Below are 225855 nucleotides of genomic sequence, written 5' to 3'. Positions count from 1 at the left end.
CGCGGATTGGCGCGCGGCCTGGCCGAGGAGCGGGCGACCGAATTGCTGACCTTCCTGGGGCTCGGCGAGCGCCTCGACCATCTGCCGGGCGAGCTGTCGGGCGGCGAGCAGCAGCGTGTCGCGATCGGCCGCGCCGTTGCCAACGGGCCGCGCCTGCTGCTGGCGGACGAGCCCACGGGCAATCTCGACCCGCAGACCGCGCAGCATGTCTTCGGCACGCTGATGGCGCTGGCGCGGGCCTCGGGGCTGGCGGCGCTGATCGCGACGCATAACCTCGAGCTTGCCCGCCAGATGGATCGGCAGGTCACGATCCGCGATGGGCTGGTCGTCAAGCTGTAGGCGACTCGAAACGCTCAGCCAGTCGTTGGTCCCAGGTTCACGCCCGCGGCCCGCCCCGGAATGACAAGAGTTGCCCTGGCAGGAACGATCCAGCGATCGTCATGCTCGTCCTTGCGGCGAGCATCGACGTCTTGAACGCGACCTCGACCAGCGAAGACATCGACGGTCGGGGCAAGCCCGACCGTGACGGGTGTGACATTCGCAGGGCAGTGAAGATGAAGGCCAGCCCCATGCCGGATTCGGTCCCTCGGTAGGGTTTCATTAACCTCCGCGTCGAGATCGACCCGCCAGTTTCCCTATCGACATTGACGAGAACAAATCATGAACTAAACTGAACCAACCAAGAACACAGGAGGTTCTCATGACTGCAGCGCGTAAACTCGCCGCCGGCCTTGCCGAGATCGCCTCGCTCGGCGTCTTCCTCGGCATGATCTGGCTCTGGGCTGCGATCCTCTCCGGCCCGCATGTCTGAGCACGGCAGGAGCCATCCACAGACGGGCCCGCAAGGTCTCGACGCAGGCCCCACCCAGAACGCATAAGAGGCGCATAGGGATCAGGGTCGACGAGTCGCCCGGTTGCGGCGGCAGGAGTGGGACATGAGCAGGGAAGCTGGCGAGGCGCGCGTTCTCCAGGAGATCGGCTTCGTCCACCTGCATGTCCACTCGAGCTACTCGCTGCTCGAAGGCGCGATGACCATCGCGACGCTGGCCAAGATGGCGGTGGCCGACGGCCAGCCGGCGCTGGCGCTGACCGATAGCGACAATCTCTTCGGCGGCCTCGAATTCTCCGAGAAGCTCGCGGGCTCGGGTCTGCAGCCCATCGTCGGCGTGCAGCTTTCGGTCGATTTCGCTGATGAGGGCGAGGGCAGCCGCAAGCCGATGCAGCCGCAGCGCCTGCCGCATATCGTCCTGCTCGCCATGGACGAGGCCGGTTACGGCAACCTGATGAAGCTCGTCAGCGAAGCGGCGCTTGCAACGGGCGGCTCCGGCCAGCCGATCACCACGGTCGAGCGTCTTGCCGCCTATAATACGGGACTGATCGCGCTGACCGGCGGGCAGGGCGGGCCGATCGACGTCGCCTTGCGTCTCGGCCAGCTCCCGCAGGCGGCTTCGCGCCTCGCGACGCTCGCCGGAATCTATGGCGACCGGCTCTATGTCGAGATCCAGCGCCATGGCGGCGATGGCGAGGCGGCGCGGGAGGCCCATCTCCTGCGCCTCGCCTATGATTCCGACTTACCCGTCGTCGCGACCAACGAGCCCTTCTTCGCCAAGCCTGCCGATTTCGACGCGCATGACGCGCTGCTGGCGGTGGCGGAAGGTCGCCTCGTTTCCGACGGCACGCGCCGCCGCGTCACGCCGGAGCATTATTTCGCCTCGCGTGCCGAGATGAAGAAGCGCTTCGCCGACCTGCCGGAAGCGCTGGCGAGCACGGTCGAGATCGCGATGCGCTGCCATTGGCGCGTCACCACCCGCAAGCCGATCCTGCCGCGCTTCGGCGAGGAGGGCCGCGACGAGGCCGAGGAGCTGCAGGAGCAGGCGCGTGCCGGCCTCGCGGCACGGCTGGCCAAGCACGGCCCGGCCGAGGGATTCAGCGTCGAGGATTACGAGAAGCGGCTCGATTTCGAGCTCTCGATCATCACGAGGATGAAGTTCCCGGGCTACTTCCTGATCGTCTCGGATTTCATCAAATGGGCGAAGAACCAGGACATTCCGGTCGGGCCGGGCCGTGGCTCGGGTGCGGGTTCGCTCGTCGCCTATGCGCTGACCATCACCGACGTCGACCCGCTGCGCTTCGGCCTGCTCTTCGAGCGCTTCCTCAATCCCGACCGCGTCTCGATGCCCGACTTCGACATCGACTTCTGCCAGAACCGGCGTGAAGAGGTGATCGAGTATGTGAAGCATCATTACGGGCAGGAGCGCGTCGCCCAGATCATCACCTTCGGTACGCTGCTCGCCCGCGGCGTGCTGCGCGACGTCGGCCGCGTGCTTGAAATGCCCTATGGCCAGGTCGACAAGCTGACCAAGCTCGTGCCGCAGAACCCGGCCAAGCCGATCTCGCTGAAGGATGCGATCGAGGGCGAGCCCAAGCTGCAGCAGGCGGCCGAGGAGGAGCCGATCGTCGCGCGCCTGCTCGAAATTGGCCAGAAGCTGGAAGGGCTTCATCGCCATGCTTCGACTCACGCCGCAGGTGTGGTGATCGGCGATCGGCCGCTCGAACAGCTCGTCGCGCTCTCGGTCGATTCGCGCACCGGCATGCGCGTCACCCAGTTCAACATGAAATGGGTCGAGCAGGCCGGGCTGGTGAAGTTCGACTTCCTCGGCCTGAAGACGCTGACCACGCTGACCACCGCAGTGAAGCTGATCGCCCAGCGCGACATCCATATCGATCTGGCGCAACTGCCCTTCGACGACCCGACCACCTACGCCATGCTGGCGCGCGGCGAGACGGTCGGCGTGTTCCAGGTGGAATCGGTCGGCATGCGCAAGGCGCTGGTCGAGATGAAGGCCGACCGGATCGAGGACCTGATCGCGCTGGTGGCGCTCTACCGGCCGGGCCCGATGGACAACATCCCGACCTATTGCCGCCGCAAGCTCGGGCTGGAGGATCCGACCTATCTCCACCCCGGCATGGAGCCCTATCTGCGCGAGACCCACGGCATCATCGTCTACCAGGAACAGGTGATGCAGGTGGCGCAGGCGCTCTCGGGCTATTCGCTCGGCGAGGCGGACCTGCTGCGCCGCGCCATGGGCAAGAAGATCAAGGCGGAGATGGACGCCCAGCGCGACCGCTTCGTGAAGGGCGCGATCGACGGCGGCATCAAGAAGGACGTCGCCTCCGAGATCTTCGACCTGCTCGCCAAGTTCGCGGATTACGGCTTCAACAAGAGCCACGCGGCGGCCTATGCCATCGTCGCCTTCCAGACCGCCTATCTGAAGGCGAATTATCCGGTCGAGTTCCTGGCCGCGTCGATGACGCTCGACATGGGTAACACCGACAAGCTCTCGGAATTTCGCCGCGACGCCGAGCGGCTCGGCATCAAGGTCGAGCGGCCGGCGATCAATCAGTCCGGCGTCGAGTTCGACGTGGCCGATGGCAAGATCTTCTACGCGCTCGGCGCCATCAAGGGCGTCGGCACTGCGGCGGTGGAATCGCTGGTGGCGGCGCGGCAGGCCGCCGGCCCGTTCCGGGACCTCGCCGATCTCGCCCGCCGCATCGATACGAGGCTCGTCAACCGCCGGACGCTTGAGGCCCTGATCGCCGCGGGCGCGCTCGACGAGCTGGAGGCGGATCGCGCCCGAGCGGTCGCGGCACTCGACGGCATGCTGGCGCTGTCCAACCGCACCCGCGACGAGGCGGCGGCCGGCCAGTTCGATCTCTTGAGCGGCGGCGTGGTGCAGGAGGCCTTCCGCATCCCGCAGGTCGAGCCGTGGGCGCCGGCCGAGAAGCTGAAGCGCGAGCACGAGGCGGTCGGCTTCTTCCTCTCCGGCCACCCGCTCGACGATTACGAGCATGTGCTGAAGCGCCTGCGCGTGCAGCGTTATGCCGATTTCGCCCAGACGGTGCGCGCCAACGGCACCGGCGTCGGCAAGGTCGCGGTTTCGGTCATCGACAAGTCGGAGCGGCGCACCAAGTCCGGCTCGAAGATGGGCATCGTCAACCTGTCCGATCCGAGCGGCCAGTTCGAGGCCGTGCTGTTCTCGGAAGGGCTGATGAAGCTGCGCGATCTGCTGGAGCCGGGCAGGGCGCTGGTGCTGCGCCTGTCCGCCGTGCTCGACGGCGAAGAGGTGCGCCCGCGCATCGAGGATGCCGAGGAACTCGATGGTCTCGCCGCGCGCCAGAAGCAGGATCTCGTCGTCTATCTGCGCGACGAGAAGGCAGTGGCCTCGATCGCCGAGCGGATTCGTCCCCGCGAGGCCGTGCGGGCCGAGGGCAAGGTCTCGATCGTGATGATCATCGACGACGGGGCGCAAGAGGTCGAGATCGAATTGCCCGGCAAGTTCCCGGTCAACCAGCAGATCGCCAATGCCGTGCGCGCCGCGCCCGGCGTGGTCGATGTCAGGCTGCAATAGGAGCGCGCTATGGCCGACGACCGGACTGCCCTGCTCGTCGTCGACGTCCAGAACGATTTCTGTCCGGGTGGCAACCTTGCCGTACCGGATGGCGATGCGGTCGTGCCTCTCGTCAATGCGCTCGGACGCCACTTCCGCCATGTCGTGCTGACGCAGGACTGGCACCCCGCAGGGCACGCCTCCTTCGCCTCCAGCCATCCCGACCGCAAGCCGTTCGGGACGATCGAACTGGCCTATGGCCCGCAGGTGCCCTGGCCGGACCATTGCGTGCAGGGTTCGACCGGAGCGGCCTTCCATCCCGGCCTCGACCTACCCCATGCCGAGGCGGTCATCCGCAAAGGATATCGCCCGGGCATCGACAGCTATTCCGGCTTCGTCGAGGCCGATCGCCGGACGCGGACGGGGCTGGAAGGCTATCTGCGCGAGCGCGGTATTGCGAAGGTCGTCATCGCCGGTCTCGCCACCGATTTCTGCGTGAACTGGACGGCGCAGGATGCCGCCCGCGCCGGCTTCGAGACGGTGGTGGTCGAGGATGCCTGCCGCGCGATCGATCTCGACGGTTCGCTCGACCGGGCCTGGGCCGAGATGACGGCGGCCGGGATCAGGCGCGTCAGCGCCGCAAACCTCGCGATCTGAGCTTCAGCCCGATTTCAGGCGGCCGGCTTGAGCTGCGCCTGGACGCGGTCGCGCCCGAGCCGCTTGGCGCGGTAGAGCGCCTCGTCGGCCTCGACCAGCAGGTCATCGAGCTCGCGTCCGCCGAGTTCGATCTCGGCCACGCCGATGCTGAGAGTCGGCTGCAGCCGGATCTCGGCGAGATCGGCGATCTTGTCGCGGAAGGCGTGGCGGATGCGTTCCGCGACCCGGACCGCTTCCCTGACGCCGACATCGGGCAGGATGACCGCGAATTCGTCGCCGCCCTGCCGGGCCAGGATGTCGGTGCTGCGCAGTTGCTCCCGCACGGAATCTGCGAACAGGCGCAGGATCCGGTCCCCGGCCGCATGGCCGAGCGTGTCGTTGAGCCGCTTGAAGTGATCGATGTCGACGAGCAGGAGCGCGGCCCGCCGCTCTCCGCGCGATTGCTGTGCCAGCCATTGCTCCAGGCCTGAACGGTTCATCGCCCCCGTCAATGAATCGCGCCGGGCAAGGGTTGCCAGCATCCGGTTGCTGCGCTCGGCCGCAAGCATCAGCAGGGCCTGGCCTCTGAGGATGATGAAGGCGACGCCGCTGGCGGCGAGCCAGCCGGTCGCTCCCGATTCCTCCGGGAACAGCGTCGTGCCGACCCGGTCCAGCGCCGCCAGTGCGATGCGTCCGGCATAGATCACGACTGTCGGGGCGAACAGGATGGCCAGCAGCCAGGCCGAGCGCAGCCCCTCCTGCCGGCCGAGCCGTACGGCCTCGCGCACGATGGCGGCGTCGCATAGCGCCATCACCGTCGCAACGACCATGACCCGTGTGGAATAACCTTCGATGCCCGGTGAAAGTGCGAGCAGCGCCCAGCTGCCGAGAAGCACCACCCCGAATCCGAACCAGTTGAGCTCCCGGCCCGCGAAGCTTCGAATCCCCAGGAGCAGCAGCAGGCAGCCGGCCAACAGCGCCGTATTCGCGAACTCGATCGAGACGATATCGGGAATCGTGCCGCGGAAGGCTGCGCCCAGCAGGCCGGTGCCGATGCACAGGCTGCTGACACCCCACCAGACCGGGCTGCGGGTGAAGCGGCCGGTCGCGAAGGTCATCAGCTGCATCGCGCCGATGATGAAGCAGGTGAGCGCGCCCGTGACGAAGATCGTTCTCAGGTCGAGGATCACGCCGATGTCGGCCTCCCACGATCGCTTCGTCGGGTCGTTTCGCGTCCTGCGCCGATGGCCGAAACAGCCGGCCGCGACGGCAAGTCCGACCCAGGAGGCCGGGGATGTTGCGGCGTTCCGGGTTGTCCGGCCCGGCTGCACGCGCTAGGCAGGCTGCGGCGGGGGGGAGAGCATCGTGGCATGCTTGAGAACATGATAGGCTGAGGATATTCCCCATGAACTTTTATAAGTCGTTGATAGTCGCCTCCACGATCGCGTTTTTAGGCTCGGTCGCGCCGTCTTTCGCGCAGACCCAGGCCGACCAGCTCAAGGTCGCCTACCAGGCGGCCCGCAATCAACTCGGCATCCTCGGCTATTGTGCCGACAAGGGGTACACCGACGCTGCCGCTGCCGACGTCCAGAAGAAGCTGGTCGCGATGATTCCGGCGCCCGCTGATGTCAGCGGCGGCGATGCCGCCGAAGCCGCTGGTCGCAAGGGCACGATCTCGGCCATGGGTATGGAGCAGGACATCGAGGTCATCGCCAAGGCACAGAACGGCACGCCTGCGACCTTTTGCAAGCAGATCGGCGATCTCGTGAAGCAGATGGGCGCCAAGCTGCCGTAGTGAGGCGAGGGCGGGGGCAGGCCCCGCGCCCACTTCTGAATGGGCCCATGCGGTATCCGCATGGGCCTTATCAAGGCGCGCTTCCGGTTTTCTGGGCCGCGCCGGCTTGCAATGCTGCGCTATCCCCTGTAAGGCGCAGCCCATCCCACATGGAGTGCATCACCTCGATTTCCGAGGCGTTCCGGTGACGCGGCAGCTCATGCCTTGTTCATTCGCGCTCCAGAGGCTCAACCGGAAGGACTAGAACACCATGGCTCTGCCTGATTTCTCCATGCGCCAGCTCCTTGAGGCCGGCGCCCATTTCGGCCACCAGGCCCACCGCTGGAACCCCAAGATGTCCCCGTACATCTTCGGCGTCCGCAACAACATCCACATCCTCGACCTGTCGCAGTCGGTGCCGATGCTGCACCGTGCCCTCCAGGCCGTGTCGGACACCGTTGCCCGCGGCGGCCGCGTCCTCTTCGTCGGCACCAAGCGCCAGGCGCAGGATGCCATCGCCGATGCCGCCAAGCGCTCGGCCCAGTACTATGTCAACTCCCGCTGGCTCGGCGGCATGCTGACCAACTGGAAGACCATTTCGGCTTCGATCCAGCGCCTGCGCAAGGTCGACGAGCTGCTCAACGGCGGCGGCTCGGGCCTGACCAAGAAGGAGCGCCTGATGCTGTCGCGTGAGCGCGACAAGCTCGAGAAGGCTCTCGGCGGCATCAAGGACATGGGCGGCACGCCGGACATGATCTTCGTGATCGACACCAACAAGGAAGCGCTCGCGATCAAGGAGGCCCAGCGCCTCGGCATCCCGGTCGCCGCGATCGTCGACTCGAACTCGGACCCGGACGGCATCACCTTCCCGGTCCCGGCCAATGACGACGCCGGCCGCGCCATCCAGTTCTATTGCGACCTGATCGCCCGCTCGGCGATCGACGGCATCGGCCGCGCCTCGGGCGACCAGGGCATCGATGTCGGCGCCGCCGAGGCGCCGGTCGTCGAGGAAGCTCTCGAGACCGCTTCCGGCGCCTTCGAGACGCTGACCACCCCGCGCGGCGCTCCGGACGACCTGACCAAGCTCTCGGGCATGGGTCCCGATGCGGTCCAGAAGCTGAACGACGGCGGCATCTACCACTTCTGGCAGGTCGCGGCGATGACCCCGGCCGACGTGACCAAGATCGACCATGATCTGAAGCTCGGCGGCAAGATCGAGCGCGAGGGCTGGGTCGCCCAGGCTCGCGAACTCGCCGACGCGTAATTCGGTTTGCCCTTGCGGCGCGTCATCGGCGCGTCGCAATCGAGCCTCTCGTTTGACGCCGGCTTTTGGAGCATCGGCCCGAAAAGTGGCCCGCGGTTTTCGGGCAGAGCCGATGCAAGACCAAAGAGCTAGAGGACGCGCCGACGGCCGGAAACGGAGCGTCGGCGTTTCCCCATGCAGGCGTCCGCATCAATCCGATCCGCGGCCGGTCCCAGGGCCAGTGCCGCACCGACAGCAAGGACAAGACAGATGGCAGCGATCACCGCCGCGATGGTGAAGGAACTCCGCGACAAGACCGGCGCGGGCATGATGGACTGCAAGACCGCCCTTTCGGCGAACGACGGCAACATGGAGGCCGCCGTCGACTGGCTGCGCGCCAAGGGCCTGTCGAAGGCCGCCAAGAAGGCCGGTCGCGTCGCCGCCGAGGGCCTCGTCGCCGTCTCGGTGCAGGGCAATGAAGGCGTCGTCGTCGAGGTCAACTCCGAGACCGACTTCGTCGCGCGCAACCCGGAATTCCAGGCGCTCGCCAAGACCATCGCCGATGTCGCGCTGGAGCGTGGCGGCGACGTCGAGGCTCTGCTCGGCCATCACTATCCGGGCGGTGGCTCCGTCCAGGACGCGATCGCCAACGCCATCGCCACCATCGGCGAGAACATGACGCTGCGCCGCGTCGCCGCGCTCAAGGTCTCCTCGGGCCTGATCGGTTCCTATGTCCACGGCGCGATCGCCGATGGTCTCGGCAAGATCGGCGTCATCGTCGCGCTCGAGTCGAACGGCAAGTCGGATGAGCTTGCCGCGCTCGGCCGCCAGCTCGCCATGCATGTCGCGGCGACCAACCCGGTTGCGCTCGACCTCGCTTCGGTCGCCCCGGACGTCCTGGAGCGCGAGAAGGCGATCCTGGCCGAGAAGAACGCCGGCAAGCCCGAGCATGTCCTCGCCAAGATCACCGAGAGCGGCCTGAAGAGCTACGCCAAGGAATACTGCCTGCTGGAGCAGGCCTATATCCATGACGGCTCGAAGTCGGTCGCGCAGGTCCTCAAGGAGATCGAGGGCAAGGTCGGCGCTCCCGTGCAGCTCACCGGCTTCGCCCGCTTCGCGCTCGGCGAGGGCATCGAGAAGGAAGAGCAGGACTTCGCGGCCGAGGTCGCTGCCGCCGGCGGCACCACGGGCTGACAAGCCCTGTGATGAATGACAGAAAGGCCGCGCATCGCGCGGCCTTTTTTGTAGGAAGATAGGGCCGCGTCGAATCGCGGCCGGCCACAACGAGACGGAGAGACATCGATGAGACCCCAACGCGTTCTCGTGAAGCTCTCCGGCGAAGCCCTTGCCGGTCCGGTCGGAAACGGTCTGGACGGCGTCACGCTGACGGCGCTCGCCGCCGACATCGCCCATGCTTCCCGTGAAGGCGTCGAGATCGGCATCGTCGTTGGCGGCGGCAACTTCTTCCGTGGCGTCCAGGGCCTCAACAAGGGGCTCGACCGGACCACGGCCGATTCGATCGGCATGCTCGGCACGGTGATGAACGCGCTCGCCCTGGAGCATTCGATCGAGGCCGCCGGCGCCCCTGCGCGCGCCATGTCGGCGGTGCCGATGCCCTCGCTCTGCGAGAGCTATGCCCGCAAGCGCGCGCTCGATCATCTCAGCAACGGCAAGGTCGTCATCCTCGGCGGCGGCACCGGCAACCCGTATTTCACCACGGATACCGGCGCGGCGCTCCGCGCAGCCGAGCTCGGCTGCAGCCATCTGCTCAAGGCGACGCAGGTCGACGGCGTCTACAGCGCCGATCCGAAGAAGGACCCGGCTGCGACCCGCTACGACACGCTGACCCATGAGGACGCGATCAAGCGCGACCTCAAGGTGATGGATACCGCCGCCTTCGCGCTCGCCCGCGACGCGAGCCTGACCATCGTCGTCTTCTCGATCGCCGAGCCCGGCATGCTGGCCGCCGTCCTGCGCGGCGAGGGCAGGGCGACTTACGTCACGCCTTGAGGCAATCGCCTCAGTAGGTCCGCCAGAGACGGGGCGTCGCCAGTTCGAGGAGATGCCCGTCGGGATCGCGGAAATACAGGCTCGTGCTGCCGCGCTCCCATTGCATCCGCCCTTCCACGGCGATGTCGAGCTGACCGAGCTTCGCCTCCCAGGTCGCAAGCTCTTCCGCGTCGATCGCGAAGGCGATGTGCAGCGGCCCGCTGCCGTCATGCGGCGGGATGGTGCCGCCGGCCGCGGTCTGCGTCTGCAGCGAGGCGCCGCGCAGGAACAGCAGCAGCACGTTCGCTCCCCCGACGTCGTAGGCGAAGAGGGTCTTCGTCTTGAGCAGGGGGGCGAGGCCCAGCTTGTCCTCGTAGAAGGCGCGGGCGCGGTCGAGGTCGTCGACATAAAGCGCGGTCTCGATGATGCGGTTGAGGCGAGGCACGGTTTTCTCCACGGTTCCTTGCGGCCGGCGCTGGCCGACGGGCCGGCCGGTCTCTAGGATGAGATGGGCATCCATGAGCAGGGAACCAGCGGGTCGTGCCGCTACCCGGTCATGATCCGCCCGGATCGACGCTTTTCCCTTGCCCAATCCGGGGGAAAATGCTGTTCGAGGATGTAAATCTTGACCCTGCGCGGCCCCGCCGCCATGGTCTCGCCGATTTTGAATTACCTGCAAGGTCCCGATTGAAATGGCCCAGACGACGTTCGACCTCGCCGACATCAAGCGCCGCATGGCCGGTGCGGTGCAGTCCTTCAAGGGCGATCTCGCCTCGCTGCGCTCCGGCCGCGCCTCCGCCAACATGCTCGACCCGATCCAGGTCGAGGCTTATGGCGCCCGCACGCCGCTGAGCCAGCTCGCCACGGTCAGCGTGCCGGAGCCGCGCCTGCTCAGCGTCCAGGTCTGGGACCGCTCGATGGTCCAGGCCGTCGACAAGGCGGTGCGCGAATCCGATCTCGGCCTCAACCCGCAGACGGAAGGCCAGGTCCTGCGCATCCGCATCCCCGAGCTGAACGAGCAGCGCCGCAAGGAGATGGTCAAGGTCGCGCATAAATATGCCGAGGAAGCCAAGGTCTCCGTGCGCCATGTCCGCCGCGACGGCATCGACGTCGTCAAGAAGCTCGAGAAGGACGGCGACATGACCAAGGACGACGCCGCCCGCAATTCCGATCTGGTCCAGAAGGCGACGGACCAGCATATCGCCGAGATCGACCAGGCTCTGGCGACGAAGGAAAAGGAAATCCTGCACGTCTGATCGTCCGGACGTTCGATCTCCCGCGCGGGGGACCTCCCGCGCTCCTTCGGCCGCAGCCGAGCGAGGCTTATCCGCATGTCATCCGGTCAGCGCGACGCAGGCGTGTCCAACCCGGCTCATGTCGCCATCATCATGGACGGCAACGGGCGCTGGGCGCAGATGCGCGGGCTGCCGCGGCAGGAGGGCCATCGCCGCGGGCTGGAGGCGCTGCGCCGCACGGTCCGGAATGCCAGCGACCTCGGCATCCAGGTCCTGACGCTCTATAGTTTCTCGACCGAAAACTGGCGCCGGCCCTATGCGGAAGTCTCCTTCCTGATGGGGTTGCTCAAGCATTTCGTCGAGAAGGATCTCGCCGAGCTCTCCGCCGCCAATGTGCGGGTGCGCATCATCGGCAGCCGGGACGATCTCGCAGCCGACCTGCGCCGCCTTGTCGAGCACGCCGAGGCCAGCACCCGCAACAATACCGGTCTCGTGCTGGTGATCGCCTTCAATTACGGCTCCCGCGACGAAATCATGCGTGCGACACGCCGGCTGGCGGCCGATGTCGCCGCAGGTCGGATCGACCCGGCCGCGATCGACGAGGCTGCGATCGCCGGCCAGCTCGACACTCATGACCTTCCGGATCCCGAGCTGGTCATCCGGACCTCGGGCGAGACCCGGATCTCGAACTTCCTGCTCTGGCAGGCAGCCTATGCCGAGTTCATCTTCGCCCCGGTGATGTGGCCTGATTTCGACCGGGCCGCCTTCGAGGAGGCTCTGGCGCAGTATCGTCAGCGCGAGCGGCGTTTCGGCGGTCTTGCCGCCCCCTCCGACCGCAGCGTAGGCGTAGCGTGAATGAGCCGGGCGCCTCTGCGCCGCGATCCGGCTCCGAGCTGAGGCTCAGGGTCGCTTCGGCGCTGGTCCTGGGCGCGCTGATCCTGCTCGTCACGATCTGGGGCGGCTGGCCGTTCCGGCTGGTCTGGATATTGGTTGCCGGGCTCGTCGCCTATGAATGGCTCGCGATCATCGGCCGCGGCAATGCGATCCCGGCGGGCATCGCGGTGGTCGCCGCCGGCCTGGCGCTGTCCTTTTCCCCTGCAAGTCCGGCGGCGCTTGCGGGTACGGCCTCGGCCATAGCGCTCCTGGGTGCGCTTGCGACGCCCTTCGTGCGCTCGCGTCTGGCGCTGGAGTTCTGTGGCGTCGCCTATGCGCTGGCCTTCGCGCTGGTCACGCCGGCGCTGCGCGATCTCGCCGGAATCGGCCTCGCCCTGATCCTGTGGAGCTTCGCCGTCGTCTGGCTCACCGATATCGCCGCCTATTTCACCGGCCGAAAGCTCGGTGGCCCGAAGCTGATGCCGGCCGTCAGCCCGAAGAAGACCTGGTCGGGCGCGATCGGCGGCGCCGTGGCCGGGATGATCGGCGGCTACCTCGTCTGGCGATGGATGCCGGCGCTGCAAGGCATGACGGCGGCCGGGCCGGTGGTTGCCGCCTCGTTCGCCGGCTCGGTCGTCAGCCAGGCCGGAGACCTGTTCGAATCCGCCCTGAAACGCCGCTTCGACGCCAAGGATTCGAGCAGGCTCATCCCCGGCCATGGCGGCTTCCTCGATCGGCTCGATGGCTATTGGGCGGTGCTGGTGCTCGCCGGCTTCGCGCTCTTTGCCCTGCACATCAACGTCTGAGACCGATGCCCTTGCGCAGCGTCACGCTTCTGGGAGCGACCGGCTCCGTCGGACGTTCGGTCCGCGACGTGGTCGCCGAGAATCCCGAGCGCCTCTCCATTGCGGTCGTGGTCGGCGGCCGTGATGCCGATGCGCTGGCCCGGGCCGCGATCGAGGTGGGCGCATCCTTTGCCGCGCTCGCCGATGCTGCCGGCGGCGAAGCACTGAAGCAGGCGCTCTCCGGCACGGGCATCGCCAGCGGGGCAGGGCGTTCCGCTGTGCTGGAGGCGGTCGACCGCTCGGCCGATATCGTCGTCAGCGCGATCTCCGGCGCTGCCGGACTGGAGGCGACCTTCGCGGCGCTCCTGCCCGGGCGCACGATCGCGCTCGCCAACAAGGAAAGCCTGGTTTGTGCCGGCGAGGCTGTGATGGCGCGGGCGGCCGAGGTCGGCGCCCGCCTGCTGCCGCTCGATTCCGAGCACAACGCCCTGTTCCAGGTTCTGGGCGGCGAACCCCTCGCTTCGGTCCGCAGCATGACGCTGACGGCCTCCGGCGGCCCGTTCCGGACCTGGAGCATGGAGCGCATCGCTGCGGCGACCCCCGACCAGGCGCTGAAGCACCCGAACTATGCGATGGGTGCCAAGATCACGATCGACTCCGCCAGCATGATGAACAAGGGGCTGGAGCTGATCGAGGCCCGGTTCCTGTTCGATCTGAAACCCGATCAACTCGATGTGCTCGTCCATCCCCAGCAGATCGTCCACGGCCTCGTGACTTTCCGCGACGGCTCGGTCAGCGCCGGCATGGCGGTGCCGGACATGCGGGTCGCAGCGGCGCATTGCCTCGGCATCGACGGTCGCCTCGACGCGCCGCCTCAGCGCTTCCTCGATCTCGCTCTGGCGGCGCCGCTGAGCTTCGAGCGGCCCGATCTCGTCCGCTTCCCGGCGCTCGGCCTCGCGATCGCCGCTTTGCGCGAGGGCGGCGCCATGCCGGCCGTGCTCAATGCCGCCAACGAGGTCGCCGTCGCCGCCTTCCTGGAGAGGCGGCTTGGCTTCCCCGCTATCGCCGCGCTGGTGGAAGCGGTCTGCGCAGCCTCTCCCGCCGGGTCGGAGGTGCCGCGCGATGTCGCTTCCGCGCTCGCCATTGACCAAGATTCAAGACGGCGGGCTGCCTCGCTCTTGTCGCAAGCACGGTTCACTGTCACCTAGAGGCCGTTATCGCATCGGACCGAAAAGTAGAATCCACTTTTCGGACAAATCCGATGCAGCACCAATGAGCTAGATCATCGCGCGTCCGCTCGGACGCGCGATGATCTAGGACCCCCGGGGGAATAGGTTCATGGAATTCGCAGCGTCTCTCTGGAATGCCGGGCATTTCCTGCTTGGCTATCTGCTGCCGTTCCTGTTCGTCCTGACCACTGTCGTTTTCGTCCATGAGCTCGGGCATTTCCTCGTCGGCCGCTGGTGTGGGGTCGACGTCAAGACGTTCTCGATCGGCTTCGGCCGCGAGATCTTCGGGTTCAACGACCGGCATGGCACGCGCTGGCGCTTCGCGCTGATTCCGCTCGGCGGCTACGTCAAGTTCTCGGGCGACGCCGATGCCTCCAGCGCGCCCGACGATGAGGCGGTGAGCCGGATGTCGGCGCAGGAGCGTGCGCGCTCGTTCCCCGCGCAGTCGCTCGGTGAGCGGGCGGCGATCGTCGCCGCCGGCCCGATCGCGAATTTCCTGCTGGCGATCGTGATCTTCGCCGGCTCGACCTTCTTCTTCGGCAAGCAGGTACTGATCCCGCGCGTCGACGCCGTCGTCGCCGGCAGCGCGGCGGAGCGGGCCGGCCTGAAGGCGGGCGACATCGTGATCGCCATCGACGGCCAGTCGGTCGGCAGCTTCTCCGACATGCAGCGCATCGTCTCGATCCGGCCCGACGAGCGTCTCGAGGTTTCCGTAGAGCGCGACGGCGGCACGCTCACCCTGCCGGTGACGCCGGCGCTGACCGAGATAAAGACCAAGCTCGGCACGCAGCGCATCGGCGTGATCGGCGTCAAGGCGTCGCCGCGTCCCGAGGATTGGAAGACGCAGCGATTCGGATTGCTCGACTCCACCAAGGCCGGTTTCACCGAGACCTGGTTCGTCGTGACGCGGACCTATGACTACGTCGCCAAGCTGGTGACCGGCCGCGAATCCACCGACCAGCTCTCCGGTCCGATTCGGATCGCGCAGGTCTCCGGCATCGTCGCTTCGAGCAGCGGGCTGCTCGGGCTGATCAATCTTGCTGCGATCCTCTCGGTCTCGATCGGCCTGATGAATCTGGTGCCGGTTCCCATGCTCGATGGCGGGCATCTGCTGTTCTATCTCTATGAGGCGCTGCGCGGCCGGCCCTTGAGCCCGCGCGCACAGGAAATCGGCTTTCGGGTTGGCCTCGCGCTCGTCCTGATGCTGATGCTGTTCGTGACCTGGAACGACATCGTTCACGTCCGCGGCCTGCTCTGAAATCGGCCCGCGGAAGGCGCTTTGCGGCGGAAAAACGGCACGCTGCGTGGCCCGGCGGCAACGAGATTTCTAAAAACGCTTTATTAACGATGATCGCGGTTTGCACCCTGCTGGAAACTTTGTAGAAGCGTTTGAACCGCAATGTCCCCGTGCTGCTGTCGCTAGATGGCGGTCCCCGTTTGGGGTGGTGACCAGAGAGATGGAATAGGCGACCCGATGACGTCGACCCAACAGAGCCGGACGACCAAGACGCGGCTCTCTCGATCGATCGGACTTTCGGCTTTGATGCTGGCCGTGAGTGGTGGTGTGGCTTTCGCGCAGGCCGTGGTCGTCCACGGCAACCGCCGCGTCGATGCGGAGACGATCCGCTCCTACGCGGTCGGCCGTGAAAACCCGCAGGAAATCCGCGAGAGCCTGCTGGCGACAGGCCTGTTCAGCAGCGTGCAGGTCAACCGCCGCGGTTCGCAGATCGTCGTTGCGGTTCAGGAGCAGGGCGGTACGGCCAACCGGGTCGCCTTCGAAGGTAACCGCAAGCTGAAGGGCGAACAGCTCGCGCAGATCGTGCAGTCGCGTGCCGGCGGTCCGGTCAGCCAGGCGCTGATGAATTCCGATATCGAGCGCCTGCGCGAAGCCTACAAGCGGGCGGGCTACGGGCTGTCTTCGGTCAGCGCGCGCGTCGCTCCTCTGCCGAACGGCCGCCAGGATATCGTCTTCACCATCAACGAGAGCGGCAAGACCGGCATCAAGTCGATCAACTTCAGCGGCAATCAGGCCTATTCCGGTGGGCGCCTGCGCGGGTTGATGACGTCGACGGAATCGAACTTCCTGAGCTGGATCAAGACCTCCGACGTCTATGATCCCGATCGGATCAATTCCGACATGGATCTCATTCGCCGCTTCTACCTGAAGAACGGCTACGCCGACTTCCAGATCGTCAACAGCGGCGCCCGCTTCGACGAGGCGGCCGGCGGCTGGGTCATCGACATCCAGGTCGAGGAAGGCCAGCAGTATCAGGTCGGCAACGTTACGGTCGATTCCTCGCTGCGCGATGTCGATGCGGCAGCCTTGCAGCGCTATGTCGCGACCTCCACGGGCGATACCTACAACGCCGAGGCGGTCGAGAAGTCGCTGGTTGCGCTGACCACGGAAGTGGCCCGCCGCGGCCATGCCTTCGCCCAGGTTCGTCCGCGCGGCGACCGTGACGCTGCAGGCCGCCAGATCGGCATCACCTATGTCGTCGACGAGGGCCCGCGCGTCTATGTCGAGCGCATCAACGTGCGCGGCAACACCCGGACCCGCGACTATGTGGTTCGCCGCGAGCTCGATCTCGGCGAGGGCGATGCCTACAACAAGGTCATGGTCGACCGCGCCGAGCGTCGCCTTAACAATCTCGGCTTCTTCAACAAGGTCCGCATCACCAACGAGCCCGGCTCGGCGCCGGATCGCGTGGTCGTCAATATCGACGTCGAGGACAAGGCGACCGGTTCGTTCTCCGTCGCCGGTGGTTACTCGACCTCGGACGGCGTCATCGGCGAGGTCTCGCTGTCGGAGTCGAACTTCCTCGGCCGCGGCCAGTTCGTCCGCATCGCCGGCACGCTCGGCGAGAGGACGCAGGGTGTCGATTTCTCGTTCACCGAGCCTTATTTCCTCGGCTATCGCGTGGCGGCCGGTATCGACCTGTTCTCGAAGTTCAACGACAACTACAACACCGGCCGTTTCGAAAGCCGCGTGACCGGTGGGCAGGTTCGCTTCACCTTCCCGATCACGGAAGAGTTCTCGATCACGCCGCGGTACTCGATCTACCAGACCGAGATTACCATCCCGAACGAGTTCAGCCGTCCCTATAACGACTGCACCTTCCCGATCCCGGGCGTCACGCCGACCGGTGGCGCCAGCGCGCCCCTGAACTGCGTGACCAACGGCGAAGCGACGGTGGCGGTCAAGGAGGCCCAGGGCTCGACCCTGACCTCTCTCGTCGGCCTGAACTTCAACTACAACTCGCTCGACAGCGTGCAGAACCCGCGCAACGGCTTCTCGGCCGAGCTGAAGCCGGAATTCGCCGGCCTCGGCGGCGACTCGAAGTTCCTGCGTATCTCGGCTGATGCCCGTTACTACCGCGAGATCTTCGACGACGTCGTCGGCTTCCTGCGCGTCCAGGGCGGTCACGTCCAGGCGACCAGCGGCAACCTGCGCATGGTCGATCACTACTTCCTCGGCCCGTCGCTGGTGCGTGGTTTCGCGCCGTCCGGCATCGGCCCGCGCGACGTGCTGAACGACCCGACGGCGAACGCGGTCGGTGGAACCACCTATTTCGGCGGTACGGTCGAGGTGCAGTTCCCGATCTTCGGCCTGCCGCGTGACCTTGGCCTGCGCGGCGCGGTCTTCGCCGATGCCGGCACGCTGTTCAACTATGACGGCGGCTCGAAGTCGGTGGCTTTCGCTTGCCCGGCCGGCTCGGAGGCGCGCCAGTACAATGTCAGTGTTGTACAGGGAGGAGCGCAGTCGAGTGTCGGCTGTATCCGCGACAAGAACACGCTGCGTTCGTCGGTCGGCGTGAGCCTGCTCTGGCAGTCGCCGCTTGGACCGATCCGGTTCGATTACGCCTACGCCCTGACCAAGGACGAAGGCCAGATCGGGCTGAACCCGCAGACCGGCCTCGTCGGCAAGTACGGCGGCGACCGCCTCCAGGCCTTCCGCTTCTCGGGCGGCACCCGCTTCTGACGTAGGCGGGCTTGAGCATCGACCGGGAAGTGACACCACTTCCCGGGGAGAAATCGGTGCGATAACAACGACATGGATCGCCATTCTCGCGTCCCGTGGGATGCGCGGCGATCCCGCTCCGGACCGGATCATGGCAGAGCCAGTTTTCTTTCCGTTCGCGACCTCGCTGGACTTCGGCGAGGTCGCAAGCATTTCAGGCGGCACCTTGCCGGAGGGCGTGGAGTCGACCCGCAGGATCGACGGAATCGCCGCCCTCGAAACGGCTGGTCCGGCCGATCTCGCCTATATGGACAATCCGAAATACACGGATGCCCTGGCGGCAACCAAGGCGGGCCTGTGCATCGTCTCGCCGCGTTTCGCCGATCGTGTTCCGGCGGGAACGGTGACCCTGGTGTCGCCGGCTCCGTATCACGCCTTCGCGAAGATCATGGCGCGCTGCTTTCCGAGCGCACTGAAGCCTGAATCGATCTTCGCCTCGCAGGGCGTCGCGCCGGGTGCCATCGTCCATGCCACGGCCGTCCTCGAGGCGGGGGTCACCGTCGATCCCGGCGCGGTCATCGGCCCCGGGGCCGAGATCGGGGCAGGGACTATCGTCGCCTCGCATGCGGTCATCGGCCCGCAGGTCCGGATCGGGCGCAACTGCTCGATCGGGGCGGGCAGTACGATCCAGGCGTCCCTGATCGGCAATCGGGTCATTATCCACCCCGGCGCGCGGATCGGGCAGGACGGCTTCGGCTTCGCGATGAGCCCCAAGGGGCACATGAAGGTGCCGCAGATCGGCCGCGTCATCATTCAGGATGATGTCGAGATCGGTGCCAACAGCACGATCGACCGTGGCGCCAGCCGCGACACGGTGATCGGCGAAGGCACCAAGATCGATAACCTCGTCCAGATCGGCCATAACTGCGTCATCGGCCGTCATTGCGTGATCTGCGCCCAGACCGGCCTTGCAGGTTCTTCCACGCTCGAGGATTTCGTGGTGCTTGGCGGCCAGGTCGGGCTCGCCGGTCATCTCACCATCGGCGTCGGCGCACAGATCGCGGCGCAGAGCGGTGTTGCCGGCGATGTTCCACGCGGCGCGCGCTATGGCGGATATCCCGCCCAGCCCGCGCTCGGTTGGGCGCGCGAGACCGCGTTGCTCAAGACGCTGGTGGCCAATCGCGGCAAGAAGCCGGGCGCATCGCAGGGTTGAGCCAGGCGTTTCCGCCGTCCGATGGGGGCTTTCTGCTCCCGATGCCAAGAATTTTGTTGCCGAACCCGCTCCGTTTCCGGCAAAGCGGCGGAAGGCTTTGAAATCGTGACGGGTTGCAGGAACGTTGCCTGCTCCCGGCCACCGACGTGAATACAAGGCGCTGCCCGGCGACGGCACGCGGGAGAAGACAGACCATGAGCGAGGCGACGACGGCACTGGGTGTGATCGACATCCAGAAGATCATGGCCAGCATCCCCCACCGTTATCCGTTTCTGCTGGTCGATCGCGTCGTCGAGATCGATGGCGATACGTCCGGCGTCGGGATCAAGAACGTCACGGTCAACGAACCCCAGTTCACCGGCCACTTCCCGGAACGACCGGTGTTTCCGGGCGTGCTGATGATCGAGGCGATGGCGCAGACGGCCGGCGTCCTGGTCGTGAATGCCCGCGAGGTCGGCGCGCAGGAGGTCAAGTCCGTCCTCTTCACCACGATCGACAAGGCGAAGTTCCGCAAGCCTGTCACGCCGGGCGACCAGATCCGCTTCCACCTCACCAAGCTCGCCCGCAAGCGCAACATCTTCTTCTATCGCGGCGAGGCCCGCGTCGACGGGGTGCTCGTGGCCGAAGCCGAGATTTCGGCGATGGTCGTTTGAGCGGCGCGGCGGTTCAGGATCAGGGCAGCGTCTCGATGAGCGTCTCCATTCATCCTATGTCGCTGGTCGACCCGAAGGCGCAGCTCGGCGCGGGCGTGACGATCGGGCCGTTCTGCCAGGTCGGCCCCGATGTCGTGCTCGGCGAGGGCGTCGAGCTCGTCAGCCATGCGGTCGTGGCCGGCCGGACCACGATCGGCCCGCGCACACGAATCTTTCCCTTCGCGTCGATCGGCCATCCGCCGCAGGACGTGAAGTATCGTGGCGAGCCCTCGACGCTGTCGATCGGGGCGGATTGCCAGATCCGCGAGGGGGTCACCATGAATCCGGGCACGGAGGGCGGCGGCATGATCACCAGTGTTGGTGATCGCTGCTTTTTCCTGGCCAATTCGCATGTCGGCCATGACAGCCGCCTCGGCAACAACATCATCTTCTCGAACAATGTGATGTGCGCCGGCCATGTCACGATCGGGAACTACGTCATCGTCGGCGGCGGAGCCGGCCTGCAGCAGTTCATCCGTATCGGCGACCATGCCTTCATCGGCGGCGGAGCCGGCGTGCTGAGCGATGTCATTCCGTTCGGGACCATTCGTGACAACCCCGCGCATCTGGTCGGGCTCAATCTCATCGGCCTCAAGCGGCGCGGCTTCACGCGCGAGCAGATCCACGAACTGCGCCGTGCCTATCGTTTGCTCTTCGCAGCCGAGGGAACCCTGACCGAGCGTGTTGAGGATGTCGCGGCCGAGTTCAGCGAGGATCCTCTGGTCCACGAGATCCTGAATTTCATCAGGGAAGGCGGCGACAAGGCGCTCTGCACGCCGCGGGACGCCACCGTCGCGGAGCGGTGAACACCGACCGTCCGGCCGATGCAGCCGCCCCGCGCGGCCCGCTCGCGATGATCGTGGGGAGCGGCGACTATCCGCTCCAGCTCGCCCGCATCGTAACGGACAAGGGCGAGCGCCCCTATATCGCGGCGCTGGATGGGGCGGCCGATCCCGCCGCTTTCGGTGACGGCGCGGATATCAGGACATATCGCCTGGGCCAGCTCGGCAGCCTGCTCGAAGAGCTGCGCCGGCGCAGCATCGCCGATATCGTGATGCTGGGCGCCCTGCCGCGGCCGAGCTTCGGCTCGTTGCGCCCCGAGGTCTCGACGCTGAAATACATGCCGCATTTCGCCAAGGCCTTTCTGGGCGGCGACGATCATCTGCTGCGCGGCGTCGTCCGCTTCTTCGAGATGCAAGGCTTTCGCGTCCACGGGCCGGCCGAGATCGCTCCCGAGATGACCGCGCCGCGCGGGGCGCTTGGCCGCCGGCGCGTCTCGCCGGAGCAGCGTGCCGAGCTTGAACGCGGCTTCGCCCTGCTCGCCACGCTGTCCCCCTTCGATGTCGGGCAGGCGGCGATCCTGGCCGATCATCGTGTCGTCGCGATCGAGGCTGCCGAAGGCACGGATGCGATGATCCGGCGGGTCGCCGATCTCGTCGCGCGCGGGCGCCTCAAGATCGGCAAGGGCGACGGCTTCCTCGTGAAGGTTCCGAAGACGGGGCAGGACCTGCGCGTCGACATGCCTGCCATCGGGCCGGATACCCTGCGCAATATTGCCGAGGCCGGGCTCTCCGGCATCGGTGTCCGGGCCGGCGAGGTCCTGGTCGGCGACCGTGCTGCGCTCGGCCGGCAGGCAGACGAGCTCGGCCTCTTCGTCGAGGGCTTTGCCTGATGCGGCCGTTCCGCTTGGGCGTCATCGCCGGCGAGGCGTCGGGCGATGCCCTGGCCCTGCGCTTCCTCGCCGCGCTGCGCGAGCGATTGGGTGATCGCCCGATCGAGCTTTGCGGCGTGGGCGATCACGGCCTGCCCGAGGCCGGGCTCAGGCCGCTCTTTCCCCAGGCCGATATCGCGGTGATGGGCTTCGGCCCGGTGATCGCGCGCCTGCCCTTGCTGCTGCGGCGGATGGAGGATGCGGCACGCGGCATCGCCGCTTTCGAGCCCGATCTGCTGTTGACGATCGACAGCCCGGATTTCTGCCTGCGCGTCGCGAAGAAGGTGAGGGCGCGGGCGCCTTCCATCCCGATCGTGCACTGGGTCTGCCCCAGCGTCTGGGCCTGGCGTTCCGGCCGCGCAAGGCGGATGGCGCCTCATGTCGATCGCATCCTTGCCCTGCTGCCCTTCGAGCCCGCTGCGCTCGCCCGCTTGCACGGTCCCGAGACGATCTATGTCGGCCACCCGCTGATGGAGCGGCTCGACGAGATGCGCCCGGATGCGGATGAGCAGCGTCGTCGCGACGACGCGGAGCGGCCGCTGGTGCTCGTCCTTCCCGGCAGCCGGCGTTCCGAGATCCACCATCTGATGCCGGTCTTCGGCGAGGCAGTGGCGAAGGTTGCGGCAGCGGTGCCCGGTGCCCGCTTCGTCTTGCCGGCCGTGCCGCGGCTCCAGCCGATAATCGCCGATGCGGCAGCGCGCTGGCCGGTCGGGCCCGAGATCGTGACTGGCGACGCGGCCAAGCTGGCGGCATTTCGCGGGGCCCGCGCGGCGCTGGCGGCATCCGGAACGGTGACGCTGGAGCTTGCCTTGTCGCAGATCCCGACGGTCGCAGCCTATCGCGGGGCTAATTGGGAGGCGTTTCTGGCGCGCCGCCTTGTCAAGCTGCCGAGCGTGATACTGCCCAACCTGATCCTCGGTCGCAGCATCGTTCCGGAATTCATCCAGGAGGAGGCGACGGCGGAGGCGTTGAGCAGCCATCTCCTCGCCGCCATGGCCGAGGGCGACAAGCGCCAGGAACAGCTCGACGGCTTCATCGAGGTCGAGACCATCATGCGCTCCGCCGGCCCAAGCCCGGCGGCGAACGCGGTCGCGGCGGCGCTGGCAATCTTGCCGTCCGAGCAGGCGGGCTGACAGAAGCGCGCACGGCGCCTCCTGTCATGGTCGGGCTTGTCCCGACCATCCACGTCTTCATCCAGGCTATCCGGCGTTCAAGACGTGGATGCCCGCCACAAGGGCGGGCATGACGGCGTTGGAATGATGGCGCGGCTCCCTGGACAATCAGCGACCCCGGAGAGATCACGGCCAACTCACCACGAAAAAAGGCGCGAGGCTTTCGCCGCGCGCCTTTCCGGATAGCCGATATCCCTGCGATCAGCGGCGGCCGATCGGCGGGTAGTCGCGCTGTGCCGAGCCGGTATAGAGCTGGCGCGGGCGGCCGATCTTCTGGGACGGGTCCTCGATCATTTCCTTCCACTGCGCGATCCAGCCGACCGTGCGGGCAACCGCGAAGAGCACCGTGAACATCGAGGTCGGGAAGCCCATCGCCTTGAGGGTGATGCCCGAATAGAAGTCGATGTTCGGATAGAGCTTCTTCTCGATGAAGTACTCGTCCGACAGCGCGATACGCTCCAGCTCGACCGCGACGTCGAGCAGCGGGTCGTCCTTGATCCCGAGCTCGTTCAGCACCTCATGCGTGGTCTTCTGCATGATCTTCGCGCGCGGATCGTAGTTCTTGTAGACCCGGTGGCCGAAGCCCATCAGGCGGAACGGATCGTTCTTGTCCTTCGCCTTGGCGATGTATTTCGGGATGTTGTCGACCGAGCCGATCTCCTCGAGCATCTTGAGCGCGGCTTCGTTGGCGCCGCCATGGGCGGGCCCCCACAGGCAGGCCGTGCCGGCCGCGATGCAGGCGAAGGGATTGGCGCCCGAGGAACCGGCGAGGCGCACCGTCGAGGTCGAGGCGTTCTGCTCATGGTCGGCGTGCAGGATGAAGATGCGGTCGAGCGCGCGCGACAGCACCGGGTTGACCTTGTATTCCTCGGCCGGCACCGCGAAGCACATCCGCAGGAAGTTCGAGGTGTAGTCCAGCGAGTTCAGCGGATACACGAAGGGCTGGCCGATCGTGTACTTGTAGGCCATCGCGGCGAGCGTCGGCACCTTCGCGATCATGCGCATCGAAGCGATCATGCGCTGATGCGGGTCCGAGATGTCGGTCGAGTCGTGATAGAAGGCCGACATCGCACCGATCGAGGCGACCATCACCGCCATCGGATGCGCGTCGCGGCGGAAGCCCTGGAAGAAGCGGGCCATCTGCTCGTGCACCATGGTGTGGCGCGTGATGCGATAGTCGAAATCGGCCTTCTGGGCGGCCGTCGGCAGCTCGCCCTCGAGCAGCAGGTAGCAGGTCTCGAGGAAGTCGCCGTGCTCGGCGAGCTGCTCGATCGGGTAGCCGCGATAGAGCAGCACGCCCTTGTCGCCGTCGATATAGGTGATCTGCGACTCGCAGCTCGCCGTCGAGGTGAAGCCGGGATCGTAGGTGAACATGCCCGTCTGGGCGTAAAGCTTGGCGATGTCGATGACGGCGGGGCCGACCGACCCCTCCTTGATCGCCATGTCGACGGTCTTGTCGCCGACCTGGAGCTGGCTGGTATTTCCGCTCATCGATACCGATCCTTTCAAGGCTCGCTGCTGTTCAGCCCCGGTTTCGCCTCTCCGCGCTTGCGCGCCGGGCATCTCTCATCCGAAGGCCGCGATATGACGAACACATGTCGGAAGGAGAAGGGAGAAGTCGGTCCATGTGACTGATTTACAAGCAATATTCGTGCCTCGCCACGTTGCCGCGGTGCAATGCACATGCGCGTCACTAGACCATTTGCGCAGCGCATTCAACCGAGCCAAAAGGCGGTTGGAACCGCGCTGGGCTCATATCTGCGCGAGCATCAGTGCCGTCGCCTTTCGCAAGGCGGCGGTCGGTCCATGGGATCGGGAGTTGGCAGGCTTTTCGGGCAGGCCAAAACCTGGATCGGAGCCGTTCAAGCCGTCTGGTCGGCGAGCCGCGCCAGCGTCTCTTCACGACCCAGAACGGCCATGACGTCGAAGAGGCCCGGCGACATCGCCCGGCCGGTCAGCGCTGCGCGCAGCGGCTGCGCGGCCTGGCCGAGCTTGAGCCCGCTTTCCTCGACATAGGCGCGCACCGCCGCTTCGAGCGGCGCAGGCGTCCAGTCGCCGACGGCAGCGAGCTTTTCCGCGATCTTCGGCAGGCGCTGGCGCGCGGCTTCGTCGAGCAGGCCCTTGGCCTTGTCGTCGAGCTGCAGCGGGCGCTGGGCATAGAGATAGAAGGCGCTGTCGAGCAGTTCGATCAGCGTCTTGGCGCGCTCCTTGAGGCCGGGCATGGCGGCAAGGAACTTCGCTTCCAGCTCCGGTGAGAGCGTCGGCCCAAGTCCACGCGCCGGTCCGATCTCCGGCAGGATGACCTTGAGCGCAGCGAGCAGCTCCACATCATCGGACTGGCGCATGTAGAGGCCGTTGAGGTTCTCCAGCTTGGCGTAGTCGAAGCGCGCCGGCGAACGGCCGATCGAGGAGAGATTGAAGGCGTCGATCATCTCCTGCGTCGAGAAGACCTCCTGGTCGCCATGGCTCCAGCCCAGCCGCACCAGATAGTTGCGCAGAGCCGCCGGCAGGTAGCCCATCGAGCGATAGGCATCGATGCCGAGCGCGCCATGCCGCTTCGAGAGCTTGGCACCGTCCGAGCCGTGGATCAGCGGGATATGCGACATGCTCGGCACGTCCCAGCCCAGCGCCTCGTAGATCTGGGTCTGGCGGGCGGCGTTGGTCAGGTGGTCGTCGCCGCGGATGATATGGGTGACGCCCATGTCGTGATCGTCGACGACGACGGCGAGCATATAGGTCGGCGTGCCGTCCGAGCGCAGGAGAACGAGATCGTCGAGATTCTCGTTCTGCCAGACGACGCGGCCCTGGACCTCGTCATTGACCACGGTCTCGCCGGTCTGCGGCGCCTTGAGGCGGATCACCGGCTTTGCGCCTTCCGGCGCCGTCGCCGGGTCGCGGTCGCGCCAGCGCCCGTCATAGCGCAGCGGCTTGCCCTCGGCGCGTGCCTTCTCGCGCATCTCCTCGAGCTCGGCCTGGGTCGCATAGCAGTGATAGGCCTTGCCGGCGGCAAGCATCTGCTCGGCGACCTCGCGATGCCGCGCCACGCGCTGGAACTGGTAGACAGTCTGCCCGTCCCAATCGAGGCCGAGCCATTCCAGCCCGTCAAGAATCGCGGCGATCGCCGCGTCGGTCGAGCGTTCCCGGTCGGTATCCTCGATGCGCAGCAGCATCTTGCCGCCTTGCCGGCGCGAATAGAGCCAGTTGAACAGCGCGGTCCGGGCTCCGCCGATATGCAGGAAACCGGTGGGCGAGGGCGCAAAGCGCGTGACGACGGCGTTGCTCATGGGAGGAAACTCCGGCCGGGCGGCGCAGGGCCGTCCGGGGCAAGACAGGGGATGGCGCAGGTTGAGACATGACAACCGGCGCGCGCCCTGTAACATGGCTTGGCCGGAAACGTTAAGCGGTCAAATCGCAGCGCCGGCAGGGGAGGCGGGCGATGCAGCCGGCGCCGCCGGGGCAGGGGCAATCGGGAAGCCGGCGCGGCGCGCGCGCCGATGCCTTGCCGGCTCGCCTCCATGTTCCGGCCTCGCTGGCGGCAGGCCTCCGCGCCCTGCTTCGGCAGCTTTGGCTTCAGCTCCAGCAAGGCTTCGCCCTTGAGGCCGAAAGGCGGCGTCCCTTCCTCTGGCTGCCGATCGCGATGGGCGCCGGCATCCTGCTCTATTTCGCGGCCGATCGTGAGCCGGCACTCTGGGCGCCGCTGCTCGGCCTGGCCCTGAGTGCTGCACTGGCCTTCGCCCTGCGCCTGCGCCGCTTCGCCGCGATGGCTTGCCTCGCCGCAGCCGCTGCTTTCGCCGGCTTCGCCGCCGGGGTCTGGCGCACGGCCGATATCGCCGCGCCGATGCTGGAGCGGCCGCGGATCGGCAAGCTCTCCGGCTTCATCGAGAGCGTCGAGGCCCGCGACAAGGGCGCGCGGCTCGTGCTGCTGGTGACGGATCTCGCGAATGTGCCGGCTGATCAGCGTCCGAAGCGCGTCCGCGTCAATATTCGGCAAGGCTCCGTGGCACCGGGCGACCATATCATTGCCACGGCGCGCTTGCTGCCGCCGCCGGGACCGGCGCGGGCCGGCGGCTATGATTTCGGCCGTGATGCCTTCTTCCGCGGGATCGGCGCTGTCGGCAGCATCTCCGGCAAGATCGCGCTCGCGCCCGCGCCCCATCCGATGCCGACGCGCCTTGCGATCGATGTGATGATCGACCGCGCCCGCAACGCGCTGACGAAGCGCATCGCCGAGGTCGGAGGCGGGCAGGGCGGGGCGGTCGCCGCGGCGCTCGTCACCGGCAAGCGCGGCCTGATCACCGAAGCGACGAACAACGACCTGCGCGCCGCCGGCATCTATCACATCGTCTCGATCTCGGGCCTGCACATGGTGCTCGCCGCTGGAACGATCTTCTGGCTGGTCCGGGCGCTGCTGGTCCTGTCGCAGACGGTGGCGCTGCACTGGCCGGTCAAGAAGATCGCGGCGGCAGCGGCGATGCTCGGCGCGACCGCCTATTGCATCTTTTCCGGGAGCGATGTCGCGACCGAGCGCTCGCTCATCATGACGCTGGTCATGCTCGGCGCGATCCTCGTCGACCGCGCCGCGCTCAGCATGCGCAATCTCGCGCTGGCCGCCATGATGGTGCTGCTGCGCGAGCCGGAGGCCTTGCTCGGGCCGAGCTTCCAGATGTCCTTCGGTGCGGTCGCGGCGCTGATCGCCTTCGCGGAACGCTGGGAAGGGCGAAGCCGCACCGAGCCGCCGCGCGTGTTGCCCTGGCCGCTCGGAGCCGTTTGGACGGCGGCGCTTGGCATCCTCGTCACCACCATGCTGGCCACCGCCGCGACGGCGCCCTTCGGAGCCTATCACTTCCAGACCTTCAATCCCTTCGGCCTGCTCGGCAACGCCATGGCGCTGCCCTTCGTCTCGCTCTTCGTCATGCCGGCGGCGGTGTTCGGCGTGCTCGCCTATCCGTTCGGGCTGGACTGGCCGGCCTGGGCCCTGATGGGGCTCGCCTCCGACGTCGTCCTCAAGGTGGCGCATTGGGTCGCGGCCATCGACCATTCCACCGTGACGGTGGCGGCTTTCGGCTCAGGCGTGCTGGCCTGCTTTGCGATGACGCTGTTGTGGCTGACGCTCTGGACCACGGCTTGGCGCTGGCTTGCGGCCTTGCCGCTGATCTTCGGCGTCGCGATCGCCGGAAAGCCGGAGCGGCCGGAAATCCTGATCGAGCGCGATGGCTCCGGGATGGCCGTGCGCGGTCCCGACGGGCGCCTCGCCATCGCCGGCAAGCCCAGCCGCTTCGTCCTGCAGCAATGGCTCGCCGCCGATGGCGACAGCCGCTCGCCCGACGATCCCAGCTTGCGCGCCGGCATCGCCTGCGACCGGCTGGCATGCGTTGCGCAGACCGCCGACAAGCGCACAATCTCCTATACGCGCGAGCGACTCGCCATCATCGAGGATTGCCAGCGCGCCGACCTCGTCATCACCGCCATCCCCTGGGGCGGCACCTGCAAGGCCAGGCTGGTCGAGCGCATGACGCTATCACGCGACGGCGCGACCTCGCTCTACCGGACGGCGTCGGGATGGAGCAGCCATATCGCGGAGCAGTCCGACAGTGAGCGGCCCTGGAGCCGCCGGCGCGAGCGACGCCTGACGGAGCCAGGCACGCGTCCCACCAATCAGTCGGTCACCGTACAGCCCGCACCGGCCGCCGACAACGAAGCCGAGGCCGACACCGAACGCCTTCAGTAGCGCCGCATCAGATTGACCAGCCGGCCCTGGATCTTGACCCGGTCGGGGCCGAGCACACGGGTCTCGTAGGCCGGGTTCGCCGCTTCGAGCGCGATCGAGGAGCCGCGCTTGCGCAGGCGCTTCAGCGTCGCTTCCTCGTCATCGATCAGTGCCACGACGATGTCGCCGGTATTGGCCGTGTCCTGCCTGCGGATGACGACGGTGTCGCCGTCGAGAATGCCGGCCTCGACCATCGAATCACCGCGCACTTCCAGCGCGTAATGCTCGCCGGAGCCGAGCATGTCCGGCGGCAGCGAAACGGTGTGGCTGCGGCTCTGGATCGCCGAGATCGGCGTACCCGCCGCGATGCGGCCCATCACCGGGATGGCGATGGAATGCCGGCTGTCGTCCTCGGCAGGGCGCGGCTTGGCCACGCTGGGCTGTGAGCCCAGGCCGCCCTGGACGATGGCCGGGCTGAAGCGGGGCCGTGCCTGAGGCGCGCCGAGCCCATCCGGCATCTTGATGACTTCGAGCGCACGCGCCCGGTTCGGCAGGCGGCGGATGAAGCCGCGCTCCTCCAGGGCCATGATCAGGCGGTGAATGCCGGATTTCGAGCGCAGGTCGAGCGCATCCTTCATCTCGTCGAAGGAGGGCGGCACGCCACTTTCGCGCAAGCGTTCCTGGATGAAGCGCAGGAGTTCATGTTGCTTGCGTGTCAGCATGGTCGCCGCCAGCCCCTCAATGCGCAGATTCGAAACAAAGCACGAACACCATACGCGTTCTGCTTGTGTTCCGCAAGCCGCTACCGCAAGGGCAGGATGCGGCAGGCCTCGCCTTTCTTCGCGGTAGCGGCATGGGCCGGGCGGATCGTCAGGGCCTGAGCGCGCGCCAGCGTGCCGAGCATCGAGGAATCCTGCCGGTCGAAGGGCGTCGCCACCCAGCCTTCCGGCGTCAGCGTGAGCTCCGAGCGCAGGTAATCCTCGCGCTCGTCATTGCCGGGCATGTCGCGTCCCAGAATGGCGGGGATGCTGCGGTCGCGATCGGCGTCCGCGATGCCGAGCAGCGCCTCGATCAAGGGCAGCACGAAGAGATGGCCGCAGACGATCGAGGAGACCGGATTGCCCGGCAGCCCGACCACGACCATCCGGCCGAGGCGTCCGGTCATCATCGGCTTGCCCGGCCGCATCGCGATCTTCCAGAAGCCCAGCGTCATGCCGGCCCGCGTCAGCGCTTCCTGCACGAGATCATGCGCGCCGACCGAGGCCCCGCCGAGCGTGATCAGCACATCGGCGTCGGCCTCGCCCGCCCTTGCGATCTTGCTGGCGAGATCGGCATGGTCGTCACGGGCGATGCCGAGATCGATGACAGTGCCGCCGGCCTTCTCGACCAGCGCGGCGAGCGAGAACGAGTTCGAGGCGACGATCTGGTCGCGGCCCACAGGTTCGCCCGGCGCCACCAGTTCGTCTCCGGTGGCGAGAATCGCCACCCGAGGCTTCCGCCGGACAGGCAAAGTCGGATGCCCCATCGCGGCAGCAAGGCCGAGGGCGGCGCTGTCGAGTGCGCGCCCGGCTTGAAGCAGCACGTCGCCTTCATGGAAATCGAGCCCTGCGGCGCGGAGGAACTTGCCTTTAGCTGGCGGCACGCGGACGCGGATCACCGGGCTGTCGACGCCGTCGGCATCTTCCTGCATCAGGATGGTGTCGGCGCCTTCAGGCATCGGTGCGCCCGTGAAGATGCGCACCGCCTGTCCTGGCCCGACCGCGCCCTCATAGGCCCGGCCGGCAGCGGATTCGCCGATGACAGTGAGCGAAACGCCTTCCGCCATCTCGTCGCCGCGCACGGCATAGCCATCCATGGCGGAATTGGCGAAGGGCGGTTGCGTCCTGAGGGCCTTGACCTCACCGGCCAGCACCCGCCAGGCGCATTGCGCCAGCGGCAGGGTTTCCGCCCCGGTCGGCCCCGGAATGCTGTCGAGCAGCGCCTTGCGCGCGACGGGGACCGGGGTGAGCGCCATCAGCTAGCTTTCGCCTCGTAATCGCCGGACTGGCCGCCGGACTTGTGCAGCAGGCGGATGTTCTCGATCCGCATCGCCCGGTCGACCGCCTTGACCATGTCGTAGACGGTGAGACAGGCGACGGAGACGGCGGTGAGCGCCTCCATCTCGACGCCGGTCTGACCCTTCATCTTGACTTCGGCGCGCACGCGCACGCCTGGCAAGGCCTCGTCGATCGCGAGATCGACGGCGATCTTGCTGAGCAGCAGCGGGTGGCAGAGCGGGATCAATTCATGCGTGCGCTTCGCCGCCATGATGCCGGCGAGGCGCGCGGTGCCGAGCACGTCGCCCTTCTTGGCGTTGCCGTCGCGCACGATCGCGATCGTCTCCGGCGCCATGACGACCTGGCCCTCGGCGATCGCCATGCGGGTCGTCTCGGCCTTACCGCCGACATCGACCATATGCGCCTGGCCTTGCGCGTCGAGATGGCTGAGCCGGCTCACGCCGCGACGGCCTTGCCGGTCAGCAGCGCCTGCGTCGCGGCGGTGACGTCGGCCTGCCGCATCAGGCTCTCGCCGACGAGGAAGCTGTTGACGCCGATCGGATTGAGCCGGGCGATGTCGTCATGCGTGAAGATGCCGCTCTCGCTGATGACGATCCGGTCAACCGGCACACGCGGCGCCAATCGCTCGGTCACGGCGAGATCGACATTGAAGCTGCGCAGGTCGCGGTTGTTGATGCCGAGCAGCCGGCTTTCGAGCTTGAGCGCCCGGTCGAGCTCGGCATCGTCATGGACCTCGACGAGGACATCCATGCCGAGTTCGCGCGCGGTCTCGTTCAGCGCCCTGGCGGTGGCGTCGTCGACACCGGCCATGATGACCAGGATGCAGTCGGCGCCCCAGCTGCGGGCCTCGTAGACCTGATAGGGCTCGTAGAGGAAATCCTTGCGCAGTGCCGGCAGGCCGGCAGCCTCCCGCGCTTCGGTGAGGAATTCCGGCCGCCCCTGGAAGGACGGCGCGTCGGTCAGGACGGAGAGGCAGGCAGCGCCGCCGGCCGCATAGGCGCGGGCGAGCGAAGGCGGGTCGAAATCGGCGCGGATCAGGCCCTTGGAGGGGCTCGCCTTCTTGATCTCGGCGATCAGAGCGGGCGTGCCCTGAGCGAGCTTGTTTGCGAGCGCGTCAGCAAAGCCGCGCGGCTTGCTGGCCGCACGTGCCCGGCGCTCGATCTCGGCCTGCGGGACCGCGGCCTTGGCTGCCGCGATCTCCTGGCGCTTATAGGCTTCGATCTTCGCGAGGATGTCGGTCATGCCGGCCTCACGCGTTCGAGGCTTTGACGAGCGCGGCGAGCGTCGCCTTGGCCTTGCCGGAATCGAGCGCGGCCGTCGCCTGGGCGAAGCCGTCCTTCAAATCCCGGGCCTTGCCGGCGACGAGCAGCGCCGCAGCCGCATTGAAGGCGGCAATGTCGCGGAAGCCGGTCTTCTCGCCGGCGAGCACGGCGTTGAGCGCCGCCGCGTTCTCCTCCGGCGTGCCGCCGCGCAGGACTTCGGGCTTTGCAGGTTCAAGGCCGACATCGGCGGGGCTGATCGAGAAGCTTTCGATCTTCCCGTTCTCCAGCGAGACGACGCGGGTCGGGCCTGTCGTGGTGATCTCGTCGAGCCCGTCCGAGCCGTGCACGGCCCAGACGCGGGTCGAGCCGAAGGAGGCGAGCACCTTGACCATCGGCTCCAGCCAGGTCTCGGAGAAGGCGCCGATGAGCTGGCGCCTGGCGCCGGCCGGGTTGGAAAGCGGGCCGAGCAGGTTGAAGATCGTGCGCGTGCCGAGCTCGGTGCGCACCGGCGCGACATGGCGCATCGAGGCATGATGCGTCGGCGCGAACATGAAGCCGACGCCGGCCTCGCGGATGCAGTGCTCGGTCGCGGCCGGATCAAGCCCGACCTTGACGCCGAGCGCGGTCAGCACGTCGGCGGCCCCGGAACGCGAGGAGGCGGCGCGGTTGCCGTGCTTGGCTACCGGCACGCCGCAGGCCGCGGTGATGATCGAGGCCAGCGTCGAGACATTGTAGGAGCCGGACGAATCGCCGCCGGTGCCGACGATGTCGATCGCCTCCGGCGGGGCCTTGACGGTGAGCATCTTGCCGCGCATCGCGCTGGCGGCGCCGGCGATCTCGTCGATCGTCTCGCCGCGAACGCGCAGCGCCATCAGGAAGGCGGCCGATTGCGCGTTGGTGACCCCGCCCGAGAGGATGGTGTCGAAGGCGTCGCGCGCTTCCTCGCGCGAGAGCGTCGCGCCGGTCGCCACCTTGGCGATGAAGGGTTTGAAATCGTCCATGGGAACTCTGCGGAATCAGGCTGAAGGGGTCAGGGCGGAGGCTTCGCGTTCGCTCTGCCACCGCTCCGCGAGGTCGAGGAAATTCCGCAGGATCGTCGCGCCATGCTCGGAAGCGATGCTCTCCGGATGGAACTGGACGCCGTGGACCGGCAGCTCCCGGTGCGAGAGCGCCATGATCAGGCCGTCATCGCTCTCCGCCTCGATCTCGAAGACATCGGGGCAGGAGGCTCGCTCGACCACGAGCGAGTGATAGCGTGTCGCCTGCAGCGGTCCGTTGATGCCGCGGAACAGCCCGCGCGCCCGGTGGCGGATCGGCGAGACCTTGCCGTGCATCGGTAGCGGCGCACGCACGACCTGGCCGCCGAAGGCCTGTCCCATCGCCTGCAAGCCGAGGCAGACGCCGAAGATCGGCTTCTTGCCCGCGCCTTCGCGGATCAGGTTCAGGCAGATTCCGGCTTCATTGGGCGTGCAGGGGCCTGGCGAGAGCACGATCGCGTCGTGGTCGCCGGCAAGCGCCTCGTCGACGGTGAGCGCATCGTTACGCCAGACATCGACCTCGGCGCCGAGCCCACCGATGAGGTGGACCAGGTTCCAGGTGAAGCTGTCGTAGTTGTCGATCAACAGAACGCGCATGGCCGGACCCGTGAATACGGCTTGAGGTCATGCACGTTCGGGGGCGGGGTGGTCAAGTTTCGCGCGGCCGAATGACCGGGCGATTCCTCCTCACCCCCGCGCGCTGCGCGGCATGCCCGCCGTGCGCGGCTGCGCCAGTCCCGGCGCGGTCTCGACGCCGAGCGTCGGCAGGGCGAGCGTCCGCTGCCCTCTGAAATCGACATGGCAGACGATCAGCCCGCGCTCCTCGATATAGCTGAGCACGCGGCGCGCGCGGCTCGGCGAAGCGCTGCCATAGATCTCCGCGAGCTCGGCATCGCTGGGGCAGGGCCGGCCCTCGATGGCGGTACGGGCGATGAAGAGGAAGAGCCCCTGCAGGTCTTCCGGCAACGTGCCGGACGCTGCCACAGCCGCCTGCCAGCCATCGCTCGTCGCGATGCTGTCGCTGACGCCGGCCCGCGCCACGGCGAGCCTGCGGCGGAACTCTTCGAGGCTGAGTTGCGTGCGGCCGAGCCGGCGCATCCGGCAACGTACGGTGAAGTCCTGGTAGAGCACCGCGACCTGGCGCGAGCGCGCCTCGGGATCGGCCATCAGCTCACGCAGGATCTCGACCATGATCGCCTCGCGCTCGGCCGGCTCCAGCTCGATCTCGGGTTCCGGCTCCGCCTGCGGGGCAGGGCGATAGTTCTCGATCCGGCGCAGCACCTCGGTCGGATCGGGCTTGGGACGTGGCGCCGGGCGCACTGGACGGGCCATCGGCAGCGGCTCGTCCTCGCCGCGCGTGAAGATCAGCTTGCCGGCATCCTCTGGCGCCTGCTCCGGCAGCGGCATCAGGCCCGGCGCGCCACCGCGATCGACCGAGGAGACCGCGCCGATCCGGATCGGCAGCGGGCGCTTCGACAGGGCGGGGCCGAGCGCGACGAACTGGCCGCGTTCGAGGTCGCGGAACATCTCGGCCTGGCGGCGGTCCATGCCGAGCAGGTCGGCTGCGCGCTGCATGTCGATATCGAGGAAGGTGCGACCCATCAGGAAGTTCGAGGCTTCCGCCGCGACGTTCTTGGCGAGCTTGGCGAGGCGCTGCGTCGCGATGACGCCGGCAAGCCCACGCTTGCGGCCACGGCACATCAGGTTGGTCATGGCGCCGAGCGAGAGCCGGCGCGCTTCGTCGGAGGCCTCGCCCGCCATCACCGGCGCGAAGAGCTGGGCTTCGTCGACCACGATCAGCATCGGGAACCAGAGCGAGCGGTCGACATCGAAGAGCCCGCCGAGGAAGGCGGCGGTGGCGCGCAACTGCTCGTCGGCTTCGAGGTTTTCGAGATTGAGCACCACCGAGACGCGGTGCTGACGCACGCGCAAGGCAACGCGCTGCAATTCGGCCTCGCCGCATTCGGCATCGACCACGACATGGCCGAACTGGTCGGCGAGCGAGACGAAATCGCCCTCGGGATCGATGATCGCCTGCTGCACCAAAGGCGCGCTCTGCTCCAGCAGGCGGCGCAGGAGATGCGACTTGCCCGAGCCGGAGTTGCCCTGCACCAGCAGGCGCGTCGCCAGCAACTCGGCGAGATCGATCAGACCGGGCTCGCCGGTCCTTGTCGTTCCCATCTCGATTGCGGTGGTCATGCGGGCGGTGAGTCGTCGTGTTGGATCGGGCGCGGAGATGCGGCCGGCGCTTCTAGCACGGCCTTTCCTTCGCTGGACGCAGGGCTGCCCTGCCTTCCACAGGCAATCGGCTTCAGCGCGGGCAGCGCAGGGCGCGTTCCTGCCGGACGATGTCGGCAATCACCCGGTGGTCATTGGCCGAGAGCGGCAGGTCCTCGACATCGTCATATTGGCAGCCGGCATTGCCGAAGGCCGCGATGGCGCGTTTCGTCCGGAAGCAATAGCCCTGCGCTTTGTAGATCTCGTTGCGCGCCGTCCACAGGTCGGCGCAAGCCTGCGGGTTGGCGAGCGCCGGCACCGCCATCCCGCCGGCAAGCAGGGCGGTCGCGAGAAGCGAAAGGCAAAAGCTGCGCATGGGGCCGTCTCTCCGTCGATTGAGTCGGGAGCTTTGCGGAGCGGGTTGGCGAAGGCAACCTGGGAATGCCGGCGTGTGAGGGCTTGGGCTGACACATGCCCTGCCGTCACGGCTCCTTCATCTCCAGGCAGGTCAGGACCTCGACATAGCTCGGAGGCCCGCCGAAACTGGCACTTTCGACACAGGCCGTCCGGGCGCCCGGCTGGAACTGGTTCCAACGTGCGGTGAGCGCGGCGCGGGCGCGTTCCTCATCGCCCTGGCAGGCTCTGGCGGGGCGGCCGATATCGATGCCCGATTTGCCGACATCGCGGCAGGACGCGGCGATGTCGAAGCGCGGGGGCGAATCCGCCACCTGAATGATCGCAGGAGATGTGGTGGAGAGAGACAGAAGGACGAGACCGGCGGCAAGCATGGCTGCCACTCCAAAAAGGACGCCCTGTCGGTCAACGCGAAGCCGCCGCCGAAGTTCCGGATGAAGGCGCTATTCGGCCGGCGAAGGTCCCTGCCGTTTGCTGACCGTGATATCGCGGGCCGAACGCGCCTCGATATCGACGATGGCGACGTCCGGCCGGTCGATGGCCGGGAAACTGCGCGCCTCCGTCGCCCGATGGACGAAGACCAGGCTGGCCAGCGCCGGATGCCCGGCGAGTCGCGAATGCGCCAGCGCAGGCTCCATGGCGCCCGGCAGGACCAGATGGACGCTGCGCCCGCCCTCGATGCAAGCCTCCAGGTCGCCGAGGCTGAACAGGCCGAGCGGCAGGAGCTCCAGGCCGCTCAGCATCGCCATGCCCGGCCCGCTCGCCAGCGCGGCGAGGTCGCCGCCGACCAGCGTCGTCACGATGCGCGACGAGACGGTGGGCTTCAGCGCCCGCGAGATATCCAGCGCCTTGCCGAGCAGTTCGCGTTCCGGCAGTGCGATCGGCCCTTGCAGCGACAGGCCGTCGGCGATCTGCAGCGCCGGCCGCTCCATCATCTGCGGCAGGGGATGCAGCGTCGGGCTGGCCATCAGCATGTCGAGGGGGGCGACGCCATCGGGAACATCCGGCCCGAAACCGCCGACGAAGCGCGTGCCGAAGGCCCGCATCGCGAGGTTGCGCAACGTCAGCAGCGGCCGCAAGGGCCCGACCCGGCTGACGCCGACCGCCATCACCGCGCCGGATGCCTCGATCAGCGCCAGCAATTCGAGCTCGTTGCCGTGCAGCGGCAGCATCAAGGGCGAAAGCCCCGCACGCAGGCTCGCCAGGATCGAGATGATCGCCTCGGGCCCGAGCGGCGCCAGGATCGCGACGCTCGCGCCCGGCGTGCCCTTGTTGATGGCGAGCAGGCGCGCCAGCCGGTCGATGCGCTCGTCGAGGTCCAGGAAATTGATCGAGCCGGGCTTCACGTCGCTCCAGCCGCGCCGGCCCGGCGGATCGCGCAGGGCCGCATCATAGCCGCGGGTCCGGGTCAGGGCCGCGAGCAGGGTGTCGAGATCGAGACCGTCGAGCAAGGCGGAGGCTTCGTCCTGGTCTGCCCGCATCGACAAACCCTAGTTCGCCGGAGCCGGTGCGGCCGGGAGGCGCGCCAGCGTTTCGTTGGAGAGGAAATAGGCCGGCTGGCGCCCCGCGAGCACGACGCCACGCGCCAGCGCGATCCAGCTATCGGGCAGGTAATACAGCGGCACGACGTAGAAGCCCGAGATCAGCAGCCGGTCGAGCGCCCGCACCGCCGCGACGAAATCCTCGCGCTCGCGAGCTCCGAGCAGGGCCCGCAGCACAGCGTCGACGGCGGGCGATTTCACGCCGGCATAATTCAGCGCGCCGTTGCGGGCGGCATTGGCCGAGCCCCAGCGCCCGATCTGCTCGTTGCCGGGCGAGGCCGAGGCCGGCCAGGTCCACTGGATCATGTCGAAATCGAAGGTCGACAGCCGCCGCCAGTACTGCACGTCGTCGATCAATCGCACGGACACCGCTATGCCGAGCCGGGCGAGCGACTGTGCGTAATTGAGCGCGAGCCGCTCTTGAGGCCGGCTGGTGACGGTGATCTCGAAGGCGAAGGGCTCGTCCTTGCCGTTGCGCAGCACGCCCTCGCGCAGGACGTAGCCGGCGGTCTTGAGCAGATCGAGCGCCTTGCGCGCCTGCTCGCGATCGCGGCCCGAGCCGTCGGTTTCGGCGGGCCTCCAGCTGCCGGCGAGAATGTCCTCGCGCACCGCACCCGGAAAACCGGCGAGCAGGACCTTCTCCCGTTCGTCGGCGGGCACGCCGAGTGCCGAGAGATCCGAATCGGAGAAGAAGCTGCCGGCCCGGCGATAGACGCCATGGAACAGGTTGCGGTTGACCCATTCGAAGTCGAACAGCAGGCCCAGCGCCTCGCGCACCCGGACATCGGCGAAGATCGGCCGGCGCGTGTTGAAGACCAGGCCGGTCATGCCCTTGGGCGTGTCGAAATGCAGGGTTTCCTGCCGGATGCGCCCGTCATGCACGGCCGGCACGTCATAGCCGGTCATCCAGCGCGTCGGATCGCCCTCGAGGCGCACATCATAGAGCCCGGCCTTGAACGCCTCGAACAGCGCATTCGAATCCCGGTAGAAATCGTAGCGGATCTCGTCGGCATTATAGAGCCCGCGCGTCACCGGATGGTCCTCGGCCCAGAAATCCTTGCGCCGTCTCAGCGTGAGCGATTCGCCGGGCCGGACCTCCTCGACGCTATAGGCGCCGGAGCCGAGTGCCGGCTTGAAGCTGGTTTCACCGAAGGTTTCGGCGTTGGTCGCATGCTTCGCGAAGATCGGCATCGCGCCGATGACCAGCGGCAATTCGCGATTGGAGCCGTCGCCGAGCTCGAATTCGACGCGCCGGGGCGAGGGCGCCGAGACCTTGGTCACGCGGCCGAGGCTGGAGCGATGGAAGGGCTTGCCCTTCGTCTTCAGCATCTCGAAGGTGAAGATCACGTCCTCGGCGGTGACCGGTTTGCCGTCGGAAAACCGGGCCCGCTCGTCGATCTCGAAGGCGAGCCGGGTACGGTCCGCGTCGAGCGACACCCCCGAGGCAAGCAGGCCGTACGCCGTGAAGGGCTCGTCTGCCGAGCGGTAGAGCAGGCTCTGCTGGACGTATTTCGGCACGGCATCGGGCGCGACGCCGAGGACGACGAGCGGATTGAGGCTGTCGAAGGTCCCCTGGATGCCGAGAACGATGCGCCCGCCCTTCGGAGCCTTGGGGTCGGCATAGGGCAAGTGCGCGAAGCCGGGCGGCAGGGCCGGCTGACCATGCATCGCGATGGCGTGCCGCAGCGGGGCCGAATCGGCCAGCGCGCCGCCGCCGCGCGCCAGGGCGGCGAACGGGGCCAAAGCCAGCATAAGGTTGACCCCGCGGCGGTTCATCGCCTGGGGCAATCGAAGAAATTCCATCACACGACCTGATTCCCTGCGCAAGAATAGCATGGGCACAGCATGGTCACGCAGCTATTCGGGCTGGAATCCTTGGTGCGAACTCGCTAAAGGCGAGGGCAGGGTGTCATTCAAACGCCTCAATCGGCCTTGATGTGCACGGCTTGCGATGGCCGGCGCCCCATGCGATTGGGCCATCAGCGGTGACGCGCGCGGCTTGCGAAGTCGTGATCCCGAATTCGCTTGATAAGGAAAGACAAGGAATGTCCGCTTCGTATCGCCTGTCATCATCTGCTCTGGGCCTCGTGCTCAGCGCGGCCATCGGCTTCGCGCCCGTCGCGGCCTTCGCCCAGGCTCCGGCGCAGCGCCCGGCTCCGTCCCGTCCGGCTGCCCCGGCCCAGCAGCCTGCCGCTCCGGCCCAGCCCGGCGCCGCCGCGGCCACCGGCCCGACCGTCGTCCAGGTCAAGCCCGAGCCCTCGCAGACGAGCTGGACCAAGGTCTGCGGCAAGGACCAGGGCGCCAACAAGGAAATCTGCTACACCACGCGCGACTTCGTCTCGGATCAGGGGCAGCCGGTGCTGGCCGTCGCGATCTATGACGTCAAGGGCGACGCCAACAAGATCGTGCGCTTCCTGATGCCGCTCGGCCTACTGCTGCAGCCCGGCATCCGATTCGGCGTCGACAGCGCCCAGCCGACCGGCGGCCGTTACGCCATCTGCTTCCCGAATGGCTGCTTCGCCGAGGCGCAGGTCAAGGACGACTTCATCAACGCGATGAAGAAGGGCACCAACCTGAACGTCAGCGTCCAGAACCAGGGCGCTCGCGAGCTGACCTTCACCATCCCGCTCGCCGATTTCGCCAAGGGCTTCGATGGCGCGGCGATCGACCCCAAGGTGCTCGAGGAGCAGCAGAAGCAGTTGCAGGACGAACTCGGCAAGCGCCAGGAAGAGCTGCGCCAGCGCCTCGGCGCCGGCGGCGCTGCCGCTCCGGGTGCTGCCCCGGCCCCCGGCGCCGCGCCTGCCGTGCCCGCGACCCCGCCGAAGCCCTGAGCCACGACGTACCGCCTGAAACAGAAAAGGCCGGTCCCTCGCGGGGCCGGCCTTTTTCTTGGGGCGCTGGAGTCTGTGGACAGTTGCCGGGTGGTTTTGGTCAGCCCTTTGTCATTCCGGTTTCGCACATGCGGCGCGCCCCGGGATGACAACCGTGGGTTACGAAAGGCAGCCGGCCTCAGTTCAAATCGGCACGGTCCAGCTTGTAGCGGCCCTTGCGATCCCGCCGGAAGAACTCCCTGGCGCGGGGATGGCGCACGGGCTCGCCGGAATCGTCGTCGACGAGATTCTGCTCGGAGACATAGGCGACGTATTCCGCCTCCTGGTTCTCGGCGAAGAGATGGTAGAAGGGCTGGTCCTTCGATGGGCGCATGGCCTCCGGGATCGCCATCCACCACTCCTCGGTATTCGAGAAGACCGGGTCGACGTCGAAGATCACGCCGCGGAACGGGTAGATGCGGTGCTTCACCACCTGCCCGATCCTGAACTTGGCCGAACGCGCTTCCATGACTGATCCATCGTGAGCCGGCCGATGCGCCGCCGGCTGGAGGTTGTTAGGGGTTATGGGACAGGTTTGACGCGAGCGATTTTGCGCGAATGCCAGGAGTTCGAGGACGCAAGCCTTCCGGCTTGCTACGAAGAACGACACAGCAGTCGCGCAAAAGCGCCGCGCCCTGTGGGTGAGGTGAAAACGACGGAGCTGCAGCGTCGCACCGCTTGCCGATACCAGCGGTATCGGCTGCGCGATGCTCCTCCCATCTCCGGCGTTTTGACCTCATCAAACCTGTCCCATAACCCCTAACAACCTCTAGGTCTTGCCGCCTTGCGCAAGCAATGCGTCGTAAATGCGTCGAAATCAATCGATCGGGACCGTTTGTCCCATCACATTCCGTAGCGCTCAGCCAGATCGGGATCGCGCGCAGCGACCTGCCGGGCAAGGTCGACGATCACCTTCGCCTGTTTCCAGGTGGCGTCGTCCTGCATCTTGCCGTCGATCATCACGGCGCCTGAGCCGTCCGGCATCGCCTCCAGGATGCGCTTGGCGAAGGCGACTTCCGTGGGGTCCGGGCTGAAGACGCGCTTGGCGATGGCGATCTGCGAGGGATGCAGCGTCCAGGCGCCGGCGCAGCCGAGCAGGAAGGCGTTGCGGAACTGCGCCTCGCAGGCGGCTTCGTCACTGAAGTCGCCGAAGGGGCCGTAAAACGGCTTGATCCCGGCCGCGGCGCAGGCATCGACCATCTTGGCCAGCGTATAGTGCCAGAGGTCCTGCTGTGCGACGGCCCGCGATCCGCCATCGGGGGAGGGGTCGGCGATCACCTTGTATTCGGGGTGCCCGCCGCCGACGCGTGTCGTCTTCATCGCGCGCGAGGCGGCGAGGTCGGCGGGGCCGAGGCTCATGCCGTGCATGCGCGGCGAGGCGGTCGCGATCGCCTCGACATTCTTCACGCCCTCCGCCGTCTCCAGGATGGCGTGGATCAGGATCGGCTTGCGCAATTGGTGCCGCGCCTCGAACTGCGCCAGCAGCTGGTCGACATAGTGGATGTCCCAGGGGCCCTCGACTTTCGGCACCATCACGACGTCGAGCTTGCCGCCGATCTCGGCCATGATCGCGCTGATGTCGTCGAGAAACCACGGCGAATTCAATGCATTGACGCGGGTCCACAAGCCGGTCTTTCCGAAATCGATCGCCTTGCCCATGGCGATGAAGCCGTCGCGCGCCGCCTGCTTGGCCTCGACGGGAATCGCATCCTCGAGATTGCCGAGCACGATATCGACCTGTCCGGCGAGTTCGCCGACCTTGGCGCGGACCTTCTCCAGATGCGGCGGCACGAAATGGATCATCCGCTCGAGCCGCTGCGGCAATTCGCGGAAGGGTTCCGGCGCGCCGATCGCGAGCGGGCGGAAGAACTGGCGCGGCGTCCTGGTCGTCATCGGCGGCTCCGTTTTGCGTTGCAGCATTGTGACCCAGATCGCGACGGCCCGTCCATGATGCTTTTGGAAGCAGGCGGATAATGTGCCTAGGCTATTATTCCTTTGTCTTTTGGTAAGTATAATTTCCTAGGCATTTTATCTCGCCTTGATGAAGCCGAGCGTGGCCGGCGTTCCGGTGCCATTGCGGACGGGTAACCATCGCCGGGCTTTGTCCCGGTCGAACGGCGGTTATCCGCTATAGTGCCCGGTGTCCGACGCTGGAGGGGTCCGGCGCCGCCCTTGCAGCGAGCGACATGCGAATTTCATGACCAAGCCGGAAACCGCCGCCCCCAGCCTGCGGCTCGAAACCCTCGACGCGCTGCGCCTGCTGGCGGCCCTGGCCGTGTTGCTGTTCCATTTCGGCTTTCGGGGCCTGTCGCTCGGCGTGACCGATATCGCGCTGCCGGCCTATGAGACCGTCCTGAAATACGGCTATCTCGGCGTGCAGTTGTTCTTCGTGATCAGCGGCTTCGTGATCGCCTATTCCGCGGAAGGGCGCACGCCGCTTCAGTTCGGCATCGCCCGTTTCGCGCGGATCTATCCGACCTTCGTCCTGTGCATGACCATCACCTTCCTGGTCGTGGTGGCCTTCGGTGCTCCGCGCCTGCACGCGACGCCCGGCCAATGGGCCGCGAACCTCCTGATCAAGCCGGAGCTGATCGGGAAGCCGGCGCTCGATGGCTCCTACTGGTCGATCTTCTACGAGGTGATCTTCTACGCCTGGGTCTTCGCCTTCATGGCGGCAGGCCGGTTCAAGCGCGCGAACTACCCTGCGATCGTCGTCGGCTGGCTGCTGATCTCGGTCATCGACCGGGCGACGGTCTCCAGTGGCGTGATGCGCTACCTGCTCCTCACCGATCAGAGCGCCTTCTTCTGCGCCGGCCTCATCCTCTATGCCGCCTTCCGCGATGGCTATGATCGCAAGATACTGGGTTTGCTGGCCCTGTGCACGGCGGTCGCGATCTTCCAGTCGCTGCAGCTCGCACAGTGGAACCGGGAGAATTACCACGTCGCCTATAGCGACCTTGTCGTGGCGGCCTCCTGCATCGTGATCTTCGCGACCGTTGCCGCTTCCATCCGGTTCCCGCGCCTGCCGCTGCCCTCGCGCCTGATGCTGGCGATCGGCGGCCTGACCTATCCGCTCTACCTGCTCCACCAGCATATTGGCTACGTCGTCTTCAATCTGGCCGGCGCCGTGCTCCAGCCCCTGCCTCTGGTGATCCTCGTCACGCTGGGGCTGATCGCCTTTTCCTGGCTGATCTGGCGCTTCTTCGAGCGTGCCGCGCAGAGCTGGACGAAATCTGCGTTGACCGCGCTGGTGAACGGGGCTCTCGCCTTGCTGTCAGGGAATGGCGCGAAGCGGAAGGAAGGGATTGCCAACTGATCACGGTCAGGATTTAGGCTCTGGTCGATCGGTTGGATTGTTTCGTGCAGGAAATCTGGTCGTTCGTGGATCACCCGGCCTCATGGGCCACCCTGACGCCAGGATCGCTCGCTTCCCGATGGCCGACCTTCTCAGCATCTTCAATCTGGTCGCACCGTTCTTCGGGCTGATCCTGCTCGGCTTCGCCATCGGCCGCTACAAGCAGTTGCCGGAAGAAGGGCTGGCCTGGCTGCAGTTCTTCCTGATCTATGTCGCGCTGCCGCCGCTGTTCTACCGCCTGATCGCCGACAAGCCGCTGAGCGAGCTCGCCAACTGGAAGTTCATCGCCGGCACGACCTTCGCCACCTTCTGCGCCTTCAGCCTGTCGCTGGCGATCGGCCTGAAGGCTGCCAAGGGCGACCTGCCGCAGGCAGTGATGCAAGGCGTCGCCGGGGCCTATTCGAATATCGGCTATATGGGCCCGCCCCTGATCCTGGCAGCGCTGGGGCCGGAGGCGAGCGCGCCGGTCGTGCTGATCTTCGTCTTCGACAGCGTGCTGCTGTTCTCGCTCGTTCCCTTGCTCATGGCGGTCGCGGGCGTCGAGAAGAAAAGCCTGCTCGCGACCGCCGGCGAGGTGGCCTGGCGGGTCATCACCCATCCGTTCAACGTCGCGACGCTGGCGGGCGTGCTGGCGAGCTATCTGAAGTTCGAACTGCCGGTGGCGCTCGACCGGATGGTTTTGTGGCTGTCGCAGGCAGCCGCGCCCTGCGCGCTTTTCCTGCTCGGCGTCACCGTGGCGCTGCGTCCGATGAAGACGATGCCGGCAGGCGTCCCTGCGCTGGTCTTCATCAAGCTCCTGCTGCATCCGCTCCTGGTCTGGGTGCTGCTCTCGGCGCTCGGCGGCATCCCGACCAATTGGATCTATGCCGCAATCATCATGGCGGCGCTGCCGCCGGCCCTGAACATCTTCGTCATCTCGACGCAGTACAAGGTCGGGATCGAGCGCGCCTCGGCCTGCATCCTCGTCGGCACCATCGTGTCGATGGTCACGCTGTCGGGCTTCCTGTGGCTGGTGAAGACGGGCAGGATAGCGGCCGATCTGTTTCACTGAAGCATTTTCAAGCGAAGTGGCCGCCGGTTCGCGTGAAGAAAATGCGATGGAGCAAAGAATCAGGGACACCGATGCTGCCGCTGGACGATCTGCTGGTCCTCGATTTCTCGACGCTCCTGCCCGGGCCGCTGGCGAGCCTCTTCCTCTCCGAGGCCGGCGCGCGCGTCATCAAGATCGAGCGGCCGGGCGGCGAGGACATGCGCGGTTTTCCGCCGCGCTTCGGCGAGACGGCGGCGCCTTTCGCGGTGCTCAACCGCGGCAAGGATTCGGTCGAACTCGACCTCAAGGCGCCCGATGCGGTGGCGCGCCTCACCCCCCTGATCGCAAAGGCCGATATCCTGATCGAGCAGTTCCGGCCGGGCGTGATGGAACGGCTCGGCTTCGGCCATGAGGCGCTGAAAGCGATCAACCCGCGTCTGATCTATTGCTCGATCAGCGGCTATGGCCAGCACGGCCCGCGCGCCCAGGAAGCCGGGCACGACATCAATTACCAGGCGCTCGGCGGCCTGCTCGGCCAGTCCTTGAAACGCGGCGAGCCGCCGCCCCTGCCGCCGCCGCTCGTCGCCGATATCGCCGGCGGCACCATGCCGGCCGTGCTCAACATCCTGCTGGCCTTGCGCCAGCGCGACCGCACCGGGCAGGGCTGCCATCTCGACATCGCCATGGCCGATGCGATGCCGACCTTCGCCTGGTACGGGCTGGCGCAGGGGCAGGTGACCGGCTCCTTCCCCGATGGCGGCGAGGGGCTCCTGACCGGCGCGAGCCCACGCTACGGCCTCTATGCCACCGCCGATGGCTGGTTCCTCGCGGTTGGCGCGATCGAGCCCAAGTTCTGGCAGGGCTTCTGTGAGGGCATCGGGCTCGACGAGAAGTTGCGCGACGACCGCCGCGACCCCGAGGCTACGCGGGCGGGCATTACCGCGATTATCGCCAGCGAGAGCGCCGCCTATTGGCGCGCGCTGATCGAGCCGCTCGATTGCTGCTGTACGGTGGTCCGGACGCTGGAGGAGGCGGTCTCCGATCCGCAGATGTCGGCGCGCGGCCTGCTCGATGCGCAGGTCGAGGAGCCCGGCGGCCGCCGCCTCGTCTCGACGCCGTTGCCGCTGGCGCCGGTCTTCCGCGAGCAGGCGGCCGGATTGCGAAAGGTCGCGGCGAGCGGGGCCGACACGCGTAGGATTTTGGGGGAAGGCTGATCTGACCCAGCCGTCATTCTCGGACGGAGCGAAGCGCAGACCCGAGAATCTCTTGCAGAATGGAGCGCCTCTTTCAGCCTGAGATGCTCGGTGCAAGCCCGAGCATGACGGAGTTTCCTATCGCGCCGCTCCGCCGGCCAGCCCCTGACGCATCACGAGGCGCCGCAGCGGACCGATCCGTGACAGTGCCAGCAGGCCAGCACCGCGCATCAGGTCGGCCGGCATCAGATCGGTCAGCAGCGTGCGATTGAGCACATCGACCGCGCCGGTCCGCAAACGGACATCCGTTCGCCGGGCCCCGTCATAATCGGCGATGACGCTTTCCGCTCCGGCATCCGTGACGCCGGCGAGCGCCTCGCTCAACGCTGCAACATCCCGCAGGCCGAGGTTGAGCCCCTGCGCTCCGATCGGCGGGAAGACATGCGCGGCCTCGCCGATCAGCGCCATGCGCCCGGCACCGAAGCGCTCGACCGAGAGCCCGCCCATCGGCACCTTGCCGCGCGGACCCGAGACCGTCATCGCCCCGAGCAGCGACTGCACCTGTCGCTCGACACGCAGGGCGAAGGCTGGATCGTCGAGCGCGGTCAGCGCCGGGGCCTCTTCCGGATCGACCAGCCAGACCAGCGAGGAGCGCCGGCCGGGCAGGGGCACGATCGTGCAAGGCCCTTTCCGCGTATGGAACTCGGTCGAGGTTTCCTGATGGTCGCGGCGGTGCTCGAAGATCGCAGTCAGGGCGATCTGCGGATAGCGCCAGTCGCGGCTTTCGATGCCGGCCGCCGCACGCACCTGCGAATTGCGGCCATCCGCGCCGACGATGAGCCGGGCCTTCAACGGTGCGAAACCCTCGCCGGAGAGGCTCACGCCGTCCGTCTCCGGCTCGATCGCCCGGACGAAGCCGGGGATCATGCGCAGACCGGAGAGACCAGCGGCTTTCTCAGCAAGGAGTGCGGTCAGGTCGGCATTCTCGATATTCCAGCCGAAGGCCTCCAGCCCGATCTCGGACGCCCGGAACTCGACCGGCGGCTGGCGGAACAGGCTGCCGCTGTCGTCGACGAGGCGCATGACCTCGAGCGGCGCCGCCTTCTCCAGCAAGGCCTCCTGCACGCCGAGCTCGGCCAGCATCCGCCAGGAGCCGTCGAGCAACGCGACGGTGCGCCCGTCGCGCGGTGTCGCGACCGGGCCGAGCAGGGCGACGCTGCGCCCCTCGCGGCTCAGTGCCAGCGCGGCCGCAAGACCGACGGCGCCGGCGCCCACGATCGCGATATCGACCTGATCGGCAGTCTGTTTGCTCATCGCCCATGGCTAGCCGATGCGCGGCATCTTGGCCACGGGCCGCAAAGTCGCAAGGTGCGTTCTGCGTTGGGCACGGATGCCTTTCCGGCCCGATGAACTATGGTCGGGGCATCCATCCCGTAGGAGATGCCTTTCATGGTCAAAGCCATTCGTGCCCACAAGACCGGCGGCCCCGAGGTCCTGCAGTTCGAGGACGTCACCCTGCCGCAGCCGGGTCCCGGCGAAATCCTGATCCGCAACCGGGCGATCGGCCTGAACTTCATCGACACCTATTTCCGCTCGGGCCTCTACCCGGCGCCGCAACTGCCTTTCACGCTGGGCAACGAGAGCGCGGGCGACGTGCTCGCCGTCGGCCCGAACGTCACCGAGTTCAAGCCCGGCGACCGCGTCGCCGTGGTCTCGGCGCTCGGCGCCTATGCCGAGGAGCGCATCGTTCCGGCGGCCTCCGTCGTGGCGCTGCCGGACGGCATTTCCTACGAGGCCGCCGCCAGCATGCTGCTGAAGGGGCTGACGGCCGAATACCTGCTGCACCGGACCTACAAGGTGAAGCCGGGCGACACGATCCTGGTCCATGCCGCCGCCGGCGCCACCGGCCTCATCCTCTGCCAATGGGGCAAGGCGCTGGGCGCCACCGTGATCGGCACTGTCGGCTCGAAGGAGAAGGCGGAGCTCGCCAAGGCGCATGGCGCCGACCATGTCATCAACTACCGCGAGGAGGATTTCGCGGCGCGGGTGAAGGAGGTCACCGGCGGGGCGCTCTGCGACGTGGTCTATGACGGCGTCGGCAAGGACACCTTCATGAAGTCGCTGGACACCCTGAAGCCCTTCGGCCTGCTGGCGAGCTTCGGTAACGCCTCGGGCTCGGTCGAAGCGTTCAATCTCGGCATCCTCGCCGCCAAGGGCTCGCTCTATGTCACGCGCCCGACGCTCAACACCCACACGGCCAAGCGCGAGACCATGATCGCGATGGCGAAGAACCTGTTCGGGGCGGTGACGAGCGGCAAGGTCAAGGTGCCGGTCAACGCGACCTTCCCGCTGAAGGATGCAGCCGACGCCCACCGCCTGCTGGAATCGCGCGGTACCACGGGCTCGACGGTGCTGATTCCCTGATCCGGGACGTCATGCTCGGGTCAAGCCCGAGCATGACGGCGGAAAGAACATGCGCCCGGTCATCCGGGCGCATTTTTTATGCGCGGTGTGAACCCGGCGATCAGGTGCCGCGACCAAACGACATCAGCAGGATGTGCTGACAATCATTCGAGGTGATGTCATGCCCAACAAGATCAAGATCGTCGGCCTTCTGTTTGCGACCCTGACGCTTTCGACCGCTGCCATGGCCCAGCAGGGCGGCGGCGGCGGTGGCGGTGGTGGTGGCGGCAATGGCGGCGGCGGCCAGGGCGGTCAGGGCGGCGACCACAATTCCGTCATCGCCATCCGCCTGCAGGATCACGAACGCCTCCGGGTGCCGGGCGCAGGACGGGCGCGGACCGCCGGGACCAATTGCACCGCCGTCGCCTGCAATGAGCGGCCTGGCCGCGAGCCTCCTCCGGCCCTGGCCTCGGAAGGCTGCGGCGGCGACCTGAGGGTCGCGCAGGATCGCCGGGGCCGCGCCGTCCGTCAGGTGTGTGGGTTCGGAAGCTGACGCGCGAGCCGGTTCAGACCGCGATGCCGTGAAGATCGTAGGCATCGGCCCGTTCGATCTTCACGGTGACGATATCGCCGGCCCGCAGGGGGCGGCGGCTCGCGACATAGACATTGCCGTCGATCTCTGGGGCATCCCATTTCGAGCGGCCCTTGGCCACGGTCGGGCCGGCCTCGTCGATGATGACCTGAATGCGCTTGCCGACGCGGCCCTTGACGATGCGGGCGGAAATCTCGGCCTGCGCCTTCATGAAGCGGTGCCAGCGCGCCTCCTTCACCTCTTCGGGAATGAGGTCGAGGCCGAGGTCATTGGCGGGCGCGCCCTTCACCGGCTCGTATTTGAAGGCGCCGACGCGCTCCAGCTTCGCTTCCTTCAGCCAGTCGACGAGGATGTCCATGTCCTCTTCGGTCTCGCCGGGGAAGCCGACGATGAAGGTCGAGCGGATGGCGAGGTCCGGGCAGATCTCGCGCCATTTGCGGATGCGGTCCAGCGTGCGGTCCTGATGGGCCGGGCGCTTCATTGCCTTGAGGACGTTCGGCGAGGCGTGCTGGAAGGGGATGTCGAGATAGGGAAGGACGATTCCCTCCTGCATCAGCGGAATGACCTCGTCGACATGCGGGTAGGGGTAGACATAGTGCAGGCGCACCCACATTCCCATCTGCCCGAGTTCGCGGGCAAGTTCGAAGAACCGGGTGCGGATCTCACGATCCTTGAACATCGAGGGCGCATACTTGATGTCGAGCCCGTAGGCGCTGGTGTCCTGCGAGATCACCAGCAGCTCCTTGACGCCGGCCTTGGCGAGCTTCTCGGCCTCGCGCAGCACGTCGCCGATCGGCCGCGAGACGAGGTCGCCGCGCAGCTTGGGGATGATGCAGAAGGTGCAGCGATTATTGCAACCCTCTGAAATCTTGAGATAGGCGTAGTGCCGCGGCGTCAGCTTGATGCCCTGATCGGGCACGAGATCGACGAAGGGATCATGCTTCGGCGGCACCGCCTGATGCACGGCCGAGACGACGCTCTCATAGGCCTGCGGGCCGGTGATCGCGAGCACGTTCGGGAAGGCGTCGCGGATCTGTTCGGGCTCGGCGCCCATGCAGCCGGTGACGATGACTTTGCCGTTCTCGGCCATGGCCGCGCCGATTGCCTCAAGCGATTCCGCCTTGGCGGAATCGAGGAAGCCGCAGGTGTTGACGATGACGAGATCGGCACCGGAATGGCTCTTCGAGAGCTCGTAGCCCTCGGAGCGCAGCGAGGTGATGATCCGCTCGGAATCGACGAGCGCCTTCGGGCAGCCCAGCGAAACGAAGGAGATTTTCGGCGCGACGGCGTTCATCGGCTGATGGCTCGGTTCAGAATGTCAGGAAGCGCCGCGCGTCACGGCACGCGATCGGCGCTTCCTTTGAACCTTTTCAACCTGTTTTGCAATCGAAAGCGCGATCAGGCCGCCTTGCCGGTCGCGACGGGTCGGTCAGGGTCCTGCGTCCAATCGGTCATCGAGCCGTCATAGAGCGCGACCTCGTCGCGGCCGAGCACCTCCGACAGCACGAACCAGTTTGCCGCGGCCGAATGGCCGGTGTTGCAATAGGAGATCACCGGCCCCTGAGGCACCGCGGAGAAGAGCTGCTGCAGCTCGCCCGGCGCCTTGAGCTTGCCGCCCTCGAAGGCGCCGGCATAGTCGCGCTGGATCGCGCCCGGGATGTGGCCGGCGCGCGCAGCCTCGGCCGATTTCTCGCGCCCTTCGAAATAGCTCGGCCCGCGCGCATCGACGAGGCTCGCCTGCTTGCTGCGCGATGCGACGAGCGTGGAATCCGCCGTGCTGCGCAGGCCCTGCTGCGCCACGACCGGATAGGCGCCGGCGCTCTTCGGCGCGGAGGCGCCGGTCGCGACCGGGCGTTCCGGATCGTTGGTCCAGCCCTTGAAGCCGCCATCGAGGATCGCCTGCTGGCCGTGGCCGATGAATTTCAGCGTCCAGTAGACCCGCGCCGCCGCGGCGAAATCGGTCGCGGCGGTGCCGGCCGGGACGATCACGACATCATCCTGCGGCTTGATGCCGAGCCGGCCTGCCAGCGCAGCGAGATGGGCGAGCGGCGGCAACATGCCCGGCGCATTGCCGATCTTCGCCCGCCAGCCATCGGCGGCATAGTCGGAATGCACGGCACCGGGAATATGCGCGGTCTCGAAGGCGGCCTTCGCGCCGTCGGCAGCGGTGCGGATATCGACGATGACGAGGTTCTCGTCGCCGAGCCGGGCGGCCAGCGCGTCCGGCGAGATCAGTCCTGCGAATTCAGCCCTGCTCATTCAGCGGCCTCCTTGTGCAATTCATCGATCACTTCGAGGCTGTAGCTCATCTCGGCGGTCGCCCCGAGCATGATCGAAGCCGAACAGTATTTTTCCTTCGACAATGTGACGGCCCGCTCCGCCTTGGCCTGGGACAGGCCCTTGCCGGTGATGCGGTAGGCGAGGTGAATCTTGGTGAAGACCTTGGGATCGGTCGTGGCGCGCTCGGCTTCGACGTCGACCTCGCAGCCGGTGATGTTCTCCCGGCCCTTCTTGATCATCCCGACGACATCGAAAGCCGTGCAGCCGGCAAGCCCGATCAGCAGCATCTCCATCGGCCGGATGCCGAGATTGCGCCCGCCATATTCGGGCGCACCGTCCATGATCATGGCGTGCCCGCTGCCGGACTCGCCCATGAAGGCCATGCCATCAACCCATTTCGCGCGTGCTTTCATCGCGATCTCCTGTCCGGATCGAGAGAGCCGAGAATGGCTGCCGGATTCGCCCGGGAGGCTAGGGCATCGCGCTGGAAAGGGGAATCCGCTTTTAGCGACCGCCCGATGCACGAGATTTCCGATCAGGCGGCAGCGAACAGGTTGCCATGGGTGATGCGGAGCCTGATCCGCTCGCCGATCGCCGGGGCGACCTGGCTGGCGAGATCGACCTCGAGCCGCTTCTTCAACCCCTCGACCGCGACCTCCGCCCGGCGGATCGGGCCGTTGCGGCGCAGGTGCTCGACCGTGCCGGGTAGCGCCAGCGGCGTCTCGTCGACGATGCGCAGATGCTGCGGCCGAACATAGAGCGAGGCCGGGCCACCCTGGTTCTGCGACAATCCGCCCAGCACCGGCCGGTCGCCGAAGAAGGCCTGGCTGCCGACGACCTTGACCGGCAACTTGTTCACCTCGCCCAAAAACTCGCAGATGAAGGGTGTGGCCGGATGGTCGTAGACGTCGTCGGCCGAGCCGACCTGCTCGATGCGACCCTCGTTGAGGATCGCGACGCGGTCGGCCAGCTCCAGCGCCTCCTCCTGGTCGTGGGTGACGAAGACGGTGGTGTGGCCGGTGCGCCCGTGCAGCTCGCGCAACCAGGCGCGCAGATCCTTGCGGACCTTGGCATCGAGCGCACCGAAGGGCTCGTCCAGCAGCAGAACACGCGGCTCGATGGCGAGAGCGCGGGCGAGTGCGACGCGCTGGCGCTGGCCGCCGGAGAGCTGGCTAGGGTAGCGCTTCTCCAGCCCCGGCAACTGAACGAGGTCGAGCAGATCGCCGACACGCTTGCGGATTTCCTCGTTGCTCGGACGCTCGCGGCGCGGCCGAGACTTCAAGCCGAAGCCGATATTCTCGGCGACGTTCATCGTCTTGAACAAGGCGTATTGCTGGAAGACGAAGCCGATGCGGCGGTCGCGCAGCGAGAGCTCGCGCGTATCGGTCTCGCCGAACAGCACGCGGCCGCGATCGGCTTCCTCCAGCCCGGCGATCAGGCGCAGCAGCGTGGTCTTGCCCGAGCCGGACGGACCGAGCAGCGCGACGAGCTCCCCCGGCTGGATATCGAGCGAGACGCCGCGCAGCGCCGGGAAGTTCTCGAAGCGCTTTTCGATGGTCTCGATGGTGACGGCGACCGACATGGCGAGAAATCCTTCGTCTGTGGGTCAATGGCGGCGACTGGCGGCGATCACATCGCCGTAGTGCCATTCCAGCAGGGTCTTCAGCACGAGGGTGACCAGCGCCAGCCCCGCCAGCAGCGAGGCCACCGCGAAGGCGGCCGCGCCCATGTATTCGTTGTAGAGAATCTCGATATGCAGCGGCATGGTGTTGGTCAGGCCGCGGATCTTGCCCGAGACCACCGCGACCGCGCCGAATTCGCCCATCGCGCGGGCGTTGCAGAGCAGGACGCCGTAGAACAGGCTCCATTTCACGTTCGGTAGCGTCACCGCGAAGAAGACCCGCCAGGGCGAGGCGCCGAGCGTCAGCGCCGCTTCCTCGTCGGCCGAGCCGAGCGACTGCATATGCGGAATCAATTCGCGCGCCACGAAGGGGAAGGTGACGAACACCGTCGCCAGGATCAGGCCAGGCAGGGCGAAGACGATCTTGAGATCGTTGGCCTGGAGCCAGGGCCCGAAATAGCCCTGCGCGCCGAAGAGCAGCACGAAGACGAGGCCCGAGATCACCGGCGAGACCGAGAAGGGCAGGTCGATCAGGCTGATCAGCAGGTCCTTGCCGCGGAACTCGAACTTGGCGATGGCCCAGGCGGCGGCGATGCCGACGATGATGTTGAACGGCACGGCGATCGCGGCGACCAGCAAGGTCAACCGGATCGCCGCCAGCGCATCCGGCTCGGTGATCGCGGCGCGATAGGCCTCCCAGCCCTTGGCGGCAGCCTCGACAAAGACCGTGACCAACGGCAGCAGCAGGAAGAGCAGCAGGAAGGCGAGCGAGATCGCGATCAGCGCGACTTGCACGACGGGGCTCTCGCTGCGCGCCCGGCTGGCGCTGCGAGGCGGCGTGGCTGCAGCGGAGGGCAGGGTGGCGTCAGACATCGCCGAACCTCCGGCGGGCGCGGGCCTGGATCAGGTTGCCGGCGAGGATGAGCGCAAACGAGATCAGCAGCATCATCGTCGCCACTACGGCCGCGCCGGCATAATCGAACTGTTCGAGCCGGATCACGATCAGCAGCGGGGCGATCTCCGAGATCATCGGCACATTGCCGGCGATGAAGATCACCGAGCCGTATTCGCCGACCGCCCGGGCGAAGGCGAGCACGAAGCCGGTCATCAGCGCCGGCAGGACCTGCGGTAGGATCACCCGGAAGATCGTCCGGAAGCGGCTGGCGCCGAGCAGCGCGGCGGCCTCCTCGACATCGCTCTGCAATTCCTCCAGCACCGGCTGCACGGTCCGCACCACGAAGGGCAGGCCGATGAAGATCAGCGCCACCATCACGCCGAGAGGCGTATAGGCGACCTTGCCGTCGAAGCCGAAGGAGAGATCGGTGAAGGGGATGGTCAGCTTGAAGGCGAGCGGCGCCAGCAGCGAGCCGACCCAGCCATTCGGGGCATAGATCGCGGCGAGCGAGATGCCGGCGACTGCCGTCGGCAGGGCGAAGGGCAGGTCGACCGCCGCATCGATCAGGCGCCGGCCGGGAAATTCGTAGCGCACCAGAACCCAGGCCAGGATCAGCCCGAACACGGCGTTGACGAGCGCAGCGAACAGCGCGGCGGTGAAGGAAAGCTTGAGCGCAGCGAGCGTCCGCGGCGAGGTCGCCACCGCCCAGATATCGGCTGGGCCGGCGCTGGCGGCCTTGAGGAACAGCGCCGCCAGCGGGATCAGCACGATCAGCGACAACGCCGTCACGGTGATCCCGAGCGCCAGCCCGAAGCCGGGCAGGATGCTCGGCTCGCGCCAGCGGAAGGTCGTCGTCGCCGCCGTCATGGGCAATCCTCAGCGGGCCGGCTTGTAGAGCTGGTCGAAGGTGCCGCCATCGCCGAAATGGGTCGGCTGCGCCTTCTTCCACCCGCCGAACACGTCGTCGATCGTCACCAGCTCGACTTTCGGGAAATTGGCGATGTCCTTGGCGTCGGCGGCTTCCGGGTTGCGCGGGCGATAGAAGTTCCGGGCGATGATCGCCTGCGCCTTCGGGGTGTAGAGGAATTCGAGATAGGCCTGCGCCTGTTCGCGGGTCTTCTTGGCATCGACATTGCCATCGACCAGGGCGACCGGCGGCTCGGCCAGGATCGACAGGCTGGGCACGACGATGTCGAACTTGTCGGTGCCGAACTCCTTCAGGGCGAGGAAGGCCTCGTTTTCCCAGGACAGGAAGACGTCGCCGATGCCGCGCTGGGTGAAGGTCGTGGTCGCGCCGCGCGCGCCGGTGTCGAGCACCGGGACATTGGCGAGCAGCTTGCCGATATAGTCGCGGATCTTCGCGTCGTCCTTGTTGAAGGCCTTCTCGGCATAGGCCCAGGCGGCGAGATAGTTCCAGCGCGCCCCGCCCGAGGTCTTCGGGTTCGGCGTGATGATCTGGACACCCGGCTTCACGAGGTCGCCCCAGTCCTTGATCGCCTTCGGATTGCCCTTGCGGACGAGGAAGACGATTGTCGAGGTATAGGGCGAGGAATTGTGCGGCAGGCGCTTCTGCCAGTCGAGCGGCAGCTTTTTCGAGCGCTCGGCGACGGCATCGATGTCGCCGGCCAGCGCCAGCGTCACCACATCGGCGTTGAGCCCGTCGATCACGGTGCGGGCCTGCGCGCCGGAGCCGCCATGCGACTGGCGGATCGTGCTGATCTTCTTGTCGGGGTGCTTCGCGTTCCATTCGGCGAGGAAGGCCGCGTTGATGTCACGATAGAGCTCGCGGGTCGGGTCGTAGGAAACGTTGAGGAGCTCGGTCTGGGCGCGCGCGCCGGCAACGACGCCGAAGCACAGGCTGAAGGCTCCCAGTACCAGTCCGGCCCGAAGGAGGCGGCTATAAGCAGGTCGCGTCATGTCAGGGCTCCGTTGGTTCGCGGCGAGGTTTGAAGAAGCCTCGATCCGTTCTGAATAACAAACGAAACGTACTGAATTATCGGCTTTGCCTCAATGACTTGGCGCAAACAGCGCCTTCCAAATTGCGGCACCGGAGGAGAAAACGCATCTCCGGCAATCACGTTCCACCCCGCGACGAAGCCGGGCCGCTGTCAGGCCCGGCGGCGATCTTCCGCCGAATTCGCAGCGGAAAGCGCCGGGCCGAAGGCATGGCCGAGCAGGACGAGAACCGGGCCGCTCGCCGGTAATTCGCCGAGCCGCTCTGGCAGGTCGGCGATGGTCGCGGCGATGCGTTGCTCGTCCGGTCGCGTGGCGGCGAGCACGGCGACGGCCGGCGTCTGCGGGTCGAGGCCGGCGGCAATGGCACGCTCGCGGAAGCCGGGCAGGGTGGCCCGCGCCATGTAGATCACGGTCGAGGCGGCGGGGTCGGCCATGGCGCGCCAGTCGAGATCCTCAGGCAGTTCGCCCTTGCGCGAATGGCCGGTGACGAATTGCAGGCGCCGCGCATGGTCGCGATGGGTCAGCGACAGGCCGAGCGAGGCGGCCGCACCCTGCGCGGCCGAGATGCCGGGCACGATCGCTACGGGCACGCCAGCCGCCTGGCAGGCCTCGATCTCCTCGCCGGCACGGCCGAAAATACCGGGGTCGCCGCCTTTGAGGCGCACGACATGCTTGCCTTGCGTAGCCAGCGAGACGATCAGCGCGTTGATGTCACCCTGCTTCACCGAGGGGCCATAGCCGGTCTTGCCGACCAGCATGCGCTTGGCTTCGCGCCGCGCCAGTTCGAGCACGCCGGGCGAAACGAGATCGTCATAGAGAATGATGTCGGCGCTCTGCAGGGCACGGATCGCCTTCAGCGTCAGCAATTCCGGATCGCCCGGACCGGCACCGACCAGCGTGACGCGGCCCTTGCCGTCATGATTGGCTTCGATCCGGGATAGCTTCGCGAAAAGCTCGGCCTCGTCATCGAGGTTCGGCGTGCGTTCCGGCTCGGCCATGGCCTTGCCGGCGAAAAGCTCCCAGAAGCTGCGTCGCAGGGCGAAGGGCAGTTCGCGCGCCTGCACCGCCGGGCGCCAATCGGCGGCAGCTTGCGCCCAGTTCTTCAGCCCGGGCGGCAGCAAGGCCTCGATCTTGGTCCGGATTGCCTGTCCGAAGACCGGCGCCGCGCCATCGGTCGAGACCGCAACGATCAGCGGAGAGCGGTTGACCAGCGCACCGAAGGCGAAATCGCAATGCTCGGGCTTGTCGACGATATTGACCGGCACGCCGGCCTGCCGCGCCGCTGCGACGAAGGCGCGGACCGCATCGGCATCGTCGAGATCGGCGACGGCGATCGCGGCATCGGTGAGATCGTCGGCCTGCCAGGCCCGACCATGCACATGAACGCGTCCGCCAACCTCGCTTTGTACCAACCCTGCGAACAGCGCCTCCTCGCCATCGGCGAAGACGTGAAGGTCCGCTCCCGTCGCCGCCAGCAGCTCCGCCTTCCACAGCGCGCCCTCGGTCCCGCCGGCGAGCACCACCTTGCGCCCGTCCAGCTTGTGGAAGAGCGGCAGCGTCGCCAGCGGCTCGATGCGGGCCGCTGTGGATTCGGGCTGTCTGTCGGTCATCGGGTGGTCGCCACGGCCTTTGCGTCTGCCGCATTGCGCTCGTTGCCCGCCGGTGGCGTCAGCAGCCACAGCGCGGCCAGTGTCAGGATGATAAGGCGAAAGCAAAGATCGAACCAGCGCCTGCGTGCTCCGCTTGCAGGCTGGAGCAGCAGTTGCGTCTCGAACACGGCATCAGGATCACTTTCATCGATGCTCGCAGCGGTGCGGGAGCGCTCGATGGAACCCTGTGTCGCGGTCGAGATCGTCATGCCTCACTCCGCTGCGATGGGCGCTGCGGCTCTCGCCGCCCGGCGCTGGTCGAGGACGTTGCGGCCGCTTTCGCTATAGCCGCGCTGGTAGGTGGCGCTGAACGTGTCCCGGGCCTGCAGCCATTGCGGCACCGGCTGGCGGGCGGCACTCGCCTCGGGCAGTTCGATGGTGTCGAAGCCGCAGGACAGCGCATAGGCGAACTGGTCGGCGATCAGCGGGCCGCTGGCGCGAATCTCACCGGCGAAGCCGGCGCGCCGGATCTGGCGGGCGAGGCTGAAGCCGCGCCCGTCCGCATAGGCGGGAAAGGCGATGGCGACGAGCGCCAGCCGCGGCAGGAAGGGTTCGAGCGCGGCGAAGGGCACGGAATTGGGCAGGATCACGCCGATCACCTGCTCGGGCTCCTGCGCGTCGAGCGCCGCGGCGAGAACCTCCCAGGGCACGATCGCCGCCGGGATATTGCCGATCGCCGCGCCTTCGCTGCGGGTCCAGCGGTCCTCGGCACTTCCGGTCCGGTCAAGCAGCGGCACGGGCGGTCTCCTGGAAAGCGGCCTTGAAGGGGCTGAGCCCGATGCGGCGGACATTGTCGATGAAGCTCTCGCCCTCGCTGCGCGCGGCGAGGTAGACGGAAACGATCCGCTCGATCGCGTCCGGCACCTCCTCGGCGGCGAGGCCGGGCCCGAGAATTTCGCCGATCGCGGCATTCTCGGTGGCGTCGCCGCCGAGCGTGATCTGGTAGGATTCGATGCCGCGCTTCTCCAGGCCGAGAATGCCGATATGGCCGACATGGTGATGGCCGCAGGCATTGATGCAGCCGGAGATCTTGATGCCGAGCGGCCCGATCTCGCGCTGGCGCGCCTCGTCGGCGAAGCGGCTCTGGATCGCCTGCGCGATCGGGATCGAGCGCGCCGTCGCCAGCGCGCAATAATCGAGGCCGGGGCAGGAAATGATGTCGGTGACGAGCCCGACATTGGCGGTGGCCAAGCCGGCCTCACCGAGCTGCTGCCAGAGGGCGAAGAGGTCGCGCTGGCGCACATGTGGCAGCACGAGGTTCTGCGCGTGGGTGACGCGCAATTCGTCGAAGGAATAGCGTTCGGCGAGATCGGCGACGCGGCGCATCTGCTCGCTGGTCGCATCGCCAGGCGCCTGGCCGATCGGCTTCAGCGAGATCGTCAGCGCGGTGTAGCCGGGCACCTTGTGCGGCGCCGTGTTGACCTCGACCCAGCGGGCGAAAGCGGGGTTCGCAGCCTTGGCTGCCTCCAGCGTATTGCTGGCGGCCGGCAGCGCCTCGTAGCGCGGCGGCGCGAAATAGGCGGCGATGCGCGCAACCTCTTCCGAATCGGCATTGATCGAGGGGCCGTCGAGCTGGGCGAACTCGGCCTCGACGCGGCGGGTGAATTCCTCGGCGCCGATCTCGTGGACGAGAATCTTGACGCGCGCCTTGTACTTGTTGTCGCGCCGGCCTTCGAGATTATAGACCCGCATGATCGCCTCGAGATAGGCGAGCAGGTCCTTCTTCGGCAGATAGTCGCGCACCACCTTGCCGATCATCGGCGTGCGGCCGAGCCCGCCGCCCACGCTGATCTCGTAGCAGGTCTCATGCGTGTCGGGATGGCGGCGCAGGCGCAGGCCGATATCGTGCGCCTTGATGACGACCCGGTCGGCTTCGGCGCCGGTCACCGCGATCTTGAACTTGCGCGGCAGATAGCTGAATTCGGGGTGGGCCGAGGACCATTGCCGGATCAGTTCGGCGGTCGGGCGCGGGTCCTCGATCTCGTCCTGCGCGACGCCAGCGAAATGATCGGCGGTGACGTTGCGGATGCAGTTGCCGGAGGTCTGGATGCAGTGCATTTCGACATCGGCGAGCAGCCCGAGGATTTCAGGCACGTCGCGCAGCTTCGGCCAGTTGAACTGCAGGTTCTGCCGCGTGGTGAAATGGCCGTAGCCGCGGTCATACTTCTCGCCGATGAGGGCGAGCTGGCGCAATTGCCGCGAATTCAGCGTGCCATAGGGCACGGCGATCCGCAGCATATAGGCGTGAAGCTGGAGATAGACGCCGTTCTTCAGCCGGAGCGGCTTGAACTCGTCCTCGGTCAGAGAGCCGTCGAGCCGGCGCGCCACCTGGTCGGTGAACTGCGCCACCCGCTCCCGGACAAAACGCTCGTCGAATTCGTCGTAACGATACATGGTCAGCCCTTCGGCGCGGCGACGATGCCTTCACCGGCCTGCTTGCCGAGATCGGGACGATTGCTGGGGCCGAGCGTCTTGAAGCGCTCGCGGAAATGGCGGGGAACCGGGCTGCCGCTCTCGATGGCGACATCGACGAGATAGGCGTCGACCACCTTGTTGCCGCGCAATTGGGCAGCCGCGAAGGCTTCGAGCCGGTCAGCCGCTGCGTTATCGGTCGCGACCAGCGCGAGCACCGGATCGCGCGTCCAGGCCAGCGTGCCGGCGCCATCGGCCGTCGCGAAGACGACATCGCCGTCGAGCAGGTCGTTGGCGAGCAGGGTCGCCGGCAGGGGAACGCGTTTCGCAGCGGCGGCCATCACGCGGCCTCCGCGAGCGTCAGCGTCAGCCCGTCGAGATCGTCAGCCCAGATGATCTGGCAGGAGAGGCGCGACGTCGCCTCGATCAGCGGCAATTCGTCGAGCGCATCGATTTCCTCGTTGCGCGGCTCGGGCAGCTTCTCGGCCCATTCCTGGGCGACGATGACATGGCAGGTGCCGCAATCGCAGGAGCCTCCACAGACGCCCTCGATGCCGACCTTGTAGTCGCGCAGGATCTCCATGACCCGCCAGCCTTCTACGGCTTCCAGTTCATGGCTCCGGCCCTGTCGATCGATGACGTTCAGAACTGCCACGATAACGCCCATCCCCGTTCGGTGTTTCGAACAGGAGTTTTACGCTATCGGCAGGGTATGGCTCAATTCACATCAGGTAGGCGGTTTTTTCGAATTATCCTGACGGCAGAGTAGAATTATCCCAGGGAGCGGCTTTTCGGCGGATCTGCCGCAAATTTGTGCCATTCGGGCAACTTCGCGCGCCACGCAGCGAGGCTGCCCGAATGCAGACCGTATGTCAGGCGCTTTTCAGGATCGTTTCGACGATGTCCTGCACATCGAACGCTTCGCTGAGGGTCGCGAGATGGTGCGGTTCGCCACGGGTCAGCTTCGCCACGCCTTCGAGCTGCCGGCGCAGGGCCAGCGGGCGCGCCTCGTTCTGGGAGAGCGCTTCCGGATCGGGCTCCCAACTGCCGTCGGCAAGACGACGCTCGGCGCGCGACCAGTCGCAGAGCCGGACAGCGCCCTTATCCCCCTCCAGCGTCCAGACGTTATGGTCGTCCTTGGTGGTCGTGCCGACGCCGCCGGTGAGGCTGACGGGCAGGGCGCCCGCGGTCAGCGTCGCCTCGATCCGGCGCTCGCTCTTGCCGGATTCGGGGTAGGCGGCCTTGGCGGAAAGGTTGGTGAAGGGGCCGGCGATGCGGCGGGTCAGGAACAGGAAATGCGAGACGACCTCGCGGGTGAAGCCGCCCTGCGCCGTACGGTCGAGCCAGCCCGCCGCGTCGACCTGCCAGGAGCGCGGCCAGGTCGCGAAGGCGACCTCGATCGAGACGCGTTGGGGCGTGCCGACCGCGCCCGATTCGATCCATTCCCGCAAACGGGCAACGGCCGGCGAGGAGGCAAAGGGAAAGTTCACCGCGCCGCGCGCGCCGGCCTCAGTGACGAAAGTCCGCGCATCGTCGACATCGACCGCGAGCGGCTTCTCGCAGAACACCGCCTTGCCGGCAGCGAGCGCCGCACGGGCATGACCGAGATGGGAGGAGGGCGGGGAAGCGATATAGACGCAGTCGCTTGCAGCGATCAGGGCAGCCGCATCCGGCTGCTGCGGCACCGCTGGCAATGCAGCACCGATCCGCTCCATCGCCTCGGCCGAGGGGTCCCAGATGCCGGAGACGCGGAGTGCGCTCGCCGGCTGGTCGAGCGCGGCGCGCAGCATGCGCTCGCCCATGATGCCGGCGCCGATCAGGCCAAGGGAAATGGGATTTGCGGTCATATGCGTCTCGCTCGCCGGATCTTCGTGCCGGCTGCTGTTTCCCCGGACAAGGCCCGTTTGTCCAGCGGTTTGGCGCCCGCTCAGGATTGTGGTGGCTTTGCCCGCATTCGGGCGGTCAGGCCGATGCCCGTTACCGCCAGCGCGAACAGCACCCAGAGCGGATCGGCCCGGTTGAGCAGGAACGATTCCAGCATCCCGATATAGGTCATGAAGATCACGATCATGACGAAGAGATCGGCGAGCCGGCGGTTCGGCGCGACGCGGCAGGCGCGCAGATAATCGACGAGCGGCAGGCCCATCAGCACGAAGACCATCACGATGGCGCCGGGCACGCCGAAGGTCAGCGCGGCGTCGAGATAGCTGTCATGGCCGGAGCCGATGCCGCGCACGTCCCAGCTCGCCTCGTAATTCTCCTCGAGGCCGGTGACGGCCGGCGTCTGCCAGAAACTGGCATAGCCGTAGCCGGACCACGGTCGCTCGGCGATGCGTTGCAGGGCGAATTTCCAGATCTCGTCGCGCCCGGTGAAGGTCGGGTCCGAAATCAGCGCCTTCAGGATGCCGTTGAGCGCAGGCGACATCACCGAGCCGACCGTCAGCGCCGCGATCAGCCCGACCAGTACGAGATGGGCAAATATCGCCAGCCCCGGCCGCCCGGTCACGCGCCCCATTGCCACCACGCCGATGGCGAGCGGCAGGAAGCCCAGCGTCGTCTTGGAGCCGCTGTTGAGCACGAACAGGACGCCGAGCGCTACGATGATGGCCCCGCGCCAGCGCAGGCCACAGCGCCAGCCGTAGATCCCGATCATCGCGACGATCGAGAAGACCGGAGCGGCGAAGTTCTTGTGCGAGAGATGCCCGCGCCAGTCGCCGGCATGCACGCCCTCCGCGCCTTCCGAACCGTGGATGACAAGCCGCGGCGCCACCACCAGCATCGCGTAGACCAGCAGCAGCAGCACGAGGCAGGCATTGACCGCGGCCACGGCGAAACCGTGCTCGTCATCCGGCAGCACGAGGATGCCGGCGACGACGATCATCACGATCGCGGTCAGCAGCAAGCCGCGCAGCGAGCCGGTCGGATCGAAGGATTGCAGCGCCGACAGCGCCGCGATGCCGAAGACGACAGCCCAGCGGCTGAAGCCCAGCCGCGCCAGCACGTCGCGCCGCGTCAGGCCGAGCATCGCTGCGAGAAAGACCAGCCCGAGCCCGAAATAGCCGATCTGGTTGACGATATTGCCGGTCGGCTCGCCCGGCGCCGTCGGTTCCGGCGGCCCGGCGAAGGGCTGCAGCGACAGCATCAGGATGAACAGCCCGCAGCCGGCGAGGATGCCGCCGAACGCGCCGGTCCCGGCCGCGGAACGGTGGCTGTCGCTGATCGTCGAGCCCTGGACGCTGTCGCTCATGGATGTTTCGCGGCCGTCTTCGGAAAGCCCGCCGATGCGGCGGGCCGAGCGCGAACGCAGCATAGGCGTGGAATCTTAAGGGCGTCTCACCGCCGCAGGACGTCGCGGTTGACGCTTCCCGCCGCGCTGCCCCATGACACGGCTCCCGATCGAGAAGGGTCCGCCCCATGAAAGCCGTCGTCTACGAAGCCTTCGGGCAGGCCCCCGAATTGCGCGTCCTGCCGGACCCGACCCCGGAGCCGCACAGCGTCGTCATCAAGGTCGAGGCGACGGGCCTGTGCCGCAGCGACTGGCATGGCTGGGTCGGCCACGATCCCGATATCCGCCTGCCGCATGTGCCGGGCCATGAGCTCGCCGGCGTCATCGCCGCGGTCGGCCGCAGCGTCGTGCGCTTCCGCGAGGGCGACCGCGTCACCGTGCCCTTCGTCTCGGGCTGCGGCTCCTGCCCGCAATGCCATTCCGGCAACCAGCAGGTCTGCGACGATCAGTTCCAGCCCGGCTTCACCCATTGGGGCTCGTTCGCGGAATATGTCCGGATCGACCGGGCCGATTTCAACCTCGTGCGCTTGCCCGAGGAGATCGATTTCGCTACGGCCGCCAGCCTCGGCTGTCGCTTCGTGACCTCGTTCCGCGCCGTGGTCGACCAGGGCAAGGTCTCGGCCGGGCAATGGGTCGCGGTGCATGGCTGCGGCGGCGTCGGCCTCTCCGCGATCATGATCGCCAATGCGCTGGGCGCGAACGTTGTCGCGATCGACATCTCCGACGACAAATTAAAGCTCGCCCGCGATGTCGGCGCCGCGGTGACGATCAACGCCAAGACCCAACCCGATGTCGTCGCCGCCGTGCGCGATGCTACCGGCGGCGGCGCCCATGTCTCGCTCGATGCGCTCGGCCACCCCCAGACCTGCTTCAACTCGGTGGCGAACCTGCGCAAGCGCGGCAAGCATATCCAGGTCGGGCTTCTGCTGGCGGAGCAGGCGACGCCGCCGATCCCGATGGCGCAGGTCATCGCCCACGAGCTCGAAATCCTCGGCAGCCACGGCATGCAGGCGCATCGCTATAGCGCGATGCTCGACATGATCAGCGCTGGCAAGCTCACCCCGCAGCAGCTCGTCGGCCGCCGCATCGACCTTGCCGAATCGATCCCCGCCCTGATGGCGATGGACCGCTTCGAGGGCACGGGCGTGACGATCATCGACCGGTTCTGAAGGCGCCGCTCGGCAGCCCGGCCAAGGAGGCCTCCAGCCCTCATCCTGAGGAGCGATCCGTGAGGGTCGCGTCTCGAAGGATGCTTCAGGAGGCTCCTGAACCCTCTGGAGCATCCTTCGAGACGCCGCTACGCGGCTCCTCAGGATGAGGGCCGAGTTTCCTTCGGCCTTATTCCCCACCCCGCGCGCTCTCCCCGGCGACGCGGACCTCGGCCTGCGCGGTCGCCTCGTCGGGGTCGAGCCCGTTGGCGCGATTCTCCATAGCGTAGGCGAACGACCTGCGGGTATCGTCCGGCATCGCCCGCAAGACGGCGAGGAAGCAGGCGCCGCGCGCATCCTGGCAGGCGCGCCTCCGCTTGCAGGTTCGGTTCGGGCAGACGCGAAAGATTTCGAGCTGGTCGGTCAGCCGGCGAAACAGGGCGGACCGCGCCCTCTGGCAGCTTTCGAAATCGGTGATCGGCGGGATCGCGGCGGGGGTGTTCTGGCGTTTCGGCATGGCGGGTCTCCCTGGGTCAGGCACGCAGGATCGTCCGCCTGCGCGGATGCGCGGCGGGGTCGCAAGGGTGGCTAGACAGGGCTGGCGGAGCGCCGCGAGGCGCGAGGGATATCCGCAACCGTTGAGCCAGGCTGCGGCGCGGCGGGATTGAGCCACCCGTCGCACGCCCCGTGGCGCTCCGCCTCCGGCGATTTTGGGCTCCGGGCCGCGCTTATCGGGCCGGGCAGTTCAGGATGGGCGGGTTTCGACGCCAGTGTCCCTTACGGGAGCGTCGCGTCGTCGCCATAGCCATCGTCAACGGCCGGCCGTTCCCAGCGAGCTCCTCGCACAGGGACCGTAGTGTCCCCAGGGCGGTTCCCGAAGCCTCCCGGGAGCAGGGCGTAACCCCCGCCCGCAGGCGCCGACCCTCACCCAACCTCCAGCATACCTCCGGACGGCCGCCCCGTTTGGGTGATGGGCGAGGGCAGGATAGGGCGGGCGAGGAGGGGCGGGGATAAGTTTGCGGCTGCAAAAAGTCTCTACTTTCGGCGGGAATCAATCAATAACAATCGAAAGTCCCCAAGACGCAATTGGATCGCCTGCTTTTAGATCGCGGTCAAATAGGCGGCTCCTGCCACCATCGGGGCCGGAGTAAATTCCGAGCACAAATCGGTCTGGCCCTTCGATTTTGTAATTAAATTTACCATCAATAAGGTAATTCAAAAATATAGAGAAAAGAGAAAATCGCCTAAGACCCGATAGAGGGCTTTTGGATATCTTATTATAAGTCGAATTTAAGCCCCCACTTCCTGTTACCATGGCCTCAAATTTCCGTTCAATAAGATCGTCAAAATTCATGTCGTGTCGAATAAAGCTGGTCGATATACTATAATAAGGCCTCGATATCGAATCTCGCTCCAAGGCAAAAAATATCTTGGACCCGCTTTTCAGGGATCCAACAAATTCCTTGATGTTAACGATTTCGCCGCTTGAGCGTAAAAGAGCTCTAGGTGTGATGTCGACATCGACGCTGCTTATCCCAGCTACCGCCCGAAAAATACTCTCTATATCAAGCTGAGATTGAAATACTAAATCAAGCTGTGCTTCGGCCCAAGTCTTCAGATCGTCCTTCGAGGCCGCCCTGGAGCCTCCTTGTCTAGCTGCAGTTCCTGGAGTGCAGCCAACAATGCCTTTCACCAATCCATCTGCGCGACTGAAAACAGAAAGCCCGCCAACATGTACCCATCCGTGGCTCTCCGCCACATCGATAAGCCCACGAGTGTGAATATGGCCGTCAGCATCTGAGATGGTTCGTATCAAAGATACCTCAGGCGCAGAGATCAATCGCTTAGGCTCCCCTTGGGTTGCCATTATTTCATTGAAATGCTTCGTGAATTCGACATTATCAATGGTAAATATATCAGGTCTATTCAGTGAAATTAGGGCGCGATTTCCTATTTTTAAGTTACATTGAACGCCGAGTGCAAATGTCAATCGCGACAAAGTAAGTTCTATACTTTTCCAATAGGTCTCCAAATTGTGAGAATCATCCTCGAGTATAGGTGATGATTGCTGTGCAATATAATTTAGCCAATTTAGGCGCGTGACACTAATTTGAATGGCTGTGACATCGTTGTTGCAATAGTATATATCCAATTCAGGATCAAAAGACCTCAGTTCTGATCTGCTCTTAATTCCATGTTTAAAGCTTAAGGTCTTTGCCGATTTAAAAGAATCGTCCCACGGCCTTGAAGTTATCGATACTTGATCCGCTATCATGAATACAGAGTAAAATCCAATTCCAAACTGGCCCGTCGGCTTAAATCGGCTATTATTTGACAATCCAGGATGAGCGAAAGGAAGGGACGGGCTCGACCACAAAGACTCTCCAAAATTCAACAATGTGCCGGTTAGAATATCCGAGGACATTCCAATTCCGTTATCTGAGATTACGATCTTAAAAGGTGCTAGTTTATCTTGTGTTTCGTCGATTGAAATTTCAATATTTATCGAGCCTGCATAAGAGTTGTACTTATCTTGTTGGCTTCTTGCTCTGATTGCGTCGGCTGAATTTTGGACAAGCTCTCTGATTGGAGCTATCACATCATTTCCGTAAAGCGCCCAGCCGCCAAGCTTCTCAATCAGAGAGATCGGATTGCCGATTCGCACCGAAGTATCGACAGGTATCCATCCAGAGACCCTTACCAATGATTTCAATATTTCAGGATCATTCGCGCCTTCAATATTCCTAGCAGACAGTTGCTTCAACTCGGCGTGGTTTTTGCGTTGAAGTCGAGATCTGATTTCCTTATCGCAGTCGCGCAATTCCTTATCTGCAATCGCTATAGAGTCGAAAGCCGTCCACCATGATGTCATTTGATTGCGACCGAAGGGTAGCTTTGATTCAAAAACTAGAGAGCTGCCCCGCAAAAAGCCCGGCTTTAAACGCGATTGAAAGTCCCAGTGATCCAGCGAAACCCCGTTCGGACTGAGTAGTATGAATGGCATTATCCGCGCGCGGCGCTCATCAATTGCGCAAGCATCGGCGCATCGCAGGATGCAAGCAAGTTTGAAGGCATCAATTGTCCAGCCCTCAAACTCCGCAGGTGGGGTCGCTGGATCTTGAAAACGCTCCGAGACGTCTTTTAATGACCAGTGATGGCTGGCCGCTATCTGTCCAATAATAGAGCCGCAGTCAACATACAGATCTACATCTGCAATAAATGAATAATCAAAATCTATAAGGGGGTGCTTGAATTTAGATTCAAGTAGATTTTCTGCTCTTTCGGCATGCAAGGCGCGCAAGGTTTCAAATAATGATTGTTTTTCTAATGTTTCATTTTTATCTATCGAAATTTCGCTATGATCTTGTTTGTTCTGAGAACGAGTTTTGTATGATAGAATATCTTTGAACAAAGTACTGGATTTTATAGCATCAAGCCCGCCTGGGTATGCTGCTGCGGTTAGGCCGGAATCGTGGATTAAGAATGCGGCTCCCAAAACGAAGCCTTCTAAAGCGTTGAGTGGATACGAGTCGCCACATATTTGATCTGCTACCGACCATAGCTGATGCACATGGGTAAGATCGTGAATAGTAAGGCCATGACAATCTTGGGGTATCGATTTGAAGAGACCTTCAACTCGTGCTTCTAGAGCGAAATATGCGTTCTCTAATTTTGACGAAGCAGCCGTTTGGGTCGCTGATAGGGTCCTCTCGGGGCGAAATGCCGCCCGCCAGAGTTTGCTTTCTTTAAAATCGTACATGCCGCCCGTCGCGAACAATCCGAAACTGGCGCAGAATATGATGATTCACTTTTAAATTGCACAGTCTTATGTGGAAGTTTCCCCACTACAAACATCACTCCGCCGCCTGCCGCTGCACCTTGCCCTTCTTGATCGGCCGGCGGTCGAGCACTTCCTTGAGGAAGCGCGCGGTGTGGCCTTTGCCGATGCGGACGATGTCCTCCGGCGTGCCTTCGGCCACCACCTGGCCGCCGCCGTCGCCGCCTTCGGGGCCCATGTCGATCACCCAGTCGGCGGTCTTCACCACCTCGAGATTGTGCTCGATCACCACCACCGAATTGCCCTGGTCGACCAGCTCGTGCAGCACCTCCATGAGCTTGGCGACGTCGTGGAAATGCAGGCCGGTCGTCGGCTCGTCGAGGATGTAGAGCGTGCGGCCGGTGGCGCGCTTCGACAGTTCCTTGGAGAGCTTGACGCGCTGCGCCTCGCCGCCCGAGAGCGTCGTCGCCTGCTGGCCGACCTTGACATAGTCGAGCCCGACGCGGGCCAGCGTCTCCATCTTGTCGCGGATCGAGGGCACCGCCTTGAACAGGCCCTTCGCCTCCTCGACCGACATGTCGAGCACGTCGGCGATCGACTTGTCGCGATACTTCACTTCGAGCGTCTCGCGGTCGTAGCGCTTGCCCTTGCAGACGTCGCAGGTGACGTAGACATCCGGCAGGAAGTGCATCTCGATCTTGATGAGGCCGTCGCCCTGGCAGGCCTCGCAGCGGCCGCCCTTGACGTTGAACGAGAAGCGCCCGGCCTGATAGCCGCGCGCCTTCGCCTCCGGCAGGCCGGCGAACCATTCGCGGATCGGCGTGAAGGCGCCGGTATAGGTCGCCGGGTTCGAGCGCGGCGTGCGGCCGATCGGCGACTGGTCGATGTCGATGACCTTGTCGAGATGCTCGATGCCCTCGATGCGGTCATGCGGGGCCGGGTGGTCGATCGAGCCGTTCAGCTTGCGCGCCACCGCCTTGTAGAGCGTGTCGATCACCAGCGTCGACTTGCCGCCGCCGGAGACGCCGGTGATGCAGGTGAACATCCCCAGCGGAATCTCGACATCGACATTGCGCAGGTTGTTGCCGCGCGCGCCGACGATCTTGAGGCTGCGGCCGCTCGTGGCCTTGCGGCGCTTCGCCGGCACCGCGACCGACATCTCGCCGGTGAGATATTTGCCGGTGAGCGAATTGGGATCGTCGAGAATGTCCTGTGGCGTGCCCTTGGCGACGATCTCGCCGCCATGGATGCCGGCGCCGGGGCCGACATCGACGACATAGTCGGCGGTCAGGATCGCGTCCTCGTCATGCTCGACCACGATCACGGTGTTGCCGAGGTCGCGCAGCCGGCGCAGCGTGCCGAGCAGGCGCTCGTTGTCGCGCTGGTGCAGGCCGATCGAGGGCTCGTCCAGCACGTAGAGCACGCCGGTCAGGCCCGAGCCGATCTGGCTCGCCAGCCGGATGCGCTGGCTCTCGCCGCCGGAGAGCGTGCCGGAGGCGCGGGCGAGCGTCAGGTATTCCAGGCCCACGTCGAGCAGGAAGGTCAGGCGATCGCGGATTTCCTTGAGGATGCGCGGGGCGATCTCGTTCTGCTTCTTCGAGAGCCTTGCGGGCAGGGCGGTGACCCAGTCCAGCGCGTCCTTGACCGAGAGCTTCGAGACCTCGCCGATATGGCGCATGTCGATCTTCACCGCCAGCGCCTCGGGCTTCAGGCGGTAGCCGTTGCAGGCGGCGCAGGGCGTCTCGGACATGAAGCGGCCGATCTCCTCGCGCGCCCAGTCCGACTCCGTCTCCTTCCAGCGCCGCTCCATATTGGTGATGACGCCCTCGAAGGGCTTCTTCACCTCGTAGGACCGCAGGCCGTCATTATAGGCCATGCGGACAGGCTCGGTACCGGTGCCGAACAGGATCGCCTTCTGCGCGCTCTCCGGCAGCTCCGACCAGGGCTTGGTCATCGAGAAGCCGAAATGCTTCGAGAGCGATTCCAGCGTCTGGCCGTAATAGGGCGAGGTCGACTTGGCCCAGGGCGCGATCGCGCCCTTCTTCAGCGTCAGCGAATGGTCCGGCACGATCATGTCCGGATCGATCCGCATCTCGTGGCCGAGACCGTCGCAGGTGGGGCAGGCGCCGAACGGGTTGTTGAACGAGAACAGCCGGGGCTCGATCTCGGGAATGGTGAAGCCGGAGACCGGGCAGGCGAACTTCGAGGAGAAGGTGACGCGCCTGGCCTCGCCGTTCTCCTCCTTCTCGTCGGCATATTCGAAGACGGCGATGCCGTCGGTCAGCTCCAGCGCCTGCTCCAGCGAATCCGCCAGCCTTGCGCCGAGATCGGGCCGGATCACGATCCGGTCCACGACCACGTCGATGTCGTGCTTGAACTTCTTGTCCAGCGCCGGGGCGTCCGGGATCTCGTAGAACTCGCCATTGACCTTGACGCGCTGGAAGCCGCGCTTCAGCCAGTCGGCCATCTCCTTCCTGAACTCGCCCTTGCGGCCGCGCACGACCGGCGCAAGCAGGTACCCGCGCGTCTTCTCCGGCAGCTCGACCATGCGGTCGACCATCTGCTGGACGGTCTGGCTCTCGATCGGCAGGCCGGTCGCGGGCGAATAGGGGATGCCGACGCGCGCCCAGAGCAGGCGCATGTAGTCGTGGATCTCGGTGACCGTGCCGACGGTCGAGCGCGGGTTCTTCGAGGTCGTCTTCTGCTCGATCGAGATGGCCGGCGAGAGCCCGTCGATCTGGTCGACATCGGGCTTCTGCATCATCTCGAGGAACTGGCGGGCATAGGCCGAGAGCGACTCGACATAGCGGCGCTGGCCTTCCGCATAAATCGTGTCGAAGGCGAGCGAGGACTTGCCCGAGCCGGAGAGACCGGTGAACACCACGAGCTTGTCGCGCGGAATCGCGAGGTCGACATTCTTGAGATTGTGCTCGCGCGCGCCGCGCACGGTGATGGCGCGGCTGTTCGGATCGGCCGCACGGTTGCGGTCGAACATGTCTTCCAGCGCAGCAGCCTGGGCAGCAGCGGATTCGGTCTTGCGGGCCATCGGGGCGTCCGTTGCGGTGAAGCGCTAGATGTAGGGCAAATGCCGGGCCTTTCCAGCCTCGCGGCGATCTGCCCGGCATGAATAGCACGCAGCCGTCCCGGCTGCTGCCGTCTTCCTGACAGAAGACGTCAGGATCGGCGAGGCCCTCATGTGGGGATCATCGCACCGATCGCAATCGACTTCGGGGCGCAGTCGAATTATCTATAAATCATGACGAAGCCTGCCGAAGACACCATCGCCGTCCGCATCGCCAAGGCCCTGGCCGAACGGATCATCGCCGGAGAGATCGAGCCCGGCGCCCGGTTGCGGCAGGATCATATCGCCGCGGAATTCGAGACCAGCCATGTCCCGGTGCGCGAGGCCTTCCGCCGGCTGGAGGCGCAGGGGCTGGCGATCAGCGAGCCGCGCCGCGGCGTCCGCGTCGCTTCCTTCGACCTGTCGGAGGTGAAAGAGGTCGCGGCGATGCGCGCGGCGCTGGAGGTGCTGGCCCTGCGCCATGCCGCGCCGCATCTCACCGCCGCCATCCTCGACAAGGCCGAGCAGGCGCGACGCGATTGCGACGCCGCCACCGATGTCCGGGCCTGGGAGGAGGCGAATCGCCGCTTTCATCGCATCCTGGTCGCGCCCTGCGGCATGAAGCGGCTGCTTGCGACGATCGACGATCTCCATGCCGCGAGCGCGCGCTTCCTGTTCTCGGCCTGGCGCTCGGAATGGGAATCCCGGACCGACCACGACCACCGCGCGATCCTGAGCGCGCTCCGCAACGGCGACCTGGAAACCGCGATCGCGACGCTGGCGCGGCATGCCCAATGGATCGGCGAGCGCCCGGTCCGCACCGCCTCCGGTGCGACGCGAGAGGCCTTCGCCATCGTCGGCTGAGCATAGTCCTTCCCCGGCGTGGGAGGTTTCGCACGAAAGGCGCGCTTGCCTTTTCCGGCGAGATATGGACTTCCTCATAGATCAAAGATCAAAATTATAGATAATCTTGATCGCGACCAAGGAGTGACCATGACCGATCTTGCCCTCAGCCGCCCGTTCAGCCCGCTGCGGCTGGAAAGCCGCTCGCTCGCCTGGCAGGCCGGCGCCGTGATCGTCGGCAGCCTGCTGCTGGCGCTGTCCTCGCAGATCAAGGTGCCGATGTACCCGGTGCCGATGACGATGCAGACCTTCGCCGTGACGCTGATCGGCGCGCTCTATGGCTGGCGCCTCGGCGCGGTCACCGTCATCGCCTGGCTGGCGCAGGGCGCGATGGGCCTGCCCGTCTTCGCCGGTGCGGTCGGCGGCGCGGCCTATTTCGCCGGCCCGACCGGCGGCTACCTGCTGGCCTTCCCCTTCGCTGCGGCGCTGGCCGGCTGGCTGGCGCAGCGCGGTTGGAACGGCAGCCGCGTCGGCCTCGCCTTCGCCGCGATGCTCGCCGGCAACGCGCTCTGCCTGGTCATCGGCGTCGCCTGGCTCGGCACCCTGATCGGCCTGTCCAAGGCGATTGCGCTCGGCGCGACGCCCTTCATCCTCGGCGCCATCCTGAAATCGGCGCTGGCCGCCGCCGCGCTCAAGGCCTTTGCGCCGCGCGGTTGACGCGATCTGACACTCTCGCAGCAGCGACCCGGCAGGCTTCGGCCTGTCGGGTTTTTTGTTGGTCGCCGGGATGCGGCGTTCTCGACGCTGCGGATGGGAGTCAGGAGGCCGAGGCGATTCTCAGCGAACGCCGCTCCCGAACATATCCGTCTGATGGGCAGGCGCGCCGATGCCTGGCTGCGTATAGGCCGGCCCATCGGCTCGCGCTCTGGGAACGGAATCTTGTGTGACGCAGCCGGTTGGCACGAGAAGGATGAAGATCACGGCGACATATCGCTTCAACACGGCTGACTTCCTCGCTGCATTCCGGAATCGGTGCGAGAGGCAGCTTCGGACAGCTCCGCTTTCGCCTTCCGTTATTCGCATGACATTGAAGCTGGAAACCGTCCCCGGGACAATCCGCGGCATCGGGTTGACGTGCGGGGGGGCGGTCGCTCGACAAGATGCCAAACGTCATCTCGTCGGGTTTTCACGTCTACCTGGACCGGTCGCCGACACTCGGTGGCGTCAGGCAGGCCCACGCAACAGAAAAGAGCGACGGTTGCCCGTCGCTCTCAGAGTTGCCACCAAACAGATTACCACCAGTCGGGAGGCGGCGGGGCATAACGCGGCGGCCCCCAGCCCGGCCCACGACCGTAGCCGTAACCGTAACCCGGAGGCGGGCCGTAGCCGCGCGGCGGGCCGTAGCCCCGACCATAACCATAGCCGCGACCGTAGCGTTGCTGGCGCATGGTCTCTTCGATGATCATGTGCCGCCGCTCGGCTGCAGCCGACCATGAATACGCGACCGTCGCCTTGTCGAGACGCTGGGCGAGCTCCCTCGGCACGGCCTCGGAGGCCATGGCTGGCACGGCCAGCCCGCTGCCGAGTGCAATCGCAGTGAAGATCAACAGCTTGCGCATGGCAAACTCCTTTCGACGCTGATCAGATCACGCGGCGCCTCAACAGAACATGAACCGATCCGTTGGCTGCCGTTCACGTGGCCGACGTCACGCAGGCAGCACCGTCACGGGAGTGCCGGGCGCCACGCGCGCATAGAGATGGGCGATGTCCTGGTTGATCATCCGGATGCAGCCCGACGAAACGTTCGTACCCACCGTGTAGGGCTCGAACGTGCCATGGATTCGATAGCCGAGGTCTCGCCCCTCACCGAACAGATACAGGGTCCGTGCGCCCAGCGGGCTTTTCGATCCACCGCGCACGCCGAGTCCGCGCGGCGTCATCTCGAGCTGGGATCGGATCGAGGGGTCACGCTCGATCATTTCCGGAGGCGGGACCCAGTCAGCCCAGTCGCGCTTCATGTTGATGCGGGCCGCACCGGACCAGCCGAAGCCCTCGCGCCCGACGCCGACGCCGTAACGCGTCGCTACGCGCGGGGATTCGACGAAGTAGAGGTGATAGCCGGCGGGATCGACCACGATCGAGCCGGGCTTATCGTCGCGCGGAAACGCGACGGTCTGGCGGAGATAGCGGGTATCGATCCGCTGGTAATCGATGGCGGCGATCGGGAATTTCTCGCCGGGATACTCGGCATAGACCGCGGCATAGTTCGGCTGGGCGAGCGTGCGCGTCACCAGGCCTCTCGGGCTTTGGCCGACGTCGATCTCGGGCAGCGCGACGATGCTTCTCGATCCGCATCCGGCCAGGCCTGCGGCTGCGAAGGAGAGGGCGGGAAACGTAAACGATCGGCGGGTCAGCATCGGGTATCTCTCGGACAAGGCTGAGGAGATACATCGGCTTGGATGGTTACCGTTGGGTGAACCTCCGGTCGGCGCGCCGGATTTTCGCGGTCCGACATCCCAGCGCTTGGGGAGAATTTTCTCCCGGAGCGTCGACCAAGGGTCGGAAGCCGACATCAGTCGGCAATGCCGTCCCGCCCCTCGACGGCCATCAGCGTTGCGGTAAGCAGGGCGATCAATCGCGATCGACCATCCTGCTCCGCGAACACCTCGGTTTGGGCCAGAGTCAGAGTGCGTCCCGCTTTCACGACCTTCCCTCGGGCGATGATCCGGTCGCCAGCGGCTGGAGCCAAGAGGTTGATCTTGAACTCTGTAGTCAGCACCCCGCGGTCCATAGGCATCATAGAGAGGGCGGCATATCCTGCTGCGCTATCGGCAATGGCACTTATCGCGCCGGCATGAACGAAACCGTGCTGTTGAGAGATTGTCGGAGCAGGCGCCAGTTCGATGGCGACAGCGCCGGGCTCCACGGTTGCGATGGTTGCGCCGAGGGTCGTCATCAGGCCCTGTTTCGCAAAGCTGGCTCGGATGCGCTGCTCAACCCGACTGCCGTCTTCGCTCATGGGAACCTCCGGGGTGCAGCCTGACAGCCGGATCAGAGTTCGGCAACGGGTCGGAACCGGACCCTGGATTAGCGGACCCGGGCTACCCCTCCAGCGCCGCGATCATCTCCACCCGCGTCGCATGCCGGCCGCCTTCGAATTCGGCGGTCAGGAACGCATCGGCGATCGCGAGCGCCAGCCCTTCGCCGACCACGCGCGCGCCGATCGAGAGCATGTTGGCGTCGTTATGCTCACGGATCATGCGGGCCGAGAAGGTGTCGGCGCAGACCCCGCAGCGAATGCCCTTGACCTTGTTCGCAGCCATCATGATGCCCTGGCCGGTGCCGCACAGGATGATGCCGAGCCGGCAATCGCCGGCAGCGACCAGCCGCGCCGCCGCTTCGCCATGCCGGGGATAGGGCGTGCTCTCCGGCGTCGTCGGGCCGATATCGACCACGTCCCAGCCCTGCGCGGCGACATGCCTGGCGATGGCCTGCCGCAGCGGGATGGCGGCGTGATCGCTGGAGAGGACGATGCGATTGCTGTCTGTCACGGAGAAGTCGTCCATTATGCCGGGGCCGTCTGCCGGCCGCCAGCCTAGCTCATGGCCTCCGTCGGGGCGATCACAATCGTCCGGGCACGCGCCGGTCCGGTATCAGCGCCGATGCATTGCCCTGCATGGCTGCTGACCGGCGATGACAGGATCGGCCTCGCCTCGTCGCCGCGATTGAGCGATGCTGCCGCACAAGGAGCCCGGAAGAACGGATCAATTCGTCCGGCCCTGCGTTACAGCGCGAACCGCCGGCGCGATCGGCCCCGGCGGCTTCTGCCATGACCGGTTTGGGGAGCGACGATGATGAAGGCCCTTCTTGGAGCAGCAACCCTCGCGCTCGGCCTCGGGTTCGGTGCACCGGCCATGGCCTGCGAGCTCGACCGCCCCTTGAAGATGGCTGGGCTCGACTATGATTCCGCCGCCTTCCATACCGCCCTCGCCAGCGCGATCGCCGAGCGCGGCTTCGGCTGCAAGGTCGAGCGCGTGCCGGGCGTGATCGCCCCGCTGGTCAACGGCTTGGCGCGCGGCGATGTCGACATCGTCATGGAGATCTGGATGGCCAACCCGGTCGATGCCTGGGTGAAGGCGGCCGAGGCCGGCAAGGTCGAGCCGCTGGGCACCACATTCCCCGATGCGAGCGAGGGCTGGTTCGTGCCGCGCTATCTCGTTTCCGGGCCGGATGCCAAGGCGCCGGACCTCAAGAAGCCGGAGGATCTCAAGCGCTACAAGGCGCTGTTCGTAGATCCCGACGAGCCGGGGAAGGGGCGTTTCTACAATTGCGTCGCCGGCTGGGTCTGCGAAGGCATCAACACCAAGAAGCTCGCGATCTACGGGCTCGCCGAGGATTTCACCAATACGCGCGGCGGCTCGGGCGAGGCGCTGGTCGCCGCCATCGAGGCCGCGCTCAAGCGCAAGCGCCCGGTGGTGTTCTACTATTGGGGCCCGAGCTGGCTGCTCGGCGCCTATGATCTCGTCAAGCTGGAGGAGGCGCCCTTCGACGCAGGCGTCTGGGCCGAGCTCAAGGCGAGCGATGCGCCCAAGCGCGCCACCGCCTATCCGATGAGCAAGGTCGTGATCGGCGCCAATATCGATCTCACCAAGAAGGCGCCGCAGCTCGCGACCTTCTTCAAGAGCTATGGCACGACCAGCGACGTGACCTCGAAGATGCTGGCCGAGGCCCGCGAGAAGGGCGTTACGCCCGAGCAGCAGGCGCTCGTCTTCCTGAAGACTCAGGGCGATATCTGGAAGAAGTGGCTGCCGGCCGATGTCGCCAGCAAGGTCGCGTCGAGCCTGTGACCACTGCCTTGGTGCCGGATTTCGGCAAGGCGTTGCAGGGCGCCGTCAACCGGGCGGTCGATGCGCTCGTCACCGGCTATGGCGACAGGCTCGACGGCTTTAGTGCCGTGCTGACGGCGCCGGTGCGCCTTGTCGAGACGCTGCTTCAGCATGTCCCGGTGCCCGCCTTTGTCCTCGCAGTCGCTGCAGGGGCGTGGCTGGCGACGCGGCGGATCGGCTTCGCGCTCGCGATGGCAACCCTGCCGCTGGCGCTGGCCGGGCTCGGCATCTGGGGCGAGGCGATGCAGTCGCTCGCCCTCGTCACTGTCGCCGTGCTGTTCGTCGGGTTGCTGGGCTTGCCGCTCGGCGTCGCCGCCGCCCGGATTCCGCGGCTCGGCCGGGCGTTGGCGCCGCTCTACGACCTCATGCAGACCATCCCGAGCTTCGTCTACCTCATCCCGGTGGCGATGCTGCTCGGGCTGGGGCGCGCACCGGCGCTGGTCGCGACGCTGGTCTATGCGCTGCCGCCCTTCGCACGCTTGACCGAACTCGGCCTGCGTGGCGTCGATGCAGGACTGGTCGAGGCCTCGCGGGCACTGGGCCTCAGGCCTCGGCAAGCCTTCTGGCTGATCGAACTGCCGCTTGCCCGGCCGGTGATCCTGCAGGGGCTGAACCAGGCGATCATGATGGCGCTCGCCATGGTCGTGGTCGCCTCGATGATCGGCGCCAAGGGGCTGGGCGAGGTCGTGCTGCTCGGCCTGCAGCGGGCCGATCCCGGCCTCGGCTTCGTCGGCGGGCTCGGCATCGTGCTGCTCGCGGTGCTGCTCGACCGGATGGCGCAGGCCATCCTCGGGGCAAGGCAGACGCCACGGTGAGACACCACCGAATCAGCAGGGGACAACCTCGAAACAGGCACTTGAACAAAACAAGAACATTCTTGATAATGCCTTTATCGGCCGATAGGGTTCGGCTCCGGTCGAGCGGCCGGTTTGTGTGAAGTGCGCAGGAAATGGAGCCTGTCATGGCTGGTAGCGTCAACAAGGTCATTCTGGTCGGCAATCTCGGGCGCGATCCCGAAGTGCGCCGCCTTGGCAGCGGCGAGCCTGTCGTCAATCTGCGTATCGCCACCTCCGAGACCTGGCGCGACAAGCAGAGCGGCGAGCGCAAGGAGCGCACCGAGTGGCACTCGGTCGTGATCTTCAACGAGAACCTGGCGAAGGTGGCCGAGCAGTATCTGAAGAAGGGCTCGAAGATTTATATCGAGGGCCAGCTCCAGACCCGGAAATGGCAGGACCAGTCCGGCGTCGAGAAATACACCACCGAGATCGTGCTGCAGCGCTTCCGCGGCGAGCTCACCATCCTCGACAGCCGCCAGGGCGGCTCCGACGAATATGGCGAGGGCGGTGGCAGCAGCGGCGGCTACGCGGATGACCGCTCGGGCGGCGGTGGCGGCTCGTTCGGCCGCTCCAGCGCGATGGGCAGCGGCGGTGGCGGCGGCTCGCGCCAGCCGGCCATGTCGGGCGGTGGTAGCGGCGGCGGGCGTTCGTCCTCCAGCCATCTCGACGACGACATCCCGTTCTAGGGCCTGGTTCCGGCTTCAGGCCGGAATGGTATCGATGTTTTCAGAAGGGCCGGTTCTCGCAAGGGGGCCGGCCCTTCCGTTTTCGGTTCAAGGCCGCGCGATGACCAGGCGCAGCGAGCCGTCGAAATTCGGCTGGTTGCGCAGGAAGCCGTAGCAATCGTCCCAGGCGCCACAGTCCAGGTCCTGGCGCAGCTTCTCGATCGAGGCGGCGTTCTGGGTCTCGCCGACGAAGCTCCAGGCCGAGCATGCCGAGCGCGCGCCCGGATCGAGGAAGAGTTCCGGCCGGCCGTAATAGGCCTCGTTGAAGCCGTCGCGGCAGGCGAGCGGGATCGGCACCGCGACGATCTCGACATCGCCGCCCAGAACCGTGCCGATATGACCGAGCGAGGGATAGCGCCGCGCCTCGGTCGCCAGCACCTCCGGCGCATAGTGGTTGAGCCAGAAGGCCTGCACCAGATCGGGATCACAGGACAGGATCACGACCGGCCCGCGCGTCACCCGGCGCATCTCGCGCAGGCCCGCATCGAGATGCTGCCATTGATGCACGGTGAAGGTCGCCATGCTCGCGTCGAAATGCCCGTCGGGAAAGGGCAGGGCTTCCGCGGTGGCGTCGATCGCCGCGACGATATCCGCCGGGCGCTGCGCCCGCATCGAGGCGGAGGGTTCGACCGCAATCATGTCGCGGCCGCGCGGCTCGTAGGAGCCGGCGCCGGCGCCGACATTGAGCACCCGCCGGGCCGGGCCGAGTGCGGCCTCGATCAGCGCGGCGATCGCGGGCTCGGGCTGGCGATAGGAGGCATAGCCCTGTCCGATGCGGCCGTAATCGGCGTCGCCGGCGCTGCCATCGGCGCGGCGCGGGCTCGAACTCATGTCGTTCATCGGGATATCTCCGTCAGCATGGAGCGCCAGAGCGGCAGGGCGTGGTCGCGTGTCAGCGGGGCGAGTGGAAGCGTGGAGGCCGTGTTGGGTTCGAGCCAGGCGATCTCGGCGATCTCGGCTGCGGGCGCTGGTTTTCCATCGAGACGCAGGGCGTAAAGCTCGGCCTCGACGGTGAAGCCCGGCTCATTGGCGGCCGGTGCCGCGAAGCGTCCGCAATGGCGTGCAGCCTCCAGCGAAGCAGTAAGTCCCAGCTCCTCCCGGAGTTCGCGGGTGAGCGCGTCGAAAGGCCCTTCGCCGGGCTCGATCTTGCCGCCCGGCTGCATGAACCAGGCGGTGCCGCGCTTGCGGACCAGGAGCAGGCGCTGGCGCGCGTCGGTCAGCAGCGCGGCCGCGATGCGGATTTGCCGGGTATCGTCGCTCACGACCGACTCCTCTCAGGCTGGTGCAGGGGAGGATTGGCACGATCCGCAGGGAACGGGGAAGGGGCCTCTTCGATGGCGCGGCCGGGAGGATGGTGGTAGGAACCGGCGCTGGATTTCGAGAGCGAACGCAAGCAAGGCGTCAGGATCATGTTCGAGGCACGCAGCATCGCCGCCGGCAGCAAGCCGGAGTTCTATCGCGAGCTCGCGGCGCAGCTCGAAGCGCTGCTCATGGGCGAAAGCGACCCGATCGCGAACGCCGCCAACACCTCCGCGCTGCTGTTCCAGATGATGCCGGATCTGAACTGGGCCGGCTTCTACATCATGCGATCAGGCGAGCTCGTGCTCGGCCCGTTCCAGGGCAAGCCGGCCTGCGTCCGCATTCCCGTCGGCAGGGGCGTCTGCGGCGCGGCCGTGGCACAGCGGAAATCGATGCTGGTCGAGGACGTCCATGCCTTTCCCGGCCATATCGCCTGCGATGCGGCCTCGCGCTCGGAACTCGTCGTGCCGCTTATCGGACGCGATGACGTCATCGGCGTGATCGACCTCGACAGCCCGTCACCGGCGCGCTTCGATGCCGACGACCAGGCCGGCATCGAGCGCATCGCGGCGATCTGGCTCGCGGCCTGCGGCGAGGGCGTCAAGGCTGCCCTGGCCAGAGCGTCCTGAGGCGGCGGTGCCCTCGCTCAGCCTGCGGATACAGCTCGACCCCGAAGGCAGGATCGGCCCCGGCAAGATCGCGCTGCTCGAGAACATCGCGACGCATGGCTCGATCTCGGCGGCCGGCCGGGCGATGGAGATGTCCTACCGGCGCGCCTGGGAACTGGTCGAGGAACTGAACGTGCTTTTCGGCAAGCCGGTGGTCGAGCGCCAGGTCGGCGGGCGCAATGGCGGTGGGGCACGACTGACTCCGCTCGGCGAAGCGCTCATCCTGCGCTTCCGCGCGGTCGAGCAGGCTGCGACCGAGGCTGCCGCGACTCATCTCGCGGCGCTACAGGCCGAGATCGACCGGCCCGAGCGCGGCTGAATCGCTGTCGCGCGCACCGCGTCGGCAGCGCCCTGCATTCATCGAATAGCGGATATGTGAGGGTCGTCCGGAAGCGCGGGCTGGCCTGATTTCGCGTGGCCGAGGCCCATCGGAGGGCAGAGCCGGCGAGCCGCTTTTCCTTGACATGCCCGCCCGATTCGAACAGGCGTATCGCATATGCAGCAACGCCGCTGCAAGTCTTTTTTTGTAATGATTCCAATGAGGAAGCTGCCGGCCCTTGGTGCCCGGCAGCAGGTGCTGGAACCGGCTGGAGCCGGGGCGGCGCTCCTCCGGAGAAGGCTGGATTTGTGATGATGCGTGCGTTTCGTCTGGCTCTTGTTGCGATGAGCCTGTCCGTGGTCGCGGCCCAGGCCCAGGCGCCGGGGCAGTCCGCCCCACAGGCCCCCACCGAAACGGCCCCGCCTGCGGCACAGACCCAGCCGGTTCAGCCGGCGCCCGCGACCCAGCCCGCGACGCCGACCAATCCGCTGCCGTCTGCGCTGCCTCAGCTCGGCATCAATCCGCCGAGCGCCGCTCACCCGCCGCTGACCACCAGCGAGGCCGCGACACCTGTGATGGCTCCGGCCCCGGCCGCGACGGCGACCTTGCCGCATGACCTGTCGCCCTGGGGCATGTTCATGGCGGCGGATATCGTCGTGAAGGGCGTGATGCTCGGGCTTGCCTTCGCCTCGCTGGTGACCTGGACGATCTGGCTCGCCAAGGCGATGGAGCTGGCCGCTGCCAAGCGTTCGGCCGGCCGGGCGCTGCGCCGCATCGAGGCGGCCGAGAACCTGGGCGAGGCAGCCGGAGCTGCGGCGGGCAGGAACGGCAAGCTGCGCGGCGCCGTCGGCTTGTTGCTGTCCGCTGCCCTGTCCGAGACCCGCCGCTCGGCCGACCTCGGCGAGGACGGTATCAAGGAGCGCGTCGCCATCGCGCTCTCGCGGATCGAGGCGCGCGCCGGCCGCTCGATGGCGCGCGGAACCGGCCTGCTCGCCACGATCGGCTCGACCGCCCCCTTCGTCGGCCTGTTCGGCACGGTCTGGGGCATCATGAATTCCTTCATCGGCATCAGCCAGGCCAAGACGACCAATCTCGCCGTCGTCGCGCCCGGCATCGCCGAGGCGCTGCTGGCGACCGCGATCGGCCTCGTCGCCGCCATCCCCGCCGTCATCATCTACAACGTCTTCGCCCGCGCGATCACCGGCTACCGCGCCACGCTTTCCGATGCGTCGGGCGAGATCCTGCGCCATCTCTCGCGCGACCTGGAACGCCGCCAGCGCGCCGTCGCACCGGCCCCGCGTTCGGCCTATTCGTCCTCGGCTTCAGCCGCGGCGGTGGCGGCCGCGCCGCTCGTTCCGGCGGAGTGAATCATGGGCGTTTCCCTCAAGGAGCCGCAGGACGGCGACCTCGGCGAGGTCAGCGACATCAACGTGACGCCGTTCATCGACGTCATCCTCGTCCTGCTGATCATCTTCATGGTGGCGGCGCCGCTCTCGACCGTCGATGTCGCGGTCGACCTGCCGGTCTCGAACGCGCAGCCGCAGCCGCGGCCGGACACGCCGATGTTCCTGACGGTGAAGGGCGATCTCACGCTCGCGCTCGGCAATGATCCCGTGCCGCGCGAGGCCCTGCAGACGGCACTCGACCAGAAGACGAACAGCGATCGCGAGCAGCGGGTCTTCCTGCGGGCCGACGGCAGCGTCGCCTATAGCGAGCTGATGAACGTGATGAACCTGCTGCGCAACGCCGGTTATCTCAAGATCGCGCTGGTCGGCCTTGAGGACACCGGGCAGGGGGCTGCTGCGGGGCCGAAGCCATGAGCCTCGAGCGCCCGTCATTGTCGCGTTTCGCGCCGGCGGCCCTGCGCTGGAGTCTTGCGGCCCTGGTGGTCGCGAGCGCCCATGGCACGGCCGGCTGGGTCATCGCCAACTGGCAGCGCGCCGAGGCGGCGATGGGCGCGCCTCCGGCCGCCGTGATGATCGAACTCGCGCCGCTCGCCGTCGCCCCCGAGGCGCCGCCGCAGGATGTCGCGCCGGGCCCCGAGATGGCCGAAGCGCAGCCCGAGCCCGAACCGGTCGAGCCGCCCAAGGAGATCGAGCCGCCTCCGCCGGAACCGGAGCCCGTCGCGATCCCCGAGCCCGAGATCAGGATTCCCGAATTGCCGCCGCTGCCCGATGCTGCGGCGATCCTGACCCCGCCGCCGAAGGAACAGCCGAAGCCGCCTCCGCCGGAGAAGCCCAAGCCGAAGCCGAAACCCAAGGTCGTCGAGAAGAAGAAGCCGATCCGCCCGGACAAGCCCAAGGCCGAGCAGACCTCGGCGCCGGTAGCGCAGGCGCAGACGGCTCCGCGCGCGGCGGCTCCCAATTCCGGTGCGTCCTCGCCGTCTCCGGCCGCGACCGCGAGCTGGCGCGGGTCGCTGATGGCGCATCTCAACCGCTACAAGCGCTTCCCTGGAGGCGCCAGCCCCGGCACGGTCCAAGTCGCCTTCAGCATCGACCGCGGCGGCCGTGTGCTCTCGGCCCGTCTCGTCCGGGGCTCGGGCGATGCGGCGCTGGATGGGGAGGCGGTCGCGATGATCCGTCGCGCCAGCCCTGTCCCGGCACCGCCGGATGGGCTCGGCAGCGGAGCGATTTCGCTGAGCGTGCCGATCAAGTTCTCGCGCTAGGCTGGCCCGGGAACCGGAGCTATCGTCTGCGCGTAGGATGGTTATGAGCGAGAGGAGAAGCGCGATGACGATCATCAGGCTTGCCGCCGGCGCGATGCTGGCCCTCGCATTGAGCGGCTGCGTGACCACCGAGGCGCAGTATCGCGCGATCGACGAGGAGCGCTGCCGCTCCTATGGTTTTCGCGCGCCGGGCGAGGCGTTCTCGAACTGCCTGATGCAGCTCGATCTCGATCGCGCGGCCGAGCGGCGCTATCGCTTCGACCGCTTCGACGCCTCCTTCGGCGGGCCCTGGGGCTACGGCCGGCGCTGGTAAGGGCGCATCCCGACAAGAAAAAAGGGCCACGCCAGAAGCGCAGCCCAAGTCTAGGGAGGAAACGCCCAAGGAGGGCGGCGCAACATCTCTGCTGCGCTGCACTTTAAATAGTAAGCTCAGGTGACGCCTGCAAGGCCAAAAGGGCAGCATCGCTGTCTTATTTTTAGGCGCCTCGTTTCTCAAATGAAATCAAAGGATTTCGGGCGATTCCCGCAAGATCGTGCGAGCTGCCGTCAGTCGCCTGCTCATCTGCTGCATTGCAAGAATGGCAGATTGACAGGCGCCCGGATCTATTCATTCATATGCATGCAAATGAATTCCGCTTCGCCCGACCCGGCGCGAGCGGTATCGGCGCGGATTGCAGCCGCAGCAGGGCGAAGGACTTAAACCCGATGCAGATCGATCGTCGCAGCTTCGTCGCGGGCACGCTTGCCCTCGGCGTTCCCTCGCTGGCGCGCGCCCAGGGCGCGGGGCCGATCCGCATCGGCGAGATCAACTCCTATACCGCGCAGCCGGCCTTCCTGAAACCCTATCGGCAGGCCTGGGAACTGGCGCAGGAGCAGATCAACGCGGCGGGCGGCGTGCTCGGCCGCAAGCTCGAAACGGTGTTCCGCGACGATGCCGGCAAGCCGGAGGATGCGGTGCGCCATGCCGCCGATCTCGCCACGGCCGAAAAGGTCGACATCATCGCCGGCGGCTTCCTTTCCAATGTGGGACTGGCGCTCGCCGACTACGCCAACCAGAACAAGCGGCTCTATGTCGCCTCCGAGCCGCTGGCCGATGCGCTCGTCTGGTCGAAGGGCAACCGCTACACCTTCCGCCTGCGGCCCTCGACCTACATGCAGGCCGCGATGCTGGTCGAGGAAGCGGCGAAGCTTCCGGCGAAGAAATGGGCGATCGTCGCGCCGAACTACGAATACGGCCAATCGGCCGTGAAATGGTTCAAGGAATTGCTGTTGAAGGCACGCCCCGACGTGACCTTCGTCGCCGAGCAGTTCCCGGCGCTCGGCCGCATCGACGCCGGCGCCACCGTGCAGGCGCTGGAAGCGGCCAAGCCGGAGGCGATCTTCAACGTCACCTTCGCCGTCGACCTCGCCAATTTCGTCCGCGCCGGCAACACGCGCGGCCTGTTCGAGGGGCGCCAGGTCGTCTCGATGCTGACCGGCGAGCCGGAATATCTCGACACGCTCGGCGCCGAGACGCCGGAGGGCTGGATCATCACCGGCTATCCCCATGCCGACCTGCAGACGCCGGAGCACGTCAAGTTCCGCGACGCCTACAAGGCGAAGTACAACGACTATCCGCGGCTGGGCTCGGTCGTCGGCTACGAGACGGTGCAGGCCATCGCCGCGGCGCTGGCCAAGGCGGGCTCCACCGACAACGAGAAGCTGGTCGATGCCTTCGAGGGGCTGAAGTTCGGCTCGGCCTTCGGTCCGATCGAGTTCCGCAAGATCGACCACCAGTCGACGCTCGGCGCCTATGTCGGCAAGAGCGCGCAGAAGGACGGCAAGGGCGTGATGGTCGACTGGAGCTATCGCGACGGCGCCAAATACCTGCCTGGTGATGACGAGGTCCGCAAGCTACGCCCAGCCGTCTGACCTTGCCTGAGATGGAGCGCGGCGCTACGGCCTGAAGGCCGTAGTGTTGCGCCCGAGACCACATGCTTGATCTCGTCCTCACCCAGACCCTGAACGGCCTGGCCTCGGCATCGTCGCTGTTCCTGGTGGCGTGCGGGCTGTCGATCATCTTCGGCGTCACGCGCATCGTGAACTTCGCCCACGGCTCGCTCTACATGCTGGGCGGCTATCTGGCCTTCACGCTGGTGACCTGGCTCGGCCCGGCCGATCCACTCGGATTCTGGGGCGGCGTCATCCTCGCCGTTCTGCTCACCGGCCTTGCCGGTGTGCTGATCGAGGTCCTGATTCTCAGGCGAATCTATCAGGCGCCGGAGCTGTTCCAGTTGCTCGCGACTTTCGGCGTCGTGCTGATGCTGCAGGACATTGCGCTGGCGACCTGGGGGCCGGAGGACAAGCTCGGCCCGCGCGCGCCGGGCTTCCGCAGCTTCGTCATCCTGTTCGACAACCGCTTCCCGAGCTACGAGCTGTTCCTGATTGCCGTCGGGCCGGTCGTGCTCGGCCTGATCTGGCTCTTGTTCCACCGGACGCGCTGGGGCGTGCTGATCCGGGCGGCGACGCAGGACCGCGAGATGGTGAGCGCGCTTGGCGTCAACCAGCGCCTGCTCTTCACCTCGGTCTTCGCCTTCGGCGCAGCGCTGGCGGGGCTCGGCGGCGCGCTCCAGCTCCCGCGCGAGGCGATCAACCTTCACATGGACCTGTCGATGATCGCCGAGGCCTTCGTGGTCGTGGTGGTCGGCGGGCTCGGCAGCGTGACCGGCGCCTATCTCGCGGCCGTGTTGATTGGCGTGCTCCACGCCTTCGGCATCCTGATCCTGCCCAAGATCACGCTGGTGCTGGTCTTCCTGGTGATGGCGGCGGTGCTGATCGTCCGGCCGCACGGCCTACTCGGCAAGGCCTCCGTCGAGCCTCATGGCCATGCCGGCCAGCTCTTCCTGCTCAGTCCCGCAGACGGCGCGGCGAAGCTGTTCGGAGCCGTCGCGCTCAGCCTGCTGATCCTCGCGCCGCTGGTCGTGCCTGATCATGTCGTCCTGACGTTGACCGATCTCGTGATCTTTGCGGTCTTCGCCGCTTCGCTGCATCTCTTGATGGGGCCGGGCGGCATCACCTCCTTCGGCCATGCCGCCTATTTCGGGTTGGGCGCCTATGGCACGGCGCTGGCGGTGAAATGGCTGGGCAGCCCGATGGAGGAGGCCTTGATGCTGGCGCCGCTGATGGCGGGCATCGCCGGCGCGATCTTCGGCTGGTTCTGCGTGCGGCTTTCGGGCGTCTATCTGGCCATGCTGACGCTGGCCTTCGCCCAGATCGCTTGGGCCACCGCCTTCCAATGGGTCGACCTGACCGGCGGCGACAACGGCATTCTCGGCGTCTGGCCCTCGGCCTGGGCAGTGCCCAAGACGGTATTCTACTATCTTACGCTCGCCATCGCCGTTCTGGTGATCCTGGCGCTGCGCGTCATCATCTTCGCGCCCTTCGGCTACGCCTTGCGGGCCGGCCGCGACAGCCCGTTGCGGGCCGAGGCGATCGGGCTCGATGTCGGGCGCCTGCAATGGGCGGCCTTCACCATCGCCGCGGTCGCAGCCGGCATCGCCGGCGGGCTCTTCGCCTTCTCTAAGGGCTCGGTCTTCCCGACCTATATGGCGATCCCGCGCTCGGTCGATGCCTTGCTGATGGTGCTGCTCGGCGGCGTCCAGACGGTCGCCGGACCGGTCGTCGGCGCCTTCGCCTATATGGGTTTGAACGAACAGCTCGCGAAGATGACGGCCTATTGGCGCTTCGGGCTGGGGCTGTCGATCGTGCTTCTGGTCGTGCTGTTCCCGCGCGGCCTCGTCGGCACCTGGCTGTACTGGCGCGCCCGACGCGAGAGCGCCGCGCAGGCGACGGCCGTGGCATGAGTGCGTCCATGCCTCCCGTGCTGGAAGCCCGCGATCTCGCCAAATCCTTCGGCGGCGTGAAGGCGGTCGATGGCGTGTCCTTCTCGGTCGAGGCCGGCAAGCTGGTCGCGCTGATCGGCCCCAACGGGGCCGGCAAGACGACCTGCTTCAACATGCTGAACGGGCAGCTCAAGCCCGATCGCGGCGAGGTTCTGCTCGAAGGCAAGCCGATCACCGGGCTCGAACCGCGCAAGATCTGGCGCCTCGGCGTCGGCCGCACCTTCCAGATCACTGCAACCTTTGCCTCGATGACCGTGCGCGAGAACGTCCAGATGGCGTTGATCTCCCATGCCGGGGAGAGCTGGCGCCTGTTCGGGCGCGCCGACCAGCGCCGCCTCGAGCCGGCCGATGCCTTGCTCGATCAGGTCGGTATGACCCAGCAGGCCGAACGCGCCTGCGGCGTGCTCGCCTATGGTGATCTCAAGCGCGTCGAACTCGCCATCGCGCTCGCCAACGCGCCGAAGCTGCTGCTGATGGACGAACCCACCGCCGGCATGGCGCCGCAGGAGCGCATCGCCCTGATGGCGCTGACGGCCCGCATCGCCCGTCAGCACGGCATCGCCGTGCTCTTCACCGAGCATGACATGGACGTCGTCTTCGCCCATGCCGATCGCGTGCTGGTGCTCGATCGGGGGCGGTTGATCGCTTCCGGGACCAGTGCCGAGGTCCGCAACGATCCGCAGGTGCGCGCGGTCTATCTCGGCTCCGGCGCGACCTCGGGAGGGCATTGATGACGGCGCTCCTCGAACTCGCGGGCGTCGAGGCCTGGTATGGCCGCGCCAAGATCCTGCACGGCGTCGGCTTCTCGGTTGGACATGGCGAGGTCGTCGCGCTGATGGGCCGCAACGGCGCCGGCAAGTCTACGACCATGAAGACGGTGATGGGGCTGGTGCCTGAACCGCGAGGCTCCATCCGTTTCGAAGGCAAGGAGATCGCCGGCCGCGAGCCTTTCCAGATCGCCCGGCTCGGCATCGGCTATGTCCCGGAGGACCGGCGCGTCTTCTCCGAACTGACCGTGATGGACAACCTCGAAGTCGGCCGCCAGCCGCCCCGCAAGGGCGCGCCGCACTGGACGCCGGAGCGGCTCTTCGACCTCTTCCCCAATCTCGGCCGCATGCGCGAGCGGCCGGGCGGGGCCATGTCCGGCGGCGAGCAGCAGATGCTGACCATCGCCCGCACGCTGATGGGCAATCCGCGCCTGCTCCTGCTCGACGAACCCTCGGAAGGGCTTGCGCCCGTGATCGTCGAGGCGATGGCGGAGACGATCCGCGTGCTGAAAGGCGAGGGGCTGTCCGTGCTGCTCTCCGAGCAGAACCTGCATTTCGCCGGCAGCATCGCCGACCGCGCCGTCATCATCGAGAAGGGGCTGATCCGCTTCGACGATACGATGGCCGCGCTCAAGGCCGACGAGGCGGCGCGGAGCCAGTATCTGGCGGTCTGAAGCCTGAGAGCAGGCGCCGCATCACGTCGAGCAGCGGCTCGACCTCGCGCTCCGCCATCGGGTCCAGCGCCGCGATGGTAATCGCCTGGGCGCGGACGACATAATCCGGCAACAGCTCGCGGCCGCGCTGGCCGAGCTGTACCAGCACGCGGCGCTTGTCGTCGGGATCGTGCAGGCGCTCGACCAGCCCGCGCTCGGCGAGGCGCGTCACCACGCCCCGGATCGTGGCCGGGTCCATCGCCGTCATGCGGCCGAGCTGGTTCTGGGAAATCCGTCCGTCGACGGCGAGCCGGCAGAGGACCGCGAATTGCGGCGGCGTCGGCCCGTCTGCGCCCATCATCTCCAGGAACATCGCGACATAGCGCTGCTGCATCTGCCGCAGCAGGAAGCCGAACTGCTCGTCCAGCACATAGCCGGCGAGGTCGACGGGTTCAGGCATCGCGGAATCGGCCGGGCCGCTGGCCGAGCGGTGATGCCGGCCGAGCCCGTCTTCCGATTCCTCTGCGCGATCCATGCTGGCTCCGGGCTGGCGATTCTGCCGGCTGATGGCAGAGGCTCATTCTCCCGGATCATATGTGTTCATTCAATCGGCAAGGCAACGCAGCCGCAGCCGTCATGCTCGGGCTTGACCCGAGCATCTCAGGAAGGAAGAGCGCCCTTCTCGGCACGAGGTTCTCGGGTCACCGCTCTGCGGCGCCCGAGAATGTGACGGCAAGCCGTCGCGATCAGCCCAGCGACATCGTCAGCGGCGGCTTCACTTCGGGCGGTAGCGGCGAGGTGTAGCCTTCCTTGCCGAGGCGGGCCTTGTGGTCGGCCTTGGCGGCGGCCATCAGGGCCGGGTCGCTCAGCACCGCGGCGCCGGTTGCGGCCATCGCCTTGGCGACATGGACCATCGCCTTGTGCGCGGCGGGGGACTTGCCCTGCGCCACCACCTGCCAGGTGTGGAACGGCGTCCCCATCGCGACCGTCGGCGCATGGGCCTGCACGGTCGGCACCGCCCAGCTCACGTCGCCGATATCGGTCGAGCCGATCGCCGGGTTGCGCTTGGCGTCGCGCGGCACGAGGAAGTCGGCGAGTGGGGCGCCGCTATCCGGCATCCCGATGGTGCGCCAGATCGAGGCGATCTCCTGCGGGGAGAGCGTGCCGCGGATCTTCTCGGCATAGGCCTTGTCGGCATCGTCGAAATGCGGCGCGCCGAGCTCGCCCATCACCTTGTGCATGGCTTCTTCGAGCGGCGTGTTGGCGACGAGGTCGGAGACGGCGCTGACGATGCGCATCTCCATCTTGGTTTCCGTCATCAGCGCCGCGCCTTCGGCGATCTTCTTCACGCGCTGGACGAGCTCCAGCATGCCGCGCAGGTCACGGGCGCGGATCGAGTAGCGCACCCGGGCATGGGCCTGGACGACGTTCGGGGCGATGCCGCCGGTATCGAGCAGCGCGTAGTGGACGCGTGCGTCGGAGGGCATGTGCTCGCGCATGTAGTTGACGCCGACATTCATCAGCTCGACGGCATCGAGCGCCGAACGACCGAGATGCGGCGCCGCCGCGGCATGCGAAGCGCGGCCGGTGAAGACGAAATCGGCGCGGGTATTGGCGAGCGCGAGGGCCGGAGCGACCTCCCAGAAGCTCGACGGGTGCCACGAAATCGCGACATCGGCGTCGTCGAAGGCGCCGGCGCGAACCATGAAGGCCTTGGCGGCGCCGCCTTCCTCGGCCGGGCAGCCATAATAGCGCACACGGCCGGGAATCTTGTTCTCGGCCAGCCACTCCTTCATCGCCACCGCAGCGAGCATCGCTGCCGAGCCGAGCAGGTTATGGCCGCAGCCATGGCCGTGTCCGTTGGTCTCGATTTCCTTGTGCTCGGCAGCGCCGGCTTCCTGCGACAGGCCGGGCAGGGCGTCGTACTCGCCGAGGAAGGCGATGACCGGGCCGCCTTCGCCGGCCTCGCCGATCACCGCGGTCGGGATATCGGCGACGTTTTCGGTGATCTTGAAGCCCTGGTGCTTCAGCTCCGCGATATGCTCGGCGACCGAGCGCTTCTCGGTGTAGCACACCTCCGGCATGCCCCAGACCCGGTCGGAGAGCGCGATCAGGCGCTCCTTGTTCGCATCGACATGCCGCCAGAGATCGTTTCGATTGTCCATTGTCGTTCCGCCTGGAGAACGCCTTGGCGCTCCCCGTCTTTCGTTGAGAGGCGGATTCCCCGACGGGGCCGATGCGGCCGGGCCGGACCCGCCTCTGGTGGGCAGCGGCATATGAGCAATCCCGCACCGCCCCGTCCAGACATTCAGTGCATGGCGGAGCAGCGTCTCAGGCTTTGGCCTGCGCCGATGGTGTGGCGGCGAAGTCCGCCAGGATCGGGCAATCCGGCCGGTGGTCGCCATGGCAATGCGTCGCCAGATGCCGCAGCGTGTCGGCCATGGCCTTGAGCTCCGCCGCCTTTTCCTCGAGTTCGCGCACATGCGCCATGGCGAGGTTCTTCACATCGGCGCTGGCCCGGCTCTTGTCGCGCCAGAGCGCGAGCAGTTCGCGCGTCTCCTCCAGCGAGAAGCCGAGATCGCGCGAGCGGCGCACGAAGCGCAGCGTATGCACGTCGTCGGCGGCATAGACCCGGTATTGCGCGGCCGTGCGGGCCGGCGGGGTGATCAGGCCGATGCTCTCGTAATAGCGGATCATCTTGGCGCTGACGCCGGAGCGGGTTGCGGCTTCGCCGATATTCATCTCTAGGCCTCCACCTTGAAGCGCTTCAACCGCAGTGCATTGCTGACGACGCTGACGCTCGACAGCGCCATGGCGAGCCCGGCGAAGACCGGCGAGAGCAGGATGCCGAAAGCCGGATAGAGCACGCCCGCCGCGACCGGGATCAGCAGGGCGTTGTAGCCGAAGGCCCAGGCGAGATTCTGGCGGATGTTGGAAATCACCGCCTGCGACAGCGCGATCGCACGGGGCACGCCCATGACGTCGCCCGACATCAGCACGACATCGGCGCTTTCGATCGCGATATCGGTGCCGGTGCCGATGGCGATGCCGACATCCGCCTGGGCGAGGGCGGGGGCGTCGTTGATGCCGTCGCCGACGAAGGCGACCTTGGCGCCGCGGCCCTGCAGGCGCTTCACCACCTCGGCCTTGTCGGTTGGCAGCACCTCGGCCCAGACCTCGTCGATGCCGAGGCCGCGCGCGACCGCTTCCGCCGTGCGCCGGTCGTCGCCGGTCACCATCGCGACCTTGAGGCCGAGCTTGTGCAATGCTGCGATGGCCGCGGGCGTGGTCTCCTTCACCGCGTCGGCAACCGCGATGATTGCGGCGATCCTGTCGTCGATTGCGGCATAGAGCGGGGTCTTGCCGGCCTCGGCCAGCGCCTTGGCGCGGGCGGCGAAGGGCGCGATGTCGAGCTTGGCCTCTTCCATCAGCCGGTGGCCGCCGATCGCGACCTTGCGGCCCTCGACCGTCGCGGTGACACCGCGGCCGGGATCGCTGGTGAAATCGGCCGGCTCGGCGAGCGTGAGATTGCGCGCCTTGGCGGCCGCGACCAGCGCCTGCGCCAGCGGATGCTCCGAACGGTTCTCGGCCGAGCCGACGAGGCGCAGCACATCGTCGGCAGCAAAGCCAGCGACTGGCTCGATATCGGTGAGCTCGGGCTTGCCCTTGGTCAGCGTGCCCGTCTTGTCGAGCGCAACGATCTGGACGTCCTTCAGTGCCTGCAAGGCGTCGCCCTGACGGAACAGGATGCCGAGCTCGGCGCCGCGGCCGGTGCCGACCATGATCGAGGCCGGGGTCGCAAGACCCATGGCGCAGGGGCAGGCGATGATCAGCAGCGCGACGGCATTGACCAGCGCATGCGACAAAGCCGGGCTCGGGCCGAAGCTCAGCCAGACCGCAAAGGTCAGCAATGCCAGCACGATCACGACCGGGACGAACCAGAGGGTGACGCGGTCGACCAGCGCCTGGATCGGCAGCTTGGCGCCTTGCGCGGCCTGCACGGTTCGCACGATCTGGGCGAGCAGCGTGTCGGAGCCGACCTTCTGCGCGGTGAAGCGCAGCGCGCCGGAGCCGTTGACGGTGCCGCCGGTGACAGTGCTGCCGGCTTCCTTGCGGACGGGGGCGGGCTCGCCGGTGATCATTGATTCATCGACGAAGGAAGAGCCGTCGGTGACCTCGCCATCGACCGGGACGCGCTCGCCCGGCCGCAGGATCACGACATCGCCGGGGCGGACGCTGTCGACGGCGACATCGCTCTCGGCGCCGTCGCGCAGAACGCGGGCGGTCTTGGGCTGGAGCGCGATCAGGCTGCGGATGGCAGCGCCGGTGCGGCCTTTGGCGCGGGTCTCGAACCAGCGCCCGAGCAGGATCAGCGTCACGATCACCGCGCCGGATTCGAAATAGGTGCCTTCCGTGCCCATCGGCAGCAGGTCCGGCAGGAAGGTCGCGACGCTCGAATAGAGATAGGCCGCGCCGGTACCGAGCATGACCAGCGAGTTCATGTCGGGCGCCAGCCGCAGCAGCGCCGGGAAACCCTTGCGCAGGAAGACGAGACCCGGCCCGAACTGGACGATGGTCGCCAGCGCGAAGGAGAAGACGCGCACGTTCCACTCGCCGAAGGTGCCGGCGAGCCAATGGTGCAGGGAGGGAAACATGTGGCTGCCCATCTCGACCACGAGCAACGGCAGCGTCAGCAGGCCGGCGAGGATGACGGAGCGCAGCAGCTTGCCCTGCTCCTCGTCCTTGGCAGCCTGCCGGCGCGTGTCGGCATCGCCATCGGCCGCGGCGATCGGGCTCGCTTCATAGCCGGCGCCGGCGACGGCCTTGACCAGGGCCGGGACGATCTCGTTGCCGGCGAGCGTCTTCACGCTGGCGCGCTCGGTCGCGAGGTTCACGGTGGCCTCGATCACGCCCGGCACGGCGCGCAGGGCCTTCTCGACATGGGCGACGCAGGAGGCGCAGGTCATGCCCGAGACCGACAACTCGATCGTGTTCTCGACCGGGGTGTAGCCGCTCTGGCGGACCGCCGCCTCGACCTGCTTCAGGTCAGTTCCGCCCTTCGCGAAGCTGACATGCGCCCGCTCGGTCGCGAGATTGACCGAAACCGCATCGACGCCCGGCACCGCCGCGATGGCGCGCTCAACATGGGCGACGCAGCTCGCGCAAGTCATGCCCTCGACGCCCAGATCTAGGGTTTCGAGGTCGTTCCTGCTCTTGTCGATGACCGTCATCGCCGTCTCCTTCATGGTGATGACAGGCGATATAAGGTTTCCCATTATGGGAAGGTCAAGGTTGGTCCCATGACTTTTTGGGAGGGCCGTGCGGCGCCCGGTTCAGGGCATCTCGACCGAGACGCTCTTGATCACCGCATGGACAGGCTTCCCGGGCGCCAGCCCCAGCAGGGCAACGGATTTCGCAGTGATGCGCGCCGCCAGCTTCGCCTCGCCGCAAGCGATGAGCAGATGCACGGTGCTGCCGCCGGTGCCGCTGCGCTCGCCGATCTCGGAGACCTTTCCCGACAGCACGTTGAGCGCGCTGATCTCGGCTGGCTGGCCGAGGCTGAGCATGACGTCGCTGGCGAGGATGCGGATCTTGATCCGCTGGCCCTGCCGCAGCGTGCCACGCGCGATCGTCAGCAGTCCGGCTGGTGTCGTCAGTCGCGCCAGCCCGAAAGCCTCCTCGAAGCCGGCGACCTCGGCGGATAGCAGCGTGCTCGCCTCGGGTGCGCCCGGCCGTGCGGCCAGATCGGGGCGGGACAGGATGTCGGCCGTGGGGCCGCAAGCGGCGATGCGCCCGTTCTCGACCATGGCGACCGTTGTGGCGAGGCGCGCGACCTCGGCCAGCGCATGCGAGACATAGACGATGGGAATGCCGGCCTCGTCGCGCAGGCGCTCGATATGCGGCAGGATCTCGGCCTTGCGGGCTTCGTCGAGCGCCGCCAAGGGCTCGTCCATCAGCAGCAGGCGCGGCTGCGCCAGCAAGGCGCGGCCGATGGCGACGCGTTGCTTCTCGCCGCCGGAGAGCGCGCCGGGACGACGCCGCAGCAGATGGCCTATGCCAAGCAGGTCCAGCACCTTGTCGAGCTCGGCCGGCTTGCGCTGCGCACGCGGCACGAACCAGTGTCCGAACAGCAGGTTCTGCCGCACGGTGAGATGCGGAAACAGCCGTGCTTCCTGGAAGACATAGCCGATGCGCCGACGGTGCTTCGGCAAGAAGATGCCGCGCCCGGTATCGACCAGCGTCTCGCCATCGACACGGACATGGCCGGAATCGGGGCGGATCAGCCCGCCGATGACATTGACCAGCGAGGTCTTGCCGGAACCCGAGCTGCCGAACAGGGCGGTGAGACGCCCATCGGAGGTGAAGCTCGAATCGAGCGTGAAGTCTCCGAGCCTGTGGCGGACGGCGATATCGAGGACATCGGTCATTCGACGGCGATCCGGCGGCCGACGATGCGGGCCATCAGTTCGGACAGGAAGAGCGCCGCGACCGAGATCACGATGGAGATCAGCGTCAGGCGCATTGCGCCGGCATCGCCTCCCGGAACCTGCGTGAAGGTATAGATCGCGGAGGGCAGGGTCTGCGTCTCGCCGGGAATGTTGGAGACGAAGGTGATCGTCGCGCCGAACTCGCCCATCGCCTTGGCGAAGCACAGGATCATGCCGGCGATGATGCCGGGCAGGCAGAGCGGCAGGGTGACGACGAGGAATACCCAGAGCGGGCTGGCGCCGAGCGTCCCGGCGGCGGATTCGAGTTTGCGGTCGACCGCCTCGATCGAGAGCCGGATGGCGCGCACCATCAGCGGGAAACCCATCACGGCGCAAGCGAGCGCCGCGCCGGTCCAGCGGAATGAGAGCACGATCCCGAACCAGTCATAGAGGAACTCGCCGATCGGCCCGCGCCGGCCGAAGCCGACGAGCAGCAGATAACCTGTCACGACAGGCGGCAGGATCAGCGGCATATGGACGATGGCGTCGAGCAGGGACTTGCCCCAGAAGCGCCCGCGCGCCAGCAACAGGCCAACCGCGAGCCCCAGCGGCAGGCTCGCGAGCATGGCGGTCGTGGCGACGATGAGGCTGAGCCTCACCGCCGTCCATTCTTCAGGCGAAAGCGTAAGCCAGTCGGTCACGAAGCGGCGATCACGAAGAGCTGGCGGCCTTGTTGAGCACCGTGAAGCCCTGCTTCTCGAAGACGGGCTTTGCGGCGGGGCTGCGCAGATAGGTCAGGAAGGCCTGCGCGTCGGGATTGGCCGAATCCTTGGTGACGGCGACCGGATAGATGATCGGCGGGTGCGAATCCTCGGGGAAGGTCGCGACCACCTTGACCTGCGGATCGGCGGCGGCGTCGGTCGCGTAGACGATGCCGAGCGGGGCCTCGCCGCGCGAGACCAGCAGCAGCGCGGCGCGGACATTGTCGGCCTGCGCGATCTTGTCCTTCACCTTGTCCCAGCTACCCAGCTTCTCCAGCGCGGCCTTGCCGTATTTGCCGGCCGGGACGGAATCGACATTGCCCATGGCGAGGCGGCCGTCACCGACCGCGCCCGCGATATCGACGCCGGGCTTGAGGTCGAGCCTGGCGGTCGAATCCTTGCCGGCGACCAGCACGATCCGGTTGGCGAGCAGGCTGACGCGGGTATCCGGCTTGATCAGGTTCTTGCTCGCCGCATAATCCATCCAGTCGAGATCGGCCGAGACGAAGAGATCGGCCGGGGCGCCGTTCTCGAGCTGCTTCGCCAGCGTGTTGCTGGCGGCATAGGAGATCTTCGGCGCGGGCTTGCCGCTCTCCTTCACCCAATTGGCGGCGGCCTCGTCCAGCGCGTTCTTCATGCTGGCGGCGGCGAAGATCACGAGATCCTGCGTCTGCGCCTGCGCGGCGTCGAAGGCGGGAGCAAAGCTCACGGCAAGGACCAGGCCCATGCCCAGCAGGGTGCGGCGCTTCAACATGTTGTTCCTCGCTCGAATTTCTCGTTGTATATCGATGGATATAACGATGGTTGCCGCGCGTCCCGACCCAAGTCAAGGCGCGGCGGCGGCCGTGTTGTCGCAAGGAGAGGACGAGCCATGAAGATCAGCGCCCGCAACCAGCTCAAGGGCAGGATCGTCGAGATCACCAAGGGCGCGACGACGGCCCATGTCCGCATCGATATCGGCGGCGCGATCGTGACCTCTTCGATCACCAATGCGGCCGTGGACGATCTTGGCCTCACCGTCGGCAAGGAAGCCTATGCCGTGGTCAAGGCCTCCGACGTGATGATCGCGATCGACTGACGGGCTCGCTTATATGGTCCGCGAGAACGAGATCCGCGAGAAGGAGGTCGCCGTCGCGCCGCCACAGGCGACCGACGCCGGTCTCGTCTTCATCGGCACCATCCGCACGCCCTGGACCTCGCGGCTGGTCTGTCCGCGTCAGGGCAGGGCGGACGGTCCGGTCTGCCGCATCGAACTCTTCCCGCCCTGGGACGAGGCGCTGGAGGGCATCGAGCGCTTCGAGCGATTGGAGGTGCTCTATTGGCTGCATCAGTCGCGCCGCGATCTCGTCCGCCAGAGCCCGGCCAATAACGGCGAGACCCACGGCACCTTCGCGCTGCGCACGCCGGTCCGTCCCAATCCGATCGGCACCTCGATCGCGACGCTGGTCGCGCGGGAAGGGCGGGTGCTTCTGGTGCGCGGGCTCGACTGCCTCGACGAAACGCCGCTCCTCGACATCAAGCCGGACCGCACGCTCTTCACGCCGATCGCTCCGCCGCAGCCCGGCGATTTCGAGACGGGCTGAGGCGGTCGGCGTTTGTCTAGAGGTTCTTCCTCAGCAGCCATTCGCCGCTGCTCGTGACTTCGTTCGCCTCGATGAACCCTGCCGACAGGTAGAACCCCAGCGGGCTGTGCTCTCCTCGAACGACGCTCGTGCTGAGTCTGGCGACGCCGCGCGTCTTCAGCATCGCGAAGGTCTGCTCAAGCGCGGCGCGTCCATAGCCTTTGCCCTGATGCCGCCGGTCGATCATGAAGCGCCAGAGATAGGCGGTATCGGGCTTGTCGTCCTCGCGCCAGAGGATGAAGCCGACGGGCTCGTCCCCGGCATAGATCGCCCGAAAGGTTGCGCGCGGCTCGAAATGCGCCTGAGCGATCGAGATCGCGACCGGCGCGACATTCCCGCGCTGTTCCTCCGCGACCTCCAGTCCGCAGATGGTACGGACCGTCGCCGCGGTGATCTCGCGCAGCTCGACGATCATGGCGGAGGCGGATGAAATCGGCCGAGATAGGCCTCGGCCCGCGGCATGGCGTTATGCAGGAACTGGCCGGGCTCGCGGAGCCAGAGGCCGCCATAGCCGCGCGACTTCGCCTCCGAGACGAGGACATCGGCCGGGAGTTCGATGAGGGAGGCCTGCCAACCCGGCCAGCGCCTCCGGGCTCCGCGCCAGGTGTGAGTAAGGAACCGATCCTTCTCCGCATAGCCGTGATAGTCGAAGGCCCAGCCGCCGCCATCGACGAAGATATGATTGCCAGTATGGCCGGCCGCCGGCTTGATCCAGAGCGCCCGCATGCCACGCTCCCCCCATCTCATAAGGAATGCATAAGCGAGGATGTGGCAGGCGCCGCAGGCGAAGAAAACCCGATCTGGCAGAGCCCAGCGTATCTGCGCATCGCTCTTGCGATAGCCCGGAGTGCGCGGCTGATACATGGTTGGTCAGGGGTTGTTTCAGCGAACCTGCCGCGCTCCGTTCACCCGTGCGGGTGCTTGTGGATCGGGTCGACCCAGTAGACCTCTTCCGGCTTCTCGACCGGGTCGACATCGGTGATGTTGACCACCACCGCCTCGTTGTCCGAGCGCACCAGCACGCATTGCAACGGGTTGTCAGGATCGGCGTTGATCTCCTGGTGCGGCACGAAGGGCGGCACATAGATGAAATCGCCCGGCCCGGCCTCGGCGACGAATTCCAATCGCTCGCCCCAGCGCATCCGCGCCTTGCCGCTCACGACATAGATCACGCTTTCGAGATCGCCATGGTGGTGCACGCCGGTCTTGGCATTGGGCTCGATCGCGACGGTGCCGGCCCAGATCTTCTGAGCGCCGACGCGGGCATGGTTGATCGCCGCCTGCCGGAACATGCCGGGTGTCTGCGCCGTGTTCGGGTCGAGCTTGTCGCCGGAGATGACGCGCACGCCGTCATGCTTCCAGCGCGGCTCGCCGTCATGGCTGTGATCATGCGGATGGTCGTGCGAATGGTCGTGATCGTGGCTCATCGATGCCTCCCGCTCAGCCCTGCTGCGCCGGTCCGGTCGCGACCGGCCGCTCGCCCATGCCCCATTCGGACCACGAGCCATCATAGATCGCCTTGGCCGGCTTGCCGACGGTCTCGAGCGCCGTCGACAAGATCACGGCCGAGACGCCCGAACCGCAGGTCATGATCGAAGGCTTGTCGAGATCGACGCCGGCATCCTTGAACAGCGCGACGATCTCTTCCGGGGACTTCAGCCGGCCATCGGTGGTGAGCTGCGATGACGGCAGGTTGAGCGAGCCGGGAATATGGCCGGAGGCCAGGCCAGGCCGGGGCTCCGCAGCCTCGCCACGGAAACGGTCGGCTGCGCGGGCATCGACCACCTGGATCGCCTGCGAGGCGGTGGCGCGGGCCACGTCATCGGCATCGGCGACGGCGCCGTTGTCGAGCCTTGCGGTGAAGCTGCGGGGCTGGCGCGCCTTCGGACGATCTTCCTCGACCGGCCGGCCTTCGGCGAGCCATTTCGGAAAACCGCCGTCCAGGATGACCACATCGCGCGCGCCGAAGACCTTGAAGGTCCAGCGCACGCGCGGCGCCGAGAAGAAGCCGAGCCCGTCATAGACGACGATGCGCATGCCGTCGCCGATGCCGAGCGCGCCGACCGCCGCCGCGAATTCGGGCGCCGAGGGCAGCATATGGGGCAGGGACGAGCGGGTATCCTTGATCTTGTCGATATCGAAATGGACCGCGCCCGGAATGCGACGCTGGGCATATTCGGCCGCGCCGTCGCGCTTCTGCGCCGGCAGGTACCAGGAGGCATCGACCACGACGATATCGGGCGCATTCAGGCGCTCGGCCAGCCACTCGGTCGAAACGAAGACGTCTTCACGGGCCATAGTCGTATCCTCTGGGCATCAGCTTTGGTGATCTCAGGCCAGCGCGATCCGGACGCGCCGGTTCTGCTTGCCCTTCTTCTCGATATCGGTGACCGCGACCGCGCCGATCTCGGCGGTGTTGCGGACATGGGTGCCGCCGCAGGGCTGCAGGTCGATATCGCCGATGGCGACGAGCCGGACCCGGCCCGACCCGCGCGGCGGCTTCACCGACATCGTCTTGACGAGACCCGGATTGGCGTCGAGCTCCTCGTCGGTGATCCAGCGCTCGGTCACATCGGCATGGCGTGCGACGAGCGCATTGAGCTTCTCGCTGATTTCGGCCTTGTCGAGCCCGCCTTCGGGAATGTCGAAGTCGAGCCTGCCGTCGCCATCCCCGATCGAGCCGCCGGTGACCGGAAAGGACAGAACGACGCTGAGCAGATGCAACGCAGTATGGATGCGCATCCGCTTGAAGCGGCGCTCCCAGTCGAGCACGACCATCACCGCCTCGCCGGGCGCAGGCAGGGCCTGCCCTTCGGCCGGGACATGGATGACCCGGCTCTTGTCCTCGGGATCGTAGATCGTGGTGGCGATGGCGATCTGGCTGCCGTCATTGCGGCGCAGATGCCCGGCATCGCCCGGCTGGCCGCCGCCGGTCGCGTAGAAATTGGTCCGGTCGAGGATGATGCCGCCGCGTTCGTTGACGGCCTCGACCGTCGCAGGCGTTTCCCTGAGATAGGCATCCTGTCGAAAGAGAAGTTCGGTCGGCATGATCTCGTCATTTCGCTGGCGGCGCGGAGCGCCCTTCCGGCGCAGACTGCACCGATTGAGCCAGCCATGCCACCGCGTTGGCGGGATAGCGGGGATGATTTCGGCCGCATGGCTTTCGGTCTGATGATTCGATGCCTAGATGACTGTCCCGCCAACCCGGAGCTGTCATGGCCTTGCCCCGCATGAAGCCGCAGGACGGCATCGCCTGGATCACCGGTGCCAGTTCCGGCATCGGCGCCGCGGTTGCGCTCGAGCTGGCGGCACGGGGCTGGACGGTTGCCGTCACCGCCCGGCGTCTGGAAGTGCTTGAGCGCCTCGCCCGCAGCGCCGAGAACCTGCCGGGCCGTATCGTCGCCCATGCCGGCGACGTGACCGACGCGCAGGGCATGCGGAATGTCAGTGACGCGATCGAGAGCATCCATGGGCCGATCGCGCTGGCCTTCCTGAATGCCGGCATCGCGTCGGGCCAGGGCAGGGCGATCGATGTCGAGACGGTCGAGAAGGTGGTGGGCGTCAACCTGCTCGGCGTCGCCAAGAGCTTCTTCGCCGTTCAGCCGCGCATGGTCGCGCGGGGCAGGGGGCAGATCGCGGTCAATGCCTCGCTGGTCGGCTATCGCGGCCTGCCGGGTGCGGCCGCTTATGGCGCGGCGAAGGCGGGGGCGATCTATTTCTGCGAATCGATGCGTTTCGACTGCGAGGCGGCCGGCATCCGGCTGCAACTGGTCAATCCCGGCTTCATCGAGACCCCGATGACGGAGGGCCGCCGTTTCCCGATGCCCTTCCTGCTGACGGTGGAGGACGGGGCAAGGCGAATCGTCGATGGTTTCGAGCGCGGCGGCTTCGAGGTCACCGTGCCGCGCCGCCTTGCCTGGATCCTGAAGGTCGCGCGTCTCCTGCCTTACCCCGTCTATTTCGCGCTGATGTCCCGCTTCGCCGAGCGCAGCGGCTGAACCGGTCAGCGACCGCGGATCGTCGCGAAGGCGTCGAGCGCGCGCTGGCGTCCGAAGGCGAGATCGACGAGCGGGGCAGGGTAGGTATCACCGATTCGAACGCCAGCCTCGCGCAGGGTTTTCTCCGAAGCCTTCCAGGGCTGGTGGATATCCCCATCGGAAAGCCCTGCCAGCTCCGGCACCCATTGGCGGACGTAAGCCGCGCGCGGGTCGTGGGTTTCTCCCTGCGTGACCGGGTTGAAGATCCGGAAATAGGGCGAGGCGTCGGCGCCGGAACCTGCGACCCATTGCCAGCTCGCGGCGTTGTTGGCCGCATCGGCATCGACCAGCGTGTCCCAGAACCAGGCTTCGCCCGCCCGCCAGTCCTGCAGCAGATGCTTGATCAGGAAGGAGGCGACGACCATTCGCACGCGGTTATGCATCCAGCCGGTCGTCCAGAGCTCGCGCATGCCGGCATCGACGAGCGGAATGCCGGTCTGCCCGCGCTGCCAGCGGCTTAGCGCCTTGTCGTCGGGCTGCCAGGGGAAGGCGTCGAAGCGCGAATCGTAATTTCGGGTCGCGAGATCGGGATTGTGGAAGAGCAGGTGGTGGGAAAACTCGCGCCAGCCGATCTCGGACAGGAATTTCTCGGCATCGCGCTCCGATCCTGCGGCTTCGCCGGTGGCGCGGGCGTGGTGCAGAGCATGCCAGACCTGCCGCGGGCCGATTTCGCCGAAATGCAGATGCGGTGACAGACGCGACGTCGCGGCCCGGTCCGGCCGGTCGCGGTCTTCGGCGTAGCCTGAAAGCCCGCTGCCGAGAAAATCGTCGAGACGCGCCGCGGCGCCCGATTCTCCTGGTGTCCAGGCGGCCCGCAGACCGCCGGCCCAGTCCGGCTTCCGGGGGGCGAGCCCAAGATCATCAAGCGAGACCGTCAGCGCCTCGATCGAATCGGGCAGGGAGAATGCAGGGATTCGCGCGGGAGCGGCGATCGGAGCAGCCGGCTCGCCCTTCTGGCGGGCAGCACGCCAGTAAGGCGTGAACACCTTCATCGGCTGCCCGGTCGAGGTGGTCACCTGCCAGGGCTCGTTGAGCAGATGGCTGTTGAAGCTGCTGACATCGATGCCGTTTCCGGACAAGGCCTCCTTGAGCCGGCTGTCGAGTGCGATCTCCTTCGCCTCGTAGCGGCGGTTCCAGGTGACCCGGTTGATCCCTGCCTCTGCCGCAACGCGCGGCAGCAGTTCGGCTGGATCGCCTTTCATCAGCACGAGCCGCCCGTGCCTCCGTGCGAGTGCTTCGCCAAGCGCATCGAGCGAGCGCGACAGCCACCAGCGCGAGGCGCCGCCGATCGGGCGGCGATCAGGACCTGTATCGAGAATGTAGAGGCATAAATTCGGCCCGCCCTCTACGGCGGCGAGAAGGGCCGGGTTGTCCGCCAGCCTCAGATCGTTTCGGAACCAGTGAAGGGTGCGCCCGGTCATCATTCCTCATCCCCGGCACGGCCACGCAGGCCGCAATCCCCGATCAACGCGGCCGAAGCGGAGCGGGACCGGACAAGAGGAAAGATTTTTGGAAGCGATGGCTCGCGGGGCTTCGAAAACGGGCCGGCTTCTGCCGAATCTGTTATCGTCGCTCAGATTTCCAGCGGCAGATGCAGGATATCGGCGACCAGCCAGGATACGCCTGCGGTTCCGGCCATGAGGACCGCTATCAGAATGGCTTCGAACATGACGCTACTCCGCCCCGGACGGGCAGCTGCCACTAACTCAAATTTTAACGATCTGTAAATGAAGTTCTTAAGGCGAATCACAGCCTGAACGATGGCTCCCGATGGACGGCTGTTGAGACGATGGATGCATTGGAGGAAGCCGGTCTCGATCTCGAGCTCGGAGAAATCGGCCGGAGGCTGGATACCCTGTTCAGCGCGCGCCGCCCGCGGACGCCGCCGCGGCACAAGCCTGCGGCATTCGAAGTCTCGGCCGCCGAGGCAGGGGCCGGTCGCCTGCGGGTGATGCTGGACGCCAACCTGCCGGAGGCGATCGGCCGGACGATTCTCACGCTGGCGATCAAGCATGGATCGGGTCCGAAGCCAGGAGAGGGCCCGCAGAATGCCGCTTCGGCTTCGTCGGCCGATGCCGCCCGAAAGGACTGACGAGCTCCCAAAAACCGCGACGGCGACCTTCGCTGCTTGAAATCGGGAACCCGAAGCCTGCTCGGGCGTCCCTTTCATGATGACTGATCCGAAAAAACCGCCTTTGGATTTTTGGCTCTGGCTGGCCGTCATCGGCCTGACGGTGATCGTCGCGGTGTCGTCGCTGACATTTCCGGAGCGGGTCGCACCGGATTTGTTCCAGCCTTCCTCCACGGCGCGCTGAGAGGGAGAGGGTGCCACCGATCCCGTCGATCGGGCTCAACCGGGCTACCGGACCCTTGCCCGGCCAGCCGCCGCTGCCGGGCACCATGCGAAAATCCGCAGGGACATCATCGGGATGCGCAAATGGGCTCCGCAGGCGCAGATCCGCATCGCCGCCGGAAACCGGAACGCCACAGCAGCGATCAAAAGGAGAAAAGCGCAATCATATCAGCGCTTGAGATCTTTGGAGGCCTCGCCCGGAATCGAACCGGGGTGCAAGGATTTGCAGTCCTCTGCGTAACCACTCCGCCACGAGGCCTTCCGGCCAAAACGGCCACGGCCGCTTCAGCGAGAGCGCACTAACCACAAGCCGTGCGCCGCCGCAACCCGGCATCGCAACTTCCACAGCAGCGGCGACAAATCTGCCGGGTCGGCTCGCAAGGGGGTTGCACTATCCCGATCGCGCCGCTAAGACGCCGCCACGTTGTTCCCGGATAGCTCAGCGGTAGAGCAATCGACTGTTAATCGATTGGTCGCAGGTTCGAATCCTGCTCCGGGAGCCAGCCTCCTCCTGACATCGACGGTTCGTACTTGCTGAACGGCAGAAGCAGCCTGCTGTCAGCCGGCGCTTGCCTTTTGCGCGAGCCTCGAACAGAAAGCTGCCGAAGAACGGCGCGATCGCTGCACCGGTTCGATGCGGCTTCACAGCAGCGGTCGCCCCTTGCAGCACCGGCGTCGTGGACGGAGAGTTCGGGCATGGACGATTTTACCTCGCTGCGCCGCAATATGGTCGATTGCCAGCTGCGCACCTATGACATCACCGACCGGGCCGCGCTGGCGGCTGCGGATTCGGTGCCGCGCGAAGCGTTCGCTCCCGAGAACCTCGCCCATCTCGCCTATCTCGATCAGGCGATTCCGCTGCCGGGCACCGGCCGGGCGCTGATGACCCCGATGGTCGCCGTGCGGATGATCCAGCTGCTCGATCCGCAGCCGGGCGAAGACGCGCTCGAATACGCCGGCGGTTCCGGCTACGGGGCGGCATTGATGGCCCATATGGGCGCCAGGGCCACGCTCTGGGAGCCCGACGCGCCGGCACGCGCCTTGGCGGAAGCGGCGCTTGTTCGCGCGGGCGCCGCCGGCGTGACGGTCACAGCTACGCAGCCCGGCGATGCCAGCTTCGACACCATCCTCGTCAGCGGGGCCTGCGAAATCGTGCCCGAGGCGCTTTTCCCGCTGCTGCGGCCGGAAGGCCGGCTCATCGTAGTCGAGGGCCTGGGCCGCGCCGCGCGGGTCATGCTCTATCTGAAGTCCAGCGACGCCGTCTCCGGCAGGCCGGTTTTCGACGCGGCGGCGCCGGTCCTGTCGGAGTTCCGTCGTCCGGCGGCCTTCGTTTTCTGAAGCGATTGGTGTCGCATTTTTGCGGCACTGCACGAACGAAACCATTCCGGAGCCGCCCAATCCGTTGGCGGAAGGCGCCGAAACGGTTATGAATTGCAACTCTGCCGAGGCTGGGGCGATGCCTGGGCGCGACTTTCAGTGCGCACATGAGGCGTCCACGTGTATAAAAGCGACGAAAAGACTTCCCGGTTCGGACTCTCCGCCGTCTTCGCCCTGGCGTTGGCGGGCGGCTGGGTGGGGCCGGTTTCGGCTCAGACGATGGAAGCCGCGCTCGCGCGGGCCTATTCCGCCAATCCCACGCTCAACGCGCAGCGCGCCTCGGTCCGCGCGACCGACGAGAACGTGCCGCAGGCGAAGGCGGGCTATCGCCCGCGAATCACGGCCTCGGCCGATATCGGTGCCAGCATCACGGAATCGGGAATTCCGGCCTTCGCCAGCACCTCGCCGGTCCATACCAACAACGTATCCCGCCTCGGGCCGCGCGGCGCCGGCGTGCAGATCGACCAGAACATCTTCGATTCCGGCAGGACCCGCAGCGCCGTCGGCCAGTCCGAATCGCAGGTTCTCGGCGCTCGCGCCACGCTGCGCAACACTGAGCAGAACGTGCTGCTCGATGCGGCGACGTCCTATATGAACGTGCTGCGCGACACGGCGATCCTCAATCTCAACCGCAATAACGTCGAGGTTCTTGAAGAGCAGCTGCGCCAGACGCGCGACCGCTTTCAGGTCGGCGAAGTGACGCGCACCGACGTGGCGCAGGCGGAAGCCCGCCTGTCCTCAGCGCGGTCCCAGGCGATTCTCGCCGAATCGAACCTGAAGACCTCGGTGGCCCGCTTTCGGCAGAATGTCGGCACCGAGCCGCGCTCGCTCGCTCCGGGGCGCCCGGTCGAAAGGCTCTTGCCGAAATCCTTGCCGGCTGCGCTGAATCAGGCCCTGTCGAACCATCCGGCCATCATCGCCTCGCTTCACGGCGTCGATGCCGCCGAGCTCCAGGTCAAGGTTACCGAGGCGGATCTCTATCCGGTGGTCGGCGTGCGCGGCGTGGTCCAGCAGCGCTACGATACCCAGTTCTCCGGCGACAATCGCTTCTCGGCCAGCATCGTCGGCACGCTGACGATCCCGATCTACGAGGGTGGCCAGGTCTATGCCCGGACGCGCCAGGCCAAGGAAACGGCGGGCCAGCGCCGGATCGAGGTCGATACCCAGCGCGACACCGTGCGCGCCGCGGTCGTCTCCGCCTGGGGCGGGCATGAAGCGGCCAAGGCCCAGATCGTCGCCGCCCAGGCACAAGTCGAGGCGGCCTCCACCGCCTTGTCCGGTGTCCGCGAGGAGGCGAAGGTCGGCCAGCGCACCACGCTCGACGTCCTCAACGCCCAGCAGGAACTGGTGAGCGCACGTTCGAGCCTCGTCGTCGCGCAGCGCGACCGCGTCGTTGCGTCCTATGCGGTGCTGTCTGCCGTCGGCAAGCTCTCCGCCCAGTCCCTCAAGCTCAAGGCCGAGGTCTACGACGCCCGCCAGCATTACGAGCAGGTCCAGGGCAAGCTCTGGGGCACGCAGACGCCCGACGGTCGCTGAGCCCCGGCGGCACAGCCTCACACCACGGCGTATTCGGGCAACAGGGCGGATTTCTCCTGTGGGAGAGCCGGTTGGCGCCTTGTCTGACAGCAACACCGTGGAATACTGCGCTCGTGGAGCAGCGTTGATTCTGTCGGCGCGCCCGGTGTCCAACGGTTAGACTCATGAGCGCGCAAGCCAAGCCCAGCGAACCGTCGATGGAGGAGATCCTTGCCTCCATCCGCCGGATCATTTCGGACGATGAGGCGAAGCCGGCCGATGAGGCTGCAGCGCCGCAGGTGGACGTGGCGCCGGAGCCCGAGCCGGTTGCGGCGATCGACGACGATGTTCTCGATCTCGGAGCCGAGGCAGCCCTGGTCGCAGCACCGGAGCCCGCGCCGGCCGCACTCCCCGACGATGCCGATATCGCCTTCATCGAGGAGGAGCCCGCCGCGGCCCTGCCTCCGGAACCGCCGGCCCCTGCCATCGAGCCGCAGCCGGCTCTAGTTCAGCCCGAAGCACGGCCGGAGCCCGCTTCCACGCCAGTCCCCGACATGGCGAGCCTGCTGTCGGATCAGGCCAGCTTCGTCGTGACCAATGCCTTCGGCCAGCTCGCCAACACCGTGCTCAGCAACAATGCGCGGACGTTGGAGGATCTGGTCAAGGACATGCTGAAGCCGATGCTGAAGACCTGGCTCGACGACAACCTGCCGACCATGGTCGAGCGACTGGTGCGCGCCGAGATCGAGCGCGTCGCGCGAGGCGGCCGAAGTTAAGCCAGTCGAACCGAAACGCGGGAGCCGCGCTTCGGTCGAACCTGCTCAGTTCCCGCTGGCCGCCCGTCGACGCCGTGTCGGCGCGCGTCTCCGCTCGAAAGCGCCAGCCTCCTGCAGCCGCAGCAATCCGTAGCCGAGCATGGCGAAGGCTGTCGCCGGCGCGCCCAGCCGCGAGACCAGCATGGTCAGGCCGACGGCGACCGGGCGGGGGTAGCGGCCGGAAGCCGCTTCGACGGCAAACCAGGCCCCGAGGGCATGGACCAAGAGTTTCATCATCGCATCCTGCTCGTCGTTGCGGGGGTCAAAGGGGAACCTTGCGGTTTTCGCCGAGGTCAGGCTTGGCGCCGGTCAGGGCGGCCGCAGCCATCTTGACGCTGGTGACGATCTTGCCGGGGCTGTCCCAGAATTCCGCCATGCTCGGCCGGACGCGCAGCACCCGGATGTTCGGGTCGTTCTCGTCGTCCCAGAACGCCCGGTTGCTCGCATCCCAGAGGTCATGCACGCGCTGGCGGTCGTCGAGCACGGTCGCGGTGCCCGTCACCGAGAGATAGCGCTGGCTATCGGTATCGGCGAAGGCGACGCAGACATTGTCGTTGATCTGGATCTCGTCGTCCTTGTGGTGGCGGCGGTCGGTCAGGAAATAGATCGCATCATCCGCGCGTTCGCCATGGGCGTGCATCGGCCTGGCACGCAATTCATCGCCCTGACCGTCATGGGTCACGAGCATCGCGAACTTGATCGAATCGATCAGGTCCCAGACCCGTATCTGGTCGCTGTGGTGAGGCATGTCGCTCTCCCTGCTGGCTGTCGTTGGCTGCTGCTTGGTCCAACGGGGCGCGGCGCGGCTGGTTCCGTCGCAAAGGCCGCGAGCCAAGCGGAACCACTCGGCGTTTCGCGCGTATGAGGAAGGGCGCGCCGGCATCGGCCCCGCGCCGACGTCACAACGTCGCTCCGATAGTCCTTCTCGATATGGGGGTTTGCCATGGCCAAGACCGCAGCCAAAGCCGCGCCGCGTAGCACACCGAAGAGCGCGACGACGGGAAGGGTGGTCAAATCCAGCCGGATCGACCTGGCCTCGAACACCAAGACCAAGGTCATCGGCCTGCTCAACGAGCGCCTCGCTGACGGCATCGACCTGTCGCTGCTGACGAAGCAGGCACACTGGAACCTGAAGGGCCCGGGGTTCATCGGCATCCACCTGATGCTCGATGGTTTCCGCGCCGAGCTCGACACCCATGTCGACACGGTCGCCGAACGCATCGCCCAGCTTGGCGGCATCGCTTTCGGCACGACGCAGACCACGGCCCAGTCGACCTCGCTCAAGCCCTATCCGACCGAGATCGTCGCCGTTCCGGACCATCTCGCGGCGCTGATCGAGCGCTATGCCGCTACCGCCAACAAGGTCCGCGAGGCGATCGACGCCTGCGACGAGGCCGGCGATGCCGATACCGCCGATATCCTGACCGCCTATTCCCGCATGCTCGACAAGTCGCTCTGGTTCCTGCAGTCGAACCTCGCCTGAGGTCCGTGCAGAATGGCCGCGTATCATCGAAAACGTTGACGCGCGGCCCGTGCATGGGTTCTTAAGGCGCGAGACCTTTTTGGCCCATGATTTTCCGGCCGGGGCAGGTTCCCCGGCCTTTCTGCGTTCGAGCGATGCGATGATGGACAAGACTTTCGAACCGGCCGCCGTCGAGGCCCGGATCAGCAAGGCCTGGGACGAGGCGCAGGCCTTCAAGGCGGGCAGGGGGGCGGCACCCGGTGCCGAGCCCTATTGCATCGTGATCCCGCCGCCGAACGTCACCGGTTCGCTGCATATGGGCCACGCGCTCAACAACACGCTGCAGGACGTGCTCTGCCGCTTCGAGCGCATGCGCGGCAAGGACGTGCTCTGGCAGCCCGGCACCGACCATGCCGGCATCGCGACGCAGATGGTGGTCGAGCGCAAGCTCGCCGCCGAGAACCGCACCGACCGGCGCAGCATGGGCCGCGAGGCCTTCCTCGCCGAGGTCTGGAAGTGGAAGGCGGAGTCGGGCGGCACGATCTTCAATCAGCTTCGCCGGCTCGGCGCCTCCTGCGACTGGTCGCGCGAGCGCTTCACCATGGACGAGGGGCTCTCGGCCGCCGTCCTCAAGGTCTTCGTCGGCCTGCACAAGCAGGGGCTGGTCTACCGCGCCAAGCGGCTGGTGAACTGGGATCCGAAATTCCAGACGGCGATCTCCGACATCGAGGTGCTGCAACTCGAGAAGAACGGCTCGTTCAAATGGCAGCGCGGCGGCGAGGAGGCTTTCGACGCAGCCAAGCTCGACAAGGTGCTCAATCGCGACCCGAACGGCCATCTCTATTATTTCAACTACCCGCTCGAAGGCGTGGCCTACGATGCGGACGACGCTTCGACCTTCATCACGGTCGCAACGACGCGCCCCGAGACGATGCTGGGCGATACCGGCGTCGCGGTTCATCCCGAGAACGAGACGATCGGTCACCTGATCGGCCGCAACGCCGTGCTGCCGCTTGTCGGCCGCGTCATCCCGATCTTCGGCGACGACTATGCCGATCCCGAGAAGGGCACCGGCGCGGTCAAGATCACGCCGGCGCATGATTTCAACGATTTCGAGGTCGGCAAGCGCCACCAGCTCGACGTCGTCAACATCCTCGATGGCGAGGCGCGTATCCTCCTCGCCGGGAACGAGGAGTTCCTGGCCGGTGCGACGCCTGAAGCCGAGACGATGGCCCTCGACGGTGCCGATCGCTTCGCCGCGCGCCGCCGCGTCGTCGAGATGATGGCCGCACGCGGCCTGCTCGCGAAGGTCGAGCCGCACGCCCACACCGTGCCGCATGGCGACCGTTCCGACGTCGTCATCGAGCCCTGGCTGACCGACCAGTGGTATGTCGACGTCAAACCGCTGGCCGAGCGTTCGATCAAGGCGGTCCGTGACGGCCGCACCAAGATCACGCCGGAGAACTGGACGAAGATCTATTACGACTGGCTGGAGAATATCGAGCCCTGGTGCGTCTCGCGCCAGCTCTGGTGGGGCCACCAGATCCCGGCCTGGTTCGGGCCGGACGGCGAGGTCTTCGTCGCCGAGTCGGAAGCAGAGGCACAGACGCTGGCGATGGCGCATTACGGCGACACCGTCGCGCTGAAGCGTGACGAGGACGTGCTCGACACCTGGTTCTCTTCGGCGCTCTGGCCGTTTTCGACCCTGGGCTGGCCGGAAGAGACCCCCGAGCTGAAGCGCTACTATCCGACGGCGACGCTCGTCACGGGCTTCGACATCATCTTCTTCTGGGTCGCCCGGATGATGATGATGGGCCTCAACTTCATGGACGAGGTGCCGTTCCGCGACGTCTACCTTCACGCGATGGTTCGCGACGAGAAGGGCGCGAAGATGTCGAAGTCGAAGGGCAACGTCATCGACCCGCTGACGCTCGTCGACACCTATGGAGCGGACGCGCTGCGCTTTACCTTCGCGGCGATGGCGGCGCAGGGCCGCGACATCAAGCTCAGCACGCAGCGCGTCGAGGGCTATCGCAACTTCGCGACCAAGATCTGGAACGCCGCGCGCTTCGCCGAGCTCAATGGCTGCGCGCGAGCCGAAGGCTTCGACCCGGCATCCGTCAAGCAGCCGCTCAACCGCTGGATCCTCAGCGAAGCCGCGCAGGCGGCCGAGGAGATCGCGGCCGGCATCCCGAGCTTCAGGTTCAACGAGGCGGCGGGCGCGGCCTATCGCTTCGTCTGGAACCAGTTCTGCGACTGGTACCTTGAGCTTGCCAAGCCCGTGCTGCAGGGCGAGGGCGTCGATGCCGCCGCCCGGGCCGAGACGCAGGCGACGGTGGCTTATGTCATCGACCTGATCTGCCAGCTCCTGCATCCGTTCATGCCGTTCCTCACCGAGGAGCTCTGGGCGCAGAAGGCCGAGGCCGGCGCACCGCGCAAGCTTGCGGAGGGCGACGCCTCGCTGGTCTGCCTGACCCGCTGGTCCGACCTCTCGGCCCTCAAGGACGCCGCGGCAGAAGCCGAAATCGGCTTCGTCGTCGACCTGATCTCGGACATTCGCTCGGTGCGTTCGGAAGTGAACGTTCCGGCCGGCACGCAGGCACCGCTCGTTCTCGTCAATGCCTCGGCTGCGACGCGCGCGGCGATCGAAAGCTGGCGGCCGATGATCGAACGGCTGGCGCGCGTCTCCGACATCGCCTTCGAGGCGGCGGCGCCGGGCCAGTCGGCCCAGATCATCGTGCGCGGCGAGGTCGCGGCACTGCCGCTGGCCGGGCTGATCGACCTCGATGCCGAGCGTACGCGCCTGACCAAGGAGCTCGCCAAGCTCGACCAGGACATCGCAGTCGTCGAGAAGAAGCTCGGCAACCCCGATTTCATGGCCCGCGCGCCGGACGAGATCGTCGAGGAGAATCGCGAGCGCAAGGCTGCGGCCGAGGCCCGCAAGCTCAAGGTCGCGGAGGCGCTGACGCGGCTGGCCTGACCCGGGGTATCGCATTCCGGTCACGCCCGTGTCGTCAAATTGACGCTGATCCAAGAGAGGACTCGCATTCCCATGCGGACCCCGCTTAGATGCGCCCGACGCAAACCCGTCATGCAGAATGTGTGACGGCACAAGGACCGGCTGTTCAGAACCCATGCTCAAGCGAGCCTATGACTGGTGCGTTTCCTACGCCTCCCATCCCGCGGCCCCCTGGCTGCTCTTCGGCCTCACCTTCATTGAAAGCTCGTTCAGCCCGCTGCCGCCGATTCCGCTGCTGATTCCAATGTGCATCGCCCGGCCGGACCGGGCCTGGTTTTATGCCGGCATCTGCTCGCTGGGCGCCGTGCTCGGCGGCTATCTCGGCTATGCCATCGGGGCGCTGCTTTACGAGTCGGTCGGCGCCTGGCTGATCGGCATCTACGGGCTGCAGGACAAGGCCGCTACCCTGATCGCGACCTCGCAGGACTACTGGTTCTGGGTGCTCGTGACCAAGGGCCTGACGCCGATCCCGTTCAAGATCGTCACGATCATGTCCGGCTTCCTGCATTTCGACCTGTGGAAGTTCACCATCGGCATGGTCGTCTCGCGCGCGACCTTCTTCCTGATGATCGCGGTGGCCTTGCGCTTCTATGGCGACGACATCCGCATCTTCATCGAGAAGCACCTGCCGATGACGGCGCTGGCCCTTGTCGTGGTCATCGTCGGCGGCTTCTTCGTGCTGCCGATGGTGCTGTAAGCAGCCGTTACGTCACCCCGCCGCCCTGAACTTTGTGACATCGGCGCAACACCCGGACGGGAACGGTGCCCGGCACCCCAGCGACCTCCACAATCGCCGCGAAGCCGCCACAAACGAAGCCCAGCAAAACGCTGCGTTAAGTGCCTGAGATATATCGAAATCGGGAGTAACGCGCCGGTCCTTGAACGGTTCCGGACGGTTTTCGGGTTTTCGGGGGCGCGATTGCTCCCGGTAGGCGTGGCGTGGCACATCTTCGCGCCGTGCTGATCGGGGGACAGGGCGAGTGGCGATGGACGGGCGTGTGTACGACAAGTCGAGGCTGCCGAGCCGCCATGTGAGCGTCGGCCCGGCCAAGGCCCCGCACCGCTCCTATTATTACGCGATGGGCATGACCGCGAAGCAGATCGCGCAGCCCTTCGTCGGCGTCGCCTCCTGCTGGAACGAGGCGGCCCCCTGCAACATCTCGCTGATGCGCCAGGCCCAGGCCGTGAAGAAGGGCGTCGCCTCCGCCAGCGGCACGCCGCGTGAATTCTGCACCATCACCGTCACCGATGGCATCGCCATGGGCCACCAGGGCATGAAGTCGTCGCTGGCCTCGCGCGAGGTCATCGCCGACTCCGTCGAACTGACCATGCGCGGCCATTGCTACGATGCGCTCGTCGGCCTCGCCGGCTGCGACAAGTCGCTGCCCGGCATGATGATGGCGATGGTGCGCCTCAACGTGCCCTCGATCTTCATCTATGGCGGCTCGATCCTGCCCGGCACCTTCAAGGGCCGCCCCGTGACCGTGCAGGACGTCTTCGAGGCGGTCGGCAAGCATTCGGTCGGCGCGATGTCCGACGAGGACCTGAAGGAGCTCGAGGAGGCTGCCTGCCCCTCGGCCGGCTCCTGCGGCGCCCAGTTCACCGCCAACACCATGGCGACGGTCGCCGAGGCGATCGGCCTTGCGCTGCCCTATAGCTGCGGCGCGCCGGCGCCCTACGATGTCCGCGACACCTTCTGCTACACCGCCGGCGAGATGGTGATGGAGCTGATCGCGAAGAATATCCGCCCGCGCGATATCGTCACCCGCAAGGCGCTGGAGAACGCCGCGATGGTCGTCGCCGCGACCGGCGGTTCGACCAACGGCGCGCTGCACCTGCCGGCGATCGCGCATGAATGCGGCATCGATTTCGACCTGTTCGAGGTCGCCGAGATCTTCAAGAAGACGCCCTATATCGCCGACCTGAAACCGGGCGGAAAATACGTCGCCAAGGACATGTTCGAGGTCGGCGGCATTCCGTTGGTAATGAAGAGCCTGCTCGATGCCGGCTATCTCCACGGCGACTGCATGACCGTCACCGGCCGCACCATCGCCGAGAATATGGCCTCGGTGAAGTGGAACGACCAGCAGGACGTGGTCTATCGCGCCGACAAGCCGATCACGGTCACCGGCGGCGTCGTCGGCCTGCAGGGCAATCTGGCGCCGGAAGGCGCGATCGTGAAGATCGCCGGCATGCCCGAGGATCAGCTCGTCTTCACCGGCCCGGCCCGCTGCTTCGACCGCGAGGAGGACGCCTTCGAGGCCGTCCGGAACCGGACCTACAAGGAAGGCGACGTCCTCGTCATCCGCTACGAGGGCCCCAAGGGCGGCCCCGGCATGCGCGAGATGCTGTCGACCACCGCGGCACTCTACGGCCAGGGCATGGGCGACAAGGTCGCGCTGATCACCGATGGCCGCTTCTCCGGCGCCACACGCGGCTTCTGCGTCGGCCATGTCGGGCCTGAAGCCGCTGTCGGCGGCCCGATCGGCCTGATCCGCGACGGCGACATCATCGAGCTCGACGCCATCACAGGAAAGCTCGCAGTCCGCCTTTCTGATGCCGAACTTGAGTCGCGTCGTAAAAGCTGGGCGCCGCGAAAGACCGACTACAATTCCGGCGCGCTGTGGAAATACGCGCAGACCGTCGGCTCCGCCAAAGGCGGCGCCGTCACCCACCCAGGAGGGGCGGCCGAAACCCATTGCTATGCGGATATCTAGCTCAACCATAGCATGCCTGTTCCTGTTGCTGGGTGGCCATCAGGCCGCCCTGGCGCAGGATTTCTCAGGCGCCAAGCCGCTGCCGCCGCGCGCCATTCCGGGCGGGGCGCTGCCGGAGCCTGACGATTCCGTGCCCGGCGGCTCGGACGCTGCGGCCATCGCTCCCGGCCCCAATACGCCGACCGCCCATACCGCGCTGCCGCTCGTGCCCTTCACCAGCGCACGCGACGCACTCAAGGCCTGGATGCGCGATTCCACGGCCGGCAACAAGGTCGGTGCCGTCCGCGCGCTCGAATACGCGGCCTCGCAGGGCCATCTCACGGCGCAGTACAAGCTCGGCCGGATGTATGCCGGCGGCGAGGGCGTCCCGGCCAATGATCTCAAGGCTTTCGAGTATTTCTCGAAGATTGCGGACGAGAATGCCGATGCGATGCCCGGTACGGCCGACGCCCGGCTCGTCGGCAGCGCCTTCGTCGCGCTCGGCAATTACTTCTCGGACGGCATTAAGGGCAGCTATGTGAAGCCCAATCCCGACCGTGCCTTCGACATGTTCCATTACGCCGCCTCCTATTTCGGCGACCCGGATGGCCAGTACAATCTCGCCCGCCTCTACATGACCGGGCAGGGCGCCAGCCGCGATCGTCGTCAGGCCGCCCGCTGGATGAAGCTCGCGGCCGAGAAGGGCCACGCGCCCGCCCGTGCCGCCTTCGGCGAAATGCTGCTGCGCGGCGGCGAGGGCGTGCCCCGCCAGCCGGTTCTCGGGCTGATGTGGCTCGCCATGGCCCGCGAGGGCGCCGATCCGACCCGCGAGGCCTGGATCATCGAGCGGCACGACGTGGCTTTCGCGGCCGCCTCGGCGAGTGACCGCTCGGCGGCTCTGGCCCTGATCGAGCGCCAGCATCTGGTCAATTCGCGCAACGGCAACGCCGTCCAGAACTGAGCAGAAATACTGTCATTCTCGGGCGAAGCGAAGCGCAGACCCGAGAAGCTCTTGCACGATGAGGCGCCTCTCCGTCCTGAGATGCTTAGGACTCAAGCCCGGGCATGACGTCCGGTTGCTGCCCTCAGTGCAATTCGATCATCACCGGGACATGGTCCGAGGGCTTGTCCCAGCCCCGGACATGCTTGGCGATCCTGACGCCCGACAGCCTGTCCGCCGCCTGGGCTGAGAGCAGCAGATGGTCGATGCGGATACCATTGTTCCGCTGCCAGGCGCCGGCCTGGTAATCCCAGAACGTATAGAGTCCGGGCGCATCGGTCGTGCTGCGCAGGGCTTCGGTCAAACCGAGATTGATGAGCCCGCGGAAGGCGGCACGCGTCGGTGGCAGGAACAACGCATCGCTCACCCAGGCAGCGGGATCGCGGGCGTCGCGCGGCTCGGGGATGACGTTGTAGTCGCCCGCCAGCACCAGCGGCTCCTCATGCTCCAGCAGCATGCGGGCATGGGCGGTCAGCCTCTGCATCCAGCCGAGCTTGTAGGGATATTTCTCGGTGTTGGGCGGGTTGCCGTTCGGCAGGTAGATCGAGGCGACGCGGACCACGCCATCGCCGAGCGGCAGAGCGCCCTCGAGATAGCGCGCCTGCTCGTCGCCATCGTCGCCCGGCAGGCCGCGCCGGACATCCTCCAGCCGCGAGCGGCTGAGGATCGCGACGCCATTGAAGGTCTTCTGCCCGTGGGTCTCGACTTGCCAGCCGGCGGCCTCGATCTCGGCGCGCGGGAAATCGGCGTCCACGCATTTGATCTCCTGCAGGCAGAGCGCATCGGGCTCAGCCTCCTTCAGGAAGTCGAGGAGATGGCCGAGGCGCTGCCTGACCGAATTGACGTTCCAGGTGGCGATCCGCACGAGACGCTCCGATTCAAGACGAGCCGCAGGATAAGCGGCACGGTCGCCGTCATGGCAAGCCGGTTTCGACCGCAAACAAAAAACTCCCCGCATCGCTGCGGGGAGTTCTTGTCTGCGATCACGCTGTCGCCTGCTGTCAGGGGCAGGCGCGAACGACGCCGCGCGCGGCGATATAGGTCCCGGTCTCCGGGTTGTAGCTCTTGAAGCGGCGCGAGCAGTAGGCGACCGCGTCCGTATCCTCGATGCTGTAGCCATAGGCGCGCGGTACGGGTGGGGCATAGACCACCGGCGGCGCGACATAGACCGGCTCCGGCTCGTAATAGACCGGCGGGGGCGGGGCTGCCAGCGCACCGGCAGCGAGCGCGCCCCCGATGATGCCGGCCGCGATACCGGCGCCCACGGCCGGGCCGCGGCGATAGCCACCGTAATAGCGCGGGCCGTAGCCGTAGCGGCGCCATTGCACGGTCTGGACGAGATCGCTGCCGGCCTGCGCCGTGGCGACGGCGGACGTAGCGGGAGCGAGAGGCGCGGCCGATGCAGGAAGGGCGAGTAAGGTGCCACCGGCAAGGGCGGCAGCGACGGCGAGCGTCCTGATCATGACGAAACTCCTCTGCGATACCAGGCGAGCGGAACTCCGCATGTTCCCCCGTTTGGATTCGAATGTAGCGGTCCGGTGACCGCAAGGGAAGCTAGCAGTCAATCCGGGCATAAATGGGCCGTCCCGATCCCGTCGTTTTTGCCCCAAAAAGCAACGCGGGGCTGCTTGCGCGGGCCGAATTTCCTCGCCATCTAGCGTTGCACTGCACACGGACATCTGCCCGAAGGATCGGAACCCACAATGGCGCAACCGCGCGACCCATCCGCCCAGTCTACCGCGCTTGGCCCCATGAAGCCGCTGCCAGCGCTGATCTTCAGCTCACGCTGGCTGCAATTGCCGCTCTATATCGGCCTCATCGTGGCGCAATGCGTCTACGTCTTCCTGTTCCTCAAGGAGCTCTGGCATCTCGTCACCCATGCCTTCGACTTCAGCGAGCAGCAGATCATGCTGGTCGTGCTCGGGCTGATCGACGTGGTGATGATCTCGAACCTGCTGATCATGGTGATCGTCGGAGGCTACGAGACCTTCGTCTCGCGGCTGCGGCTCGAGGGCCATCCCGACCAGCCGGAATGGCTGAGCCACGTCAATGCGAGCATCCTCAAGATCAAGCTCGCCATGGCGATCATCGGCATCTCGTCGATCCACCTGCTCAGGACCTTCATCGAGGCCGGCAATATCGGCATCGCCGGCAAGACCGCGAACTATACCGAGTCCGGCGTCCTGCTGCAGACGCTGATCCATGTCGTCTTCATCCTGTCGGCCATCGGCATCGCCTGGGTCGACCGGATGACGTCGACGCCTGGCAAGGGTCACTGAACGAGCAGCCCTGAAACGTAAAACGCCCCGCCGGACCGGCGGGGCGTTTTACTTTTGGGATGATGGCGCCGAAGCTTACTGGCCGCGCCCGGTGCGGGCGGCGAAGCGGATCGCCTCCTCGGCGGCGCGGAACAGGGCCTTGGCCTTGTTGATGCATTCTTCCTGCTCGGAGGCCGGGTTCGAATCGTAGACGATGCCGGCGCCGGCCTGGACATGCATGCGCCCGTCCTTGACCACCGCCGTGCGCAGCACGATGCAGGTATCCATCTCGCCATTGGCGCCGAAATAGCCGATGCAGCCGGCATAGGCGCCGCGCGCGTCGCGCTCCAGCTCGTCGATGATCTCCATCGCCCGGACCTTCGGCGCGCCCGACACCGTACCGGCCGGGAAGCCGGCGATCAGGGCGCCCAACGAATCGTGCTTCGGGTCGATCTTGCCCTCGACGTTCGAGACGATGTGCATGACCTGGCTGTAGCGCTCGATGAAGAACGAATCGGTGACCTTCACCGTGCCGATCTGCGCGACGCGGCCGACATCGTTGCGTCCGAGATCGAGCAGCATCAGGTGCTCGGCGCGCTCCTTGGGGTCGGCCAGCAACTCCTCGGCCAGGGCATCGTCTTCGGCCTGAGTTGCACCGCGCCGCCGCGTGCCGGCGATCGGCCGGATCGTGACCGTGTCGTCGCGCAGCCGCACCAGGATCTCCGGGCTCGAGCAGACGATCTGGAAGTCGCAGAAATCGAGATAGCAGAGGAACGGCGCCGGATTGACCCGCCGGAGCGCCCGGTAGAGCGCGAAGGGCGGCAGGGCGAAAGGCGCCTCGAAGCGCTGCGACAGCACGACCTGGAAGATGTCGCCGGCGCGGATGTACTCCTTCGCCTTGTCGACCATCTCCAGATATTCGGCCTCGCTGGTGTTCGAGGTGGTCGCCGGGACCGGCAGGTTGGCGATGTCGATCTCCGCTTCGGCGGGGAGGGCACCTTCCAGCGCCTTCACCACGGCCTCCAGCCGCTCCTGCGCCCGCTCATAGGCGTGGCGGGCACTGAGCCCCGGCATGTGCCGGACCGGGGTCACGACATGGATCTCGTCGCGCACCGCATCGAACACCACCATCAGCGTCGGCCGCGTCAGGATCGCATCGGGCACGCCGGTGCCGGTCTCCTTCGGCTCCGGCAGGCGTTCCATCAATCGGACCATGTCGTAGCCGAGATAGCCGAACACGCCCGACGCCATCGGCGGCAGGCCCTCGGCCTCCGGGATGGCGCTCTCTTCCAGAAGCGCGCGCAGGCTCTCGAAGGCCGGGCGCGGATCGTCCAGGAAGGTCTCGCCCAGAGCCGTGCGGCAGAGCGAGGCCTGCCCGTGATGGCAGCGCCAGATCAGGTCGGGTTCGAGCCCGATCATCGAGTAGCGGCCGCGCACGGCGCCGCCCTCGACCGATTCGAGCAGGAAGGCCGGGCCCGCCGTGGCGTGGCGCAGCTTCAGGAAGGCGGCGACCGGCGTCTCGCAATCGCCGACCAGCACCTGCCGCAGAAGCTGCGGTGCGCCGGTCTCGTAGGTCTGCGCGAAGCGCTCGAACTCCTGGAGAGGCTGCATCGTCAATTCTGCGTCCCACCGGTCGCGTTGCGGAACGCCGCATCATTGATGCTGACGCCGAGCTCGGCCTGCCGCTTCGCGACATATTGCAGCAGGATGTCCTCGCTGACGCTGGACGACAGCAGCCGCTCGAAATTCCCGGCCTCCTGCGTCGTGCGGACATAAGGCGCGACGGTCGCCGAATCGACCTTGAACAGGATGCGCCCGCCATCGGTGCCGGCGGCGGAATTGCTCTTGCCGGCGGTCGTGCCGAAGACCTGGGCGACGACCGTGCCCGGCAGTTCCGGGCGCTGGTCCTGCCGGCCGAGATCGGCAGCAGTCTCGATGGTCAGCCCGGCCGAGGCCGCGACCGCGTCGAAGCTCTCGCCCTTGTCGAGGCGCTCGACGAGTTCGCGCGCCTTGGCCGAGAGCTTCGTCGCCGTCTCGTCGGCGCGCCACTGCGTCTCGACCTCGGCCTTGACCTCGTCGAAGCTGCGCTCACGCGCCGGATCGATCTTGGTGACGTCGAACCAGACATAGCCGGTGTCGCGGGGCAGGCGAATCGCCTCGTTGTCGACGCCGACATCCGAGCGGAAGATCGCCTGCAGCGTGGGATCGCCGCCCGGCAGCGCCTCTTCGCGCGAGCCGTCGGGCTTGCCGAGGCCGGCATTCATCGGCCCAGCAGTGCGCAGCTTGAGATTGAGCTCCGTGGCGATCTCGGCAAGCGGCTTGGCGGAGGCGCGCTGGTCCTCGATCTTGTCATGCAGATCGGTCACTTGGGCAGCGGCGCGGGTCGTCGCCAGCTCCTGCTTCACCTCGGCCACGACCTCTTCGAACGGGCGCACATGCGCAGCATCGACCTTGGTGACGCGCAGCAGCACCGTGCCGAAAGCGCCCTTGACCGGAGCGCTCACGCCGCCTTGATCGAGCGCGAAGGCGGCCTCGCCTACGGCAGGGTCGATCATCTGCTCGCGGGTGAAGGTGCCCAGCGTCAGGTCGTTGAAGGCGACGTTCCGCTCGGTCGCGATCTCGTCGAAGGTCTCGCCGCCGTCGATCTTGGCCTTGGCAGCCTGCGCCTCCTCGATGTTCGGGAACGGGATCTGCTGGACGGTGCGCGTCTCGACCGAGGCGAAGCGCTGGGCCTTCGTCGCCTCGTAGCGGGCCTTGGCTTCCTCGTCGGTGACCTTGGTCGGGTCGGCCAGCGTCTCGGCAGTGATCGAAAGGATGGCGGCCGTGCGGTATTCCGGCGCGCGGAACGCGATCTTGCGATCGTTGAAGAAGCTCTTGAGCTGGTCCTCGCTCGGTGCCGCGATCTCGCCGGCCGCGCTCGCCGGCATGCGGGCGAAGGTGATGGCGCGCTTCTCGTTGCGCAGGCGATTGCCGACTTCCTGCAGTGCGAGCGGGGCGGAGAAGCCGCCCACGACCATCTCCGAGATCTGCTGGCGCAGGATCGTCGAACGCTGGAGCGCGACATAGCTCTGCTCGGTATAGCCGTTCGTGCGCAGCAACTCGTTGAAGCGCGCCGCGGAGAACTGGCCGGCGGCGTCGCGGAAGGTCTGGTCGTCGAAGATCAGGTTGCGGATGGTGTCGTCGGACACCGCCAGCCGCATGCCCCGAGCCGTCTGGTCGAGCGTCGCTTCGGTGAGCAGGCGCGACAGCACCTGCCGATCGAGGCCGGCCGCACGCGCCATCTCGGGCGAGATCTGCCGGCGCTGCTGGCGGATCAGGTTCTGGATCTCGTTCTGATAGGCCGTGCGCATCTCCTCGAGGCCGATCTCGGTCTTGCCGACCTTGGCGACCTCGTTGCGGCCGTAGCCGCGGAAGATGTCGCCCACGCCCCAGATCGCGAAGGAGATGATGAGGAAGCCGAACATGATCGCGATGACGAGCTTCCCAAATAAGCCCTGACCCGCCTTGCGGATGCCCTGCATCATCATCGAAGCTGTCTTTCCCTGAACCTGTCCGTGGCGCGGGAGCGGGCCCGCGCGCGCAATTCTCGGCGCTGCTTATAGGAACCGATGGCGAAAGCCGCAATCGTCCTGCGGCTTTGCACGCGATTGCGGCGCCGGCCGGGCGTTGCTAGAGCCGAAAGAGCTGATTTCAGGAGGATGGACGTGACGCGCAGCATCAAGCCGCTGGTGGCAGGCAACTGGAAGATGAACGGGCTGAAGGCCGACCTCGCCATCGCGGCCGAGGTGGCCAGGGGCTACGACGCGGCGTTGAAGCCGGCCGTCGACCTCGCGATCTGCCCGCCCGCCAGCCTGCTCTTCGCCGCGACCGCCGCGCTGATCGGCTCGCGCATCGCCACCGGCGGGCAGGATTGCAGCACGCAAGGGGCCGGCGCCTTCACCGGCGAGGTTTCCGCCGCGATGCTGGCCGATGCCGGCGCGAGCTTCTGCATCGTTGGCCACTCCGAGCGCCGCACGCTGCATGGCGAGACCAATGCGACGGTCAAGGCCAAGGCTGAAGCCGCGCAGAAGGCGCTGCTGGTGCCGATCGTCTGCGTCGGCGAGACCAAGGACGAGCGCGAGGCCGGCAAGGCGCTCGCCATCGTGAAGAAGCAATTGCGCGGCTCCGTGCCGGACGGCGCCACTGCCGCGACGCTCGTCGTCGCTTATGAGCCGGTCTGGGCGATCGGCACCGGTCTCACGCCGACCGCGGCCGATGTTGCCGAGATGCATGAAGCGATCCGCATCGAGCTCGGCCGGCTGCTCGGCAAGCAGGCGGCTGCGGGCGTCCGCCTGCTCTATGGCGGCTCGGTCAAGCCCTCGAATGCCGCCGAATTGATGGGTGTCCCGCATGTCGATGGCGCGCTCGTCGGCGGCGCCAGTCTCAAGGCCGAGGAGTTCCTGGCGATCGCCCGGGCCTGTGCCGGTTGAGCATTCCTGTAAATCGGCCGGCGCGCAGGGGTGGCGCTGCCGGCTGGCGCATGTTATGTGCCGCGCCGAATTCGCCTCGATTTTCGAGGAGGAGCGGGTGGCCCTTGGCGGCGGCCCGCGCCATGCCCATTTCGTGAGACCATGCAGAACGTTCTCATCGTCATCCACCTGATCATCGTCGTCGCGCTCGTCGGCGTCGTGCTGCTGCAGCGCTCCGAAGGCGGCGGCCTCGGCATGGGCTCGGGCGGGGGAGGCGGCGTCGGCGGCTTCATGACCGGCCGCGGCCAGGCCAATGCCCTGACCCGCGCGACCGCGATCCTCGCCGGCCTGTTCTTCCTGACCTCGGTCGTTCTGGCCGTGATGGCCACGCGCGGCCGCGTCCAGCGCTCGATCATCGACGGCGCGCCTGCGACCTCCGCTCCGGCCACGCCCGGCGCGCCGGCCGGCCCGAGCGCCCCGAATGCCGGCGGCGTGCTCGACCAGCTCCGCCAGATGCAGAACCAGAATCAGGGCGGCGCACAGCCGCCGACGCCGCCAGCGGCGCCGCAGCAGTAACCAGGGCAGGGCCGGGAAACCGGCCCTTCTCTTTTGTGTGATGCAGAAGGCTCAAGGCCGGGTGACCGGCCTTCTCTTTTTGTGGACAAGCGCGCAGAGCAAGGCGGGACTGCTCTGCTGGCGCTTAGCGAATCGAACCCGTGGCGATAGAGGTGTCCTCCCATGACGCGGTATGTTTTCATCACCGGCGGCGTGGTGTCCTCGCTTGGCAAAGGCCTGGCGGCGGCGGCTCTCGCAGCCCTTCTCCAGGCACGCGGCCACACGGTCCGCCTGCGCAAGCTCGACCCCTACCTCAATGTCGATCCGGGCACGATGAGCCCGTATCAGCATGGTGAGGTCTTCGTCACCGACGACGGCGCCGAGACCGATCTCGACCTCGGCCATTACGAGCGCTTCACCGGCCGGCCCTGCAACCGGGGTGACAACATCACCACCGGCCGCATCTACATGGACATCCTGACCAAGGAGCGCCGCGGCGACTATCTCGGCGCCACGATCCAGGTCGTGCCGCACGTCACCAACGCCATCAAGGAATTCATCCTGACCGGCAACGAGGGCTACGACTTCACGCTGGTCGAGATCGGCGGCACCGTCGGCGACATCGAGAGCCTGCCGTTCCTGGAAGCCATCCGCCAGACCAACCAGCAGCTCCCGCGCGGCCAGTGCATCTTCGTGCACCTGACGCTGCTGCCCTATATCCCGACCGCCGGCGAATTGAAGACCAAGCCGACCCAGCATTCGGTCGCCGAATTGCGCTCGATCGGCATCCAGCCCGACATCCTGCTCTGCCGCACCGACCGCGAGATCCCGCGCGAGGAGCGCCGCAAGCTCGCGCTGTTCTGCAATGTCAGGGAGACCGCGGTCATCGAGGCCCGCGACGTCGCCTCGATCTATGACGTGCCGCTCTCCTACCATGCCGAGGGGCTCGATAACGAAGTCCTCGCCGCCTTCGGCATGGATGCCAAGCCCGAGCCAGACGTCACCAACTGGAAGCGCATTTCCGAGCGCGTGAAGAACCCTGAGGGCGAGGTCACCATCGCCGTCGTCGGCAAATATACCGGCATGAAGGACGCCTATAAGTCCCTCATCGAGGCGCTGACACATGGCGGCATCGCCAACAATGTAAAGGTCAATCTCGACTGGATCGAGTCGGAGGTCTTCGAGAAGGAGGACCCGGCGCCCTTCCTCGAACATGTCCACGGCATCCTCGTGCCCGGCGGCTTCGGCCATCGCGGCGCCGAGGGCAAGATCAAGGCGGCGACCTTCGCGCGCAACCGCAAGGTGCCCTATTTCGGCATCTGCTTCGGCATGCAGATGGCGGTGATCGAGGCGGCGCGTTCGCTAGCCGGCATCACGGATGCCAATTCGACCGAGTTCGGCCCGACCGAGCAGCCCGTCGTCGGCCTGATGACCGAGTGGATGCGCGGCAACGAGCTGGAGCAGCGCGCGGCCAACGGCAATCTCGGCGGCACCATGCGGCTCGGCGCCTATGCCTCGACGCTGGCAGCCGGCTCGAAGATCGCCGAGATCTACGGCTCGACCGAAATCTCCGAGCGCCACCGCCACCGCTACGAAGTCAACATGGGCTATCGCGAGCAGCTCGAGGCGAAGGGCATGCGCTTCGCCGGCTTGTCGCCCGACGGCCTGTTGCCCGAGACGGTCGAGTATCCCGACCATCCCTGGTTCATCGGCGTGCAGTACCATCCCGAGCTGAAATCGCGTCCCTTCGAGCCGCATCCGCTCTTCGCCAGCTTCATCGAGGCGGCGAAGGCCCAGAGCCGCCTGGTCTGATTCAGGACTCTGCGAGCTGCACCGTCGCCCAGGGCAGGCGGTGCTGCTCGAACACCGCCTTGCTCGGCCCAGGAAAATCCGGGTCGGCGAAGGCACCGATCGCGACCGCGACCACCTCGGGCTTGCGCGACGGCTCCCAGAACACCGTGCTGCCGCAGGCCGGGCAGAAATGATGCAGCACGCGATATCCGCTATCGGCCGGGCGCTCGTAATCGCTGAACTGCCCGGTCACGGTGATGTCGCCGCGCGCGAAGAAGGCCGCGACGCCATAGGCGCTGCCGGTCCGCCGTTGGCAGTCGCGACAATGGCAGAGCGAGACGCTCACGGGCTCGCCGGTGCAGGCGATGCGCAATTGCCCGCAACTGCAGCGGGCCTCCCGGGTCGTCATGCGGCGCATCCTCCTTTTAGATGACGGCTTGTGCGGTTTTCACGTTAGCCTGACTATGTGGCATCGTTGACTGAGAGTCTTCGCATCGGCACGGGGGCAGGGCGCATGACGATCTCGATGGCGGGCCTGCCCGCATTCCTCCTCTATTTCGTCGTCGGCGTCGCGCTGATCGCCGCTTTCGCCGCGGTCTACCTCCGCCTGACCGCGCATGACGAAATCGCGCTGATCCGGGCCGGCAACCTCTCGGCCGCGATCGCCTTCGGCGGCAATCTCGTCGGCTTCGCCGTGCCGCTGGAGAAAGCGATCTCCCAGGCCAGCAGCATTCCCGACTGCGTGCTCTGGGCGGTGGCGGCGATGATCATCCAGTTCGCCGCCTACGGCGTTGCGCGGGTCGCGATCCCCGAATTGTCGCGCAAGATCGAGGAGGATCGTCTGCCAGCCGCCGCGATGCTGGCGGTAATCGCGGTGATTTCGGGCACGCTGGCCGCGGCCAGCATGACGGCGTGAGGTGGCCATGAAGCGCTCCTCGCAGATCGGTCTCGCTGCCGTCGGCGTCCTCCTCGTCGCCACCGTCTGGTCGATGACATCAGACGATAAGGAGGAGAACCTCGTCTACAACAGCCTGAGCGATTGCCGGGCTGCCGGGCAGCTCACGGCCCAGCAATGCGAGACCGCCTTTGCCGAGGCGACCGCCGCGCGGCTCAAGGATGCACCGAAATTCCAGAGCCAAAGCGCCTGCGAAACGCAATACGGCGCCAGCGGCTGCAGCTCAGCCAGCATCGGTGGCGCCCAATACTTCATCCCGGCGCTGGCCGGCTTCATGCTGGCGCGCGGCCTCTCCGGTGGACAGGCGCAGGCGCAGCCCCTGATGCCGCCAACCGCCGCCACTTGCCCGCCGGGCTCGACGCTGCCGGAATGCCAGCAGGCGCGCTCTTCGTCCTCGGGCTCGTCCGGTGGCAGCGGCTACTATGGCGGCAGCAGCCGCTCGCGCGCCTATTCGACCACATCCGGCCGCAGCATCACGGCGGCCTTCTCATCCGGTTCCCGCGGCGGCAGCGCCTCGACCACCAGCACCTCCTCGCGCGGCGGCTTCGGCTCGATCGCGCGCTCCTTCTCCTCGCATTCCTCGTCCTGAGATGCGTCGCGTCGCGCTCTCCCCGCGCCCGGACTGGACCGAGCAGGTCGAGCGGCTCGGCTTCGCCTTCCACACCATCGACGGCGAGACCTACTGGGACGAGAGCGCCGCCTTCGCCTTCACGCTGGAGGAGATCGAGCGCGATATCGAAGGGCCGACGGAAGCGCTCGAGCAGCTCTGCTTCGCCTTCATCGAGAAGGCGCTCGACAGCGAGGAGACGCTGACCAGGCTCGCGATTCCCGCCGAGCACTGGGACTATGTTCGCGAAAGCTGGCGGCGCGGCGAGCGCAACCTCTATGGCCGGCTCGATCTCGCCTATGATGGGCGTGGGCCGGCCAAGCTCCTCGAATACAACGCCGATACCCCAACCGCCCTGTTCGAATCGAGCGTCGTCCAGTGGGACTGGCTGGAGCAGGCGATGGCGCGCGGCGCGATCCCCAAGGGCTCCGACCAGTTCAACTCTTTGCACGAGCGCCTGATCGCGGCCTTCCAGGGATTGCGCGAGCCGTCGCCTTACCGCCTGCATCTCACCTGCGTGCAGGATAGTCCCGAGGACAAGGGCACGGTCGACTATCTCGCCGATTGCGCGGTGCAGGCCGGGCTCGACGCGCGCTTCACCTATATCGAGGAACTCGGGCTGCTCACGGACGGGCGCTTCTGCGACGGCGCCAACCAACCGATCGAGACGATGTTCAAGCTCTATCCGTGGGAATGGATGTTCCGCGAGAGCTACGGCAGCGCGCTCGCCGGTTCACGCTGCCAGTTCATCGAGCCGCCCTGGAAGGCCGTCCTCTCCAACAAGGGCCTGCTCGCCTGCCTCTGGGAGATGGAGCCGGGCCATCCGAACCTCCTGCCGGCCTTCTTCGAGGGCGATCCACGCTGCGCGACGCTTTCCGCCCGGCATGTCCGCAAGCCGCTCTATTCGCGCGAGGGGGCCAATGTCACGCTGCTGGAGCGCGGCCGCGTGCTGGACAGCGACGACGGCCCCTATGGCGCCGAGGGCCATGTCCTGCAGGATGCCGCGACCAACCTGTTCTCTGTCGATGGCAAATACGCCGTGCTCGGCTCCTGGCTCGTCGCCTCGCAGGCTTGCGGCCTGTGCCTGCGCGAGGATGCCTCACCGATCACCAAGAACACCTCGCGCTTCCTGCCGCACTATATCGAGCCCTGAACGCACGACATGACCGCGCCCTGATCTGTGCTAGCCTTGGGTTCCGATACGCCTGTCGACGGAGCCTGCCATGCCTGCAACAGCCTCAACGCCCCGCGGTCTCGACCATCTCGTCATCGGCGTCCGCGATCTCGATGCCGCCTGGCATTTCTACGAGAAGCTCGGCTTCCGCGTCGGCGCCCGCAACCGCCATCCCTGGGGCACCGAGAATCGGATCGTGCAGTTTCCCGGCTCCTTCCTGGAACTGGTGACGATCGCCGACGACGCCGCCATTCCGCCGCATGGCGAACGCCGCTTCTCCTTCGGCGCCTTCGTCCGTGAAGCTCTGACGGGGCAGGGCGAGGGGCTGTCGATGCTGGTGCTGGAGAGCACCGACGCCAAGGCCGATGCGGCCACGTTCAAGGCACAGGGCATCGGCGATTTCGAGCCCTTCTTCTTCGAACGCCGGGCGAGGCGGCCGGATGGCAGCGATGTCCGCGTCGCCTTCGAACTGGCCTTCGCCGCCGATTCGCGCGCGCCGGAATGCGGCTTCTTCGTCTGCCAGCAATTCGAGCCGCAGAATTTCTGGAACCCGGAATTCCAGCATCACCCCAACGGTGCCACCGCGCTCTCGGCCGTCGTGATGCTGGCCGAGGAACCCGCCTTCCACCGCGCCTTCCTCTCGGCCTTCAGCGGCGGCGCCGAAGTGCTGGAGGGCAACGAGGATTACGTGCTCGCCTTGCCGCGTGGACGCATCGACGTGCTCGATCCCGAAGCCGCGCAGGGCGCCTATCTCGTCGAGCCCGATACGACACCGGCGCGCTTCCTCGGCTTCTGCGTCTCGGTGCCCGATCTGGAAGCCGTGGCGGAGCGGCTGACCGAGAACGAGGTCTCGTTCCAGCGCGGCGACGAGCGGCTCTTCGTCTCGGCCGAGGAAGCCTTCGGCTGCATGGTCGCGTTCGAGCAGGGCTGAAGGCCGCCCTCAAGCCGCAAGAAGTCATTCCGGGCTTGCCCGGAGTGACGAAATTTTCAGCCCTTCGCCTCGACCGGCGGCAGCGAGGCCAGCAATCCGATCAGCGCCCGGTCGTGCAGCACCACCATCCGCTCCTTCGGCTTCAGCCAGATCGCGGCGTCGTCGATCGTCTCGGCATCGACGAGCTTGGCCTGGGCCACCGCGCGGTCGGGCTCGATCTCGCCACGCCGGCGCGACTGGCCATAGGGCAGCATCAGTTCATGGGCGTGGCGCAGTTCCGCATCGGCGTGGAGCGCCTTGATGCCGTCGGCGTCGTCGTAACCAGCCTTCTCGAACTCGGCCTGCAATTCGTTGGCGCGCGTCGCGATCGCGGGCGGGGCGCCTTCCTCCGGCGTCATCAGGAGCTTATGGCGCTTAAGCCAGAGGCCGATCGCGAGCTGGCCCGAGGCCCATGACAGCGGGATCGCCAGCACAAGGCCGACGATCGTCGGCGACATCCAGGCGAAGAGCGAGGTCGCGATCATGAAGGCCGAGAGGCCGGTGACGACGCCGAGTACAGTATGGGTCCGGTGTCGGCGGATGATGTCCTTCAGCGGGATCGAGCCGTCGTCGCGCCGCTGCGGGTTCCAGCCGGTGTCGCGGCCGAGCAAGATCTGGAAGACCGAGCCGGACTGGATCAGCATCATGATCGGCGCGAAGAACGCCGAGAACAGAACCTCGATCAGCGCCGAGACGATCAGGCGAATCGCGCCGCCGCCGGCCTGCCTGAGCTTGTTGTTGAACAGGGTCAGCAGCAGGCCGAACAGCTTCGGCGCCAGCAGGATTCCCATGGTGATTGCGAACAGGCGCAAGGCGCGCTCTGGATCGAACCGCGGCCAGACGGGGAAGAGCGTGAATTCCTGCGTGAAATACTCAGGCCGCGCGTAGTTGACCTGCAGCACGATCAGGATGCCGACCACGAGCTGCATCAGCCAGAGCGGCGAGGCGAGATAGCCCATGATGCCGGTGGCGAAGTGCTGGCGCGTCGGCATGACGAAGCCCTTGCCGCCCATGATCCGCGAATGCTGGAGATTGCCCTGGCACCAGCGCCGGTCGCGCACCGAGATGTCGATCAGCGAGGGTGGGCTTTCCTCGTAGGAGCCCGTCAGGTCCGGCAGCATGTAGACCGACCAGCCGGCGCGGCGGATCAGCGCCGCCTCGACGAAATCGTGGCTCAGCACATGCCCGCCGAAGGGCGGCTTGCCCTTCAGGTCCGGCAGGCCACAATGGTCGGCGAAGGCCTTGGTCCGGATGATCGCGTTGTGGCCCCAGTAATTGCCGTCGCGGCCGGACCACATCGCGAGCCCAGTCGCGATCACCGGGCCATAGACCCGCGCCGCGAATTGCTGCAGCCGGGCGAAGAAGGTATTGCGGTTGATGATCAGCGGCAGCGACTGGATGATGCCGGCATCGGGATCGTTCTCCATCGCGGCGGCGAGGCGCACGATGCAGGTGCCGGTCATCAGGCTGTCGGCATCGAGCACGACCATGTGCTCGTAGAGCCCGCCCCAGCGTGTGACGAAATCCGCGATGTTGCCGGCCTTGCGGTGGTGGTTCTTCGGCCGGTGCCGGTAATAGACCCGGGCGTTCGGGCCGAGGCGCTCGCGCAGCGCCAGGAAGGCCCGCTCCTCCGCCACCCAGACATCCGGGTTGGTCGTGTCGGAGACGATGAAATAGTCGAAATGATCGCCCAGGCCCGTGGCCTCGACCGATTCGCGGATCGCCGCCACCGCGGCGAAGATGCGGGCCGAAGACTCGTTGTAGATCGGCATCACCACGACGGTGCGGTGCTTCAGCGTTTCGGCCCGGTCCGCCCGGCCGGCGCCGAACATGACGCCGAAGAAGCCGAGCAGCGCGCTGGTGAAGGCGAGCGCGATCCACGAGAAGTTGATCGTGAACAGCACGAGCAGGGCGTACTGCAGCGAGGTCGTGCGGCTGACCGACACGACATTGTACATTTCCCAGGCGCCGAAGCCGGTGAGCACGAGCCCGCCGCCGAAGACGAAGAGGCGCTTCAGCCACGGCGTCTTCCAGTCGCGCGGCGCCGCCGGGGCACGGCGATCCGAATCCGTCCAGCTCCGGAACGACTGCACCGGCATGACCAGCGGCTCTTCCGGAGGCGTGGCCGGCTCGCGAGCCGCGCTGTAGCCGCGCTGTTCCGTTTCCATGGCGTCGCGGCGGGTTGCCGTTACCAGGTCCATCGATTCAACCAGGTCTCAGAGACGGGCTGGCCGCCCGATTGCAGGACGAGCCGGAGCTCGGAGAGATTGTCGTTGCCGGGATCGACCTCGAAGCCGACGCGCATCAGCTTGCGCTCCGGATAGGGCCAGAGGCGAACGTTGTGCACGGCGCCGGGCTGGGCCGTGATCGTCGCCCGCGTCGAGGCGATCAGCGCCGCATCGGCCAGCTTGTCGCCGGTGAATTCAACGATGAAGCGCCGCCGGCGCCCTTGCGAGCCCTTGCCCTGCCGCGAACGGGTGGCGAGCGCCAGCGGTGGGCGCTCCGGCGGCTGCCAGCACCAGGCCTGGCGATAGCTCAGCGAAGTCTCGCTGCCGGCGGCGAGCGGCTGCTTCGGCCGCCAGTACATGATGATGTTCTTATTCGGCTCGGAATCGCTGGGAATCTCGATGAGCTGCACCGAACCTGCACCCCAGTCGCCGAGCGGCTCCATCCAGACGCTCGGCCGGAGCTCGAAGCGCTGGTCGTCGTCCTGGAAGGCGGCGGGGTCGCGCTCGCGCTGGACCAGGCCGAAGCCCTTGGGATTCTCGTCGACGAAGGAGGAGACCTGCAAGGTCGCGGGGTTGTTGACCGGCCGGTAGATCCACTCGCCGCCACCCGACTGCATCTGGACGCCCGAGACCTCGCCGATCGAGGGGCGGATATCGTCGAAGACGCGCCGGCTCTGCGGGCCGGACAGGAAGGTCGCGCTGGTGCAGCCGAAGCCGACATGGTCGAGCGCCTGGCGCGCGAACAGCGTCATCTCGACATCGACGAAGGTGACGTCGCCCGGCCGCAATGTCATCCGCACCGCGCCGGCGACGCTTTCCGAATCGAGCAGGCCGTGAATCACCAGCGAGCCCACCGCCGGGCTCGGCCGCTCGATCCAGAACGCCCGGAAGAACGGCAGTTCCTCGCCACGCGTCTCGCCGGGGCGCAGGATCAGCGCGCGCGCCATCGCGCCGAAATTCTGGCCGCGGGCGAGGGCGCGGAAGAACGTGCCGCCCTGGAAGACCGCGACCTCGAAGGGGCGTTCCAGCCCGGCGGCGATCCGCATGCCGGAGAACTGCAGGTCGGCATTGCCCGTCGGCGGCGCGACCCGTCCGTAATCGAACTTGCTGCGATCGAAGCCGATGCGGCGCACCGTTCCCTCTTCGATCGTGAACAGGCTCACCGGATTGGAGAAGACATAGCCGCGATGCAGAGGCTCGACGGTGAAGCCGCGATTCTCGCCGGCCCAGACCGTGGCGCCCGGCTGCATCCGGATGCCCGCATACTGATCGGCGGGCAGGGCGGCATAGCCCTCCGGCAGGTCGTTCGCGGCAAGCGGGATCAGTGGGCGCTGGGCCAGGGCCCTGGCGGCGTCGACCACCAGTGCGGGGTCGAAACGCTGCCCGTCCACGAGGGAGGGGATGTTGAAGGAAGCTGCGCCGGTCGGCGCTTGCGCTGCGGCCGGGCCGGCCAGCGAGAGCAGCGCGGCGCCGCCGGCGGCGCCTTCCAGAAACTGCCTACGATTCAACGGTGTCGACATGGGATCCAAACTACGCGGCGACGCCCTCGCCCCTCGCGCTTCTAGAGCATTTCCAGTTCGCCTGAAAAGCCTTTCCGATCGGGAAGATGCACGTCTTTTGGATGGTACGATCCTGCGAATTCAGGCCGGAGCCGGCCCGCGGCGGCGGCCGTCCTCGGATGGTGCCTTTTCGCCGCGATTGAACTTTGGCAAAAGGCGAGCGGATCGGCTATCCACGGCGCCTGCGACGCCGGCATGCGTGAAGTCGATTGTGATGGGCGGGCCGTGGTTCAGACATGCCTGCAGGGGAAACGAGAAACATGACCGAAATGCAGTCGGCCCGATCCTGCCTCGCGATCGTCCTGGCCGCCGGAGAGGGCACCCGCATGAAATCGCGGGGGCCGAAGGTGCTCCATGCCGTGGCCGGCCGGTCGCTGCTCGGTCATGCGCTGGCGGCGGTTTCGAAGGCTGGCGCGGACGCCGTCGCCGTCGTGATTTCCTCGGAACGCCCCGAAGTCGGCGAAGCGGCGCGCAAGCAGCTTCCGCACGCGCAGATCGCCATCCAGCACGAGCGCCGGGGCACCGCCCATGCCGCGCTCGCCGCGAAGGCTGCCATCGCGGCCGGCCATGACGACGTCATCATCGCCTTTGGCGATACGCCGCTCGTGCGTCCCGAGACCTTTGCGGCACTCCGCCGCGGCTTGAGAGAGGGCGCCGCCGTCGTTGCGCTCGGCTTCGTGGCCAAGGACCCGACGGGCTATGGCCGCTTCGTCGAGAAGGACGGCCATCTCGAAGCGATCGTCGAACACAAGGATGCCACCCCGGAGCAGCGCGCCATCACGCTCTGCAATGCCGGGCTGATGGCGCTCTCCGGCGCGCACGCCCTCTCGATCCTGGAAGCGATCGGCAGCCACAACGCCCAGGGCGAGTTCTATCTCACCGATGCGGTCGAGGTGGCGCGCAAGCGCGGGCTCGACGCCGTCGCGCTGCGGGCGCCCGAAAGCGAGGTCCAGGGCATCAACGACCGCACGCAGCTCGCTGCGGTGGAAGCGGAATTCCAGCGGCGCAAACGCCTCGCCGTGATGCTCGGCGGCGCGACGCTGATCGCCCCGGAGACGGTCTTCTTCAGCTATGACACGCAGATCGGCCGCGATGTCGTGATCGAGCCGAACGTCGTCTTCGGGCCGGGCGTGCGCGTCGATGACGGCGCCGTGATCCACGCCTTCTCGCATCTGGAGGGCGCCACGGTCGGTGTCGATGCCAGCGTCGGCCCCTATGGCCGCCTGCGGCCGGGCGCGAAGCTCGCGGAGAAGGCCAAGGTCGGCAATTTCGTCGAGGTGAAGGCGGCCGATATCGGCCCCGGCGCCAAGGTCAATCACCTCACCTATATCGGCGATGCCTCGGTGGGGGCGGCAGCGAATATCGGCGCCGGCACGATCACCTGCAACTATGACGGTTTCAACAAATCGAGGACGACGATCGGTGCCAATGCCTTCGTCGGCTCGAATTCGTCGCTGGTCGCCCCGGTGACGATCGGCGAGGGCGCCTATATCGGCTCCGGCTCGGTCATCACCGAGGACGTCGCGCCCGATGCGCTCGCCATCGGCCGCGGCCGGCAGGTCGCGAAGGAGGGCTGGGCGGTGACCTTCCGCGCCGCTGCTGCGGCCCGGAAAGCCGCCAAGAAGGCAGCCGAATAGCGCGGAATCGCGGCGGATCGGGCCATCCGCCGTTCACAGTTCGTCATGTAGATTGATTGGGCATGCGCGCCGATCGCGGCTATGCGCTTTGCCGACATCAATCGCTGGAGGGGTTCGCCCATGTGCGGCATCGTCGGGATTCTGGGCAAGGAAGCGGTTGCGACGCAAGTCGTCGAGGCGCTGCGGCGGCTTGAATATCGTGGCTACGATTCCGCTGGCGTCGCGACGCTGGAAGGTGGCCGGCTCACCCGCCGCCGCGCCGAGGGCAAGCTCAAGAATCTCGAGACCCGCCTCTCGAACGAGCCGCTCGAAGGCCTGGTCGGCATCGGCCACACCCGCTGGGCGACCCATGGCAAGCCCAACGAGACCAATGCCCATCCTCATGCGACACCGAAGCTCGCAGTGGTCCATAACGGCATTATCGAGAATTTCCGGGACCTGCGCGCCGAGCTCCAGGCCGACGGCTACGTCTTCGAGACGGAGACCGACACCGAGATCGTCGCCCATCTCGTCACTCGTGAGCTCGACCGCGGCAAGAGCCCGGTCGATGCGGTTGCCGCGAGCCTGCCGCGCCTGCACGGCGCCTTCGCGCTCGCCTTCCTGTTCCAGGGCGAGGAAGACCTGCTGATCGGCGCTCGCAAGGGCTCGCCGTTGGCCGTCGGTGTCGGCGAGGGCGAGATGTATCTCGGCTCGGACGCGCTGGCGCTCGCGCCCTTCACCAATCTCATCGCCTATCTCGAAGAGGGCGACTGGGTCGTGCTGCATCGCCGCGGCGCGACCTTCTACGACAAGACCAACAAGCAGGTGGAGCGCCGCGCCCAGCGCGTCGCCGCCGGCGCCTTCCTGGTCGAGAAGGGCAATCACCGCCACTTCATGGCCAAGGAGATCTACGAGCAACCCGAGGTCGTCGGTCATACGCTGACGCAGTATCTCGACATGGTCAACGGCAAGGTGCGCCTGCCGTTCGGCGACCAGATCGACTGGAAGAACCTGTCGCGCCTGACGATCAGCGCCTGCGGCACCTCCTATTATGCCGGCCTTATCGCGAAATACTGGTTCGAGAAACTGGCGCGCCTGCCGGTCGAGATCGATGTCGCGTCGGAGTTCCGCTACCGCGAGGCGCCGCTGCCGGACCAGGGCCTAGCGCTCTTCGTCTCGCAGTCCGGCGAAACCGCCGACACGCTGGCCGGTTTGCGCTACGCCCGTCAGAACGGGCAGGTCATCCTGTCGGTCGTCAACGTGCCGACCTCGACGATCGCGCGCGAGAGCGATGCGGTGGCGCAGACGCTCGCCGGCCCCGAGATCGGCGTCGCCTCGACCAAGGCCTTCGTCTGCCAGCTCGCCGTCTTCGCATCGCTCGCGCTTGCCGCCGCCCGCGCCCGCGGCACGCTCTCGGCGCAGGACGAGGCCAGCCATGTGCAGAACCTGATCTCGCTGCCGGGGCTGATGGCCCGGGCGCTGGAGCTGGAACCCGAGATCGAAAAGCTCGCGCGCGAGCTCTCCAAGGCCAAGGACGTGCTCTATCTCGGCCGCGGCACCAGCTTCCCGCTCGCGCTCGAAGGCGCCCTGAAGCTGAAGGAAATCAGCTACATCCACGCCGAAGGCTATCCGGCAGGCGAACTCAAGCACGGGCCGATCGCTCTGATCGACGAGGACATGCCAGTCATCGTCGTCGCGCCCCATGACGCGCTGTTCGAGAAGACCGCCTCCAACATGCAGGAGGTCGCGGCGCGCGGCGGCCGGATCATCCTCGTCACCGATGCGAAGGGTGCCGCCGAATGCGGCATCGAGCCGGAAGCGACGATCGTCATGCCGGACATGGACCCGACCTTCGCGCCGATCGTCTATGCCCTGCCGATCCAGATGATCGCCTATCAGACGGCGGTTTTCATGGGCAAGGACGTCGACCAGCCCCGCAACCTGGCGAAATCCGTCACGGTGGAGTGACGGCGGCTCAGGCTTCGGGCCGGGTCGAAACGTAGAGGCCCGCGCCGACCAGACACAGCGCCGCCGTCGCAAGAGCGATCGGCGGCGCACTCGTTTGCGTCAATAAGGCGAAACTCAGCGCCATCGAACCGCAGGCCAGGACTTTCGCTCGCCGGGCGATGGCGCCGGTCTTCCGCCAGCGCAGGACATGCGGCCCGAGCCTCGGATGGCCGATCAGCCAGGCCTCGAATCGCGGCGAGGATTGCGAGAAGCACCAGGCCGCCGCGATCAGGAAGATCGTGCCGGGCATCAGCGGCAGGATGAGCCCGACGACGCCGAGCGCCGTGAATACCCAGCCCGCAGCGAAGAGCAGCGGCCGTGACCATCGGCGTCGCGGCTGATCGTCCTCGCTCACGGCCTTACCCTTGCTTGCGCTATCTCTTTGTATTGTCGCATTTTCTTCACGCGAACCGGTACCCACTTCGCTCGAAAATGCTCGGGGGGCTGGCGGATGGCGCCGCCTCGCTTATCGTGTCATATCGCGGCCCATGCGAGCCGCCGCAAGCAGGCGGGAGGTCGCGCCGGTGTTCTGGGAGAGACGATGACAGCCGGCCCGCCCGATCCCCGCCTCATCCTGCCCGCGGAAATCCTGCGCCCGACCTGGGGCGCTCGCTTGCGCCGCTATTTCCTGACCGGGCTCGTCATCGCCGCGCCGCTCGCCATCACGGCCTCGGTGACCTGGTGGTTCGTCAATTTCGTCGACGGGCTGGTGAAGCCGCTCATTCCGAATTCCTACCTGCCTGATTCCTATTTGCCCTATCCGATCCCGGGTTTCGGCCTGGTCATCGCGCTGATCGGGCTGACCCTGCTGGGTTTCCTGACAGCCAATCTCGTCGGGCGCTCGCTGATCCGCGCCGGCGAGGCGATCCTCGACCGCATGCCGGTGGTGCGCAGCCTCTACAAGGGCGTGAAGCAGGTCTTCGAGACGATCTTCTCGCAGTCGGGCACCTCGTTCCGCAAGGTCGGGATGGTGCAGTTCCCGCAGCCGGGCATGTGGTCGATCGTCTTCATCGCGCAGGAGGCGGCACCCGAGATCGCCGAACGCCTGCCGAATGGCCAGGAACCGGGCGACGAGCAGATCGGCGTCTTCCTGCCCTGCACGCCGAACCCGACCACGGGCTTCTTCTTCTACCTGCCGCGGCGCGAGGTCGTCGAGCTATCGATCTCGGTCGAGGACGGCGCCAAGCTGATCATGTCGGCCGGGCTGATCCAGCCCGGCGAAAACGGCAAGCCGAAGCTCGAGGGGAAGCCGCCGCTCAGCGCTTGAGCGGCACCCAGATCTCGACGATGCCGTTGCCGGTCGCGCCGTCGAAGCGCTCGTCCACGCGCTCCAGCTTGACGCCCATCGCCGGTTCGCGCCCCGATTTCGGCAGCCAGTCCTGCCAGATCGCCTTGAAGGTCTGGGCGATGCCGGTGATGTGGCCGCGATGCTCGAACACGGCGCAGAGCTGCTCCGGCACGCTGAGCCGTGCGAACTCCTCCGAAAGCCCACCGAAGGAGGAGACCTCGGCGCCGGCGATGTAGTCGAAGGAGCCGAGCTCGTCGCAATTATAGCTCGCGCCGTAGACGACATGTCCGCGCTGGCCGGGGATATGCCCGAAATGCGGGGCGATCTTCTGCCAGAGCAGCGGGATGCCCTGGGTGTTGTCCATCGAGAAATGGCCGCTGAAACCGGCGATCAGCAGCGGCTTCCCAGTGACGATGCGCGGCTCGGCGATGGGGGCGGGGGTGATGTCATGCATGTTGAGCGACTCCACGAGGACGAGCGATGAGAGGTCGCGCCGGGCGCGCAATTCTTCCGGCGTGATGCCGAACTGCTCGCGAAAGGCGCGGGTGAAGGCTTCGTGGGAGCCATAGCCCCAATCGAGCGCGACCGAGAGGATATCGGGTGCACCGTTCGCGAGCTGGCGCGCCGCTTCCGAGAGCCGGCGCTCGCGCACATAGCGCATTACCGAGCGACCGGCCGCCGCGCCGAAGGCCCGGCTGAGATGGAAGCGCGAGACGCCACTGACCTCCGCGATCTCCTCGAGCGTCAGCTCGGCGGTGAAGCGGCTCTCGATGCACCAGATGGCTGTCTTGACCGGGTCCATGTTCTCTCCACGAAGTGGCGCGACATTGGACGACCAGACGAGGGGCCGCTTGATCGGGATTGCTCCTGCCAGCGCCAAAGCGCCATTGCTAGGCGCCAGGCGACGAAGCCGTGACAGCAGTGATCAGCCTGCCCGCAGCAACCTGATCGCGACGTCGCGCTCGAACAGATAGAGCAGCACCCGGATCGCCTGGCCGCGCGGCGTCTCCAGATGCGGGTCGCGCTCGATCAGGAGCCGCGCATCGTCGCGGGCGGCTGCCAGCAGGTCGCCGTCGATTTCCGGCCGGGCGATGCGCCAATCGGGCGAGCCCGATTGCTTGGTGCCGAGCACCTCGCCCTCACCACGCAGACGCAGATCCTCCTCGGCGATGCGGAAGCCGTCCTCGGTCTCGCGCATGATCGTCAGCCGCGCTTCGGCGACCGGACCGAGCGGCCCCTTGTAGAGCAGGAGGCAGGTCGAGGCGGCCGAACCGCGCCCGATGCGCCCGCGCAGCTGATGCAACTGCGCAAGGCCGAAGCGCTCGGCATGCTCGATCACCATGACGCTGGCATTGGGCACGTCGACGCCGACTTCGATCACGGTGGTCGAGACGAGGATGCGCGTCTCGCCGGCGACGAAGGCGGCCATGGCGGCGTCCTTCTCGCGGCCGGGCATCTGGCCATGGAGCAGCCCAACCTTGCCGCCGAAGATCTCGCGCAACGCGTCATAGCGCTCCAGCGCAGCAGCGACATCGAGCGTATCGGATTCCTGCACGAGCGGGCAGACCCAATAGGCCTGCGCCCCGCTCTCGACCGCCCGGCCGATGGCGCCGACGACCTCGTCATACCGTTCCGAGGAGACGGCGCGGGTGACGATCGGCTTCCGGCCCGCCGGCTTCTCCGAGAGGATCGAGATATCCATGTCGCCGAACCAGGTCAGCGAGAGCGTGCGCGGGATCGGCGTCGCGGTCATCACCAGCACGTCGACCGCCTCGCCCTTGGAGCCGAGCAGCAGGCGCTGATGCACGCCGAAACGGTGCTGCTCGTCGACGACGGCGAGCGCGAGATCATGGAAGGCGACACCCTCCTGGAACAGCGCATGGGTCCCGACCGCGATGTCGATCGAACCATCGGCCAGTCCGGCGAGCACTTGCTTGCGGCCGGCGCCCTTCTCGCGCCCGGTCAGCAGGGCGAGTTTCAGGCCGGCCTTCTCGGCCAGCGGCGCCAAGCGCTCGGCATGCTGGCGGGCGAGGATTTCGGTCGGTGCCATCAGCACCGATTGCCGTCCGGCTTCGGCGGCGGCGGCCATGGCCATCAGCGCGACCACGGTCTTGCCGGAGCCGACATCGCCCTGCAGGAGGCGCAGCATCTTCTCGGGCTTGGCCATATCGGAATGGATATCGGCGATCGCCTTGCGCTGGCCCTCGGTCAATTCGAAGGGCAGGGCGGACTGGATGCGGAAGCGCACGCCCCCGTCGCCGGTCGTGGCTCGCCCGGCGATCTTCTTCTGCTGGCGGCGGACAAGCGCGAGCGCGATCTGGCTCGCCAGCAATTCGTCATAGCCGATGCGCCGCCGCGCAACGGTGTCGCCCTCCGCCGCCTTGCGATCGACCGGGTGATGCAGGGCTTCGACCGCCGCATGGAACGAAGGGAAGTCACCCCTGGCGAGGAAGGCCGGGTCCTGCCATTCCGGCATCTCCGGGCAGCGCTCGGCCGCTGCCTGCACGGTCCGCATCATCATGCGCTGGCCGATGCCCTCGGTCAGCGGATAGACCGGCTCGAAGGCCGGCAGCGTCGCTGCGAGCTTGGGATCGAGGATGCGCTCGGGATGCACCATCTGGCGCATGCCTTCCCAGAGCTCCAGCTTGCCCGAGATCAGCCGGTAGGCGCCGATCGGCAGGGTCTGTGCCAGATGCCGCGAATCGGCATGGAAGAAGACGAGCGTCACGTCGCCGGTCTCGTCCTCGACGATGATGCGATAAGGCGCCTTCTTGCCGGCGGGGGCGGCGCGATGCTCGCTGACGCGGGCGGTGAAGGTCGCGACATCGCCGATCGGCGTATCCGCGATCGAAGGGCTTGGGCGCCGGTCGACCGCACCGGTCGGTAACTGGAACATCAGGTCAATGACGCGCGCTGCCTGCGTCTCGTCGCCAAGAAACTTTTCCAGAACCTTGCCGAGCTTGGGCCCGACGCCGGAAAGCGTCGTGACGGGAGCGAAGAGCGGATCGAGGATCGAAGGGCGCAAGACGTCTCGGCAATTGTCAGGAGCGCGAAGATCGCAGCCGCTTCGCCGCTGACTTCGCCGGGTTGCATCGCTATATAGCCTGCTCAGGCAGGCTCCGCGACGGGGCCGGCCCATTCGTTATTGCGCCTTCCCCCAGGTTTTCAGCCTGAAGTTTTTCCTGTTCGAGGTTCCCATGTCCGGCTCGACCCGCTCCAGCGCCGATCTCGACCCGCGCCGCCGCAAGATCCTGTTCCGCGCCTGGCATCGCGGCATGCGCGAGATGGACCTGATCATGGGCCGTTTCGCCGACGACGCGATCGCCGGCTTCAGCGATGCCGAGCTCGACGAGTTCGAGCGCCTGATCGAGGTGCTGGACCGCGACCTGCTGAGCTGGGTGACCGGAGAGGCGCCCGTGCCGGCGAATTACGACACGGAGCTGTTCCGCAAGCTTCGGGCTTTCCACCATCACGACAAGCCTATTCATGTGTGAGCACTGATGAAGTGCCCGCTGTCATCCCGGGCGTAGCGAAGCGCAGACCCGGGATCCATTCCGGAACGCCGCCGATGGAGGTTCAGGCATGGATCCCGGATCGGCGCCGCTTCGCGGCTTGTCCGGGATGACCTCAGGTAATTGAGAAAACGACGACTTCGATGAGCATTCCTCCCCCGTCCCAGATCGCAAAGCCGCAGCTCGACCGCCTGCTCGATGCGCTGAACCGCGGCGACAAGCCGACGCTTGCCGGCGTGCCCGATGGCTTCGACGCCGTCGTGCTCGCGGATCTCACCCGCGCACGCGCCAAGAAGGCGGAAGGCCCGGCGCTGCTCGTCTTCATCGCGCGTGACGGCCAGCGCCTGCAGGTGCTTGAGAACGCGCTGCAATTCGTAGCACCCGATCTCGAGGTGATGAGCTTCCCGGCCTGGGACTGCCAGCCTTATGACCGTGTCTCGCCGGCGCCGGCCATCGTCGCGCACCGGATGACGACACTCTCGCGCCTCGCCAAGACCAGGTCTGGCGACCGGCCACGCCTGCTGCTGACCACCGTCAATGCCGCGCTCCAGCGCGTGCCCGCCTTCGGCAAGGTGGCGTCGGAGAGCTTCTCGGCGGCGCCCGGCAACATGGTCGATATCGAGCAGTTGGCGCGCTGGCTCGACATCAACGGCTATCTCAGAACCTCGACCGTGCGCGAGACCGGCGAATTCGCCGTCCGCGGCGGCATCGTCGACCTGTTCCCGCCCGGCATGCCGGCACCGATCCGGCTCGACTTCTTCGGCGACACGCTGGAATCGATCCGCACCTTCGATCCGGAGACGCAGCGCACCACCGGGCAGCTCCGTGGGCTCGATCTCGTGCCGATGTCCGAAGCGCAGATGACGAGCGAGAGCATCCGCCGCTTCCGCCAGTCCTATATCTCGACCTTCGGCACGCCCGGCCGCGACGACACGCTCTATGAAGCGGTCAGCGAAGGCCGCCGCCCGGCCGGTCTTGAGCACTGGCTGCCATTGCTGGCGGAGAAGCTCGATACGCTCTTCACCTATCTGCCGGACGTTCCGCTGGTGCTCGACCATCAGGCCGAGGATGCGATCGGCGAGCGCATCAGCCTGATCAAGGACTATTACGACGCCCGCAAAGCCGCACTGGAGCAGGGCGGGGGCGGCGGCATTCCCTACAAGCCGCTGCCGCCGGATGCGCTCTATCTCTCGCCGACCGACTGGCGCGCGGTGATCGATGCTTCCGGCGTCGCCAGCATGACGCCGTTCCAGCTACCGGACAGCGAGGGCAAGCTCATCCTCGATCTCGGCGGCAAGCAGGGTCGCAGCTTCGCGGCCGAGCGAACGGCCGATGCCGGCGGCGTGTTCGATGCCGCCGTCGCGCATGTGAAGGCGCTGGAGACTGAGGGCAAGCGCGTCATCCTCGCCGCCTGGTCGGAGGGCTCGCGCGAGCGACTGGCGCATGTGCTGGCCGATCACGGCCTGAAAAGCACGCAGCTGACCGGCTCGCTGCGCGCCGCCTTCGATCTCAAGCCCGGCACGATCGCGCTCGCCGTCTGGGGCTTCGAGACCGGCTTCGAGGCCGGGCGCCTCGCGGTCATCGGCGAGCAGGACATCCTGGGCGACCGCCTCGTCCGGCCGCGCCGCAAGACCAGGCGCCCGCAGGATTTCATCGCCGAACTGTCCTCGCTCGCGCCGGGCGATCTAATCGTCCATGTCGATCACGGCATCGGCCGTTTCATCGGCCTGCAGACGATCACGGCGGCCGGCGCGCCGCATGACTGCCTCGAAATCCATTATGCCGGCGATTCCAAGCTGTTCCTGCCGGTCGAGAATATCGAGCTTCTGTCGCGCTACGGCTCCGAGGATACCGAGGTCCAGCTCGACCGGCTCGGTGGCGGCGGCTGGCAGGCACGCAAGGCCAAGCTCAAGCAGCGCATCCGCGAGATGGCTGGCAAGCTCATCCAGATCGCGGCGGCCCGCGCGCTCAAGGATGCGCCGCGGCTCATCCCGCCGGATGGCGTCTATGACGAGTTCTGCGCCCGCTTCCCCTATGAGGAGACCGAGGACCAGCAGAACACCATCGATGCGGTGCTGGACGATCTTGCGGCCGGGCGCCCGATGGACCGGCTGGTCTGCGGCGATGTCGGCTTCGGCAAGACCGAAGTCGCGCTGCGTGCCGCTTTCGCCGCAGCGCTCAACGGCAAGCAGGTCGCGGTCGTCGTCCCGACGACGCTGCTCGCCCGCCAGCACTACCGCAACTTCGCCGATCGCTTTGCCGGCTTGCCGGTCCATGTCGGGCAGGCCTCGCGCTTCGTCGGCTCGGCCGATCTCAAGGCGGTGAAGCAGGGTGCGCGCGACGGCACGATGGATATCGTCGTCGGCACCCATGCGTTGCTTGGCAAGGGCGTCGACTTCAAGGATCTCGGCCTCGTCATCGTCGACGAGGAGCAGCATTTCGGCGTCGCCCATAAGGAGAAGCTGAAGGAATTGCGCGCCGAGGTGCACATGCTCACCCTCTCGGCGACGCCGATCCCGCGCACGCTCCAGCTCGCCATGACCGGGGTGCGCGAGCTCTCCATTATCGCAACGCCGCCGGTCGACCGCCTGGCGGTGCGCACCTTCGTCACGCCCTTCGACCCGCTGATCGTGCGCGAGGCGCTGCTGCGCGAGCGTTACCGGGGTGGGCGCAGCTTCTATGTCGTGCCGCGCATCGAGGACATCGCCGACGTCAAGGACTTCCTCGACAAGCAGGTGCCGGAGTGCAAGGTCGGCATCGCCCATGGCCAGATGGCGGCGGGCACGCTGGAAGACGTGATGACCGCCTTCTATGACGGCCAGTACGACATCCTGCTCTCGACCACGATCGTCGAATCGGGCCTCGATATCCCGACCGCAAACACGCTGATCGTCCACCGCGCCGACATGTTCGGCCTTGCCCAGCTCTATCAGCTCCGGGGCCGCGTCGGCCGCTCGAAGACGCGCGCCTATGCGCTCTTCACCGTGCCGGCCAATCGCAAGCTGACCGAGCAGGCCGAGAAGCGCCTCAAGGTCCTGCAATCGCTCGACACGCTGGGCGCCGGCTTCCAGCTCGCCAGCCACGATCTCGACATCCGCGGCGCCGGCAACCTGCTCGGCGACGAGCAGTCCGGCCATATCAAGGAGGTCGGCTACGAGCTCTACCAGCAGATGCTGGAGGAGGCGGTGGCGGCGCTCAAGGCCGGCATCGAGTTCGAGACGGAGACGCAATGGTCGCCGGCGATCCAGGTCGGCGCGCCGGTCATGATCCCCGAGCACTATGTTGCCGACCTGACGCTGAGGCTGACGCTCTACAAGCGCCTCTCGACCATGGACGACGATGCCGAATTGCAGTCCTTCGGCGCCGAGCTGGTCGACCGCTTCGGCCCGCTGCCGGAGGAGGTCAACCAGCTGCTGGAGATCGTCGCGATCAAGGCGCTCTGTAAGCGCGCCAATGTCGAGAAGGTCGAGGCCGGACCGAAGGGCATCATCGTCGCCTTCCGCAACAACGAGTTCGCCAATCCGGAAGGGCTGGTCTCGTATGTCGCGAAGATCGGCACGCTGGCGAAGGTGCGCCCGGACATGCGCGTCGTCTTCATCGACGATTTCGACACTGTCGAGCAGCGCCTGAAGGCGACACGCCGGCTGCTGACCGATCTCGCGCGGATCGCGGAACGGAAAAAGGCGGCCTGAGCGGCCGCCTTTCACTTACAGATCGAAAAACACCATCTCGTTTTCGCCGGCGAGGTTGATGTCGAGCCACTAGGTCCCGTCCGGCTTGCGCTGGGCGATCGAGGCCGGCTGCCCGGCATCGAGCCCCGCATAGGGAAGGATCAGGCTGCTCATGCGGCTTATCTCTCCTCAGCCATGGCTCGGCGCGGGCACGCTGATCGGGCGCGCAAGCCTGGATTGCGCGGTGAGCCGGATGCCGGCATTGGCCGCGCCATAGCCGGCATAGCCATCGCGCTGGACGATCTCGAAGAACAAGCCACCATCCAGCGTCTGCGTATAGGCCTGGCGGAAGGCGCCGCCGGCATCGCTGTCATGGAGGATGTTCAGCGCCTTCATCGCGTCGATCTCCTGCGCCGTCAGGTCGGAGCGGGCTTCGAGGTCGTCATAATAGTTCTCGGGGATGGGTAGCATGGCGACGCCATTGGCAGCCAGCCGCTTGACGGTCGCAGCGATGTCGTCGGTCGCGAAGGCGATATGCTGCACGCCCGAGCCGAAGAAATCGGTGATGAAGCGGGCCGAGAGCGTGCGGTGGCTCTGCGAGCCGTTGAGGATGAGCCTCAAGCCATGGCCGTTCCGGCCGTCGAGCCCGCTCTCGATCACCTGGCTCTGGACCACGCCGCCGGGGTCGAGCACGGCCTGGCTCGGCGTCTTCCGGGTCTCGAACAGCGAGGAATAGAACAAGAGCCAGGTCAGCATCTCCTCGTACTGCATGCTCTGCGAGACATGGTCGACGCCGGTGAGCCCGGCATCGTCCGAGACTTCGCCGGTCGCTTCGAAATCGACCTCGGCCCAGCGGCCGAGCGCCGAAGCCTGGTCGAGGAAATAGAGCAGGCTGCCGCCGAGCCCGCGCACGGCCGGGATGTCGAGCTCGTCCGGCCCGATCGCGCCGGCATGGGGCACGTCGAGCAGGGCCTTGGCGCGCGCGATCGCGGCCTGCGCATCCGGCACGCGCAGGGCCAGCGCACAGACCGAGGTGCCATGGGTGATCTGGTAGCTATGGGCAAAGCCGTCAGCCTCGCTGTTCAGCACGATGCGGATATCGCCCTGGCGCCAGAGATCGACATCCTTGGAGCGATGCGCGCCGGCGCGCGCGAAGCCGAGCGCGCACAGCAGCTTCTCGAAACCCGGCCGTTCGGCCTCCGACACCGTGAACTCGATGAACTCGACCGCCTCGACCGGGGCCGGCGGCGGCATTGGCACCGCGCCGGGCACCGGCTTGCCGACTTGCCGCGCGGTCTCGTCGAGCAGCCAGATCAGCGAGCGATGGCCGTCGAGCGCGACGGAACGCGCGGAACCGGCGCGGAAGNCGGCACCGCGCCGGGCACCGGCTTGCCGACTTGCCGCGCGGTCTCGTCGAGCAGCCAGATCAGCGAGCGATGGCCGTCGAGCGCGACGGAACGCGCGGAACCGGCGCGGAAACGATCGTTGAAGATCTCCAGCGAGAGCACGCCGTCATAGCCGGTCGCGGCCAGCGCCCGCATGAAGCCGGAGAGATCGAGGTCGCCCTGGCCGGGCAGGCAGCGCCAGTGTCGGCTCCAGGAGAGCGGGTCCATCTGCAGCAGCGGCGCATCGGCCATCTGCACCATCTCGATCTTGTCGCGCGGGATCGTGCCGATCGCCGCGAGGTCGAGCCCGCGCGACAGGATATGGAAGGAATCGAGGATGATCCCGACTTCCGGCCGGTTGGCGCGCCGCACGATCTCCCAGGCGTCGCGATAGTCGAAGACATGCCGCCCCCAGGCCAGCGCCTCGTAGCCGACGCGAAGGCCGCGCCGGCCGGCCCGCTCCCCGAGCTCGGCGAAATCGGCGGCGAGCCGGTCGATACCCGGAAGCGCCTCCGGCGAGACGCTGGAGCAGATGAAGAGCAGGTCCGTTCCCAGTTCCTGCAAGAGATCGAACTTGCGCTCTGCCCGATCAAAGACGCGCTGGCGGCGCCCCTCCGGCATGCCCTCGAAATCGCGGAAGGGCTGGCAGGTCACGATGGTCAGGCCGAGATCGGCGCAGATGCGCCGGACTTCCGTGGGCGAACCGGGAAAGGCGATCAGGTCGTTCTCGAATATCTCCACCGCCGTGAAGCCCGCGGCGGCAATGGCCTCGAGCTTCTCCTGAAGCGTCCCGGAAACGCAGACGGTGGCGATCGATGGAATCACGGTGTGCCTCCTCTCAGGCCAGTCGCGCCACGGCGCGCAAATCCTCGGCCGTGGTCGAAGGCAGGCCGAAGAATTCCAGATAGGCGGGAATCTGCTCGAACAGCATGTCGGTGCCGACCTGCACGGCGCAGCCGCGCGCACGGGCGGCCGCTAGGAACGGCGTGATCTCCTGCGCCATTACGACTTCGCCGACGAAGGCGGAGGCGGGCAGGCGGGAGATATCGACCGGCAGGGGATCGCCCGGCTTCATGCCAAGAGGAGTCGCGTTGACGACGAGGTCGAAGCCATCAGGGTCGTTCGAGCCGGTCGTGACGCGAAGGGCAGGGTAGTGAGCAACCAGCCGCTGCCCGAGTTCCGCGGCTGCGGGAGCATGCTTGTCGAACAGACCCAGCTCCGCGACGCCGGCCTTCGCCAGAGAAGCGGCAATCGCCGAGCCGACGCCGCCGGCACCGATCACCAGCGCGCGGGCGCCAGCGAGCTTGTGCCCCTTGCGCAGAACGCCGCGTACGAAACCTTCGCCATCGAACATGTCGCCTGTGAGCCGGCCGTCCGCTTCCAGCCGCACGGCATTGCAGGCGCCGGCAATGGCGGCGGTCGGCGAGAGCACATCGACGAGACCGGTCGTGGTGACCTTGTGCGGCATCGTCACCAGCGCGCCATGGGCATTGGACAGACGGAAGAACAGCTTGAGGAAATCGGGATAGTCTTCGCTGCGGCAACCCATCGGCACGACGACAGCATCGATCCCCTCGCGCTGGAAATAGGGGTTGTAGATCATCGGCGCCTTGAAGCTCTCGGTCGGATAGCCGAGATGACCGATCAATCGCGTCGTGCCCTTGATCATGCTTTGGCCCTCGCCGGAGCAGCCTCCGGGGCGATCTCGACCGGTGCGCCGCTGCGCGCGGCCCGCTTCACCGCCTCGATGACGGCAAGCGTCGCCAAGCCCTCGCGACCGGAGACGAGCGGTTGTTCCTCGCCACGGATCACCGCGCAGAAATGCCGGACCTGGGCCTGAAGCGGGTCTTCCGGAACGAAGGGGATGCGCTCGCGCCGCAGCGGCTCCCACCAGCCGCGCCTGTCTGAGTGGTTCCAGAGTTCGAGCGCGGGAATCGTCAGCGCACCATGCGTACCGCCGATCTGGTAACAGGACTGGTCCTGCTGCGGATAGGCGGGGTTCTCGCCGGTCGTCAGCTCCCAGCTCCAGGGCGAAACCACGGTGTCGGAGGCGCTGACCGTGCCGAGCGCTCCATTGGCGAAGCGCAGGATCGCGACCGCAGTCTCCTCGGCCGGATTGCCGCGCACAGCGTTCGAGCTCAATGCCTGCACGCCGACGATCTCGCCGCAGAGATAGCGGAACAGATCGATATCGTGGATCAGGTTGATCAGGACCGGCCCGGCGCCTTCCTGCCGGCGCCAGTCGACATCGAAATAATCGTCCGGCTTCACCAGCCAGAACTGGCCGTTGAGGGTCAGGATACGGCCCAGCCGGCCGGCATCGATCGCCTCGCGCGCTTTCCGGATCATCGGATTGTGGCGGCGGTGATGGCCGACGAGCAGTGGCACGCCCGCCGCCTCGGCGGCCTGGACGAGCTTGCGGGCGCTGTCGACGCTGTCCGCCAGCGGCTTCTCGACGAGCATCGGGACACCGGCCGCGACCAGCTCCAGCCCGTTGGCGACATGGAGCTGGTTCGGCGTCGCGACAATGACGCCGTCCGGCTTCTCCGAAGCGGGGAGGGCGTCGAAACCCGGATACCAGGCGACGCCGATCTCCTCGGCGAAGGCCTTGCCGGCTGGGGCGGGATCGATGATCGCCGAGAGGGCGGCGCCGGGCTCGGCCCGGACATGGGCGGCGTGGCGCTTGCCGATCAGGCCCGCTCCCATCACCGCGATCTTCACCGGAGCCATCGGGGCGTTCCTCAAGCGGCCGCGTCGGCGATCAGCTTGGCGATGCGCCGCAAGCCAAGCTGATACCCTTGCGTTCCGAAACCGGCGATGACGCCGTCGGAGCGCATGGAGACATAGGAGTGATGGCGGAAGGCCTCGCGCTTATGCACCTGCGAGATATGGCACTCGATCACCGGCCCCTCGAAGGTGTTGAGCGCGTCGAGCAGCGCGACCGAGGTATGCGTGAAGGCGGCCGGGTTGATGACGATGCCGGCGCCGTCCTCGCGCGCCTCGTGGATCCAGTCGATCAGTTCGTATTCGCGGTTCGACTGGTGGAAGCGCAGCTCGAGCTTCAGCTCTTCGGCGAGCTTGCGGCAGTCGCGCTCGACATCGGCCAGGGTCTCGTGCCCGTAAATATGCGGCTGGCGCTTGCCGAGCAGGTTCAGGTTCGGGCCGTTCAGGACATAGACGAGGCGGGACATCGATCGCATTCCGTTGAAGCGTCCGGACCTTGGCCGGACGGATGTTTCAGTGCTTGTGCAGGATTTCGCCGAGGAACTTCCGCGTCCGCTCATGGCGCGGATTCTGGAAGAACTCCTCGGGCGGCGCCTCCTCGACGATGGCGCCCTCGGCCATGAAGATGACGCGGTTCGCCACCTGGCGGGCAAACCCCATCTCATGGGTGACGCAGATCATGGTCATGCCCTCCTCGGCGAGCGCGATCATGGTGTCGAGGACTTCCTTGACCATCTCGGGATCGAGCGCCGAGGTGGGCTCGTCGAACAGCATGACCTTCGGTTTCATGCACAGCGCCCGCGCGATCGCGACGCGCTGCTGCTGGCCGCCGGAGAGCTGCGCCGGGTATTTCTCGGCCTGTTCGAGGATCTTCACGCGGCCGAGCAGTTGGCGGGCGGTGGCCTCGGCCTCCGCCTTGCTGGCGCCGAGCGAGCGCATCGGCGCCAGCATGCAGTTCTGCAGCACGGTCATGTGCGGGAACAGGTTGAAGTGCTGGAAGACCATGCCGACCTCGCGGCGTACCGCGTCGATGGTTCGGGCATCGTCCCCGAGCCTGGTGCCGCCGACCCGAATCTCGCCCTTCTGGTAAGTCTCCAGATGGTTGATGCAGCGGATCAGCGTCGATTTGCCGGAGCCCGACGGTCCGCAAAGCACGATGCGCTCGCCTTTGCGGACCGTGAGACTGATATCGGTCAGGGCCTTGAACTCGCCATACCATTTCTCGACATGCGTCATGGCAATCATGGCATCCGCCCCGGAAGGCTGTGCGGCTGGCGCGTTCATGGCCCTGGCCCCGATTTCTTGGCGATCAGCTCGCGGTGAAGGTGATGCCTTCGAGGCTGTCCGGGAACTTGTGAACCGGCACCTTCATCCACTTGTCGTAGATCTTCTGCAGCTCGCCATTGGCCTTGATCTTGTCGATGAAGCTGTTGATCGCGGCGTTGATCTCCTTCTCGCCGAGACGGGTGCAGGCGCCGTTATAGAGGTTCTGGAATTCGAGCTTGTTCTCGAACTCGCCGGGGCGGGCCTGCTCGATGCGCTGCATGTAGAAGATGTTGCCGCCGATCGCCTGGACCTGGCCAGAGACCAGCGCCTGGATCGAGGGCGCATCGCCGTCATAGCGGCGGATCGTGGTGTTGGCAGGCGCGTTCTTGGTAACCTGCGTGTCCTGCGCCGCGCCCTTGGCGACGCCGATCGTATAGCGGCCCATATCCTCGTTGGTGGTGATCTTGTCCTTCTTCGGGCCGATGAGCACGATGGTGTTGGCGACATAGGGCTTCGAGAACTGCACAGCCTTGGCGCGCTCCGGCAGCATCGCCATGGTCGCGAACAGCACGTCGACGCGACCGGTGGTCAGGGCCGGGATGCGGTTGTTGACCTCGAGCGGCACGAACTCGACCTGCACGCCGAGCTCCTTGGCGAAGAGCGTCGCGATATCGGCATCGAGACCGTCCTGCTTGCCGGCGCTGGTGACGAAGCCCCACGGCGGGTTGTCGCCCTGGATGCCGACGACGATCTTGCCCTTGGCCTTGATCTCGGCCGGGGTGACGGCGAGGGCAGGGGCGCTCAGTACGGCCGGCAAGGCCAAAGCAGCGGCGCCCGCGATCAGGACGCTACGGCGGGTGGTTTTCATCTTTGTCATGTTTCTCTCCCTCTTCGTGTTTGGTGGTTGGTGGTCAGGCGGTGAACGGGTCTGTCAGCGCGCGGCAATGGCCATGCGACGTTCCAGGTGCGAGCCGTAGAGCGAGAGCGGCCAGCACAGCAGGAAGTAGAGGATGCCGACGATCCCGAAGACGAGGAGCGGCTGGAAGATCTGGTTGGAGACGATGTTGCCGGCCCGCGTCAGCTCGGTGAAGCCGACGATCGCGGCGAGCGAAGTGCCCTTGATCAGCTGGACGAGGAAACCGATCGTCGCCGGCAGCGAGATGCGGATCGCCTGCGGCAGGATCACGTCGCGCATCCGCGAGACATAGCGGAGGCTCAGCGCCTTGGCGGCCTCGGTCTGGCCCTTCGGCACGGCCTCGATCGATCCGCGCCAGATCTCGCCGAGATAGGCGCTGGCATGGAGCGTGAAGCCGATCGCGACCGCGACCCAGGCATCGAGCTTCAGCCCGACCAGCGCGAGGCCGTAATAGACCACGAAGAGCTGCATCAGCAGCGGCGTGCCCTGGAACAGCGCGATATAGCCGGAGGTGATCCGCTCGATCAGCGGCCGGCCGGACACGCGCAGCAGCGCGATGGCGAGCCCGCACACGCCGCCGCCGATGAAGCCGACGATCGAGAGCAGCACGGTCCATTTCAGACCGGTGAGCAGGAAGAGGAATTCGTTCGCTCCCATCGTGCCCTCACTTCACCGGATAGCTGAAGTAGCGGGTCGAGATCGCGTCGAAGAAGCGCATCATCACCCAGGAGATCACGAGGTAGAACAGCGTGATCGTGCCGTAGACCTCGAAGGAGCGGAAACTGTCGGACTCGATCCGCTGCGCCACCGAGGTCAGTTCGTAAGCCGAGATCGCCGAGGCGATGGAGGTCGTCAGCGTCAGCAGCACGAACTGGCTGGTGAGCGAGGGGAAGATCGCCCTCAGCGCCGGCTTCAGCACGATCAGCCGGAAGACCTGCGCCTTGTGCAGGCCGAGTGCGAGCCCTGCCTCGATCTGGCCCTTGCCGATCGACTGGACGCCGCCGCGGATGATCTCGATCGCATAGGCGCCGCCATTGATGCCGAGCGCGATGATCGCGGTCGGCGTCGGATCGAGCCTCAATCCTGCCAGCGGCAGCGCGAAATAGATGAAGAAGATCTGGACCAGGAAGGGTGTGTTGCGGATGATTTCGACGAAGGCCTTCACCAGCCAGCGCACCGGGGCGATCTTCGAGTCGCGCAGGATCACGCCGCCGACGCCGATGACGATGGCCAGTGCCATGCCGCAGATCGCGAGCAGGAAGGTGCCGAGGCAGCCCATCAGCAGGGCTGGCATCCCGTCGATCACCGGCGTGAAATCGAGCTTGTAGTTCATGGCGCTCCCTAGATCATCGCGCGTTCCACGGGGCGCGGTGATCTATCTCCTTGGTGTTGCATCGGATTCATCCGAAAAGTGGAATCCACTTTTCGGTCCGACGCAGTCGCGGCCGACCTTCTCGAAGGGGTCGATCCGGTTCCCGTCTGCAGTCGCGACACCTCTCCTCGGGTGCCTTGGTCGTCAGGCTCGCCGGCTTGCGCTCTGCCGACGACATGTTAAATGTACCAGATAGTTCATTTGGTCAAGCGCAATGTACCGTCTTGTCCATTTCAATGCGTGCGACCCGGCTTTCGTGCCGGTTTCCGATGAGGGAAGCATGAGCAAGGCAGCGTCGACGCAGAAGGTGACGGGCCGCAAGCCGGCGTCCTGGACGCAGGACCCGGAGGGCGTCCGCCGCAACATCCTGACCGTCGCGAAGGAGGAATTCGTCGAGAACGGCCTGAGCGGCGCGCGCGTCGACGAGATCGCGGCGCGGACCGCGACCAGCAAGCGGATGATCTACTATTATTTCGGGGACAAGGAGGGGCTCTACCGCGCCGTCCTCGAGGAGATGTACGAGCGCATCCGCGGCTTCGAGCGCAGCCTCGACCTCGCCAGCCTGCCGCCGGTCGAGGCGATGACGCTGCTGGCGGGCTTCACCTTTGACTATCACGCCGAGAACCCGGATTTCGTCCGTCTCGTCATGGTCGAGAACATCCACCATGGCCGCCATCTCGCAAGCTCGGACCGGATCGCTTCGCTCAACCTTTCGGCCATCGACATGATCCGCGAGGCCTATGAACGCGGCGTGGCGGCGGGGCTGTTCCGGCCGGGGATCGAGGCGCTCGATATCCACCTGACGATCAGCGCGCTCGCCTTCTACAACGTCTCCAACCGCGCCAGCATCCGCCAGGTCTTCGGCCATGACATGGGCGCGCCCGAAGCGTTGGCCCGCCGCCGCGCGGCCGCGATCGACACGCTCCTGCGCATGCTGCATCCCTGAAGCCTTGCCGGGCCGGGAGGGCAGGGGCATCGCCATCAGGCCCTGGCCGCGACCAGGCCGGCCATCGCCTGGATGGCAAGTTCGTAGCCGGCGGCGCCCATCCCGATGATGATGCCGGTCGCGGTCCGCGAGATCAGCGAGTTGTGATAGATGCTCTCACGCGCATGCACATTCGAGATGTGCAGCTCGATCTTCGGGCCGTCGAACATCTTGAGCGCATCGAGCAGCGCAACCGAGGTGAAGGTGTAGCCGGCCGGGTTGATGATGATCCCGCAGGCCTCGAGCCGCGCCTGATGCACGCTCTCGACCAGTTCGCCCTCGAAATTGGTCTGTCGAAAGTCGACCGAAAAGCCGAGCGAACCTGCCTTCGCTTCGCAGCTCTCTCGGATCTCGGCCAGCGTGGTCGAGCCGTAGATATGCGGCTCGCGCTGCCCGAGCAGGTTCAGGTTTGGGCCGTTCAGGATGTAGAGGCGGCGCGATGCGGCCGCGCTTCCCGCTGCGGCGCCGGCCGGCCCTTCCTTCTCCGACATGACGATCTCCCAGGGCGAGGTTCTCTGGCCTCGCTCGCGTTTCCTGAGCGAAACGTGATACAAGACGAAACAGAGATCAACTGATAATTCATCGATCATCAGTTGATTTATGAAACTGCTGTCCACGCGCTTGCAAGCCGCAGCGGCGGCTGGCAGGAAGGCGGCGAGGCGGTACGGAGCACCATGACGGACGCGGCATTCGATCTCGGCAGCGATGACATCCCGGCGCTGTCGACCGGCGAGCAGGCCTATGAGCGCATCCGGCACGACATCGTGTTCGGCGTACTCCAGCCCGGGCAGCGCCTGCCGCTCGATCGATTGAAATCGGTCTATGGCGTCGGCATCAGCACGCTGCGCGAGATCCTGAACCGGTTGGCGCCGCAGGGCCTCGTGGTCGCGGAAGGCCAGCGCGGCTTCCAGGTCTCACCCTGCTCGGTGACGGACCTCAAGGAACTGGCGGATCTGCGCCTGCTGATCGAGAGCAACGCCCTGGCGCAGTCCTTCCAGGCCGGGGATGTCGAGTGGGAAGGGCGCATCGTCGCCGCCCATCACAAGCTTGCCCGGATGGAGCAGCGCCTGCTCGCCGGCGACGAGTCGGGCACGCAAGCCTGGAAACGCTACGATTTCGAATTCCATCAGGCGCTGGTCTCGGCTTGCGGCTCCAAGGCGCTGCTTGATCTCCATGCCGGTATCTATGACCGCTACCTGCGCTATCAGATGGTCTTCTTCGTCTTCTGGGGACCGACCTCGACCGAGGATCACAAGGCCCTGCTCGATTGCGCCCTGCGCCGCGATGCAGCCGAGGCTCAGCGGCTGCTGCACGGCCATATCCATGGCTGTATCGACATGGCGCTGGAGCGCGGCCTGGTCGACTGAAACGGCCGGCTGAGAGTTCTCGCCCGTGCTCTGTCGCCAGAGCGTGGAGAGGTGCCTCACTCGACAGGGAAACGCGCCTCCATCAGCGCGAGCGCTTCCAGCAAGGGCTCGGCATGGGGGCCGAGCGCAGTGAGGATGGAGGCCTCGAAAGCCAGCGCGCGCGGCACGATCTCGCGATAGGCGTGCAGCCCGGGCGCCGTCAGGGATAGGCTTTCCTCGCGCCTGTCCTGCGCGTTCTCGCGCCGGACCAGCCAGCGCCGCTCCTCCAGCGCCCGCACGGCCCGGCTGACCTTGGTCTTGTGCATCGAGGAATGCCGGCCAATGGCCTTCGCCGTGATCGTCCCGAACTGGGCGAGGGTGGCGAGCACCCGCCATTCCGGCACGGTCAGGTCGTGATGCGGGCCGTAGACCGCCCGGAACTGCTGCGAGACCGCCGAGCTCAGGCGGTTCAGGCGATAGGGCAGGAAGTGCTCGAGCGCGAGTTTCGGCATGCCTTGTTAGTTACAAAATCGACAGTTACCAAAGCAACCATCTTAAGCGAAGGCCGTCGCGAGGAGAGGGCACCCCATGACCGTTCAGAACCCGGCCCATGCCGGCGGCTCAAAGGCCCCGAGCGCGATCCAGGCGGGCTACATGTCCGGCTTCGGCAATGGCTTCGAGACCGAGTCGCTGCCGGGCGCCCTGCCGCTCGGGCGCAACTCGCCGCAGAAATGCGCCTATGGGCTCTATGCCGAACAGCTCTCCGGCTCGCCCTTCACCGCACCGCGCACCACCAACGAGCGTTCCTGGCTCTATCGCATCCGGCCGACGGTGGCGCATTGGAACGAATTCCGGAAGGTCGATGCCGGCTTCTGGCGCACGGCGCCGGCCCGCGAGGTCGACATGCCGATCGCGCCCTTGCGCTGGAGCCCGATCCCGATCCCGTCGGAGCCGATCTCCTTCATCGAGGGCATCCGCAGCATGACGACCGCCGGCGACGCCGGCAGCCTGGGCGGCATGGGCGCGCATGTCTACCTGATCACGCGCTCGATGGTGGACGCGTATTTCTACAATGCCGATGGCGAGATGCTGTTCGTGCCGCAACAGGGCGCTCTACGACTCTGGACCGAATTCGGCATCATCGACATCGAGCCCGGCGAGATCGCGGTGATCCCGCGCGGCGTGAAGATCCGCGTCGAACTCCGGGGCGGGCCGGCTCGCGGCTATATCTGCGAGAACTATGGCGGCGCCTTCACCTTGCCGGAGCGCGGGCCGATCGGCGCCAACTGCCTCGCCAATCCCCGTGATTTCCTCACCCCCGTCGCCGCCTATGAGGACCGCGATGCGCCCTCCAAAATGTATGTGAAATGGGGCGGCAATCTCTGGGCTGCCGACATCGAACATTCACCGCTCGACGTCGTCGCCTGGCATGGCAACTACGCCCCGTACAAGTATGATCTCAGGCGCTTTTCGCCGGTCGGGCCGGTCCTCTACGACCATGCCGATCCGTCGATCTTTACGGTGCTGACTTCGCCGTCGGAGACGCCCGGCACCGCCAATATCGACTTCGTCATCTTCTCGGATCGCTGGCTGGTGGCCGAAAACACCTTCCGGCCGCCCTGGTACCATATGAACGTGATGAGCGAGTTCATGGGGTTGGTCTACGGCGTCTACGACGCCAAGACCGGCGGCGGCTTCGTGCCCGGCGGCATCTCGCTGCATAACAGCATGCTGCCGCACGGGCCGGACATGGATGCTTTCGAGAAGGCCAGCAATGTCGAACTGAAACCGCACAAGCTGGAGGGCACGCTGGCCTTCATGTTCGAGACGCGCTTCCCGCAGCAGGTCACGGCCTTTGCCGCCGGCTCTGAAACACTCCAGCGCGACTATGGCGGCTACGGCCACAAGCTGACCAAGCATTTCGATCCGAACAGGCCTTGAGAGGGCGTGACGGTCGATAGGTCAGGCATGGCCGGGTACAGAGAGAACGGCAGCCGCAGCGTCGTGGCTGCCGGTCCTGATGTCAGTCCCAGGAGCGAAGGAAGAGGGCCGAAATCCGTCCAGCACTGATTCGCATAAGGTATATTATGGAACTAATATTGATGGGAGCGCGGCCCGGAACGCTGGCAGCTCACGCTGGGAGCAAAATCGTCATCCCGTCGAACGCCACCTCTGCAATACCGTCCACGCGCTTGCTCAGGCTGGCATAATCGAGATCGACATGAAGGTTGGTCAGGATCGCGCGGCGCGGCTTCAATCGCGCGATCGCTTCGAGCGACTGCGCCAGATGGAAATGACTGGGATGCGGCGTCTCGCGCAGGCAGTCGAGGATCAGCACGTCGAGATCGGCCATCGCATCCATGGCCGCCGCCGGGATCAGATTGACATCCGGCAGGTAAGCGAGATCGCCGAAGCGGAAGCCCAGCGCCTCGTAGTTCGGCCCGTGCTCGACCCGGAACGGCAGCGCCGTGATCGGCCCGCCGGCGCCGTCGATGGTCTGCGGCCGGCCGGCGCTGATCTCGTCGAGATCGAGGATCGGCGGATAATAGCTGCCGGGCGGCGTCTCAAAGAGATAGCCGAAGCGCGAATGCAGCGAGGCTTGCGTCGTCTTGTCGGCATGGATCCGGATGCGCTGGCGCATATGCAGGACGAGCGCGCGCAGATCGTCGATGCCGTGGGTATGGTCGGCATGGTCATGCGTCATCAGCACGCCGTCCAGCGCCGGGACCTCGGCCGAGAGCAGCTGCTCGCGCAGATCCGGCGAGGTATCGACCAGGACCCGCGTCGTGCCGTCAGGGCCGATGCGCTCGACCAGGATCGAGCAGCGGCGGCGCCGGTTCTTCGGCTCGGCGGGATCGCAGGCGCCCCAGCCGGAGCCCGGCCGCGGCACGCCGCCTGACGATCCGCAGCCGAGGATGGTGACGGTGAGCGTCATGGCGCCGGATCAAGCCACCTGCGCGACCGGCGCGGCGTGGTCCATCTTCCAGTAGCAGCGCCGCGCGTTCTCGGTCGTGATCCGGGCGATCTCGTCGAAGGACACACCGATCGTTTCGCCAAGAACCTTCGCTGTTTCAACGACATAGGCCGGCTGGTTGCGCTTGCCCCTGAACGGCACGGGCGCCAGATAGGGCGCATCCGTCTCGACCAGCAGGCGCTCGCGCGGGACCATCCGGGCGATGCGGCGCAGGTTCTCCGAGGTCTTGAAGGTCAGGATTCCGGAGAACGAAACGTACAATCCGAGCTCGACGCCGGCCATCGCCAGCGCTTCGCCGGCCGTGAAGCAGTGCAGGATGGCAGGGAAGGCGCCCTTCCCCATTTCCTCCCGCAGGATCGCGATCATATCGTCATCGGCCTCGCGGGAATGGATGACGAGCGGCAGCTGCGTGATCCGCGCCGCGGCGGTATGCGTGCGCAACCCTTGAGCCTGTGCGTCGCGCGGACTCGAATCGTAGTGGTAGTCGAGCCCGGCCTCGCCGATGGCGACGCAGCGCGGATGGCGCGACAGTTCGACGAGGCGCTCGGCCGTGACGTCGAGCTCCTCATGCGCCTGATGCGGATGCGTGCCGACCGAAAACCACACCGACGGAAAGCGCTCCGCCAGCGCGGCGTAATCAGCGTAGCGCGCGACCCGCGTCGAGATCGTCACCATCCGGCCGACGCCGGCTTCCTCGGCCCGCGCGACATAGGCCGGCAGCTCCTCGGCGAAGTCCGGGAAGTCGAGGTGGCAATGCGTATCGATCAGCATCACGCGGCCTGGCCGTCCTCGGGCTCGACATAGCGCGGGAAGATCGCGCTCGGCGCCGGCAGGGCCGCGCCGCTGACGAGCCGGTGCTCCGCGCCGAGCGCCGCGAAGCTGCGGTCCTCCTGAGCGACGCCCAACAGGTCGAGCAGCTTGCCTGCAGCCACCGGCATCACCGGCTGCACCAGGATCGCGACCTCGCGCAGCACCTCGATCGTGACATACAGGATCGTGTCACGGCGGGCCGGGTCGGTCTTGGTCAGGCGCCAGGGCTCGTTATTGGCGAAATAGCGGTTCGCCTCGGCAACGACGGCCCAGAGATCGGCCAGCACGGTGTGAAGGGCGAAATCCTTCATCGCCTCGCGCGCCTTCGCGAGCGCCGCATCGGCCATGGCGAGCATGGCTTCGTCGGCCTCGTTCAGCGTCCCGCGCGGCGGCACCCTGCCCTCGCAGTTCTTGGCGATCATCGACAGCGAGCGCTGCGCCAGATTGCCGAGATCATTGGCAAGATCGGCATTGATCCGCCCGACGATGGCGTCGTGGCTGTAATTGCCGTCCTGGCCGAACGACACTTCGCGCAGGAAGAAATAGCGCAACTGGTCGACGCCATAGGCCTCGGCGAGGGCGAACGGATCGACCACGTTGCCGAGCGACTTCGACATCTTCGTGCCCTTGTTCAGCAGGAAGCCGTGGCCGAAGACTCGCTTCGGCAGCGGCAGCCCCGCCGACATCAGGAAAGCCGGCCAGTAGACCGCGTGGAAGCGCACGATGTCCTTGCCGATGATATGGACATCAGCCGGCCAGTAATGCGCGCGCGGGCTCGCCGGATCGGGGAAGCCCGTCCCGGTGACATAGTTGTTGAGCGCGTCGACCCAGACATACATGACGTGCTTCGGGTCGCCCGGCACGGCTAAGCCCCAGTCGAAGGTCGTGCGGCTGATCGAGAGGTCCTCGAGCCCGCCCTTCACGAAGGAGACGACCTCGTTCCTGCGCGTCTCCGGCGAGATGAAGTCCGGCACGTCCTCGTAGAGCTTCAGGAGCCGATCCTGATAGGACTTGAGGCGGAAGAAATAGCTCTCCTCCTCGACCCACTCGACCGGAGTGCCCTGCCCGCCCAGGCGCGTGCCGTCGGGCTGGAGGGTGGTCTCCTCCTCGCCGTAGAAGGCCTCGTCGCGCACCGAGTACCAGCCGGCATATTTGGCGAGATAGATGTCGCCATTGGCCTCCATCCGCCGCCAGAGTTCCTGGGTCGAGGGCAGATGGTCGGCATCGGTGGTGCGGATGAAGCGATCGAAGGAACAGCCGAGACGCTGCTCCATCTCCTCGAAGCGCGCCGCGATCTTGTCGACGAATTCCTTCGGCGAGAGGCCGTTCTGGGCCGCCGTGCGTTGCACCTTCTGGCCGTGCTCGTCGGTGCCGGTCATGGCGAAGACGTCGTAGCCGTCGAGCCGCTTGAAGCGCGCGATCGCGTCCGACGCCACCATCTCATAGGCGTGGCCGATATGCGGCGGGCCATTGGTGTAATGGATCGCGGTCGTCAGATAGAATTTCGGGGCCGTGGCCATCGTCTGTCCGAAAGCTTCGCTTCACGCTGCGCGCGAGCGGGACACCGCAGACGACAGATCATGAAACAGGGTCATCACGAGCGGACGGCGGTCGAGATTATAGGTCTCGACCTCGCGCGCCTGCTGGCCAAGCTTTTCCCATACCTCCGCCAGCGGTGCAAGGCGCGCCGGTTGCGCCGCAGCATGCGCGTGGAGATGGTCCGAGATCCAGCCCTGTATGGTCTCGATCATCACCGCGAAATCGCGCTCGCCCGCCTTGCCGGCGACATCCTCGGCCAGCGCCATCAGGGCGGTGAGGTCGATCTGCGGCAGGGCATCGAGCCGCGCCCTCACCGCCTCGACCAGCGCCAGCGTCTCGGGATCGACATAGGTCAGCGCGCGCCGCACCGAGCCCTCGGACAGGCTCGCGGCGCGGCGGAGCGCCGAACTGTCGAAGGGCATCTCCATGCGTTCCAGCGCCAGCCGGCCGGCTTCCGCAACATCGGCTTCCGCAAGCGGGTCGAAGGTCAGCAGACGGCAGCGCGAACGGATCGTCGGCAGCATGCGTCCGGGCGCATGAGCGACGATCAGGAACAGCGCCCGCGGCGGCGGCTCCTCGAGCAGCTTCAGCAGGGCGTTGGCGGCAGAGCGCTCCATATCCTCGGCCGAGTCGACGATGCAGACGCGCCAGCCTCCCTCGGCCGCGCTCGACCCGAAGCGGTCGATCACGCGTCGGATCGAATCGACCGGAATGTTGCTGGTGTAGCTCTTGCCATCCGGCTTCGGAATGCGGCGCAGCACATGCAGGTCGGGATGGGACTGCGCCATCACCCGCCGCGTCACCGGGTCGTGCTCGGGCATCGAGAGATCGGCACTGCTGGCAGCCCTCGCCTGCGGATCGCCAGACGCGAGCAGGAAACGCGCGGCGCGATAGGCGAAGCTCGCCTTGCCGATGCCCTCCGGCCCACCGAGCAGCCAGGCATGGTGCATGCGGCCGGATGCGAGCGCGTCGAGGAAGGTGCGCTCACGCGCTGCATGGCCGATCAGGCCAAGCGTCTCGCGTGGATGCGGCGCGCTCGGCAGCCGGTCGGGTTCGTCGCTGGTCGCTAGCATCAGGTGTCCGGGTCGATAGGCAGGCGCTCGCGCAGGATATGCCACGCAGCTTCGGCAAGCGCTTCGGGCGGCAGCGTCGCATCGAGCACGGCGCAGCGCTGTGGTTCGGCGCTCGCGATATCCAGATAGGCTTGGCGCAGATTGCGGTGGAAGGCCAGCGTCTCGCCCTCGAAGCGATCGACCGCCTCGCCTGGACGGCGGCGTTTCGCGGCGCGTGCGAGGCCGATCTCGGGATCGAGATCGAGGATCAGCGTCAATTCCGGCATCAGGCCGGAGATCGTCACGGCCTCCAGTTCGGCCAGCACGGCCTTGTCGAGCTTGCCGAGCACGCCCTGATAGACACGCGTCGAATCGATGAAGCGGTCGCAGATCACCCATTCGCCGCGGTCCAGCGCCGGCCGGATCAGGCTGTCGATATGGTCGATCCGGGCGGCCGAGAAGAGCAGCGCCTCGGCGAAGGAACCGTAATCCCGCGCCTGCCCCGCCAGGATCATCTCGCGGATGGCCTCGGCCTTAGGCGAGCCACCGGGCTCGCGCGTCGTCCGTGCTGTGACGCCGGCGGCGTCGAGGCGTTCGCTCAGCGCGCGCGCCAGCGTCGATTTGCCGGCGCCCTCCCCGCCTTCGAGCGTGATGAAATGTCCCTTGCCCATGACGGCCTGCTCAGCTCCGGCTCAGCGCCTTGCGAACCCAGCCGGTCGTGGCCTCGAACAACGCATCCAGCGCCCGGCTCTGCAAGGTGCCGGCCTGCACGCTCTCGGCCGCGTAGAGCGGAATGTCCAGCGTCTTGATGTCGCCGCGTGTCACCACGAGCCGCGCCACCTCCGCCCCTTCCTGGACGGGCACGGCAAGCGGGCCGCGATAGACGATCCGGGCCGCGAGCCGCTCCGTGCCGCCCCGCGGCAGCAGCAGGCTGACCGCACCCTTGCTCCGAAGCGCGACCCGGCCCTTAGCGCCGCCATAGACGCTGGCCTCGCCCACCGTCTCGCCGGCGGCGAAGATCTCGCGCCGCTCGAAGGCGCGGAACCCCCATTCGAGCAGCTTGCGCGCTTCCGTGGCCCGGTCGCGCCCCGTCTTGAGGCCGTTCACCACCACGATCAATCGCTGGCCGTTCTGCACGGCGGAGCCGACGAGGCCGAAACCGGATTCATCGATATTGCCGGTCTTCAGCCCATCCGCGCCGATATCCATCGCCAGCAGCGGGTTGCGGTTCTGCTGGCGGATCTTGTTCCAGGTGAACTCGCGCTGGCCGAAGATCCTGTAGAGCTCGGGATAGGTCTTGATGACGTGGTCGGCGAGCAAAGCGAGCTCGCGCGCCGTCACCCGCTGCTGCGGGTCGGGCATGCCGGTGGCATTGCGGAAGACGGATTTCGTCAGGCCGAGCCCCCTCACCCGCTCGGTCATGATCCGGGCGAAGGTCGCCTCGTCGCCGGCAATGGCTTCGGCGAGCGCGATCGAGGCATCGTTGCCGGACTGGACGATGATGCCCTGCAGGATGTCGGAGAGCTTGATCCGGCTGTTGATGATGGCGAACATCGCCGAGCCGCCGGACGGAGCGCCGCCCTTGCGCCAGGCGTTCTCGGAAATGCCGATCTCGCTGTCGAGCGAGAGCCGGCCGGCGCTGAGCTCCTGGAAGGCGACGAGCACCGTCGCGAGCTTGGCCATGCTCGCCGGCACCATCAGTTCGTCGGCCGCCTTCTCGTAGAGCACCGCGCCGGTATCCGAATCGAGCAGGACGGCAAAGGGCGCCTGCGACTGGAAGTTCTGGGCCAAGGCGGCAGGGCCTGACGAGAGCAGTCCCAAGGCCAGAACAAGGCCGGCAGCGAACCGGCTGGCCATCCGGAGCGATGCGGCAATCCCTGACTGACGGCAAAAGGCGCTCATGCCTCGATGTGAAGCAGAGCGCCCGCCATCAGGTCAAGCTGGGGATCAGTTCCGCGCGAGCGGCTGCAGGGTCTGCGGCGCGAGCCTGTTGAGCGGATGGGTCTTGGCGAGGCGCTCGCCCGCGCCCTTCTCCGGCGCAGCGAACAGGCTCGCCACGCTGGCTCGCGTCGGCGGCAAGGTGGCGCGCAGGGCGGCCGGAACCACAACGGGCCTTGCCGCGTTGGCAATGGTGTCGAGATCGAACGGCCGGCTGGGCGGCAGCGGCGCGGCGCGCAGAGGCGCTTCGTCGACCGGCGTGGAGACGGCCGAGGCCAGGGTCGCGACGACCGGCGTCGAGGGCGTGATCGTCCGCGGCTGCTGCGGAGCATAGGCCTGCACGACGGGCGGCAGGGCGGCAGGGGCCGGCTCGGGCTCGGCGGCCGGCTGCGCGTCGAGATCGACGCTGCGGGTGCGCGTGGTAGTCACAGGATCGGCGCTCGCGACCATCGTCCGTGCGCTGGTGCCCGGGATCGGCGCGGGCGAGCCATCGGTGCGCAGCGTCGCCAGGAGAAGCTTGTCGTCGGAGCCGGCGAGCGAGGCCTGGCCCAGATATTCCATCTTGATCCGCGCCGTGCCGAGATGGCGGAAAGCGAGCGCGTCGGCGGTCTTCTGGGAGACGTCCATCATCCGGCCGCCATGAAAGGGGCCGCGATCATTGACGCGCACGATGATCGAACGATTGTTCATCAGATTGGTGACGCGGGCATAGGCCGGCAGCGGCATGGTCGGATGCGCGGCCGAGACGCTGAAACGGTCATAGACCTCGCCATTGGCGGTGCGACGGCCATGGAACGCCTCACCATACCAGGAGGCGGTACCGATCTGCGAATAACCCACCGGTTTCTGGAAGGGCGTGTAGCGCTTGCCGGCGACCGAATAGGCCTTGCCGACGAGCTGGCGTCCGCCGCCCTTCGGCACATCTTCGCCTTCGGCGACCACGCGCGGACTGGCCGTACCGTATTTCGCGTGCGAAAAGGCGCCGATCTCCTTGGAGCGGCGCCCGGCCGTCTGGTTGCCGGCGCAGTTTGCGGCGAACAAGCCGGCGAGGATGACACAGCCCACACGGGCGACGGTCGGCATGGAAGAAAACGCTGGCGTCGGTCCGGACATCGTGGAAGCGGTCTCCCGGGCCGAAAAGCGAGCGTCTCGAGTCATTCCGCCAATTCCGCTTTCTGCGCCAAAAACATTCTGTCGGCTCGCCGCCATAGGCAGCGGAGCCGAGTTTTCGGCCAATTCCATTAAGGGATCGTTAAGCCGCTAAAATCCGCTGGAAAGCGGATCGCTGAACAGGCCATCCCTGCGCCGTCGGACGGCCACAGAAACGTTCGAAAAGTGACGCATGTCAACCCGAGGCGATCGCCGCCGCCATTTTTCTGTGCAGCGTGACCGACAGGACACGCTCGGGAGCCAGTCCGGATCTCGCATGGAACCGAGCGGTCCGAGGGCCGGGCAGCCCGCATCCGCCGGCCTTCCAGGGTATCATCCCTCGAATCGTTCGCCCCCATCTTCCACTTGCAAATCCTTTCACCGGGCGGCATTGAACGGCCGCACGGAAGGGTGGCCGAGTGGTTTAAGGCAGCGGTCTTGAAAACCGCCGTGGGTGCAAGCCCACCGTGGGTTCGAATCCCACCCCTTCCGCCAGCACGCCGCCGAACCGATGGCGTCGTTCCAGGCGCTCGCGGCGCGAGAGAAACCCTGCAAGCTGCCAAACCATGATCGCCCGCTCCGCCATGGCGGGCGCGGTTTCATGCGGCCGGCCGGGACGGTGCGGCCTCTTCATGCGGATGCCTAGTTCAGGGCGACGATCAGGAACGTCGACAAGATCACCGCCGACAGGGCGAAGACCGAAAACAGGATGGCCTGGAAGATGCCGGAGCCGAATGCGGCGCCGGCAATCGCCGCAGCGACCCCGGCCAGAATCAGAACGGCCAATATCGCTTTGTTTCGCGTTGCTTCGGACAGAGTCATGATGTGCCCCCTTTTGGTCGAGGGAGATGTAGCGGCCCGGCCGGAAGCGTCTTTGCGCTGGAGCAAGGACAGAGATGATCTTCGAACGATCGTCGAGGACGCCCGGTGCAGCGATCGGGGATTGGAACACCTGCCCTGAGGCGGACACGGCGCGACGCGAGCGAATAGGACTGCGCCCCGCGAGACGAAATGCGCTAGCGTCGCCTTTCTCTGGATCGACCGGGCAGGACGACATTGAACAGCCGTCAGATCGAAGTCTTCGCCGCGGTCATGAAAGCGGGAACCGTCTCGCGGGCGGCAGAGATTCTCGGCGTCACCCAGCCCGGCGTCAGTCGCCTGGTCGCCGATCTCGAACGATCGCTAGGCTTCGCCTTGTTCGACCGGGTGCGCAATCGCGTCGTACCGACGCCGGAAGGACGGACCTTCTTTGCGGAGGTCGAGGCCAATTTCCGCGGCATGGACCGGCTGCGTGCGAGCGCCGCCCGGATCCGCGACTATGGGGCGGGGCAATTGCGCGTCGCCACGCTGTCGGCGCTGAGCTCCTCGATCATCCCCGGCGCCGTGCGGCGCTTCCGCACGCTGCGGCCGGACGCGACCGTCACGCTGATGGTGTTGCCGTCGCGCGACGTCCGGGACGGCGTGGCGGCCGGCATCTTCGATATCGGCCTCGCCGCCGATGAGATCGACGTGACCGGGGTCGTCCACCAGGCTTTCGTCCAGCCGCGCGCGCTCTGTGCCATCCCGCTCGGCCATCCCCTCGCCGAGCGCGAGACGATCGGCCCACATGATCTCTCCGGCGTCGATTTCGTCGCCTATGTCCCGGAGGATCGCGCCCGGCAGCGCTTCGACATGATCATGTCCGAGGCCGGCGCCGCGCCGCCCCGCGTCGTGGTCGAGACGATCTACGCCGCGACCGTCTGCGCGCTGGTGACGGAGGGGGTGGGCGTGGGGCTGGTCAGCCCCTATGCCATCGCCGGCCATGACCAGAGCCAGATCGTGCTGCGGCCGTTCGAACCGCCCGTGCAGAGCCGCAGCTTCCTGATCCTGCCGCCGGATCGGCCGAAATCCGAGCTCGTGCGCGACTTCATCGGCTGCCTCATGGAAGCGCGCTGAGATCATAACATCCCGGCATCGAGCCATGCCTCGGCACAAATTGTAAGGCGGCCCTCCCCGGCTATCCTTTCCCGGAAACGCGCCTGAGACGCGATTGCGAGGGACAACGATGAATTCGACCATGAAGCGGGCTGCCGGGCCTGCAGGCGACGATGCGTGCGCTGAGGCACGGCCTCCCCGCATGAACGCACCAGGCTCTTCCTCAGCCAGATCCTCCACTGCGCAGCCCCATCGTTCCCGACCGGAGACCGCCATGACCGCCACCTCGCGCCGCCATCTTCCCCTCCTCCTCGCCGGTGCGCTCACGGTGCTTTCCGGCTTCGCGGGACCGGGCACCTCGCAGGCACAGGCCCAATCCTCCGAATGGGCTGGCAAGAAACTCGTCGTCGGCATCCATAACCGCACGCCCTGGGCCTATCGCGACAAGGACAGCAAGGTCGTCGGCATCCATCCCGACGTGATCCGCGCGGTCTTCGCGCCGCTCGGCGTCAAGGATTTCGAGTTCGTCGTCTCCGATTTCGGGGCGATGATCCCGGGCCTGCTCGCCGGCCGCTTCGACATCATCGCGTCCGGCGTCGCGATCACCCCGCCGCGCTGCGAACAGGTGCTGTTCAGCGAGCCGGATGTCGCGGTGGGCGACAGCCTGCTGGTCAAGAAGGGCAACCCGCTCAAGCTGCATTCCTACGAGGACATCGCCAAGAACCCGAAGGTGCGTCTCGCCGGCGGCCGCGGCTCCGAGAATACCAAGAATGCCATCGCCGCCGGCGTGCCGGAATCGCAGATCTCGCTGTTCCCGAACAACGAGGCCGCCGTCAGCGCCATCCTCGCCGATCGTGCCGATGTCACGACCCTGTCGGTTCCCAGCGCGATCGGCGTGATCGACGAGCAGAAAGTCGAGGGCATCGAGCGCGCCGTGCCGTTCAAGGGCCTGATCAAGCCGAACGGCCAGCCGGCCAAGCTCTATACCGGCACGGTCTTCCCGAAGGGCAGCGCCAAGCTTCGCGACGCCTACAATACCGAACTCGCCAAGCTGCGCGCCAGCGGCGGCCTCAAGCCGATCATGGAGAAATACAACTTCACCGCCGACGAGGATGCCGGCCAGGTCACCACGGCGCAGATCTGCGCCGGCAACGGCTGAGCGGCGCAGGCAGCGCCATGAGCTTTCTCGAAGTCCTCTCGGGCATCTTCCAGGGGCTGAACGTCACGCTGACGGTGACGGTGCTCGGCATGCTCTATGCCGTGCCCTTCGCCTTCGCCGCCGGCATCGCCCAGCATAGCTGGCGTGGCCTCGCCTATGGCGCGATCACGACGGTGATCGAGTTCTGGCGTTCGACCTCGGTCGTCATCCTGCTCTACGGCTTCTATTACACGCTGCCCTCCTTCGGCCTGCGGCTCTCGGGGATCACCGTCGGCTCGATGGTGCTCGGCCTGCATATCGGCGCCTATGGCAGCCAGGCCGTGCGCGGCGCCCTGCAGTCGGTCGACAAGGGCCAGAGCGAGGCCGGGCGCTCGCTCGGCCTGCGCGGCTGGCAGATCCTGATGCTGATCGAACTGCCGCAGGCGCTGCTCGCGATGGTGCCGACCTTCATCAACCAGTTCATCCAGCTGGTGAAGGGCACGGCACTGGTCTCGCTGGTGACGCTGACCGACATGACCTTCCGCGCCAAGGAGATCTCGCAGCTCTTCTACGATCCGCCGAAGGTCTATTTCGCGCTGCTCGTGGCCTATTTCATCCTGTGCTACCCCGCGACGATCATCGGCCGCTGGGTCGAGCGCAAGGTCGGCGCCGGACGGAAGCTCGACCATGCTGTTTGACGCGGGCTTTGCCCTCTCGCTCGTGCCGAAGATCGCCGGCGCGCTCTGGACCTCGATCCTGGTCGCGCTGCTGAGCTGCATCGGGGCGTCGCTGCTCGGCTTCGGTCTGGAGATCGCGCGGCGCAGCAACCGCGTGATGCGCTACGCGATGCGCTTCCTGATCGACTTCATCCGCTCGACGCCGCTGCTCGTGCAGCTCTACTTCTTCTACTTCGTGCTGCCCTCCTACGGCATCAAGCTGCCGGCCCTGGCCATCGGCGTCATCGCGATCAGCATCTATTACAGCGGCTATCTCGCCGAGGTCTTCAAGGCCGGCATCGACGGCGTGAAGCCGGGCCAGTTCGAGGCGGCGCGCGCGCTCGGCCTGAAGCGGTTGCAGACCGTCATCCTGGTGATCGCGCCGCAGATGCTGCGCAATATCGCGGCCCCGATGGGCAACTACTTCATCGGCATCTTCAAATCGACGCCCTACCTCGCCGCCATCGCCGTCTACGAAGCCTTCGGCGCCGCCCTCGACATCGCCTCCGACACCTTCCGCTACACCGAGCCGATGGTCGTCGTCGGCGCGATCTTCCTCGCCATCGCCCTCGTGCTCGCCTGGCTCGTCAGGCGGCTGGAGGAGCACCTGCTGCTCTCCGCGAAACGCTGATTCCTGCAGACGGATCGATCATGGATACGACACTTCTTCCGCGGCTGACCGAATGGCGCCGCCATCTCCACGCTCATCCCGAGCTCTCGGAGCAGGAGACGAAAACCTCTGCCTTCCTCCAGGACCGCCTGCGCGAATTGGGCATCCCCTTCGAGGCCGGCATCGGCGGCGCCGGTATCGTGGCGACGCTGTCACGGCCGGGCTCCAACCGGTCGGTCGGCCTGCGTGGCGATATCGATGCCTTGCCGATCGCGGAGCGCAATGACGTGCCCTATGCCTCGCTGAATCCGGGCGCGATGCATGCCTGCGGCCATGACGGCCACGCGGTCGCCCTGCTGGGCGCGGCCGCGATGCTCGCAGCCGACCCCGACTGGAAAGGCACGATCCAGTTCATCTTCCAGCCGGCGGAGGAGAACGGCGCCGGCGCCAGGGCGATGATCGCCGACGGGCTGTTCGAGCGCTTCCCGATGGAGCGCGTCTTCGCCTTCCATAACTGGCCGGGCCTCGAGGCCGGTACCGTCGCCGTCCATGACGGGCCGGTGATGGCGGCGGGCGGGCGCTGGCAGGTGACGCTGCACGGGCTCGCCGGCCACGCCGCGATCCCGCACCAGACACGGGACCCGATCCTGGCCTCGGCGCATCTGATCATGGGTCTTCACACCATCATCTCGCGCAATGTCGACCCCTGCGATGCCGTCGTGCTCTCGATCGGCCAGATCCAGGGCGGCGTCGTCAGCAACCAGATCCCGGAGAGCGTCACGCTCGTCGGCACGTTGCGCACCTATCGGCAGGAGGTGCGCGAGGCCGTCATCAGGCGCATGGAAAGCCTGATCGCCGGCACCTGCGAAGCCTACGGCATGCGCGCCGATGTCGAGATCCTCTCGACCGGCAGGTCGATCATCAACACCCCGGCTGAGGTGAAGCTCGCGGTCGCGGCCGGCGAGGCGATCGGCGCGAAGGTCCGCACCGAGCTTCGCCCCAGCACCACCGGCGACGATTTCTCCTTCCTGATCAAGGACAAGCTCGGCGCCTATGTCTGGATCGGCAACGGCCCGGCGGGACCGGATGGCGAGCTTCACAACGCCCGCTACGACTTCAACGACGCCATCCTGCCCACCGCGATTGACTGGATGCACGAGGTCGCCCGGCGCGCCCTGCAGGACGACGTCCCCACCCCATAACATCCCGGCATCATGCGATGCCCTGGGGCCGATTGCGGCCTGTTTTCAAAGCTTTGAGTATCAGCCCGACAAGGGAATACGACCATGCACGACCAGACACTTTGCGTTCATCACCCGGCCGTCGACGAGGAGGGCTATGCCTCGCTTGCCGTGCCGACGCACCGCGCCTCGACCATCGTCTACCCGGACGGCGCGAGCTTCATGGCCCGTAAATATCGCGGCTTCGACGGCTATACCTATGGCCTGCACGGCACCCCGACGACCCGTACGCTGGAAGCGCAGTTGACGGCCCTGCACGACGGCGTGCGCACCGTGCTCGTGCCATCCGGGCAGGCGGCTGTGACCACCGTCATGCTCTCCGTGCTGATGCCCGGCGACAAGGTGCTGATTCCCGATCACGCCTATCCGCCGGTCCGCAGCTTCTGCACCGAGTATCTGGCGCCGCGCGGCATCGCCCATGGCTTCTACGATCCCTTGATCGGAGCGGGCATCGCCGAGCTCATCGACGAAACCGTCAAGCTGGTCTGGGTCGAGTCGCCCGGCTCCAATACGATGGAGGTGCAGGACGTGCCCGCCATCGTGGCGGCCGCCAAGGCGAAGGGCGCCCTCGTCGGCTGCGACAACACCTGGGCGACGCCGCTGATCTTCAAACCGCTGGTGCACGGCGCCGATTTCGCCTGCGAGGCGCTGACCAAATATGTCGGCGGCCATTCCGACCTCCTGCTCGGCTCCATCACCGTCAAGGACATCGCGCTGCGCCAGAGGATGAAGGAGATCCTGCGCGGCTTCGGCATCGGGGTCTCGCCGGACGAATGCCAGCTCGCGCTGCGCGGCATCGAGACCATGGGCCTGCGCGTCGCCCATATGGGCAGGGTCTCCGAGGATTTCGCCCGCCGGCTCGTCGATCATCCCATGGTCGAGCGCGTGCTGCATCCGGCCCTGCCCTCCTGCCCGGGGCATGCCAACTGGAAGCGCGACATGGGGCGTTCCTCCGGCCTCTTCAGCCTCGTGCTGAAGCCCGTCGACGACGAGGCCATGAGCGCGGCGTTGAGCGCGTTGCGCGTCTTCGCCATTGGCGCCTCCTGGGGCGGCACGCGCAGCCTCGTCGCGCCGCAGGCGATCGCGCAGGACCGGAGCGCGACCGCCTGGACCGCGAAAGGCCCATTGCTGCGCATCAGCATCGGCCTCGAGGAACCGGACGAGCTCTGGGCCGATCTGAGCCGCCTGCTGTCGGTGCTCGGGCGGGCGCCCGCGAACAAGGCCGCCTGACAGGCGGCAAACGTAAGGCCGCAATGACGACACGGCGCGAGGCTCGCGCCGTGAAGGGAGAATTTTGCCCGCAGACAGCTTCTCAACCACAAAAACGAAGGGGACATACCATGAAGACGGTTCTGACCGGACTGGGCGCCCTCGCGGCAGCCTGTCTCGCCGTGGCACCTGCCAACGCGGACACGCTCAAGACCATCCGCGACCGCGGCAAGATCATCTGCGGCACCAGCACCGGCGTCGCCGGCTTCTCCACCCAGGATGCCAATGGCCGCTGGCAGGGCTTCGATATCGACATCTGCCGCGCGCTGGCGGTCGCGATCTTCAACGACACGGAGAAGGCTGCCTTCGTGCCGCTGACCTCGAAGGACCGCCTGATCGCCCTGCAAGCCGGCGAGGTCGACGTGCTGCCGCGCACGACGACATGGACATTGGCGCGCAACACCGGCCAGGGCGTCACTTTCACCGGCGTGAACTATTACGACGGCCAGGGCTTCATGGTGCCGAAGAAGCTCGGCGTCACCAGCGCGAGCAAGCTCGACGGCGCCTCGATCTGTGTCGCGCAGGGCACGACGAGCGAACTCAATCTCGCCGACTACTTCCGCCGGACGAAGATGAAATACGAGGTTGCGGCCTTCGGTACGGCGGAGGATGCCCTGAAAGCCTATGAATCCGGGCGCTGCGACGCCTACACGACCGACGTATCGGCGCTTTCGGCCAATCTGCTCAAGTTCCGCGATCCGAGCGAGCATCTCGTGCTGCCCGAGGTCATCTCGAAGGAGCCGCTCGGTCCCTGGGTGCGCAGCGGCGACGATACCTGGTTCAACCTCGTTCGCTGGACCTTGTACGTGCTGATCAATGCCGAGGAGCTCGGCGTGACCAAGGCCAACGTCAGGGAGCTGGCGGAAACCGCGACCAATCCTGAAATCCGTCGCTTCCTCGGCAAGGACGGACAATACGGCGAAGGCCTCGGCGTGACCAATGACTGGGCGGTGCGGATCGTGGCCGCGATCGGCAATTACGGCGAAAGCTTCGAGCGCAATCTCGGCATGAGCTCGCCCATGAAGCTCCAGCGCGGCCCCAATGCGCTCTGGACCGAGGGCGGCCTGCAATACTCGCCCCCGTTCCGGTGAGGCGTTCGCGACAGTCCTTGCCGGACCCTAGCCTGCCCGCAGCCACGTCCTCGCGGGCAGCGGGCCGAACCGCTGTCGCACGGCTCCAGCGCCTCCTCTGCACCCACCAGGCTGAACGGCGATACGCTTTGCCGGCATTGCCGGCATGCTCGGTCCATTCGACGACTGGACGCCCGGGCCCGGCCATGCATTGCTGGCGCGCCAACGAAAACACGGCACTCAATGCCGGGCGCCATTTTGCTGAAAAGGTGGAGGAAACCCCATGAAGGAAGAGGAAATTCGCGGCCTGGTCGCGGGTGTGAAGGACGGTTCGCTGTCGCGACGATCCTTCATGCAGAGGATGGCGGCCGTAGGCATCATGGCGCCGATCGCCAGCCAGATCCTCGCCTGGAACGATGTCGCGATGGCGGACGCCACGGTCAAGTACAAGCCGACCAAGGCCGGCGGCGGCGGCGCCCTCAAGATCCTGCTCTGGCAGGCCCCGACGCTGCTCAATCCGCATTTCGCCGCGGGCACCAAGGACCAGATCGCCTGCCGCGTGTTCTACGAGCCGCTCGCCGGCTGGGACAAGGAAGGCAACCTCTTCCCGCAGCTCGCCGCCGAGATCCCGAGCAAGGCCAATGGCGGTCTGTCCGCCGACGGCAAGACCGTGACCTGGAAGCTGAAGCAGGGCGTGAAATGGCATGACGGCAAGCCGTTCACGGCCGACGACGTCGTCTTCAACTGGGAATATGCCGCCGATCCGGCGACCGCCGCCTACACCACCGGCTCCTACAAAGACATCAAGGTCGAGAAGGTCGACGCCCACACCATCAAGGTGATCTTCAAGGAGCCGACGCCATTCTGGGCCGACCCGTTCGTCGGCGTGGTCGGGATGATGGTCCCGAAGCATCTCTTTGCCGAATACAAGGGCGCCAAATCGCGCGAGGCTCCGGCCAACCTGAAGCCGGTCGGCACCGGCCCCTACAAGTTCGTCGAATTCAAGCCGGGCGACATCCTGACCGGCGAGCGCAATACCGACTATCACGTCAAGAACCAGCCCCAATTCGACACGATCGAGGCCAAGGGCGGTGGCGATGCGGTCTCGGCGGCCCGCGCCGTCCTCCAGACCGGCGAATACGATTATGCCTGGAACCTGCAGGTCGAGGACGAGGTCCTCAAGCGCATGGAGACCGGCGGACGCGGCAAGGTGGTCGCGGTTCCGGCGGGCGACGTGGAGTTCATCACGCTGAACACGACCGATCCGTGGACCGAGGTCGACGGCGAGCGTTCCAGCGCGAAGACCAAGCACCCGACCCTGAGCGATCCCAAGGTACGCGCGGCGCTGAACCTGCTGATCGATCGCGATTCGATCGAGAAGTTCATCTATGGCCGCGGCGGCACCGCTACGGCGAGCTTCGTCAACGAGCCCAAGCAGTTCAAGTCGACCAAGCTCAAATACGAGTTCAGCATCGACAAGGCCAACAAGATCCTCGACGAGGCCGGCTGGAAGAAGGGTTCCGACGGCATCCGCGAAAAGGATGGCAAGAAGCTCAAATATGTCTTCCAGACCTCGATCAACGCCCCGCGCCAGAAGACCCAGGCCATCATCAAGCAGGCCTGCCAGCGTGCCGGTATCGAGCTCGAGCTGAAGTCGGTCACGGCCTCGGTCTATTTCTCGTCGGATGTGGCCAATCCCGACACCTACACCAAGCTCTATGTCGACATGGAGATGTATACCCAGACGCAGCCACAGCCCGATCCGGAGCGCTTCCTCAACCAGTGCGTCTCCTGGGAAATCGCCAGCAAGGAGAACAAGTGGCTGGGCCGCAACGTCTCGCGCTATACCGACCCCGAGGCCGACAAGGCCTACAAGGCGGCGCAGACCGAACTCGATCCGGCCAAGCGCGCCGCCCTCCTGATCAAGGTCAACGAGATCTTCTGCGAGGCCAACGTGCTTCTGCCGATCATCTCGCGCACCGTCGTCGGCGCCGCCGCCAACAACCTGACGGCGGATATTTCGGGCTGGGAGGTGACCACCTGGAACCTCGCCGCCTGGTATCGCAGCTGAGCCCGGCCCGGAGGCCGGAGCTTCTCCGGCCTTCCGTTCCAACCTTGCCTCGGCCCGAACCGGGCCGGGGCTGCTTTCGCTCATTCGGGCTGTATCGGCCGCGTCTGGCATGAAGCCGCATCGCGGTTCGATCGACATCCCTTCCTGTTCTTCCGCACCCCGCCCGCCTCGAAGGCGGGGGCCGACGAACACCGCACCCAGGGAGACGCATCGACAATGACGACGAAACGAGACCTGATCCTTGCAACCGCAGCCTTCGCGCTGCTGGCAGCCGCGCCGGCACTGGCGGAGACCTGGCCAGCCCGCCCGATCACCTTCATCGTGCCCTTCCCGGCCGGCGGCGGCACCGATGCCTTCGCACGGCCGCTCGCCGCCCAGCTCGACCAGCAGCTCAGCCAGCGCATCATCATCGAAAACCGCGGTGGCGCCGGCGGCACGGTCGGCGCATCGGCCGCCGCGAAGGCCAGGCCCGACGGCTACACCTTCTTTGTCGGCGCCGCCCATCACGCCATCGCGCCGGCGCTCTATCCGAAGCTCGACTACAGCATCCAGACCGACTTCATCCCGATCGCGGTCATCGCCCAGCCGCCCCAGGTCATCGTCGTCCATCCCGGCAAGGTCCAGGCCAAGACGCTGGCGGAGCTGATCGACTTCGCCAGGAAGAACCCGGAGAAGCTGAACTTCGCCTCGGCCGGCAACGGCACGACGCATCATCTCGCCGGCGAGCTCTTCCAGATCTCGACCAAGACGAAGCTGACCCATGTGCCCTATCGCGGCGCCGGGCCCGCGCTGCAGGACACGATCGCCGGTCAGGTCGACCTGCTGTTCGACGGCCTCGGTTCCTCGGCCGCTCAGATCCAGAGCGGCACGCTGCGGGCGCTCGCGGTCGCGGCCCCCACCCGCTCCGAAGCCGTGCCTGACGTGCCGACGGCAAAGGAGGCCGGCCTGGAAGGCTTCGAGGTCTCGACCTGGTACGCTCTCTGGGCGCCCAAGGGCACGCCCGCGGAGATCGTGACCAGGATGCGCGATGAGGTGGGCAAAGCCCTCAAGACTCCCGCCATCGAGGCCACCTGGAAGAAGAGCGGCTCGCCGATGCCGACCCTCTCCGGCGACGATTTCGGCAAGTTCGTCACGGCCGAGGTCGACCGCTGGGGCAAGGTCGTCAAGGAGGCGCAGGTCAAGCTGGAGTGAGCCAGGCGGTTGCCCTCACCCCTCCCTTGTTGAATCGACCCGCACAAGGGGCCTGATGCGAGAGGGGCGGAGCATAGTGAGGCTGGCCGTCATCGGCTTGGCGATCGCGTTGGCCGCTTTTGCCGCGCTGCTGGCCGTGGGCCTCCTCACAGACTTCGCGACCGTGCCCTGCCAGGACGGGGTGTGGGATGCGACCAGGCAACGTTGCATCCCGACCTGAGGCGACGCGCGCATCGTTCTATCAGATAAGCGCGCCGTCGTTCGTCTCGTCGTCGCCCGTGCCGTCGATCACGGCACGGGCGACCGTGATCGTGAAGCCGGCTCGCGCCATCGCCGCGAGATCCTTCTGGCGGTTCGTTGCCCGGTCACCGCGCGACCACGGGCCGAGCCGCTTGCGCCGCGCGGCTTTCCGGGCCGCAGCCAATTCCTCCTCGTCGCCGACGCTGCTGGCCTGTTCGGCGAGTTCGCGGCCCACGCCCTTCGCGGCGAGCGTGGCGGCGACGGCGCGCGCCGAACGGCCACGGCGCCTGAGCGTCGCAGCCCTCGCCTCGGCGAAACGCCGGTCGTCGACCAACCCGGAGGTGATGCAACGCGAGACGACATCATCGAGCGCGGCCGCATGCGCAGCCGGGTCCTCGCCATGGTGGCGGCAGCTCAGGGCGACCTTGCGCGCCAGCACCCGGCGCAGTTGCGCAGCCGGCGCGGAATAGCGTTCGAGATAGTGCATCGCCGCGCGCTGGAGGTAATCGGGTGTGATGCGCCGCGGTACTCGGGCGGGGCGGGCACCCTGCCCTCGCCTATCCCCTTGATCCGTCATACTAATCGTTTGCCGGCTTCTGCCGGCCGGCCTTGACGCCGGAGCGCTTCTCCTTCGAGGCGAGCCGGCGTTCCTTCGAGGCCTTGGTCGGCTTCGTCGCGCGCCGGACCTGCGGGCGCACGGCAGCCGCCCGGATCAGCTCCAGCAGGCGCTCCAGCGCCTCCTCGCGATTGCGCTTCTGGCTGCGATGCGCCTGGGCGACGATGACGATCACGCCGTCTTGCGTCAGCCGGCTGCCGGCGAGCTTCATCAAGCGGATCGCGACATCGTTGGGCAGGGACGGCGAGCCGCGGGCGTCGAAGCGGATCTGCACCGCGCTCGACACCTTGTTGACGTGCTGGCCGCCCGGGCCCGAGGCGCGCACGAAACTTTCCTCGATCTCGCTCTCGTCGATCGCGATGGACGGGGTAGCTTGAATCATGGGAGGAGCGTAGCCGAATTCACGGAGACATGCAGCGTTGAAGCCCTCTCGCGACATTGCCGGACTGATCGAGATCATGGCCGCGCTGCGCACGCCGGGCACCGGCTGTCCCTGGGACCTGGAGCAGGATTTCGCCTCGGTCGCGCCCTATACCGTCGAGGAGGCCTATGAGGTCGCCGACGCCATCGCCCGCGGCGACAAGCTCGACCTCAAGGACGAGCTCGGCGACCTGCTGCTCCAGGTCGCGTTCCATGCGCGCATGGCCGAGGAGGAGGGTTCCTTCGCCTTCCCCGACGTCGTCGAGGCGATCACGAGCAAGCTGATCCGCCGGCATCCGCATGTCTTCGGCGATGCGCGTGATCTCTCGCCTGCCGAGGTGAAAGTGCTCTGGCACCGGATCAAGGCGCAGGAGAAGGCGGCCAAGGCTGCGGCGCGCGAGGCCGCCGGCCTGCCGCCGCAGACGGAGGAGCGCGGCGTGCTCGCCGGAGTGCCGCATACGCTGCCCGCCCTCACCCGCGCCTGGAAACTGCAGGCCCGCGCCTCGACCGTGGGCTTCGACTGGAACGATGCCCGCCTCGTGCTCGACAAGATCCGCGAGGAAACCGCCGAGATCGACGAGGCGCTTGCCGGCGGCGACAAGGCCGCGATCCATGAGGAGATCGGCGACCTGCTCTTCGTCGTCGCCAATCTCGCCCGCCATGTCGATGCCGACCCGGAAGGCTGCCTCGCCGCCGCCAACGCCAAGTTCGAGCGCCGCTTCAAGGGCATCGAGGAGGCGCTGGAAGCCGAAGGGCGGACGGCGAAAGAGGCCAGCCTCGACGAGATGGAGGCGCTTTGGCAGGCGGTGAAGCAGCGGGAGAAGAGCGCCCGTTAGCGCCTGCCGCGCTTGTTATCCCTGCCGCTCAGCCTCGGGAAAACGCGCCGTGAACGCCCCTTCCCGCTCGAGCGGCAGACGCACGACGAGCTTCAGCCCGCCATCCTCGCCATCCTCGCGCTGGAGGATTTCGCCATTGGCATGCAGCCAGGCGAGCGACTTGCCGTCTCCGGGCACGAGATCCAGCGTGTAGACCGGGCGGCTCGACGCGATCCGCGCTTCGATCGCGCGTGTCAGGCGTTCGATGCCTTCCCCGGTCAGCGCCGAGACCAGAACCGGGCGCGATCCGTCCGGCCGGAGCGTGGCGATGCCGAGCTGGCGCTCGCGTTCGGCCGGGTCGAGCAGGTCGGCCTTGTTCCAGACTTCGATGACCCGCTGGCCATCGTCCGGGTTGATCCCGAGATCGCGCAGGATCGCCTGCACGTCGGCGGCCTGCGCCTGCGTGTCCTCATGGGCGACGTCGCGGACATGCAGCAGCACATCGGCCTCGATCGCGTCCTCCAGCGTGGCGCGGAAGGCGGCGACGAGTTGCGTCGGCAGGTCGGAGATGAAGCCGACCGTGTCGGAGAGCATGATCCGCGCGCCATGCGGCAGCTTGATCGCGCGTGCCGTGGGGTCGAGCGTGGCGAACAGCATGTCCTGCGCCAGCACCTCGGCCGAGGTCAGCCGGTTGAACAGCGTCGACTTTCCGGCATTGGTGTAGCCGACCAGCGCAACGATCGGATAAGGCACGCGTTTCCGGCTGGCACGATGCAGCGAGCGCGTGCGCTTCACGCTGTCGAGATCGCGCTCGATCTTGGTCATCCGCTCCTGGATGATGCGCCGGTCGGCCTCGATCTGGGTCTCGCCGGGGCCGCCGAGGAAGCCGAAGCCGCCGCGCTGACGTTCGAGATGGGTCCAGGACCGCACCAGGCGGCTCTTCTGGTAGTTGAGATGCGCGAGCTCGACCTGGAGCGCGCCTTCCTTGGTGCGCGCGCGCCGGCCGAAGATTTCGAGGATCAGCCCAGTGCGGTCGATGACCTTGCAGCCAAAAGCCTTTTCGAGATTGCGCTGCTGCACCGGCGACAGGGCGCAATCCATCACGACGAGGCTGATCTCCTCAAGCTTGATGCGCTCGGCCAGTTCCTCGACCTTGCCCTTGCCGAGATAGGTCGCGGGTCGGAGTGCCGTCAGCAGCACCTGCACCGGCTCGACGACCGTCAGGTCGATCGCGGCCGCAAGGCCGACGGCCTCGTCCAGCCGCGCCGCGAAGGAACGCAGATTGGCATCGACCGCGACGCCGCGCTTCTGCGAATAGGGTCCGACGACAAAGGCGCGCGTATTCGCCGCGATGTCGCGTTCGATTTCGTCGAGCGGCTTCGCGCCTGTGACCCGCGTGGCCGCCCGATCCTTGTCGTCCTTGTGGCTTGTCGCCAAATCAGTTCTTGTCCGTTTCCTCGGGCTCGAACAATTGCACCGGGTGTCCGGGCATGATGGTCGAGATCGCGTGCTTGTAGACGAGCTGCGAATGACCGTCGCGGCGCAGCAGCACGCAGAAATTGTCGAACCAGGTGACAACGCCCTGCAGCTTGACGCCGTTGACGAGGAAGATCGTCAGCGGGATCTTCTGCTTGCGCACATGGTTGAGGAAAGTGTCCTGGAGGTTCTGTGCCCGCTCGGCGGCCATGGGTAGTCCCTGTTGTTGGGATCGCCGATCGGATTAAATCCAGCGATCCAATTCGTTCCGTTTCAGGCCGGGGGCGCATTCCACCAGCGTCGGAACACCGATGCTCCATTAGATCGTCGTCTTCGCCCACAACGCAAGTGCAGCAATGCCGACTTTAGATGCATGCCGCCTGCGTGGCGTGCAACTGGGCATGCGTGACGCGCCTGACGCGTCTCAACCGACGCCGAGCGACTTCAGTTTCCGGTGCAGCGCCGAGCGCTCCATGCCGATGAACTCGGCCGTGCGCGAGATATTGCCGGAGAAGCGCGCGATCTGCGCGATCAGGTATTCGCGCTCGAAGATCTCGCGCGCATCGCGCAGCGGCAGGCTCATCAGGCGCTCGCCGCCCGAGCCCGAGGGCGTCGTCGGCACCATCGCGCCAACCTCGGCCGGCAGCATCTCGATCGTCACCTCGGCCGTCGGATCGCCCTTGGTCAGGATCATCAGGCGTTCGACATTGTTGCGCAGCTCGCGGACGTTGCCCGGCCATTCATGTGATTGCAGCACGGCCATCGCGTCGCTGCCGATCTGGCGCTTCGGCAATCCGCTCGCGATCGAGATCTGTTCCATGAAGAACTCGATCAGCTCGGGCACGTCCTCGCGCCGCTCCGACAGCGGCGGCACCTTGATCGGCACGACGCCGAGGCGGTGATAGAGATCCTCGCGGAAATGCCCGTCGGCGATGAGCTGCGCCAGGTCGCGGCTCGACGAGGAGATGACGCGGACATCGACATGGACCCGCGTCGCGCCGCCGACGCGCTGGAAATTCTGGTCGACCAGCACACGCAGGATGCGGTTTTGCGTCTCGCGCGGCATGTCGCCGATCTCGTCGATATAGAGCGAGCCGCCATGGGCCTCCTCGAGCGCGCCGATCCGGCGCGACCGCCCGTCGCCGCCTTCGACGCCGAACAGCTCCTCCTCCATGGTCTCGGGCGTGATCGTCGCCGCGTTGATGACGACGAAAGGCCCGCTCGAGCGGGTCGAGGCCTCGTGCAGCGTGCGCGCCGCCAGTTCCTTGCCGCAGCCGGGCTCGCCGGTGATCAGCACGCGCGCATTGGTCGGCGCGACGCGATCGATCGTCTGACGGAGCTGGTTCACGACCGTGGTGCGGCCGACGATGCGGTCGGCCTGGACCGAGCGCGTCTTGAGCTCGCGAACTTCGCGGCGCAGGCGCGATGCCTCCAGCGCCCGCTCGGCGACCAGCACCAGCCGATCGGCCTTGAACGGCTTCTCGATGAAGTCGTAGGCGCCGCTCTTGATCGCGGAAACCGCCGTCTCGATGTTGCCGTGGCCGGAGATCATCACCACCGCGAGATCGGGATTGCTCTCCTTGATCAGCTCCAGGACCTGCAGGCCGTCGAGCCGGCTGCCCTGCAGCCAGATATCGAGGAAGACGAGGTTCGGCCGGCGCGACGCGATCGCGGCGAGCGCCTCGTCGGCGGAGCCGGCCTTGCGGGTCCGGTAGCCCTCGTCTTCCAGAAGGCCGGCGACCAGATCGCGGATATCGACTTCGTCGTCCACTACCAGGATGTCAGCGCTCATAGGCGTATCCCATTCCTTGAATCCGTGTTGCGCGAGCCGTTTTCCGGCTGGGCGGCCGCATCGCCGCCCTCCGTGTCCTGCGCCGGGCCTGTTTCGGGGAACCAGAGGCGGATGCGCGCGCCCCGTGCACCGCTGGCGGCATCCGGACGGTCGAGCAGTTCAATGCCGCCGCCATGGTCCTCCAGGATCTTGCCGACGATGGCGAGGCCCAGGCCGGTCCCGCCTTCCCGCGTCGTCATATAGGGTTCGAGCAGCTTCTGGCGCTGGTCCGCCGGCAGGCCCTTGCCGTTGTCGATCACGTCGATGACGACCCGGCCGTCGTCAAGGCGGGCCATCTGGACGTCGATGCGCCCCTGCCCGCGCTCATCGGCCGGAACGGCCTCGATCGCCTCGGTCGCATTCTTGATGACATTGGTCAGCGCCTGCGAGATCAGGCGCCGGTCGAAGCGCGCCGGCACCGGGTCCGGAGGCAGCGTCTCGGCGATCGTCGTCTCGGGATTGCCGACCCGCCAGAGGAAGACGATCTGGCGGACAGTCTCGACGATGTCCTCGCGAGCAAGCGACGGCTTCGGCATGCGGGCGAACGAGGAGAACTCGTCGACCATGCGCCGGATATCCTCGACCTGCCGCACGATCGTGTCGGTGCATTGGTCGAAGACGTCCTTGCCCTCGACGATGACGCGCCCGAACCGGCGCTTGATGCGCTCGGCCGAGAGCTGGATCGGCGTCAGCGGATTCTTGATCTCATGCGCGATGCGGCGGGCGACGTCGGCCCAGGCGGCGGTGCGTTGCGCGGAGACGAGGTCGGTGATGTCGTCGAGCGTCACCACGAGCCCGGCTCCCATCCCCTCGCCTTCCCTGACGGCCCGGATATTGACCATCCGGTCCTGCCCGGCGCGGGTGAAGGCGACCTGGCCGGAGCTCTGGCGCTGGCGGTTCTGCAGCGCTTCCGCGACGAAGCCGGCCACCTCCGGCGCGATCTCGGCGATCGGCTTGCCGAGCAGGCGCCCGCCGGTCCCGAGCAGGATCTCGGCCGAGCGGTTGATCGTCGTGACATGCCCGTCGCCATCGAGGCTGAGCACGCCGGAGGAAACGCCGGAGAGGACCGTCTCGGTGAAGCGCCGGCGCCGGTCGATCACCTCGCTCGCCGTGACCAGGCTGTCGCGCTGGCGGCGCAGCTCCGCCGTCATCTTGTTGAAGGTCTCGCCCAGATGGGCAAGGTCGCCCTCGGATCGTCGGATTGGCACCTGGACGTAGAAGTTGCCACTCGACACCTGGTCGGTCGCATCGATCATCCGCCGGATCGGCGCGACGAGTCCGTTGGCGAAGCTCAGGCCCAGCCAGATCGCCGAGAGCAGCAGAATCAGCGCGATCAACCCGTACATCGAGGCGAAGGCGATCTGGACGCCCTTCCGGCGCGCATCGATCGAGAGGTATTCGACGGCAGCGCCGCGTGCGACCGACGGGAACTCGACCGCGAGCGGGTCGACCTCCCGCGCGACATGCAGGAAGCTGTTGTCATAGGCCGGCAGCTTCATCACGGCGCCGAAGACGGTGCCCGTCCGCGGTATCACGCAGATCGGCTCCGGCGCGGATTTCGCATCGTCGAAGGCGGCCTGGTCCGGCATTGGCGGATCGCGCAGCACATTGATATTGGCGCGCACGATCACCTTGTCCGGCGGCTGCATGACCGCAGCGACCGGAAGGCCGAGCGCCGTCGCGCGGGAGGTCAGGAAATTCTCGAACCATTTGCGATCGACGTCGAAAGCGGGCTTCGCCCGGCTCAGGTCGTCGGCCAGCACCCGGATCTCGCGCCCGAGCGAACGGCACTGGCTCGCGGCATAGGCGTCGGCGACCTCGACCGATTTGAAGACGGCATCGCGCATCCGGTCGGAGAACCATGGCTCCAGCCCGCGCTCGATCGTGACGGTGGCGATGATGGCGACGAGCACCGCCGGCAGGGCGGCGATGATGCTGAACAGGCCGACGATGCGGACATGCAGCCCCGCAGCAGCCGCGCCAGCCTTGCGGGCGCGGATCAGCACCGCGGCTTCGAAGGCCACGATGACGACCAGGACCAGAATCAGCAGCGCGTTGAGCACGAAGACGCCGACCACGACCTCGTGCACGGGTGCGATCGGCGTCGCACCGGACAGCACGAGGAAGGTGAGCAGCGCCGAGATCAGCGCGAGCGCGACGACGATTCCGCCGACCCAGCCCGAGACGCGGCGGGATTTCTCCTCGCCACGCGGCATCATTCTGGCTTCGTTGACAGAAGCGGACACGTTTCGCGACAACTCCGATAGGGGCAGGGATCGCAAACCGATCGCGCCTGCGGGCGCCACTGATGCGCCGCCGCAACGGTGTTGTCAAAATATGACATTCACAAGGCGGGATGGCCCCGTTTCAGCGTGGCGAGCGCACCACCTGCATGTCGAGTTCGCGAATCTTCTTGCGCAGCGTGTTGCGATTGAGGCCGAGAAGCTCCGCGGCGCGGATCTGGTTGCCGCGGGTCGCGGCCAGCGCCGCGGCGATCAAGGGCGGCTCAATCTCGCGCAGGATGCGATGATACAGCCCCGGCGGCGGGATATTGTCGCCGAATCCGCCGAAATACTGGCCGAGATGGCGTTCGACCGAGCCGGACAGCGTCTCCGTGCGCTCGGATGTCGCCGGGCTATTGGTAAATCCCGGCCCCACCGCTGCAGGCTGCAACTCCGCCTCGATGATCGGCGCGGTGATCGTCTCCTGCGGATAGAGCGCCGCCAGGCGCCGGACCAGGTTCTCCAGCTCGCGGACATTCCCCGGCCAGCGATACTGCCGCATCACGTCCATCGCTTCCGAATCGACCTGCTTGCGCGGCAGGCCTTCCTTCTCGACCAGCGTGAAGAAATGGCGGACGAGGTCCGGGATGTCCTCGATGCGCTCGCGCAGGGGCGGCAACCGGATCGGCACGACGTTCAAACGGAAGAACAGGTCCTCGCGGAACAGGCCCTGCGCGATCGAGATGCGCAGGTCCTTATTGGTCGCTGCGACGATGCGGACATTGGTCCTGATCGGGGTGCGCCCGCCGACCGTGGTGTATTCGCCCTGCTGGAGCACCCGCAGCAGGCGGGTCTGCGCCTCCATCGGCATGTCGCCGATCTCGTCGAGGAAGAGCGTGCCGCCCTCCGCCTGCTCGAAGCGGCCGGACGAGCGCGTCAGCGCCCCGGTGAAGGCGCCTTTCTCATGGCCGAAGAGCTCGGATTCGATCAGGTCCTTCGGGATCGCGGCCATGTTGATCGCGACGAAAGGGCCGTTCTTGCGCTTGCCGTAATCGTGCAGGGCGCGGGCCACCAGCTCCTTGCCGGTGCCGGATTCTCCGTTGATCATCACGGTCAGGTCGATCGGCATCAGGCGTGCCAGCGCGCGGTAGACGTCCTGCATCGCCGGCGAGCGACCGATCAGCGGGATGTCCTCGGGCTCGGCCGCGTGCCCGCGTGCCGCCTCGCCCCGCGGCCGCGACAGGGCGCGCCCCACGATGGCGACGAGTTCCTTCAGGTCGAAGGGTTTCGGCAGATATTCGTAGGCGCCCCGCTCCGACGCCTTGATCGCCGTCATGAAGGTGTTCTGCGCACTCATCACGATGATCGGCAGTTCCGGCCGCACCCGCTTGATGCGTGGCAGCAGGTCGAAGGCGTTCCCGTCCGGCATCACGACATCGGTGATGATGAGGTCGCCCAGTCCCTGCGCGGCCCAGGTCCAGAGGGTCGCGGCCTGGCCGGTGGTCCTGACTTCATAGCCCGCCCGGGCGAGCGCCTGGTTGAGGACGGTGCGGATCGCGGCGTCGTCGTCGGCGACGAGGATATGACCGGTCGGCATGGGTTGCTTGAGGCCTCTACGTTGCCTGCCCTGACCGGAGTTGGTGCAGGGGCAGGAGTATCCTGAAATGCGTCCGGCGCGGAACGGACTCGCATTCGACGATTCCGCCGTGATCGCCGATCACCTTGGCGACAAGTGCAAGTCCAAGGCCACTTCCCTGGGCCTTGGTCGTGACGAAGGGGTCGAACAGGTGCTGCACCAGGTCGGCCGGCACGCCCGGCCCGTTGTCGCGCACCCCGATTTCGAGCGGCAGCGCGATCCGTTCCGAAGAGCCGGGAACCTGCAGGCGGATGCCGGGGCGATAGGCCGTTGTCAGCGTGATCTCGCCATCGATCGCATCTTCGCCGATCGCCTCGGCGGCGTTCTTGACGAGATTGAGCAGGACCTGGACGAGCTGGTCGCGGTTGCCGGCGACCGGCGGCAGCGAGGGATCATAGGTCTCCGTGAAGCGGATATGCCGGGCAAAGCCGGAATGGGCGAGGCGCTTCACATGGTCGAGCACGTCGTGGACGTTGACCGCGTCGCGCTCGCTCGGCCGCTCGTCGCCGAACAATTCGACGCGCTCGACCAGCTTCACGATCCGGTCGGTTTCGTCGCAGATGAGTTGCGTCAGCATCCGGTCGGAATCCGGGATCGAGCCTTCGAGCAGTTGCGCGGCGCCCCGGATGCCCGAAAGCGGATTCTTGATCTCATGCGCCAGCATCGCGCCGAGCGCGGTTATCGAGCGTGCTGCTCCGCGATGCGTCAATTGCCTGTCCATTTTTTCGGCAATTGTCCGTTCCTGCAGCATCAGCACGACCGCATCGCCCTGACTGGGCAAGGGAGAGGCAAAGACATCGACGATGTGATCGGTTCCGAGGCGCGGCGTGCCGAGATCGAGGCGGTATTCGCTGACGCTGGCACCGCGGCGCTGCACCTCCTCGATCACCCCCAGCACGGGTGAGCCGAAAGCGACGAAATCGTCGATGCGCTGGCGCTTGAGCAGAGCGGCGCTCGACTGGAAGAAATCCTCGGCCGCCGTATTCGCATACAGCACGGCATGGCTCTCCCCGATCACCAGAACCGGCATCGGCAGCACGTTGAGTGCCTGGATCTCGATCGGGTCGAGCAGGTAGGCGCTGCGGCCTCCAGGCCCGTTGTCGGTAAACATCGCCGTCATCGCCTCATCCTCTCGGCTCAAGCGGCTTCACGATCGCGGTCGGTCGAGAACAGGCCCGTCAGCGCCGCTAGGACCTGCTTGGGCTGATCCGAGGTCAGAAGGCTGCGGCGTAGCTCGGCATCGGGCCGGCAGCCCTCGGCCACAGCCTCTTCCGCATAGGCGGCGAGATGCTTGCGGGCGTGTCGCACACCATGGGCGATGCCGATCAAGGCCAGCAGGCCTTCGTAATGTTCGCAGGCCAGCGCCAGCTTCTCAGCCAGCGTCGGTGCCCGAAACGCGCGCCCGTCGAGTGCCGCGCCGATCTCGCCGACCAGCCAGGGCCGCCCAAGCGCAGCGCGCCCGACCATGACGAAATCGGCGCCCGACTGCGCGAGGCAGCCTCGTGCATCCGCAACGTCATGGATGTCGCCATTGGCCACCAAGGGGAAATCCCCGGCAGCGCGCACCGCCGCGATGGCCTGCCAATCCGCCTTGCCTTTGTAGAATTGCTGGCGCGTCCGGCCATGGACCGTGATCATCCGCGCACCCGCCGCAACCGCGCGACGGGCAAGCTCCGGAGCGTTGCGGGAGGCGTCGTCCCAGCCCAGCCGCATCTTGACCGTCACCGGCACGCCGGTGGCGGCAACCGCAGACTCGATAAGCGCAACGGCATGATCGAGATCGCGCATCAGGGCGGAGCCGGCCCAGCCGCCCGTCACCTTCTTGGCCGGGCAGCCCATATTGATGTCGACGATATCGGCGCCGTTGGCCTCGGCCAGCCGCGCCGCCTCCCCCATCCAGTAGGGGTCGCAGCCGGCGAGCTGGACGACATGCGGCGACACGCCCTCGCCCTCCGCGCGGATGCGCGCTTCCTCGCTGCCGCGCACGAATTCGTCGGAGGCCACCATCTCGGATACGACGATTCCGGCATGGCTGCGGGCTGCGAGCCGGCGCATGACGATATCGGTCACGCCGGACATCGGCGCCAGGAAGGCGCGGGACGCGATCGGGATACCTGCGATGTCCAAAGGGGCAGCCTGCTTTTAAGGCATTTCTCTGGATGCATATTTATTGGACAATGCTGCGGGAGCGCAAGCGCTTAGAGAGAAATGCTGCATTGCAACAGCGTCGCACCCCCTGCCCCATCGCAGCAGAATTGGTTATGCCATGCGGCCATGACCCGCTTGCAGCCAGAATCCAGCACCGTGCTCCGTCACTCCGATGCGCCCCAGCCCGTCGCTGCCCTGCTCGTCGCGGCTGGCCGCGGACTGCGGGCCGGCGATGGCGAGCCGAAGCAATATCGCCTCGTCGAGGGGCGTCCCGTTCTCGCCCATGCGCTGACGCCCTTTCTGGCGGAGCCCTCGATCGCGCGCATCGCCGTCGTGATCGGCGAGGGCGACGAGGCGCGCTACACCAATGCCATGGCCGGCATCGACAGCTCCCGGCTTGCGGCCCCGACGCTCGGCGGCGCGACGCGCCAGGCCTCGGTGCGGCGCGGCCTGCTTGCGCTTGCCCGCGAGGGCTTCGACGGCATCGTGCTCGTCCACGACGCGGCCCGGCCCTTTGTCTCTCGCGCACAGATCAGCGCGGCCATCCACCGGCTTGGCGCCGGTGCGATCGCCGCCATCCCCGCCCTGCCCGTAACCGACACCGTGAAGCGCACCAGCGCCGACGGCCATGTCGCCGAAACCCCGCCGCGCGACCAGCTCGTCACCGTCCAGACGCCGCAGGCTTTCCGCTTCAGGCCGCTGCTCGACGCCCATGAAGCTGCGGAGGCAGCCCTGCTGCACGGCTTCACCGACGATGCCGCCCTGATGGAGTGGGCCGGTCACCCTGTCGCGACCTTCCAGGGCGACCCGGCTAATGTGAAGCTGACCCATGCCGCGGATTTCCTGCGGGCCGCGGCTCACCCCGGCAGGACCCTCGTGACGCGAGTCGGCACCGGCTACGATGTCCATGCCTTCGGTCCCGGCGACCATGTCTGGCTTGGTGGCGTCCGGATCGGACATGATCAGGGCGTCATCGCCCATTCCGATGGCGACGTCGCGCTCCACGCCTTGACCGATGCCCTGCTCGGCGCGCTCGCCGACGGCGATATCGGCACGCATTTCCCGCCGAGCGATCCGCAATGGCGCGGCGCGGCATCGGCCCAGTTCCTCGCCTTTGCAGCCACGCGGGTCCGCGAGCGCGGCGGGCGGATCGACTTCCTCGACCTGACCGTCGTCTGCGAGGCCCCGAAGATCGGCCCGCACCGCGAGGCCATCCGCGCCGAGATCGCGGCGATCGTCGGCCTCCCCCTCGGCAAGGTCGCGATCAAGGCGACGACTTCGGAACGTATGGGCTTCACCGGGCGACGCGAAGGCCTGGTCGCCCTGGCGACTGCGACGATCCGCCTGCCCGAGGAGGACTAGCCATGTTCGATCTCGATATCCGCTCGCTCGCGGCCGAACTGCTGAACATGAGCATGGAGCGTGGCTTCACCGTCGCCACGGTCGAATCCTGCACCGGCGGTCTCGTCTGCGGTGCGCTGACCGCCATCGCCGGCTCGTCCTCGATGGTCCAGGGTGGCCTGATCACCTACGCCAACGAGGCCAAGGCCGCGCTCGCGGGCGTGCCGATCCTCCTGATCGAGCAGCACGGCGCCGTGAGCGAGCCAGTGGCCCGCGCCATGGCGGAGGGCGGGCGCACGCGCCTCGACGCCACGTTCGCGGTCTCGATCACCGGCGTCGCCGGCCCCGGTGGCGGCAGCGCCGAGAAGCCGGTCGGGCTGGTCCATTTCGCCTGCGCCGGCCCCTCCGGCACGCGCCATCGCGAGCGGCGCTTCGGCGAGCAATCGCGCGACGAAATCCGTCGGCTCAGCGTGTTGGAAGCGCTCGACCTGCTGCGCGAGACGGTGCTGACCGGGCCGTGACCGCTCAGGCGCCCAGCACGGGCGCCGTACCGCGGCCATAGACCAGATCGGCGCGCTTCTCGAAGGCTTCGGCAAACTTGCGGAAGGCCTTGTCGAACATCGCGCCCATCAGCAGGCCGAGCATCCGGCTGGCGAACTCGTAGGAGATGAAGAACCCGACCTCGCAGCCCGCCTCATGCGGCTTGAAGGTCCAGCGGTTCTCCAGATAGCGGAACGGTCCGTCGACATATTCGACGAGGATCTTGAGATTGGTCGGATCAAGCGTGACGCGACTGGTGAAGGTCTCGCGGATCGCCTTGTAGCCGACGCTCATATCGGCCAGCAGTACCTCGCCGCCGCCTTCGCGGGGTGTGCGCCGGCGCACCGTCAGCCCCTCGCAGAGCGGCAGGAACTGCGGATATTTCTCGACATCGGCGACGAGCGCGAACATCTGCTCGGGCGAGTGCCTCACCCGGCGGGTGCTGTTGAACATCGGCATCGAGGGCGCGCCTTCTCAGCCGCGGCTGTTATGGCCGATACCGATCTGGGCATCGCGCGCTGCACGCAGCTTGGCGAAATCCTCGCCCGCGTGATGCGAGGAACGGGTCAGCGGCGTCGAGGACACCATCAGGAAGCCCTTGGCATAGGCGATGGTCTCGAAGCTCTTGAACTCGTCGGGCGTGACGAAGCGGATCACGGCGTGGTGCTTGCGCGAAGGCGCGAGGTACTGGCCGATCGTCATGAAATCGACCTCGGCCGAACGCAGGTCGTCCATCAGCTGCAGCACCTCGTTCCGCTCCTCGCCGAGCCCGACCATGATGCCGGACTTGGTGAAGATGGTCGGATCGAGTTCCTTCGCCCGCTGCAGCAGGCGCAGCGAATGGAAATAGCGGGCGCCCGGCCGCACCTTCAGGTATTTGCCCGGCACGGTTTCGAGATTGTGGTTGAACACGTCGGGCTTGGCCGCCACGACGACTTCGAGCGCGCCGGGCTTGCGCAGGAAGTCCGGCGTCAGGATTTCGATGGTGGTGCCGGGCGAAGCCTTCCGGATCGCCTTGATGACCTGGGCGAAATGCTCGGCACCGCCGTCCTTGAGGTCGTCGCGGTCGACCGAGGTGATGACGACATGCTTGAGCCCGAGCTTGGCGACGGCATCAGCGACCTTGCGCGGCTCTTCGAGATCGAGTGGCAGGGGCACGCCGGTCTTCACGTTGCAGAAGGCGCAGGCCCGCGTGCAGGTGTCGCCCATGATCATGAAGGTGGCGTGCTTCTTCTCCCAGCACTCGCCGATATTCGGGCAGCCGGCCTCCTCGCAGACCGTGACCAGCTTCTCGGCCTTCACGATCGCCTTGGTCTCGGCCCATTTCGGCGAGCCCGGCGCCTTGACGCGAATCCAGTCCGGCTTGCGCAGCACCGGGTTTTCCGGCCGCTTCTGCTTCTCGGGGTGGCGCACTTCCGCGGCTTGCGCCTTCGGATTGCCGGCATTGGGCCGCGGATCGCGGTTCAGCAGGTCGAGAACAAGCGCCATAACAGGGTCCGGGCTTCAACAGCAGGAGCCGGCCAAAGCCGGCTCCCTCTAGCTAATCCCCAAAGCGCTCTGCCGCAACTGCCGGCCCCGGCAACAGAGCTTCACCTGCGACCGCGGGCCGCGTTCCAGATCACGATGACGATGATCGCGCCGGCGACCGCCGCGACCAGCGTCCGCCAGAAGCCGAAGACCGGAATCTCCAGGAGCTCCGCGACCTTGGCGCCGACGAAGGAGCCGGCGACGCCGACAAGCATATTGGTGAAGAGGCCGTGATCGGACGAGGTCAGGCGCTCGGCGATCCAGCCGGCGAGCAGGCCGATCAGCAGAGTCATGAAGAAGCCATAGCCCGGCTGGGCCATGGTGGCGGCAAAGCTTTCCATCGCGGATATTCCCCTAGCCATGCGCGAATGCGCGCGTACCCAACGGCGTCGGCTGCCGCCGGTTCCACGGGGTGATGGTATCTCAGGCGATGAAACGCGCCAGCAGGATAATCAGGATGGCGCCGATGACCGCCATGCCGGCATCGTCGAGGAAGCCATAGCCGGTATTCAGGCGCCAGCCGGTCAGGCGCACGATGCCCTGCCCGACCAGCATGCCGAGCACGCCGACGACCGCATGGCGGATCACGCCGCCGCCACCGACGATCAGGCTGGCGGCGAAGCCCGTGACGGTGCCGAAGGCGACGGTCGGCACGATGACGCTCCAGTCGAGCGGCAGCGTCCGGCGCGGCGGCAGGATCTCGACCTCCTCGTCGCGGACGACGCGATCGGGCTTGGCTGATTTGCGGGTGCGTGGCGGCATCGGCGCAATATGGAGCGCAGGCGGGCTGCCGCCAAGCGGCAGCCACAGCGCATCGGCGTCATTCTTGAACAAGGTCGTCATTCTCGGGCAGCGCAAAGCGACGACCCGAGAATCTTGTGCCGGATGAGGCTCAGGCGCCCGCTCGTCACGAGATGCTCGGGTCAAGCCCGAGCATGACGTGCTCTAAAAAATCAGGCGTTCAGCACCTTGCCGTAAGCGTCGAGCACGCTCTCCTTCATCACTTCCGACAGGGTCGGATGCGGGAAGATCGTGTGCATCAGCTCTTCCTCGGTCGTCTCCAGGTTCATGGCGACGACGAAGCCCTGGATCAGCTCGGTCACTTCCGGGCCAACGAGATGGGCGCCGAGCAGCTTGCCGGTCTTGGCGTCGAAGATCGTCTTGGCCATGCCGCTATCCTCGCCGAGCGCCACGGCCTTGCCGTTGGCGACGAAGTTGAAGCGGCCGACCTTGATCTCGTGGCCGGCGGCCTTGGCTTTCGCCTCGGTCAGGCCGACGCTGGCGATCTGCGGGTGGCAATAGGTGCAGCCCGGGATCATCAGCTTGTCCATCGGATGCGGATGCAGGCCCTTGATCGCCTCGACGCAGATCACCGCCTCGTGCTCGGCCTTGTGGGCCAGCATCGGCGGGCCGGCGACGTCGCCGATCGCATAGACGCCCTTCACATTCGTCCGGCAGAGATCGTCGATGACGATGCAGCCGCGATCTGTCTTCACGCCGAGCGTCTCGAGACCCAGGTTCTCGATATTGCCGACGACGCCGACGGCCGAGATCATGCGGTCCGCCGTGATCGTCTGCTTGCCGCCCTTCTCATCCTCGATATGTGCGGTGACAGAATCGGCACCCTTCTCGACCTTGGTGACCTTGGCACCGGTCAGGATCTTCATGCCCTGTTTCTCGAAGGCCTTGCGGGCGAAAGCGCCGATCTCGGCATCCTCCACGGGGACGACCTGCGGCAGCACCTCGACCACGGTGACCTCGACGCCCATCGTCCGGTAGAACGAGGCGAATTCGATGCCGATGGCGCCGGAGCCCATCACGAGCAGCGATTTCGGCATCTTCGCCGGAACCATCGACTCGAAATAGGTCCAGATCAGCTTGCCGTCCGGCTCGAGACCGGGCAGCGCGCGCGGCCGGGCGCCGGTCGCGACGATGATATGGTCGGCGGTATAGGTGCCCTCGCCCTTGGCGTTCTTCGGCGGCGGCGTCTGCGGCTGCATGGCCGGCTTCTTGGTCGGCGCGACGGCGATCGTGCCGGGCTTGGTCAGCTTGGCCTCGCCCCAGATCACGTCGACCTTGTTCTTCTTCATCAGGAACTGGACGCCGTTGTTCATCCGCGTGGCGATGCCGCGCGAGCGCTTCACGATCGCCTCCAGATCGGCCTTGAACGAGCCTTCCAGCACCAGCCCGTAATCCTTGGCGTGCTGGCCGTAATGCAGGATCTCGGCCGAGCGCAGCAGCGCCTTGGTCGGGATGCAGCCCCAGTTCGAGCAGATGCCGGCAAGATGCTCGCGCTCGACGATCGCGGTCTTGAAGCCGAGCTGCGCGGCCCGGATCGCGGCGATATAGCCGCCGGGGCCGGAGCCGATGACGATGATGTCGTAGTCAGCCATGGTTTTTCTCCCGCCGCCTCAGACCAGCATCGCCATGGGCTTTTCGATATAGCCCTTGAACGCTGCGAGAAGCTCGGCCCCGAGCGCGCCATCGACGGCGCGGTGATCGGTCGAGAGCGTCACCGACATCACCGTCGCGACGGCCGGCTGGCCGCCCTTGACGATGACGCGCTGCTCGCCGGTGCCGACCGCCAGGATCGTGGCATGCGGCGGATTGACGATCGCCGCGAAGTCCTTGACCCCGAACATGCCGAGATTGGAAACCGCCGTCGTGCCGCCCTGATATTCCTCGGGCTTCAGCTTGCGGGCCTTGGCGCGGGCCGCCATGTCCTTCATCTCGTTGGAGATCTGCGACAACGTCTTGTGGCAAGCGTCGCGGATGATCGGCGTGATCAGGCCGCCTGGGATGGAGACCGCGACGCCGACATCGGCATGCTTGTGCTTGAGCATGGTGTTGTCGGTCCAGGAGACGTTGGCGTCCGGCACGGCCCTGAGCGCCAGCGCCAGCGCCTTGATCACCATGTCGTTGACCGAGAGCTTGTAGGCCGGCTTGCCGTCCTTCTCCGGCGCGGCGGCGTTGAGCTCGCCGCGCAGCTTCAAGAGCGCATCGAGCTCGCAATCCACGGTGACGTAGAAATGCGGAACGGTCTGCTTGGCCTCGGTCAGGCGGCGCGCGATCGTCTTGCGCATGCCGTCATGCGGGACCTCCTCGTAGGAGCCCGGCTCGAACAGCTTCTTGACCTGTTCGTCGGAGGGACCGCTCGCGAGCGGCGCAGCCGCAGGCTTCGGCGCAGACGGTGCAGCAGCGGCAGCCGGAGCAGCCTTGGCACCACCACCGGACTTGGCGGCCTCGACATCCTTCTCGACGATGCGGCCATGCGGGCCGGAGCCCTTGATCGCATTGAGGTCGAGCCCGGCCTCCTTGGCGATGCGGCGCGCGAGCGGCGAAGCGAAGGCACGGCTGCCATCGGACTTCGCCGGGGCGGATGTGGCAGGAGCTTCGGCAGCCTTGGCGGGCGCAGCCGCCGCCGGGGCGGCTTCAGCCTTCGCAGGTTCGGCCTTGGGAGCTTCCGCCTTCGGCGCGTCGCCCTTGGCGGGAGCCGACACGCTCTTGGCGTCCTCGCCCTCGCCGGCGATCACGCCGATCACCTCGTTGACCGCGACATCGGCCGTGCCTTCCGGCACCACGATCTTGGCGAGCACGCCCTCGTCGACCGCCTCGACCTCCATCGTGGCCTTGTCGGTCTCGATCTCGGCGATGATGTCGCCGGACTTGATCGTGTCGCCTTCCTTCTTCAGCCATTTGGCGAGATTGCCCTTCTCCATCGTGGGAGAGAGCGCGGGCATCAGGATGTTGGTCGGCATCGGTCAGCCCCTCTCAGCGATAGCAGACGGCCTTGGCCGCCGCGACGACCTCGCCGATGTTCGGAAGCGCGAGCTTCTCGAGATTGGCCGCATACGGCATCGGCACGTCCTTGCCGGTGACGCGGGCGACGGGAGCGTCGAGATAATCGAAGGCCGCCTCCATGATCTTCATACCGATCTCGGCGGTTACGCCGGACTGCGGGAAGCCCTCCTCGACCGCGACGCAGCGATTGGTCTTCTGCACCGAGGCGATGACGGTTTCGATATCCATCGGGCGGATCGTGCGGAGGTCGATGACCTCGGCCTCAATGCCCTCCTTGGCCAGCGCCTCGGCGGCGCCGAGCGCATAGGTCATGCCGATGCCGAAGGAGACGATCGTGACATCCGTGCCCGGACGCACCACCTTCGCCTTGCCGATCGGGATCAGGAAATCGTCGCCCTTCGGCACGTCGAAGGACTTGCCGTACATGATCTCGTTTTCGAGGAAGATCACCGGGTTCGGATCGCGGATCGCACTCTTCAGCAGGCCCTTCGCGTCAGAAGCGCTGTAGGGCATCACGACCTTGAGACCCGGCACGTTCGAGTACCACGCCGCATAGTCATGGCTGTGCTGGGCGCCGACGCGGGCAGCCGCGCCGTTCGGGCCGCGAAACACGATCGGGCAGCCCATCTGGCCGCCGGACATGTAGAGCGTCTTGGCGGCGGAGTTGATGAGGTGGTCGATCGCCTGCATGGCGAAGTTGAAGGTCATGAACTCGACGATCGGCTTCAGGCCGGAGAGCGCCGCGCCGACGCCGATGCCGGCGAAGCCGTGCTCGGTGATCGGCGTGTCGATCACGCGCTTGGCGCCGAATTCCTGCAGCAACCCTTGCGTGACCTTGTAGGCGCCCTGGTACTCGGCGACCTCCTCGCCCATGACGAAGACGTCCTTGTCGCGGCGCATCTCCTCGGCCATCGCATCGCGCAGGGCTTCGCGGACCGTGGTGCTGACGAGCTCGGCGCCGGCCGGGAATTCCGAGGAGGAATCGTAGGCCTTCGCCTGAGCCGGGACGGTGTCCGGCTTGCTGGCGGCGGGCACGTCCTCGCTCTTGGCCTCCGCCGGCTTGGCTTCGGCTTTCGGCTCGGCCTTGGCTTCAGGCGCAGCAGCCTTGCCACCACCGCTGGCCGCAGCCGCAACATCCTCGCCCTCGGCGGCGATGACGCCGATCGGGGTGTTCACGGCGACGTTCTCGGTGCCATCCGCGACGAGGATCTTGGCGAGCACGCCCTCGTCGACGGCTTCGACCTCCATGGTCGCCTTGTCGGTCTCGATCTCGGCGATGATGTCGCCGGACTTGACCTGATCGCCCTCTTTCTTCAGCCACTTGGCCAGTTTTCCTTCCTCCATGGTGGGGGAAAGGGCAGGCATGAGAATGTCGATCGGCATGAACGCACCCGGATTCTAAGACGCGGGGAAAAGGATGAAGGCCGGTAGCGCGGGGCGATCAGCCCCGCGGGGCTTCCAGCAGGATGTCGGTGTAGAGCTCCGACGGATCCGGCTCGGGATCGTGGGTCGCGAACTCGGCGGCGTCGTTGACGATCTCGCGCACCTTGGCGTCGATCGCCTTGAGTTCGTCCTCGGCGATCTTGAAGTCGCGGATCAGCCGCGCCCGGACCTGCTCGATCGGATCGTGCTCCTCGCGCATGCGCTGGACCTCATCCTTGGAGCGGTACTTCGCCGGGTCGGACATCGAATGCCCGCGATAGCGATAGGTCTGCATCTCAAGGATATACGGCCCCTTGCCGGAGCGGGCGTGCTCAATGGCGCGCTGGCCAGCCTCGCGGACGGCACGGACATCCATGCCGTCGACCTGCTCGCCGGGAATGTTGAAGGAGAGGCCGCGGCGGGAGAAATCGGTCTGGGCCGAGGCACGATTGACCGAGGTGCCCATGGCATAGCGGTTGTTCTCGATCACGAACACGACCGGCAGCTTCCAGAGCTCGGCCATGTTGAAGCTCTCGTAGACCTGGCCCTGGTTGGCCGCGCCGTCGCCGAAATAGGTCATCGAGACCGTGTTGTCGCCGCGATACCAGTCGGCAAAGGCAAGCCCCGTCCCGAGCGATACCTGCCCGCCGACGATGCCATGGCCGCCATAGAAGTTCTTCTCGCGGCTGAACATGTGCATCGAGCCGCCCTTGCCGCGCGAATAGCCGCCGCGCCGGCCGGTCAGCTCCGCCATCACGCCGCGCGATTCCATGCCGCAGGCCAGCATATGGCCGTGGTCGCGATAGCCGGTGATGACCTGGTCGCCATCCTTGGAGGCCATCTGCATGCCGATGACGACGGCTTCCTGGCCGATATAGAGGTGGCAGAAGCCGCCGATCAGGCCCATGCCGTACATCTGGCCGGCCTTCTCCTCGAAGCGCCGGATCAGCAGCATCTCGCGATAGGCGTGGAGATCTTCTTCCTTGGTGAAGGTCGGTGTGTTGCTGAGGCTTCCCCCGACCTTGCCGGCGCTTTCCTTGCCCGCACGGGCCTTTGCCGGCTTTGCAGCGGCTTTGGGTTGAGCGGGAGCTTTCGACTTACGCGCAGCAACAGCCATAGGCGGTCCTCCAAGGTCATCCGACTATTGTTGTAGAGGATCGGAAAATCCTTGGCGAGGACGCTATCTCGCAATGCAACATGCCCTAACCCATTGAAAAATATGGGTTGATACGTTTTAACTGGAATTGAGTTAATCGATACGTCTGCGACTAAGCGGCGGAGGTATTTTGCCTCAGCGGCCCATGATGACGACGTCGTTCTTGTGGGTCCGGCCGAGAATCTCGCGGGCGTTCTCTTCCAGGAGATCGCGATCGACGGCCTCGTTGCGCACCAGAGCGAGCCTCTGCTCCCAGGATTTGCGCTCGGCCGTGAGGGTGGCAAGCTCCCCCTCCATGTCGCGCAGCGACTCCCGGATCGCGCCGCGCGCCTCGAGGCCGCGTGCGCCGTGCTGGGCGTGGAACATGAAATAGGCCACGGCCGCCCCCGAGACCAGGTAGAGGGCCAATGTCACGAAGATAGACCGGAGTCCGCGGCGAATAACCATGACTGGAACGCTAGGCCGGCTTGGTTTCCGCCGGGTTAACGCGGATACCCGGAACCCGACGAACCCCACCGCAAAATCGTGCGATCTGCACGGAACGAGTTGACCGGGGCCAATCGGCTCCGTATTCACCGCGCCGGTGAGGGCGGGTAGCTCAGTGGTAGAGCACGTGACTTTTAATCATGTGGTCGTGGGTTCGATCCCCACCCCGCTCACCACAGCCGGATAGCTGCTGCTGCCGTGCAGCGCCGCCCCCCGCAGATTCACATCTTTCAGCCAAGCCGCCGGGTTACGCCGCCACCCCGATATGGGCGCGCCGGCCGGCTCGCCGGCCCCGGCAGCAGATAGGCGCCGCCGCCCGCCCCGAGCGCCGGCCAACCCGGATCGGCATAGGCGTTGAGCTCCCAGCAGCGCAGGTGCTCGCGCTCCGCATCGGTCGTGGCATCCGAGCAGGCCGAGACCTGCGAGCGCTGCCAGAATGCGGATGCCGGCCCGCAGATCGCCGCGAGCATCGCCGCCGACAGGGCGGCCGGAATCAGAAACCTACGCATCGCCTGCCCTTCCGGCGCCTTGCATCGAACTCGGGAACGCTCATGATGCCGGCTACGGCCTTGCCGAAGGCTTAAGCGGAAAAGCATCCGGACATGACCCGCTGCCGATGAGCAGCGGCCATGCGGCTGCAACGAGCGGAACCGGCTTGACCGGCCTGCGTTCGGATCGGCATCGGCAGACGTTCGATCGTCATGGAAGCGTGGCATCGCCCCCGCTTCGCTGCCCAGGAGAACACGCCCGTGAAGCTGCCCATCGTGATCCACACCGAAGAAGACTACGACCGTGCCCAGCAGCGGGTGGAAGAGCTGAACGCGATGCCTGACGGTGCGGAAAAGGAGCGGGAGCTGCACGCCCTCGCGGAGGCCATGCTGGCCTTCGAACTCCGCCGTGACGACGCCGACGACTGACGGGCACACATTCCCCAGTTTCAGGAATCGTTGCTCGCATTGAGTTCCTCCGGGCGCAGACCCTCGTCCGGCGGCGTCGAGCGCTCCGGACTGGCCGCCCAGACGACAAGGATTTCCGCGATCACATCGGCACGCGAGCGGCCTTGCCGGTGAAGCTCGACATGTCGATCGAGCGCCGCGAGCGTGCGCTCGTCGACGGAAAGCGTGACAGGGAGTGTCGGCATCGGAACACCTCGCGCGGCCGAGGTTGGAACAGCGTCGCGGCTGCGGCGTTTCCAACAATGCGGCATTGGATCACGGCTTCGTCCGGCAAGCAATCGCCCGACACAATCAAGCAAATGCCGCAGGATCGGCAGGTCGATGCACCTGCGTGACTTTCTGCGCGGGCTCATTCGGCCGAGGTCATAAATTCCTTCGCCGCCGATCCGAACAAAAGCGCTGCTCGATTGTTCTCATTATGAGCCGCTCTACTGGCGGAAGCATTTTGGAGGAAGATATGATCAGGCATCATCATTTCATGCTGTCGACAGTTGGTGTCGCGATGCTCGCTACAGCCGCCATGGCCCAAACCAGCGCGCCGACGCCGCCGTCTTCAGCGCCCGCCGCGCCGACGGCCGCGCAGACGAGCGCCAGCACCCCGGCCCCGACCAATCTGGCCGGCCAGGGCAAGTGGCGCACGAGCAAACTGATCGGCGTCGACGTGTACGGCCCTGACGACAAGAAGGTGGGTGACGTCACCGAGGTGATCGTCGACAAGACCGGCAAGATCGAGATGGTCACGATCGGCGTCGGCGGCTTCCTCGGTATCGGTTCGAAGGATGTCGCGGTCCCCTTCGACCAGGTGACCTGGAGCGACCAGCCGATGGCCGCGGCAGCCCCTGCTCCCGCTCCGTCCGGCAGCGCCGGCAGCACGGGCGGCGGCATGGCCTCTCCGCCGGCCGCGGCAGCCCCGAAGGCGCCGGCGATGTATCCGGATCACGGCAAGATCACGATGACCAAGGACCAGCTCAAGGCAGCTCCGAGCGTGACCTATTCCGGCACCTGACGGAGCAACGGCCTGAATCTGGCCGGTTAGCTCGAAAGGCCCGCCTCGCGAAAGCGAGGCGGGCCTTGTCCTGCCTGCATCAGGCCGTGGCGGTATCCCGCAGCAGCGGCGGTATGGCCTCTGGCAGATCGTCCGCAATCAGCCCCATTCCAAGCTTCTCCCCGGCACGTCCATGGAGCCAGACGGCTGCGCAACTGGCTTCGAAGGCGGGCATGCCCTGCGCCAGCAGGCCGGCGACCAGCCCGGCCAGCACGTCGCCGGACCCCGCTGTCGCCAGCGCAACCGATCCTGTGACATTGATCGCGCCGCGCCCATCTGGCGCCGCGACGACCGTATCGGCTCCCTTGTAGACGATGACAGCTCCGGACAACGCCGCGGCCTTCCGCGCCCGTTCGAGCTTCGAGGGCTCGGCGGCAATGGCGGACTCTTTGCCGAACAGGCGCTGGAACTCGCCCTCATGCGGCGTCAGCACGGTCCCGCCGCCGCGCCCGCCCAGAAGGCGGGCGCCACCATCGGGGAGTCCCGCAAGCGCGGTCAGGGCATCGGCATCGAGCACCGCCGGCCTGTCATCCGCAATCACGGCCCGCAGCAGATCGCCCGCGCGCCGGTCGAGCCCCAGCGCCGGACCGGCCAGGACAGCGTAAACCCGGCGATCCCGAAGGAAGGCCTCCAGTGCTCCACGATCGGCGACGGCCCGCTGCATCAAGGCGTCCGGCCCGCGCGCCGCATGAACCGGCAAGGCCTCGGGCTCGCAGAGCAGGGTCGCGAGCCCGGCACCGACCCGCAGCGCCGCACGCGCGCTCAGCCTCGGCGCCCCGACACCGGCAACCCCGCCGGCCAGGACAGCGACCGCACCGCGCCGGAACTTGTGCGTATCGGCCTGGTGTTCCGGCCAGGCACGGCGCCAAAGCAGGGGGTCGTTGCGGAATGCCATGACCCCGACCGCTTCGAGCGCAGGCTGAGCCGGAATGCCGATATCGGCGACCGTCACGGGGCCGCAGAGCGACCGCCCCGGCTGCAGCAGATGGCCTGGCTTCAGCCGGAAGAAGGTGACGGTTTCGCTCGCCTTGACGGCAATGCCTTCCACCTGGCCGGTATCCCCCGATATGCCGCTCGGCATGTCGACGGCAATGACGGGGCGTCCCGCGCCGTTGAGACATGCCACCGCTTCGGCAAATGCCCCGGCCAGCGGGCGCGTCAGCCCGGCCCCGAACAGCGCATCGACGAAGACATCGCCCTGCCTATCGGCAAGCGCGTTCAGCGGCTCGACCGGTCCGGCCCAGCGCTCCAGCGCGATCGCGGCATCGCCGACGAAGCGGTCAGCGGCGCCCGGCAGCACGACGCGAACCCTGAGCCCGCGTTCGCGCAGAAGCCGCGCCGCGACGAAGCCGTCGCCGCCATTGTTACCCGGCCCGCAGAACAGCGTGACGGATCCTCCCGCCCCTGCCCGCCTGAGAGCGGCCTCCGCCACCGCACGACCCGCTCGCTCCATGAGCGCGATGCCGGGCGTGCCTGCCGCGATGGCCACGCGATCGGCGGCTGCCATCTGCTGCGTGGTCAGCAAGGCGAGCTCCGCCCTGTCCTTCATGTCGGCGCGTCTGTCGTCCATGCCGCATCTTCAGGCGCCGTCCGGCAGGCCGCAAGCTGCGGCGGAATGCCGCTTATGATCAACCGATATGCACTTGCCCATTTTTTATGCTGTTTATTGCCTTTTCGCCGGGCGCGTTGGCGGGCGCTGCCGCATGGCGGGGCGTCGGCGCCAATGCTATGAGCAGAGGCAAGGCTGCAGGCGTTCAGGGCTGCGGGGTTCGTTCCCGCGCCGGAAGGCTCCGCCAGCTACAGTCCGGCTCGGCCGGATCTCGAGACGCAAGGGAGGCCGGTCGGCGCATGAAGAAGATCGAAGCGATCATCAAGCCCTTCAAGCTGGACGAAGTGAAGGAGGCGCTCCAGGAGGTCGGGCTGCAGGGCATCACGGTCCTGGAAGCCAAGGGCTTCGGCCGCCAGAAGGGCCATACCGAACTCTATCGTGGCGCCGAGTACGTCGTCGACTTCCTGCCGAAGGTGAAGATCGAGATCGTTCTCGCCGACGAGATGCTGGATCGCGCCATCGAGGCGATCACGAAGGCCGCCCAGACCGGCCGGATCGGAGATGGCAAGATTTTTGTATCGAGCATCGAGGGGGTGATCCGCATCCGCACCGGCGAGACCGGCGCGGACGCGATCTGAGGTCGTCTCCCCATCATCGGATAACGAGCCGCAGGCCGGATGGAGCCGGTTGCGGCAGCGTGAATGTGAACATGGCTGGCAAGAGGAATTGCTGAAATGAAAAGCGCCAAGGATGTCCTCAAGGCGATCAAGGACAACGACGTCAAATACGTCGACTTCCGCTTCACCGACCCGCGCGGCAAGTGGCAGCACTGGACCTTCGACGTCAGCATCATCGACGAGGACATCTTCGCCGAGGGCACGATGTTCGACGGTTCGTCGATCGCCGGCTGGAAGGCGATCAACGAGTCCGACATGCTGCTGATGCCGGATCCGACCACGGCCGTGATGGATCCGTTCTTCGCGGCTCCGACCATGGTCATCAACTGCGACGTGCTCGAGCCCGCCACCGGCGAACCCTATAGCCGCGATCCGCGCGGTATCGCCAAGAAGGCCGAGGCCTATCTCAAGTCGACCGGCATCGGCGACACCGTCTATGTCGGCCCCGAGGCCGAGTTCTTCATCTTCGACGACGTCAAGATCGCCGCCGACCCGTACAACACGGGCTTCAAGCTCGACGCCGCCGAGCTGCCGACCAACGGCATGACCGATTACGAAGGTGGCAATCTCGGCCACCGCATCGCCACCAAGGGCGGCTACTTCCCGGTCCCGCCGCAGGACATGGCGCAGGACATGCGCGGCGAGATGCTCGCGGCCATGGCCTCGATGGGCGTCGCCGTCGAGAAGCACCACCACGAGGTCGCCTCGGCCCAGCATGAGCTCGGCATGAAGTTCGACACGCTGGTGAAGACCGCCGACCAGCTGCAGACCTACAAGTACTGCATCCACAACGTCGCCCAGAGCTACGGCAAGACCGCGACCTTCATGCCGAAGCCGGTCTATGGCGACAACGGCTCGGGCATGCATGTCCACCAGTCGATCTGGAAGAACGGCAAGCCGCTCTTCGCCGGCAACAAATATGCCGACCTGTCGCAGGAGTGCCTCTGGTACATCGGCGGCATCATCAAGCATGCCAAGGCGCTGAACGCCTTCACCAACCCCTCGACCAACTCCTACAAGCGCCTCGTCCCGGGCTATGAGGCCCCGGTGCTGCTCGCCTATTCGGCGCGCAACCGCTCGGCCTCCTGCCGTATTCCGTGGACGACCTCGCCGAAGGCCAAGCGCGTCGAGGTCCGCTTCCCCGATCCGATGGCGAACCCCTATCTCGCCTTCTCGGCCCTGATGATGGCCGGCCTCGACGGCATCGTGAACAAGATCGATCCCGGCCCGGCGATGGACAAGGACCTCTACGACCTGCCGCCGCGCGAGCTGAAGAAGATCCCGACCGTCTGCGGCTCGCTGCGCGAAGCGCTGGAATCGCTGAAGAAGGACAACGCCTTCCTCAAGGCCGGCGGCGTCTTCACCGACGACTTCATCGAGAGCTATATCGAGCTCAAGATGCAGGATGTGGCGCGCTTCGAGATGACGCCGCACCCGGTCGAGTTCGCGATGTACTACTCGTACTGAGGGATTTTCGGCCGGCTGCGCAGGCACCGGCCGAGACCGCAGGACATGGAAGGCCGGGGCGGCAACGCCTCGGCCTTTTCGTTGGGCGCGGGCGTCGCGAAGCCGGGTAACCTCGCCTTCACGCGTGATCGGGCAGGTTCGGCGGAGAATTGCTGGATGGCGGTGCTCAGGCTTGCAGACGATCTCGATCAACGGGCGCTTTCTCGGCCAGCCGCTGACCGGCGTGCAGCGCTTTGCGTTCGAACTGACCAGGGCGCTCGACCGGCGGATCGGCGCAGGCGCGCTTCCCGAAACGCTCAGGGATGCGCGCTGGCGCCTCCTCGCGCCGGAAGACGTCCCCCAGACCGATGAATTCCGGCATATCGCGCTCGAACGCTTCGGGCCGTTCTCAGGCCACCTCTGGGAGCAGACCGCGCTCGCGCGCCGGGCTGCGGGCGACATCCTCGTCGGCTTCGGCGGCAGCGGCCCCCTGCTCCACCGCCGGCAGCTGGTCGTCATCCACGACGTCACCATCTTCCGTCACCCGGAAGCCTTCAGCAGGGCGTACCGCGTCACCCACAAGGCCCTCGGCTTCGGGCTGACGCGAACGGCGCGCATCGCGACGGTCTCCCGGTTCTCGCGCGGCGAGCTCGGCACGATCTTTCATGTCCGCCCGGACAACATTCCGGTGATCTACAACGCCACCGACCATTTCTCCGGGCTGGTTCCGGACGAAACCGTCCTGCCGCGCCTCGGCCTCGAGGGCACGAACTTCTTCTTCATGCTCGGCACCCTGAAGCCCAACAAGAACATCGATTTCGCCATCCGCGCCTTCGATGCTCTCGGCGATCGCGGCTGGAAGCTCGTCATCGCGGGCGCTCTCGACCGGAGCGGCGTGTTCAAGGCCGATGCGCCGGCGAGCGCCGAGAACCTCATCTTCACCGGGCGGCTGACCGATGCCGAGATCGTCGCGCTCGAACGCCGGGCCCGCGGCTTCGTCTTTCCAAGCCTCTACGAGGGTTTCGGCATCCCGCCGCTCGAAGCGATGACGCAGGGCTGCCCGGTCCTGGCTGCGGATATTCCGGCAGTCCGCGAAGCCTGCGGCGAGGCGGCGCTCTATTTCGACCCGCGCGATCGCGCCAGCCTCGAAGACGCAATGCGCCAGATCATGGACGCCGGCGGCGATACCTCCGGGCTGGTCGGGAAGGGCCATGCCAACCTCGCGCGCTTCTCCTGGGACAAGAGCGCCGAGACCCTGTTGTCGACCCTTTCGGACATGGCTGCGCCGCGGCGCTGACCACGCCCGTCACGAGATATCCGGTGAAGCACCCGGGCGCCGGAGCAGCGCGGCGACGGTCGCGGCCGTCGGCGGAATGCACAGCAGCATGACGGCCAACGACACCGGCAGCGATGTCTGCGGCGTGCCGGCATTGGCGATCCCGGCGATGGCGAACGCGGCGAGCGCGCTGCCCAGCGTGAGCCCGGGCCAGCGGAACGGCATCGACAGGAACAGCGATGTCCCCACGATCATGGCCACGGCCGCCCCCGCGGCACCGCTGTAAAGCAATCCGGTCAGCGAGCCGCCGGACAAGGCCCAGCCGGCGAAGGAACTCAGGTTGAGCAGGATGGCGTCGGTCACGGCCAGCCCGATGATCGGCCTCAGGCGCTGCGTCAGATGCGCAGGCGTCGGCAGCAGGTTCTGGACCCAGGCCCGCAGCAGCGCGAGGATCGTCACGGCCGGCGCGGCGAGGAGGAAGGTCTCGCGCAGTTCGGCCTTGACCAGCCAGGTCGCGGCCGGCGCCAGCAGGCACAGGATCGCTGCCGCCGTTACCAGCGAGCAGTTCGCAAGCTGTGCGTAGTAGCCGCCGAGGCGCTCCCGGAAGGCCGGCGAACCCGGCTCGCGGTCATAGCTGGCGACCAGTTCGGGATAGCGGATCGCATGGAGCGCCGAGACGACCAGAATGAAGGGCCGCTGCAGCAGGTCGAGCGCCAGCAGCGCGCCGGCCGCGCCCTGACTGCCGATCACCGCCGTGATCAGTGCCTTGAGGCCGAGCGGCGCCAGAAGGCTGGCCACGGAGGCTCCGGCCGAAACGCCCCCATAGGCAAGGTATTTCTTCAGCAGATGACGCTGCGGCCGATGGAGCCCTCGCGCCAGCGGCCCCCCGGCCAGCCGCGCTAGCACGACATAGGCGAGGCTTCCGGCCAGCATGCCGGCCACCGCGCCTGAAAGCGCCGGGGCAAGCATGGCTCCGCCGACCGTGCCGATCGCCAGGAGTGACGCCCGGGCAGCCTGCAGGATCGAGAACAGCCGAAAATCCTGCCGGAAGCGCAGCATCGTCAGGTGCAGCTCCGAGCCGCCCTGGAACACCGCAAAAAAGGCTCCACCGACGGCGATGCCCGGCGCAGCCGCGCCCGACGCGAGAACGCCTGCTCCCGCGAGCAGGCAAAGAGCAGCGCAAACGGCGAAAGCGTACGCGATGACCGAGCGCTGCGCCGTCTCGTCGGCGCCGGGATAGAACCGGCTGCAGGAGAACCGGATCCACTCGAAGACGGCAATGCTGGCGAACTGGCTGATCGTGACGAAGAGCGAATAATGCGTGAAATCCCGCGCCGGCAGGATACGCGAGACCAGCAGCAGCAGCACGAGCGCCAGCACGGCCTGATAGACATAGGCTCCGAGAGCGGCGATCTGGCCCACCGGCGCGGCGCTCCGCTCAAGCCGCGCGAACAGGCGCGGCAGATGGCAACGCGCCGCTATCGGCCAATCCGCTATCCGTGACGATGACGCGAAACATCCCATTGCCCTCCGGCCACAGGCCTAGGGCATAAAGGTTGATATTTCCGCGCGGCCGAGGGGCGGCTTTCAGGAGAAATGCAGAACCGCAAGCCCGGCCGAAGCGGCGATCGCCGCAAGCCACCAGACCCAGCGCGAGGCATGCGGATCGCTCGCCGCCAGGGGCGTGCCGATGACATCTTCATGACCGAAGGATTCGCCGGCGAGGCGTGCAGCACGCTGCAAACCCGCGATACCCGCAACCGGCACTGACTGACGCGAAGCCACGGCCTTCTCCCCTGTAGACCGATCATAGCGCATTGCGGAAATCCGCATAGGCCTGAACGTGCTGACCATCCTCGGCACGGATGGTTAACGTGGCCTGAACGGCTCGGTTCCGCCCCGCTCTTGCCCAAGCCGGCGACAGGGATGTGACAGGCATGCGATCGCCGGAGACGAGGCGGTTTCGATCCGGGGATGAGGCGTCTATAAGCTGCCCCTGACAGGGCATGACGGGCCGCAATGCGCTAGAGTTCGAAGGCGCGAATCAGGAAGCATTTGGTGGCAATGGCGGATAACGGCGATCTTTTCGGTGCGGAGCCGGAGCGGCCCGACGCGGCGAGCCCGAGGCCGGAAGCCCGCTCGCCCGCCGCTGCCCCCAAGGCGCCGCAGCCGCCCACATCCCCTGCCCGCAACGGCACCCTTTCGGAGACCGGCTATGACGCCTCCGCCATCGAGGTCCTCGAAGGGCTGGAGCCGGTGCGCCGCCGGCCGGGCATGTATATCGGCGGCACCGACGAACGCGCCCTGCATCATCTCTTCGCCGAGGTGATCGACAACGCCATGGACGAGGCGGTGGCCGGCCACGCCACCTTCATCGATGTCGAATTGTTCGAGGACGGCTCGATCGCCGTCACCGACAATGGCCGCGGCATCCCGGTCGACCCCCATCCGAAATTTCCGGGCAAGTCGGCGCTCGAAGTCATCATGACGACGCTGCATGCCGGCGGAAAGTTCGATTCCAAGGCCTATGAGACCTCGGGCGGCCTGCATGGCGTCGGCGTCTCCGTGGTCAATGCGCTGTCGGACCGGCTGGAGGTCGAGGTCGCGCGCGGCAAGACGCTGTATCGCCAGATCTTCTCGCGCGGCCTGGCGCAGGGGCCGCTGGAAACCGTCGGCGCCGTCGCCAACCGGCGTGGCACCCGCGTGCGCTTCCACCCCGACGCGCAGATCTTCGGCGAGGGCGCGGCCTTCTCGCCGGCCCGCCTGTTCAGGATGGCACGCTCCAAGGCCTATCTCTTCGGCGGCGTCGAGATCCGCTGGACCTGCGCAGCGTCGCTGCTGAAGCCCGAGGGCGACGTCGCCGCCGAAGCGGTGTTCCGCTTCCCCGGGGGCTTGCGCGACTATCTCGGCCGCGAGATCGAGGGCAAGGACCTCGTCGCCGAGCCGATCTTCTCGGGCAAGATCACCCGGGAAGGCAGCCACGGCTCGCTCGAATGGGCGGTGGCCTGGCTGGCGACCGGCGAGGACGGCTTCTCCTCCTCCTATTGCAACACGATCCCGACGCCCGAAGGCGGCACGCATGAGCAGGGCCTGCGCATCGCCCTGCTGCGCGGCCTGCGCGACCATGCCGAGCGCATCGGCCAGTCCAAGCGCATGGCGCAGGTCACCTCCGACGACGTGATGGCGACCTGCGCCGCCATGCTCTCGGTCTTCATCCGCGAGCCGGAATTCCAGGGCCAGACCAAGGACAAGCTCGCGACGCAGGAAGCCCACCGCATCGTCGAGAACGCGATCCGCGACGCCTTCGACCATTGGCTCGCCGCCGCGCCCCAGCAGGCGCTGCGCCTGCTCGACTGGTCGGTCGACCGGGCCGAGGAGCGCCTGCGCCGGCGCCTCGAAAAGGAAGTCTCGCGCAAGACCGCAACGCGAAAGCTGCGCCTGCCCGGCAAGCTCGCCGATTGCTCGAATGCCGGCGCGGCTGGCTCCGAGCTCTTCATCGTCGAGGGCGACTCGGCCGGCGGCTCGGCCAAGCAGGCGCGCAATCGCTCGAACCAGGCGATCCTGCCCCTGCGCGGCAAGATCCTCAACGTCGCCAATGCCACGCGCGAGAAGCTCAATGCCAACCAGCAGCTCGCCGACCTGATCCTGGCGCTCGGCTGCGGCATCGGCACCCAATTCCGCGAGGATGACCTGCGCTACGAGAAGGTCATCGTCATGACCGACGCCGATGTCGACGGCGCCCATATCGCCTCGCTGCTCGTCACCTTCTTCTGGCGCCAGATGCCGCGCCTGATCGAGAAGGGCCATCTCTATCTCGCCGTGCCGCCGCTCTACCGCCTCCAGCACGGCGGCAAGAGCATCTATGCCCGCAACGACGCCCATAAGGACGAGCTGATCGAGACGGTGTTCAAGGGCAAGAAGCCGGAGATCTCGCGCTTCAAGGGCCTCGGCGAAATGATGCCGGCCCAGCTCAAGGAAACCACCATGGACCCGAGCAAGCGCATCCTGCTCAAGGTCATGGTCGATCACGAGGCCAAGGAGGAGACCTCCGACACGGTCGAGCGCCTGATGGGCAACAAGCCGGAAGCGCGCTTCGTCTTCATCCAGGAACGCGCCGCCTTTGCCGGCGAACTGATCGACCTGTGAGTTACGAGCCCTGCACCCTTGCAGGGCTGGGGCTCACGCCCGGCGGGCTGCTCGAGCAGACATTTCCCGGCAGGGTTCGCGCATGTCGAACCCTCCTCACCTCCCGGACCGCCATGATCGCCGACACCATACCTCCTGGGACTGGCCACTGAGCGCATGGGCGAGCCTGCTTCCCCTCCATCTCGACGCGACGGCGATCTGGCATCCCCGGCCGGACAGGTATCCTGGGACGACATCCGGATCTTCAACGCCATCGCCGTCGGCGGGTCGATGGCCGTGGCAGCGGCGCGCCTAGGCCTGAGCGAGGCAACGGTCGCGCGCCGGCTGAAGGCCTTCGAGACCGGGCTCGGATTGCAGCTCTTCACCCGCGAGGCCAACCGGCTCGTACCGACCGCGATCGGCATTGAGCTCGCAACCGAGGCGGCCCTCGTGGAAGCCGCCGCCAGGCGCTTCGCGATCCGCGCGGACACGGCTCGCCCGCAAGCCGACGCGCCTGTCCGCATCACCGCCACCACCTCGATCAGCCTGCTCCTGACCATGAACGCAACGGCGATCTCGCAAGCCGCGGGCGGGGTCGAGATCGTCATCATCAGCACGCGCAACCGGCTCGACCTGGCGCGCGGCGAAGCCGATATCGCGCTCCGCATGACCCGGGTTCCGGGCGAGCCCGGCCATTACGCACAGAAGGTCGGGCGGCTGATGCAGGCGCTCTATGTTCGCCGCGACATCGATCCCGCGACCGCGCCGATCATCTCGGTCAATCGCGAAACCTCCTCGCGGATCGACGACCACATCATGGCCTATGCCGCCGGCCGCCCGATCGCGGCGCGCGTCGGCGATTCGGCCGCGCGCTACGAAAGCATCCGCTCCTCCGGGGCGCTGTCGATGGCGCCCTGCTTCATGGGCGATGCCGATCCGACCTTGCGCCGCCTCCAGCCGCCACCCGAGCAGACCGGTGACGACATCTTCCTGGTTTCGCACGAGGTCTCGCGCCGCAGGCCGGGCGTCGCCGCGGTGCTGAGCGCCCTGCGCAAGCTGTTCAAGGAACAGCAGGCCCGCCTGATCGGCAGAACCAGCGAGAATGCAGGCGATCGCTAAATTCGTCCGCAATCCGGCAAGACTTGGCTAACCATCCTTTTACTGCTGAGGGCGCATGCTGCCGCAAAGCTCGTGATGTCACGGGCCGTGGAGAGTGCGCCATGCGCCTGATCGAACTGTTCTGGAAGAACAATCGCGGCACCATCGCCGCCGATATCGCCAAGGCCGGCGCGGCCATCGCCTTCCTGTCGGTCATCGCCGCGAATTTCCTGTCGAGCCAGACCGCTTCGCTCGACAAGGACCGCCTGGCCCAGGTCAGCCTCGCCGCCTCCAAGCGCGACCCGATGACCACGGGCTCGATCGCCCGGGCGGCGGGCGACACGAAGCTCGACCCCTGCGCCCTGCCCCGCTGATCAGGATCATCCTTGTCATTCCGGCTTCGCGCCTGCGGTGCGCCCCGCAATGACAAGTATCAGCCGAGCCAGCGCAACAGTTCCGCCGTCACAACCTCGGGCGCTTCCAGCGTCGACAGATGACCGGAGCCGGGCACGATCGCCAGCCGTCCGCGAGCGCCGACGAGACCGGCCATTTCCTGCGCTTCGGCGACGGGCGTGATCTCATCCTCCTGGCCCACCAGCACCAGCACCGGAATCGATAGACCTGCCAGCAGCGGCCGCGAGTCCGGCCGCTTCATGATCGCCTTTTGCTGGCGCACGAAACCTTCGGCTCCGACATCGTCGGCCATCCCACGCACCAGCAGCCGCAGCGGCTCATCGGTCAGGCGCGCCGGCGCGACCAGTTTCTGCCAGAGCAGTGTCGTGACGTTGTCGAAAGCCCCCTTCTCCGCCAACGCGATCATCTGCTCACGCGGCAGGTTGGTCTCGGGCGTCGCCGGCTTGGCGCTGGTGTCGAGCAAGGCCAGCCGCGTCACGCGCTCCGGCGCCTGCCTGAGCACTTCAAACGCGACATAGCCGCCCATCGACAGACCGCAGAGCGCGAAACGCGGCGGCGCGGCTTCCAACAGGCGTTTCACGATAGCTGATAGCGTGTCGTCGCGGGCGTGATCGGCGACCAGGATGGGGCGTCCATCGGCAAGCGCAGGCCATTGCGGAGCATAGAGCGCGGCGTTGCAACTCAGGCCGGGAACGAGAACAAGCGGCTCCTTCATGAGGTTAAAGCAGTCCTTTCAAGGCTAGATGATTGACTTTGCCGCGTTTTCTTTGCATTCCACACGGGTCCGAAGGCGCGCAGGAACTGTCGTCGCGCCAACGCGGTGGTTGAGCAGGTCATCCCGCCGTGTTTCACCGACCCAGAAGAAGCACCATACGCGATGTCATTTGCCGAACTCGGCTTGAGTGAAAAGGTTCTGACGGCCGTCACCGCCGCAGGCTATAGCACGCCGACTCCCATCCAGGCCCAGGCCATTCCGCATGTTCTCGCCCGCAAGGACGTTCTGGGCATCGCCCAGACCGGCACCGGCAAGACCGCGGCCTTCACCTTGCCGATGCTGACCATCCTGGAAACCGGCCGCGCCCGGGCCCGAATGCCGCGCACCCTGATCCTGGAGCCGACGCGCGAGCTCGCGGCGCAGGTCGAGGAGAACTTCACCCGCTACGGCGTCAACCAGAAGCTCTCGGTCGCGCTCTTGATCGGCGGCGTTTCCTTCGGCGACCAGGATGCCAAGATCACCCGCGGCGTCGACGTGCTGATCGCGACGCCCGGCCGCCTGCTCGACCATGTCGAGCGCGGCAAGCTGCTGCTGACCGGCGTCGAGCTTCTCGTCATCGACGAGGCCGACCGCATGCTCGACATGGGCTTCATCCCGGACATCGAGCGGGTCTGCAAGCTGGTTCCCTTCACGCGGCAGACGCTGTTCTTCACCGCGACCATGCCGCCGGAGATCACCCGCATCTCCGAGCAGTTCCTGCACAATCCGGTGCGCGTCGAAGTCTCCCGCCCCGCCACGGCGGCAGCGACGATCACCCAGCGTCTGATTGCCTCCAATTCGCAGGATTTCGAGAAGCGCGAGACGCTGCGCAAGCTGATCAAGGGCGCGACCGACCTGCAGAACGCGATCGTCTTCTGCAACCGCAAGCGCGATGTCGCGACGCTGCACAAGTCGCTGCAGCGCCATGGTTTCCCGGCGGTCGCGCTCCACGGCGACATGGATCAGTACGCCCGCATGGCGGCGCTCGAATCCTTCCGCACCGGCGAGAATCCGATCCTCGTCGCCTCGGACGTCGCGGCGCGCGGCCTCGATATCCCCGCCGTCAGCCATGTCTTCAACTTCGACGTCCCGACCCATGCCGAGGACTATGTCCACCGCATCGGCCGCACCGGTCGTGCCGGCCGCGAAGGCGCTTCCTTCACCATCGTCACCCGCCATGACGACAAGCTCGTCGCGGCGATCGAGAAGCTGACCGGTCAGACCATCGCCTTCGAAGGCCCCGGCCTCGACGCCCTGCCCCCGGGCGAACCGCGCGACGAACGTCGCAGCGGCCGCCGGGACGACAAGCGCTCCTCCTCGCGCGGCGGCCGTGGCCGTCCCGAACGCGGGGCACGCGCCGATTCCAGCGCCGCGCGGCCGGATGCCGATGAGACCGTGGCCGATACGCAGCGCAAGCCGCGCCGCGTGCCGATCCGGCCGGATTCCGAGACGGCCGCGCCCCCGCCCGCCGCGCGCAATCAGGATGCCCCCCGCCGCGGGCGCGGCTCGCATGGCCGCGACGACGATGACGGCCCGCAGGTGAAGGGTTTGGGCGATCACGTCCCGGCCTTCCTGCTGCGCCCGGCGCGTGTCGGATAACGTTACGGCATCAACCGGTTTTTAACGATGTCGACCTAGATTGCCCTTCGCTGCGACGGGCTGACTTTCGCAGCGGACGGGCGCATGCCGCCGTAGATACGGACAGGATGTCCCGCTTCGATTGTCTTGATCGAAGCTGACGTGGCCGAAGGCCGCGACCCGGCTTCATACCGGAATGGCGATGGCATGGACGACCTGGTTTCGGTTCCCGCCCGCACTGATGATCTCGCCGAGCGCGTCGTCGCGGCGATGCGTCAGCACGGCTCGCCGAGCTACCCCCGCGCCTTCGAGGTCTGGTACGCCCATCTGAGCGGCGAGATGCCGGCCGTCAGCATCGCGATGAGCGCCATCGTCACCGGCAGCGACGGCCAGGTCACCGCGGCCGATATCGACAGCCTCTACGAACGCTTCATCTCGACCGAGCGCTTCTCGCGCCAGGCCGAGCGCACCAGCCTTCAGGTTCTCGGCGAGATCGAGGCGATGATGGGGCTGGTCGACAAGGCGCTCGGCTCCAGCGAGCTCTATCACGGCCGCCTCTGCGCCATGTCCGAGGATGTGCCGCCGGCGACGGATCGGCACAAGCTGCGCGAATGGGTCGAGGCGCTGGTGATGTCGACCCGCGAGGAAGTCTCGCGCAAGGCGCAGCTCGAAGCGGAACTGCGCAACAGCTCGAACGAGATCCGCAACCTGCGCGAGGCGCTGGAATCGACCCGCGCCGAGGCCCTGACCGATCCGCTGACCGGTCTCGCCAATCGCCGCCATTTCGAGGAGATGCTGCAGAAGTCGATCGATCAGGCGACGCTGCGCCGCGAGCCCTTCGCGCTGGTCATGGCCGATATCGACTTCTTCAAGCGCTTCAACGACGCCCATGGCCATCTCACGGGCGACCAGGTGCTGCGCCTCGTCGCGCGCACGATGAAGGACAAGTTCAAGGACAAGGCGATCATCACCCGCTTCGGCGGCGAGGAATTCGCCATCATCCTGCCCGAGGCCGACCTGATCGCCGGCAAGTTCGGCGCCGAGACCGTGCGTCAGGCGCTGCTGACCCGCGAATTGATCAAGCGCTCGACCAACGAGAATCTCGGCCGCATCACCATCTCGCTCGGCGTCTCCAGCTATCGCCGCGGCGATACCGCCGGCTCCCTGGTCGACCGGGCCGACCAGTCGCTGATGCAGGCCAAGCGCGACGGCCGCAACCGCACCGTCACCGAGGATGCTCTGGAGACCGCCAGCCGCGTGGCCTGAACAAGCCGGATTCCAGCGGGCTTGAACTCAGGACGCCGCCAGCGCGCTCTCGCTGCGCGGCTTGATCTCGACCGATTCGCCACAGCCGCAGGCCGAAACCTGATTGGGGTTGTTGAAGACGAAGGTCGACGAGAACCGGTCGGTCTTGAAATCGAGTTCGGTGCCGAGCAGGAACAGCACGGCCTTGGCATCGACGACGACCGTCGCGTCCTTTTCGGTCACGATCTCGTCGCCCTTGCTAGTCGCACGGGCGATCTCGAAGGTGTACTCCATGCCGGCGCAGCCGCCCTTCTTGACGCCGACCCTGAGGCCGAGCGCCGGCGCCTCGCCGCCCGCAGACTGCGCCATGATCTCGCGGATACGGGTGGCCGCGGCGTCGGTCAGCGAAATGACCTTCAGGCCCGGTATCGAAAACATCTGTTTCCCTCCTCGACCGGGTTCAAGGCCCGGTGAAGCAAGATTGTTCCCAGTAACATAGGGATCGGCAGGGCTTTCGTCGAGATGCCGCCAGCGCGCCATGCGCTTCGTATCCGCCCCCTGCCCGCCCCACGCATTGCGGAACCGCCCCGCTCATGCACTCTGGCGCTCAAGACCCCCGAGGCCCCAAGACCTCTTCCGACAAGACCTCATCCAAACGGCAGGAAACCCATGGCGCACCGTCTGCACCGCCCCGAATCGCTGCACGCCCTCGTCCGCGACATGGTCGTGAAGGCCGGCTGGACCGAAGCGGAGGCGCAGGAGACGGCCGACCATCTCGTCCTCGCCAATCTCAGCGGCCATGACAGCCACGGCGTCGGCATGCTGCCGCTCTATTTCCAGTCGCTGGCCGACGGCAATCTCAGCCCGGCTTCACAGCCGCAGACACGCGTCGACGCCGCGCCCTTCCTGATCATCGACGGCAAGATCGCGCTCGGCCAGCCCAACGCGCGCAACGCCGTCGACCGGGCGATCGGCATGGCGCAGACCGGCGGCGTCGCCATCGTCAACCTGCTCGATTCCCATCATATCGGTCGCATCGGCCATTATGCCGAGGTCGCTGCCGCCGCCGGCTTGATCTCGTTCTTCTGGGTCAATGTCGCCGGCCGCCCGCCGATCGTCGCGCCCTATGCGGCGAAGGAAGCCCGCTTCGGCACCAATCCCCATGCGATCGGCATCCCCGTCCCCGGCGGCGAGCCCCTGATCCTCGACTTCGCCACCAGCCGCATGGCCCATGGCAAGGCCCGCGTCGCCCTCAACAAGGGCGAGCAGGTGCCGCCCGGCTACATCATCGACGGCGAGGGCCGCCCGACCACCGATCCCGCCCATGTCTTCGCCAGTCCCGATCATCCGCTCGGCGCGCTCCTGCCCTTCGGCGACCACAAGGGTGCCGGCCTGTCGCTGATCGCGGAACTGCTCTCGGCCGGCTTGATGGGCGCAGCCCGCATCGACCAGAAGCCGCAGAAGACCTGGGTGATCAATTCGCTCTTCGGCATCATCATCGATCCGGCCCGGCTGGAGCCGGACGCGGAGCTGCGCCGCAGCCGCACCGAGAGCTATCTCGCCTTCGTGCGCGCGGCGAAGCCGCAGGACCCGGCCAACCCGGTGCTGGCGCCCGGCGACAAGGAGCGCAAGGTCAGGATCGAACGGCAGGCGGCCGGCATCCCGCTCGATGATGAGACCTGGTCGCAGATCGTGGCCGCGGCCGCGAAGCACGGCATCGACGCCGAGAGCTACTGAGCCAGGAGTTACCAACGCAATGTCGCCTGCGGCCTACAACGCCTTCTGCGCGAGCCTCCCCGCCACGAGCCATGTCGTGCAATGGGGCGGCGCCGATGTCTGGAAGGTCGGCGGCAAGGTCTTCGCCCTCGGCCGGCAGCAGGAGAACGGCGAGATGGCCGTCTCCTTCAAATGCTCGCCGATGGCCTTCGACATCCTGGGCGAGCAGCCGGGCCTCAGGCCCGCTCCCTATCTCGCCTCGCGCGGCATGAAATGGATCCAGTGGCTTACCGGCGAGAGCATGCCGGATGAGGCCCTGCAGGACTATCTCGCCGAGAGCCACCGCCTCGTCGCCGCCGGGCTGACGAAGCGGGCGCGGGCCGAACTGGGGCTATAGCAGCGCCTCGCCGCGGAACATCGGCACGCAGCCACCACCGACCCGCGAGCGGAAGCCGTCCGCAGCGCGACGCGACGTGACGTTCAGGCGGCTCGGCCGCCCCATCTCGACGCCCTGCGTGATGCTGTAGGCCGCCTCGTCCCCGCCATCGAGCGACAGGAGCAACGCACCGAGCGTGGCGCTGGCGCTGCCGGTCGCGGGGTCTTCCCAGGTGCCGGCCAGCGGCGCGAACATCCGCGCCCGGACCGCATTGCCGTCGCGGGCATAGAGGAACAGCGACAGCCGCCCCTGCAATTCGGAATGCTGGCCCTCAAGCGTGCGGAAGGCGGCGAGATCAGGTGCAGCACCGGCCAGCGCGGCGGGCGCGACCTCTGCCAGCACGAATTTCACGCCAAGCGAGGCCTGGACCGGCTTATGACCGCTGGTGACGATGTCGGAGAGCGAGAGACCCGCGCAGGCGGCGATCCGGTCCGCCGGCAGTTCGACACCGAGCGACAGAGCCTGCGGCGCGGCGATGACCGCGCCCGATACAGCTCCGGCCGCATCGCGCTCGACGGCGATCTCGACCAGCCCGGCCATCTGCTCGAAGCGGAGGACGCCGTTGCGGTCGCGGCCATGACGCGCCAGCACGCAGGCGGTGCCGACATTGGGGTGGCCGGCGAATGGCATCTCGGCGGTGCGATGGAAGATGCGCACCCGTGCGTCATTGGCAGGATCGTCCGGCGGCAGGACGAAGGTCGTCTCGCTATAGTTCATCTCCGCCGCGAGCGCCTGCATCTGGGCATCGGAGAGCCCGCGTGCATCGGTGAAGACGGCGAGCGGATTGCCGCCGAAGGCGCGATCGGTGAAGACGTCGACGGTTTCGTAGGGAAAGCTGGGCATGGCGGGCTCCGGTGGCGATAATCCTGCGCCCCGTCTTGATGCCATCCTTCTCCGGCCGGGAATAATGAAGGTCGATCATGCGATCGATCACGCGCGCGCGACCGCCGCCGTCACAGCAGGAAATGCAGGCCGAAGCCGATAATGACGAAGCCGGTCGCGACGATCTGCGCGATGAAGAGCGGCTTCAACCGGAACGCCTGCGCGGCCTGAAATTCAGCGCGTTCCGAGCGCGACATCCGCTCGCGGGCCTTGAACTGTTCGGCCAATGCCGAGGGATCGCTGCTCGCCCCGTCGCGTTCGAGATCCATCCGCACGGTGATGAAGCCGATGACGAGACCGAGCACACCCAGACCGAAGAAGCCGACGAGCCGCAGCGAGGCGTAGAACACGCCGATCAGCAAAGCGGCCAGGAAGGGAAAGACCAGATAATCCCACTTCGTCTCGCGCATAGGGCATCATGCGCGAGAGCAGCGGACGGGTCCAGCCTCACCACATGTCGAGCGCGACCCGGGCCTCGTCGGACATGCGCGACTGGTCCCAGGGCGGATCGAAGGTCATGTTGACCGTCACGCCAGCGACGCCGTTGACGGTGCTCACGGCATTCTCCACCCAGCCCGGCATCTCGCCGGCAACCGGGCAGCCCGGCGCGGTCAGCGTCATGTCGATCGTGATCTGCCGGTCGTCGGCGATATCGACACGGTAGATCAGGCCGAGTTCGTAGATGTCCGAGGGAATCTCGGGATCGTAGACCGTCTTCAGGGCGGCGATAATATCATCCGTCAGCCGGTCGATCTCTTCCGGCGGCAACGCGGTGCCCTTGCCCATGGCGGGGGCGTTCGGCTTGATCTCTTCAGCGACGCTGTCGGTCATCTCTTCAAAATCCCGGTCAGGCGAACAGGCTCTCGGCCTTCCGCAGGGCATCGACCAGCTTGTCCACCTCTTCGAGCGTGTTGTAGAGCCCGAAGGAGGCGCGGCAGGTCGATGTCACTCCATATCGTGCCAAAAGTGGCATGGCGCAATGGGTGCCAGCCCTGACTGCGACACCGGCACGGTCGATCACGGTCGCGACATCATGGGCATGGGCGCCCTTCATCTCGAAGGCGACGATCGCGCCCTTCTCCCGCGCCTTGCCGAAGATGCGGATCGAGTTCATCTCGCCGAGCCGCTCCATCGCGTAGGCGCCGAGCTTGGCCTCATGCGCTGCGATATTCTCGCGGCCGAGCGCCATCATGTAGTCGAGCGCGGCACCCAACCCCACCGCCTCGACGATCGCCGGCGTGCCGGATTCGAAGCGGTGCGGCGGGTCGTTATAAGTCACTGTGTCTTCACTGACGGTGACGATCATCTCGCCGCCACCCTCGTAGGGCGGCAGCTTGTCGAGCCATTCCTTCTTGCCCCAGAGAATGCCGGAGCCGGTCGGCCCATAGGTCTTGTGGCCGGTGAAGGCGTAGAAATCGCAGCCCAGCGCCTGCACGTCGACCGGCAGATGCACCGCGCCCTGGCTGCCGTCGACCACCAGCGGAATGCCGTAGGAGCGGCAGATCGCGGCGACCTCGGCGATCGGGATGATCGTGCCGATCGCGTTCGACATCTGCGTCAGCGACACGACCTTGGTGCGTGGCGAGATCAGCTTCTCGAACTCTTCGATGAGGAAATTGCCGTCCTCGTCGATCGGCGCCCATTTGATCACGGCGCCATGGCGCTCGCGCCAGTAATGCCAGGGCACGATGTTGGAATGGTGCTCGAGGATCGAGAGGATGATCTCGTCGCCTTCCTGGATCTTCAGGTAGCGCCCGAGCGAGGATGCGACCGTGTTGAGCGCGCCGGTGGAGGAGCGCGTGAACACGATCTCCTCCAGATGCGCCGCGTTCAGGAAGCGGCGCGCACTTTCGCGAGCCGCCTCATAGGCTTCCGTCGACGCGTTGGCGAGATAGTGGAGGCCGCGATGGACATTGGCATAGTCCTCCCGCATCAGCCGCGTCATCGCCTCGATCACCGCTTCCGGCTTCTGGGCCGAGGCGGCGTTGTCGAGATAGACCAGCGGCTTGCCATAGACTTCCCGGCCGAGGATCGCGAAATCCTTGCGGATCGCAGACACATCGTAGGGCTTCGCCAGCGCGTTCATGGCTCAGGCCTTTCCGGGCGAGGCCGGGGCCTTGTCGGCGACCAGCACGCCGCCATGGCCCCAATCCTCGCGCTCGATCTCCTGGATCACGATATGGGTGTTCTGCGGGTCCTTGCCGAGCACGCGCACCAGCGTTTCGGTGAAGGTCTTGACGATCTCGGCCTTCTGCGCGCGGGTCGCGCCCTTGGTGATCTGGACGTTGATATAGGGCATCAGACGGTACTCACCTCGGAAGCGGCCTCGCGGGCCTTGAGCCACGTTTCGACCTCGGTCATCACGAGATCGCGCACATCCTCGTCGGCGATGAACTCGACCGCCTCGCCGGCGAAGGCCTGCAGCACCAGCGCCTCGGCTTGCGGCCGCGGCAGGCCGCGCGCCATCAGGTAGAAGAGCTGGTCGCCGTCGATCTGCGCGACCGTCGCGCCATGGCCGCAGACCACGTCGTCGGCGAAGATCTCCAGCTCGGGCTTGTTGTACATCGAGGCGCCATCGTTGAGCAGCAATGCGTTGCTCTTCATGCTGCCATCGGTCTTCTGCGCGTGCTGGCGCACGATGACCTTGCCCTGGAAGACGCCGGTGGCCTCACCGCTGGCGATCGTCTTGAACAATTCGCGGCTGGTGCCGTGCGGCACCTCGTGGTCGACGATCAGCGTCACGTCCGAATGCTCGGAGCCACGCAGCAGATTGACGCCGCGCAGGCCGATCTCGGTGTGCTCGCCGGCATAGCGGACGAAATGCTGCTGGCGCACCGTGCCGGCATTGCAGATCAGCGCGAAGGAATCGAACTTCGCACTCGCGCCCACCGTCGCGAGCAGGCTCTGCACCTCGACCGTCGCCGCCTGCTGGCGGGTGACGATGCGGACATGCTGGATCTCGCTCTCGTCGCCGGTCTCGAAGACGATCGCGCCGTTGATCTGCTGCGCAGAGGAACCCGCGGCTTCGCTGACCTCGACGATCGTGCCCTTGGCACCCTTGCCTGCGAGCACGACCGAACGATGGAACACCGCACGCTCTTCCTCGCCGGAAGCAAGCGCGACGATCACGATCCGCTGCTCCAGCTCGGTGCCCTCGGCGATCTCGACGAACACGCCATCGCGCATCAGCGCGGTGTTGAGGGCAAGGCCCGTATCGTCGTTACCGACCGAGGGGCCGGCGAGGATGCGGGTCAGGTCTTCGCGCGGCGAAACCAGCGCCTCGGCGAGCGACTGCACCGAGACGCCCTCGGGGATCGCGTCGAGCGTGGAGAGTTCCGGCGCGAAGATGCCGTCGACCAGCACGAGGCGCAGGCCATCGAGCTTCAGCGCGGCCAGACGAGCCTTGACCGCCGCCGTGACGGCGGCGCCGCCGGCAAGCGGGCGCGCCTCGCGCAGCAGCGTGCGCAGGTCAGTATAGCGCCAGGATTCGAGCCGGCGATGCGGCAGGCCCTTGGCCTCGAAGCCGGCGAAGGCATCCTCGCGCAGCTTGCGCACGGCCGGGCCGCCCGGCAGCTCGGCTTTGCTGTCAGCGTATTGCTGGACAAGCTGCTGTTCCGCAGCCGTCTTCAGCGGGGTGACGATGGCCATCAAGCAGCCTCCCCATAGGCCGCATAGCCCGACTTCTCGAGTTCGAGCGCCAGCTCCTTGCCACCGGTCTTCACGATCCTGCCCTTCGACATGACGTGGACGGTATCCGGCACGATATGGTCGAGCAGGCGCTGGTAGTGGGTGATGACCAGGAAGCCGCGGTTCTTGTCGCGGAGCGCATTCACGCCCTCGGCGACAATGCGCAGCGCGTCGATGTCGAGGCCGGAATCGGTCTCGTCGAGAATGCACATCGACGGCGAAAGCAGAGCCATCTGAAGGATTTCCATGCGCTTCTTCTCACCGCCGGAGAAGCCGACATTGAGCGGGCGGCGCAGCATGTCCTTGGCGATTCCGAGCTTGTCGGCAGCGGCATTGACCTGCTTGATGAAGTCCGGCGTCAGCAGCTCGTCCTGCCCGCGCGCCTTGCGCTGCGCGTTCATTGCCGCCTTCAGGAAGGTCATGGTGGCGACGCCAGGGATCTCCAGCGGGTACTGGAAGGCGAGGAAGATGCCGGCGGCGGCGCGGGCATCGGCCTCCATCTCCAGCACGTTCTCGCCGTTGAGCAGGATTTCGCCGTCGAGGACCTCATAGTCCTCCTTGCCGGCGATGACATAGCTCAGCGTCGACTTGCCGGAACCGTTCGGCCCCATGATCGCGGCGACCTCGCCGTCGTTCACGGTGAGGTTCAGGCCGTTCAGGATCTGCTTGTCCTCGTCGGCGATCTTGACGACCAGATTGCGAATTTCGAGCATCGTTTCGTTCCTGTGTCATCCCGTGCGCGGTGCTGCGCGAAGCGGTGCGCCGCAGACCCGGGATCGTAATGTCCAGAGATGGTCCTGATGACGGTCCCGTGTCTGCGGAGCAGCATTATGTGCTGCGCCGCGCACGGGATGACCGCCCTTATCCAACCGAGCCTTCGAGCGAGATGGTGATCAGCTTCTGCGCCTCGACGGCGAATTCCATCGGGAGCTGCTGCAGCACCTCCTTGACGAAGCCGTTGACGATCAGCGCCACCGCCTCCTCCTCGGAGAGGCCGCGCTGCTGGCAATAGAACATCTGGTCCTCGCCGATCTTCGACGTGGTCGCCTCGTGCTCGAAGATCGCGGTCGCGGTCTTGGCCTCGATATAGGGGATGGTGTGCGCGCCGCACTGGTCGCCGATCAGCAGCGAGTCGCAGTTGGTGAAGTTGCGCGCGCCGGTCGCCTTGCGATGGGCCGAGACGATGCCGCGATAGGTCGAGTCCGACTTGCCGGCGGCGATGCCCTTGGCGATGATCTTGGAGGTCGTGTTCTTGCCGAGATGCAGCATCTTGGTGCCGCTATCGACCTGCTGCATGCCGTTCGACACCGCGATCGAGTAGAACTCGCCGCGCGAGCCGTCGCCGCGCAGGATGCAGGACGGATATTTCCAGGTGATCGCCGAGCCGGTCTCGACCTGCGTCCACGAGATCTTCGAGTTCTTGCCGCGACAATCGCCGCGCTTGGTCACGAAGTTGTAGATGCCGCCCTTGCCCTCGGCATCGCCGGGGAACCAGTTCTGCACGGTCGAGTACTTGATCTCGGCATCGTCGAGCGCGATCAGCTCGACCACCGCGGCGTGAAGCTGGTTCTCGTCGCGCTTGGGCGCCGTGCAGCCTTCGAGATAGCTGACATAGGCGCCCTCGTCGGCGATGATCAGCGTGCGCTCGAACTGGCCGGTATTCTGCTCGTTGATGCGGAAATAGGTCGACAGCTCCATCGGGCAGCGAACGCCCTTGGGAATGTAGACGAAGGAGCCGTCGGTGAAGACCGCGCTGTTCAGCGTCGCGAAATAGTTGTCCGTCACCGGAACGACCGTCGCCAGATACTTCTTCACCAACTCGGGATGCTCCTGGATCGCCTCGGAGATCGAGCAGAAGATCACGCCGGCCTGCGCCAGCTCCTTCTTGAAGGTCGTGACCACCGAGACGGAGTCGAACACCGCATCGACCGCGACGCGGTTCTCAGGGGCGACGCCGGCCAGGATTTCCTGCTCGCGCAGCGGGATGCCGAGCTTCTTGTAGGTCTCCAGGATCGCCGGATCGACCTCGTCGAGCGATTGCGGCGAGGCGCCCTTCTTCGGCGCGGCGTAGTAGTAGAGGTCCTGGTAGTCGATCGGCGGATAGTTGACGCGCGACCAGGTCGGCTCGGTCATGGTCTTCCAGCGACGGAAGGCATCGAGCCGCCATTCCAGCATCCATTCCGGCTCGTTCTTGCGCGCCGAGATATAGCGGACCGTGTCCTCGGTGAGGCCCTTGGCGGGCTTGTCGACCTCAAGCTCGGTGACGAAGCCGTATTTGTACTCGGTCACGTCAATCGACTTGACCTGATCGATGGTCTCCTGGACCGCTGCCATTTCTCAGTCTCCAGTGCGGGTTCAAGGCCCGCCGGTTTGGTCTTCGTGTTGCGGAACGCTTCAGGCGGCAGCCCGGGCGCTCCGATCGGGTTGCGCGGCCACGAGCTTTTCGTAGGCCGCGAGAAAGAGATCGATATCTGCCTCGCAGGTGGTCCATCCGAGCGACGCCCGCAAGGCCCCCGCGCTCATGGCCGAGTCGATTTTCATCGCATCGAGCACATGCGAGCGCTTGACCTTGCCGGACGAGCAGGCCGAGCCGGACGAGAGCGCCACCCCGGCAAGATCGAGCCTGATCAGCACGGTCTCGGCCTTGAGACCCGGCGTCGCGAAGGCGCTGGTATTGGGCAGGCGCGGAGCGGCCTGAGCGAAGATCGCCGTTTCCGGCGACAGCGCCGATAGTCCCGCCTCCAGATGATCGCGCAGGCGGGAAATCCGCACCGCCTCCGCGTTCAGAAGCTCGCTGGCAATCTCAGCCGCCGCGCCGAAGCCGATGATTCCCGGCAGGTTTTCGGTTCCGGCACGCCAGCCGCGCTCCTGCCCGCCGCCGCGCATCGGCTTGTCGGCGAGTTCGAGCGCGCCGGTGCGGAAGACGATGGCGCCGATACCCTTCGGCCCGCCGATCTTGTGCGCCGAAAGCGTCAGCACGTCGGCGCCGAGCGCCATGATGTCGATGGCGATCTTGCCAGCGGCCTGAACGGCGTCGCTATGCATGAGGGCGCTATGGCGATGCACGATCGCGGCCGCCTCGGCGACCGGCTGGATCACACCGGTCTCGTTATTGGCGAGATGGATCGACACGAGCGCGCGGGCGCCGGGATTCTCGGCAACGAAGCGGATCAATCGCGCGTCGAGCCAGGCGAGATCGACCAGTCCGTTGCCGTCGACCAGAATTTCTTCCGCCATGCCGCGCGGGAACCGATGCCCCTCGCGCACGCAGGCATGCTCGGTCGCGCTGTGAAGCAGAAGCGTCGCGGGCGTGCGCACGCAGTCGCGGCCGCCATCGCAATCCATCAGGCCCGGCGAGAGCACCGCGACATTCGCTTCCGTGCCGCCGCTGGTGAAGACGACGTTCGAAGCCTTGGCCCCGACGAGCCTGGCGACCTGCTCGCGCGCCCGCTCCATGGCGGCCCGCGCCGCCCGCCCCTCGCCATGGACGGAGGACGGATTGCCGGGCAGCGTCAGCGCATGCGCGACCGCTTCCACCACCTCGGGTCGCACCGGGGTCGTGGCATTGTGGTCGAGATAGGCGCGTCCCGCCGTCACGATCCTGCCTGCTCCATCCTCGTCATCGGCGCCCACTGATACGAAATGCTTGAAATCGCACCTGTGCGCCGTGCTATAGCCGCCCATCCGAACCGGCCGGAACGGTCGAAACGCGGCTCGCTCGAGCGATCCACCGTTTTGTTCTCGACTTGTTCACGGCTGTTAGAACTATTCTAAGCGCTCTTCATCTAGGGCGCGCATGGTGGCGCCGTCAAGGGTGGCCGGGTTTCGAGCAGGCATGCGCCCGCTTTCTGCCCGCCCGCGCCGGCACTGCCGCAAGAAGCGGTGAGACGATGCCAGAGGTTATCTTCAACGGGCCGGCAGGCCGGATCGAGGGCCGCTACCAGCCGGCCAAGAAGCGGGGTGCACCGCTCGCGATCATCCTGCACCCGCACCCGCAATTCGGCGGGACGATGAACAACCAGATCGTCTACAATCTGTTCTATACCTTCGTGAATCGCGGCTTCTCGGCACTGCGCTTCAATTTCCGCGGCGTCGGCCGCAGCCAGGGCCATTTCGACCACGGCGCCGGCGAGCTCTCGGATGCCGCCGCCGCGCTCGACTGGATGCAGGCTCTGAACCCCGAGGCCAAGAGCTGCTGGATCTCCGGCGTCTCCTTCGGCGCCTGGATCGGCATGCAGCTCCTGATGCGCCGCCCGGAGATCGAGGGGTTCCTCTCGATCGCGGCGATGGCCAACCGCTACGACTTCTCCTTCCTAGCGCCCTGCCCGTCCTCCGGCCTGTTCGTCCATGGCTCGGAGGATCGCGTCGCCCCGGTGAAGGAGGTGATGGCGGTGATCGAGAAGGTGAAGACCCAGAAGGGCATTCAGATCGAGCACACGGTCGTCGAGGGCGCCAACCACTTCTTCGACGGCAAGGTCGATGTGCTGATGGAGCAGGTCGGCGTCTATCTCGACGGCAAGGTCGGCCCCGAAATCCTCAAGAGCGAGCAGGAACAGGCCTGAGCCTGCCTGCTCAAGGAGACGGGTGGGTCAGCCCCCGGCTCGACGCCATGACGGGCAGCGTCATCTGCGCTGCCCGCGCCTCCGCCAGGATCCAGTCGCGGAACAGCCTGATCTTGCGCTCGCGCTGCCGTTCCGTCGGATAGACGATCCAATAGGCCCATGCGTCGCGCACGACATGCTCGACGGCATAGACGAGCCGCCCGGCGGCGATGTCATAGGCAAAGAGTTCCGGCACGGCCATCGCGACGCCATGGCCGCGCATCGCCGCCTGGACGCTCATCGCCTGCATTTCCAATGACATCGTCCGCCCGCCAGGCCGGGGCATGTCGAGACCGAGATCGGCGAACCAGTCCTTCCACGCCCCCTCGTCGGCGCTCAGCAGCGGCGCCCGCAGCAGGTCGGCCGGCTCGCGCAATTGCAATTGCTCGCGCAGTTCCGGCGAGCAGAGCGGCGCGTAATGGCAATCGAACAGCTTCTCCGCCGTCACGCCGGGCCATGAGCCCGGCCCATAGCGCACGGCGAGGTCGACGGCCTCGGTGGTGAAGTCGACGAGATGCTGCGAGGTCCGAACGCGAACGGCGAATTGCGGGTTCTCCATCTGGAACTGTGCCAGCCGCGGCGACAGCCAGGTGATCGCCATCGTCTGCAGCGAGGAGATCGTCAGGACCGTCTGGTTCTCCTCGCAGATGTCGCGGAACACCGTCCCGATATCGGAAAGCGCCTTGCCGACCGGGCCGGCCAGCCGCTGGCCGATCGCGGTCAGCACGACCTGGCGCGGCTGACGCAGGAAGAGCGGCGCCCCGACCCGGTCCTCCAGCAGCCTGATCTGATAGCTCACGGCCGCCTGCGTCATGCCAAGTTCCTCGGCGGCGCGGGTGAAGTTCTGGTGGCGTGCCGCAGCCTCGAAGACGCGGACCGCGGCAAGAGGCGGAAGCTTGGGCGGCGGCGGATGCGAAGGCATGCCGAAGCATAAGCTCTCTTTATGACAGGTGGCAATCTTCCGCTTTGTCGCCGCGCCCCATCTGGCCCAGATTCACCTCACATCAGCGGGCGGTAGCGCCCGCCTCCGAGAGGATACCGTCATGACCTGCGCCTCCCACGCGGCGCCGCTGGAGACATCCGGCGGCTCGTCCCTTCTGCGCGGCCTGCTCACGCTCTGGCAGCGCCATCGGAAAACCGAACGCACGCAGCACCGGCTCGCGACGCTCGATACCCGCGCGCTCTGCGACCTCGGGCTCCCGCGCGACATCGTGGAGCTGCCACACCCGCACGACACCGCCGATATCTGGCTCGGCCGCATTCCCGGATGAGGTTGAGAGCGCCTTTGCCGCAAAAGCGATTTCCACTTTTCGGCCCGATGCTCTAGACGACGGCGGAACGACATCCAGCAGATCGCAAGCCGCCATGACCACCTACAAGTCCGATTTCCTGCGCGTTCTCGACGAGCGCGGCCTCATCCATCAGGTCTCCGATCCGGCAGGCCTCGATGCTCTGTGCCGCCAGGGAATCCAGACGGCCTATGTCGGCTATGACGCGACCGCGACGAGCATTCATATCGGCAACCTGATCTCGCTGACGATGCTCTACTGGTTCCAGGAGACCGGCCACCGCCCGATCACGCTGATGGGCGGCGGCACCTCCATGGTCGGCGACCCGTCCTTCCGCGACGACCAGCGCAAGCTGCTCACGGTCGAGGAGATCGCCACCAATATCGAGAGCATCAAGCGGGTCTTCGGCCGCATCCTGCGCTATGGCGACGGGCCGACCGACGCGATGATGGCCAACAATGCCGACTGGCTGCTGAAGCTGAACTATGTCGAGTTCCTGCGCGATGTCGGCCGGCATTTCTCGGTCAACCGCATGCTCTCCTTCGACTCGGTGAAGCTCAGGCTCGACCGCGAGCAGTCGCTGTCCTTCCTCGAATTCAACTACATGATCATGCAGGGCTACGACTTCACGGAGCTCAACCGGCGCTATGGCTGCCGCCTGCAGATGGGCGGCTCCGACCAGTGGGGCAACATCATCAATGGCGTCGACCTCTCGCACCGGATGGGCGGCCCGCAGCTCTACTGCCTGACCACGCCGCTCTTGACGACCTCGTCCGGCGCCAAGATGGGCAAGACCGCCA

Annotated in this window: 218 protein-coding genes and 4 tRNA genes (2 of these 222 running past the window's edge); 98 read left to right on the top strand and 124 right to left on the bottom strand. The window is 66.6% G+C overall.

Annotated elements, in window-relative coordinates; all coding sequences use genetic code 11:
• The 3 genes from ASE61_RS14815 to pncA form a co-directional block, all read left to right on the top strand.
• On the top strand, positions 1-339 hold the 3' end of the coding sequence (locus ASE61_RS14815) for an ABC transporter ATP-binding protein (protein WP_061968079.1). 348 nt of this gene lie to the left of the window's left edge; the window shows 339 of its 687 coding nt (coding positions 349-687); its start codon lies off the left edge, out of view; the stop codon is at positions 337-339.
• A gap of 596 nt (positions 340-935) precedes the next feature.
• A complete protein-coding gene (gene dnaE, locus ASE61_RS14810) occupies positions 936-4409 on the top strand; it encodes a DNA polymerase III subunit alpha (RefSeq protein WP_061968077.1) in 3474 nt (1157 codons plus the stop codon).
• A gap of 9 nt (positions 4410-4418) precedes the next feature.
• Entirely contained in the window at positions 4419-5045 is a 627-nt protein-coding gene (pncA, locus tag ASE61_RS14805) for a bifunctional nicotinamidase/pyrazinamidase (protein ID WP_061968075.1), read from the top strand.
• Between the two features lie 14 nt (positions 5046-5059).
• On the opposite strand, the gene ASE61_RS14800 is transcribed toward pncA, so the two are convergent.
• Positions 5060-6214, bottom strand: coding sequence for a GGDEF domain-containing protein (locus tag ASE61_RS14800; protein WP_061968073.1), 1155 nt, complete (start codon positions 6212-6214; stop codon positions 5060-5062).
• A 215-nt stretch (positions 6215-6429) separates the two neighbouring features.
• Here ASE61_RS14800 and ASE61_RS14795 point away from each other — a divergent pair, with 215 nt between their 5' ends.
• The 4 genes from ASE61_RS14795 to pyrH all read left to right on the top strand — a co-directional run bounded on the left by ASE61_RS14795 (position 6430) and on the right by pyrH (position 10051).
• Positions 6430-6819, top strand: a complete 390-nt coding sequence (locus tag ASE61_RS14795) for a pore-forming ESAT-6 family protein (RefSeq protein ID WP_061968071.1) — start codon at positions 6430-6432, stop codon at positions 6817-6819.
• Positions 6820-7069: 250 nt separating this feature from the next.
• The gene (locus tag ASE61_RS14790; protein WP_061968070.1) at positions 7070-8062 is read left to right on the top strand and encodes a 30S ribosomal protein S2; all 993 of its coding nucleotides are present in this window, start codon (positions 7070-7072) and stop codon (positions 8060-8062) included.
• Between the two features lie 249 nt (positions 8063-8311).
• Positions 8312-9235, top strand: coding sequence for a translation elongation factor Ts (gene tsf / locus ASE61_RS14785; RefSeq protein ID WP_061968068.1), 924 nt, complete (start codon positions 8312-8314; stop codon positions 9233-9235).
• Between the two features lie 108 nt (positions 9236-9343).
• Positions 9344-10051, top strand: a complete 708-nt coding sequence (gene pyrH, locus ASE61_RS14780) for a UMP kinase (protein ID WP_061968066.1) — start codon at positions 9344-9346, stop codon at positions 10049-10051.
• 10 nt (positions 10052-10061) lie between these two features.
• Here pyrH and ASE61_RS14775 read toward each other — a convergent pair whose 3' ends face one another.
• The gene (locus tag ASE61_RS14775; protein WP_061968349.1) at positions 10062-10475 is read right to left on the bottom strand and encodes a VOC family protein; all 414 of its coding nucleotides are present in this window, start codon (positions 10473-10475) and stop codon (positions 10062-10064) included.
• A gap of 247 nt (positions 10476-10722) precedes the next feature.
• Here ASE61_RS14775 and frr point away from each other — a divergent pair, with 247 nt between their 5' ends.
• From frr to lpxB, 11 genes are all read left to right on the top strand, one after another.
• Positions 10723-11286: a ribosome recycling factor gene (gene frr / locus ASE61_RS14770; RefSeq protein ID WP_061968065.1), complete on the top strand. Its 564-nt coding sequence runs from the start codon at positions 10723-10725 to the stop codon at positions 11284-11286.
• 75 nt (positions 11287-11361) lie between these two features.
• Complete coding sequence (locus ASE61_RS14765; RefSeq protein ID WP_061968063.1) at positions 11362-12120, top strand: isoprenyl transferase; 759 nt, start codon at positions 11362-11364, stop codon at positions 12118-12120.
• The gene (locus tag ASE61_RS14760; RefSeq protein ID WP_061968061.1) at positions 12117-12944 is read left to right on the top strand and encodes a phosphatidate cytidylyltransferase; all 828 of its coding nucleotides are present in this window, start codon (positions 12117-12119) and stop codon (positions 12942-12944) included. The genes ASE61_RS14765 and ASE61_RS14760 overlap by 4 nt, the downstream gene beginning before the upstream one ends.
• Before the next feature lie 5 nt (positions 12945-12949).
• Positions 12950-14131 carry a 1-deoxy-D-xylulose-5-phosphate reductoisomerase gene (gene dxr, locus ASE61_RS14755; RefSeq protein WP_061968060.1) on the top strand — a complete coding sequence of 394 codons (1182 nt, stop codon included), beginning with the start codon at positions 12950-12952 and terminating at the stop codon, positions 14129-14131.
• 130 nt (positions 14132-14261) lie between these two features.
• Complete coding sequence (gene rseP, locus ASE61_RS14750; protein ID WP_061968058.1) at positions 14262-15410, top strand: RIP metalloprotease RseP; 1149 nt, start codon at positions 14262-14264, stop codon at positions 15408-15410.
• 216 nt (positions 15411-15626) lie between these two features.
• Positions 15627-18131 carry an outer membrane protein assembly factor BamA gene (gene bamA, locus ASE61_RS14745; RefSeq protein ID WP_061968056.1) on the top strand — a complete coding sequence of 835 codons (2505 nt, stop codon included), beginning with the start codon at positions 15627-15629 and terminating at the stop codon, positions 18129-18131.
• A 130-nt stretch (positions 18132-18261) separates the two neighbouring features.
• Complete coding sequence (gene lpxD / locus ASE61_RS14740; protein WP_061968347.1) at positions 18262-19323, top strand: UDP-3-O-(3-hydroxymyristoyl)glucosamine N-acyltransferase; 1062 nt, start codon at positions 18262-18264, stop codon at positions 19321-19323.
• 194 nt (positions 19324-19517) lie between these two features.
• On the top strand, positions 19518-19976 hold the full coding sequence (gene fabZ, locus ASE61_RS14735) for a 3-hydroxyacyl-ACP dehydratase FabZ (RefSeq protein WP_061968054.1): 459 nt from the start codon (positions 19518-19520) through the stop codon (positions 19974-19976).
• Positions 19977-20011: 35 nt separating this feature from the next.
• Positions 20012-20821 carry an acyl-ACP--UDP-N-acetylglucosamine O-acyltransferase gene (gene lpxA, locus ASE61_RS14730; protein WP_061968346.1) on the top strand — a complete coding sequence of 270 codons (810 nt, stop codon included), beginning with the start codon at positions 20012-20014 and terminating at the stop codon, positions 20819-20821.
• Entirely contained in the window at positions 20818-21687 is an 870-nt protein-coding gene (locus ASE61_RS14725; RefSeq protein ID WP_061968053.1) for an LpxI family protein, read from the top strand. Before lpxA ends, ASE61_RS14725 begins: the two co-directional genes overlap by 4 nt.
• Positions 21687-22859, top strand: a complete 1173-nt coding sequence (gene lpxB / locus ASE61_RS14720; protein WP_061968051.1) for a lipid-A-disaccharide synthase — start codon at positions 21687-21689, stop codon at positions 22857-22859. Before ASE61_RS14725 ends, lpxB begins: the two co-directional genes overlap by 1 nt.
• 240 nt (positions 22860-23099) lie before the next feature.
• Here the strand turns inward: lpxB and gltA are convergent, their stop codons facing one another.
• On the bottom strand, positions 23100-24389 hold the full coding sequence (gene gltA, locus ASE61_RS14715; RefSeq protein WP_061968050.1) for a citrate synthase: 1290 nt from the start codon (positions 24387-24389) through the stop codon (positions 23100-23102).
• 371 nt (positions 24390-24760) lie between these two features.
• Positions 24761-26182: a glutamate--tRNA ligase gene (gene gltX, locus ASE61_RS14710; RefSeq protein WP_061968048.1), complete on the bottom strand. Its 1422-nt coding sequence runs from the start codon at positions 26180-26182 to the stop codon at positions 24761-24763.
• Between the two features lie 152 nt (positions 26183-26334).
• Here gltX and ASE61_RS14705 point away from each other — a divergent pair, with 152 nt between their 5' ends.
• On the top strand, positions 26335-28626 hold the full coding sequence (locus ASE61_RS14705) for a ComEC/Rec2 family competence protein (protein ID WP_061968046.1): 2292 nt from the start codon (positions 26335-26337) through the stop codon (positions 28624-28626).
• Here ASE61_RS14705 and lexA read toward each other — a convergent pair.
• The 11 genes from lexA to ASE61_RS14650 all read right to left on the bottom strand — a co-directional run bounded on the left by lexA (position 28620) and on the right by ASE61_RS14650 (position 38885).
• Positions 28620-29327, bottom strand: a complete 708-nt coding sequence (gene lexA, locus ASE61_RS14700; protein ID WP_061968045.1) for a transcriptional repressor LexA — start codon at positions 29325-29327, stop codon at positions 28620-28622. The two genes, ASE61_RS14705 and lexA, sit on opposite strands and share 7 nt — an antisense overlap.
• 80 nt (positions 29328-29407) lie before the next feature.
• Positions 29408-30619 carry a gephyrin-like molybdotransferase Glp gene (gene glp / locus ASE61_RS14695; protein ID WP_061968043.1) on the bottom strand — a complete coding sequence of 404 codons (1212 nt, stop codon included), beginning with the start codon at positions 30617-30619 and terminating at the stop codon, positions 29408-29410.
• Complete coding sequence (gene moaC / locus ASE61_RS14690) at positions 30619-31101, bottom strand: cyclic pyranopterin monophosphate synthase MoaC (protein WP_082617437.1); 483 nt, start codon at positions 31099-31101, stop codon at positions 30619-30621. The genes glp and moaC overlap by 1 nt, the downstream gene beginning before the upstream one ends.
• The gene (trpC, locus tag ASE61_RS14685; protein ID WP_061968042.1) at positions 31098-31904 is read right to left on the bottom strand and encodes an indole-3-glycerol phosphate synthase TrpC; all 807 of its coding nucleotides are present in this window, start codon (positions 31902-31904) and stop codon (positions 31098-31100) included. Before trpC ends, moaC begins: the two co-directional genes overlap by 4 nt.
• A gap of 7 nt (positions 31905-31911) precedes the next feature.
• Positions 31912-32925, bottom strand: a complete 1014-nt coding sequence (trpD, locus tag ASE61_RS14680; protein WP_061968040.1) for an anthranilate phosphoribosyltransferase — start codon at positions 32923-32925, stop codon at positions 31912-31914.
• Positions 32926-32940: 15 nt separating this feature from the next.
• Positions 32941-33558 (bottom strand): anthranilate synthase component II, encoded by a 618-nt coding sequence (locus tag ASE61_RS14675; protein WP_061968038.1) that lies wholly within the window; start codon positions 33556-33558, stop codon positions 32941-32943.
• A gap of 90 nt (positions 33559-33648) precedes the next feature.
• Entirely contained in the window at positions 33649-35160 is a 1512-nt protein-coding gene (locus ASE61_RS14670; protein WP_061968037.1) for an ATP-binding protein, read from the bottom strand.
• Positions 35161-35272: 112 nt separating this feature from the next.
• Complete coding sequence (locus ASE61_RS14665) at positions 35273-35554, bottom strand: YARHG domain-containing protein (protein WP_061968035.1); 282 nt, start codon at positions 35552-35554, stop codon at positions 35273-35275.
• A 106-nt stretch (positions 35555-35660) separates the two neighbouring features.
• Positions 35661-35966, bottom strand: coding sequence for a hypothetical protein (locus ASE61_RS14660; protein WP_061968033.1), 306 nt, complete (start codon positions 35964-35966; stop codon positions 35661-35663).
• 69 nt (positions 35967-36035) lie between these two features.
• Positions 36036-37073: an AMP-binding protein gene (locus tag ASE61_RS14655; protein WP_156407106.1), complete on the bottom strand. Its 1038-nt coding sequence runs from the start codon at positions 37071-37073 to the stop codon at positions 36036-36038.
• A gap of 9 nt (positions 37074-37082) precedes the next feature.
• Positions 37083-38885 (bottom strand): extracellular solute-binding protein, encoded by a 1803-nt coding sequence (locus tag ASE61_RS14650; RefSeq protein ID WP_244492844.1) that lies wholly within the window; start codon positions 38883-38885, stop codon positions 37083-37085.
• A 293-nt stretch (positions 38886-39178) separates the two neighbouring features.
• On the opposite strand from ASE61_RS14650, the gene ASE61_RS14645 reads away from it, so the two are divergent.
• Entirely contained in the window at positions 39179-39964 is a 786-nt protein-coding gene (locus tag ASE61_RS14645; RefSeq protein ID WP_061968027.1) for an invasion associated locus B family protein, read from the top strand.
• Positions 39965-40142: 178 nt separating this feature from the next.
• Here ASE61_RS14645 and hspQ read toward each other — a convergent pair whose 3' ends face one another.
• Positions 40143-40472, bottom strand: coding sequence for a heat shock protein HspQ (hspQ, locus tag ASE61_RS14640; RefSeq protein ID WP_061968025.1), 330 nt, complete (start codon positions 40470-40472; stop codon positions 40143-40145).
• 374 nt (positions 40473-40846) lie between these two features.
• On the bottom strand, positions 40847-41896 hold the full coding sequence (locus ASE61_RS14635) for an HpcH/HpaI aldolase/citrate lyase family protein (protein WP_061968343.1): 1050 nt from the start codon (positions 41894-41896) through the stop codon (positions 40847-40849).
• Between the two features lie 304 nt (positions 41897-42200).
• Between ASE61_RS14635 and ASE61_RS14630 the strand changes: the two genes are divergently transcribed.
• The 3 genes from ASE61_RS14630 to ASE61_RS14620 all read left to right on the top strand — a co-directional run bounded on the left by ASE61_RS14630 (position 42201) and on the right by ASE61_RS14620 (position 45602).
• On the top strand, positions 42201-43319 hold the full coding sequence (locus ASE61_RS14630; RefSeq protein ID WP_082617436.1) for an acyltransferase family protein: 1119 nt from the start codon (positions 42201-42203) through the stop codon (positions 43317-43319).
• Positions 43320-43437: 118 nt separating this feature from the next.
• Positions 43438-44409, top strand: a complete 972-nt coding sequence (locus ASE61_RS14625) for an AEC family transporter (RefSeq protein WP_061968341.1) — start codon at positions 43438-43440, stop codon at positions 44407-44409.
• Between the two features lie 71 nt (positions 44410-44480).
• Positions 44481-45602 (top strand): CaiB/BaiF CoA transferase family protein, encoded by a 1122-nt coding sequence (locus ASE61_RS14620; RefSeq protein WP_061968023.1) that lies wholly within the window; start codon positions 44481-44483, stop codon positions 45600-45602.
• A gap of 117 nt (positions 45603-45719) precedes the next feature.
• On the opposite strand, the gene ASE61_RS14615 is transcribed toward ASE61_RS14620, so the two are convergent.
• Entirely contained in the window at positions 45720-46895 is a 1176-nt protein-coding gene (locus tag ASE61_RS14615; protein WP_061968022.1) for a UbiH/UbiF family hydroxylase, read from the bottom strand.
• 135 nt (positions 46896-47030) lie between these two features.
• Here ASE61_RS14615 and ASE61_RS14610 point away from each other — a divergent pair, with 135 nt between their 5' ends.
• Complete coding sequence (locus tag ASE61_RS14610; protein WP_061968020.1) at positions 47031-48005, top strand: quinone oxidoreductase family protein; 975 nt, start codon at positions 47031-47033, stop codon at positions 48003-48005.
• Positions 48006-48105: 100 nt separating this feature from the next.
• Here the strand turns inward: ASE61_RS14610 and ASE61_RS26000 are convergent, their stop codons facing one another.
• The 16 genes from ASE61_RS26000 to ASE61_RS14530 form a co-directional block, all read right to left on the bottom strand.
• Complete coding sequence (locus tag ASE61_RS26000; protein WP_156407105.1) at positions 48106-48345, bottom strand: hypothetical protein; 240 nt, start codon at positions 48343-48345, stop codon at positions 48106-48108.
• A 205-nt stretch (positions 48346-48550) separates the two neighbouring features.
• Positions 48551-49870, bottom strand: coding sequence for a 30S ribosomal protein S12 methylthiotransferase RimO (gene rimO, locus ASE61_RS14600; protein WP_061968017.1), 1320 nt, complete (start codon positions 49868-49870; stop codon positions 48551-48553).
• 104 nt (positions 49871-49974) lie between these two features.
• A complete protein-coding gene (locus tag ASE61_RS14595) occupies positions 49975-50835 on the bottom strand; it encodes a sulfurtransferase (protein WP_061968015.1) in 861 nt (286 codons plus the stop codon).
• Positions 50832-51269: an OsmC family protein gene (locus tag ASE61_RS14590; RefSeq protein WP_061968013.1), complete on the bottom strand. Its 438-nt coding sequence runs from the start codon at positions 51267-51269 to the stop codon at positions 50832-50834. The genes ASE61_RS14595 and ASE61_RS14590 overlap by 4 nt, the downstream gene beginning before the upstream one ends.
• Positions 51270-51391: 122 nt before the next feature.
• Positions 51392-52438: a sulfate/molybdate ABC transporter ATP-binding protein gene (locus tag ASE61_RS14585; RefSeq protein WP_061968012.1), complete on the bottom strand. Its 1047-nt coding sequence runs from the start codon at positions 52436-52438 to the stop codon at positions 51392-51394.
• A 24-nt stretch (positions 52439-52462) separates the two neighbouring features.
• On the bottom strand, positions 52463-53350 hold the full coding sequence (gene cysW / locus ASE61_RS14580; RefSeq protein ID WP_061968010.1) for a sulfate ABC transporter permease subunit CysW: 888 nt from the start codon (positions 53348-53350) through the stop codon (positions 52463-52465).
• Positions 53343-54239 (bottom strand): sulfate ABC transporter permease subunit CysT, encoded by an 897-nt coding sequence (gene cysT / locus ASE61_RS14575; RefSeq protein ID WP_061968009.1) that lies wholly within the window; start codon positions 54237-54239, stop codon positions 53343-53345. The genes cysW and cysT overlap by 8 nt, the downstream gene beginning before the upstream one ends.
• 9 nt (positions 54240-54248) lie before the next feature.
• Entirely contained in the window at positions 54249-55289 is a 1041-nt protein-coding gene (locus ASE61_RS14570; protein ID WP_061968007.1) for a sulfate ABC transporter substrate-binding protein, read from the bottom strand.
• Positions 55290-55480: 191 nt separating this feature from the next.
• Complete coding sequence (gene cysG, locus ASE61_RS14565; RefSeq protein WP_061968005.1) at positions 55481-56938, bottom strand: siroheme synthase CysG; 1458 nt, start codon at positions 56936-56938, stop codon at positions 55481-55483.
• Complete coding sequence (locus ASE61_RS14560; RefSeq protein WP_061968004.1) at positions 56935-57186, bottom strand: hypothetical protein; 252 nt, start codon at positions 57184-57186, stop codon at positions 56935-56937. Before ASE61_RS14560 ends, cysG begins: the two co-directional genes overlap by 4 nt.
• A 3-nt stretch (positions 57187-57189) precedes the next feature.
• Positions 57190-57714 carry a DUF934 domain-containing protein gene (locus tag ASE61_RS14555; protein ID WP_244492843.1) on the bottom strand — a complete coding sequence of 175 codons (525 nt, stop codon included), beginning with the start codon at positions 57712-57714 and terminating at the stop codon, positions 57190-57192.
• Complete coding sequence (locus ASE61_RS14550; RefSeq protein WP_061968002.1) at positions 57701-59371, bottom strand: nitrite/sulfite reductase; 1671 nt, start codon at positions 59369-59371, stop codon at positions 57701-57703. The genes ASE61_RS14555 and ASE61_RS14550 overlap by 14 nt, the downstream gene beginning before the upstream one ends.
• A gap of 2 nt (positions 59372-59373) precedes the next feature.
• A complete protein-coding gene (locus ASE61_RS14545) occupies positions 59374-59730 on the bottom strand; it encodes a DUF2849 domain-containing protein (RefSeq protein ID WP_061968000.1) in 357 nt (118 codons plus the stop codon).
• Positions 59730-60044: a 2Fe-2S iron-sulfur cluster-binding protein gene (locus ASE61_RS14540; protein WP_244492842.1), complete on the bottom strand. Its 315-nt coding sequence runs from the start codon at positions 60042-60044 to the stop codon at positions 59730-59732. The genes ASE61_RS14545 and ASE61_RS14540 overlap by 1 nt, the downstream gene beginning before the upstream one ends.
• Positions 60045-60261: 217 nt before the next feature.
• Positions 60262-61236 (bottom strand): Gfo/Idh/MocA family protein, encoded by a 975-nt coding sequence (locus ASE61_RS14535; protein WP_061967997.1) that lies wholly within the window; start codon positions 61234-61236, stop codon positions 60262-60264.
• Positions 61237-61316: 80 nt separating this feature from the next.
• On the bottom strand, positions 61317-62636 hold the full coding sequence (locus ASE61_RS14530; protein ID WP_156407104.1) for an O-antigen ligase family protein: 1320 nt from the start codon (positions 62634-62636) through the stop codon (positions 61317-61319).
• A 167-nt stretch (positions 62637-62803) separates the two neighbouring features.
• On the opposite strand from ASE61_RS14530, the gene ASE61_RS14525 reads away from it, so the two are divergent.
• Positions 62804-63844 (top strand): zinc-dependent alcohol dehydrogenase family protein, encoded by a 1041-nt coding sequence (locus ASE61_RS14525; protein ID WP_061967993.1) that lies wholly within the window; start codon positions 62804-62806, stop codon positions 63842-63844.
• A 169-nt stretch (positions 63845-64013) separates the two neighbouring features.
• Here ASE61_RS14525 and ASE61_RS14520 read toward each other — a convergent pair whose 3' ends face one another.
• The 3 genes from ASE61_RS14520 to uvrA all read right to left on the bottom strand — a co-directional run bounded on the left by ASE61_RS14520 (position 64014) and on the right by uvrA (position 70647).
• Positions 64014-64340 carry a hypothetical protein gene (locus tag ASE61_RS14520; protein WP_061967992.1) on the bottom strand — a complete coding sequence of 109 codons (327 nt, stop codon included), beginning with the start codon at positions 64338-64340 and terminating at the stop codon, positions 64014-64016.
• 534 nt (positions 64341-64874) lie between these two features.
• Positions 64875-67583: an ATP-binding protein gene (locus ASE61_RS25995; RefSeq protein ID WP_156407103.1), complete on the bottom strand. Its 2709-nt coding sequence runs from the start codon at positions 67581-67583 to the stop codon at positions 64875-64877.
• A 94-nt stretch (positions 67584-67677) separates the two neighbouring features.
• Positions 67678-70647: an excinuclease ABC subunit UvrA gene (gene uvrA / locus ASE61_RS14515; RefSeq protein WP_061967990.1), complete on the bottom strand. Its 2970-nt coding sequence runs from the start codon at positions 70645-70647 to the stop codon at positions 67678-67680.
• Between the two features lie 210 nt (positions 70648-70857).
• Between uvrA and ASE61_RS14510 the strand changes: the two genes are divergently transcribed.
• The gene (locus tag ASE61_RS14510; protein ID WP_061967988.1) at positions 70858-71526 is read left to right on the top strand and encodes a GntR family transcriptional regulator; all 669 of its coding nucleotides are present in this window, start codon (positions 70858-70860) and stop codon (positions 71524-71526) included.
• A gap of 129 nt (positions 71527-71655) precedes the next feature.
• Entirely contained in the window at positions 71656-72222 is a 567-nt protein-coding gene (locus ASE61_RS14505) for a biotin transporter BioY (RefSeq protein WP_061967986.1), read from the top strand.
• 575 nt (positions 72223-72797) lie between these two features.
• Here ASE61_RS14505 and ASE61_RS14500 read toward each other — a convergent pair.
• The 4 genes from ASE61_RS14500 to rpiB form a co-directional block, all read right to left on the bottom strand.
• The gene (locus ASE61_RS14500; protein WP_061967985.1) at positions 72798-73124 is read right to left on the bottom strand and encodes a hypothetical protein; all 327 of its coding nucleotides are present in this window, start codon (positions 73122-73124) and stop codon (positions 72798-72800) included.
• 87 nt (positions 73125-73211) lie between these two features.
• Positions 73212-73796: a L,D-transpeptidase gene (locus ASE61_RS14495; protein WP_244492841.1), complete on the bottom strand. Its 585-nt coding sequence runs from the start codon at positions 73794-73796 to the stop codon at positions 73212-73214.
• A gap of 281 nt (positions 73797-74077) precedes the next feature.
• Positions 74078-74524, bottom strand: a complete 447-nt coding sequence (locus ASE61_RS14490) for a PaaI family thioesterase (RefSeq protein ID WP_061967981.1) — start codon at positions 74522-74524, stop codon at positions 74078-74080.
• A gap of 82 nt (positions 74525-74606) precedes the next feature.
• A complete protein-coding gene (gene rpiB / locus ASE61_RS14485) occupies positions 74607-75056 on the bottom strand; it encodes a ribose 5-phosphate isomerase B (protein WP_061968338.1) in 450 nt (149 codons plus the stop codon).
• A gap of 303 nt (positions 75057-75359) precedes the next feature.
• Here rpiB and ASE61_RS14480 point away from each other — a divergent pair, with 303 nt between their 5' ends.
• From ASE61_RS14480 to ssb, 3 genes are all read left to right on the top strand, one after another.
• Positions 75360-76352, top strand: a complete 993-nt coding sequence (locus ASE61_RS14480) for an ABC transporter substrate-binding protein (RefSeq protein ID WP_082617455.1) — start codon at positions 75360-75362, stop codon at positions 76350-76352.
• On the top strand, positions 76349-77206 hold the full coding sequence (locus ASE61_RS14475) for an ABC transporter permease (RefSeq protein WP_156407102.1): 858 nt from the start codon (positions 76349-76351) through the stop codon (positions 77204-77206). Before ASE61_RS14480 ends, ASE61_RS14475 begins: the two co-directional genes overlap by 4 nt.
• Positions 77207-77352: 146 nt before the next feature.
• Positions 77353-77913 carry a single-stranded DNA-binding protein gene (gene ssb / locus ASE61_RS14470; protein ID WP_061967978.1) on the top strand — a complete coding sequence of 187 codons (561 nt, stop codon included), beginning with the start codon at positions 77353-77355 and terminating at the stop codon, positions 77911-77913.
• Positions 77914-78000: 87 nt separating this feature from the next.
• Here the strand turns inward: ssb and ASE61_RS14465 are convergent, their stop codons facing one another.
• Complete coding sequence (locus tag ASE61_RS14465; RefSeq protein ID WP_200959641.1) at positions 78001-78792, bottom strand: class I SAM-dependent methyltransferase; 792 nt, start codon at positions 78790-78792, stop codon at positions 78001-78003.
• The gene (locus tag ASE61_RS14460) at positions 78789-79214 is read right to left on the bottom strand and encodes an NUDIX hydrolase (RefSeq protein WP_061967976.1); all 426 of its coding nucleotides are present in this window, start codon (positions 79212-79214) and stop codon (positions 78789-78791) included. The genes ASE61_RS14465 and ASE61_RS14460 overlap by 4 nt, the downstream gene beginning before the upstream one ends.
• Positions 79215-79361: 147 nt before the next feature.
• Between ASE61_RS14460 and ASE61_RS14455 the strand changes: the two genes are divergently transcribed.
• The 10 genes from ASE61_RS14455 to ASE61_RS14410 all read left to right on the top strand — a co-directional run bounded on the left by ASE61_RS14455 (position 79362) and on the right by ASE61_RS14410 (position 88225).
• Positions 79362-79880: a GAF domain-containing protein gene (locus tag ASE61_RS14455; RefSeq protein ID WP_061967975.1), complete on the top strand. Its 519-nt coding sequence runs from the start codon at positions 79362-79364 to the stop codon at positions 79878-79880.
• A 7-nt stretch (positions 79881-79887) separates the two neighbouring features.
• Entirely contained in the window at positions 79888-80238 is a 351-nt protein-coding gene (locus ASE61_RS14450) for a winged helix-turn-helix domain-containing protein (RefSeq protein ID WP_061967973.1), read from the top strand.
• A gap of 314 nt (positions 80239-80552) precedes the next feature.
• On the top strand, positions 80553-81605 hold the full coding sequence (gene exbB / locus ASE61_RS14445) for a tonB-system energizer ExbB (RefSeq protein ID WP_244492840.1): 1053 nt from the start codon (positions 80553-80555) through the stop codon (positions 81603-81605).
• A 3-nt stretch (positions 81606-81608) separates the two neighbouring features.
• Positions 81609-82058, top strand: a complete 450-nt coding sequence (exbD, locus tag ASE61_RS14440) for a TonB system transport protein ExbD (protein ID WP_061967971.1) — start codon at positions 81609-81611, stop codon at positions 82056-82058.
• Positions 82055-82903: an energy transducer TonB gene (locus tag ASE61_RS14435; protein ID WP_061967970.1), complete on the top strand. Its 849-nt coding sequence runs from the start codon at positions 82055-82057 to the stop codon at positions 82901-82903. Before exbD ends, ASE61_RS14435 begins: the two co-directional genes overlap by 4 nt.
• A 64-nt stretch (positions 82904-82967) precedes the next feature.
• A complete protein-coding gene (locus ASE61_RS14430; protein ID WP_061967968.1) occupies positions 82968-83216 on the top strand; it encodes a hypothetical protein in 249 nt (82 codons plus the stop codon).
• Positions 83217-83608: 392 nt separating this feature from the next.
• Complete coding sequence (locus ASE61_RS14425) at positions 83609-84814, top strand: ABC transporter substrate-binding protein (RefSeq protein ID WP_061968331.1); 1206 nt, start codon at positions 83609-83611, stop codon at positions 84812-84814.
• Positions 84815-84876: 62 nt separating this feature from the next.
• The gene (locus ASE61_RS14420; RefSeq protein ID WP_061967966.1) at positions 84877-86745 is read left to right on the top strand and encodes an ABC transporter permease; all 1869 of its coding nucleotides are present in this window, start codon (positions 84877-84879) and stop codon (positions 86743-86745) included.
• Positions 86742-87515, top strand: a complete 774-nt coding sequence (locus tag ASE61_RS14415) for an ABC transporter ATP-binding protein (protein ID WP_061967965.1) — start codon at positions 86742-86744, stop codon at positions 87513-87515. Before ASE61_RS14420 ends, ASE61_RS14415 begins: the two co-directional genes overlap by 4 nt.
• The gene (locus ASE61_RS14410; RefSeq protein WP_061967963.1) at positions 87515-88225 is read left to right on the top strand and encodes an ABC transporter ATP-binding protein; all 711 of its coding nucleotides are present in this window, start codon (positions 87515-87517) and stop codon (positions 88223-88225) included. Before ASE61_RS14415 ends, ASE61_RS14410 begins: the two co-directional genes overlap by 1 nt.
• Here the strand turns inward: ASE61_RS14410 and ASE61_RS14405 are convergent.
• The 7 genes from ASE61_RS14405 to modA form a co-directional block, all read right to left on the bottom strand.
• Positions 88182-88739: a MarR family winged helix-turn-helix transcriptional regulator gene (locus ASE61_RS14405; protein WP_200959640.1), complete on the bottom strand. Its 558-nt coding sequence runs from the start codon at positions 88737-88739 to the stop codon at positions 88182-88184. The two genes, ASE61_RS14410 and ASE61_RS14405, sit on opposite strands and share 44 nt — an antisense overlap.
• A gap of 211 nt (positions 88740-88950) precedes the next feature.
• Complete coding sequence (locus tag ASE61_RS14400; protein WP_061967961.1) at positions 88951-90369, bottom strand: M20 family metallopeptidase; 1419 nt, start codon at positions 90367-90369, stop codon at positions 88951-88953.
• A 166-nt stretch (positions 90370-90535) separates the two neighbouring features.
• Positions 90536-90946, bottom strand: a complete 411-nt coding sequence (gene cueR / locus ASE61_RS14395; RefSeq protein WP_061967960.1) for a Cu(I)-responsive transcriptional regulator — start codon at positions 90944-90946, stop codon at positions 90536-90538.
• A 2-nt stretch (positions 90947-90948) separates the two neighbouring features.
• Positions 90949-93435 (bottom strand): heavy metal translocating P-type ATPase, encoded by a 2487-nt coding sequence (locus ASE61_RS14390; RefSeq protein ID WP_061968327.1) that lies wholly within the window; start codon positions 93433-93435, stop codon positions 90949-90951.
• Between the two features lie 102 nt (positions 93436-93537).
• Entirely contained in the window at positions 93538-94632 is a 1095-nt protein-coding gene (gene modC, locus ASE61_RS14385) for a molybdenum ABC transporter ATP-binding protein (RefSeq protein ID WP_061967958.1), read from the bottom strand.
• The gene (gene modB, locus ASE61_RS14380; protein ID WP_061967957.1) at positions 94629-95333 is read right to left on the bottom strand and encodes a molybdate ABC transporter permease subunit; all 705 of its coding nucleotides are present in this window, start codon (positions 95331-95333) and stop codon (positions 94629-94631) included. Before modB ends, modC begins: the two co-directional genes overlap by 4 nt.
• A gap of 10 nt (positions 95334-95343) precedes the next feature.
• On the bottom strand, positions 95344-96147 hold the full coding sequence (modA, locus tag ASE61_RS14375) for a molybdate ABC transporter substrate-binding protein (RefSeq protein WP_061967955.1): 804 nt from the start codon (positions 96145-96147) through the stop codon (positions 95344-95346).
• Positions 96148-96264: 117 nt separating this feature from the next.
• Here modA and ASE61_RS14370 point away from each other — a divergent pair, with 117 nt between their 5' ends.
• Together ASE61_RS14370 and tsaA are read left to right on the top strand one after the other, a co-directional pair.
• Positions 96265-96471 carry a TOBE domain-containing protein gene (locus ASE61_RS14370; protein WP_061967953.1) on the top strand — a complete coding sequence of 69 codons (207 nt, stop codon included), beginning with the start codon at positions 96265-96267 and terminating at the stop codon, positions 96469-96471.
• 13 nt (positions 96472-96484) lie between these two features.
• Entirely contained in the window at positions 96485-96976 is a 492-nt protein-coding gene (gene tsaA / locus ASE61_RS14365) for a tRNA (N6-threonylcarbamoyladenosine(37)-N6)-methyltransferase TrmO (RefSeq protein ID WP_061967951.1), read from the top strand.
• Between the two features lie 16 nt (positions 96977-96992).
• On the opposite strand, the gene ASE61_RS14360 is transcribed toward tsaA, so the two are convergent.
• From ASE61_RS14360 to ASE61_RS14340, 5 genes are all read right to left on the bottom strand, one after another.
• Complete coding sequence (locus ASE61_RS14360) at positions 96993-97430, bottom strand: GNAT family N-acetyltransferase (protein WP_061967950.1); 438 nt, start codon at positions 97428-97430, stop codon at positions 96993-96995.
• The gene (locus ASE61_RS14355; RefSeq protein WP_244492839.1) at positions 97427-97741 is read right to left on the bottom strand and encodes a hypothetical protein; all 315 of its coding nucleotides are present in this window, start codon (positions 97739-97741) and stop codon (positions 97427-97429) included. The genes ASE61_RS14360 and ASE61_RS14355 overlap by 4 nt, the downstream gene beginning before the upstream one ends.
• 179 nt (positions 97742-97920) lie before the next feature.
• The gene (locus ASE61_RS14350) at positions 97921-98442 is read right to left on the bottom strand and encodes a cupin domain-containing protein (RefSeq protein ID WP_061967946.1); all 522 of its coding nucleotides are present in this window, start codon (positions 98440-98442) and stop codon (positions 97921-97923) included.
• Positions 98443-98455: 13 nt separating this feature from the next.
• Positions 98456-99313 (bottom strand): 3-mercaptopyruvate sulfurtransferase, encoded by an 858-nt coding sequence (gene sseA / locus ASE61_RS14345; RefSeq protein WP_061967944.1) that lies wholly within the window; start codon positions 99311-99313, stop codon positions 98456-98458.
• 33 nt (positions 99314-99346) lie between these two features.
• Positions 99347-100063, bottom strand: a complete 717-nt coding sequence (locus tag ASE61_RS14340) for an alanyl-tRNA editing protein (RefSeq protein ID WP_061967943.1) — start codon at positions 100061-100063, stop codon at positions 99347-99349.
• Between the two features lie 167 nt (positions 100064-100230).
• On the opposite strand from ASE61_RS14340, the gene ASE61_RS14335 reads away from it, so the two are divergent.
• Positions 100231-101013: an SDR family NAD(P)-dependent oxidoreductase gene (locus tag ASE61_RS14335; RefSeq protein WP_061967941.1), complete on the top strand. Its 783-nt coding sequence runs from the start codon at positions 100231-100233 to the stop codon at positions 101011-101013.
• A gap of 5 nt (positions 101014-101018) precedes the next feature.
• Here the strand turns inward: ASE61_RS14335 and ASE61_RS14330 are convergent, their stop codons facing one another.
• Positions 101019-102473: a cryptochrome/photolyase family protein gene (locus tag ASE61_RS14330; protein WP_061968326.1), complete on the bottom strand. Its 1455-nt coding sequence runs from the start codon at positions 102471-102473 to the stop codon at positions 101019-101021.
• Positions 102474-102625: 152 nt separating this feature from the next.
• Positions 102626-103066, bottom strand: a complete 441-nt coding sequence (locus tag ASE61_RS26520; RefSeq protein WP_156407101.1) for a hypothetical protein — start codon at positions 103064-103066, stop codon at positions 102626-102628.
• Between the two features lie 154 nt (positions 103067-103220).
• On the opposite strand from ASE61_RS26520, the gene ASE61_RS26515 reads away from it, so the two are divergent.
• On the top strand, positions 103221-103367 hold the full coding sequence (locus ASE61_RS26515; RefSeq protein WP_156407100.1) for a hypothetical protein: 147 nt from the start codon (positions 103221-103223) through the stop codon (positions 103365-103367).
• Positions 103368-103590: 223 nt separating this feature from the next.
• Here ASE61_RS26515 and ASE61_RS14320 read toward each other — a convergent pair.
• Positions 103591-103664, bottom strand: a tRNA-Cys gene (locus ASE61_RS14320).
• A gap of 169 nt (positions 103665-103833) precedes the next feature.
• Here ASE61_RS14320 and ASE61_RS14315 point away from each other — a divergent pair.
• The 4 genes from ASE61_RS14315 to ASE61_RS27500 all read left to right on the top strand — a co-directional run bounded on the left by ASE61_RS14315 (position 103834) and on the right by ASE61_RS27500 (position 107073).
• Positions 103834-103908: transfer RNA gene (locus ASE61_RS14315), tRNA-Asn, on the top strand.
• Positions 103909-104101: 193 nt separating this feature from the next.
• A complete protein-coding gene (locus tag ASE61_RS14310) occupies positions 104102-104743 on the top strand; it encodes a protein-L-isoaspartate O-methyltransferase family protein (RefSeq protein ID WP_061967937.1) in 642 nt (213 codons plus the stop codon).
• Between the two features lie 159 nt (positions 104744-104902).
• Positions 104903-106318, top strand: coding sequence for a TolC family outer membrane protein (locus tag ASE61_RS14305; RefSeq protein WP_061967935.1), 1416 nt, complete (start codon positions 104903-104905; stop codon positions 106316-106318).
• A 164-nt stretch (positions 106319-106482) separates the two neighbouring features.
• The gene (locus tag ASE61_RS27500) at positions 106483-107073 is read left to right on the top strand and encodes a PopZ family protein (RefSeq protein ID WP_320409876.1); all 591 of its coding nucleotides are present in this window, start codon (positions 106483-106485) and stop codon (positions 107071-107073) included.
• Positions 107074-107118: 45 nt separating this feature from the next.
• On the opposite strand, the gene ASE61_RS14295 is transcribed toward ASE61_RS27500, so the two are convergent.
• Together ASE61_RS14295 and ASE61_RS14290 are read right to left on the bottom strand one after the other, a co-directional pair.
• Positions 107119-107346, bottom strand: coding sequence for a hypothetical protein (locus ASE61_RS14295; protein WP_113585417.1), 228 nt, complete (start codon positions 107344-107346; stop codon positions 107119-107121).
• A 28-nt stretch (positions 107347-107374) separates the two neighbouring features.
• Complete coding sequence (locus tag ASE61_RS14290; RefSeq protein WP_061967930.1) at positions 107375-107860, bottom strand: pyridoxamine 5'-phosphate oxidase family protein; 486 nt, start codon at positions 107858-107860, stop codon at positions 107375-107377.
• 195 nt (positions 107861-108055) lie between these two features.
• On the opposite strand from ASE61_RS14290, the gene dps reads away from it, so the two are divergent.
• The 5 genes from dps (at position 108056) to ASE61_RS14265 (ending at position 115250) form a co-directional block, all read left to right on the top strand.
• Entirely contained in the window at positions 108056-108595 is a 540-nt protein-coding gene (gene dps / locus ASE61_RS14285) for a DNA starvation/stationary phase protection protein Dps (protein WP_061967928.1), read from the top strand.
• A gap of 139 nt (positions 108596-108734) precedes the next feature.
• Positions 108735-111554 (top strand): valine--tRNA ligase, encoded by a 2820-nt coding sequence (locus ASE61_RS14280; protein WP_061968324.1) that lies wholly within the window; start codon positions 108735-108737, stop codon positions 111552-111554.
• 154 nt (positions 111555-111708) lie between these two features.
• On the top strand, positions 111709-112290 hold the full coding sequence (locus tag ASE61_RS14275) for a YqaA family protein (protein WP_061967927.1): 582 nt from the start codon (positions 111709-111711) through the stop codon (positions 112288-112290).
• 289 nt (positions 112291-112579) lie between these two features.
• Positions 112580-114310 (top strand): dihydroxy-acid dehydratase, encoded by a 1731-nt coding sequence (gene ilvD / locus ASE61_RS14270; RefSeq protein WP_061967925.1) that lies wholly within the window; start codon positions 112580-112582, stop codon positions 114308-114310.
• A gap of 25 nt (positions 114311-114335) precedes the next feature.
• On the top strand, positions 114336-115250 hold the full coding sequence (locus ASE61_RS14265; protein ID WP_061967924.1) for a tetratricopeptide repeat protein: 915 nt from the start codon (positions 114336-114338) through the stop codon (positions 115248-115250).
• 124 nt (positions 115251-115374) lie between these two features.
• Here ASE61_RS14265 and xth read toward each other — a convergent pair whose 3' ends face one another.
• Positions 115375-116154: an exodeoxyribonuclease III gene (gene xth, locus ASE61_RS14260; RefSeq protein ID WP_061967922.1), complete on the bottom strand. Its 780-nt coding sequence runs from the start codon at positions 116152-116154 to the stop codon at positions 115375-115377.
• A 136-nt stretch (positions 116155-116290) separates the two neighbouring features.
• Positions 116291-116752: a BA14K family protein gene (locus ASE61_RS14255; RefSeq protein WP_061967920.1), complete on the bottom strand. Its 462-nt coding sequence runs from the start codon at positions 116750-116752 to the stop codon at positions 116291-116293.
• Between the two features lie 288 nt (positions 116753-117040).
• On the opposite strand from ASE61_RS14255, the gene ASE61_RS14250 reads away from it, so the two are divergent.
• On the top strand, positions 117041-117568 hold the full coding sequence (locus ASE61_RS14250) for a TIGR00645 family protein (protein ID WP_244492838.1): 528 nt from the start codon (positions 117041-117043) through the stop codon (positions 117566-117568).
• A gap of 75 nt (positions 117569-117643) precedes the next feature.
• Here ASE61_RS14250 and trpE read toward each other — a convergent pair whose 3' ends face one another.
• On the bottom strand, positions 117644-119158 hold the full coding sequence (gene trpE, locus ASE61_RS14245; RefSeq protein WP_061967917.1) for an anthranilate synthase component I: 1515 nt from the start codon (positions 119156-119158) through the stop codon (positions 117644-117646).
• A 2-nt stretch (positions 119159-119160) separates the two neighbouring features.
• Entirely contained in the window at positions 119161-121074 is a 1914-nt protein-coding gene (locus ASE61_RS14240; protein ID WP_061967915.1) for a peptidylprolyl isomerase, read from the bottom strand.
• A 177-nt stretch (positions 121075-121251) separates the two neighbouring features.
• Here ASE61_RS14240 and tpiA point away from each other — a divergent pair, with 177 nt between their 5' ends.
• The 3 genes from tpiA (at position 121252) to ASE61_RS14225 (ending at position 124362) form a co-directional block, all read left to right on the top strand.
• Positions 121252-122016 carry a triose-phosphate isomerase gene (tpiA, locus tag ASE61_RS14235; protein ID WP_061968323.1) on the top strand — a complete coding sequence of 255 codons (765 nt, stop codon included), beginning with the start codon at positions 121252-121254 and terminating at the stop codon, positions 122014-122016.
• A gap of 141 nt (positions 122017-122157) precedes the next feature.
• Positions 122158-122571: a preprotein translocase subunit SecG gene (gene secG / locus ASE61_RS14230; RefSeq protein ID WP_061967913.1), complete on the top strand. Its 414-nt coding sequence runs from the start codon at positions 122158-122160 to the stop codon at positions 122569-122571.
• 162 nt (positions 122572-122733) lie between these two features.
• On the top strand, positions 122734-124362 hold the full coding sequence (locus tag ASE61_RS14225) for a CTP synthase (protein WP_061967911.1): 1629 nt from the start codon (positions 122734-122736) through the stop codon (positions 124360-124362).
• A 1-nt stretch (position 124363) separates the two neighbouring features.
• Here the strand turns inward: ASE61_RS14225 and ASE61_RS14220 are convergent, their stop codons facing one another.
• Positions 124364-124750, bottom strand: a complete 387-nt coding sequence (locus tag ASE61_RS14220; protein WP_061968321.1) for a GFA family protein — start codon at positions 124748-124750, stop codon at positions 124364-124366.
• Positions 124751-124816: 66 nt separating this feature from the next.
• On the opposite strand from ASE61_RS14220, the gene ASE61_RS14215 reads away from it, so the two are divergent.
• From ASE61_RS14215 to ASE61_RS14200, 4 genes are all read left to right on the top strand, one after another.
• Positions 124817-125257 carry a DUF350 domain-containing protein gene (locus ASE61_RS14215; RefSeq protein ID WP_156407099.1) on the top strand — a complete coding sequence of 147 codons (441 nt, stop codon included), beginning with the start codon at positions 124817-124819 and terminating at the stop codon, positions 125255-125257.
• Positions 125258-125264: 7 nt separating this feature from the next.
• Positions 125265-125885, top strand: coding sequence for a DUF1190 domain-containing protein (locus ASE61_RS14210; RefSeq protein ID WP_061967907.1), 621 nt, complete (start codon positions 125265-125267; stop codon positions 125883-125885).
• A gap of 1 nt (position 125886) precedes the next feature.
• Positions 125887-127056: a glutathionylspermidine synthase family protein gene (locus ASE61_RS14205; RefSeq protein WP_061967906.1), complete on the top strand. Its 1170-nt coding sequence runs from the start codon at positions 125887-125889 to the stop codon at positions 127054-127056.
• 70 nt (positions 127057-127126) lie between these two features.
• A complete protein-coding gene (locus tag ASE61_RS14200) occupies positions 127127-128008 on the top strand; it encodes a VOC family protein (RefSeq protein WP_061967904.1) in 882 nt (293 codons plus the stop codon).
• 56 nt (positions 128009-128064) lie between these two features.
• Here the strand turns inward: ASE61_RS14200 and mdoH are convergent, their stop codons facing one another.
• Together mdoH and ASE61_RS14190 are read right to left on the bottom strand one after the other, a co-directional pair.
• Positions 128065-130248 carry a glucans biosynthesis glucosyltransferase MdoH gene (mdoH, locus tag ASE61_RS14195; protein WP_082617431.1) on the bottom strand — a complete coding sequence of 728 codons (2184 nt, stop codon included), beginning with the start codon at positions 130246-130248 and terminating at the stop codon, positions 128065-128067.
• The gene (locus tag ASE61_RS14190; RefSeq protein ID WP_082617430.1) at positions 130236-131795 is read right to left on the bottom strand and encodes a glucan biosynthesis protein; all 1560 of its coding nucleotides are present in this window, start codon (positions 131793-131795) and stop codon (positions 130236-130238) included. Before ASE61_RS14190 ends, mdoH begins: the two co-directional genes overlap by 13 nt.
• Positions 131796-132103: 308 nt before the next feature.
• Here ASE61_RS14190 and glmU point away from each other — a divergent pair, with 308 nt between their 5' ends.
• Entirely contained in the window at positions 132104-133471 is a 1368-nt protein-coding gene (gene glmU, locus ASE61_RS14185; RefSeq protein ID WP_142115868.1) for a bifunctional UDP-N-acetylglucosamine diphosphorylase/glucosamine-1-phosphate N-acetyltransferase GlmU, read from the top strand.
• A 120-nt stretch (positions 133472-133591) separates the two neighbouring features.
• Positions 133592-135418: a glutamine--fructose-6-phosphate transaminase (isomerizing) gene (gene glmS / locus ASE61_RS14180; RefSeq protein ID WP_061967900.1), complete on the top strand. Its 1827-nt coding sequence runs from the start codon at positions 133592-133594 to the stop codon at positions 135416-135418.
• 7 nt (positions 135419-135425) lie between these two features.
• Here glmS and ASE61_RS14175 read toward each other — a convergent pair whose 3' ends face one another.
• The gene (locus ASE61_RS14175; protein WP_082617429.1) at positions 135426-135812 is read right to left on the bottom strand and encodes a YbaN family protein; all 387 of its coding nucleotides are present in this window, start codon (positions 135810-135812) and stop codon (positions 135426-135428) included.
• A gap of 186 nt (positions 135813-135998) precedes the next feature.
• On the opposite strand from ASE61_RS14175, the gene ASE61_RS14170 reads away from it, so the two are divergent.
• A complete protein-coding gene (locus ASE61_RS14170) occupies positions 135999-136724 on the top strand; it encodes a DUF502 domain-containing protein (RefSeq protein ID WP_061967898.1) in 726 nt (241 codons plus the stop codon).
• Here the strand turns inward: ASE61_RS14170 and ASE61_RS14165 are convergent.
• A complete protein-coding gene (locus ASE61_RS14165) occupies positions 136714-137547 on the bottom strand; it encodes an AraC family transcriptional regulator (protein WP_061967897.1) in 834 nt (277 codons plus the stop codon). The genes ASE61_RS14170 and ASE61_RS14165 overlap by 11 nt on opposite strands.
• A gap of 123 nt (positions 137548-137670) precedes the next feature.
• Entirely contained in the window at positions 137671-139770 is a 2100-nt protein-coding gene (recG, locus tag ASE61_RS14160; RefSeq protein ID WP_061967895.1) for an ATP-dependent DNA helicase RecG, read from the bottom strand.
• A 172-nt stretch (positions 139771-139942) separates the two neighbouring features.
• Between recG and ASE61_RS14155 the strand changes: the two genes are divergently transcribed.
• Both ASE61_RS14155 and mfd read left to right on the top strand, forming a co-directional pair.
• On the top strand, positions 139943-140239 hold the full coding sequence (locus ASE61_RS14155) for a succinate dehydrogenase assembly factor 2 (RefSeq protein WP_047577233.1): 297 nt from the start codon (positions 139943-139945) through the stop codon (positions 140237-140239).
• Between the two features lie 161 nt (positions 140240-140400).
• Entirely contained in the window at positions 140401-143949 is a 3549-nt protein-coding gene (gene mfd / locus ASE61_RS14150; RefSeq protein WP_061967893.1) for a transcription-repair coupling factor, read from the top strand.
• 168 nt (positions 143950-144117) lie between these two features.
• Here mfd and ASE61_RS25990 read toward each other — a convergent pair whose 3' ends face one another.
• The 9 genes from ASE61_RS25990 to ASE61_RS14110 all read right to left on the bottom strand — a co-directional run bounded on the left by ASE61_RS25990 (position 144118) and on the right by ASE61_RS14110 (position 151552).
• Entirely contained in the window at positions 144118-145182 is a 1065-nt protein-coding gene (locus ASE61_RS25990) for a 4-hydroxyphenylpyruvate dioxygenase family protein (RefSeq protein WP_244492858.1), read from the bottom strand.
• Positions 145183-145295: 113 nt separating this feature from the next.
• Positions 145296-146138: sugar phosphate isomerase/epimerase family protein (locus tag ASE61_RS25985; protein WP_156407113.1), on the bottom strand; the 843-nt coding region annotated here is incomplete at its 3' end.
• Positions 146139-146151: 13 nt separating this feature from the next.
• Positions 146152-146982 (bottom strand): shikimate dehydrogenase family protein, encoded by an 831-nt coding sequence (locus ASE61_RS14140; RefSeq protein WP_061967891.1) that lies wholly within the window; start codon positions 146980-146982, stop codon positions 146152-146154.
• Positions 146979-148043, bottom strand: a complete 1065-nt coding sequence (locus ASE61_RS14135) for a Gfo/Idh/MocA family protein (RefSeq protein WP_061967889.1) — start codon at positions 148041-148043, stop codon at positions 146979-146981. The genes ASE61_RS14140 and ASE61_RS14135 overlap by 4 nt, the downstream gene beginning before the upstream one ends.
• Positions 148044-148054: 11 nt before the next feature.
• Positions 148055-148504 carry a type II 3-dehydroquinate dehydratase gene (aroQ, locus tag ASE61_RS14130; protein WP_061967887.1) on the bottom strand — a complete coding sequence of 150 codons (450 nt, stop codon included), beginning with the start codon at positions 148502-148504 and terminating at the stop codon, positions 148055-148057.
• A 46-nt stretch (positions 148505-148550) separates the two neighbouring features.
• Entirely contained in the window at positions 148551-149282 is a 732-nt protein-coding gene (locus tag ASE61_RS14125; protein ID WP_156407098.1) for an amino acid ABC transporter ATP-binding protein, read from the bottom strand.
• A 64-nt stretch (positions 149283-149346) separates the two neighbouring features.
• Complete coding sequence (locus ASE61_RS14120) at positions 149347-150180, bottom strand: transporter substrate-binding domain-containing protein (RefSeq protein ID WP_061967883.1); 834 nt, start codon at positions 150178-150180, stop codon at positions 149347-149349.
• Positions 150181-150234: 54 nt separating this feature from the next.
• Positions 150235-150876: an amino acid ABC transporter permease gene (locus tag ASE61_RS14115; RefSeq protein ID WP_061967881.1), complete on the bottom strand. Its 642-nt coding sequence runs from the start codon at positions 150874-150876 to the stop codon at positions 150235-150237.
• A gap of 7 nt (positions 150877-150883) precedes the next feature.
• On the bottom strand, positions 150884-151552 hold the full coding sequence (locus tag ASE61_RS14110; protein WP_061967879.1) for an amino acid ABC transporter permease: 669 nt from the start codon (positions 151550-151552) through the stop codon (positions 150884-150886).
• Positions 151553-151871: 319 nt separating this feature from the next.
• On the opposite strand from ASE61_RS14110, the gene ASE61_RS14105 reads away from it, so the two are divergent.
• Entirely contained in the window at positions 151872-152537 is a 666-nt protein-coding gene (locus ASE61_RS14105; RefSeq protein ID WP_061967878.1) for a TetR/AcrR family transcriptional regulator, read from the top strand.
• A gap of 35 nt (positions 152538-152572) precedes the next feature.
• Here the strand turns inward: ASE61_RS14105 and ASE61_RS14100 are convergent, their stop codons facing one another.
• Entirely contained in the window at positions 152573-153067 is a 495-nt protein-coding gene (locus ASE61_RS14100; protein ID WP_061967876.1) for a type II 3-dehydroquinate dehydratase, read from the bottom strand.
• Between the two features lie 183 nt (positions 153068-153250).
• Here ASE61_RS14100 and ASE61_RS14095 point away from each other — a divergent pair, with 183 nt between their 5' ends.
• Positions 153251-153943 (top strand): GntR family transcriptional regulator, encoded by a 693-nt coding sequence (locus tag ASE61_RS14095; RefSeq protein WP_061967873.1) that lies wholly within the window; start codon positions 153251-153253, stop codon positions 153941-153943.
• Positions 153944-153999: 56 nt separating this feature from the next.
• Here ASE61_RS14095 and ASE61_RS14090 read toward each other — a convergent pair whose 3' ends face one another.
• Positions 154000-154434, bottom strand: coding sequence for a MarR family winged helix-turn-helix transcriptional regulator (locus tag ASE61_RS14090; RefSeq protein WP_061967872.1), 435 nt, complete (start codon positions 154432-154434; stop codon positions 154000-154002).
• 76 nt (positions 154435-154510) lie between these two features.
• On the opposite strand from ASE61_RS14090, the gene hmgA reads away from it, so the two are divergent.
• The gene (gene hmgA, locus ASE61_RS14085) at positions 154511-155863 is read left to right on the top strand and encodes a homogentisate 1,2-dioxygenase (protein ID WP_061967870.1); all 1353 of its coding nucleotides are present in this window, start codon (positions 154511-154513) and stop codon (positions 155861-155863) included.
• A 190-nt stretch (positions 155864-156053) separates the two neighbouring features.
• On the opposite strand, the gene ASE61_RS14080 is transcribed toward hmgA, so the two are convergent.
• The 7 genes from ASE61_RS14080 to ASE61_RS14050 all read right to left on the bottom strand — a co-directional run bounded on the left by ASE61_RS14080 (position 156054) and on the right by ASE61_RS14050 (position 163318).
• The gene (locus ASE61_RS14080) at positions 156054-156857 is read right to left on the bottom strand and encodes an MBL fold metallo-hydrolase (protein ID WP_061967868.1); all 804 of its coding nucleotides are present in this window, start codon (positions 156855-156857) and stop codon (positions 156054-156056) included.
• A gap of 9 nt (positions 156858-156866) precedes the next feature.
• On the bottom strand, positions 156867-157667 hold the full coding sequence (locus tag ASE61_RS14075) for a TatD family hydrolase (RefSeq protein ID WP_061967866.1): 801 nt from the start codon (positions 157665-157667) through the stop codon (positions 156867-156869).
• A complete protein-coding gene (gene metG, locus ASE61_RS14070) occupies positions 157667-159226 on the bottom strand; it encodes a methionine--tRNA ligase (protein WP_061967864.1) in 1560 nt (519 codons plus the stop codon). The genes ASE61_RS14075 and metG overlap by 1 nt, the downstream gene beginning before the upstream one ends.
• 21 nt (positions 159227-159247) lie before the next feature.
• On the bottom strand, positions 159248-160318 hold the full coding sequence (locus ASE61_RS14065; RefSeq protein WP_061967863.1) for a DNA polymerase III subunit delta': 1071 nt from the start codon (positions 160316-160318) through the stop codon (positions 159248-159250).
• Complete coding sequence (gene tmk / locus ASE61_RS14060) at positions 160318-160968, bottom strand: dTMP kinase (protein ID WP_061967861.1); 651 nt, start codon at positions 160966-160968, stop codon at positions 160318-160320. The genes ASE61_RS14065 and tmk overlap by 1 nt, the downstream gene beginning before the upstream one ends.
• A gap of 10 nt (positions 160969-160978) precedes the next feature.
• Positions 160979-162154 (bottom strand): D-alanyl-D-alanine carboxypeptidase family protein, encoded by a 1176-nt coding sequence (locus tag ASE61_RS14055; RefSeq protein ID WP_061967859.1) that lies wholly within the window; start codon positions 162152-162154, stop codon positions 160979-160981.
• Positions 162155-162244: 90 nt separating this feature from the next.
• Entirely contained in the window at positions 162245-163318 is a 1074-nt protein-coding gene (locus tag ASE61_RS14050; RefSeq protein ID WP_061967857.1) for a septal ring lytic transglycosylase RlpA family protein, read from the bottom strand.
• A 471-nt stretch (positions 163319-163789) separates the two neighbouring features.
• Between ASE61_RS14050 and ASE61_RS14045 the strand changes: the two genes are divergently transcribed.
• Positions 163790-163879, top strand: a tRNA-Ser gene (locus ASE61_RS14045).
• A 147-nt stretch (positions 163880-164026) separates the two neighbouring features.
• Here ASE61_RS14045 and ASE61_RS26510 read toward each other — a convergent pair.
• On the bottom strand, positions 164027-164206 hold the full coding sequence (locus ASE61_RS26510; protein ID WP_142115578.1) for a hypothetical protein: 180 nt from the start codon (positions 164204-164206) through the stop codon (positions 164027-164029).
• A gap of 234 nt (positions 164207-164440) precedes the next feature.
• On the opposite strand from ASE61_RS26510, the gene ASE61_RS14040 reads away from it, so the two are divergent.
• The 9 genes from ASE61_RS14040 (at position 164441) to ASE61_RS14000 (ending at position 174604) form a co-directional block, all read left to right on the top strand.
• On the top strand, positions 164441-165319 hold the full coding sequence (locus ASE61_RS14040; protein ID WP_061967856.1) for a LysR substrate-binding domain-containing protein: 879 nt from the start codon (positions 164441-164443) through the stop codon (positions 165317-165319).
• A 253-nt stretch (positions 165320-165572) separates the two neighbouring features.
• Positions 165573-166457: an ectoine/hydroxyectoine ABC transporter substrate-binding protein EhuB gene (ehuB, locus tag ASE61_RS14035; protein ID WP_061967854.1), complete on the top strand. Its 885-nt coding sequence runs from the start codon at positions 165573-165575 to the stop codon at positions 166455-166457.
• Between the two features lie 17 nt (positions 166458-166474).
• Positions 166475-167134 (top strand): amino acid ABC transporter permease, encoded by a 660-nt coding sequence (locus ASE61_RS14030; protein WP_061967852.1) that lies wholly within the window; start codon positions 166475-166477, stop codon positions 167132-167134.
• The gene (gene ehuD, locus ASE61_RS14025) at positions 167124-167783 is read left to right on the top strand and encodes an ectoine/hydroxyectoine ABC transporter permease subunit EhuD (RefSeq protein ID WP_061967850.1); all 660 of its coding nucleotides are present in this window, start codon (positions 167124-167126) and stop codon (positions 167781-167783) included. Before ASE61_RS14030 ends, ehuD begins: the two co-directional genes overlap by 11 nt.
• A 20-nt stretch (positions 167784-167803) precedes the next feature.
• Complete coding sequence (locus ASE61_RS14020) at positions 167804-168964, top strand: amidohydrolase (RefSeq protein ID WP_061967849.1); 1161 nt, start codon at positions 167804-167806, stop codon at positions 168962-168964.
• Between the two features lie 84 nt (positions 168965-169048).
• Entirely contained in the window at positions 169049-170233 is a 1185-nt protein-coding gene (locus tag ASE61_RS14015; RefSeq protein WP_061967847.1) for a trans-sulfuration enzyme family protein, read from the top strand.
• A 110-nt stretch (positions 170234-170343) separates the two neighbouring features.
• Positions 170344-171363 (top strand): amino acid ABC transporter substrate-binding protein, encoded by a 1020-nt coding sequence (locus ASE61_RS14010; RefSeq protein ID WP_061967845.1) that lies wholly within the window; start codon positions 170344-170346, stop codon positions 171361-171363.
• Positions 171364-171625: 262 nt separating this feature from the next.
• Positions 171626-173413 carry a peptide ABC transporter substrate-binding protein gene (locus tag ASE61_RS14005; RefSeq protein WP_061967843.1) on the top strand — a complete coding sequence of 596 codons (1788 nt, stop codon included), beginning with the start codon at positions 171626-171628 and terminating at the stop codon, positions 173411-173413.
• Between the two features lie 216 nt (positions 173414-173629).
• A complete protein-coding gene (locus tag ASE61_RS14000; protein ID WP_082617424.1) occupies positions 173630-174604 on the top strand; it encodes a Bug family tripartite tricarboxylate transporter substrate binding protein in 975 nt (324 codons plus the stop codon).
• Positions 174605-174845: 241 nt separating this feature from the next.
• On the opposite strand, the gene ASE61_RS13995 is transcribed toward ASE61_RS14000, so the two are convergent.
• Together ASE61_RS13995 and arfB are read right to left on the bottom strand one after the other, a co-directional pair.
• A complete protein-coding gene (locus tag ASE61_RS13995; protein WP_244492837.1) occupies positions 174846-175331 on the bottom strand; it encodes a regulatory protein RecX in 486 nt (161 codons plus the stop codon).
• Between the two features lie 91 nt (positions 175332-175422).
• On the bottom strand, positions 175423-175842 hold the full coding sequence (arfB, locus tag ASE61_RS13990; RefSeq protein ID WP_061967840.1) for an alternative ribosome rescue aminoacyl-tRNA hydrolase ArfB: 420 nt from the start codon (positions 175840-175842) through the stop codon (positions 175423-175425).
• A 37-nt stretch (positions 175843-175879) separates the two neighbouring features.
• Here arfB and mazG point away from each other — a divergent pair, with 37 nt between their 5' ends.
• Positions 175880-176716: a nucleoside triphosphate pyrophosphohydrolase gene (gene mazG, locus ASE61_RS13985; protein WP_061967839.1), complete on the top strand. Its 837-nt coding sequence runs from the start codon at positions 175880-175882 to the stop codon at positions 176714-176716.
• Between the two features lie 15 nt (positions 176717-176731).
• On the opposite strand, the gene hflX is transcribed toward mazG, so the two are convergent.
• The 7 genes from hflX to dusB all read right to left on the bottom strand — a co-directional run bounded on the left by hflX (position 176732) and on the right by dusB (position 185987).
• On the bottom strand, positions 176732-178060 hold the full coding sequence (gene hflX / locus ASE61_RS13980; protein ID WP_200959643.1) for a GTPase HflX: 1329 nt from the start codon (positions 178058-178060) through the stop codon (positions 176732-176734).
• A 73-nt stretch (positions 178061-178133) separates the two neighbouring features.
• Positions 178134-178382, bottom strand: coding sequence for an RNA chaperone Hfq (gene hfq / locus ASE61_RS13975; protein WP_038365847.1), 249 nt, complete (start codon positions 178380-178382; stop codon positions 178134-178136).
• A 213-nt stretch (positions 178383-178595) separates the two neighbouring features.
• On the bottom strand, positions 178596-179963 hold the full coding sequence (locus tag ASE61_RS13970) for a sigma-54-dependent transcriptional regulator (RefSeq protein WP_061967836.1): 1368 nt from the start codon (positions 179961-179963) through the stop codon (positions 178596-178598).
• On the bottom strand, positions 179960-182248 hold the full coding sequence (locus tag ASE61_RS13965) for a sensor histidine kinase NtrY-like (protein WP_244492836.1): 2289 nt from the start codon (positions 182246-182248) through the stop codon (positions 179960-179962). Before ASE61_RS13965 ends, ASE61_RS13970 begins: the two co-directional genes overlap by 4 nt.
• Positions 182249-182369: 121 nt before the next feature.
• Positions 182370-183821: a nitrogen regulation protein NR(I) gene (gene ntrC / locus ASE61_RS13960; RefSeq protein ID WP_061967834.1), complete on the bottom strand. Its 1452-nt coding sequence runs from the start codon at positions 183819-183821 to the stop codon at positions 182370-182372.
• 16 nt (positions 183822-183837) lie between these two features.
• Positions 183838-184971: an ATP-binding protein gene (locus ASE61_RS13955; RefSeq protein WP_082617450.1), complete on the bottom strand. Its 1134-nt coding sequence runs from the start codon at positions 184969-184971 to the stop codon at positions 183838-183840.
• A gap of 26 nt (positions 184972-184997) precedes the next feature.
• The gene (gene dusB / locus ASE61_RS13950) at positions 184998-185987 is read right to left on the bottom strand and encodes a tRNA dihydrouridine synthase DusB (protein ID WP_061967832.1); all 990 of its coding nucleotides are present in this window, start codon (positions 185985-185987) and stop codon (positions 184998-185000) included.
• Positions 185988-186134: 147 nt separating this feature from the next.
• Between dusB and ASE61_RS13945 the strand changes: the two genes are divergently transcribed.
• Positions 186135-187370 (top strand): bifunctional 2-C-methyl-D-erythritol 4-phosphate cytidylyltransferase/2-C-methyl-D-erythritol 2,4-cyclodiphosphate synthase, encoded by a 1236-nt coding sequence (locus ASE61_RS13945; RefSeq protein WP_061967830.1) that lies wholly within the window; start codon positions 186135-186137, stop codon positions 187368-187370.
• 2 nt (positions 187371-187372) lie between these two features.
• Complete coding sequence (locus tag ASE61_RS13940; protein WP_061967828.1) at positions 187373-187870, top strand: CinA family protein; 498 nt, start codon at positions 187373-187375, stop codon at positions 187868-187870.
• 4 nt (positions 187871-187874) lie between these two features.
• Here the strand turns inward: ASE61_RS13940 and ASE61_RS13935 are convergent, their stop codons facing one another.
• From ASE61_RS13935 to ASE61_RS13895, 9 genes are all read right to left on the bottom strand, one after another.
• The gene (locus ASE61_RS13935; protein ID WP_061967827.1) at positions 187875-188348 is read right to left on the bottom strand and encodes a type II toxin-antitoxin system RatA family toxin; all 474 of its coding nucleotides are present in this window, start codon (positions 188346-188348) and stop codon (positions 187875-187877) included.
• A gap of 15 nt (positions 188349-188363) precedes the next feature.
• A complete protein-coding gene (gene lipA / locus ASE61_RS13930; protein WP_061967825.1) occupies positions 188364-189377 on the bottom strand; it encodes a lipoyl synthase in 1014 nt (337 codons plus the stop codon).
• A gap of 101 nt (positions 189378-189478) precedes the next feature.
• On the bottom strand, positions 189479-189757 hold the full coding sequence (locus ASE61_RS13925) for a GlsB/YeaQ/YmgE family stress response membrane protein (RefSeq protein ID WP_061967823.1): 279 nt from the start codon (positions 189755-189757) through the stop codon (positions 189479-189481).
• Positions 189758-189839: 82 nt separating this feature from the next.
• The gene (locus ASE61_RS13920; protein ID WP_156407097.1) at positions 189840-190250 is read right to left on the bottom strand and encodes a GlsB/YeaQ/YmgE family stress response membrane protein; all 411 of its coding nucleotides are present in this window, start codon (positions 190248-190250) and stop codon (positions 189840-189842) included.
• Positions 190251-190369: 119 nt separating this feature from the next.
• The gene (gene lpdA, locus ASE61_RS13915) at positions 190370-191809 is read right to left on the bottom strand and encodes a dihydrolipoyl dehydrogenase (protein ID WP_061967819.1); all 1440 of its coding nucleotides are present in this window, start codon (positions 191807-191809) and stop codon (positions 190370-190372) included.
• A gap of 18 nt (positions 191810-191827) precedes the next feature.
• On the bottom strand, positions 191828-193174 hold the full coding sequence (locus tag ASE61_RS13910) for a pyruvate dehydrogenase complex dihydrolipoamide acetyltransferase (RefSeq protein WP_061967817.1): 1347 nt from the start codon (positions 193172-193174) through the stop codon (positions 191828-191830).
• 13 nt (positions 193175-193187) lie between these two features.
• Entirely contained in the window at positions 193188-194600 is a 1413-nt protein-coding gene (locus ASE61_RS13905; RefSeq protein WP_061967816.1) for a pyruvate dehydrogenase complex E1 component subunit beta, read from the bottom strand.
• A gap of 58 nt (positions 194601-194658) precedes the next feature.
• Complete coding sequence (gene pdhA / locus ASE61_RS13900; protein ID WP_061967814.1) at positions 194659-195756, bottom strand: pyruvate dehydrogenase (acetyl-transferring) E1 component subunit alpha; 1098 nt, start codon at positions 195754-195756, stop codon at positions 194659-194661.
• Between the two features lie 174 nt (positions 195757-195930).
• The gene (locus ASE61_RS13895) at positions 195931-196209 is read right to left on the bottom strand and encodes an FtsB family cell division protein (RefSeq protein WP_244492834.1); all 279 of its coding nucleotides are present in this window, start codon (positions 196207-196209) and stop codon (positions 195931-195933) included.
• A 173-nt stretch (positions 196210-196382) separates the two neighbouring features.
• Here ASE61_RS13895 and ASE61_RS13890 point away from each other — a divergent pair.
• Positions 196383-196457: transfer RNA gene (locus tag ASE61_RS13890), tRNA-Lys, on the top strand.
• Between the two features lie 54 nt (positions 196458-196511).
• Here ASE61_RS13890 and ASE61_RS13885 read toward each other — a convergent pair.
• Complete coding sequence (locus ASE61_RS13885) at positions 196512-196790, bottom strand: hypothetical protein (RefSeq protein WP_061967811.1); 279 nt, start codon at positions 196788-196790, stop codon at positions 196512-196514.
• Between the two features lie 240 nt (positions 196791-197030).
• On the opposite strand from ASE61_RS13885, the gene ASE61_RS13880 reads away from it, so the two are divergent.
• Positions 197031-197198, top strand: coding sequence for a hypothetical protein (locus tag ASE61_RS13880; RefSeq protein ID WP_156407096.1), 168 nt, complete (start codon positions 197031-197033; stop codon positions 197196-197198).
• Positions 197199-197218: 20 nt separating this feature from the next.
• Here ASE61_RS13880 and ASE61_RS13875 read toward each other — a convergent pair whose 3' ends face one another.
• Positions 197219-197422, bottom strand: coding sequence for a hypothetical protein (locus ASE61_RS13875; RefSeq protein WP_061967808.1), 204 nt, complete (start codon positions 197420-197422; stop codon positions 197219-197221).
• A 272-nt stretch (positions 197423-197694) separates the two neighbouring features.
• Between ASE61_RS13875 and ASE61_RS13870 the strand changes: the two genes are divergently transcribed.
• A complete protein-coding gene (locus tag ASE61_RS13870) occupies positions 197695-198243 on the top strand; it encodes a PRC-barrel domain-containing protein (protein WP_061967806.1) in 549 nt (182 codons plus the stop codon).
• A gap of 79 nt (positions 198244-198322) precedes the next feature.
• Here ASE61_RS13870 and ASE61_RS13865 read toward each other — a convergent pair whose 3' ends face one another.
• Positions 198323-199852: an NAD(P)H-hydrate dehydratase gene (locus ASE61_RS13865; protein WP_244492833.1), complete on the bottom strand. Its 1530-nt coding sequence runs from the start codon at positions 199850-199852 to the stop codon at positions 198323-198325.
• Between the two features lie 278 nt (positions 199853-200130).
• On the opposite strand from ASE61_RS13865, the gene ASE61_RS13860 reads away from it, so the two are divergent.
• The 3 genes from ASE61_RS13860 to ASE61_RS13850 all read left to right on the top strand — a co-directional run bounded on the left by ASE61_RS13860 (position 200131) and on the right by ASE61_RS13850 (position 203251).
• A complete protein-coding gene (locus ASE61_RS13860; protein ID WP_061967805.1) occupies positions 200131-200469 on the top strand; it encodes a P-II family nitrogen regulator in 339 nt (112 codons plus the stop codon).
• A gap of 96 nt (positions 200470-200565) precedes the next feature.
• Complete coding sequence (gene glnA, locus ASE61_RS13855; protein WP_061967803.1) at positions 200566-201975, top strand: type I glutamate--ammonia ligase; 1410 nt, start codon at positions 200566-200568, stop codon at positions 201973-201975.
• Positions 201976-202147: 172 nt separating this feature from the next.
• Positions 202148-203251, top strand: a complete 1104-nt coding sequence (locus ASE61_RS13850) for a glycosyltransferase family 4 protein (protein WP_061967801.1) — start codon at positions 202148-202150, stop codon at positions 203249-203251.
• A gap of 9 nt (positions 203252-203260) precedes the next feature.
• On the opposite strand, the gene ASE61_RS13845 is transcribed toward ASE61_RS13850, so the two are convergent.
• Positions 203261-204652: a hypothetical protein gene (locus ASE61_RS13845; RefSeq protein ID WP_061967800.1), complete on the bottom strand. Its 1392-nt coding sequence runs from the start codon at positions 204650-204652 to the stop codon at positions 203261-203263.
• A gap of 165 nt (positions 204653-204817) precedes the next feature.
• A complete protein-coding gene (locus ASE61_RS13840; protein ID WP_139163581.1) occupies positions 204818-205015 on the bottom strand; it encodes a hypothetical protein in 198 nt (65 codons plus the stop codon).
• A gap of 279 nt (positions 205016-205294) precedes the next feature.
• Here ASE61_RS13840 and parE point away from each other — a divergent pair, with 279 nt between their 5' ends.
• The 3 genes from parE to ASE61_RS13825 all read left to right on the top strand — a co-directional run bounded on the left by parE (position 205295) and on the right by ASE61_RS13825 (position 208827).
• Complete coding sequence (parE, locus tag ASE61_RS13835) at positions 205295-207376, top strand: DNA topoisomerase IV subunit B (RefSeq protein WP_061967796.1); 2082 nt, start codon at positions 205295-205297, stop codon at positions 207374-207376.
• A 156-nt stretch (positions 207377-207532) separates the two neighbouring features.
• Positions 207533-208474, top strand: a complete 942-nt coding sequence (locus tag ASE61_RS13830) for a LysR family transcriptional regulator (protein ID WP_082617422.1) — start codon at positions 207533-207535, stop codon at positions 208472-208474.
• A gap of 101 nt (positions 208475-208575) precedes the next feature.
• Complete coding sequence (locus ASE61_RS13825; RefSeq protein ID WP_061967792.1) at positions 208576-208827, top strand: hypothetical protein; 252 nt, start codon at positions 208576-208578, stop codon at positions 208825-208827.
• A gap of 59 nt (positions 208828-208886) precedes the next feature.
• Here the strand turns inward: ASE61_RS13825 and ASE61_RS13820 are convergent, their stop codons facing one another.
• Entirely contained in the window at positions 208887-209582 is a 696-nt protein-coding gene (locus ASE61_RS13820; protein WP_061967790.1) for an alpha/beta fold hydrolase, read from the bottom strand.
• A 162-nt stretch (positions 209583-209744) separates the two neighbouring features.
• Here ASE61_RS13820 and ASE61_RS13815 point away from each other — a divergent pair, with 162 nt between their 5' ends.
• The gene (locus tag ASE61_RS13815; RefSeq protein WP_061967789.1) at positions 209745-211220 is read left to right on the top strand and encodes a DEAD/DEAH box helicase; all 1476 of its coding nucleotides are present in this window, start codon (positions 209745-209747) and stop codon (positions 211218-211220) included.
• A 186-nt stretch (positions 211221-211406) separates the two neighbouring features.
• Positions 211407-212465, top strand: a complete 1059-nt coding sequence (locus ASE61_RS13810) for a sensor domain-containing diguanylate cyclase (RefSeq protein WP_142115599.1) — start codon at positions 211407-211409, stop codon at positions 212463-212465.
• Between the two features lie 27 nt (positions 212466-212492).
• On the opposite strand, the gene ASE61_RS13805 is transcribed toward ASE61_RS13810, so the two are convergent.
• Positions 212493-212882 carry a HesB/IscA family protein gene (locus ASE61_RS13805; protein WP_061967785.1) on the bottom strand — a complete coding sequence of 130 codons (390 nt, stop codon included), beginning with the start codon at positions 212880-212882 and terminating at the stop codon, positions 212493-212495.
• A 231-nt stretch (positions 212883-213113) separates the two neighbouring features.
• On the opposite strand from ASE61_RS13805, the gene ASE61_RS13800 reads away from it, so the two are divergent.
• Both ASE61_RS13800 and ASE61_RS13795 read left to right on the top strand, forming a co-directional pair.
• Positions 213114-214181, top strand: a complete 1068-nt coding sequence (locus ASE61_RS13800; protein WP_061967783.1) for a malate/lactate/ureidoglycolate dehydrogenase — start codon at positions 213114-213116, stop codon at positions 214179-214181.
• Positions 214182-214200: 19 nt separating this feature from the next.
• Positions 214201-214557, top strand: coding sequence for an MmcQ/YjbR family DNA-binding protein (locus ASE61_RS13795; RefSeq protein ID WP_061967781.1), 357 nt, complete (start codon positions 214201-214203; stop codon positions 214555-214557).
• Here ASE61_RS13795 and ASE61_RS13790 read toward each other — a convergent pair.
• The 9 genes from ASE61_RS13790 to ASE61_RS13750 all read right to left on the bottom strand — a co-directional run bounded on the left by ASE61_RS13790 (position 214552) and on the right by ASE61_RS13750 (position 222765).
• Positions 214552-215439 (bottom strand): PhzF family phenazine biosynthesis protein, encoded by an 888-nt coding sequence (locus ASE61_RS13790; RefSeq protein ID WP_061967779.1) that lies wholly within the window; start codon positions 215437-215439, stop codon positions 214552-214554. The genes ASE61_RS13795 and ASE61_RS13790 overlap by 6 nt on opposite strands.
• A 110-nt stretch (positions 215440-215549) precedes the next feature.
• Positions 215550-215888 (bottom strand): hypothetical protein, encoded by a 339-nt coding sequence (locus ASE61_RS13785; RefSeq protein ID WP_061967778.1) that lies wholly within the window; start codon positions 215886-215888, stop codon positions 215550-215552.
• A 37-nt stretch (positions 215889-215925) separates the two neighbouring features.
• On the bottom strand, positions 215926-216309 hold the full coding sequence (locus ASE61_RS13780) for an SUF system Fe-S cluster assembly protein (protein ID WP_061967776.1): 384 nt from the start codon (positions 216307-216309) through the stop codon (positions 215926-215928).
• Positions 216310-216325: 16 nt separating this feature from the next.
• A complete protein-coding gene (locus tag ASE61_RS13775) occupies positions 216326-217564 on the bottom strand; it encodes a cysteine desulfurase (RefSeq protein WP_061967774.1) in 1239 nt (412 codons plus the stop codon).
• 3 nt (positions 217565-217567) lie between these two features.
• Positions 217568-217777: a tautomerase family protein gene (locus tag ASE61_RS13770; RefSeq protein WP_061967772.1), complete on the bottom strand. Its 210-nt coding sequence runs from the start codon at positions 217775-217777 to the stop codon at positions 217568-217570.
• Positions 217777-219126 carry a Fe-S cluster assembly protein SufD gene (sufD, locus tag ASE61_RS13765; RefSeq protein WP_061967770.1) on the bottom strand — a complete coding sequence of 450 codons (1350 nt, stop codon included), beginning with the start codon at positions 219124-219126 and terminating at the stop codon, positions 217777-217779. Before sufD ends, ASE61_RS13770 begins: the two co-directional genes overlap by 1 nt.
• Positions 219126-219878 carry a Fe-S cluster assembly ATPase SufC gene (gene sufC / locus ASE61_RS13760; protein ID WP_061967769.1) on the bottom strand — a complete coding sequence of 251 codons (753 nt, stop codon included), beginning with the start codon at positions 219876-219878 and terminating at the stop codon, positions 219126-219128. The genes sufD and sufC overlap by 1 nt, the downstream gene beginning before the upstream one ends.
• 148 nt (positions 219879-220026) lie before the next feature.
• Positions 220027-221499 carry a Fe-S cluster assembly protein SufB gene (sufB, locus tag ASE61_RS13755; RefSeq protein ID WP_061967767.1) on the bottom strand — a complete coding sequence of 491 codons (1473 nt, stop codon included), beginning with the start codon at positions 221497-221499 and terminating at the stop codon, positions 220027-220029.
• 60 nt (positions 221500-221559) lie between these two features.
• The gene (locus ASE61_RS13750) at positions 221560-222765 is read right to left on the bottom strand and encodes a cysteine desulfurase family protein (RefSeq protein WP_061968308.1); all 1206 of its coding nucleotides are present in this window, start codon (positions 222763-222765) and stop codon (positions 221560-221562) included.
• A 290-nt stretch (positions 222766-223055) separates the two neighbouring features.
• Between ASE61_RS13750 and ASE61_RS13745 the strand changes: the two genes are divergently transcribed.
• Positions 223056-223727: an alpha/beta hydrolase gene (locus tag ASE61_RS13745; protein WP_061967766.1), complete on the top strand. Its 672-nt coding sequence runs from the start codon at positions 223056-223058 to the stop codon at positions 223725-223727.
• A gap of 10 nt (positions 223728-223737) precedes the next feature.
• Here the strand turns inward: ASE61_RS13745 and gcvA are convergent, their stop codons facing one another.
• Positions 223738-224688, bottom strand: a complete 951-nt coding sequence (gene gcvA, locus ASE61_RS13740) for a transcriptional regulator GcvA (protein ID WP_061967764.1) — start codon at positions 224686-224688, stop codon at positions 223738-223740.
• A 121-nt stretch (positions 224689-224809) separates the two neighbouring features.
• On the opposite strand from gcvA, the gene ASE61_RS13735 reads away from it, so the two are divergent.
• On the top strand, positions 224810-225037 hold the full coding sequence (locus ASE61_RS13735; RefSeq protein WP_061967762.1) for a hypothetical protein: 228 nt from the start codon (positions 224810-224812) through the stop codon (positions 225035-225037).
• A gap of 94 nt (positions 225038-225131) precedes the next feature.
• Positions 225132-225855: the 5' portion of a tyrosine--tRNA ligase gene (tyrS, locus tag ASE61_RS13730; RefSeq protein ID WP_061967761.1), read on the top strand. It continues 530 nt past the right edge of the window; 724 of the gene's 1254 nt are visible here — the first part of the coding sequence; the start codon lies at positions 225132-225134; its stop codon lies off the right edge, out of view.

It is taken from the genome of Allobosea sp. Root670, from assembly GCF_001429415.1.
GTDB lineage: Bacteria > Pseudomonadota > Alphaproteobacteria > Rhizobiales > Beijerinckiaceae > Allobosea > Allobosea robiniae.
This window is presented reverse-complemented; position numbering and strand designations above follow the sequence as displayed.

Coding starts and splice junctions, on each gene's coding strand:
- dnaE (WP_061968077.1), top strand. CDS start 936: ATGAGCAGGGAAGCTGGCGAGGCGCGCGTTCTCCAGGAGATCGGCTTC.
- pncA (WP_061968075.1), top strand. CDS start 4,419: ATGGCCGACGACCGGACTGCCCTGCTCGTCGTCGACGTCCAGAACGAT.
- ASE61_RS14795 (WP_061968071.1), top strand. CDS start 6,430: ATGAACTTTTATAAGTCGTTGATAGTCGCCTCCACGATCGCGTTTTTA.
- ASE61_RS14790 (WP_061968070.1), top strand. CDS start 7,070: ATGGCTCTGCCTGATTTCTCCATGCGCCAGCTCCTTGAGGCCGGCGCC.
- tsf (WP_061968068.1), top strand. CDS start 8,312: ATGGCAGCGATCACCGCCGCGATGGTGAAGGAACTCCGCGACAAGACC.
- pyrH (WP_061968066.1), top strand. CDS start 9,344: ATGAGACCCCAACGCGTTCTCGTGAAGCTCTCCGGCGAAGCCCTTGCC.
- frr (WP_061968065.1), top strand. CDS start 10,723: ATGGCCCAGACGACGTTCGACCTCGCCGACATCAAGCGCCGCATGGCC.
- ASE61_RS14765 (WP_061968063.1), top strand. CDS start 11,362: ATGTCATCCGGTCAGCGCGACGCAGGCGTGTCCAACCCGGCTCATGTC.
- dxr (WP_061968060.1), top strand. CDS start 12,950: ATGCCCTTGCGCAGCGTCACGCTTCTGGGAGCGACCGGCTCCGTCGGA.
- rseP (WP_061968058.1), top strand. CDS start 14,262: ATGGAATTCGCAGCGTCTCTCTGGAATGCCGGGCATTTCCTGCTTGGC.
- bamA (WP_061968056.1), top strand. CDS start 15,627: ATGACGTCGACCCAACAGAGCCGGACGACCAAGACGCGGCTCTCTCGA.
- lpxD (WP_061968347.1), top strand. CDS start 18,262: ATGGCAGAGCCAGTTTTCTTTCCGTTCGCGACCTCGCTGGACTTCGGC.
- fabZ (WP_061968054.1), top strand. CDS start 19,518: ATGAGCGAGGCGACGACGGCACTGGGTGTGATCGACATCCAGAAGATC.
- lpxA (WP_061968346.1), top strand. CDS start 20,012: ATGAGCGTCTCCATTCATCCTATGTCGCTGGTCGACCCGAAGGCGCAG.
- lpxB (WP_061968051.1), top strand. CDS start 21,687: ATGCGGCCGTTCCGCTTGGGCGTCATCGCCGGCGAGGCGTCGGGCGAT.
- gltA (WP_061968050.1), bottom strand. CDS start 24,389: ATGAGCGGAAATACCAGCCAGCTCCAGGTCGGCGACAAGACCGTCGAC.
- gltX (WP_061968048.1), bottom strand. CDS start 26,182: ATGAGCAACGCCGTCGTCACGCGCTTTGCGCCCTCGCCCACCGGTTTC.
- ASE61_RS14705 (WP_061968046.1), top strand. CDS start 26,335: ATGCAGCCGGCGCCGCCGGGGCAGGGGCAATCGGGAAGCCGGCGCGGC.
- lexA (WP_061968045.1), bottom strand. CDS start 29,327: ATGCTGACACGCAAGCAACATGAACTCCTGCGCTTCATCCAGGAACGC.
- glp (WP_061968043.1), bottom strand. CDS start 30,619: ATGGCGCTCACCCCGGTCCCCGTCGCGCGCAAGGCGCTGCTCGACAGC.
- trpC (WP_061968042.1), bottom strand. CDS start 31,904: ATGACCGACATCCTCGCGAAGATCGAAGCCTATAAGCGCCAGGAGATC.
- trpD (WP_061968040.1), bottom strand. CDS start 32,925: ATGGACGATTTCAAACCCTTCATCGCCAAGGTGGCGACCGGCGCGACG.
- ASE61_RS14675 (WP_061968038.1), bottom strand. CDS start 33,558: ATGCGCGTTCTGTTGATCGACAACTACGACAGCTTCACCTGGAACCTG.
- ASE61_RS14670 (WP_061968037.1), bottom strand. CDS start 35,160: ATGACCACCGCAATCGAGATGGGAACGACAAGGACCGGCGAGCCCGGT.
- ASE61_RS14665 (WP_061968035.1), bottom strand. CDS start 35,554: ATGCGCAGCTTTTGCCTTTCGCTTCTCGCGACCGCCCTGCTTGCCGGC.
- ASE61_RS14660 (WP_061968033.1), bottom strand. CDS start 35,966: ATGCTTGCCGCCGGTCTCGTCCTTCTGTCTCTCTCCACCACATCTCCT.
- ASE61_RS14655 (WP_156407106.1), bottom strand. CDS start 37,073: ATGCGGGCAGACCAGGACGAAGCCTCCGCCTTGCTCGACGGTCTCGAT.
- ASE61_RS14650 (WP_244492844.1), bottom strand. CDS start 38,885: ATGCTGGCTTTGGCCCCGTTCGCCGCCCTGGCGCGCGGCGGCGGCGCG.
- ASE61_RS14645 (WP_061968027.1), top strand. CDS start 39,179: ATGTCCGCTTCGTATCGCCTGTCATCATCTGCTCTGGGCCTCGTGCTC.
- hspQ (WP_061968025.1), bottom strand. CDS start 40,472: ATGGAAGCGCGTTCGGCCAAGTTCAGGATCGGGCAGGTGGTGAAGCAC.
- ASE61_RS14635 (WP_061968343.1), bottom strand. CDS start 41,896: ATGACGACCAGGACGCCGCGCCAGTTCTTCCGCCCGCTCGCGATCGGC.
- ASE61_RS14630 (WP_082617436.1), top strand. CDS start 42,201: ATGACCAAGCCGGAAACCGCCGCCCCCAGCCTGCGGCTCGAAACCCTC.
- ASE61_RS14625 (WP_061968341.1), top strand. CDS start 43,438: ATGGCCGACCTTCTCAGCATCTTCAATCTGGTCGCACCGTTCTTCGGG.
- ASE61_RS14620 (WP_061968023.1), top strand. CDS start 44,481: ATGCTGCCGCTGGACGATCTGCTGGTCCTCGATTTCTCGACGCTCCTG.
- ASE61_RS14615 (WP_061968022.1), bottom strand. CDS start 46,895: ATGAGCAAACAGACTGCCGATCAGGTCGATATCGCGATCGTGGGCGCC.
- ASE61_RS14610 (WP_061968020.1), top strand. CDS start 47,031: ATGGTCAAAGCCATTCGTGCCCACAAGACCGGCGGCCCCGAGGTCCTG.
- rimO (WP_061968017.1), bottom strand. CDS start 49,870: ATGAACGCCGTCGCGCCGAAAATCTCCTTCGTTTCGCTGGGCTGCCCG.
- ASE61_RS14595 (WP_061968015.1), bottom strand. CDS start 50,835: ATGAGCAGGGCTGAATTCGCAGGACTGATCTCGCCGGACGCGCTGGCC.
- ASE61_RS14590 (WP_061968013.1), bottom strand. CDS start 51,269: ATGAAAGCACGCGCGAAATGGGTTGATGGCATGGCCTTCATGGGCGAG.
- ASE61_RS14585 (WP_061968012.1), bottom strand. CDS start 52,438: ATGTCGGTCGCCGTCACCATCGAGACCATCGAAAAGCGCTTCGAGAAC.
- cysW (WP_061968010.1), bottom strand. CDS start 53,350: ATGTCTGACGCCACCCTGCCCTCCGCTGCAGCCACGCCGCCTCGCAGC.
- cysT (WP_061968009.1), bottom strand. CDS start 54,239: ATGACGGCGGCGACGACGACCTTCCGCTGGCGCGAGCCGAGCATCCTG.
- ASE61_RS14570 (WP_061968007.1), bottom strand. CDS start 55,289: ATGACGCGACCTGCTTATAGCCGCCTCCTTCGGGCCGGACTGGTACTG.
- cysG (WP_061968005.1), bottom strand. CDS start 56,938: ATGACCGACAGACAGCCCGAATCCACAGCGGCCCGCATCGAGCCGCTG.
- ASE61_RS14560 (WP_061968004.1), bottom strand. CDS start 57,186: ATGACGATCTCGACCGCGACACAGGGTTCCATCGAGCGCTCCCGCACC.
- ASE61_RS14550 (WP_061968002.1), bottom strand. CDS start 59,371: ATGTATCGTTACGACGAATTCGACGAGCGTTTTGTCCGGGAGCGGGTG.
- ASE61_RS14545 (WP_061968000.1), bottom strand. CDS start 59,730: ATGGCCGCCGCTGCGAAACGCGTTCCCCTGCCGGCGACCCTGCTCGCC.
- ASE61_RS14535 (WP_061967997.1), bottom strand. CDS start 61,236: ATGACCGCAAATCCCATTTCCCTTGGCCTGATCGGCGCCGGCATCATG.
- ASE61_RS14530 (WP_156407104.1), bottom strand. CDS start 62,636: ATGAGCGACAGCGTCCAGGGCTCGACGATCAGCGACAGCCACCGTTCC.
- ASE61_RS14525 (WP_061967993.1), top strand. CDS start 62,804: ATGAAAGCCGTCGTCTACGAAGCCTTCGGGCAGGCCCCCGAATTGCGC.
- ASE61_RS14520 (WP_061967992.1), bottom strand. CDS start 64,340: ATGCCGAAACGCCAGAACACCCCCGCCGCGATCCCGCCGATCACCGAT.
- ASE61_RS25995 (WP_156407103.1), bottom strand. CDS start 67,583: ATGTACGATTTTAAAGAAAGCAAACTCTGGCGGGCGGCATTTCGCCCC.
- uvrA (WP_061967990.1), bottom strand. CDS start 70,647: ATGGCCCGCAAGACCGAATCCGCTGCTGCCCAGGCTGCTGCGCTGGAA.
- ASE61_RS14510 (WP_061967988.1), top strand. CDS start 70,858: ATGACGAAGCCTGCCGAAGACACCATCGCCGTCCGCATCGCCAAGGCC.
- ASE61_RS14505 (WP_061967986.1), top strand. CDS start 71,656: ATGACCGATCTTGCCCTCAGCCGCCCGTTCAGCCCGCTGCGGCTGGAA.
- ASE61_RS14500 (WP_061967985.1), bottom strand. CDS start 73,124: ATGCGCAAGCTGTTGATCTTCACTGCGATTGCACTCGGCAGCGGGCTG.
- ASE61_RS14490 (WP_061967981.1), bottom strand. CDS start 74,524: ATGAGCGAAGACGGCAGTCGGGTTGAGCAGCGCATCCGAGCCAGCTTT.
- ASE61_RS14480 (WP_082617455.1), top strand. CDS start 75,360: ATGAAGGCCCTTCTTGGAGCAGCAACCCTCGCGCTCGGCCTCGGGTTC.
- ssb (WP_061967978.1), top strand. CDS start 77,353: ATGGCTGGTAGCGTCAACAAGGTCATTCTGGTCGGCAATCTCGGGCGC.
- ASE61_RS14465 (WP_200959641.1), bottom strand. CDS start 78,792: ATGAACGACATGAGTTCGAGCCCGCGCCGCGCCGATGGCAGCGCCGGC.
- ASE61_RS14455 (WP_061967975.1), top strand. CDS start 79,362: ATGTTCGAGGCACGCAGCATCGCCGCCGGCAGCAAGCCGGAGTTCTAT.
- exbB (WP_244492840.1), top strand. CDS start 80,553: ATGCGTGCGTTTCGTCTGGCTCTTGTTGCGATGAGCCTGTCCGTGGTC.
- exbD (WP_061967971.1), top strand. CDS start 81,609: ATGGGCGTTTCCCTCAAGGAGCCGCAGGACGGCGACCTCGGCGAGGTC.
- ASE61_RS14435 (WP_061967970.1), top strand. CDS start 82,055: ATGAGCCTCGAGCGCCCGTCATTGTCGCGTTTCGCGCCGGCGGCCCTG.
- ASE61_RS14430 (WP_061967968.1), top strand. CDS start 82,968: ATGACGATCATCAGGCTTGCCGCCGGCGCGATGCTGGCCCTCGCATTG.
- ASE61_RS14425 (WP_061968331.1), top strand. CDS start 83,609: ATGCAGATCGATCGTCGCAGCTTCGTCGCGGGCACGCTTGCCCTCGGC.
- ASE61_RS14420 (WP_061967966.1), top strand. CDS start 84,877: ATGCTTGATCTCGTCCTCACCCAGACCCTGAACGGCCTGGCCTCGGCA.
- ASE61_RS14415 (WP_061967965.1), top strand. CDS start 86,742: ATGAGTGCGTCCATGCCTCCCGTGCTGGAAGCCCGCGATCTCGCCAAA.
- ASE61_RS14410 (WP_061967963.1), top strand. CDS start 87,515: ATGACGGCGCTCCTCGAACTCGCGGGCGTCGAGGCCTGGTATGGCCGC.
- ASE61_RS14405 (WP_200959640.1), bottom strand. CDS start 88,739: ATGGATCGCGCAGAGGAATCGGAAGACGGGCTCGGCCGGCATCACCGC.
- ASE61_RS14400 (WP_061967961.1), bottom strand. CDS start 90,369: ATGGACAATCGAAACGATCTCTGGCGGCATGTCGATGCGAACAAGGAG.
- cueR (WP_061967960.1), bottom strand. CDS start 90,946: ATGAATATCGGCGAAGCCGCAACCCGCTCCGGCGTCAGCGCCAAGATG.
- ASE61_RS14390 (WP_061968327.1), bottom strand. CDS start 93,435: ATGACGGTCATCGACAAGAGCAGGAACGACCTCGAAACCCTAGATCTG.
- modC (WP_061967958.1), bottom strand. CDS start 94,632: ATGACCGATGTCCTCGATATCGCCGTCCGCCACAGGCTCGGAGACTTC.
- modA (WP_061967955.1), bottom strand. CDS start 96,147: ATGTTGAAGCGCCGCACCCTGCTGGGCATGGGCCTGGTCCTTGCCGTG.
- ASE61_RS14370 (WP_061967953.1), top strand. CDS start 96,265: ATGAAGATCAGCGCCCGCAACCAGCTCAAGGGCAGGATCGTCGAGATC.
- tsaA (WP_061967951.1), top strand. CDS start 96,485: ATGGTCCGCGAGAACGAGATCCGCGAGAAGGAGGTCGCCGTCGCGCCG.
- ASE61_RS14360 (WP_061967950.1), bottom strand. CDS start 97,430: ATGATCGTCGAGCTGCGCGAGATCACCGCGGCGACGGTCCGTACCATC.
- ASE61_RS14355 (WP_244492839.1), bottom strand. CDS start 97,741: ATGCGGGCGCTCTGGATCAAGCCGGCGGCCGGCCATACTGGCAATCAT.
- ASE61_RS14350 (WP_061967946.1), bottom strand. CDS start 98,442: ATGAGCCACGATCACGACCATTCGCACGACCATCCGCATGATCACAGC.
- sseA (WP_061967944.1), bottom strand. CDS start 99,313: ATGGCCCGTGAAGACGTCTTCGTTTCGACCGAGTGGCTGGCCGAGCGC.
- ASE61_RS14340 (WP_061967943.1), bottom strand. CDS start 100,063: ATGCCGACCGAACTTCTCTTTCGACAGGATGCCTATCTCAGGGAAACG.
- ASE61_RS14335 (WP_061967941.1), top strand. CDS start 100,231: ATGGCCTTGCCCCGCATGAAGCCGCAGGACGGCATCGCCTGGATCACC.
- ASE61_RS14330 (WP_061968326.1), bottom strand. CDS start 102,473: ATGACCGGGCGCACCCTTCACTGGTTCCGAAACGATCTGAGGCTGGCG.
- ASE61_RS26520 (WP_156407101.1), bottom strand. CDS start 103,066: ATGCTTGATCGCCAGCGTGAGAATCGTCCGGCCGATCGCCTCCGGCAG.
- ASE61_RS26515 (WP_156407100.1), top strand. CDS start 103,221: ATGATGACTGATCCGAAAAAACCGCCTTTGGATTTTTGGCTCTGGCTG.
- ASE61_RS14310 (WP_061967937.1), top strand. CDS start 104,102: ATGGACGATTTTACCTCGCTGCGCCGCAATATGGTCGATTGCCAGCTG.
- ASE61_RS27500 (WP_320409876.1), top strand. CDS start 106,483: ATGAGCGCGCAAGCCAAGCCCAGCGAACCGTCGATGGAGGAGATCCTT.
- ASE61_RS14295 (WP_113585417.1), bottom strand. CDS start 107,346: ATGAAACTCTTGGTCCATGCCCTCGGGGCCTGGTTTGCCGTCGAAGCG.
- ASE61_RS14290 (WP_061967930.1), bottom strand. CDS start 107,860: ATGCCTCACCACAGCGACCAGATACGGGTCTGGGACCTGATCGATTCG.
- dps (WP_061967928.1), top strand. CDS start 108,056: ATGGCCAAGACCGCAGCCAAAGCCGCGCCGCGTAGCACACCGAAGAGC.
- ASE61_RS14280 (WP_061968324.1), top strand. CDS start 108,735: ATGATGGACAAGACTTTCGAACCGGCCGCCGTCGAGGCCCGGATCAGC.
- ASE61_RS14275 (WP_061967927.1), top strand. CDS start 111,709: ATGCTCAAGCGAGCCTATGACTGGTGCGTTTCCTACGCCTCCCATCCC.
- ilvD (WP_061967925.1), top strand. CDS start 112,580: ATGGACGGGCGTGTGTACGACAAGTCGAGGCTGCCGAGCCGCCATGTG.
- ASE61_RS14255 (WP_061967920.1), bottom strand. CDS start 116,752: ATGATCAGGACGCTCGCCGTCGCTGCCGCCCTTGCCGGTGGCACCTTA.
- ASE61_RS14250 (WP_244492838.1), top strand. CDS start 117,041: ATGAAGCCGCTGCCAGCGCTGATCTTCAGCTCACGCTGGCTGCAATTG.
- trpE (WP_061967917.1), bottom strand. CDS start 119,158: ATGCAGCCTCTCCAGGAGTTCGAGCGCTTCGCGCAGACCTACGAGACC.
- ASE61_RS14240 (WP_061967915.1), bottom strand. CDS start 121,074: ATGATGATGCAGGGCATCCGCAAGGCGGGTCAGGGCTTATTTGGGAAG.
- secG (WP_061967913.1), top strand. CDS start 122,158: ATGCAGAACGTTCTCATCGTCATCCACCTGATCATCGTCGTCGCGCTC.
- ASE61_RS14225 (WP_061967911.1), top strand. CDS start 122,734: ATGACGCGGTATGTTTTCATCACCGGCGGCGTGGTGTCCTCGCTTGGC.
- ASE61_RS14220 (WP_061968321.1), bottom strand. CDS start 124,750: ATGACGACCCGGGAGGCCCGCTGCAGTTGCGGGCAATTGCGCATCGCC.
- ASE61_RS14210 (WP_061967907.1), top strand. CDS start 125,265: ATGAAGCGCTCCTCGCAGATCGGTCTCGCTGCCGTCGGCGTCCTCCTC.
- ASE61_RS14205 (WP_061967906.1), top strand. CDS start 125,887: ATGCGTCGCGTCGCGCTCTCCCCGCGCCCGGACTGGACCGAGCAGGTC.
- ASE61_RS14200 (WP_061967904.1), top strand. CDS start 127,127: ATGCCTGCAACAGCCTCAACGCCCCGCGGTCTCGACCATCTCGTCATC.
- mdoH (WP_082617431.1), bottom strand. CDS start 130,248: ATGGACCTGGTAACGGCAACCCGCCGCGACGCCATGGAAACGGAACAG.
- ASE61_RS14190 (WP_082617430.1), bottom strand. CDS start 131,795: ATGTCGACACCGTTGAATCGTAGGCAGTTTCTGGAAGGCGCCGCCGGC.
- glmU (WP_142115868.1), top strand. CDS start 132,104: ATGCAGTCGGCCCGATCCTGCCTCGCGATCGTCCTGGCCGCCGGAGAG.
- glmS (WP_061967900.1), top strand. CDS start 133,592: ATGTGCGGCATCGTCGGGATTCTGGGCAAGGAAGCGGTTGCGACGCAA.
- ASE61_RS14170 (WP_061967898.1), top strand. CDS start 135,999: ATGACAGCCGGCCCGCCCGATCCCCGCCTCATCCTGCCCGCGGAAATC.
- ASE61_RS14165 (WP_061967897.1), bottom strand. CDS start 137,547: ATGGACCCGGTCAAGACAGCCATCTGGTGCATCGAGAGCCGCTTCACC.
- ASE61_RS14155 (WP_047577233.1), top strand. CDS start 139,943: ATGTCCGGCTCGACCCGCTCCAGCGCCGATCTCGACCCGCGCCGCCGC.
- mfd (WP_061967893.1), top strand. CDS start 140,401: ATGAGCATTCCTCCCCCGTCCCAGATCGCAAAGCCGCAGCTCGACCGC.
- ASE61_RS25990 (WP_244492858.1), bottom strand. CDS start 145,182: ATGCCGCCGCCGGCCCCGGTCGAGGCGGTCGAGTTCATCGAGTTCACG.
- ASE61_RS14140 (WP_061967891.1), bottom strand. CDS start 146,982: ATGATCAAGGGCACGACGCGATTGATCGGTCATCTCGGCTATCCGACC.
- ASE61_RS14135 (WP_061967889.1), bottom strand. CDS start 148,043: ATGGCTCCGGTGAAGATCGCGGTGATGGGAGCGGGCCTGATCGGCAAG.
- aroQ (WP_061967887.1), bottom strand. CDS start 148,504: ATGTCCCGCCTCGTCTATGTCCTGAACGGCCCGAACCTGAACCTGCTC.
- ASE61_RS14125 (WP_156407098.1), bottom strand. CDS start 149,282: ATGATTGCCATGACGCATGTCGAGAAATGGTATGGCGAGTTCAAGGCC.
- ASE61_RS14120 (WP_061967883.1), bottom strand. CDS start 150,180: ATGACAAAGATGAAAACCACCCGCCGTAGCGTCCTGATCGCGGGCGCC.
- ASE61_RS14115 (WP_061967881.1), bottom strand. CDS start 150,876: ATGGGAGCGAACGAATTCCTCTTCCTGCTCACCGGTCTGAAATGGACC.
- ASE61_RS14110 (WP_061967879.1), bottom strand. CDS start 151,552: ATGAACTACAAGCTCGATTTCACGCCGGTGATCGACGGGATGCCAGCC.
- ASE61_RS14105 (WP_061967878.1), top strand. CDS start 151,872: ATGAGCAAGGCAGCGTCGACGCAGAAGGTGACGGGCCGCAAGCCGGCG.
- ASE61_RS14100 (WP_061967876.1), bottom strand. CDS start 153,067: ATGTCGGAGAAGGAAGGGCCGGCCGGCGCCGCAGCGGGAAGCGCGGCC.
- ASE61_RS14095 (WP_061967873.1), top strand. CDS start 153,251: ATGACGGACGCGGCATTCGATCTCGGCAGCGATGACATCCCGGCGCTG.
- ASE61_RS14090 (WP_061967872.1), bottom strand. CDS start 154,434: ATGCCGAAACTCGCGCTCGAGCACTTCCTGCCCTATCGCCTGAACCGC.
- hmgA (WP_061967870.1), top strand. CDS start 154,511: ATGACCGTTCAGAACCCGGCCCATGCCGGCGGCTCAAAGGCCCCGAGC.
- ASE61_RS14080 (WP_061967868.1), bottom strand. CDS start 156,857: ATGACGCTCACCGTCACCATCCTCGGCTGCGGATCGTCAGGCGGCGTG.
- ASE61_RS14075 (WP_061967866.1), bottom strand. CDS start 157,667: ATGCTGATCGATACGCATTGCCACCTCGACTTCCCGGACTTCGCCGAG.
- metG (WP_061967864.1), bottom strand. CDS start 159,226: ATGGCCACGGCCCCGAAATTCTATCTGACGACCGCGATCCATTACACC.
- ASE61_RS14065 (WP_061967863.1), bottom strand. CDS start 160,318: ATGCTAGCGACCAGCGACGAACCCGACCGGCTGCCGAGCGCGCCGCAT.
- tmk (WP_061967861.1), bottom strand. CDS start 160,968: ATGGGCAAGGGACATTTCATCACGCTCGAAGGCGGGGAGGGCGCCGGC.
- ASE61_RS14055 (WP_061967859.1), bottom strand. CDS start 162,154: ATGGCCAGCCGGTTCGCTGCCGGCCTTGTTCTGGCCTTGGGACTGCTC.
- ASE61_RS14050 (WP_061967857.1), bottom strand. CDS start 163,318: ATGCCGACCGTCGCCCGTGTGGGCTGTGTCATCCTCGCCGGCTTGTTC.
- ASE61_RS26510 (WP_142115578.1), bottom strand. CDS start 164,206: ATGACTCTGTCCGAAGCAACGCGAAACAAAGCGATATTGGCCGTTCTG.
- ehuB (WP_061967854.1), top strand. CDS start 165,573: ATGACCGCCACCTCGCGCCGCCATCTTCCCCTCCTCCTCGCCGGTGCG.
- ASE61_RS14030 (WP_061967852.1), top strand. CDS start 166,475: ATGAGCTTTCTCGAAGTCCTCTCGGGCATCTTCCAGGGGCTGAACGTC.
- ehuD (WP_061967850.1), top strand. CDS start 167,124: ATGCTGTTTGACGCGGGCTTTGCCCTCTCGCTCGTGCCGAAGATCGCC.
- ASE61_RS14020 (WP_061967849.1), top strand. CDS start 167,804: ATGGATACGACACTTCTTCCGCGGCTGACCGAATGGCGCCGCCATCTC.
- ASE61_RS14015 (WP_061967847.1), top strand. CDS start 169,049: ATGCACGACCAGACACTTTGCGTTCATCACCCGGCCGTCGACGAGGAG.
- ASE61_RS14010 (WP_061967845.1), top strand. CDS start 170,344: ATGAAGACGGTTCTGACCGGACTGGGCGCCCTCGCGGCAGCCTGTCTC.
- ASE61_RS14005 (WP_061967843.1), top strand. CDS start 171,626: ATGAAGGAAGAGGAAATTCGCGGCCTGGTCGCGGGTGTGAAGGACGGT.
- ASE61_RS14000 (WP_082617424.1), top strand. CDS start 173,630: ATGACGACGAAACGAGACCTGATCCTTGCAACCGCAGCCTTCGCGCTG.
- ASE61_RS13995 (WP_244492837.1), bottom strand. CDS start 175,331: ATGCACTATCTCGAACGCTATTCCGCGCCGGCTGCGCAACTGCGCCGG.
- arfB (WP_061967840.1), bottom strand. CDS start 175,842: ATGATTCAAGCTACCCCGTCCATCGCGATCGACGAGAGCGAGATCGAG.
- hfq (WP_038365847.1), bottom strand. CDS start 178,382: ATGGCCGCCGAGCGGGCACAGAACCTCCAGGACACTTTCCTCAACCAT.
- ASE61_RS13970 (WP_061967836.1), bottom strand. CDS start 179,963: ATGAGCGCTGACATCCTGGTAGTGGACGACGAAGTCGATATCCGCGAT.
- ntrC (WP_061967834.1), bottom strand. CDS start 183,821: ATGCCGACCGGTCATATCCTCGTCGCCGACGACGACGCCGCGATCCGC.
- ASE61_RS13955 (WP_082617450.1), bottom strand. CDS start 184,971: ATGTTTACCGACAACGGGCCTGGAGGCCGCAGCGCCTACCTGCTCGAC.
- ASE61_RS13945 (WP_061967830.1), top strand. CDS start 186,135: ATGACCCGCTTGCAGCCAGAATCCAGCACCGTGCTCCGTCACTCCGAT.
- ASE61_RS13940 (WP_061967828.1), top strand. CDS start 187,373: ATGTTCGATCTCGATATCCGCTCGCTCGCGGCCGAACTGCTGAACATG.
- ASE61_RS13935 (WP_061967827.1), bottom strand. CDS start 188,348: ATGCCGATGTTCAACAGCACCCGCCGGGTGAGGCACTCGCCCGAGCAG.
- lipA (WP_061967825.1), bottom strand. CDS start 189,377: ATGGCGCTTGTTCTCGACCTGCTGAACCGCGATCCGCGGCCCAATGCC.
- ASE61_RS13925 (WP_061967823.1), bottom strand. CDS start 189,757: ATGGAAAGCTTTGCCGCCACCATGGCCCAGCCGGGCTATGGCTTCTTC.
- lpdA (WP_061967819.1), bottom strand. CDS start 191,809: ATGGCTGACTACGACATCATCGTCATCGGCTCCGGCCCCGGCGGCTAT.
- ASE61_RS13910 (WP_061967817.1), bottom strand. CDS start 193,174: ATGCCGACCAACATCCTGATGCCCGCGCTCTCTCCCACGATGGAGAAG.
- ASE61_RS13905 (WP_061967816.1), bottom strand. CDS start 194,600: ATGCCGATCGACATTCTCATGCCTGCCCTTTCCCCCACCATGGAGGAA.
- pdhA (WP_061967814.1), bottom strand. CDS start 195,756: ATGGCTGTTGCTGCGCGTAAGTCGAAAGCTCCCGCTCAACCCAAAGCC.
- ASE61_RS13885 (WP_061967811.1), bottom strand. CDS start 196,790: ATGCGTAGGTTTCTGATTCCGGCCGCCCTGTCGGCGGCGATGCTCGCG.
- ASE61_RS13875 (WP_061967808.1), bottom strand. CDS start 197,422: ATGCCGACACTCCCTGTCACGCTTTCCGTCGACGAGCGCACGCTCGCG.
- ASE61_RS13870 (WP_061967806.1), top strand. CDS start 197,695: ATGATCAGGCATCATCATTTCATGCTGTCGACAGTTGGTGTCGCGATG.
- ASE61_RS13865 (WP_244492833.1), bottom strand. CDS start 199,852: ATGGACGACAGACGCGCCGACATGAAGGACAGGGCGGAGCTCGCCTTG.
- ASE61_RS13860 (WP_061967805.1), top strand. CDS start 200,131: ATGAAGAAGATCGAAGCGATCATCAAGCCCTTCAAGCTGGACGAAGTG.
- glnA (WP_061967803.1), top strand. CDS start 200,566: ATGAAAAGCGCCAAGGATGTCCTCAAGGCGATCAAGGACAACGACGTC.
- parE (WP_061967796.1), top strand. CDS start 205,295: ATGGCGGATAACGGCGATCTTTTCGGTGCGGAGCCGGAGCGGCCCGAC.
- ASE61_RS13830 (WP_082617422.1), top strand. CDS start 207,533: ATGGGCGAGCCTGCTTCCCCTCCATCTCGACGCGACGGCGATCTGGCA.
- ASE61_RS13825 (WP_061967792.1), top strand. CDS start 208,576: ATGCGCCTGATCGAACTGTTCTGGAAGAACAATCGCGGCACCATCGCC.
- ASE61_RS13820 (WP_061967790.1), bottom strand. CDS start 209,582: ATGAAGGAGCCGCTTGTTCTCGTTCCCGGCCTGAGTTGCAACGCCGCG.
- ASE61_RS13815 (WP_061967789.1), top strand. CDS start 209,745: ATGTCATTTGCCGAACTCGGCTTGAGTGAAAAGGTTCTGACGGCCGTC.
- ASE61_RS13810 (WP_142115599.1), top strand. CDS start 211,407: ATGGACGACCTGGTTTCGGTTCCCGCCCGCACTGATGATCTCGCCGAG.
- ASE61_RS13805 (WP_061967785.1), bottom strand. CDS start 212,882: ATGTTTTCGATACCGGGCCTGAAGGTCATTTCGCTGACCGACGCCGCG.
- ASE61_RS13800 (WP_061967783.1), top strand. CDS start 213,114: ATGGCGCACCGTCTGCACCGCCCCGAATCGCTGCACGCCCTCGTCCGC.
- ASE61_RS13795 (WP_061967781.1), top strand. CDS start 214,201: ATGTCGCCTGCGGCCTACAACGCCTTCTGCGCGAGCCTCCCCGCCACG.
- ASE61_RS13790 (WP_061967779.1), bottom strand. CDS start 215,439: ATGCCCAGCTTTCCCTACGAAACCGTCGACGTCTTCACCGATCGCGCC.
- ASE61_RS13785 (WP_061967778.1), bottom strand. CDS start 215,888: ATGCGCGAGACGAAGTGGGATTATCTGGTCTTTCCCTTCCTGGCCGCT.
- ASE61_RS13780 (WP_061967776.1), bottom strand. CDS start 216,309: ATGACCGACAGCGTCGCTGAAGAGATCAAGCCGAACGCCCCCGCCATG.
- ASE61_RS13775 (WP_061967774.1), bottom strand. CDS start 217,564: ATGAACGCGCTGGCGAAGCCCTACGATGTGTCTGCGATCCGCAAGGAT.
- ASE61_RS13770 (WP_061967772.1), bottom strand. CDS start 217,777: ATGCCCTATATCAACGTCCAGATCACCAAGGGCGCGACCCGCGCGCAG.
- sufD (WP_061967770.1), bottom strand. CDS start 219,126: ATGGCCATCGTCACCCCGCTGAAGACGGCTGCGGAACAGCAGCTTGTC.
- sufC (WP_061967769.1), bottom strand. CDS start 219,878: ATGCTCGAAATTCGCAATCTGGTCGTCAAGATCGCCGACGAGGACAAG.
- sufB (WP_061967767.1), bottom strand. CDS start 221,499: ATGGCAGCGGTCCAGGAGACCATCGATCAGGTCAAGTCGATTGACGTG.
- ASE61_RS13745 (WP_061967766.1), top strand. CDS start 223,056: ATGCCAGAGGTTATCTTCAACGGGCCGGCAGGCCGGATCGAGGGCCGC.
- gcvA (WP_061967764.1), bottom strand. CDS start 224,688: ATGCCTTCGCATCCGCCGCCGCCCAAGCTTCCGCCTCTTGCCGCGGTC.
- ASE61_RS13735 (WP_061967762.1), top strand. CDS start 224,810: ATGACCTGCGCCTCCCACGCGGCGCCGCTGGAGACATCCGGCGGCTCG.